Source organism: Paenibacillus sp. FSL R7-0204, from assembly GCF_038002225.1.
Lineage (GTDB): Bacteria > Bacillota > Bacilli > Paenibacillales > Paenibacillaceae > Paenibacillus_AQ.
In genome coordinates, this window is the sequence record NZ_JBBOCA010000001.1 from 1,614,803 (window position 1) to 1,845,488 (window position 230,686).

198 protein-coding genes, 2 tRNA genes, 3 pseudogenes, 2 riboswitches and 1 other annotated feature (2 of these 206 cut by a window edge) are annotated in these 230,686 nt (G+C 51.5%); of the genes and pseudogenes, 161 read left to right on the forward strand and 42 right to left on the reverse strand.

Features of this window, described 5'->3' with window-relative positions; all coding sequences use genetic code 11:
• The 7 genes from MKX42_RS07270 to MKX42_RS07300 all read left to right on the forward strand — a co-directional run.
• Positions 1–471, forward strand: partial view of an AraC family transcriptional regulator gene (locus MKX42_RS07270; protein ID WP_340751918.1) — the 3' portion only. 315 nt of this gene lie to the left of the window's left edge; only the last 471 of its 786 coding nucleotides appear in the window; its start codon lies off the left edge, out of view; the stop codon is at positions 469–471.
• Between the two features lie 437 nt (positions 472–908).
• Entirely contained in the window at positions 909–1,658 is a 750-nt protein-coding gene (gene gpmA / locus MKX42_RS07275) for a 2,3-diphosphoglycerate-dependent phosphoglycerate mutase (RefSeq protein WP_076082294.1), read from the forward strand.
• Positions 1,659–1,974: 316 nt separating this feature from the next.
• A complete protein-coding gene (locus tag MKX42_RS07280; RefSeq protein WP_340751919.1) occupies positions 1,975–7,500 on the forward strand; it encodes a S8 family serine peptidase in 5,526 nt (1,841 codons plus the stop codon).
• Between the two features lie 9 nt (positions 7,501–7,509).
• Positions 7,510–8,331, forward strand: a complete 822-nt coding sequence (locus MKX42_RS07285; RefSeq protein WP_340751920.1) for an imm11 family protein — start codon at positions 7,510–7,512, stop codon at positions 8,329–8,331.
• 19 nt (positions 8,332–8,350) lie between these two features.
• Positions 8,351–12,559, forward strand: a complete 4,209-nt coding sequence (locus MKX42_RS07290; protein ID WP_340751921.1) for an RCC1 domain-containing protein — start codon at positions 8,351–8,353, stop codon at positions 12,557–12,559.
• 58 nt (positions 12,560–12,617) lie between these two features.
• Positions 12,618–13,367 (forward strand): DsbA family protein, encoded by a 750-nt coding sequence (locus MKX42_RS07295; RefSeq protein WP_340751922.1) that lies wholly within the window; start codon positions 12,618–12,620, stop codon positions 13,365–13,367.
• A gap of 14 nt (positions 13,368–13,381) precedes the next feature.
• Positions 13,382–13,888 carry a DUF2569 domain-containing protein gene (locus tag MKX42_RS07300; protein WP_340751923.1) on the forward strand — a complete coding sequence of 169 codons (507 nt, stop codon included), beginning with the start codon at positions 13,382–13,384 and terminating at the stop codon, positions 13,886–13,888.
• Between the two features lie 146 nt (positions 13,889–14,034).
• Here the strand turns inward: MKX42_RS07300 and asd are convergent, their stop codons facing one another.
• Both asd and MKX42_RS07310 read right to left on the reverse strand, forming a co-directional pair.
• Positions 14,035–14,826 carry an archaetidylserine decarboxylase gene (gene asd / locus MKX42_RS07305; RefSeq protein WP_340751924.1) on the reverse strand — a complete coding sequence of 264 codons (792 nt, stop codon included), beginning with the start codon at positions 14,824–14,826 and terminating at the stop codon, positions 14,035–14,037.
• A gap of 90 nt (positions 14,827–14,916) precedes the next feature.
• Positions 14,917–16,014, reverse strand: coding sequence for a YheC/YheD family endospore coat-associated protein (locus MKX42_RS07310; protein ID WP_340751925.1), 1,098 nt, complete (start codon positions 16,012–16,014; stop codon positions 14,917–14,919).
• Between the two features lie 220 nt (positions 16,015–16,234).
• Here MKX42_RS07310 and MKX42_RS07315 point away from each other — a divergent pair, with 220 nt between their 5' ends.
• The 5 genes from MKX42_RS07315 to MKX42_RS07335 all read left to right on the forward strand — a co-directional run bounded on the left by MKX42_RS07315 (position 16,235) and on the right by MKX42_RS07335 (position 25,048).
• Positions 16,235–21,349 carry a WIAG-tail domain gene (locus MKX42_RS07315; RefSeq protein ID WP_340751926.1) on the forward strand — a complete coding sequence of 1,705 codons (5,115 nt, stop codon included), beginning with the start codon at positions 16,235–16,237 and terminating at the stop codon, positions 21,347–21,349.
• A gap of 351 nt (positions 21,350–21,700) precedes the next feature.
• Complete coding sequence (locus tag MKX42_RS07320; protein WP_340751927.1) at positions 21,701–22,546, forward strand: glycosyltransferase family 2 protein; 846 nt, start codon at positions 21,701–21,703, stop codon at positions 22,544–22,546.
• Positions 22,543–23,535: a glycosyltransferase family 2 protein gene (locus MKX42_RS07325; protein WP_340751928.1), complete on the forward strand. Its 993-nt coding sequence runs from the start codon at positions 22,543–22,545 to the stop codon at positions 23,533–23,535. Before MKX42_RS07320 ends, MKX42_RS07325 begins: the two co-directional genes overlap by 4 nt.
• The gene (locus MKX42_RS07330; RefSeq protein ID WP_340751929.1) at positions 23,532–24,269 is read left to right on the forward strand and encodes a glycosyltransferase family 2 protein; all 738 of its coding nucleotides are present in this window, start codon (positions 23,532–23,534) and stop codon (positions 24,267–24,269) included. Before MKX42_RS07325 ends, MKX42_RS07330 begins: the two co-directional genes overlap by 4 nt.
• Before the next feature lie 47 nt (positions 24,270–24,316).
• Positions 24,317–25,048 carry a sugar phosphate nucleotidyltransferase gene (locus tag MKX42_RS07335; protein WP_339220012.1) on the forward strand — a complete coding sequence of 244 codons (732 nt, stop codon included), beginning with the start codon at positions 24,317–24,319 and terminating at the stop codon, positions 25,046–25,048.
• 441 nt (positions 25,049–25,489) lie between these two features.
• Here MKX42_RS07335 and MKX42_RS07340 read toward each other — a convergent pair whose 3' ends face one another.
• The gene (locus MKX42_RS07340; RefSeq protein ID WP_340751930.1) at positions 25,490–26,014 is read right to left on the reverse strand and encodes a GNAT family N-acetyltransferase; all 525 of its coding nucleotides are present in this window, start codon (positions 26,012–26,014) and stop codon (positions 25,490–25,492) included.
• Positions 26,015–26,299: 285 nt separating this feature from the next.
• Between MKX42_RS07340 and MKX42_RS07345 the strand changes: the two genes are divergently transcribed.
• The 15 genes from MKX42_RS07345 (at position 26,300) to MKX42_RS07415 (ending at position 38,326) form a co-directional block, all read left to right on the forward strand.
• On the forward strand, positions 26,300–27,196 hold the full coding sequence (locus tag MKX42_RS07345; RefSeq protein WP_340751931.1) for a decaprenyl-phosphate phosphoribosyltransferase: 897 nt from the start codon (positions 26,300–26,302) through the stop codon (positions 27,194–27,196).
• Positions 27,197–27,213: 17 nt separating this feature from the next.
• Positions 27,214–27,846 carry an HAD family hydrolase gene (locus MKX42_RS07350; protein ID WP_340751932.1) on the forward strand — a complete coding sequence of 211 codons (633 nt, stop codon included), beginning with the start codon at positions 27,214–27,216 and terminating at the stop codon, positions 27,844–27,846.
• Positions 27,834–28,172 carry an EamA family transporter gene (locus tag MKX42_RS07355; RefSeq protein WP_340751933.1) on the forward strand — a complete coding sequence of 113 codons (339 nt, stop codon included), beginning with the start codon at positions 27,834–27,836 and terminating at the stop codon, positions 28,170–28,172. Before MKX42_RS07350 ends, MKX42_RS07355 begins: the two co-directional genes overlap by 13 nt.
• Entirely contained in the window at positions 28,162–28,482 is a 321-nt protein-coding gene (locus tag MKX42_RS07360) for an EamA family transporter (protein WP_340751934.1), read from the forward strand. Before MKX42_RS07355 ends, MKX42_RS07360 begins: the two co-directional genes overlap by 11 nt.
• 30 nt (positions 28,483–28,512) lie before the next feature.
• Positions 28,513–29,811 carry a DUF6080 domain-containing protein gene (locus tag MKX42_RS07365; protein WP_340751935.1) on the forward strand — a complete coding sequence of 433 codons (1,299 nt, stop codon included), beginning with the start codon at positions 28,513–28,515 and terminating at the stop codon, positions 29,809–29,811.
• 254 nt (positions 29,812–30,065) lie between these two features.
• A complete protein-coding gene (locus MKX42_RS07370) occupies positions 30,066–30,359 on the forward strand; it encodes a nucleoside-diphosphate sugar epimerase (RefSeq protein WP_081751236.1) in 294 nt (97 codons plus the stop codon).
• A gap of 33 nt (positions 30,360–30,392) precedes the next feature.
• Positions 30,393–30,728 carry a hypothetical protein gene (locus MKX42_RS07375; RefSeq protein WP_036727122.1) on the forward strand — a complete coding sequence of 112 codons (336 nt, stop codon included), beginning with the start codon at positions 30,393–30,395 and terminating at the stop codon, positions 30,726–30,728.
• On the forward strand, positions 30,725–31,012 hold the full coding sequence (locus MKX42_RS07380) for a hypothetical protein (protein WP_036701531.1): 288 nt from the start codon (positions 30,725–30,727) through the stop codon (positions 31,010–31,012). Before MKX42_RS07375 ends, MKX42_RS07380 begins: the two co-directional genes overlap by 4 nt.
• A 19-nt stretch (positions 31,013–31,031) precedes the next feature.
• Positions 31,032–31,436 (forward strand): hypothetical protein, encoded by a 405-nt coding sequence (locus tag MKX42_RS07385; protein ID WP_340751936.1) that lies wholly within the window; start codon positions 31,032–31,034, stop codon positions 31,434–31,436.
• A gap of 192 nt (positions 31,437–31,628) precedes the next feature.
• Positions 31,629–32,156, forward strand: a complete 528-nt coding sequence (locus MKX42_RS07390; protein WP_340751937.1) for a GNAT family N-acetyltransferase — start codon at positions 31,629–31,631, stop codon at positions 32,154–32,156.
• Positions 32,157–32,312: 156 nt separating this feature from the next.
• A riboswitch (purine riboswitch) is annotated at positions 32,313–32,411 on the forward strand.
• Positions 32,412–32,472: 61 nt separating this feature from the next.
• Positions 32,473–33,810 carry a 5'-deoxyadenosine deaminase gene (locus MKX42_RS07395; RefSeq protein ID WP_340751938.1) on the forward strand — a complete coding sequence of 446 codons (1,338 nt, stop codon included), beginning with the start codon at positions 32,473–32,475 and terminating at the stop codon, positions 33,808–33,810.
• Positions 33,811–34,043: 233 nt separating this feature from the next.
• Positions 34,044–34,682: an RNA polymerase sigma factor gene (locus tag MKX42_RS07400; protein ID WP_340751939.1), complete on the forward strand. Its 639-nt coding sequence runs from the start codon at positions 34,044–34,046 to the stop codon at positions 34,680–34,682.
• Positions 34,682–35,917, forward strand: coding sequence for a hypothetical protein (locus MKX42_RS07405; protein WP_340751940.1), 1,236 nt, complete (start codon positions 34,682–34,684; stop codon positions 35,915–35,917). Before MKX42_RS07400 ends, MKX42_RS07405 begins: the two co-directional genes overlap by 1 nt.
• Positions 35,918–36,109: 192 nt before the next feature.
• Positions 36,110–38,026 carry an LTA synthase family protein gene (locus MKX42_RS07410; RefSeq protein WP_340751941.1) on the forward strand — a complete coding sequence of 639 codons (1,917 nt, stop codon included), beginning with the start codon at positions 36,110–36,112 and terminating at the stop codon, positions 38,024–38,026.
• Between the two features lie 126 nt (positions 38,027–38,152).
• Positions 38,153–38,326, forward strand: a complete 174-nt coding sequence (locus MKX42_RS07415; protein WP_076082320.1) for an aspartyl-phosphate phosphatase Spo0E family protein — start codon at positions 38,153–38,155, stop codon at positions 38,324–38,326.
• Between the two features lie 94 nt (positions 38,327–38,420).
• Here the strand turns inward: MKX42_RS07415 and MKX42_RS07420 are convergent, their stop codons facing one another.
• Positions 38,421–39,185 (reverse strand): AAA family ATPase, encoded by a 765-nt coding sequence (locus MKX42_RS07420; protein WP_445669301.1) that lies wholly within the window; start codon positions 39,183–39,185, stop codon positions 38,421–38,423.
• A gap of 254 nt (positions 39,186–39,439) precedes the next feature.
• On the opposite strand from MKX42_RS07420, the gene MKX42_RS07425 reads away from it, so the two are divergent.
• From MKX42_RS07425 to MKX42_RS07475, 11 genes are all read left to right on the forward strand, one after another.
• Positions 39,440–40,537 (forward strand): CgeB family protein, encoded by a 1,098-nt coding sequence (locus tag MKX42_RS07425; RefSeq protein WP_445669302.1) that lies wholly within the window; start codon positions 39,440–39,442, stop codon positions 40,535–40,537.
• Positions 40,538–40,569: 32 nt separating this feature from the next.
• Entirely contained in the window at positions 40,570–41,703 is a 1,134-nt protein-coding gene (locus MKX42_RS07430; RefSeq protein WP_340751943.1) for a CgeB family protein, read from the forward strand.
• Between the two features lie 196 nt (positions 41,704–41,899).
• Positions 41,900–43,438: a glycosyltransferase family 4 protein gene (locus tag MKX42_RS07435; RefSeq protein ID WP_340751944.1), complete on the forward strand. Its 1,539-nt coding sequence runs from the start codon at positions 41,900–41,902 to the stop codon at positions 43,436–43,438.
• Positions 43,439–43,489: 51 nt separating this feature from the next.
• A complete protein-coding gene (wecB, locus tag MKX42_RS07440) occupies positions 43,490–44,584 on the forward strand; it encodes a non-hydrolyzing UDP-N-acetylglucosamine 2-epimerase (protein ID WP_340751945.1) in 1,095 nt (364 codons plus the stop codon).
• Entirely contained in the window at positions 44,574–45,560 is a 987-nt protein-coding gene (locus MKX42_RS07445; RefSeq protein WP_340751946.1) for a polysaccharide biosynthesis protein, read from the forward strand. The genes wecB and MKX42_RS07445 overlap by 11 nt, the downstream gene beginning before the upstream one ends.
• Positions 45,557–46,396 carry a dTDP-4-dehydrorhamnose reductase family protein gene (locus tag MKX42_RS07450; RefSeq protein WP_340751947.1) on the forward strand — a complete coding sequence of 280 codons (840 nt, stop codon included), beginning with the start codon at positions 45,557–45,559 and terminating at the stop codon, positions 46,394–46,396. Before MKX42_RS07445 ends, MKX42_RS07450 begins: the two co-directional genes overlap by 4 nt.
• Positions 46,393–47,391, forward strand: coding sequence for an NAD-dependent epimerase/dehydratase family protein (locus MKX42_RS07455; protein WP_340751948.1), 999 nt, complete (start codon positions 46,393–46,395; stop codon positions 47,389–47,391). Before MKX42_RS07450 ends, MKX42_RS07455 begins: the two co-directional genes overlap by 4 nt.
• Positions 47,388–48,104: a glycosyltransferase gene (locus MKX42_RS07460; protein WP_340751949.1), complete on the forward strand. Its 717-nt coding sequence runs from the start codon at positions 47,388–47,390 to the stop codon at positions 48,102–48,104. The genes MKX42_RS07455 and MKX42_RS07460 overlap by 4 nt, the downstream gene beginning before the upstream one ends.
• A gap of 71 nt (positions 48,105–48,175) precedes the next feature.
• The gene (locus MKX42_RS07465; protein ID WP_036727142.1) at positions 48,176–48,751 is read left to right on the forward strand and encodes a class I SAM-dependent methyltransferase; all 576 of its coding nucleotides are present in this window, start codon (positions 48,176–48,178) and stop codon (positions 48,749–48,751) included.
• A gap of 24 nt (positions 48,752–48,775) precedes the next feature.
• Positions 48,776–49,498: a glycosyltransferase family 2 protein gene (locus MKX42_RS07470; RefSeq protein WP_340751950.1), complete on the forward strand. Its 723-nt coding sequence runs from the start codon at positions 48,776–48,778 to the stop codon at positions 49,496–49,498.
• Entirely contained in the window at positions 49,495–50,538 is a 1,044-nt protein-coding gene (locus MKX42_RS07475) for a glycosyltransferase family 4 protein (RefSeq protein ID WP_340751951.1), read from the forward strand. Before MKX42_RS07470 ends, MKX42_RS07475 begins: the two co-directional genes overlap by 4 nt.
• A gap of 104 nt (positions 50,539–50,642) precedes the next feature.
• Here the strand turns inward: MKX42_RS07475 and MKX42_RS07480 are convergent, their stop codons facing one another.
• Positions 50,643–51,713 carry a glycosyltransferase family 4 protein gene (locus MKX42_RS07480; protein ID WP_340751952.1) on the reverse strand — a complete coding sequence of 357 codons (1,071 nt, stop codon included), beginning with the start codon at positions 51,711–51,713 and terminating at the stop codon, positions 50,643–50,645.
• Between the two features lie 191 nt (positions 51,714–51,904).
• Here MKX42_RS07480 and MKX42_RS07485 point away from each other — a divergent pair, with 191 nt between their 5' ends.
• Positions 51,905–52,648: a YhcN/YlaJ family sporulation lipoprotein gene (locus MKX42_RS07485; RefSeq protein WP_340751953.1), complete on the forward strand. Its 744-nt coding sequence runs from the start codon at positions 51,905–51,907 to the stop codon at positions 52,646–52,648.
• Positions 52,649–52,845: 197 nt separating this feature from the next.
• On the opposite strand, the gene nagA is transcribed toward MKX42_RS07485, so the two are convergent.
• The 7 genes from nagA to MKX42_RS07520 all read right to left on the reverse strand — a co-directional run bounded on the left by nagA (position 52,846) and on the right by MKX42_RS07520 (position 61,763).
• Positions 52,846–54,039, reverse strand: a complete 1,194-nt coding sequence (gene nagA, locus MKX42_RS07490) for an N-acetylglucosamine-6-phosphate deacetylase (protein ID WP_340751954.1) — start codon at positions 54,037–54,039, stop codon at positions 52,846–52,848.
• Positions 54,027–54,755: a glucosamine-6-phosphate deaminase gene (gene nagB, locus MKX42_RS07495; protein ID WP_340751955.1), complete on the reverse strand. Its 729-nt coding sequence runs from the start codon at positions 54,753–54,755 to the stop codon at positions 54,027–54,029. Before nagB ends, nagA begins: the two co-directional genes overlap by 13 nt.
• Positions 54,755–55,633 (reverse strand): MurR/RpiR family transcriptional regulator, encoded by an 879-nt coding sequence (locus MKX42_RS07500; protein WP_340751956.1) that lies wholly within the window; start codon positions 55,631–55,633, stop codon positions 54,755–54,757. The genes nagB and MKX42_RS07500 overlap by 1 nt, the downstream gene beginning before the upstream one ends.
• Before the next feature lie 341 nt (positions 55,634–55,974).
• Positions 55,975–57,792 (reverse strand): FTR1 family iron permease, encoded by a 1,818-nt coding sequence (locus MKX42_RS07505; RefSeq protein ID WP_340751957.1) that lies wholly within the window; start codon positions 57,790–57,792, stop codon positions 55,975–55,977.
• 500 nt (positions 57,793–58,292) lie between these two features.
• Positions 58,293–59,639: an iron uptake transporter deferrochelatase/peroxidase subunit gene (gene efeB, locus MKX42_RS07510; RefSeq protein WP_340751958.1), complete on the reverse strand. Its 1,347-nt coding sequence runs from the start codon at positions 59,637–59,639 to the stop codon at positions 58,293–58,295.
• Positions 59,640–59,643: 4 nt separating this feature from the next.
• Entirely contained in the window at positions 59,644–60,549 is a 906-nt protein-coding gene (efeO, locus tag MKX42_RS07515; protein WP_340751959.1) for an iron uptake system protein EfeO, read from the reverse strand.
• Positions 60,550–60,785: 236 nt separating this feature from the next.
• The gene (locus MKX42_RS07520) at positions 60,786–61,763 is read right to left on the reverse strand and encodes a LacI family DNA-binding transcriptional regulator (RefSeq protein WP_340751960.1); all 978 of its coding nucleotides are present in this window, start codon (positions 61,761–61,763) and stop codon (positions 60,786–60,788) included.
• Between the two features lie 424 nt (positions 61,764–62,187).
• On the opposite strand from MKX42_RS07520, the gene MKX42_RS07525 reads away from it, so the two are divergent.
• The 15 genes and pseudogenes from MKX42_RS07525 to MKX42_RS07595 all read left to right on the forward strand — a co-directional run bounded on the left by MKX42_RS07525 (position 62,188) and on the right by MKX42_RS07595 (position 76,221).
• Positions 62,188–62,412, forward strand: coding sequence for a helix-turn-helix domain-containing protein (locus MKX42_RS07525; protein ID WP_019908812.1), 225 nt, complete (start codon positions 62,188–62,190; stop codon positions 62,410–62,412).
• A 301-nt stretch (positions 62,413–62,713) separates the two neighbouring features.
• The gene (locus MKX42_RS07530; protein ID WP_340751961.1) at positions 62,714–63,502 is read left to right on the forward strand and encodes a DeoR/GlpR family DNA-binding transcription regulator; all 789 of its coding nucleotides are present in this window, start codon (positions 62,714–62,716) and stop codon (positions 63,500–63,502) included.
• 54 nt (positions 63,503–63,556) lie between these two features.
• A pseudogene (locus tag MKX42_RS07535) lies at positions 63,557–63,655 on the forward strand (LuxR C-terminal-related transcriptional regulator); the annotation flags it as partial.
• A gap of 164 nt (positions 63,656–63,819) precedes the next feature.
• Positions 63,820–64,068: a hypothetical protein gene (locus MKX42_RS07540; protein WP_036723516.1), complete on the forward strand. Its 249-nt coding sequence runs from the start codon at positions 63,820–63,822 to the stop codon at positions 64,066–64,068.
• Positions 64,065–64,460: a retropepsin-like aspartic protease gene (locus MKX42_RS07545; RefSeq protein WP_340751962.1), complete on the forward strand. Its 396-nt coding sequence runs from the start codon at positions 64,065–64,067 to the stop codon at positions 64,458–64,460. Before MKX42_RS07540 ends, MKX42_RS07545 begins: the two co-directional genes overlap by 4 nt.
• A pseudogene (locus MKX42_RS07550) lies at positions 64,424–64,535 on the forward strand (LuxR C-terminal-related transcriptional regulator); the annotation flags it as partial. The gene MKX42_RS07545 and the pseudogene MKX42_RS07550, both read left to right, overlap by 37 nt.
• Positions 64,536–64,877: 342 nt before the next feature.
• Entirely contained in the window at positions 64,878–65,867 is a 990-nt protein-coding gene (locus MKX42_RS07555; protein WP_340751963.1) for a LacI family DNA-binding transcriptional regulator, read from the forward strand.
• Positions 65,868–65,887: 20 nt separating this feature from the next.
• Positions 65,888–66,877: an N-acetylglucosamine kinase gene (locus MKX42_RS07560; protein ID WP_340751964.1), complete on the forward strand. Its 990-nt coding sequence runs from the start codon at positions 65,888–65,890 to the stop codon at positions 66,875–66,877.
• Positions 66,862–68,160, forward strand: a complete 1,299-nt coding sequence (locus MKX42_RS07565) for a 6-phospho-beta-glucosidase (RefSeq protein WP_340751965.1) — start codon at positions 66,862–66,864, stop codon at positions 68,158–68,160. The genes MKX42_RS07560 and MKX42_RS07565 overlap by 16 nt, the downstream gene beginning before the upstream one ends.
• 24 nt (positions 68,161–68,184) lie before the next feature.
• Complete coding sequence (locus tag MKX42_RS07570) at positions 68,185–69,111, forward strand: ABC transporter permease (RefSeq protein ID WP_076083030.1); 927 nt, start codon at positions 68,185–68,187, stop codon at positions 69,109–69,111.
• A 43-nt stretch (positions 69,112–69,154) separates the two neighbouring features.
• Complete coding sequence (locus MKX42_RS07575) at positions 69,155–70,045, forward strand: carbohydrate ABC transporter permease (protein WP_340751966.1); 891 nt, start codon at positions 69,155–69,157, stop codon at positions 70,043–70,045.
• 34 nt (positions 70,046–70,079) lie between these two features.
• Positions 70,080–71,714, forward strand: a complete 1,635-nt coding sequence (locus MKX42_RS07580; RefSeq protein ID WP_340751967.1) for an extracellular solute-binding protein — start codon at positions 70,080–70,082, stop codon at positions 71,712–71,714.
• A gap of 42 nt (positions 71,715–71,756) precedes the next feature.
• Positions 71,757–73,496 (forward strand): family 10 glycosylhydrolase, encoded by a 1,740-nt coding sequence (locus tag MKX42_RS07585; RefSeq protein ID WP_340751968.1) that lies wholly within the window; start codon positions 71,757–71,759, stop codon positions 73,494–73,496.
• Between the two features lie 12 nt (positions 73,497–73,508).
• Positions 73,509–75,230 carry a protein O-GlcNAcase gene (locus MKX42_RS07590; protein WP_340751969.1) on the forward strand — a complete coding sequence of 574 codons (1,722 nt, stop codon included), beginning with the start codon at positions 73,509–73,511 and terminating at the stop codon, positions 75,228–75,230.
• A 229-nt stretch (positions 75,231–75,459) separates the two neighbouring features.
• Positions 75,460–76,221: a SagB/ThcOx family dehydrogenase gene (locus tag MKX42_RS07595; RefSeq protein WP_340751970.1), complete on the forward strand. Its 762-nt coding sequence runs from the start codon at positions 75,460–75,462 to the stop codon at positions 76,219–76,221.
• Positions 76,222–76,532: 311 nt separating this feature from the next.
• Here the strand turns inward: MKX42_RS07595 and MKX42_RS07600 are convergent, their stop codons facing one another.
• On the reverse strand, positions 76,533–77,063 hold the full coding sequence (locus tag MKX42_RS07600) for an NAD(P)H-dependent oxidoreductase (RefSeq protein WP_340751971.1): 531 nt from the start codon (positions 77,061–77,063) through the stop codon (positions 76,533–76,535).
• A 200-nt stretch (positions 77,064–77,263) separates the two neighbouring features.
• On the opposite strand from MKX42_RS07600, the gene MKX42_RS07605 reads away from it, so the two are divergent.
• From MKX42_RS07605 to MKX42_RS07615, 3 genes are all read left to right on the forward strand, one after another.
• Positions 77,264–77,638, forward strand: coding sequence for a winged helix-turn-helix transcriptional regulator (locus tag MKX42_RS07605; protein ID WP_340751972.1), 375 nt, complete (start codon positions 77,264–77,266; stop codon positions 77,636–77,638).
• A 93-nt stretch (positions 77,639–77,731) separates the two neighbouring features.
• Positions 77,732–78,154 (forward strand): MarR family winged helix-turn-helix transcriptional regulator, encoded by a 423-nt coding sequence (locus MKX42_RS07610; RefSeq protein ID WP_340751973.1) that lies wholly within the window; start codon positions 77,732–77,734, stop codon positions 78,152–78,154.
• 52 nt (positions 78,155–78,206) lie between these two features.
• On the forward strand, positions 78,207–79,043 hold the full coding sequence (locus tag MKX42_RS07615; protein WP_340751974.1) for an alpha/beta fold hydrolase: 837 nt from the start codon (positions 78,207–78,209) through the stop codon (positions 79,041–79,043).
• A 108-nt stretch (positions 79,044–79,151) separates the two neighbouring features.
• Here the strand turns inward: MKX42_RS07615 and MKX42_RS07620 are convergent, their stop codons facing one another.
• Positions 79,152–79,337, reverse strand: coding sequence for a hypothetical protein (locus MKX42_RS07620; RefSeq protein ID WP_340751975.1), 186 nt, complete (start codon positions 79,335–79,337; stop codon positions 79,152–79,154).
• A 250-nt stretch (positions 79,338–79,587) separates the two neighbouring features.
• Positions 79,588–80,091 carry a hypothetical protein gene (locus MKX42_RS07625; RefSeq protein WP_340751976.1) on the reverse strand — a complete coding sequence of 168 codons (504 nt, stop codon included), beginning with the start codon at positions 80,089–80,091 and terminating at the stop codon, positions 79,588–79,590.
• A gap of 254 nt (positions 80,092–80,345) precedes the next feature.
• On the opposite strand from MKX42_RS07625, the gene MKX42_RS07630 reads away from it, so the two are divergent.
• Genes MKX42_RS07630 through MKX42_RS07640 form a run of 3 tightly spaced genes read left to right on the forward strand, consistent with a single transcriptional unit; the run spans position 80,346 to position 82,847 of the window.
• Positions 80,346–81,338: an ABC transporter substrate-binding protein gene (locus MKX42_RS07630; protein ID WP_340751977.1), complete on the forward strand. Its 993-nt coding sequence runs from the start codon at positions 80,346–80,348 to the stop codon at positions 81,336–81,338.
• Positions 81,319–82,101, forward strand: coding sequence for an ABC transporter ATP-binding protein (locus MKX42_RS07635; RefSeq protein WP_340751978.1), 783 nt, complete (start codon positions 81,319–81,321; stop codon positions 82,099–82,101). Before MKX42_RS07630 ends, MKX42_RS07635 begins: the two co-directional genes overlap by 20 nt.
• Positions 82,095–82,847, forward strand: a complete 753-nt coding sequence (locus MKX42_RS07640) for an ABC transporter permease (protein WP_340751979.1) — start codon at positions 82,095–82,097, stop codon at positions 82,845–82,847. Before MKX42_RS07635 ends, MKX42_RS07640 begins: the two co-directional genes overlap by 7 nt.
• Before the next feature lie 549 nt (positions 82,848–83,396).
• Here MKX42_RS07640 and MKX42_RS07645 read toward each other — a convergent pair.
• Positions 83,397–84,224 (reverse strand): TerC family protein, encoded by an 828-nt coding sequence (locus tag MKX42_RS07645; RefSeq protein ID WP_340751980.1) that lies wholly within the window; start codon positions 84,222–84,224, stop codon positions 83,397–83,399.
• A gap of 833 nt (positions 84,225–85,057) precedes the next feature.
• Between MKX42_RS07645 and nifB the strand changes: the two genes are divergently transcribed.
• The 16 genes from nifB to MKX42_RS07725 all read left to right on the forward strand — a co-directional run bounded on the left by nifB (position 85,058) and on the right by MKX42_RS07725 (position 103,916).
• Positions 85,058–86,425, forward strand: coding sequence for a nitrogenase cofactor biosynthesis protein NifB (gene nifB / locus MKX42_RS07650; protein ID WP_340751981.1), 1,368 nt, complete (start codon positions 85,058–85,060; stop codon positions 86,423–86,425).
• Between the two features lie 6 nt (positions 86,426–86,431).
• Complete coding sequence (gene nifH, locus MKX42_RS07655; protein WP_036695744.1) at positions 86,432–87,298, forward strand: nitrogenase iron protein; 867 nt, start codon at positions 86,432–86,434, stop codon at positions 87,296–87,298.
• Between the two features lie 33 nt (positions 87,299–87,331).
• Positions 87,332–88,789: a nitrogenase molybdenum-iron protein alpha chain gene (gene nifD, locus MKX42_RS07660; protein WP_340751982.1), complete on the forward strand. Its 1,458-nt coding sequence runs from the start codon at positions 87,332–87,334 to the stop codon at positions 88,787–88,789.
• Complete coding sequence (gene nifK, locus MKX42_RS07665) at positions 88,786–90,345, forward strand: nitrogenase molybdenum-iron protein subunit beta (RefSeq protein WP_340751983.1); 1,560 nt, start codon at positions 88,786–88,788, stop codon at positions 90,343–90,345. Before nifD ends, nifK begins: the two co-directional genes overlap by 4 nt.
• A gap of 56 nt (positions 90,346–90,401) precedes the next feature.
• Entirely contained in the window at positions 90,402–91,766 is a 1,365-nt protein-coding gene (gene nifE / locus MKX42_RS07670; protein WP_340751984.1) for a nitrogenase iron-molybdenum cofactor biosynthesis protein NifE, read from the forward strand.
• Positions 91,756–93,084 carry a nitrogenase iron-molybdenum cofactor biosynthesis protein NifN gene (gene nifN, locus MKX42_RS07675; RefSeq protein ID WP_340751985.1) on the forward strand — a complete coding sequence of 443 codons (1,329 nt, stop codon included), beginning with the start codon at positions 91,756–91,758 and terminating at the stop codon, positions 93,082–93,084. Before nifE ends, nifN begins: the two co-directional genes overlap by 11 nt.
• Positions 93,059–93,469, forward strand: a complete 411-nt coding sequence (gene nifX, locus MKX42_RS07680) for a nitrogen fixation protein NifX (RefSeq protein ID WP_340751986.1) — start codon at positions 93,059–93,061, stop codon at positions 93,467–93,469. Before nifN ends, nifX begins: the two co-directional genes overlap by 26 nt.
• A complete protein-coding gene (locus tag MKX42_RS07685) occupies positions 93,453–94,016 on the forward strand; it encodes a DUF269 domain-containing protein (RefSeq protein ID WP_340751987.1) in 564 nt (187 codons plus the stop codon). Before nifX ends, MKX42_RS07685 begins: the two co-directional genes overlap by 17 nt.
• 47 nt (positions 94,017–94,063) lie before the next feature.
• A complete protein-coding gene (locus MKX42_RS07690) occupies positions 94,064–94,816 on the forward strand; it encodes a HesA/MoeB/ThiF family protein (protein WP_340751988.1) in 753 nt (250 codons plus the stop codon).
• Positions 94,813–95,955 (forward strand): homocitrate synthase/isopropylmalate synthase family protein, encoded by a 1,143-nt coding sequence (locus MKX42_RS07695; RefSeq protein ID WP_340751989.1) that lies wholly within the window; start codon positions 94,813–94,815, stop codon positions 95,953–95,955. Before MKX42_RS07690 ends, MKX42_RS07695 begins: the two co-directional genes overlap by 4 nt.
• A 396-nt stretch (positions 95,956–96,351) precedes the next feature.
• Entirely contained in the window at positions 96,352–97,122 is a 771-nt protein-coding gene (locus tag MKX42_RS07700) for a Cof-type HAD-IIB family hydrolase (RefSeq protein WP_340751990.1), read from the forward strand.
• Positions 97,123–97,501: 379 nt separating this feature from the next.
• Positions 97,502–98,776 carry a BclA C-terminal domain-containing protein gene (locus MKX42_RS07705; RefSeq protein ID WP_340751991.1) on the forward strand — a complete coding sequence of 425 codons (1,275 nt, stop codon included), beginning with the start codon at positions 97,502–97,504 and terminating at the stop codon, positions 98,774–98,776.
• 258 nt (positions 98,777–99,034) lie between these two features.
• A complete protein-coding gene (locus MKX42_RS07710; protein WP_340751992.1) occupies positions 99,035–100,741 on the forward strand; it encodes a glycoside hydrolase family 13 protein in 1,707 nt (568 codons plus the stop codon).
• A gap of 297 nt (positions 100,742–101,038) precedes the next feature.
• Positions 101,039–101,776: a class I SAM-dependent methyltransferase gene (locus tag MKX42_RS07715; protein WP_340751993.1), complete on the forward strand. Its 738-nt coding sequence runs from the start codon at positions 101,039–101,041 to the stop codon at positions 101,774–101,776.
• A 41-nt stretch (positions 101,777–101,817) separates the two neighbouring features.
• Positions 101,818–102,813, forward strand: coding sequence for an MBL fold metallo-hydrolase (locus MKX42_RS07720; RefSeq protein ID WP_340751994.1), 996 nt, complete (start codon positions 101,818–101,820; stop codon positions 102,811–102,813).
• A gap of 518 nt (positions 102,814–103,331) precedes the next feature.
• Positions 103,332–103,916, forward strand: coding sequence for a TetR/AcrR family transcriptional regulator (locus tag MKX42_RS07725; protein ID WP_340751995.1), 585 nt, complete (start codon positions 103,332–103,334; stop codon positions 103,914–103,916).
• A gap of 40 nt (positions 103,917–103,956) precedes the next feature.
• Here the strand turns inward: MKX42_RS07725 and MKX42_RS07730 are convergent, their stop codons facing one another.
• Positions 103,957–104,799 (reverse strand): hypothetical protein, encoded by an 843-nt coding sequence (locus tag MKX42_RS07730; RefSeq protein ID WP_340751996.1) that lies wholly within the window; start codon positions 104,797–104,799, stop codon positions 103,957–103,959.
• Between the two features lie 42 nt (positions 104,800–104,841).
• The gene (locus MKX42_RS07735; protein ID WP_339250719.1) at positions 104,842–105,441 is read right to left on the reverse strand and encodes a phosphatidylglycerophosphatase A family protein; all 600 of its coding nucleotides are present in this window, start codon (positions 105,439–105,441) and stop codon (positions 104,842–104,844) included.
• A gap of 196 nt (positions 105,442–105,637) precedes the next feature.
• Here MKX42_RS07735 and MKX42_RS07740 point away from each other — a divergent pair, with 196 nt between their 5' ends.
• From MKX42_RS07740 to MKX42_RS07805, 14 genes are all read left to right on the forward strand, one after another.
• Positions 105,638–106,759 carry a GerMN domain-containing protein gene (locus tag MKX42_RS07740; protein ID WP_340751997.1) on the forward strand — a complete coding sequence of 374 codons (1,122 nt, stop codon included), beginning with the start codon at positions 105,638–105,640 and terminating at the stop codon, positions 106,757–106,759.
• Between the two features lie 192 nt (positions 106,760–106,951).
• Positions 106,952–107,710 (forward strand): ribonuclease PH, encoded by a 759-nt coding sequence (gene rph, locus MKX42_RS07745; protein ID WP_340751998.1) that lies wholly within the window; start codon positions 106,952–106,954, stop codon positions 107,708–107,710.
• A gap of 1 nt (position 107,711) precedes the next feature.
• Positions 107,712–108,353 (forward strand): XTP/dITP diphosphatase, encoded by a 642-nt coding sequence (locus MKX42_RS07750; protein ID WP_036726063.1) that lies wholly within the window; start codon positions 107,712–107,714, stop codon positions 108,351–108,353.
• A 582-nt stretch (positions 108,354–108,935) separates the two neighbouring features.
• Positions 108,936–110,870, forward strand: a complete 1,935-nt coding sequence (locus MKX42_RS07755) for a glycosyl hydrolase family 18 protein (protein WP_340751999.1) — start codon at positions 108,936–108,938, stop codon at positions 110,868–110,870.
• Positions 110,871–111,747: 877 nt separating this feature from the next.
• Positions 111,748–112,182, forward strand: coding sequence for an NfeD family protein (locus tag MKX42_RS07760; protein WP_036694816.1), 435 nt, complete (start codon positions 111,748–111,750; stop codon positions 112,180–112,182).
• Positions 112,182–113,117 carry an SPFH domain-containing protein gene (locus MKX42_RS07765; RefSeq protein WP_083685599.1) on the forward strand — a complete coding sequence of 312 codons (936 nt, stop codon included), beginning with the start codon at positions 112,182–112,184 and terminating at the stop codon, positions 113,115–113,117. The genes MKX42_RS07760 and MKX42_RS07765 overlap by 1 nt, the downstream gene beginning before the upstream one ends.
• A 145-nt stretch (positions 113,118–113,262) precedes the next feature.
• Positions 113,263–113,721: a cupin domain-containing protein gene (locus MKX42_RS07770; RefSeq protein WP_076083140.1), complete on the forward strand. Its 459-nt coding sequence runs from the start codon at positions 113,263–113,265 to the stop codon at positions 113,719–113,721.
• A gap of 188 nt (positions 113,722–113,909) precedes the next feature.
• Positions 113,910–114,746 carry an aldo/keto reductase gene (locus tag MKX42_RS07775; protein ID WP_340752000.1) on the forward strand — a complete coding sequence of 279 codons (837 nt, stop codon included), beginning with the start codon at positions 113,910–113,912 and terminating at the stop codon, positions 114,744–114,746.
• 149 nt (positions 114,747–114,895) lie between these two features.
• Positions 114,896–115,840: a nickel ABC transporter permease gene (gene nikB / locus MKX42_RS07780; protein WP_340752001.1), complete on the forward strand. Its 945-nt coding sequence runs from the start codon at positions 114,896–114,898 to the stop codon at positions 115,838–115,840.
• Between the two features lie 23 nt (positions 115,841–115,863).
• On the forward strand, positions 115,864–116,703 hold the full coding sequence (gene nikC / locus MKX42_RS07785; protein ID WP_340752002.1) for a nickel transporter permease: 840 nt from the start codon (positions 115,864–115,866) through the stop codon (positions 116,701–116,703).
• The gene (locus tag MKX42_RS07790; RefSeq protein ID WP_340752003.1) at positions 116,704–117,489 is read left to right on the forward strand and encodes an ABC transporter ATP-binding protein; all 786 of its coding nucleotides are present in this window, start codon (positions 116,704–116,706) and stop codon (positions 117,487–117,489) included.
• 41 nt (positions 117,490–117,530) lie between these two features.
• On the forward strand, positions 117,531–118,358 hold the full coding sequence (locus MKX42_RS07795; protein WP_340752004.1) for an ATP-binding cassette domain-containing protein: 828 nt from the start codon (positions 117,531–117,533) through the stop codon (positions 118,356–118,358).
• Positions 118,355–120,031 carry a nickel ABC transporter substrate-binding protein gene (locus MKX42_RS07800; RefSeq protein WP_340752005.1) on the forward strand — a complete coding sequence of 559 codons (1,677 nt, stop codon included), beginning with the start codon at positions 118,355–118,357 and terminating at the stop codon, positions 120,029–120,031. The genes MKX42_RS07795 and MKX42_RS07800 overlap by 4 nt, the downstream gene beginning before the upstream one ends.
• Before the next feature lie 30 nt (positions 120,032–120,061).
• A complete protein-coding gene (locus MKX42_RS07805) occupies positions 120,062–120,817 on the forward strand; it encodes a class I SAM-dependent methyltransferase (RefSeq protein WP_340752006.1) in 756 nt (251 codons plus the stop codon).
• Positions 120,818–120,895: 78 nt separating this feature from the next.
• On the opposite strand, the gene asnB is transcribed toward MKX42_RS07805, so the two are convergent.
• Positions 120,896–122,740: an asparagine synthase (glutamine-hydrolyzing) gene (gene asnB / locus MKX42_RS07810; protein WP_340752007.1), complete on the reverse strand. Its 1,845-nt coding sequence runs from the start codon at positions 122,738–122,740 to the stop codon at positions 120,896–120,898.
• 148 nt (positions 122,741–122,888) lie between these two features.
• Here asnB and MKX42_RS07815 point away from each other — a divergent pair, with 148 nt between their 5' ends.
• Positions 122,889–123,245, forward strand: a complete 357-nt coding sequence (locus tag MKX42_RS07815; RefSeq protein ID WP_076083164.1) for a hypothetical protein — start codon at positions 122,889–122,891, stop codon at positions 123,243–123,245.
• A gap of 190 nt (positions 123,246–123,435) precedes the next feature.
• Positions 123,436–123,509 (forward strand) — tRNA-Arg (locus MKX42_RS07820).
• Positions 123,510–124,205: 696 nt separating this feature from the next.
• On the opposite strand, the gene MKX42_RS07825 is transcribed toward MKX42_RS07820, so the two are convergent.
• Together MKX42_RS07825 and MKX42_RS07830 are read right to left on the reverse strand one after the other, a co-directional pair.
• A complete protein-coding gene (locus MKX42_RS07825) occupies positions 124,206–126,146 on the reverse strand; it encodes an arginine--tRNA ligase (protein WP_340757634.1) in 1,941 nt (646 codons plus the stop codon).
• A gap of 53 nt (positions 126,147–126,199) precedes the next feature.
• Positions 126,200–126,422 (reverse strand) — a binding site (T-box leader).
• Between the two features lie 233 nt (positions 126,423–126,655).
• Positions 126,656–126,961 (reverse strand): hypothetical protein, encoded by a 306-nt coding sequence (locus tag MKX42_RS07830; protein ID WP_340752008.1) that lies wholly within the window; start codon positions 126,959–126,961, stop codon positions 126,656–126,658.
• A 192-nt stretch (positions 126,962–127,153) separates the two neighbouring features.
• On the opposite strand from MKX42_RS07830, the gene MKX42_RS07835 reads away from it, so the two are divergent.
• A complete protein-coding gene (locus MKX42_RS07835; protein WP_340752009.1) occupies positions 127,154–127,513 on the forward strand; it encodes a hypothetical protein in 360 nt (119 codons plus the stop codon).
• A 480-nt stretch (positions 127,514–127,993) separates the two neighbouring features.
• Here MKX42_RS07835 and MKX42_RS07840 read toward each other — a convergent pair whose 3' ends face one another.
• The 3 genes from MKX42_RS07840 to MKX42_RS07850 form a co-directional block, all read right to left on the reverse strand.
• Positions 127,994–131,338 (reverse strand): DEAD/DEAH box helicase, encoded by a 3,345-nt coding sequence (locus MKX42_RS07840; RefSeq protein ID WP_340752010.1) that lies wholly within the window; start codon positions 131,336–131,338, stop codon positions 127,994–127,996.
• Positions 131,339–131,404: 66 nt separating this feature from the next.
• Positions 131,405–132,091, reverse strand: coding sequence for a TetR/AcrR family transcriptional regulator (locus MKX42_RS07845; RefSeq protein WP_340752011.1), 687 nt, complete (start codon positions 132,089–132,091; stop codon positions 131,405–131,407).
• 57 nt (positions 132,092–132,148) lie between these two features.
• On the reverse strand, positions 132,149–132,298 hold the full coding sequence (locus MKX42_RS07850) for a hypothetical protein (RefSeq protein WP_340752012.1): 150 nt from the start codon (positions 132,296–132,298) through the stop codon (positions 132,149–132,151).
• A gap of 98 nt (positions 132,299–132,396) precedes the next feature.
• Here MKX42_RS07850 and MKX42_RS07855 point away from each other — a divergent pair, with 98 nt between their 5' ends.
• Positions 132,397–133,185, forward strand: coding sequence for a hypothetical protein (locus MKX42_RS07855; protein WP_340752013.1), 789 nt, complete (start codon positions 132,397–132,399; stop codon positions 133,183–133,185).
• Positions 133,186–133,741: 556 nt separating this feature from the next.
• On the opposite strand, the gene MKX42_RS07860 is transcribed toward MKX42_RS07855, so the two are convergent.
• Positions 133,742–134,779: an ABC transporter permease gene (locus MKX42_RS07860; protein ID WP_340752014.1), complete on the reverse strand. Its 1,038-nt coding sequence runs from the start codon at positions 134,777–134,779 to the stop codon at positions 133,742–133,744.
• Positions 134,776–135,507: an ABC transporter ATP-binding protein gene (locus tag MKX42_RS07865; RefSeq protein ID WP_340752015.1), complete on the reverse strand. Its 732-nt coding sequence runs from the start codon at positions 135,505–135,507 to the stop codon at positions 134,776–134,778. Before MKX42_RS07865 ends, MKX42_RS07860 begins: the two co-directional genes overlap by 4 nt.
• 184 nt (positions 135,508–135,691) lie before the next feature.
• On the opposite strand from MKX42_RS07865, the gene MKX42_RS07870 reads away from it, so the two are divergent.
• The 8 genes from MKX42_RS07870 (at position 135,692) to MKX42_RS07905 (ending at position 143,218) form a co-directional block, all read left to right on the forward strand.
• On the forward strand, positions 135,692–136,135 hold the full coding sequence (locus MKX42_RS07870) for a hypothetical protein (RefSeq protein ID WP_340752016.1): 444 nt from the start codon (positions 135,692–135,694) through the stop codon (positions 136,133–136,135).
• A 171-nt stretch (positions 136,136–136,306) separates the two neighbouring features.
• Positions 136,307–137,743 carry a stalk domain-containing protein gene (locus tag MKX42_RS07875; RefSeq protein WP_340752017.1) on the forward strand — a complete coding sequence of 479 codons (1,437 nt, stop codon included), beginning with the start codon at positions 136,307–136,309 and terminating at the stop codon, positions 137,741–137,743.
• 44 nt (positions 137,744–137,787) lie between these two features.
• Positions 137,788–138,651, forward strand: coding sequence for a phosphate ABC transporter substrate-binding protein (locus MKX42_RS07880; RefSeq protein ID WP_340752018.1), 864 nt, complete (start codon positions 137,788–137,790; stop codon positions 138,649–138,651).
• Between the two features lie 90 nt (positions 138,652–138,741).
• Positions 138,742–139,686, forward strand: coding sequence for a phosphate ABC transporter permease subunit PstC (pstC, locus tag MKX42_RS07885; RefSeq protein ID WP_340752019.1), 945 nt, complete (start codon positions 138,742–138,744; stop codon positions 139,684–139,686).
• Entirely contained in the window at positions 139,686–140,567 is an 882-nt protein-coding gene (pstA, locus tag MKX42_RS07890) for a phosphate ABC transporter permease PstA (RefSeq protein WP_340752020.1), read from the forward strand. The genes pstC and pstA overlap by 1 nt, the downstream gene beginning before the upstream one ends.
• A 233-nt stretch (positions 140,568–140,800) precedes the next feature.
• Positions 140,801–141,607: an RQC-minor-1 family DNA-binding protein gene (locus MKX42_RS07895; RefSeq protein WP_340752021.1), complete on the forward strand. Its 807-nt coding sequence runs from the start codon at positions 140,801–140,803 to the stop codon at positions 141,605–141,607.
• The gene (locus MKX42_RS07900) at positions 141,600–141,971 is read left to right on the forward strand and encodes a hypothetical protein (RefSeq protein ID WP_340752022.1); all 372 of its coding nucleotides are present in this window, start codon (positions 141,600–141,602) and stop codon (positions 141,969–141,971) included. The genes MKX42_RS07895 and MKX42_RS07900 overlap by 8 nt, the downstream gene beginning before the upstream one ends.
• A gap of 11 nt (positions 141,972–141,982) precedes the next feature.
• Positions 141,983–143,218: an SEC-C metal-binding domain-containing protein gene (locus tag MKX42_RS07905; protein WP_340752023.1), complete on the forward strand. Its 1,236-nt coding sequence runs from the start codon at positions 141,983–141,985 to the stop codon at positions 143,216–143,218.
• A gap of 549 nt (positions 143,219–143,767) precedes the next feature.
• Here the strand turns inward: MKX42_RS07905 and MKX42_RS07910 are convergent.
• Positions 143,768–143,841 (reverse strand) — tRNA-Arg (locus MKX42_RS07910).
• Between the two features lie 153 nt (positions 143,842–143,994).
• On the opposite strand from MKX42_RS07910, the gene MKX42_RS07915 reads away from it, so the two are divergent.
• From MKX42_RS07915 to ispG, 5 genes are all read left to right on the forward strand, one after another.
• Positions 143,995–144,924, forward strand: coding sequence for a hypothetical protein (locus MKX42_RS07915; protein ID WP_340752024.1), 930 nt, complete (start codon positions 143,995–143,997; stop codon positions 144,922–144,924).
• Positions 144,925–145,019: 95 nt separating this feature from the next.
• Positions 145,020–146,363 carry a trigger factor gene (tig, locus tag MKX42_RS07920; RefSeq protein WP_340752025.1) on the forward strand — a complete coding sequence of 448 codons (1,344 nt, stop codon included), beginning with the start codon at positions 145,020–145,022 and terminating at the stop codon, positions 146,361–146,363.
• Positions 146,364–146,647: 284 nt separating this feature from the next.
• Positions 146,648–147,238, forward strand: a complete 591-nt coding sequence (gene clpP / locus MKX42_RS07925) for an ATP-dependent Clp endopeptidase proteolytic subunit ClpP (RefSeq protein ID WP_340752026.1) — start codon at positions 146,648–146,650, stop codon at positions 147,236–147,238.
• A 12-nt stretch (positions 147,239–147,250) separates the two neighbouring features.
• On the forward strand, positions 147,251–148,507 hold the full coding sequence (gene clpX, locus MKX42_RS07930; RefSeq protein WP_036726028.1) for an ATP-dependent protease ATP-binding subunit ClpX: 1,257 nt from the start codon (positions 147,251–147,253) through the stop codon (positions 148,505–148,507).
• A gap of 130 nt (positions 148,508–148,637) precedes the next feature.
• Positions 148,638–149,777 (forward strand): flavodoxin-dependent (E)-4-hydroxy-3-methylbut-2-enyl-diphosphate synthase, encoded by a 1,140-nt coding sequence (gene ispG, locus MKX42_RS07935; RefSeq protein ID WP_340752027.1) that lies wholly within the window; start codon positions 148,638–148,640, stop codon positions 149,775–149,777.
• A gap of 100 nt (positions 149,778–149,877) precedes the next feature.
• On the opposite strand, the gene MKX42_RS07940 is transcribed toward ispG, so the two are convergent.
• From MKX42_RS07940 to MKX42_RS07955, 4 genes are read right to left on the reverse strand one after another with little or no spacing between them, the layout of a single operon-like run.
• Positions 149,878–150,981: a GerAB/ArcD/ProY family transporter gene (locus MKX42_RS07940; RefSeq protein WP_340752028.1), complete on the reverse strand. Its 1,104-nt coding sequence runs from the start codon at positions 150,979–150,981 to the stop codon at positions 149,878–149,880.
• A 30-nt stretch (positions 150,982–151,011) separates the two neighbouring features.
• On the reverse strand, positions 151,012–151,224 hold the full coding sequence (locus MKX42_RS07945) for a hypothetical protein (RefSeq protein WP_340752029.1): 213 nt from the start codon (positions 151,222–151,224) through the stop codon (positions 151,012–151,014).
• Positions 151,221–152,429, reverse strand: coding sequence for a Ger(x)C family spore germination protein (locus MKX42_RS07950; RefSeq protein WP_340752030.1), 1,209 nt, complete (start codon positions 152,427–152,429; stop codon positions 151,221–151,223). The genes MKX42_RS07945 and MKX42_RS07950 overlap by 4 nt, the downstream gene beginning before the upstream one ends.
• A gap of 19 nt (positions 152,430–152,448) precedes the next feature.
• On the reverse strand, positions 152,449–153,918 hold the full coding sequence (locus MKX42_RS07955; protein ID WP_340752031.1) for a spore germination protein: 1,470 nt from the start codon (positions 153,916–153,918) through the stop codon (positions 152,449–152,451).
• Between the two features lie 182 nt (positions 153,919–154,100).
• Between MKX42_RS07955 and lonB the strand changes: the two genes are divergently transcribed.
• The 25 genes from lonB to MKX42_RS08080 all read left to right on the forward strand — a co-directional run bounded on the left by lonB (position 154,101) and on the right by MKX42_RS08080 (position 181,356).
• Positions 154,101–155,810: an ATP-dependent protease LonB gene (gene lonB, locus MKX42_RS07960; RefSeq protein WP_340752032.1), complete on the forward strand. Its 1,710-nt coding sequence runs from the start codon at positions 154,101–154,103 to the stop codon at positions 155,808–155,810.
• Positions 155,811–156,045: 235 nt separating this feature from the next.
• The gene (gene lon / locus MKX42_RS07965) at positions 156,046–158,445 is read left to right on the forward strand and encodes an endopeptidase La (RefSeq protein WP_340752033.1); all 2,400 of its coding nucleotides are present in this window, start codon (positions 156,046–156,048) and stop codon (positions 158,443–158,445) included.
• A 12-nt stretch (positions 158,446–158,457) separates the two neighbouring features.
• A complete protein-coding gene (yihA, locus tag MKX42_RS07970) occupies positions 158,458–159,123 on the forward strand; it encodes a ribosome biogenesis GTP-binding protein YihA/YsxC (RefSeq protein WP_340752034.1) in 666 nt (221 codons plus the stop codon).
• A gap of 30 nt (positions 159,124–159,153) precedes the next feature.
• Entirely contained in the window at positions 159,154–159,741 is a 588-nt protein-coding gene (locus MKX42_RS07975) for a non-ribosomal peptide synthetase module (protein WP_340752035.1), read from the forward strand.
• Between the two features lie 101 nt (positions 159,742–159,842).
• Positions 159,843–160,625, forward strand: a complete 783-nt coding sequence (locus tag MKX42_RS07980) for a tyrosine-protein phosphatase (RefSeq protein ID WP_340752036.1) — start codon at positions 159,843–159,845, stop codon at positions 160,623–160,625.
• A gap of 85 nt (positions 160,626–160,710) precedes the next feature.
• Positions 160,711–162,732, forward strand: coding sequence for an S-layer homology domain-containing protein (locus MKX42_RS07985; protein ID WP_340752037.1), 2,022 nt, complete (start codon positions 160,711–160,713; stop codon positions 162,730–162,732).
• Positions 162,733–162,819: 87 nt separating this feature from the next.
• Positions 162,820–163,602, forward strand: coding sequence for a YveK family protein (locus MKX42_RS07990; RefSeq protein ID WP_340752038.1), 783 nt, complete (start codon positions 162,820–162,822; stop codon positions 163,600–163,602).
• Positions 163,583–164,269 carry a CpsD/CapB family tyrosine-protein kinase gene (locus tag MKX42_RS07995; protein WP_036726012.1) on the forward strand — a complete coding sequence of 229 codons (687 nt, stop codon included), beginning with the start codon at positions 163,583–163,585 and terminating at the stop codon, positions 164,267–164,269. Before MKX42_RS07990 ends, MKX42_RS07995 begins: the two co-directional genes overlap by 20 nt.
• A gap of 41 nt (positions 164,270–164,310) precedes the next feature.
• Positions 164,311–166,143: a polysaccharide biosynthesis protein gene (locus MKX42_RS08000; RefSeq protein WP_340752039.1), complete on the forward strand. Its 1,833-nt coding sequence runs from the start codon at positions 164,311–164,313 to the stop codon at positions 166,141–166,143.
• A gap of 23 nt (positions 166,144–166,166) precedes the next feature.
• On the forward strand, positions 166,167–166,847 hold the full coding sequence (locus MKX42_RS08005) for a hypothetical protein (protein WP_340752040.1): 681 nt from the start codon (positions 166,167–166,169) through the stop codon (positions 166,845–166,847).
• Positions 166,848–166,849: 2 nt separating this feature from the next.
• Positions 166,850–167,899 (forward strand): stalk domain-containing protein, encoded by a 1,050-nt coding sequence (locus MKX42_RS08010; RefSeq protein ID WP_340752041.1) that lies wholly within the window; start codon positions 166,850–166,852, stop codon positions 167,897–167,899.
• A gap of 99 nt (positions 167,900–167,998) precedes the next feature.
• On the forward strand, positions 167,999–168,619 hold the full coding sequence (locus MKX42_RS08015) for a sugar transferase (RefSeq protein ID WP_340752042.1): 621 nt from the start codon (positions 167,999–168,001) through the stop codon (positions 168,617–168,619).
• Between the two features lie 27 nt (positions 168,620–168,646).
• Complete coding sequence (locus tag MKX42_RS08020) at positions 168,647–169,285, forward strand: acetyltransferase (RefSeq protein ID WP_340752043.1); 639 nt, start codon at positions 168,647–168,649, stop codon at positions 169,283–169,285.
• On the forward strand, positions 169,285–170,421 hold the full coding sequence (locus MKX42_RS08025) for a DegT/DnrJ/EryC1/StrS family aminotransferase (RefSeq protein ID WP_340752044.1): 1,137 nt from the start codon (positions 169,285–169,287) through the stop codon (positions 170,419–170,421). The genes MKX42_RS08020 and MKX42_RS08025 overlap by 1 nt, the downstream gene beginning before the upstream one ends.
• A gap of 32 nt (positions 170,422–170,453) precedes the next feature.
• Positions 170,454–171,656 carry a glycosyltransferase family 4 protein gene (locus MKX42_RS08030; RefSeq protein ID WP_340752045.1) on the forward strand — a complete coding sequence of 401 codons (1,203 nt, stop codon included), beginning with the start codon at positions 170,454–170,456 and terminating at the stop codon, positions 171,654–171,656.
• A 67-nt stretch (positions 171,657–171,723) separates the two neighbouring features.
• A complete protein-coding gene (locus MKX42_RS08035; protein WP_340752046.1) occupies positions 171,724–172,539 on the forward strand; it encodes a hypothetical protein in 816 nt (271 codons plus the stop codon).
• A 106-nt stretch (positions 172,540–172,645) separates the two neighbouring features.
• A complete protein-coding gene (locus tag MKX42_RS08040; RefSeq protein ID WP_340757635.1) occupies positions 172,646–173,692 on the forward strand; it encodes a polysaccharide biosynthesis protein in 1,047 nt (348 codons plus the stop codon).
• The gene (locus MKX42_RS08045; protein ID WP_340752047.1) at positions 173,693–174,427 is read left to right on the forward strand and encodes an NAD-dependent epimerase/dehydratase family protein; all 735 of its coding nucleotides are present in this window, start codon (positions 173,693–173,695) and stop codon (positions 174,425–174,427) included.
• Between the two features lie 153 nt (positions 174,428–174,580).
• Positions 174,581–175,513, forward strand: a complete 933-nt coding sequence (locus tag MKX42_RS08050; protein ID WP_340752048.1) for a glycosyltransferase family 2 protein — start codon at positions 174,581–174,583, stop codon at positions 175,511–175,513.
• A 26-nt stretch (positions 175,514–175,539) separates the two neighbouring features.
• Complete coding sequence (locus tag MKX42_RS08055; protein WP_340752049.1) at positions 175,540–176,643, forward strand: EpsG family protein; 1,104 nt, start codon at positions 175,540–175,542, stop codon at positions 176,641–176,643.
• A 66-nt stretch (positions 176,644–176,709) separates the two neighbouring features.
• Positions 176,710–178,125, forward strand: coding sequence for an oligosaccharide flippase family protein (locus MKX42_RS08060; protein WP_340757636.1), 1,416 nt, complete (start codon positions 176,710–176,712; stop codon positions 178,123–178,125).
• An 80-nt stretch (positions 178,126–178,205) separates the two neighbouring features.
• On the forward strand, positions 178,206–179,084 hold the full coding sequence (gene rfbA / locus MKX42_RS08065; RefSeq protein ID WP_340752050.1) for a glucose-1-phosphate thymidylyltransferase RfbA: 879 nt from the start codon (positions 178,206–178,208) through the stop codon (positions 179,082–179,084).
• Positions 179,085–179,104: 20 nt separating this feature from the next.
• Positions 179,105–179,665: a dTDP-4-dehydrorhamnose 3,5-epimerase gene (gene rfbC, locus MKX42_RS08070; RefSeq protein WP_340752051.1), complete on the forward strand. Its 561-nt coding sequence runs from the start codon at positions 179,105–179,107 to the stop codon at positions 179,663–179,665.
• A 41-nt stretch (positions 179,666–179,706) separates the two neighbouring features.
• On the forward strand, positions 179,707–180,702 hold the full coding sequence (rfbB, locus tag MKX42_RS08075; protein ID WP_340752052.1) for a dTDP-glucose 4,6-dehydratase: 996 nt from the start codon (positions 179,707–179,709) through the stop codon (positions 180,700–180,702).
• Positions 180,703–180,705: 3 nt separating this feature from the next.
• Positions 180,706–181,356, forward strand: coding sequence for a YdcF family protein (locus MKX42_RS08080; RefSeq protein ID WP_340752053.1), 651 nt, complete (start codon positions 180,706–180,708; stop codon positions 181,354–181,356).
• Positions 181,357–181,609: 253 nt separating this feature from the next.
• Here MKX42_RS08080 and MKX42_RS08085 read toward each other — a convergent pair whose 3' ends face one another.
• Positions 181,610–182,305, reverse strand: coding sequence for a nuclear transport factor 2 family protein (locus tag MKX42_RS08085; RefSeq protein WP_340752054.1), 696 nt, complete (start codon positions 182,303–182,305; stop codon positions 181,610–181,612).
• A gap of 176 nt (positions 182,306–182,481) precedes the next feature.
• On the opposite strand from MKX42_RS08085, the gene MKX42_RS08090 reads away from it, so the two are divergent.
• The 6 genes from MKX42_RS08090 (at position 182,482) to MKX42_RS08115 (ending at position 191,298) form a co-directional block, all read left to right on the forward strand.
• Positions 182,482–183,408, forward strand: coding sequence for a helix-turn-helix transcriptional regulator (locus tag MKX42_RS08090; protein ID WP_340752055.1), 927 nt, complete (start codon positions 182,482–182,484; stop codon positions 183,406–183,408).
• A gap of 228 nt (positions 183,409–183,636) precedes the next feature.
• Positions 183,637–184,974 carry a transcriptional regulator gene (locus MKX42_RS08095; RefSeq protein ID WP_340752056.1) on the forward strand — a complete coding sequence of 446 codons (1,338 nt, stop codon included), beginning with the start codon at positions 183,637–183,639 and terminating at the stop codon, positions 184,972–184,974.
• A 470-nt stretch (positions 184,975–185,444) separates the two neighbouring features.
• The gene (locus MKX42_RS08100; protein WP_340752057.1) at positions 185,445–186,803 is read left to right on the forward strand and encodes a helix-turn-helix domain-containing protein; all 1,359 of its coding nucleotides are present in this window, start codon (positions 185,445–185,447) and stop codon (positions 186,801–186,803) included.
• 121 nt (positions 186,804–186,924) lie between these two features.
• Complete coding sequence (locus MKX42_RS08105) at positions 186,925–187,077, forward strand: hypothetical protein (protein WP_340752058.1); 153 nt, start codon at positions 186,925–186,927, stop codon at positions 187,075–187,077.
• Between the two features lie 98 nt (positions 187,078–187,175).
• Positions 187,176–188,960, forward strand: coding sequence for an aminopeptidase P family protein (locus tag MKX42_RS08110; protein WP_340752059.1), 1,785 nt, complete (start codon positions 187,176–187,178; stop codon positions 188,958–188,960).
• Between the two features lie 148 nt (positions 188,961–189,108).
• A complete protein-coding gene (locus tag MKX42_RS08115; RefSeq protein WP_340752060.1) occupies positions 189,109–191,298 on the forward strand; it encodes an S-layer homology domain-containing protein in 2,190 nt (729 codons plus the stop codon).
• A gap of 88 nt (positions 191,299–191,386) precedes the next feature.
• Here MKX42_RS08115 and MKX42_RS08120 read toward each other — a convergent pair whose 3' ends face one another.
• From MKX42_RS08120 to MKX42_RS08130, 3 genes are read right to left on the reverse strand one after another with little or no spacing between them, the layout of a single operon-like run.
• On the reverse strand, positions 191,387–194,557 hold the full coding sequence (locus MKX42_RS08120; protein ID WP_340752061.1) for a hybrid sensor histidine kinase/response regulator: 3,171 nt from the start codon (positions 194,555–194,557) through the stop codon (positions 191,387–191,389).
• A 54-nt stretch (positions 194,558–194,611) separates the two neighbouring features.
• On the reverse strand, positions 194,612–195,514 hold the full coding sequence (locus MKX42_RS08125) for an EamA family transporter (protein ID WP_340752062.1): 903 nt from the start codon (positions 195,512–195,514) through the stop codon (positions 194,612–194,614).
• Between the two features lie 25 nt (positions 195,515–195,539).
• Positions 195,540–196,508 carry a metallophosphoesterase family protein gene (locus MKX42_RS08130; RefSeq protein ID WP_340752063.1) on the reverse strand — a complete coding sequence of 323 codons (969 nt, stop codon included), beginning with the start codon at positions 196,506–196,508 and terminating at the stop codon, positions 195,540–195,542.
• Between the two features lie 667 nt (positions 196,509–197,175).
• Between MKX42_RS08130 and MKX42_RS08135 the strand changes: the two genes are divergently transcribed.
• The gene (locus tag MKX42_RS08135; protein WP_340752064.1) at positions 197,176–197,703 is read left to right on the forward strand and encodes a hypothetical protein; all 528 of its coding nucleotides are present in this window, start codon (positions 197,176–197,178) and stop codon (positions 197,701–197,703) included.
• A gap of 186 nt (positions 197,704–197,889) precedes the next feature.
• Positions 197,890–198,660, forward strand: a complete 771-nt coding sequence (locus tag MKX42_RS08145) for a DeoR/GlpR family DNA-binding transcription regulator (protein ID WP_340752065.1) — start codon at positions 197,890–197,892, stop codon at positions 198,658–198,660.
• Between the two features lie 90 nt (positions 198,661–198,750).
• Here the strand turns inward: MKX42_RS08145 and bglX are convergent, their stop codons facing one another.
• A complete protein-coding gene (gene bglX / locus MKX42_RS08150) occupies positions 198,751–200,916 on the reverse strand; it encodes a beta-glucosidase BglX (RefSeq protein WP_340752066.1) in 2,166 nt (721 codons plus the stop codon).
• Positions 200,917–200,945: 29 nt separating this feature from the next.
• Entirely contained in the window at positions 200,946–204,296 is a 3,351-nt protein-coding gene (locus MKX42_RS08155; RefSeq protein WP_340752067.1) for a GH36-type glycosyl hydrolase domain-containing protein, read from the reverse strand.
• Positions 204,297–204,703: 407 nt separating this feature from the next.
• On the opposite strand from MKX42_RS08155, the gene MKX42_RS08160 reads away from it, so the two are divergent.
• The 5 genes from MKX42_RS08160 to MKX42_RS08180 all read left to right on the forward strand — a co-directional run bounded on the left by MKX42_RS08160 (position 204,704) and on the right by MKX42_RS08180 (position 210,237).
• On the forward strand, positions 204,704–205,639 hold the full coding sequence (locus MKX42_RS08160; protein WP_036725975.1) for an ABC transporter permease: 936 nt from the start codon (positions 204,704–204,706) through the stop codon (positions 205,637–205,639).
• Between the two features lie 27 nt (positions 205,640–205,666).
• Positions 205,667–206,563, forward strand: coding sequence for a carbohydrate ABC transporter permease (locus MKX42_RS08165; RefSeq protein WP_036725974.1), 897 nt, complete (start codon positions 205,667–205,669; stop codon positions 206,561–206,563).
• An 80-nt stretch (positions 206,564–206,643) separates the two neighbouring features.
• A complete protein-coding gene (locus MKX42_RS08170) occupies positions 206,644–208,215 on the forward strand; it encodes a DUF3502 domain-containing protein (RefSeq protein ID WP_340752068.1) in 1,572 nt (523 codons plus the stop codon).
• A gap of 65 nt (positions 208,216–208,280) precedes the next feature.
• Positions 208,281–209,303, forward strand: coding sequence for a LacI family DNA-binding transcriptional regulator (locus MKX42_RS08175; RefSeq protein ID WP_340752069.1), 1,023 nt, complete (start codon positions 208,281–208,283; stop codon positions 209,301–209,303).
• A 43-nt stretch (positions 209,304–209,346) separates the two neighbouring features.
• A complete protein-coding gene (locus MKX42_RS08180) occupies positions 209,347–210,237 on the forward strand; it encodes a sugar phosphate isomerase/epimerase family protein (protein WP_340752070.1) in 891 nt (296 codons plus the stop codon).
• A 72-nt stretch (positions 210,238–210,309) separates the two neighbouring features.
• Here the strand turns inward: MKX42_RS08180 and MKX42_RS08185 are convergent, their stop codons facing one another.
• Positions 210,310–210,489, reverse strand: a complete 180-nt coding sequence (locus MKX42_RS08185) for a hypothetical protein (RefSeq protein ID WP_340752071.1) — start codon at positions 210,487–210,489, stop codon at positions 210,310–210,312.
• Between the two features lie 206 nt (positions 210,490–210,695).
• Between MKX42_RS08185 and MKX42_RS08190 the strand changes: the two genes are divergently transcribed.
• From MKX42_RS08190 to MKX42_RS08210, 5 genes are all read left to right on the forward strand, one after another.
• Positions 210,696–211,880, forward strand: coding sequence for a hypothetical protein (locus MKX42_RS08190; protein ID WP_340752072.1), 1,185 nt, complete (start codon positions 210,696–210,698; stop codon positions 211,878–211,880).
• 591 nt (positions 211,881–212,471) lie between these two features.
• The gene (locus MKX42_RS08195) at positions 212,472–212,789 is read left to right on the forward strand and encodes a hypothetical protein (protein ID WP_340752073.1); all 318 of its coding nucleotides are present in this window, start codon (positions 212,472–212,474) and stop codon (positions 212,787–212,789) included.
• Between the two features lie 116 nt (positions 212,790–212,905).
• On the forward strand, positions 212,906–213,685 hold the full coding sequence (locus tag MKX42_RS08200) for an SDR family NAD(P)-dependent oxidoreductase (RefSeq protein WP_340752074.1): 780 nt from the start codon (positions 212,906–212,908) through the stop codon (positions 213,683–213,685).
• 209 nt (positions 213,686–213,894) lie between these two features.
• The gene (locus MKX42_RS08205) at positions 213,895–214,227 is read left to right on the forward strand and encodes a DUF3139 domain-containing protein (protein WP_340752075.1); all 333 of its coding nucleotides are present in this window, start codon (positions 213,895–213,897) and stop codon (positions 214,225–214,227) included.
• Between the two features lie 129 nt (positions 214,228–214,356).
• Complete coding sequence (locus tag MKX42_RS08210) at positions 214,357–214,623, forward strand: hypothetical protein (RefSeq protein WP_340752076.1); 267 nt, start codon at positions 214,357–214,359, stop codon at positions 214,621–214,623.
• Positions 214,624–214,706: 83 nt separating this feature from the next.
• Here MKX42_RS08210 and hpt read toward each other — a convergent pair whose 3' ends face one another.
• Genes hpt through MKX42_RS08225 form a run of 3 tightly spaced genes read right to left on the reverse strand, consistent with a single transcriptional unit; the run spans position 214,707 to position 217,372 of the window.
• The gene (hpt, locus tag MKX42_RS08215) at positions 214,707–215,237 is read right to left on the reverse strand and encodes a hypoxanthine phosphoribosyltransferase (protein ID WP_340757637.1); all 531 of its coding nucleotides are present in this window, start codon (positions 215,235–215,237) and stop codon (positions 214,707–214,709) included.
• Between the two features lie 27 nt (positions 215,238–215,264).
• Positions 215,265–216,779, reverse strand: coding sequence for an IMP dehydrogenase (locus tag MKX42_RS08220; RefSeq protein ID WP_340752077.1), 1,515 nt, complete (start codon positions 216,777–216,779; stop codon positions 215,265–215,267).
• A gap of 32 nt (positions 216,780–216,811) precedes the next feature.
• Positions 216,812–217,372 (reverse strand): phosphoribosyltransferase, encoded by a 561-nt coding sequence (locus MKX42_RS08225; protein ID WP_340752078.1) that lies wholly within the window; start codon positions 217,370–217,372, stop codon positions 216,812–216,814.
• Between the two features lie 125 nt (positions 217,373–217,497).
• Positions 217,498–217,600, reverse strand: a riboswitch (purine riboswitch).
• Positions 217,601–217,931: 331 nt separating this feature from the next.
• On the opposite strand from MKX42_RS08225, the gene hemA reads away from it, so the two are divergent.
• The 11 genes and pseudogenes from hemA to ypfJ all read left to right on the forward strand — a co-directional run bounded on the left by hemA (position 217,932) and on the right by ypfJ (position 230,196).
• A complete protein-coding gene (gene hemA, locus MKX42_RS08230; RefSeq protein WP_340752079.1) occupies positions 217,932–219,323 on the forward strand; it encodes a glutamyl-tRNA reductase in 1,392 nt (463 codons plus the stop codon).
• Between the two features lie 5 nt (positions 219,324–219,328).
• Positions 219,329–220,156: a cytochrome c biogenesis protein CcsA gene (gene ccsA / locus MKX42_RS08235; RefSeq protein WP_340752080.1), complete on the forward strand. Its 828-nt coding sequence runs from the start codon at positions 219,329–219,331 to the stop codon at positions 220,154–220,156.
• Positions 220,157–220,251: 95 nt separating this feature from the next.
• Positions 220,252–220,974: a precorrin-2 dehydrogenase/sirohydrochlorin ferrochelatase family protein gene (locus tag MKX42_RS08240; protein WP_340752081.1), complete on the forward strand. Its 723-nt coding sequence runs from the start codon at positions 220,252–220,254 to the stop codon at positions 220,972–220,974.
• 557 nt (positions 220,975–221,531) lie between these two features.
• On the forward strand, positions 221,532–222,476 hold the full coding sequence (gene hemC / locus MKX42_RS08245) for a hydroxymethylbilane synthase (RefSeq protein WP_340752082.1): 945 nt from the start codon (positions 221,532–221,534) through the stop codon (positions 222,474–222,476).
• Positions 222,477–222,519: 43 nt separating this feature from the next.
• Positions 222,520–224,067 carry a uroporphyrinogen-III C-methyltransferase gene (gene cobA / locus MKX42_RS08250; protein ID WP_340752083.1) on the forward strand — a complete coding sequence of 516 codons (1,548 nt, stop codon included), beginning with the start codon at positions 222,520–222,522 and terminating at the stop codon, positions 224,065–224,067.
• A 140-nt stretch (positions 224,068–224,207) separates the two neighbouring features.
• Positions 224,208–225,206: a porphobilinogen synthase gene (gene hemB, locus MKX42_RS08255; RefSeq protein WP_340752084.1), complete on the forward strand. Its 999-nt coding sequence runs from the start codon at positions 224,208–224,210 to the stop codon at positions 225,204–225,206.
• An 18-nt stretch (positions 225,207–225,224) separates the two neighbouring features.
• Complete coding sequence (gene hemL, locus MKX42_RS08260; protein WP_340752085.1) at positions 225,225–226,526, forward strand: glutamate-1-semialdehyde 2,1-aminomutase; 1,302 nt, start codon at positions 225,225–225,227, stop codon at positions 226,524–226,526.
• A gap of 125 nt (positions 226,527–226,651) precedes the next feature.
• Positions 226,652–227,371: pseudogene (locus tag MKX42_RS08265) on the forward strand (RluA family pseudouridine synthase); the annotation flags it as partial.
• 764 nt (positions 227,372–228,135) lie between these two features.
• Complete coding sequence (locus MKX42_RS08270; RefSeq protein WP_340752086.1) at positions 228,136–228,408, forward strand: hypothetical protein; 273 nt, start codon at positions 228,136–228,138, stop codon at positions 228,406–228,408.
• A gap of 181 nt (positions 228,409–228,589) precedes the next feature.
• Positions 228,590–229,141 (forward strand): hypothetical protein, encoded by a 552-nt coding sequence (locus MKX42_RS08275; RefSeq protein ID WP_340752087.1) that lies wholly within the window; start codon positions 228,590–228,592, stop codon positions 229,139–229,141.
• Between the two features lie 194 nt (positions 229,142–229,335).
• Positions 229,336–230,196: a KPN_02809 family neutral zinc metallopeptidase gene (ypfJ, locus tag MKX42_RS08280; RefSeq protein WP_340752088.1), complete on the forward strand. Its 861-nt coding sequence runs from the start codon at positions 229,336–229,338 to the stop codon at positions 230,194–230,196.
• 401 nt (positions 230,197–230,597) lie between these two features.
• Here ypfJ and MKX42_RS08285 read toward each other — a convergent pair whose 3' ends face one another.
• Positions 230,598–230,686, reverse strand: the 3' portion of a protein-coding gene (locus MKX42_RS08285) for a GGDEF domain-containing protein (RefSeq protein ID WP_340752089.1). It continues 1,153 nt past the right edge of the window; 89 of the gene's 1,242 nt are visible here — the last part of the coding sequence; the start codon falls outside the window, past its right edge; it ends in the stop codon at positions 230,598–230,600.

Here is a 230,686-nt window from a genome sequence, read left to right on the forward strand (position 1 = left end):
GAGACGGTGGAATTCGAGCATCTGCTGGCCCGTTATGTCCGGCTGTTCCTGGTGCAGACCTATGCTGCCGAGGAAGAGGGCCGTCTGATTCTGAAGCAGCTCATGATTCATCTGCTGCGGCAGGATCAGGCTAGGCCGGTCGAGCGCCATGTCAGCAACCAGCTGGCGGAGGTGATCCACGAGGTCGCCAACTATGTCAGCCAGCATCCCGGGGCGGCGCACCGGGTAGAGGATCTGGCCGCCCGGGCGGGGCTGTCCCCGCGTTACTTCTCGATCAAGTTCAAGGAGATCACCGGCTCCTCGGTCCAGTCCTATGTGATCCGCGCACGGATCGAACGGGCGCAGCATCTGCTGCTGTATGCGGGCATGAATGTCACGGAGGTGGCGGATGCGCTCGGCTACCGGGACATCTTCTTTTTCAGCCGCCAATTCAAGCAGCATACCGGGAAAAGTCCTTCGGAGATCCGCTGAAGCGGCGGGGGAGTATCGTGCTGATTGTAGTATAGGTACCTCGGGTGCTTGATGTGCCATGTGTGCTACGAGTGCTTGATGTGCCATGTGTGCTACGAGTGCTTGATGTGCCATGTGTGCTACGAGTGCTTGATGTGCTATGCGTGCCATATATGCCATATGTGCTATGCGGACCGTGAGGACCTTATTTTGCGAAAAAGGCACTTATTGCCCCCCGCTGCGGACTCAGAGGCCGTTATCTGACTGATTGGGGCTGAAATAGAGGCGTATGGGCTAACTTAAGAGCATCTGAGTCCGCTTGCCCTCCGTGATCTGGCAAAATAGCTGAAATAGCGGCTTCCCAGTCCGCAAGGCAGACCTAAAGTTGAAGCGGACACTGCGCTGTGACAGAATAGAAGCAAGAGAAGCCAATCATACACGGGAGAAGGAGAAAGCTTATGTACGAAATAGTCCTGATACGGCATGGAGAGAGTGAATACAACCGGCAGAATCTGTTTACGGGCTGGAGTGATCCTGATCTGACGGAGAAGGGTGTTGAAGAGGCGAAGAAGGCAGGAAAGCTGTTGAAGGATGCCGGATATACCTTCGATCTGGCGTTCGCCTCGGTGCTGAAGCGTTCGATCAAGACGCTGAACTATGTGCTGGATGAGATGGACCTGCTGTGGATTCCGGTGCAGAAGTCGTGGAAGCTGAATGAGCGCCATTACGGTGCACTACAGGGCCTCAGCAAAAGTGAAACCGCCCTTAAATACGGTGAGGAGCAGCTCCATATCTGGCGGCGCAGCCTCTCGGTCCGCCCTCCGATGCTGGAGCCGGATGATCCGCGTTATGCCAGACATGATATCCGCTACAAGGAAGTGCGTCCGGGTGATATCCCGCGCGGCGAGAGCCTGGAGGATACCGTGCACCGGGTCGGAGATTTCTGGACCAACCGGATTGTGCCGCTGATCCGCAAGAAGGAGCGGGTCCTGATCTCGGCGCACGGCAACACACTGCGGGCCCTGATCAAGTATATGGAGGATATCGACGAGACCGCACTGCTGGATCTCAATATCCCGACCGGCGTTCCGCTGGTCTACAAGCTCGACGACGACGTGAAGCCGCTCAGCCGCTTCTATCTCGGCGAACCGGAAGAGGTGCAGCAGAAAGCCCGCGAGGTGGCGAATCAGAGCAAGGTTACGGAGTAACCGGAGCGGCGCTGCGCCCGGCTTAGCGTAGATGATAATTAAGGGAGTATTCCAGCCAGTATATGGGGTTGGGATACTCCCTTTTTTGACATTTGTGTGACTAACGTTTGTTAATAAATAGGGTTAAGGGGCTAAAAAATTACAATAGCCAGCAGCTAATGACACGTGTCTAAAGTAGTATCTTTTAATATATGTCATCATTCGACATCAATATACAAAAAAGAACAAAAATTATTATTGTTGAAATTATAGTAAAAGAATACTCTGTTTAAGTATGTAATTCAGATGGAAATTTATTTAATAGGAGGAAATTTTTTTGAAGAGGATAGCCATATTATTATTAGTTTTATCTATCTTGACTGGTAATGTGAGCCAGATGTCTAGCTATGCTACTGCTAGCGGGGCTACTAAAGGTGGCGTTCTCACAGAGAATAAGCCAACGCTCGAAACTGGTGATTTGATTTCTTCGGTATCGAAGGAAACTAAGGACGCAGTGGGTGAAATATTATCGTCGATGACAGTAACACAGGATACTTACAGTAAAAATATGAGAGGGAAATACATAGTCAGCTTGAAGGATAATTACCAGGTAAATGTATCTAGTGTAGTTTACAGTGTATATGAAGAGAAATACGAGTTAGGTCTCAAGAATAGTGCACTAGACTTGAGTCCCTTAGCAGAGATGAGAAAACAGCAATACGATCAAGATCTTGCGCAAAAAGTTAATTTATATCATGTGAAGGATCTGGAAAGTGCTAATGCTCTGTATATGGAGTTGCATCCCGAGGAAGTCAATCAGTTGCTTGCAAATCCAATGGTTGCTGCAGTAGAAGAAGATAAACCAATACAAATTGCAGAACAGAGAACACTCACCAAGGTAGAAGAGCAGCCAATTAAGGAATCTTCACAAACCATTCCTTGGGGAATTCACTCGTCAGGTTCATATATAACCAGACAAGCAGTAGGTTCAAGTGATGGCCAGATCAAAGTGGCAGTCTTTGATACGGGAATATCTAACCATCCGGACCTGAATCTTGCTGGCGGGGTTAGTTATGTAGAATCTGCGGATAGTTATGAGGATGATAAGGGGCATGGAACACATATTGCAGGTACAATTGCCGCTTTGGATAATTCCTTCGGAGTAGTAGGTATGGCACCGAATGCTGAGCTATATGCAGTAAAGGTAGCCGACTCTTCTGGCGACGGATATACAAGCTCGGTTATTCAGGGTATTGAATGGGCGATCAATCATAAGATTAATATCATTAATATGAGTTTTGTATCTGCGCAGTATAGTGAAATGCTGCACAAAGCCATTCAGAAGGCGACATCCGCTGGTATTATTATTGTTGCTGCAGCAGGAAATAACGGTTCCGGGGAAGACACCGTGCAATATCCCGCTAGATACCCTGAGGTTATTGCTGTCGGTGCGATAGAATCATCACACCATCGTACGGACTTCTCAGCTACAGGCGATGAACTGGATATTGTAGCACCGGGTTTTGGAGTAATGAGTACAACAATGAATGGAGAGTATGGTGTTTCCTCGGGAACATCCAACGCCGCAGCGCATGTCACTGGTGCTGTTGCATTATTGTGGTCTCACCATCCATCGCTGAACGGGCAGGAAGTTATTGATAAGTTATATGAAGCGGCAACCCCGCTCGAAACATCACATGAAGCCGGTCACGGAATTGTTAATATTGCCAAAGCCGAAGGAGTTATTACAGGGTCAATTGCCCCATTATCGGAAGAAAATCTATCAGGACTTAATACGATCATGCCTTCTATTCCAGATAGTGAAATAGGAATAGCCTCTTACGACCCTAAGAATGACGGTGCCTCTATCCATCCTGGGGATTCGGTTACAGTCTCCCTAAAGCTGGAAGGAGATGAGCATGGGGAGAACCCCCATCAAAAGGTTGAGGTGGAAGTTACTTCTGCCTCCAATCCGCTTCAGGTCATTGCAAGTAAAACGATAACTGGAGTGGCACTGGATAAGGATATTCCCTACACTTGGCAGACTTCTTCATCCACGCCTACCGGTACGTATAAAATAAAATACAAATTTCCTGCCGTACCTTCAGGTTTATATGACTACCAGTTTACAGTTTATGTGACGGAAGCAGGTATAGGGCAAGATACTTTTGAACCTAATGATACCTTTATAACTGCAAAAAACGTATTTCCTAAAAATAGCTATATCTCTTACATTTCTTCAGCCAGTGATGTGGATTATTACAAACTGACAGCTGAAGAGACAGGACAAATCCCTATCGGACTAACCATTCCATCTAAAGTTGACTATGAACTTGATATTTATACCGCGTCCGGACTTCCTGTATGGAGCTCTTCCAATGGCACTGGTGTGGCAGAGCATGTAGATTTACAAATTACCAAGAATCAAGTCTATTACCTTAAGGTTACTGGCTTCAGCGGCCAATTTAGCAGCTCACCGTATACGTTGACTTTGGGATCTATTGAGGCTCAACCGTTTGCAGTCCCTTCTGGTTTGAAAACGGCAGCCTATGCTAATAGCATCAAGCTTACCTGGGATGCGATGCCTGAGGCAACACTCTATAAACTCCGGATTAACGGGGTGGATAAGGGTACCTCTAACGTCAACTCATATACTTTTTTAAACTTGGTGTCTTCACAGGGGTATCTCTTGGAAGTAGCCGCAGTTTATCCTAAAGGCAGCAGCGCCTATGCTTCGGTGCAGGCCTCAACTACCTTGCCGGAATTAATTGTGTATCAGCCGCAGGATGTAAACCAGGCCTCTCTCAGCACACAGCTGTTCAGCTTCAAACCGGCTACCACCGGAGTGTACCGGATTTTCACTAGTCCGTATCAAGGTAACGGTTCTGTAGTGGATACGGAACTCTCTATATATAACAATTTGCAGCTGGGTAAGCAGCTTGCAGTGAATGATGATACGAATGATACGGTCTTCTCAGAGATTCGAATCAGCCTAATTGGCGGACAGACTTACTATGTCAAAGTAAATGGTTTTGATACAACTGCTCTGCGTACTAGAGTTACTGCAGATGTCATCAGCTCAAGCATTCCTTACATTCAGCAAGATCATCCTGTTGATATTAACGAACAGGCCGGGAACAGTAATGTATATGTCTTCGTTCCTGGAAATACTGGTAGATTCCGAATAAACACTAACCGTTACGGAGGAAGCGCTAGTTCAAAGGCTAACGATACGAATCTCTCTGTATATGCGAGTGTAGAGATGGAAGAACCTATCACCGGTGGTCATAACGATGATAAAGCAGACTCCGTGTTCTCGGAGGTGACTGTGAATCTCAGCGCTGGTGTTCCATACTATATTCGTGTAAATGAAGCAAATGGCGGTAAAACTTATGCACGGCTGCTGGTGACTTCAGCTGGACAAACTGCGTTTACCGTAGTGAAAAGCGGGACATCCATTGATTTATCCAAGGCAAGCGGAGAGGAAGCCTATCTGCAGTTTACACCTGCATCTACAGGCAAATATCGTTTCTTTACTTCCAATTATCAGGCGACTTCGCAGTTAAATGATACTGAAATAGCCTTGTATTCTGATTCTGACTTAACAACATTGCTGAATGCTAATGATGATGCTACAGATTACAGGCCCTACGGAGAGCATTTCTCTAAGCTAGAAATGACTCTAACTGCCGGCGTCACCTACTACGTTGCTGTAAGCAGCTTTGGTTCGGTAAATGGATTACAGACAAGGTTTACAGTCGAGAATATGGAACATAGCAGTCCGGGTACTGCAGCAAGTCTTCCATTTGGGGAGATGGTAACTACAGATTCACACGGTGCTCCGCTCGCAATTTCGTCTTTATACGATACGGATTACTACAAAATAGATTTGACTGCCCCAGATCAGGTCAGCTTGTATCTATCTCAGGGTGATGGCACCATTGAGGATGCCTACGGGAATATCAGGGGATACTTCAGTGCCGATGGGCAGATGTCATTTGACCTGACTGCAGGAACATATTATCTGAAGGTTCAGAGTGGTTGGGAAGGCCCGGCTTGGGGTTTCTCCAAATTTGAGTATGAGCTATCAGCGGATATTAATGTTATTGAGTACACTAAGGGCGAAAGTGAGTTCTTGTCTACCTTACGTGCTCTGAAAGCAAGCGCAGTGAAAAGCTTCGATGCTACGCCTGGCAGTAAAGGTTCTGTTAAAGTCCAGTATAAAAATAAGGTGAATAATACTAACCTTAAAGTAGAGATTAGAACAGCCAATCTGGCAAATGGATTAAGTGTTTATGAATATACCACGGGAGGAAGTTTCAACAAGGATACACTAACCGATATTACCTGGAATGGATCGGTTGATTCTAAATCACCGGATAAATATTGGTATGCAAATTATACAGACTCAATTTCAGGAGCGCCTCAATACTGGGCAAAGGATGGTTACTATAAAATATTTGTATCACGGTTGGAAGGTAGCAAGAAAAAACAAACTCAGGAATTCCTGGTACAGGTAATTAATGATCCATTAAATGGATTGAATATTATTCCGCTGCCTCCAACTATTGAAAAAGGGAAAAAGATCACTTCAAAAACGAATACTTGTAAGGCATGTAAAAACTATTTTGAGCGTTATATTTTGCATCCCAATGATCATGGTTATGAATTGACGTATGGAACATGGTTTGCTGAAGTTTACGGGATGACAGGTATTCAGCAATTCTCTGCTGGCGCATTAGCTTTAGTTACTTGTAGTGAAGGTAATGCAAAAGAGCGATTACAATGTACCTTAAATAATATCGGGATGATACCGATATTGGGTGAAGGTGCTGATGCCATTAATGGCGTGATTTACTTTGTGAATGGCGATTATCTTGATGCTTTATTGTCGGCCGGAGCGGTCGTTCCGTTCATAGGGAATTTTGTAACAGCAGGAAAGAAAATATCATATACCGCGACTAAACGTGTTGAACTTGTCTTTAAAATGAACCCTTGCGGGTGTGTTCCTGAAGGAACTGAGATCATTACAAAAGATGGGCCTAAGCCGATAGAAAAGGTTCAAATTGGCGATCTTGTATTAGCGAAGGATACAGAGACCGGCAAGCAAGACTATAAACCGGTTGTCAATTTATTTAGCAGAGAAAATACAGAGATTTATAATCTTGGAGTTCAAGGTAAAACAGTTCAAAGCACAGGTAACCATCCATTCTGGGTGATAGGCAAAGGCTGGGTAACCGCTGATGAGTTAGCTCCAGGGGATTTATTAGAGACGCAAACAGGCGATACAGTTGTTTTGGAGTCTGTTGCATTAAGTGATACTTTATCCAAGGTATATAATTTTGAGGTAGAAGAGTTCCATACCTACTATCTCTCAGAGTTTGCTTTATTGACTCATAATTCAGCGGAAGCGTGCCAACTTTCTAATTATAGTAAAATTGTACCTAAAAGGTTAACAGCCAGAACCACGGGTGCGCAATCTACTATTCTGGCTGGAGAAATTACAAAGGCAACAGGATTAGCCAAGCCCTTCAATTGGGCGGCACATCACATTATACCTTATAAGCCTTCAAATGATGTGGCTGTTAAATTGCATGCTATTATGAAGAAACATAATATTGATCTTAATTCATCGGCAAATGGAGTATTCTTGCCACCAGCTGGTAATAAAGCAGATGTATTAGTGATTGATGAATTTACAATTTCTACACACACAGGGTCACATGGTAAATACTATTATGATGATTTATACGACATGCTAAAGCCTGTTCAAAACGACTCCACTTTAGTATTAGAAGCTATAAACGAGATGAGAGAAAAACTGCTCACTGGTCAGTACAAACTATACAGAGCAAAGAAATAGGAGGATAAAATGAAAGTATATAGAATGAGACGTGCAGAAAACTATTTAGATTTAACACTTGATAAATCAACTTCTTCAGAGCATCCGATTGAAACTGACTTCACAGGTGAAACCAAATTATCATTTTGGACCCCCCCTATCATGTTTACAAATAAAAAAAAGAAGAAGAGTGACTTTCCTAGTTACTTAAATGGTAAGCCAGTAATATCAGCAAAGGCGAAGGATGTATTAGAAACTTATCTCGAAAAAGAAGTTGAATTTCTACCCTTGATTCACCCATCTTTAGAGTTCTCAATGATTAATGTTACAAATATTATTGATTGCGTGGATTACAACAGATCTGTAATCAAATTAACTAGTAAAGGAACTTTCGCTGGATTTAACAAACTTGTTTTTGACTTTTCCAAAATACCGGATAATACCTATATTTTTAAAATTAAAGAAACGGCTACCTTTTGTGAGTTCGTAACTGAAGCATTTAAAGATCTTGTAGAGCTCCACGGCCTTAAGGGCTTGGATTTCTCGGAGGTTTACGATTCAGCTTTTACTGCAGAAAAAGAAGAAGAACAGAAACAGAATTATCAAGCAGCCCTTGATTCTATTGAGCACAGCAAAGGGACTGAGTTTTCATATGATGAGGCTCGTATTCTTATGGAGCAGGGAAAAGCGGTTGCCAGCGGAAAATGGAGAATGCAACTAGATGAGAATGGGGAATTGTGGATAGCAGATCTGACTCCAGCTTTGGTGTATGACTGGGGACAGCCGATTTATATTCCTCCAGTGTTGATGCTGTTACAATGGCACGAAGTAGAAAAGTACGATATTAAATAACAGATTCTGGAGGAATGAAATGTACTCATTAAAGCGGCCCTTTACATTTATCATAAGTTTAATTCTTGTTTTTACACTTCTTATCCCCGGTATTGGAACAGGAACACCTTCGGCGGCAGCCGCTGAAGGTGTTCCTGTAACCGTACATCAACTCAAAGGCAGTCTCAATGTTAACGGTATTTATTACGGGCCAGTAGAACTTGGGCTCACCATTCAGAATCCGGGCTCTGGCGTTTCTTCAACCCGCTATAGCTTGGACGATGGAGGATCTTGGCTAACCTACAATCAACCGATCTCTTTCTCAGATAAAAAGGTATACCATATTCTTTATCAGTCCATTGGACTAAATAACAATAATGAAGCACCTAAAGAAGTTTCCTTCACCATAAAAAAAGATAATTTCCCTCCAGAGACATCTGTTTCAGTGAATGGAACGTTAGGACAAAATTCTTATTACAACAGCAATGTTACAGTTTCTCTTAATGCAACCGATGCGCATTCCGGGATACAATACTCTGAGTATAGTTTCAATGCGGGACAGACATGGATTAAGTACACCACTCCTTTTACTGTGGAAGGGCCTAGTACAATCATCTACTACCGTTCAACGGATGTTGACGGGAACGTGGAAAAAGCAAAAAAAACGAAGATCAGTGTGGATAAGGAGCCACCGTCTTCTCCTGACTTCAATATTAGTCCGGATGTGTGGAGTAACTCTTCGTTCACCGTTACTATAACAGATGGTATCGACAGTCAGAGTGGTACTTTAAAATCACAGTATCGTATAGGAAGCTCTGGCGAGTGGCTTGATTATACCCATCCTGTAGTGGTAAACGGGAATGGACTGATGAATATATATGCCAGGACGCTGGACTATGCCGGAAACAGCAGTATGATAGCCGAACATACATTGCAGTTTGATAAAACATCTCCTACTGTGCCATTAGTTGGTCTTAGTACTTCCGATTGGACTAATGAACCAGTCTATATCAATCTGGATGGTGGTACAGATGCTGAGAGTCAAGTTCGAGGTTACGATTATAAGGTAGGTACGGCTGCAGAGTGGAGTGAATATGTTAATTCATTTCCTGTCCGCAGCGAAGGACTTACCAAGGTGTATGCCCGGACGATTGACATGGCGGGGAATGTAAGTGCAACTGCAGAAGGCACTGTTAAGATCGATTTAACTCCGCCAGTTGCACCTGCGAATATTTTTAAAATTAATCAGTTTGGAACTTCAGCCCTGATTCGCTGGTCAGCAGGTTCAGACAGCCTATCAGGAGTGAGCGAATATGAAGTTTTGAACGGAGAAGAGTTGCTTGGAATCACCAAGGATCAGCAGATTAAGCTGGAAAATATTCGTCCGAATGAGAAATACTCCATTACTGTAGTAACCATAGATAATGCTGGTAATGTTTCTGAAGAAACGATTCCACTGGTTTTCTTCACCAGTAGCATTGCGGTATCCGGATATCGTGATCATAACTTTGCTCTGAATAATCAGGGACAGGTCTGGGGCTGGGGCCTTAATAATAAAGGTCAACTGGGAGATGGTACTCTCGTAACCCGAAATATTGCAACACGAATCTCAGCACTCGATGGCTTCGCTATGATCTCATCCGGATTGACCCAGAATATTGGGCTGCGTGCTGATGGTACCGTGTGGACCTGGGGACAAAGTAGCGCCGGTAGTAATGTATCCTTGCAGTCAGTAGCCGGACTTGATCATATCGTATCCATCTCCTCTGGTCTCGGACACTTCGTGGCCCTGAAAGAGGATGGAACGGTCTGGACCTGGGGGAATAATGGTTTTGGACAACTGGGTACGGGAACAATTAATAGTTCTGCTGTTCCTGTGCAAGTCAGCGGATTGAACTCGGTTGTCTCGATTGCTGGCGGATATTACAACACTATGGCACTGAAAGAGGATGGCACCGTTTGGATCTGGGGGGATGGCTCCAGAGGGATTCTTGGATATAATCCAACTGCTGAATATAAGCAACTTATCCCTTTGCAGATTCAAGGGCTGGATCATATTATTCAAATTGATTTCTCCTATATGCACGGAGCCGCACTTAAGAAGGATGGAACTGTGTGGACCTGGGGATTTAATGCATACGGTCAGCTTGGAAATGGGTCCACTTATGATGCCTCGGGTCCGGCAAAGGTTCAGAATTTGAGTAATATTATCAAGATATCTTCCTCGTATGCTCATAATTTAGCATTAACTGGTGAAGGTAAGGTCTGGAGCTGGGGTGACAATGCCCAAGGTGAATTGGGTGACGGCACTATTGTTCAGAACAGACTGGTTCCTGTTCGTTCTGCACATCTGGATGGAATTGCTGATATTGAGGCTGCTGAGTTTTACAGCTTTGCTGTCAAACTGGATGGCTCCATGTGGGCCTGGGGAGTTAATAGTGACGCTCAACTGGGAACAGGGAATCTGACTCTGCAGCGTACCCGTACTATAGTAACTGGAATAGATTATCCGGTTGATATTCAAGTTCCAGTTACCCCTAATTTGACGAGTACAGGAAAAACGGCAACTACAGCTGTACTTTCTTGGAACGAGGCTTCCGATAATCACGGTATCAAGGATTATCTGGTTTATCGAGGGTCAAATCTGATTCAGGCACTTCCTGTAGACGGTAACTCCATCGAGTCAGTGACAGGGTACACTGCTACAGGTCTTGCGCCTGGAACCACATATACCTTCTCGGTTAAGGCGAGGGATTATGCTAATAATGTTTCTGCCTCTAGTAATGTGGTGTCGGTAACGATGGAGGCTTCGGCTCCAATGGCTGTCTCCGCAGGTTCTGATCAAACTTATGCCTTGAAGAGTGATGGCTCTGTTTGGACCTGGGGGAATAACTACCAAGGGCAATTAGGGAATGGGAAGGCAACTAGTTCTAATAAGGCGACCCAAACTGTGAACCTTTCTTCAATAGCTGCGATCTCGGCAGGCGGGTCTTACGGGTTAGCTCTTAAAAGCGATGGCTCTGTATGGGGCTGGGGAGATAATTCCTTGGGGCAGCTAGGATATCAGCCAATTCCTTACCAGCAGTACCTGCCGACTAGGATTGAGAATTTCCAATCTGTAACCGCCATTTCGGCAGGTCAAACACACTCTCTGGCGCTCAAGAGCGACGGAACAGTGTGGGCATGGGGATCGAATTATTATGGTGAATTAGGGCTTGGAACTACAGGAAATAAATATGCTCCTACAAAGATCCCTTCACTAAGCGGGGTGAAAGCTATAAGTGCAGGTATGTTCTACAGTTTGGCTCTTAAGAATGACGGCAGTGTCTGGGCCTGGGGAATGAATATGAACGGACAATTAGGAAACGGTTCTACAACAGATTCAATGATTCCGGTAAAAGTTAACTCATTGGTCAATGTGAGCAGTCTATCTGCTGGGTTCTACCATGCGCTTGCCCTAAAGACAGATGGAACCGTCTGGGCCTGGGGCAGCAATTCGTATGGGCAACTTGGGGATAGGACTTATACGGACCGTTCCAACCCTGTAAATGTAACTTCTATTAGCGGAATTACGCAAATTTCTGCAGGTATGTATCATAGCATTGCAAAGAAGGATTCGGCTCTCTACAGCTGGGGTTATAATGCCTCTGGACAATTAGGTAATAATAGCACTAGTCCTTCATCTTCTCCTGTTACTGTTTCAGCTCTAACAAATATTAAAGACATAGATGCGGGTGTAAGTCATAATGCAGCGATTGACGGAAACATAGTGAAGACTTGGGGAGGTAACAGTAGCGGAGAATTAGGTAATGGAAGTTCTTATGATTCCAGAGTTCCAGTAACTGTTTTGGGGTTAACACCAAGTCAAACTACTTCTCTCAAGACTATAACCAGCAGTACGCTTGTGACAAAAGATTTAATTGTAAGCGGAGAGGCCGGACAGAGTCTTTATAAAAACATAAAATTCCCTGAAGGGTTTGTGATGCCAGACCTCATTGCACCTACTGCTCCTGCCTATGTGAAAATGACTAAGAATACCGGTGCAATTGTTATGCAATGGGAAGAATCGAAAGATAACAGGGGTATCAAAGAATACTGGGTATTCATTAACGAAAAACTTGTGCTAAAAACTACTGCACATGAAGGAATTGAACTACAGCTTCCTGAAAATGAAGTTATCTCAATTACGGTTATTGCTGTAGATGAGGCGGGAAATGTCTCGAAGCCCAGTATGCCTGTATCTCCTTAACTACTACATGAAAAGGACCTTCAGATTATGAAGGTCCTTCAAAAGGAGCAAAATCAGTTTGTCAAATAATGTGAATAAACGAAGAAAAGGTTCTAAGATAAACAGATCACTACTCATGGCTTCTGCTATTTTTGCAATCATTTTGATTGGGTTAATATCGATTGTAGCCATAGATCATACATCAGGCCAGTCCTATTCAGTGGAAGAAATGCCTAACTATACTCAAATTAAAGGTGAATATCAGACAGAAGGGCTGAAGTATGAAAAACAACCTCATCTCGGTGACTCCAAGGCAAAAGTAAAGGTTGTTGAATTTGCCGATTTTAAATGTCCGGCCTGTAAAAAATGGAAAGAAATGAACATGCAACGATTTTTAAATGAGTTCATAGATACTGGAAAGGCTGAACTGTTCTTTATCAACTACGCCTTTATAGATCGTGACTCTATTCTTGCCGCGAGTGCGGGCGAAGCTATTGCTAAGCAGGATAACAATAAGTTCTGGGATTTTTATGACATTCTGTACAAACACCAAGGGGATGAAAGTAAGATATGGGCGACAGAATCTTTTTTGCTTGATTTAGTGAAAGAGAATATAAAGGATATTGATTATGATTTGTTTGAAAAAGACTTAAAGAGCCATACCTATATGCTTGATGTAAAGGAGGATTACAAAACCGCAGGTCACTATGGAGTTAATGGTACACCGCAATTCATGGTAAACGGAGAATTATTGCCTGATTCATCTTATGATGGTTTGGCTAATGCCATTAATAAACAATTGAAAGTCATATCGTCTTCACCGCAATGAAAGGGGGAATAAAGTTGGAAACAGGGGTTGAAAAAGAACCACAAGTATATCCACCGCTACGCCCGTCAGGTCTCGGAGGCTGGCTGGTGCTGGTGCAGATCGGATTAATCGCAACATTAATTCAGGTATCGTATCAGCTGGTTAACTACAATATTCCAAGCTTCAGCCGGGAATATTGGGATCTTCTGGCATCCCCGCAAGGGAAAATGTATCATCCGCTCTGGGCGCCGGCCATTATATTTGAAGCCGCTGCGAACGGAGTGCTGCTATTGCTTACTATTTTTACTTTGGTTTTGTTTTATCAAAAAAAGGCACTTCTGCCGCGCATGATGATTATCCTCTATTCCGTCAACCTGCTGATCGGGATCATTGATTATGTGCTCGTGATGAATATTCCTGTTGCCAGTGAGCTGGAGGATGGAAGCAGTATGCGTGATCTGATTAGGGCATTATTCACCTGTGCGATATGGACAGCTTACTTCCGGAAATCGGAGCGCGTAAGGTACACTTTTATCCGTTAAAAAGGTCCGGTGAACGCAGGGTATGCGTCCACTCGGAAGCCTCATTACAGTCAAAAAAACCCCCGTCCAAGGTACACGGCTTCGTGTCCTTGGGCGGGGGTTATTCTGTAGAGTAGCAGTGTTATGCAGACGGGAAACGCCTGGTGTCAGACCGGCCGCCGCATCTCACCCAGCAGCTCGCCCATCTTCACCTTCGTGTCCGGGGCCAGCCCGGGGCGCGGGGTGAAGGTGCCGCTCTCCATCAGCAGGACTACCGTGGAACCGAATTCGAAATAAGCCAGGTCGTCGCCGCGCTGCCATTCTTTGGCCGCCTCATCGGTGTAGCGGATACTGCTCACATTCATTGCGCCTACCTTGACCACGGCGGTCTCGCCGTAGCTGCCGGCTATATAAGTAATCAGCCGTTCGTTACGGCTCAGGACACTCTTCATATGGCGCATGCCGAAATCATTCACGGGGTAAGCCCGTCCGCGGATATAATCGCTCTCCCTCAGCTGTCCGGTTAACGGGGAGTGAATCCGGTGATAATCGGTAGGGCTTAAGTAGAGGACGAAATAATAGCCTTTCTTGTACAGTTCGAGGTGTGGCGAGTGATTAAGCAAATCCTCCAGCGTATAATCCTGCCCCTTCACATTCATTATCGTGCCGCAGTTGATTTCGCCCATTGCCGTAATCATTGCGTCCACAGGACTGGCTACGGCATGCTCACCGCTGGCCACCGGACGCATTCCCGGCTTCAGGCGGCGGCTGAAGAATTCATTCAGTGTACGGTATTCTCCGGCAGCCTTCTCCGCCTCGGCGGCAGGAATCTGATAGGAACGAATAAATACCGGAATCATAAGGCGGCTGAGTCTGCTGTGGGATAAAGCCCCCATCAACCTGGAAAGCCATCTGTGCGAGGATAGCTCGGTCATCAGCCGCAGCAATTGTTTAACCATGCCCATCTCCCTTCCATCATGCAGCAGTGTTATCCCGTGCCAAGGGACTCCACCCGCTCTGCATTATATTGACATAGAATAGGAGACAAATCAATAAGAGTTCATTCTTAATGCTTCTTCGTACAGATATCTGGCATAGCCCATAGGCTGGCGGTAGCTGTCTTTCCATACCCCGCGCAGTCCGGCCTTCTGGAAGCCGTAACGCTGGTCGCGTCCGTTGCATTCAATGAAATACAGCTGTCCGTGCTTCGTGACACCGATGTCCAGACCGATATCGGCCAGCCCCGGCAGACTCTTCTCCAGCTCACGGGCGATGGCGAGACTGAGGGAGAGGACGGACATACGGATTCTGGCTGCCTCTTCTCCAGGGAATGCCTGCTCCAGGGCAAAAGAGGACTTCAGGGCTTCGCCCCCTCTGGCAATGTTTGAGACAAAGCCGCCGGGCGCAGCCAGCTTGGCGAACAGGCCGGTGACCTGCCATGCTCCGCCCCAGCCCCGCTGTACCGTGACACGCAGGTCAAAGGGGCGTCCGTTAATCTCGGCCAGCGGAATCCGTTCCTGGACCAGATAGGGCACGGAAGAGAGGCGGGCGCGAAGGGCCCGGGGAATGGCGTCTGGGTTAATGACTCTGCTAACCTTGCGTCTTGAGCCAGAGAGAGAGTAGCTCCAGAGCCAGCGCCCTTCGCCGCTGCGGGTGAGCCGCATCACGCCGTTACCGACGCTGCCCCGGCAAGGCTTGAGAATCAGATCCGGGTAGCGGCTCATCATCTCCCTCAGGCCGGAAAGTCCGCTTGCTGTGACTGGCAGAACGGCTTGCAGTTCGCGGCTGCGCTCCAGCAGGCTGTGAATCTGATCCTTGCCGTAGCGGTTGCAGCTGTTATAGACCTGAATCCCCTGCCGCAGCAGGCGCTCGACGCCAGTGCTGGCGGGATCATAGATTGCCCGGTTGTGGATGACCTCCGGCGTAGGGACAATCTGTCTGCGGTATCCTTGCGGCCCTTTCTTCATATAGACACTGCTGAAGCCGGACGCCACGTCGATGTCTGACAGCTTCACAAAGCAAGGGGTTAATCCGTATGCGGCGGCGGCCTCTTCGTAGTTGGCCAGAGATTCCTGTCCGGTTTTTAACCGGGGAACGCCCCCGTGCATAGCGGCGTTTAGCAGTATCCCAACGAGCTTTTGCCCCATGTTCGTTCCTCCTGTTATCTTGAAGTACTTCCCGGCTGTTTTTATGTCTCCTGCCATTGTATGTATGTACGTGCCCGTAAGGGTTGGACGGATGCGCGGCGGCAGATGCCCTTTTTTGAAAGGAGAAGATTGGATGACGGGTAAGGAGAAGGGTGTCATCCGCCTATGCTTCTGCATATGATGCCTAGAAGATACATTAGATGGAAGGAGGAGACTGCTTGTGAAGGGTCCCAAACGAAAACAGCAGCGCAGTTCCAAGAGACCGCTCTATTACGTGGATAATCCCGATACGACTGAACTTAGCATGATAGACAGCAGTCCCAAAACACAAAAAAACCAGGAATTGGAATGGGTGGAAGCGGCAGAGGGGGAAGACCTTGCCCTGCAGGTGAGCGGGGTGGAGATGCTGGAAGTGACCGCGCCGCCCGAGCAGACTGTACCTGCACTGGAAGAGAAACAGGAAACCGTGACGGAAGAGGTGCGTGGACAGGAGGAACGTGCAGTTCTGCTTGAAGCTGAAGTAACGGCTCCCCCGGAAAAAGAACGTCTGCAGCCCGTATACACCGATGACCTGTCCGATGCCGCCGTCACCGGTGCCAAGATTGCTCCACGAACCATTGACGGGTCCAGACTAAAGCATGGCATCATCGGTACACCCTGGCTGCAGGACTATGCGGTGCAGAGCATCAACCTTGCGGACCGGGCGGTTACCTCCCCGAAGATAGCGCCGGAGTCTGTTACCGGTGAGCATCTGGCGGAGAGCAGTATCAGCGGGGGCAAGCTGCTGGATCACTCCATTGGCGGTGAGAAGCTGAAGGACGGCAGCGTGGGTCCCGAGAAGCTGGCAGACCGGATGATAAGCGGAGGACATATTGCCGATGGTGCCATCAGCAGCCGCCATCTCAGTGAGTTCATTATCACAGCGGAGCTGCTGGATGACGGGGCGGTGACCGGTGAGAAGATACTCAGCAGCAGCATTGACAGCCGCCATCTCAGCAACGGCAGTATTGACCGCTCTAAGCTGGCTGACGAAGCAGTGTCCGCTGACAAAATCGCCGATGGCGAGATCAGCGGCGTCAAGCTGGGGGATGCGGTGATCGAGAGCCGGCATGTGGGGGAAGGCGTCATTACCGCGAGGCATCTGGCCCCGGGCGCCATTGGCCGGGAACAGCTGGCGGCGCGCCTGATCGGCAAGGACCAGCTTCAACCCGGTATTATTGAGAGCGGGCATCTCGCAGATGGGGCTGCCGGGTCCCGGCAGATCGCGGCGAAGGCTGTCCGCAGCCAGCATATTAACCCGGAGAGCATCCATGCGGACCATATCGCCGAAGGTGAGGTTGGCAGCCGTCATCTGGCAGACCGCAGCATTTCTTTTGTGAAGCTGGCAGACGGCGCGGTAGGGACTACACAGCTGATTGAGCAGGCGGTCACCTCTTCCAAAATAGCGGATCAGAGCATTCTGGCCCATAAGCTGGCTGACGAAGCCGTGATGACGCGCCATATTGCGAAATCTGCAGTGCGCAGTGCGCAGATTGCCACGCAGGCTGTCACTTCGGCACATTTGCAGCGCGAGGCCGTGGATAATTCTCATCTGGCCGCAGAATCTGTAGGCTCTGCCCAGCTGCAGGAGCATTCCGTCCTGACCGGCCATCTGGCCAAAGGGGCAGTTACGGAAGAACAACTGGGGTATGAATCCGTTACAGGAGAACATATTAGCCCCCAGAGTATTACCGCAGCCAAGCTGGCGGACGGCAGCATCATTACCGCCAAGCTGGCCATGGGCGCGGTCGGGAGTACGATTCTTGCAAAAGAAGCGGTCAGCGGTGAGCATATTGCAGTCTGCGCCGTGGAAGAGAAGCACCTGGCGGACGGCAGCATCAGCGGACGGGTGCTGCAGGAGGAGGCAGTAGACGCTGGTCATCTGGCATCCGGCGCTATCGAACGCAGGCATCTGGGAGACAGCAGTGTGACTTCATCCGCGCTGCAATCCGGTTCAGTAACAGCAGATAAGCTGTCCTCCGGTGCCGTCAAGGAGGCCCATCTCACTGCGGCGATTGTGCAGCCGCATCATTTGGCCGACTATGCCGTCACTTCCCTGAAGCTATCGCCGGAGAGTGTCTCAACGGATAAGCTCGGTGATCTGGCCGTCACTTCCATTAAGCTGGCGGACGGCAGTGTGAGTGCAGAGAAGCTGGCAGCCTCAGCAGTGCAGAGCGAGCATCTGTCGGAAGGCGCAGTCGGCCCGGATTCGCTTAAGGATACCTCTGTGCAAGGCAGACATCTAGCAGCGGGCAGCGTGGGCGGTGCACATATCCGGCCGCTGTCGGTTGGCAACGGGCATCTTATTCCAAGCTCTGTCTCCTCAATCCAGATTCAGGATGGCAGCATCAGCGGCACGAAGCTGGCAGAGGGGGCGGTAGCCTCTCAACATCTCACCCCTGGCAGTGTGGGCGGAAGCCAGCTGGCTGAGGCCTCAGTGGAAGGGCGGCATCTCGCGGATGGCGGCATTAGCCTGGCGCATCTGGCGGAGGAGGTCCGCAGTGCGGACCTCCTGCCTGACGGGAGCATTGGTGCAGAGAAGCTGGCGGCAGGTGCGGTGGAATCGGTTCATTTGGCTGAAGCGAGTGTTCAGGGTGTTCATTTGGCGCAGGCAGCGGTGGAAGCCCGGCATATCGGTGCCGGAGAGATTACGCTGGCCCATCTGGCCAAGGAGACGCGCAGCGCGGATATTCTCCCGGATGGCAGCATCGCAGGCAGTAAGCTGGGAGCAGGGGCGGTCGGAGCCTTCCATCTGGCTGCGGGCAGTGTGTATGGCGGCCACCTGGCTGCGGATGCAGTAAGCAGCCGGCATATCCGCGCCGGCAGCATTCAGCTCAGTCATCTGGCTTCCGATACGCGGGGCGCGGACCTGCTGCCGGATGGCAGCATAGGTGGAAGCAAGCTGGCTGAAGGCGCAGTGGATTCGCAGCATCTTCAGCCGCAGAGCGTGGATGCAGAGCATCTTGCAGGCGGAGTGATTCAAGAGCGTCATTTAGGCTCAGGAATTATCCGGCTTACGCATCTGGCTGAGGAGACGAGAAGTGCGGAGCTGCTGCCGGATGGCAGCATAGGTGGAAGCAAGCTGGCCGAAGGCGCGGTGGATTCGCAGCATCTCCAGCCGCAGAGCGTGAACGGTGAGCATCTTGCCGGTAGAGCCATCCAGGAGCATCACTTGGGTTCAGGAATTATCCGGCTTACGCATCTCGCGGAGGAAACCAGAAGTGCGGAGCTGCTGCCGGATGGCAGCATAGGTGGAAGCAAGCTGGCTGAAGACGCAGTGGGTTCGCAGCATCTCCAGCCGCAGAGCGTGAACGCAGAGCATCTTGCCGGTAGAGCCATCCAAGAGCATCACTTGGGCTCTGGAATTATCCGGCTGGCGCATCTCGCGGAGGAAACCAGAAGTGCGGAGCTGCTGCCGGATGGCAGCATAGGTGGAAGCAAGCTGGTTGAAGGCGCAGTGAGTTCGCAGCATCTCCAGCCGCAGAGCGTGAACGCAGAGCATCTTGCAGGCGGAGTAATCCGGGATCGCCATTTGGGGCCGGGAGTTATCCGGCTGGCGCATCTCGCGGAGGAAACCAGAAGTGCGGAGCTGCTGCCGGATGGCAGTATTAGTGGAAGCAAGCTGGCCGCAGGTTCTGTAGGCTCTATCCATCTGGCTTCCGGCAGCATCTATGGAGGTCACCTGGCGCCTGAAGCTGTGGATAGCTGTCATATCCGTCCCGGCAGCATCAGCCTGGAGCATCTGGCGCAGGATGCCCGGACCGCTGAACTTTTGCAGGACGGCAGTATTACAGGGGGGAAGGTTGCTCCTCACAGCATTGGAACCAGTCATCTGGCGGAAGGCGCAGTGGGAAGCTCAGAGCTTCAAGATGAAGCCGTGGATGGTTCCAAAATCGCATCCTTTGCCATCCAGTCCCGGCATCTGGAAGAAGACAGCGTGCAGAGCTACCACATTGTTCAGAATGCAGTGAGCGGGGATCATCTGGCGCCTGATTCTGTGGATAGCAGCCATCTCCGTGCGGGCAGCATCCAGCGTGAGCATCTGGCAGAGGGCACGCTAACCTCCGAGCTGCTTGGAGAAGGCAGCATAGACGGCAGCAAGCTGGCGCCAGGAGCGGTGGGGCCAAATCATCTGGCTCCGGGCAGCATCTACGGAGGCCATCTGGCTCCCGGAATTGTTGACGGGCGCCATATCCGTCCCGGCAGCATCGGCCTGGAGCATCTGTCCGGGGATGCGCTGACCTCCGAGCTGCTCCCGGACCATAGTGTTACAGGAGAGAAGCTTGCTCTTCACAGTGTCGGCACCGGCCATCTGGCTGAAGGTGCGGTAGGCAGCACTGAGCTGCAGGATGAGGCGGTGAAGGCTGCCAAAATTGCTTCCTTTGCCGTTCAGTCCCGGCATCTGGAAGAAGACAGCATCCAGAGCCATCACATTGCTCAGGATGCAGTGAATGGAGATCATCTGGCTCCCTATTCAGTGGATAGCAGTCATCTCCGCGCGGGCAGCATCCAGCGTGAGCACCTGGCAGAGGGCACGCTAACCTCCGAGCTGCTCGGAGAAGGCAGCATAGACGGCAGCAAGCTGGCGCCAGGAGCGGTGGGGCCTAATCATCTCGCTCCGGGCAGCATCTACGGAGGCCATTTGTCTCCTGGAATTGTTGACGGGCGCCACATTCGTCCTGGCAGCATAGGCCTGGAGCATCTGGCTGGAGATGCACTGACCTCCGAGCTGCTCCCGGACCATAGTGTGAACGGAGCGAAGCTTGCGATTCACAGCGTAGGCACCGGACATCTGGCTGAAGGTGCGGTAGGAAGTTCTGAACTGCAGGATGAGGCGGTTAAGGCTTCGAACATCGCTCCCTTTGCCGTCCAGTCCCGGCATCTGGAAGAAGACAGCATCCAGAGCCATCATATTGCTCAGGGTGCAGTGAACGGGGATCATCTGGCTCCCGGATCAGTCAATGCGGAGCATCTGTCCTTCCATCCGGTGCAGAGTGTCGGGAACCGCGATGTTTTGCAGCAGTTCGGGATGACGGCGTTTATGTTCAATGGTGAGGCGGAGAGTGTAGAGGTGAGCGTTTCTTTTGACGAGAGCTTCGGTCATACCGGCTACGTGCTGGTTGCCATGGCTAACCAGCCGTACTTCCATGCTTCGCTGAAGAACAGAACGGGCGGAGGAGCGACGATTGAGGTGGTGCGGCTGCGTGAGACCCAGCATTTCTATGGCGTGCTGTCATGGATTGCGCTCGGCACTCCGCTGGTCAAACCTGCTGTGGAGCATCGTGCTTTTGATTGATCTGAGACTATTGTCGGGTAGTGGGATATGCGAATTCTCGTTGCTGCAACATAAGCTCAGATCGTAGACAGGTTGGAATGTATATGAGGCGCAGCCGTTGGCTGCGTCTTTCTTTGGCATTTAATCCATACGTGGAAGCGATTGGATTTCATACAATTGCTGCTGAACGGAAGAGTTCCTGCTTCTGCATATGCCTCCTTGCCGGCTTATTGCCGGGTGGAAGCGCATAGCGGCATTTGTCCAATTATCTGCGCTCGGGGAGACACTTGCCGTTACCGGGGGTGGCGGGATACATAGACTATGGTGTAACCCTCAGCCCGGGAGCAGCCCTGTGAAGGAAGGTGGATGAGCATGAAAAGAAAAGGAACATCTGCCCGCCGCACGGGGCGGCGGGCAACCCGGACAGCACGGCGGCCGGTAGCACGGCCGGTACGGCCTGCTATACCGCCGCCTGCGGTGAATCATCCGCAGCCTGAGGTGTCGGTCATTATTCCGGCCATGAATGAGGCGGCGACGATTGCCGCGGTAATCGCCGGAGCCAGAGGCGTTCATCCCCGCTGTGAGGTTATTGTGATTGTTAACGGTTCTGCGGATCAGACCGCAGAGATTGCGCGCTCCTGCGGCGCGAACGTAATTGTGTATGAACAGCCGCTCGGGCATGATGTCGGGCGAAGCGTAGGCGCTGCGGCGGCGAAGGGAACGGTTCTGTTGTTCACGGATGGGGATCTGGTAATCCCCGCCTCGCAGCTGCGTCCCTTCGTGACCGCAGTCAGCGGCGGAGCGGATCTGGCACTGAATGATTATTCCGGTCCGGTCCGCAGCAAAGTTCCGCATCCGGTGGTGTTATCCAAGCATGTGCTGAATCTTCTGCTCGGAAGATCTGAGCTGAAGGGCTGCTCCTTGACCGCTGTCCCTCATGCGATTAGCCGCAGGGCGCTGGATGTCCTGGGCAGCGGCCTGCTGTCGAGACCGCCGCTCGCACATGCGCAGGCAGTGCTGGAGGGCCTGGTTGTGACGGCGGTGCATAATGTGCCTGTTGGCAGGATGAACGCAGTCCGCCGGAAGCACAGCGGCAGCGATCCTTTGCAGGAGGCTATCCTCAGAGACCACCTGGATGCTGTAGCCCTGGTGCTGGAGCGCAAGGGCGGCCGGGCAGGCTTCGGGGACGGCACCCGGCGAAGGGAGATGGTGAGATGATGGAAGAGCGGGAAGTATCCGTCAGCGGCCGGTCTTCAGCAGGGCGTACTGCCCCCGGAAGCAGCGGCTCTAAAGGCCGCACCGCCGGACGCGGCACCGCAGTGCGCAGAGGCGCGGCCAAGCAGCGGCCTGCGCAGCGCCGCAGCAAGCCTGCGGGGGCTGGGCTGGGCCTCTCCCGCTCCAAGCGGAAGCCCGCTTCCGGGCGGCGGGTCCTGCCGCTGCTGGCACCAAAGGGCTCGCTGTCGGTGATTATCTCGGCCCGGAATGAGGAGCAGACGTTGCCGAAGCTGCTGGAGCAGGTGGAACGCCTGAAGCCGCAGGAGATTATCGTGGTGCTGAACGGCTGCAGCGACCGCAGTTTTCAGCGGACCCGGTTATGCGCTCAGGCGAGCATAGTGTACATTCCGGAATCTGCCGGACATGATGTAGGGCGTTCCCTGGGTGCCAAGCTCAGCCGGGGAGATATCCTGTTGTTTCTGGATGGCGATATGGTAATCTCCGCCGGGCAGCTGTCTTCCTTTGTGGCTGCGGTGGACCGGGGGGTGGATGTGGCGCTCAACGACCTTGATCCGCTTCTGCCACCCTTCGGGCTAAGTGATGCGGTTACCCGCTGCAAGCTCTACCTGAATCAGGTTCTGGGCCGCCCGGATCTTGGAGCAAGCTCCATGACAGCCGTTCCGCATGCCTTATCCCGCCGGGCGCTGGAGAGAATCGGCTACCGGGAGCTGATGGTGCCGCCTCGGGCGCTGGCGCTCTCCATTATGGGCCGCCTGCGGGTAGAGAAGGCCGGAGGGGTGAATGTGATTAAGCAGAACCGGCTGCGCCAGGGCAACACGGGAGCCGGGAATGCCATGGAGCAGCTGATTGCCGGTGATCATGCGGAAGCTCTGGTCTGCGTGATTGCCCGCCAGCAGAGCAGCGGACAGCTCTCGGCCGAGAACCTGCTGGAGCACCGCCGGCAGATTGCCGCCTGGAGGAACGCGCTATGACAATGACGAGCATTATTATTCCTACGTATAACAGGCTCGGGCTGCTGCGCTCCTGCGTCGAATCGATCAGAGCGCATACCCGGTCCGCCTATGAGATTATTGTAGTGGACAATGCCTCGGATGATGGTACCGAAGCCTACTGCCGCGCCAGCAAGCTGAAGTTCATCTCCCTCCCGGAGAACCGCGGTTTTCCGCTGGCCTGCAATATCGGGCTGCAGCTGGCTGCGGGGGAGGAACTGCTGCTGCTGAACAATGACGTTATTGTGTCGCAAGGCTGGCTGGATAATCTGAAGAGCGCCTTGTACAGTGCCCCTGATATAGGAATTGTCGGACCGTTGACGAATTATGCCAGCGGGCGGCAGCAGGTACAGACCGGCTATACGGATATTGCAGGCTTCCATGCGGAAGCGCTCCGGGCCAATATTCCTGATGCAGCGAAGTGGCAGGAGACCCGAAGGCTTGTAGGTCTGTGCTTTTTATTCAAAAGACAGCTTATGGACGCGATCGGCCTGCTCGATGAACGCTTCTCGCCGGGCCATTATGAGGATGACGATTACTGCTACCGCGCCCGGCTGCAGGGATACCGGCTGCTGATTACCGGAGATTGCCTGGTTCATCATGAAGGCAGCGCCAGCTTCAAGGAGGTCTATTCCGCCTCATTGCAGGAGCTGGTGGAGCGCAACCGCAGGATTTTTATGGAGAAATGGCAAGTGGACCCCGCGCAGTTCATCTGAGGCCGCTGGCCGAAGGCTAAAGACGTAGAGAAAGAGGAGGAACGTAAGTGAAAGGAGTCATACTGGCAGGCGGAACAGGAACAAGGCTATACCCGCTCACCCGGCTGATGAACAAACATTTGCTTCCGGTCGGCAAATACCCTATGGTGTGCTACGGGATTGAGCGGCTGCGCCAGGGGGGGATCACCGATATTCTCCTGGTCATCAGCAAACAGTCCGCAGGACAGTACACTGACTTTTTGGGCAGCGGCGCGGAGTTCGGCGTCTCCCTGACTTACAAAATCCAGGAAGCGGCAGGCGGCATCGCGGAAGCGCTGGAGCTGGCGGAAGGATTCATCCTGCCGGGAGAACGGTTTGTCGTGCTGCTGGGGGATAATTTGTTCATGGATAGTCTGGAGCCTTACGTGAAGAGTTATCTGCAGCAGCCAGCGGGGACCGCGAAGGTGCTCCTGAAGCCTGTTGAGGATGCGCGCAGATACGGGGTTCCGGTGTTTGACAGCGCCGATGCTTCCCTGATTGCTTACATTGAAGAGAAGCCGGAGCAGCCGAAGACGAAATTCTGTGTTACAGGCATATATATGTACGATGAAGCAGTATTTGATATCATCCGCCGTATTTCGCCTTCCAGAAGGGGCGAGCTGGAGATTACCGATGTGAACAACCTGTATGCCGTAGAGCGCAAGCTGAGCTATGATGTGCTGCAAGGCTGGTGGAGCGACGCGGGAACCTTCCAGTCTCTGCGCGAAGCCGGAGATAAGCTGAGAGATACGCTGCCCTGAGGGGCGGCGTTTTTTTGGTAGGTGAGGGGATTATAGAGGGCGGCTGAGAGGGAAAGGAGAGCGGGTGAGGGGGAAGAGTAGTTGGTCTACATAGGAAGAGGATGGGGATTGAAGGAAACTTAAGAGGTCAAAAGTAACTAAAGGGATAAATCCCGTAGAATTCACCGGAAGTGGGCTGGGAGCCGGAATGAAGTGTACAAATGCACCTGAATCCGGCGAAAGTTGGCGTTGGACGGAAATGAGGAGCACTAATACCCCTGAATCCCACCGTAAGCGGGCGCAGGGGCCAAAAGTCGGCGAAACTCCCCCGGCGGGCTGTGCTTCCATTTCAGCATGCAGTCCTGGGCATATAGTCTCTAGTATGCAGCCATTAACTTATCGTCCGCAGCTTATCGTCCGCAGCTTATCGTCCCAGCTGGGCAGCCACCCAACTCATCACCATCAGCTACTGGCTGGCCGAGCAATTCTCCACCAGAACAAATCCTCGGTTTCCCGGTACAGCTCCGCACCCAGGTGCTGCAGGACACGGTGGGAGGCGAAGTTATCCTTCTCGGTATCTGCAATGACCCAGCGTGCGCCGGGATGGCTGAAGATCCAGGCGGTGATCTGCCGCAGCGCTTCTGTGGCATAGCCCTGGCCCCAGTATCTCTCGTCCAGGACATAACCAACGATGACCTCCCCTTGCTCGTTCGGGGGGCCTTTGAGAATCAGGAAGCCGATGAGCTGCTGCTGCTCCCGGTGGATGATGGCCCACATGGTCAGCCAACAGTAGTTCTCTTCATCCTGTAGTACCTTCGCATGCCTGACCCGCAGCGCATAGCGCATCTCTTCATCGTCCAGCAGGGTGGTGGTGCTCGTCACATTCAAGCCCAGCGCCTGCTCCAGCTCCGAATAATTCTCCAGGGATAAAGCAAGCTCGGCAGCATTCAATGGCCGGAGCCTCAGGTGGTTGTCCGTATATGTCATGAAAATCGATCTACTCCTTTATTCTAGTATACATATAATAAAGAACATTATGACTAAGAAACAAACTCATGATCTGCTGAAGCACGGACTAATAGTCCGAATTGTTGGCTTTGCCAGTGAAGCAAAGAATGAATCCTCCTTGTATATGTTGATCAAACGATTGATGATGTCCTTTAAGTAATGGAATGCGCATGAATGACACGACCAGGAAAATTGTGTTATGTTAATCAGAAGTGAAATCAGAAATCTTCAAAATATAGAACCCGAGATATAAGGAGGCCCCTTTTGCAACCCCAATCTAATATCAGTATAAACAGACGGATTTTTTGGCTTTTAATTAAGCAAATGAGGCCTAAACAATGGACAAAGAATTTGCTTATTTTTGCCGCGCCATTGTTTTCTTTTGAAGTAGTAACTACTGCCGATATTTTTTACACTTTTTCAGGTTTCCTGCTCCTATGTTTTATATCAGGTTGCGTATACATCGTTAATGATTACATCGATATTGAATCTGATCAGAATCATCCTGTAAAACGGAATCGTCCCATGGCTTCAGGAGAATTGAACCCCGGTATTGCCTTAATCTTTGGGGCCCTTATTGTTATATTGTCTTTGTCCCTAGCGTATGTATTAAATCCGTTGTTTTCTCTTTTGCTAGTTTTCTATTTTTGTATAAATGTTGCTTACTCGTTACGTCTTAAAAATGTTGTTATCATTGATATCATGATTATTGCAGCGGGCTTTGTATTACGGGCAATTGCTGGCGGACTTGTTATTCATGTTCCCTTTACGCCCTGGTTTTTATTATGCACTATGCTGCTTTCTCTTTTTCTCGCAATTGGGAAAAGAAGACATGAGCTTTTTTTGCTTGGAAATGAAAAGGCTGCACATCGTAAAGTGCTAGAGAATTATTCTTTTGAACTATTAGATCAATTAAGCAGTATTGTAACAACAGCTACGATAATTAGCTATTCATTGTTTACATTTACATCTGGACGAACTATACAATTAATGTGGACCATACCTTTGGTTATTTACGGTGTCTTCAGATATTTATATTTGATCCATATAGAAAATAAAGGCGGAGCCCCGGATAAAGTATTATTTGAGGATAAGCACATCCTGATTACAGTTGTCCTCTATGTAGTCAGTGTAATTTTAATTTTATATTATTTTGAATAGGCTGAAGGGGAATCTAAATGTATCTGAAGCTCGCCTTATTTGATATTGACAAGACGATTATTGATAAAGATTCTATGTTTTCATTCTTGTTTTATGGACTAAGAAAGACCCCCACTTCTTTCCATATGTTCATTCTTGCCGGATTATATGCTGTTCTTTATCGGTTGAATTGTATATCTGCTGAAGTTGCTAAAAGTGCCTTTTTTAGTTTTATGAAATATATGAATGATAATGATCTTAAGCACTTTTTCAATACCAAACTTAAACCTCACATTTATAGACAAGCCTTAGAGGAGATTCGCCTTAGGAAACGGGAAGGTTATCATATACTTCTGGTTACAGCGTCCCCAATTGCCTACATGAAATATTTTGAAGAGCTAAATGAAGTGGATGGTGTAATTGGAACAGAGCTTTTGTTTGAGAAGGGACATTATACAGGTACTATCCAGGGGAATAACTGTAAAGGTGAAGAAAAGGTAGTGCGCATAAAGGGTTATTTAAAAGAGAAGAAGATTACAGTAGATTACAATAATTCATGTGCGTATTCTGATTCCTTATCCGACATGCCAATGCTTAATCTGGTGAAACAAAGATATATAATTAACTCTAATAATGCAGCGGGTTGTGAGGTATTGAAATGGAGCAACTGACAAAGGTGAAAAAGGGGTCTATCGGAAAATGGTTTATGATTATTTCAGCCTTTTTGACAGCAACTGGACAGTTATTTTGGAAATGGGGTCATAGCAATATCATTTATATGGCCCTAGGCTTTGTATGTTACGGAATTGGGGCATTTTTTATGATAAGCTCATTTAAATTTTTGAAACTATCTGTGGCTTATCCCCTCATGTGTACAAGTTACATTATCGCTCTGGTTTATGGCGGGTTATTTCTTGGGGAACCCATTACGTTGAAGAAATTGGTGGCTGTTACTCTTCTAGGGATAGGAGTGAGCGTAACCACCTATGAAAAATGAACAATTCTTATATTTGCTTCTTGTAATTATGACGATATTGGGTTCTTTAGGGAGTGTCTTTTTTAAAAGTTTTACTGAGAAAAAACAATTTTATCTCCTGTTTTTTGGATTTTTTTTATATGGAGGCGGTGCTTTGCTCAATATTTATTTGCTGAGAAGACTGCCTTATACTTTAGTAGTTCCAGCGAATTCCCTTACTTTTTTGTGGACAATAATATTAGCAAAAGTCTTTTTTAAGGAAACTATAGGTATTATGAAAATATCAGGTTTTATTTTCATAATTTCGGGTCTTTTTTTACTGGTAAACTAAAAATGAATAAATGAAAGATTGGAGATTATTATGTCGTTTTATACTTATTATTTCAAGGATAAAAAGGATAACTATATAGCAGCAGCAGTAGGGCTTGTTTTATTCTTGGGTTATCTGCTTATTAACATGCCTTACATTCAGTACATCAAAGAGAACGCTGATATGCTATCTGTCTTCAATCCATTCTACGGTGCTCCATTTTCTTTAAACTTGTTTAACTTTGACCCCTCAGTGGAATATGGCAGCCTTACTTCATCTATCATTCATCCACTATATAATTTTCTTACAGCTCCGCTTAACTATTTATCAGTTCATTCTGTTGGTAATTTGTTTTTTCTTTTGCTGCAGTCCATATTGAATGCATTGGGCACTGCTATTCTTTTTTTCATTATGCGCAAGAGCGGATCATCTCGGGGGATTTCGGCTTTTTTCTCAATTCTTTTTGGTGTATGTTCTTATACATTGTTTTCTTCATTAATCCCAGATTCGTATCCCTACGCTCAACTAATTATGATTTTATCTGCTGCATACCTATATAAATCTCGTGATTTATCTTCATTCCCAGTTATTCCGGGAGCATTATTGATTTTGCTGAATTTTGGGATTACCTCCACAAATTTAATTACATTTACTGGTGCCTTATTTGTAAGCATATATAATTCTAGCTATAGGATGGAGACGTTGAAACGTTTTTTGAGGATCATGATTTTTTCATTACTTTTGCTCATATTCTTTACGGGGTTACAATACGCCCTATTTTCTGGGAAAACATGGGTTTCGAATGTCGGAGGAGGCCTATCGAATGGTGCCTTTGGTTATATATCCCCTTTTTCACTTGCTCATCATTCTGAATTATTTCATATGTTAGTGGTCAACCCGGTTCTTACGCCAGAAATTTCATTAATAGATCCGAAAATTGTTGCCTTTGCCTCGAATATCAGTGCACCTCATCCAATCTACGTACAATTTGCAGGCTTCGGGATAACTGTTCTGGCTATACTGGGGTTCATCCGAGGTATTCGTAATCGAGAAGTTTGGTCATTGATGATTTATCCCCTTTTTGCAATTTTCTTGCATATAGTCATTGGTTTTGGTCTTGCGGCATACAAATACGATCTGTATTTATACGCGGGACATTATCTATTTGCAATCTTCCTTCTTGCCAGTTTTTTTGTAAGGACAGTAACGAATGTTAAGCTAAAAAAAGTGTGTTCTTCCTTTATCATCTTGTTGATTATTGTGACAATGGCTAACAATATAGTTAAGCATTATTCAACGTTAGATTACATTAAGTCATCATATATCAAGCTTGAGAATCAATCAGATTAATGGATACAAGAGTGAATGCCGGATGTTCAATAAAAATAAAGCCGCGAGTCTCTTATAGAGAGAATTGCGGCTTTATTTTTTTGGTGATCACCATAATAAGATATTGCACTCGCTTGGGTATAATTGCTTCCTGACTTCCTTCTATTAGCTTGAATATCTATGTCTTTCAAAATTAAAGTTTTACTAATTGATGTTGCGGCACCGTCAAGGCGGATGCCGCATATGCTGTAGCAGGGCGTTTGAGCAAAGGAGACATGAAGGTGCAGAGTAAAATTACAAAAGTCCTGCAGCACATGGCCCATACGCACGAACAAATGGCACGGATTCTCGACGCCGAACGCCACGTAGCCGTCCGTATGTCGCAAATAGTTCACGATCTGCCGGATGCGGACCCTGATTTCGGCGGATTCAGTGGGCTGGTGGAAAGCTCAGGTCAAGTCAACAAAAACATCATTGCTTACCTCAATGCACTTGCCGATCTCGAAGAGGCGATGGCTGAGGGAGTGGGCAGGGTCATCAAGGAATTAAACGGTCAGGAAGAAGAGTAAGGATAACGTGTAACCTGAGCAAGGAGGCGGAGGATGAGCAGAGAAAAGGCATATCTGCAAATGCTGGAGTCGACCGCTGCCATCCAGTGGAACATCGCGATGATTCTCGAGGCCAAAGCGGTGGAAGCGGAAAAAGTGAAGCAGTGGACCCATCATCACATCCACGCTAGAGCATTCGACTCCCACGAAGACCAGCTGAAGGAATCCATCTCTATTCACGAGGTAATCGTGGAAATGGTAGAGGGGCTGACGAAGCTGGAGAACGGGCTGTACAGCAACCTGAAGGCGGTGCTGGGCAGCGGGGAAGACGAGGGCGGCGATTTCGGCGGGGATGGCGAGGGCTTCAGCTTCGGGGACGACAGCAAATGAGCGGCGGGCTGCTCTCCGAACATGCCGTCAAGCTGGAGATGATCCGCTCGATCGCCCGCAGCCAGGCAGCGCTCGCAGCCATCCTCGAGAGTATTGCTGAAGTGACGGGGCAATCGGAGCTGACAGCCCGCAAGCTGAGCGACAATATCAGGATCCTTAGCGGGTACCAGAGTTCAATGTGCCGGATGATTTCCGGTATTTCACTGCATGAGCCCAAAGAAGGAGTGCCTGCAGCCCCCTGGCTGAGCAAGGTCTGCTCAGAGGGGACCGCCAGGAGTAGATGAAGTACAGGAGGCGTAGAAGATGAAGAGAAAGAGACTGGGCAAACTTGGTTCCACGGGCAAGGGCCGTAGACGCAGACCGCTGCTGTCGCGGAAGACACGGATACGCAAAGGTCCCGGACGCAAATCCCGCAAGGGTCTGCTCGGCAAGCCGGGGAAGAAATCCCTGCAGCTGCGCAGAAAAAGAAGACTACGCAGACGGCTGCTCCGCAGATCCCGCATTGTGAAGCCACCGGTGCAGGTCATCCCGGTTATCGAGCCCCCTCCCCAGCCGCAGGTGATTCCGCTCCCCCCGGAGCTGGGCGTCCCGCCGGAGCTGCCGCCGGGAGACGCCTATCAGCAGGGCTACACCGAAGCATACAACGTGGGGTTCGACGCCGGTTTCGCCAAGGGCTTCGAGGACGGGCATAAGCTGGAGCTTGGCTGACAGATGCCGCAGGCACAGCAGCGTGCAGGCCGATACAGCGGCTACAGGGGCCGGCGCATTATGCGCCGCCCCTATAGCACATGGGGAACTTTGGGATAGGGCGGGCTCTCGGAATTTCCGGCCGGATATGGTAGACTTCTTAACAGAATCTTTACCGGGTTCACTATTCAGGCAGGAAAGCGGGGAACGTACATGATGGGGAATGAGATACGAAGAGCGCGGAGTGAGGAGATCCAGGAGATCATGCATCTGATTGCCAAATGTGTACAAGTTATGCAGTCAGGCGGAAGCGATCAATGGGATGAAGGGTACCCTAACAGGGAAGTCATTAGTGAAGATATCGCTAAGGGAACCTTGTTTGTCTGCCTGGAGCATGAGGCGATCGCCGGAATTCTTGTGCTGGATGAGAACCAGGCGGAGCAATATGCAGGGATCGAATGGGAACAGCAGCAGGGGCCTCATCTGATTATGCACCGGCTTGCGGTACATCCCGAGATTCAGGGCAAAGGGATTGCCCGGCGGCTGATCGCCTTTGCCGAGGAATTCGCCCGCAGCAGCGCATACAGAAGCATCCGGCTCGATACATATGCGAAGAATGACAGGGCACTTAAGCTGTATCCTTCACTCGGGTATTTGCAGAGAGGCGAGATTCGTTTTCCCGGCCGTACCGCTGCTTTTCCGGTGTTTGAGAAGGCGCTGACAGAGAATATGGAGAGCTAATTTATATTCAAGTAAGGTAACATGACATTTCAAACTGATTTTTAAGTGCTAAAATGTTAAATCTTACTCTTTCCTCATTTAATCAGATAATTGTGTTAACTTTAATTACTCTTATTGACAGAAAAGCTGTCTTTCAATTATGATGGGATTATTCATAAGCAATGGAATAGTCCTTTTCGTATATCCTTAATAATTGGTTTAAGGGTCTCTACCGGGAACCGTAAATTTCTGGCTACGAAAATATGCTGAGGCATATTTTTGTGGCCTTTTTGTGTTACAGAACAGCCGGACATCACAAGACTAGGGGGAGAAGACAATGGCGAATATCCTGATCAAGCATGCGGAGATTATTACGATGAACAAGCAGGAGGACATTATATACGGTGATATCCGCATCAAGGCTGATCTGATTGTGGAGATTGGCACCGGCCTTGAAGTGAAGGGGGAGGAGCTTGTCATCGACGCCAAGAACCGGACGGTTATCCCCGGCTTCATCCAGACACATATTCATCTCTCCCAGACGCTGTTTCGCGGCAAAGGGGATGATCTGGAGCTGATGGACTGGCTGCGCAAGCGGATCTGGCCGCTGGAGGCAGCGCATGACGAGGAGTCACTGTACTATTCTGCCATGCTCGGCATTGGGGAATTAATCACCAGCGGCACAACGACCATCGTGGATATGGAGACGGTACATCATACGGATTATGCCTTCCAGGCGATTGCGAAGAGCGGTATACGCGCCTTGTCAGGGAAGGTCATGATGGACCGGAAGAACCCCGATGCACCGGCGGCCTTGCAGGAAGAGACGGCAGCTTCGCTGCAGGAGAGTGTGGATCTGCTGGAGAAATGGAACGGATATGCGAACGGCCGGATTCAGTATGCTTTTTCCCCGCGGTTTGTTATTTCTTGTACGGAGCCGCTGCTGCGGGAGGTGCAGAGCCTCTCGGCCCGTTACGGGGTGAAGGTGCATACCCATGCTTCCGAGAATCTGGGTGAGATCGAGCTTGTACAGGCGATGACCGGTATGCGCAATGTCGTCTATCTGGATCACCTGGGGCTGGCTAACGAACGTCTGATTCTGGCTCACTGTGTCTGGCTGGATGAGCAGGAGAAGCGGATTCTGCGGGACCGAGGGGTTCATGTCAGCCACTGCCCGGGTTCGAACCTCAAGCTGGCCTCAGGCATCGCCGATACACCGGGCATGCTTCATGACCATATTCATCTCAGCTTGGGTGCAGACGGCGCGCCCTGCAACAATAATCTGGATATGTTCAACGAGATGCGTCTGGCGGCAGTCATCCAAAAGCCCGCGCATGGCCCGACTACGATGGATGCCCGGAGTGTCTTTCGGATGGCGACCATCGGGGGCGCGAAGGCGGTCGGGATGGAGGATCAGATCGGCAGCATCGAGGTCGGCAAGAAGGCGGATCTGGCCATTCTTAATCTCTATAATTTTCACACCTTCCCCTCTTATGATGTGGACCCGATCTCGCGGATCGTCTACTCGGCCACCCGTGCCGATGTGGAGACAACGATTGTGGATGGTGAGATTCTCATGCACACCGGGCGGCTGAAGACCATTGACAAGGAAGTCGTGCTTCAAGAAGCGAACCGTTCCATTAAAAGACTGCTGGTGAACACCCCGTTGGGGTAGCCACCGGGGAATCTCAATTCGTAGCCACTCTCCAGTCAAGCTATATACTATGCAGGGGACTCTGGTCCTCTGTTTTGTTTTGTTTCCTTTTTATACGAAAATAAACGTAGGCTTTAGCAATAAATAAGAGAATGTTGTAAAATAGGCAGGATTTTTAAAGCGGCGATTCACATGACAACGCCGGCTGCCGGAAAGCTCCCTTATTCACTTGGGGCAGGCTGGATGATGGATGAGTGAAGTTTTTACTAGAAAAAGTGAACCCTCCGTCCACTCTTGAGGTCAAATATAATGAGGTGAAACGATTGGAACTGGATGGACTGGAGCAGGCGGAGGCGATCAATGAAGAGCAGCTGCGGCAGATCATGAAGCTTTATGGGGAAGATGTATGGAATTATATTTATTTTCTGACCAAAAACAGTGATCAGACGGATGAGCTCACGCAGGAGGTGTTCATCAAATGCTATTACCGAATCAGCACCTACCGGGGAGCTTCTTCGCTCAAAACCTGGCTGTTCACGATTGCCCGCAATACGGTATTTTCCTACCGCAAATCGCGATTTTTCCGCTCCGGGCTGTGGGGAGAAATGCAACCATTACCCACTGAGGATGAGGGGCGGCAGGGTTCTGCGGGACAGGCGGCTGTTACTCGTTCGGCGGAGATGGAATATCTCGGCGACCGGCAGGTACATGAAATCTGGCGTCTGATTATGAGCCTTCCGGATAAGCTGCGTGAGGTGCTGGTGCTTGATCTCAAGGCAGAACTGTCGGTCCGCGAAATCGCTGAGCTGATCCGGATATCGCCGGGCACTGTCAAATCGAGACTGTACCGTGCACGTCATAAAATCCAGGACAAACTGAGGGGGATGGAGTAATGGATAAGCGTGAACGGGAGCCGCAGTGGTATGAGCTGGCCCGCAAGGGCCCGTTTCCGGAAATGAAATTTACGGATAAAGCTGCCGGGAGGGTAGCCCGGCGGATTGGAATGGACGGTTCCTCACTGAACCAGGTACTGCCATCCGGCCAGAGGCGCAGGGTAATCCGCATGTGGATGCTCTCCACAGCCGTGGTCCTCCTTCTTTTATTGTTGGGAGCCGGGGCATTGGTTTTGGGAGGCGATGGGGTTGGACGTTCCGGCGAATTTAATCCGTTGGAGGTAAGCGGAGCAGGAATTATCGAACCGCCGAAAGCGGGACAGGCTGATCTGTCAGATGCGGGTCTCAAGCGGACCGCTGTGCAGTTGATGCAGGAGCAGCTTGGGAAAAGGTACCCCAATGCCGGTGTGGAGCGGCAGAAGGAAGGGGAGGATGATATCGCAACGGTCCTTTTTGAGGAAGGGGATTACTCAGCCAGGGTCTGGATCAACACAACAACGGGTAAAGTGATACGGTTGGTCATGGATGGTATCTACAAACCTGAGAATATTGACTCCGAGTTCATTGATGAAGCCATGGATCAGCTTCGGAATGCCGGTTACAAAGGGGAATTCACGGTCACCGGCCTAAAGCATTTCGCCCACTACGGAACAAACGATGATGAGCAAGACCTACAGACCGATGACTTACTTATGGGGAATGAAGGGCAGATTGATTATGAGAACGGCGCTTACCGCAGCTCGACCTTCAGAATGGACGAAGATAATGTGAGTGTGGAAGTGAAGCAGGCGGGTCTTAAGGCGATAAAGCTGCTTAGAGAACAGGGCACGGAGCATCTATACTCTATTAAGCGCACTGTGTCGCCGACACGGGATGTACTTGTTCTGACTTATGGAGAGAGTGAACGTATGGCCACTACGGTGATTATGGACTACGCTACGCAAGGTATTATACAAGTAGAAGACAATATGCTTTTTGATGAAAATTCATTCAATTCCGCCGATCCCAACACGAATTTGCTGAATATGGATAAGGTCAAGCTTCAGCTTTCTGCTGCTGCGATCGCCGATGAAATGTTTGGCATCCGGCTGGAGGATTATACATTCGTCAAAGAGATGTCGGGCATAGGTACGATTGCCTTCAATAGCCCGGACGGAGAAACTGTGATTACTGGTTCGTATAATCGAGCTGGAGTTTTTTACATGATGCAGCAGACACCTGCCACTGCAGAATGATCTATCCTTCTTGTATGAGTTGAACAGGACGCGCGCCACGCAAAGGCGGCGTCCTTTTACATTTAATAGAAACCCCAGTTTTGATAACTATTTCAAGTATTGTTATACTAGAGAAATATGATCTTTTACAAAGAAATGCAATATAGTTTACACAGACTTTGAATAAAGAGAGTATGAGGGGATCGAATTATTATGAACGATAAGAATCCTGCGTCCGTGCATTTTCATTTCTATATGATAGCGGGACTGATCTGGCTGAAGCTGCTGCTGCTGAGAGGGCTGTTCTTTGACCGGATTGCCTGGGAATGGATTGCTGCGGATATCGCTCCGGTGCTGCTGATTTTGGGGGTGCTGGCCGTTATTACGCCCGGGAGGATGAGAAAGGCTGTCTTCTGGGGCTTCAACTGCCTATTTTCACTGCTGCTGTTCGGGGCCAGTGTGTACTTCAACCACTTCGGCTCGGTGCCGACCTATCTGGCGCTCTATGAACTGCATCAGGTATTTCAGGTCAAAGAGAGCGTGGAATCCACGATTGAGATGATTGATTATCTGTTTTTGGCCGATCTGATGATTATGTTTAGCTATTTGCTCTTCCGCAGATGGAAGAATGGCCCCATACAGCAGCAGCGTGACAGTCAGCCTTCACGCAGAGCCCGGAGAGTCTATCTGGTGGTGCTGCTGGTGGCTATTATCGGCGGCGGCTCGCTGTCCGCTTATTCCATAGATTCTGCCCGGGGAATCACCAACGAGCTGGTCCAGGCGGAAAGCGCCGGATTCCTGAATTATGAGGTGGTGGCAGCGATCAAAGCCCAAGAGGATAACGGCCTCATCGGGACCGGAGATATTCATGAAACCATAGCCAAGGTGCAGGAATTGGAGGCTACTTATCCCTATAAGGATAAGGATAAGGATAAGGATATTGCCGGCGGACTGCCGGAATATTTCGGATTGCAAAAGGGCAAGAATGTGATCGTCCTCCAACTGGAGGCTTTTCAGAATTTCCCGCTGCATCAGTCGCTGGATGGGCAAGAACTGACGCCGGTGATGAATGGTCTGGCTGATGAAGGCTTCTATTTCCCGCATGTCTTCCAGCAGGTCGGCCCGGGCAATACCTCGGATGCGGAATTCATCAGCAACACCTCTGTTTATCCGATTGCAACCCTTGCGATGTCAACAGGCTTTGGAGACCGGGAACTGCCGGGCCTGCCGCGTCTGCTGCGGGATAAGGGCTATGAAGCTTACACTTTTCATGTGAACAAGGTGGGCTTCTGGAACCGCAATGAGCTGTATCCGGCACTTGGCTTCAACGGTTATTATGATAAAGGTTACTTTGAGAATGACCATTTCAATTCCTTCGGCGCTTCTGATGAGCAGTTGTATGCTACCGCTGTGGAGAAGCTGGCTAAGCTGCAGAAGAAGGGTACGCCTTTTTATGCGCAGCTCGTGACCGCCTCCAGCCATCATCCGTTCAAGGTGCCGGACAGCTTCCGGAGAATCCAGATGCCGGATAAGCTCCAGGATACAATGCTTGGAGATTATCTGACTGCGGTGAATTATACGGATTATGCGATAGGTACGCTGATTGAGGGAATGAAGCGGCAGGGCATGTGGGAGAATACGGTACTTGTGCTGTACGGCGACCATTTCGGCTTGCAGCCGAAGGATGTCCCGGAGGAGCAGGTGGAGGAAGCGCTCGGAATCAAGTATGATAACCGGATTAGCCGGTTCAACATTCCATTCATTATTCATGCACCCGGTATGGAGCAGGGACAGGTTGTGGAGCAAACCGGTGGACAGCTGGATGTGCTTCCTACCGTGGCTAATCTGCTGGGGGTATCGCTGAAGGAAGAAGGGTTCACGGCGTTCGGGCATGATCTGCTGAATATTGACCATAATGTGGTAGGGATGCGGTATTATTTGCCAACAGGCTCTTTCTTTAATAATGAGGTTATGTTCGTGCCTGGCAAAAGCTTCGCGGACGGAGAGGCCATCTCGCTGGATACGCATGAGCCGGTGGTGGATTTCAGTAAGTATCAGAGCGATTATGACTATATCCTGAAGTTGATGGGCTACTCAGATGAATATGTGAAGCTGCTTCCGCAGCGTTAGGAGAACTTATGATAAAGTGTCAAACCCTTAATTGACCCCTAGCGGATTATAGAATACAATGTGTTTGGAACTTTAGTAAAAGAGTGGAAATGGCTTGATACAGCCTCATCCTACAAGGGGGCCGCTATGGGGAATGACGAATACAAGGATAAGATCGAACAGGCAAGACAGGAACTGAACAAACTGGCCTTGGAGTACGGGATGCAGGATGTCCGGGTGCTCCGCCAATCGGTGAAGCTGGATGCGCTCCTGAATGAATACAGCGATTGCAATACGGAGAAGGATGACCAGCTTTATTAGAGAAATACAGAGCAGCTATGCCAATTCAAAAGACATCTCGGGCGTTCAACGCCTTGAGGTGTCTTTTTTAAAATTGATATGTTTTGTGGTTATTTTAGTTTTCGCCCAGCAGCTCGCGGAGTATCTTCTCCCGGTTGGTCATGAAGGCGCGGGTGACCGTGTAATGAGCCGTATCTTCAAGCGCAACAGGCGTAATACTCTCTCCCTCCAGCAGAAGGATATCCGCACCCGGATAGGACATCAGAATCGGGGAGTGGGTGGCGATGATGAACTGGGAATTCTGCTCCGCCAGCTCATGCATCCGCGCCAGCAGTGACATCTGCCGCAGGGGAGACAAAGCGGCTTCGGGCTCGTCCAGAATATAGATGCCCTGTCCGCCGAAGCGGTGAACGAACGTGGAGAAGAAGGATTCTCCATGCGACTGCTCATGCAGCGAGCTTCCTCCATAGGAGGATTTAATGGGTCTTCCCGCCTCGGGGTCCTCATCCAGCTCATCGATGTAAGTAGCCACATTGTAGTAACTCTCCGCACGCAGGAAAAATCCGTCCCTCGGCCGCTTCACCCCTTTGGCAATCCGCAAATATTCATAGAGACTGGAATGCGAGGCACGGGTATTAAACGAGAAATTCAGCGTCCCGCCTTCCGGATTGAACCCCCAGGCAGCAGCAATTCCCTCCAGCAAGGTAGACTTCCCGCTACCGTTCTCCCCTACAAGAAAAGTAACCTGCTTCTGAAAAGCAAGCCGGTCCAGGGTGCGTACCACTGGAAGATTAAAAGGATAGCTTCCAAAGGAAGGGACCGCATCGCGCAGCAGCTCGACATGGCGCAGATACAGCATAGGACCATAGATTGAACTCATATCTTCGTGCCTCCTCGAAAGGTGATGCCTCTAATTGTAGATGATTCCCGTCGAACCCGCAAAGTACTTGAATAGGCTTCGGAGTAGACCCTGCCTCTGCATGGACAAGAGTGGATGGATTCTGCAGAGGTTCGGGCCAAGCGGGCGAAAGACGGGGGGCATATGCCAATTTCGCCGCGACACAGACAGATGTCCATGAGGCGGATGCTGACTCCGCATATAGTACTACTGTCTTGAGAATCTAACGGGGCAGGGTGAAGGCCGTGAAAACAAAAAAGAGAGGCGGGCTTCCACGGGATTACCGGGATGGTTATCTGCAAGGGTACCATCTCGGCCTGTGCGAAGCCGTGAAGCGCCTGAATACTCCTGAAGTGGGGGAAGGTCAGCCGTTAAAACTGATGTATGTTCCCCAGGGGTTTCAGGCTATCGATACGGGAGTCGCAGAAGCGCTGCGGCTGCTGGTAAGCGAGCTGATCATCTGTTCTCCGGAAACTATGCTGGAGGTGGCAGCTCGCGAATTGCCTGAGGCGGTGCTGGTGATGAACGGGCTGCATGTATTTCCGGAGAATCATCTGGAACAAATTACGGCAATACGGCAGCTGGGTATTCCGGCGGCGATCTGGTTTGTGGATGATCCTTATTTCACCGAGGACACATCCGTCATCTGCCGGCATTATGATTATGTATTCACGCATGAGCTGGGCTGTGTGGAATTCTACCGTTCGCTGGGGACGGCGTCTGTGCACTACCTTCCGTTGTGCGTCAACCCCCAGATGTTCTATCCGCGCCACACCGGACCGCAATATCACTATGATGTCGTGTTCATTGGCAATGCCTTCCGTAACCGTACGGAGCTGTTCGATGAACTGGTCCCCTTCCTGCGGGGGAAGAAGGTGCTAATCGCCGGGGGGTTCTGGGAGCGGCTGGCCCATTTCGAGGAGCTGTCTCCGTACATCAGAGAGGGCTTCATCCCGCCGGAGGAGACCGCCAATTATTACAGCGGCGCGAAGCTGGTCATCAATATCCACCGGCCCTGGGAAGGAGGGATGGACAACCGGAATACGTTCCAGCTTCCATCCCTCTCCATTAATCCCAGGACCTATGAGATCAGCGCCTGCGGGACGATGCAGCTGACCGATATCCGGCAGGATCTGGATATCCACTACAAGCCGGGCCGGGATCTGGAGACCTTCGCTTCCGCCGATGAGCTGAAGCGCAAAATTGATTATTACCTGAAGCACGAGAAGGAGCGCCGCGGGTATGCGCTGCGGGCACTGCAGACCACGCTGCGCCGGCATACCTTTACTTCGCGTCTGCCTCATTTACTGGGTGTTCTTACTTCAAGAGCGTGAATTTCATTATGGATTAAAAGGAGCGAATACTCATGAACAATGAATTTATTATGCCTGCCCCGCCATTGCCGAGAACCCCTGCGGAGGAAGAGAAGCTGCGGGGACGCCTGACCGGCTTCAAAGGCGGTTATGACGAAGGCTATCTGCGGGGACGGCTGGCTGTGCTGGACGGACGCCCGGAGGAGCCGCAGCCGGTAAGGAATATCCATGTGATGTACGTGGCTTCAGGCAAGGGATACCCGTATTCTCCGCTGGATGATGCTGTGCTCTTCGCTCTGCAGCGGCAGACGGTCCAGGTTACGATTACCGATGTGCGCCAGAATCTGGTGGAGCTGGCTGCTGCCCAGCGTCCTGATCTCGTGCTGGTGCTGGATGGCCTGGATTTGCCGCTGGAGCAGGTGGCTATTCTGCGCGGCCAGGGCATCAAGACCGCAATCTGGCTGACCGACGATCCGTATTACACGGATTTCACAATGAAGATTGTGGCTCACTATGATTATGTATTCACACTGGAGCGTAATTGCGTAGAGATCTACCGCGGCCTTGGCTGCACGGAGGTCCACTATCTGCCTTTTGCTGCGCACCGCGAGCATTACCGTCCGACTACCGGACGGTCGCCGGTCAGCCGGGATGTCAGCTTCATCGGGTCCGCTTACTGGAACCGGATTAATTTCTTCCGCGATATTATGCCGGAGCTGATGAGCTACAACACGGTCATTAACGGAATCTGGTGGGACCGGTTGCCGGAAGCTCCGCTCTATGGCGACCGGATTGAGATCGGCAAGTGGATGTCCCCCCAGGAGACGGCTGTAACTTACAGCGGCTCTAAGATTGTGATCAACCTTCACCGTTCGCATATCGACGATGCCGTCAACAATAACACGCTGTATATTCCGGCCGTATCGCCGAATCCGCGTACGTTCGAGATTGCTGCCAGCGGCACGCTGCAGCTCTGCGATGCCCGTGACGATCTCGGCTCCTTCTACAAGGTGGGCGAAGAGATCGACACCTACTCCAGCCCCCGCGAGCTGTTGGACAAAATCCAGTACTATCTGACGCACGAGGAAGAGCGCCGGGAGATGTCCCTCCGCGCCTTCGAACGGACGCTGAGGGATCACACCTACGCCAGACGTCTGAGTCAGCTGCTCACTATTATTTACGGGTAAGCCAGCAGGGCAATCGTAGAACAGGCTGTCAGCAAAATGTGCGTATCACAGGGGACAGGTGTCGTGCCGGCATCTGTGCCCCCTCAATATACTGGAGTACCGGGCAGAGATGTTAGCCTGTCAGCTAATATACCCGTCCCAAGCAGGAGCACTGCTGAGTGATAGCAGATTGTGTGCATTCAAAATTAGGAGGTGAATGGCTGCTCCACAGCCCTTCGCAGGGGAGCGCCGAGACACCATGGCCGACAAAGCGACGATCGTCCTCTTTTCCCATGTCTCCAACACGCGCAGTATTACGGGTGCGGAGAAGCTGCTGTTATTCTTCAGCCGGGAGCTGTCTCCTTACTTCAATTGTATCCTCGTAGCTCCGCAGGACGGGAAGCTGACACAGCTGGCCCGGAGCTACGGCCTTCAGGTCCGGCTGATGTCTATTCCGCTGGTCTATGGAGTGTATACCCCTTATGCCGGTCTTCCGGCAGATATCCGCAAGCTGCAGGAGGGCCGGGAGTATCACGAGCTGACGCACTGGCTTGCGGAGCTCCGTCCGTCGTTCGTGATCACCAGCACCTGTGTGCATGCCCTGCCGCCAATCGCGGCGAAGTCACTGGGCATACCGGTGATCTGGAAGATCTCGGAGACCATTACAGACAACGAGTTCACCCCGGTCAGCGTAGAGCTGATCCACAACCACAGCGATGAGATTCTGGCGATTTCACAGACAGCGGCAGCGTGCTTCCAGGGGGAGATCCGCGATAGTAAGGTGACCCAGCTGCCTCCGTCATGGAGTGACGCGGATTTGATGTTCGAGGCTTGGAGCAAGCTGCGCGGTGAACGGCGGAGTGAGCTGAAGATTGCCCCGGGGGAACCGCTGATCGGCTATGTCTCTTCCTTCATTAATAAGGAGAAGGGGCTGGAACATTTCGTCAAGATGGCGGTTCTGGTGCATGAGCAGCATCCGGCTGCCCGCTACCTCGTAGTGGGGACGCCCGGGGATAAAAGCTACTATGAGCGCTGTGTCCGCAAGGTGAAGCTGGAGGGACTGACCTCACGCTTCCGGTTCGTCGGATATGAAGAATGTCTGCCGGCCGCTTACTGCGCGATGGATCTGCTCGTTGTCCCCAGCCTGATCCGGGAAGGCTTCGGCATGACGGCCCTGGAGGGCTATGCCTTCAGCAAGCCGGTCGTCGCTTATGATTCCGGCGGCCTGCGGGAAATCCTGAACGCCGCAGGCTGCGGCGAGCTGCTCGTGCCAGTGGGAGACATCGATGCGCTGGCAGCGCGGGTGAACGCACTGCTGGCCGACCAGGCGATGGCGGCCGGCATTGGCGCGCAGGCGCGGGAGTACATCCAGGCCGCCTACGGCCCGGCTGCTTACCGCGCCCGGCTGCAAGGCTTAGCGGAGAGGTGGCATCTCCGCTACTGCCTCCAGCCGCCGGAGCTCAGCGGCGGCTTGGAAGCCCTGCCCGCAGCTGCGCCGGCGGGCGGGAAGAGCGCCCCCGCGGCAGAGCCGCCGCGGGGCAAGACCGGGCGCCGCGCCGCACGGCTGCGGGCCGCGAAGCTGCGGCGCGGCAGGCTGCGCCGCGCCAAGTCCCGGAGCGGCGCGGCGGGAAAGAGCCCGCGCCGCAAGAAGCGCGCGGCAGGCTCCGCGCGCAGGCGGGCCAGCGGCGGCGGCAAGAAGCGCCGCGCGGGCCATGCCGGAAGCCGCCGGAGCAAGCGGCGGCGTAAGGCATCCTGAGCAGCCTGCCCGGTTCCTGGGGGCAGGCCATAATCAAAGGGGAGTGAACCCATGAAGATCATGACGATTTTGGGCACACGGCCTGAGATCATCCGCCTAAGTGTCATCATTCCGCTGCTGGACCGGTATGCGGATCGGCATGTGCTGGTGCATACGGGACAGAATTTCACGGCCAGCCTGAGCGGGGTATTCTTCGCCGAACTGGGACTTCGCGCACCGGACTACGTGCTGCAGGATAAGCAGGCCGGACTCGGGGGCCAGCTGGCCGCAATGTTCGGCAGCCTGGAGAGTATTCTGCTCCAGGAGCGGCCGGACCGCGTGTTGCTGCTGGGTGATACCAACAGTGCGCTGTGTGCCATTCTGGCCGAGCGGATGGGCATCCCTGTGGTGCATATGGAAGCAGGCAACCGTTGTTACGATCTGAAAGTGCCGGAGGAGAAAAACCGCCGTGTCATAGATGCCGTCTCCACCATAAATATGCCGTATACCCAGCAGAGTAAAAGACATCTGCTCAGCGAAGGGTTCCCCAGCCAGCGTATCGTGTTAACCGGCAATCCCATCCATGAGGTGATTACGCATTACGAAGAGCAGATCGCAGCCAGTGACATCCTGTCCCGGCTGAAGCTTGAAGCCGGCCGGTATCTGCTGGTGACCGCCCACCGGGCCGAGAATGTCGATGATCCGGAGTCGCTGCTCCAGATTATGTCCGGGCTGAACCTGGTGGCTGAGCAGTTGGGGCTCCGCCTGATCTGCAGCATCCATCCCCGTACACGCTCCAAGCTTACGGAGCAGTTCCCGCTGAGGATGAACCCGCTGGTGGAGTTTCACGAACCCTTCGGATTTTTCGACTTTGTTCATCTGGAACGTTATGCCCTGTGCGCCATTACCGACAGCGGCACCGTTCAAGAAGAATGTTGCCTGATGGGAGTACCTACGGTGACCATACGCCGGACAACAGAACGCCCGGAGACCGTCGATTGCGGAAGTAATGTAGTGTCGGGGGTAGAACAGAACAGCATTCTGCGCTGCACCGTGCTGATGACGTCACTTAAGCCCGATTGGGAGGCGCCGGAAGGGTATCTTGCCCAAGGTGTCTCGGTAAAGGTAGTTAAATTTCTGCTTGGAGGGAACCTGCATGTTCAATAATAAACGGATTCTGGTTACAGGCGGTACCGGTTCCTGGGGGCATGAGCTGATCCGGCAGCTGCTGCCGCAGCATCCCAAAGAAATCATCGTATTCTCCCGCAGTGAGTCTGCACAGGTAGCCATGAGCCGTGAATTTGAAGATCAGCGTCTCAGCTTCATCATCGGCGATATCCGTGACAAGGATGCGCTGGTGGCTGCCTGCCGCGGTGTGGATTATGTCTTCCATCTGGCTGCACTCAAGCATGTACCTGTCTGCGAAGACCAGCCGTACGAGGCACTCAAGACGAATGTGGTCGGCACACAAAATGTCATTGAAGCGGCGATTGCCAACAATGTGGAGAAGGCGATCTACATCTCTACCGACAAGGCAGCTAATCCGTCGAACTTCTATGGCATGACCAAGGCCATCGGCGAGAAGCTGTTCGTCTATGCCAATCTGATCGGCTCAGGTACCAAGTTTGTTACCGTGCGCGGAGGCAATGTGCTGGGGACGAACGGCAGTGTGGTCCACCTGTTCATGAAGCAGATCAAGGACAAGGGACAGGTAAAGATTACAGACATGAACATGACCCGGTTCTTTTTCACCCTGCGCGATGCCATTACCCTGCTGTTCAAGGCTTCCGGTGTCAGTATCGGCGGCGAAATCTTCGTCATGACCATGCCGACCTGCCGGATCGTGGATTTGGCCGATGTGCTGATCGAAGCTTCCGGGCGGACGGATGTCAGTATGATTGAGACCGGCATCCGCCCGGGTGAGAAAATCCATGAGATCCTGATGAGCGATTTTGAGAGCCTGACTACGGTGGTCTACGATGAGCAGTACCTGGTTATTCTGCCTACGCTCGATATGCCGGAGCTGAAGGAGCATTACCGTCATTACCCCCATGTGTCCTTCAGCAGCTTCAGCTCGGAGAATCATCTGATGGAGCAGGCTGAAATCAAGGATATTCTGATCCGGGGAGGGTTCCTCCAGTGAAGCTCCTTATTCTCGGCGGAAATGGTATGGCAGGTCATATGCTGGCGGAGTATTTTCGCCGTCAGGGCAAGCACCACATCTTCCATACAACCCGGGATAAGAAGGATCTTGGAGGGTTGTATGTAGACGCTGACGACATTGCCGGTGTAGAAAAGCTGGTTGAAATCGTCTCCCCCCATTGCATTATTAATGCGATGGGGGTACTCAATCAATTCGCCGAACGGGACCGGATCGGCGCGTATCATGTCAACGGATTCCTGCCTCACCGCCTGCGGCGGGCAGCGGACCAGATTCATGCCCGGCTCATCCACATCAGCTCCGACTGCGTGTTCGAAGGAACACGCGGCGGATACACCGAGGAGGATGCCGCAGATGGAACCTCGGTCTACGCCCTCACCAAGAGTCTTGGAGAAGTGCGTGATCCCGGACATCTTACGATCCGTACCTCCATTATCGGGCCCGAGATCCGTTCCGGCGGAATCGGCCTCATGGAATGGTTCCTGGCCCAGCAGGGCCGGGTAACCGGATATGAATGTGTGATGTGGAATGGAGTCACTACCCTGGAGCTGGCCAAAGCCATTGACTCCTTGCTGGACTCGGATCTCTCCGGGCTGATTCATCTGGCCCACCCGCAGCCCGTAAGCAAATATCAGCTGCTGCAGATGATGCAGACCGCATTTCATAAAGAGGATGTTGAGATCATTCCGCAGCAGACGCCGGTTCAGGACCGGACGCTGATCAGCACGAGAAGCGATGTTACGATTGAGCTGCCGTCCTATCCCCGGATGCTTAGCGAGCTTGCCGACTTTATGCGCAGCTCAGAGCTGCCGACATGAGCGGGCGGCGGCGTCTCCTTATTACCGGAGCTTCCGGCTTTACCGGCAGGCATGCCGTGGCCTATTTTACCGCCGGAGGAGCGGAGGTGACTGCTGTAGTCCGCCGCAAGCCAGAAGCGGAATTGTTCCCGGAGGGTGTTCAGCAGTATGTCTGCGACCTGGGGGACCGTGGGGCTGTAACGGCAATGATTGGAGCGGTGAAGCCGGATCAGGTGCTGCACCTGGCAGGCAAGAATTCGGTCCCGGAGTCCTGGCAGGACCCGCTGCTCTACATGGAAACCAATGTAATGGCTACTCTATATTTGCTTGAGGCGCTGCGTGTCCAGCCGGCCAGCCGTATTCTGGTGGCCGGCTCCCGGCTTAAGTACAGACCGGGTGCGGCAGACCCGCCTCACCCCTACAGCCTCAGTAAGACGCTGGAAGAGCTGGTATCGCTGGCCTGGGGAACGCTGTTCGCACAGCCGGTACTGATGGCGGAGCCCTCGAACCTGATTGGGCCTGGTCCGTCTACCGGCTTCTGTTCCCTGCTGGCACAGCATATTGTGCGCAGTGAAGCAGCCGCCGTAGCCGGATCGGCTGCTCCTGCTGCCTTTCGGCTCTCCTCGCGCCATGCGCTGCGTGACTTTCTGGATGTGCGTGATGCGGTCAGGGCGTATGGCTTCATTCTGGATTCGGGAGAGACCGGCAGGATCTACCGCATTGATTCCGGGACAGAGCGGGAATTGGGAGAGATTGCAGCGAAGCTGCTGGCTCATGCTGCGGCTCCGGTAAGGGTGGACTGGGGCCCGCAGGAGGAGGACAGCCGGGGCAATCCCTCCCTGTCATCTGCCGTTCCGGCGAAGCCTCCATTTGAATCTGCTGATACTAAGGGAACGCCTGAAGAATCGGGGGACTATGCTGCTATTTCCGGCTGGAAGCCGGAGATTGCGCTGGACCGTTCACTGGCAGATATTATCCGCTATACAAGAGCCGGTAAGGAAGGAAGGTTGTTATGAAGCCCAGAGTATCCGTAGTTATTCCTTTTTACAACTGCCCTTATATTGAGCAGGCGCTGCAGAGCGCTATGAGCCAATCCTGGCAGCCTTATGAGATTATCGTAGTGGATGACGGTTCAACCCTGCATGCAGAGCGGATTACCCCTTATCTGCCCTATATTCACTATCTGGGCAAGGCCAACGGCGGCACCGCTTCGGCACTTAACCACGGTATTGCGCATGCCACGGGAGATTATGTAGTCTGGCTCAGCTCGGATGATATGTTCTATCGTGACAAGATCAATAATCAGGTTCTGTTCATGGAACAGAACCGTTTGCTGATCTCGTACACCAACTTCAACTACATTAACGGAAACTCGCAGGCTATGGAGCTGAATGCTGCGGCCGTATTCCCGAACCAGCTTGAATATCTGCGCTGCTTCCTGTACGGCAATCCCATCAACGGCTGTACGGTAATGTTCAAGCGGGAGATCTTCGGAGCCATCGGGATGTTCGATGAAGCACTGCCGTATACCCATGATTATGATCTATGGTACCGGGCAATTCTGAACGGTTATGCACCGGTGATGCTGAACCAGTCCTTGACGGCCTACCGCCGGCATGAGGGAATGGGCACGCTCAGACACTACGATGTCATTATGGCTGAAGCTGCAGCAACCAGTGCCCGTTATCAAGCTCCGTTAAGTGCCCTGATTGCCTCCATGGGCGGCTAGCTGCCGGAGCGCACAGCCGGCACTGCAGCACAGTCCAAGGTCAGGCAATTAACGCTTAGGAGGGAGAGCATATGTACCGGGAAATCGAAGTGAAAGACTTCCTGCCGGTCCTGCTGGAGCAGCTGAAATTCTCTGAGAGTATACTGGATATCGGCAGCGGTACCGGTACGCTGCTGGAGCGGTATGAAGCCGCTGTGGTGCTGGGGCTGGATATCCACAGGCCTTATCTGCTGCACCGCAAATACAAGGCTCCCCATATCATTCCGGTTCATGCCGATGCCGGTCATATCGATAAGCTGTTCCTGCCGGGAACCTTCTCTGCGGTCACTCTGATCGATTCGCTGGAGCATTTCTCGATGAGTGAAGGCATGGAGCTGCTGCGTAAGGCAGAGCTCATCGCTGCGAACCGTGTCGTCGTATTTACACCGCGGGGCTTCTTCCCGCAGGAGGGGAAGGACCATTTTAATCTGCATGGAGAGTATTACCAGAAACACTGGAGCGGCTGGGAGCCTGAGGACTTTCTGAAGCTGGGCTACGCCGTGACTGTACTGAAGGGCTTTCACCATGCGGAGAATCCTTCATTCCGGGAAGCCTTCGGTGAGAATCACGCTCCGCTGGACGCCCTGCTCGCCTGCAAGACCGTATAAATGACTCAGGGAGGAGGCCGGGGCATGAATCAGAAGACCAAGGTCTCGGTGGTAATTCCGTTCTATAATTGTCCCTACGTACATCTGGCGGTTGAAAGCGTGCTGGCCCAGAGCTACACGGATATTGAGCTGATCGTGGTGGATGACGGTTCAACGCTCCATACGGAGAAGCTTGACGCCTATAGAAGCCGGATTGTATATGTCCGCAAGACCAACGGGGGGACCGGATCGGCCCTCAATAAGGGAATCGAGGTGGCAAGCGGAGCTTATTTTGCCTGGTTAAGCGCGGATGATCTGTTCCACCCCGATAAAATCAGGCGGCAGATAGAAGCCATCCGCAGCTCGGGCACCTCCTTCAATCATACGGCTTACTACTATATTAATGAGCACGGGCAGCGGTTCTCCGATATTGTCCGGATGCCGGCCTTGCACAGGGCGGAACTCATACAGACCATGATGTCCGGCTGTCCGGTGAACGGCAGCACGGTGCTGTTTGATATGGAGATCCTCTCCAGGGTCGGCAGATTTAATGAGAACCTCCTGTATACACAGGATTATGATATGTGGCTGCGGATTCTGCCTCATTATGAGTGGTCTTATATAGAAGAGCCGCTGCTGGATTACCGCGTTCATGATGAGATGGGCTCGGTCCTGCACGGCGAAGCGCAGAACCGGGAAATTGCCCATGTGCAGTTCAGGCACAGGGGTAAATTGACGGAGCTGCTGAGAAAGGAGAGAAGGAATTGAGACTAACCTTTCCGGTTCTGACCTTATCCAGAGGCGGTGCGCAGCGGATGATAGCGGAGCTTGCGAACGCCCTGACTTTAATAGGGCATGAGGTTGTTGTTCTTATGCCCAGCCTAGGTGTTGTGGAATATGAGATGAAATGTCCGATTATCCCAGTGCCCGCCCCGGCCCTTACAGAAGATCATTTCCCTTACGGGGATGTCATTATCTCCAATTATTATACAACCGTTCCGGTTGCCGAACGGGCCAGCCGTCAGGGCAAAGGACTGCATATCCGGCTGGCCTTATGCTATGAGCCGAATTTCCTGCCGGATAATAATCAGTCGTTCGCCTCCTATGGCATTACCCGCAACCTGCTTGTACTGTCGCGCTGGCAGCAGGAGGTCATACGGATCAATCATGGTATTAAAGGGAGAATTGTTCCGGTCGGTGTTGACCCGGATTTCCATAATAGGCATTTTCGCGACAATCCGGGCAAGCCGCTGATCGTCTCGGCTATTATGCGGCGCCCAGAAGGCGGATTCTCCGGCCACCGGGAACAGGAATACCTGATTCAACAGCTTGATATGGTCAAGCGGCTTCATCCTGAGGTGGAGATCTATATCATGACTCCCCCTGCTGAATATGCCGCTTCAAGGAGTCTGCAGGCCTTACTTAACTCCGGGCGCTATCAACTGCGGACACCCGGGAATGACGATGAACTGGCTTATCATTACAATGAGACAGATATTTTTGTCAGCGCAAGTACCAATGATGCCGGTTCGTTGCCGGGGCTGGAAGCGATGCGCTGCGGTGCTGCTCTGGTTACCGTCTATTCAGGAGGGAATCTCGAATACTGTGCACACAGGCAGAATTGCCTGATGTCGTATCGTCATGAGCAACGTCTTGCTGCGGATATTGTGACGCTCATTAACGACGGGGAGCTTCGCCGGCGTCTGGCCGCAAGGGGAGAGCAGGATTCCCTGGAGTTTACCTGGGAGAGAAGCGTGCAGATTTTCCAGGCTGAGCTGTTTGAGATGGTGTCCAGACAAGGTACGTGATGCCTTCGGGCAGAGTGCCGAATACAAAAAACCTTTAACCCTGGCTGGCGCTGGGGTTGAAGGTTTTTTTGCCGGAAGACAGGGGGATATGAAGCTTGCAATAGTTAGAAGATCGAGAAGGAATTCATCATCTCGCGGAAGGAATGTGCATACTGATCGAATCCGAAATGCGTAACCATATGCTGACGGCCCTGATAGCAGATGGCTTCGCGCAGCGGGATATTATTCATCAGATCCAGTCCTTCGTTCACGGCAGCCTCCACATTGCCCAGCGGATAGAATTTGCCCGTAATATTATGGGTGATGAAGGATCTGACCCCGTCGGAATCCGTGCTGAGTACAGGACAGGAGCAGCAGACAGCCTCAGCTACGGCATATCCGAAGCCTTCTGTGACCGAGCTGGACAGCAGGAAGCCTCCTGAAGCGGCAATCGATGAATAGCAGACAGGCATCGTCTGGTTAGGCATATTCGTGAACACATTCAGCCGGTCATTCAGGCCAAGAGCATGCAGCTCTTCATTGAATGCCGCCTTCTGGTCATCGGAGGCCAAGCCCGGATCATGGAACATCCAGAGATGCAGGTTAGGTTTTGCTTTGCGGATATGGTGGGCAATCTTCAGGTACTCGCTCCAGTTCTTGTTGGGTTCCAGCCTCCCTACCCAGGCTATGACAGGATCAACGGGCGCCTCGGCGGGGATATAGCGGAATCCTTGTACATCCACAAGGTTCGGAATAACATAGCGCTGGAGCCAGGGGCAGATCTCGATAAACAGCTCCAGTAAATGATCGGTGGGGGGAATCAGCACGGCATTGCAGAAGGATTGCAGATAAGGCACGGAATCTATGATCACATTACGGGCTTCGCTTCGTGTTCCCAGACCCTGGGACTCGTAGATCAGGATGCCGCCATACCCCAGCCGGCGCAGACGTTCCAGCAGCAGGTAATCGGAGGTTACGATAATGGCGTCATAATGATTGGCATTCAGTATAGCCCTGATATCTTCATCCTGTGAAGTGATAAATACCGGGAAGCTTACACTATTGTGAGTGCCGGACCCCGGCATGAGATAGAGCACATGGCATTCGATGCCGTTCTTTTGAAGACTCTCACACCGCAGCCTGTTCAGGGTCTCCACCCCGCCGCTTGGTATATAAAACGTAAATAGAATTTTCAAGCTTACCCCTCCTGATCTGGACTGCCTGCGGAGAAACACAGTCTGCTGTTATATAAGATACGCCGGATTTCTCTTACACGTGACTGTGGGGGGCGGCATTACCAAATCCTTTCTGGATAGCCCGGCAGCGGAGGAGCCATGCTAAGTCTTGTTACGCTGTACTACATTATTATGTGAAGGGAGATGTAGGAATGTTGCGATCGAAATTCGGCTTGTCCCTGACTGCAGCATTGCTGCTCGGCGCCATGAGTATAACCGGCTGCGGTGCCGGCCATTCGGCTGATGGCGGCAATATGCAGACGAAAGGTGTACGCGGGACAGACGGGCGAATCCACGTGAACTCCACACGGGACATGAAGCGTGACGATGACTTCGGCAGCATGGAGATGAGCAAGGAATTGGCTGACCGTGTAGCGGCCATGCCGGAAGTCCGTTCGGCTAACGTTATTATGGTTGGCCGAAGCGCTTATGTTGCTGTAATGCTGGAGGACGCTTCGAGCGGGGTTCACACGAAGAGTACCATCCGCGAGAAAGCTACCGGAAGAGGAACTGCTGCGGGTGTTCCCGGAATGACGGGAACAGGCGGCTCCATGGCCGGCATTCCAGGGAGTCTGACAGGCACCGGAACCGTTGGCGGTACAGGCATGGCGGCTCCTGAAGATTATCCGGGAAACGGTAATAACGGGATTATGTCCAGAAGCAAGATGGGGGATGATACAGACACACTTCCCGGGGAAATCAAGAATAAAATTGCCGCAGAGGTTAAAAAAGGCAACACATACGTCGGAAATGTGTATGTCTCGGCGAACCCGGATTTCGTGGAGCGGGCCGATTATTATGCCCGGGAATTCCGTGCAGGGCACCCGCTCAGAGGCTTCGCGAATGAATTCCGCATTATGGCGGAACGGATTTTCCCTGCGCGCAGCGGACAGTAAGCAGCGTACTGCATAGTGCCTTGAATGAAGATAGTATTCCAGAGGGATATGAGGCTTATTCAAATGACCGGCACAGGGCGGGCAAACAGTGAATGAAGACAGATGCAAACAATGCAGCCACCGCACCCGGAAAGCCGGGTGAAAGGGCTGCATTGTTGTGTTAATAGGGATATGAAGCTGTGTATAACTGTCTGGATCTAGGCCTGAAGCTTGCGTCCGCCGATCCATACTCCGCGCAGATTCAGGTCTTGATCCAGCTGCAGGATATCGCCGCGCTTCCCTGCTTCAAGCGTTCCAATAGACCGCTGCATGCCGAGCGACAGCGCCGGATTAAGGCTGGCAGCCTGTGAGGCTTCCAGCAGGCTTAGACCGACCGCCTGAACCAGATAACGGAACCCGCTAATCATCGTTAGTGTGCTGCCGGCCAGTGCTTCAGGATGCTCCTTCAGCGTGGCTATGCCGTCCTTGACAATCACAGGCAGATCACCGATGGCATATTCTCCGTCGCTGAGTCCGGTTGCTGACATGGCATCTGTGATCAGCAGCAGATTATGATTGTTTTTGAGCCGGGTAATGAGGCTGATGGCTGCCGGATGGACATGGATACCGTCAGCAATGACCTCGGCTCTGATCCGGGGATCGAACAGCACGGCACCGGCCGTTCCCGGCTTGCGGTGATGCAGTGGCGTCATGGCATTAAACATGTGCACCGCCTGGTTCAGTCCGGCATCGGCAGCGGTAATCACCTGCTCGAATGTAGCATCTGTGTGGCCGAGCGCGGCGGTAATGCCATGCTTGCGCAGCCAATGGACAGCTTCCAGGGCAGCTTCACGCTCCGGAGCCAGGGTGACCTGACGGATCATTCCCGGATACTTGTACTCCCATTCCTCCAGCCATTCTATATTAGCCGGAACAATGTGCTCAGGATTCTGCGCTCCAGGCCATCTTACGCTGATGAACGGTCCCTCCAGATGTACACCTGCCAGCCTTGCATAAGGCATGCCGCCTTCACGGGAACGATAAGCATCCACCTCAGCCAGCACCTGATCGATGTCTGCCTTGGCAGCCGTCATGGTTGTAGCAAGCATAGAGGTCGTCCCGTGTGAGGCATGGAACCGTGTGATGGTGTCAAGAGCATCTGCATCGCTGTACATGAAGTCATGTCCGGCTCCGCCGTGCACATGCACATCAACGAATCCGGGGATCAGCAGACCTTGCGGCTCCCGGGTGACTGTCTGCCAGCTCTCATAGGCTGCGGGCAGCCAAGCGGCTTCTCCTGCATATTGAATCAAGCCTTCTGCTACGGCAAGTACACCCTGTTCTATGATTCCATCAGGAGTGAGCACCTTGCCGAACAATAATTCTCCGCTCATACCGTTTATTTCAACCATTTGGCGGCACCTTCATCCAGCAGGACGACCACATTCGGATGGCTCTGCAGCAGCGAAGCAGGGCACTGGGTAGTGATAGGGCCCTCCAGCGCATTTTTAACCGCTTCAGCCTTTTCTTCCCCGCGCACAAGCAGTACAATCTGCTTCGCCTTGAGAATGCCGCCGATGCCCATCGTTACCGCCTGACGCGGCACATCCTCTACACGGTCGAAGAAGCGGGCATTGGCTTCGAGGGTCTCTTCCAGCAGATCTACCACATGCGTTCCGCTGCTCAGGCTGGCATCCGGCTCGTTGAAGCCGATATGGCCGTTGCTGCCGATGCCGAGGATCTGCAGATCCACCGGACCGTTATCCTCCAGCAGCTTGTCATACGCACGGCATTCGGCCGCAAGATCGGGAGCATTTCCGTTAGGCACATGGGTGCGGGCCAGGTCGATATCGATATGATTGAACAGATGCTCATTCATGAAGCTCCGGTAGCTCTGCGGATGATCCACAGGCAGTCCGACATATTCGTCCAGGTTATAGGATGAGGCTTTGGCGAAGCTGACATTGCCCTTGCGGTGCATCTCCACCAGCTTCTCGTACACCCCGACAGGGGAGCTTCCGGTAGCCAGACCGAGAACGGCTCTGGGATTGCTCTGCAGCAGACTGGCGATCAGGTTAGCTCCTGTGGCTGCGAAATCTTCTTCATGCTGAAATTTCAAAATATTCATTAGATTTGACCTCCCCGTTTATGACGGTAATGTTGGACGTTCCGATAAGATTGCTCAAGCCTTGGGATGAAATCCCCGAACCGGGTACTGACCATGCCGGTGAACAGAATATCGATAATATGCAGCTGTGCGATCCGTGACGCCATATCACCGCGCCGCATGCCCTGCTCAAGAGACGAGGAGAACAACGGAATATCAGCGAGTGTAGCCAGAGTACTGCTTCCGTAGGAGGTTAACGACACCGTAGCTGCGCCGCTTGCGGCTGCACAGGTTAAGGCATCCACCGTCTCCGGGGTCTCCCCCGAATAAGAGACTGCGAACGCCACATCGCCGGAAGAGAGTGAGGATGCGGAAGTAATCTGCATATGGGAATCGGCAAAAGCGGTGCAGTTCACGCCGATGCGGATCAGCTTCTGATAGAAATCCTGGGCTACGATGGATGAGGTGGCCATCCCGTACAGATCGACCCGGCGCGCCCGGCACAGCAGATCAATGACCTGCTGCAGCCGGCCCAGATCGAGCAGCGAGGTGGTGTCCCGGATCGAGGCCAGATGGTTGGCCTGCATGGCCTCTACAATGAATTGCAGCGGATTGCCGGCCACGATGTCCTGATAAGAGGAGCTGCCGGTCTCCGGCGAGCCGTCGCTATGCGCCAGCTCAGCTGCCAGCTTGAGCTTGAAATCGGGATAACCCTTGAAGTGCAGCGCTTTGCAGAACCGCGTAATCGTTGCCGTGCTGATGCCGCATTCCTCCGCCAGCTCCGTGATGCCCATGTGGACAATTTCCCCGGGCGAGGCCAGAATGCGCTCAGCCAGCTTGCGTTCCATTTGCGACAGCTTGGGCTTGTCATGCTCCAGAGCATGCAGAATGGGAGACAAGCACTCACCTTCTTTTCTATAGATTCAGATTCATGTAGCTTTCTCTACTTATCGAATGAAAATGTAGAAATGGACATGCGGAAATGGACAGGTTAAATTTTAGCCTAAACCGATTTTGAAATTATTTTCACAAAAACTACGATAATCAAGAAAATTATTTTCATAATTAGGATAAAACAAATTGCGGAAGGTTGCAATAGGCAGTTTCGGCCTATCTATTTCTGCTTCATGCATGGGCGGGGGGGAATACAGCCAACCCATTGGCAGGAGATACAAAAAGCTGCAATCTGCGTGTTTGAGGGCACACGCACAGATTGCAGCTTTTACATAAATTAGTATGTTTACTTAGTGATCCCGTTTGCGGCCTTCGTTCTGTTGGCAGTCCGTCTGCCGCGTAGCAGCTCCCATAAGATGAAGAAGAGGATCAGCAGTTGCGGGATGGTAGTCTCCCAGGTCGGATATATGCCAAGCCAGCCGATGGAAGGCAGACTGTGCCCGTTATGGGCGGGCAGCTTGCCGGCGATCTGCAAGGCGTGAAGGCTCTCACCTAGGAATCGGAAAACCAGATAGTAGATCAGCACTGTAGCAGCGCGGAAGAAGGCAGCAACCGGCAATTTGGCACTCAGTACAATTATGGCATAGCCGAGGATGATTAGGACCGCCAGGGCACTGCCAATCCCGAGCAGCAGCTGAGAGGTATCAATGGCCGGTGCCATGCCTGCGTAGAAAATCGTAGTCTCGGCCCCTTCGCGCAAAATGGCCAGCGCAGCGATGAAGAACAGGTACCACAGATTGCCTTTGGCGAGGGCGCCCTGCATCTGGCGGTCCACATATTTATTCCAGGCTGCCGTGCTGGATTTCCCATGCAGCCAGCGGCCGACGGTGAGCATCATGACCACGGCGACGAGGCCGGTGATGCCTTCGATCAGCTCGCGCGCGCCGCCGGAGGCGGCTTGGGAGAGGGAATAGGTCAGCAATACGGCGAGGCCGATGCTTGCAGCCAGACCTGCTGCCGCGCCGGACCAGACCCAGCGGCGGGCCGCCGGTACTGCTTCGCGGCGCAGATAGGCAAGCAGGGCGGCGAGTACAAGAATCGCCTCCAGCCCCTCGCGCAGCAGAATGAGTGCCGCATCCCATGCGGTATAAGTCTTTTCCCCGGCCAGTGGCGTCAGCTCAGAGAGCATCGTGTCCATAAGCGATAGCGCTTGGTCCAGCTTCGGAGGGCTGGAGAGCAGATAACCGGTGACGGCGGTGCTCTCGTTCTCAATGCTGGCATAGACCTTGGGGGAGGCCAGCTGGACCTGGCCTTCGGCCGAAGGCCAGGCAGCAATGAACTGTTCCATTATATCAGCGGCTGCTGCGCTGTCGCCGGCCTGGGCGGCGGCGGAAGCCTGCTTCAGATAGCTGATCAGCCCTTCAATGGAAGCCGGCTCCGCTGGCGCGCCACCGGTATCGACGGCTTTGCCTTCGCTGTAGCCGGACAGCAGCGTCACCAGCGCTTCCGCTTCCGCCTGCGCGGCCTCTCCGCGGACCGGCTCTGCCTGCAGCGCAATGCGCAGCAGGCTCATCTTCGTCTCCAGCAAGCCGTAGACGGCGGGATTGTCCGACCGGATGCCGCGTTCCGCCGGCTTCCAGCCGTTGACCACGGCGCGGTAGGCTTCCGCCGCCGCGGCCCAGTCGGCGCTGCGCGCCGCATCCCGCGTGCGCTCCGCCGCGGGCAGCAGCTTCGCCGCCGCTGCGCGGCCGGCGGCGCCCGTGTTACCGCTGCCTTCGCCTGCGGCGGCGGTAACATAAGCGTCCACGCTGCGGGCGAGCGTGGACAGGGCCGCCTTGGCGGGCGCTCCGCCGCCACCCGCCAGGGCTTCCGCCGCAGCGGCCAGCGCGGCGTCCACCTCAGCAGCCGGACCGGCGAGTGCCGGGTCCGGCTTGCTCCTGTTCGCGCTGCGCCACAGCGCCGCGAACGATTCAACATCGGCCGCCGCCGCCTCCCAGCGGCTCTGGCCGGCCTCGACCAGCGCGCTGCCTACAGGCGGCAGCAGCTCATCCAGCGGCGCGCCTGACGCAGAAGCCGGCGCGCCGGGCAGCAGTACAAGCAGGCAGAGGAACAGCAGCGCCGCCCTGATCTGCCGCCATGGACTCTGTGTAACCGTGATCATCATCGGGATCATTCCCTTCAAGTTTAGCGAGGAGGGGTCACTTGCAACGGACTCAGCTGCGCTTATTTTAGTAATATTAACGTTTCTGCAAGTTGAACGGACTCAGTGGAGCTTATGTACAAATAATTGGGAGGAAAACGCCCGCCGTAGCGGAAATAAGCGCCGTGCAGTCCGCTCAAGTAGCTGAATATGCTCGAAAAGAGAACATAAAGGCCTCTCAGTCCCCAACGATCAGCTACCTGTCGTTCTCTCCGGTCCACCGAAACGCCGCAGCACCGGTGCCCGAAACGCCGCAACTCCGGTCCACCGAAACGCCGCAGCTCCGGTGCCGGAAACGCCGCAGCACCGGTGCCCGAATCGCCGCAGCACCGGTCCACCGAATCGCCGCAGTTCCGGTGCCCGAAACGCCGCAGCTCTGGTCCACCGAATCGCCGCTGCGCTTCCCGCCTCAGAATCCTCATCGCTCCTGCTTCCTTAGCATCATCCGTCACAGCCTGGGCTTTTCAACCCTCGAGCAGTAATTCCCCGATATAACCGCCTTCCCGGACACCGGGGAAGCAGGCGAAGACGGCACTGCCAGTATGAACCATATACTCATTCAGCCGGTCATTTTTGGAGAGGCGCTGCTGGATGCTGACGAACTGCTTCATCAGATCCCTTTGGAAGCTGATGAACACCAGACCGGCATCAAGCTGCCCCGTCTTGAGATCCATGCCGCTGGAATAGGAGTAGGAGCGGCGCAGCATTTGGACTGAGCCGTCTCCGTGGGCGAGAGCGGAATGGGAGTCCGGCGGGATGAGCGGCTTGCCGGCGGCATCCGCTGCTGCCAGGTTTAACTCAGCGAATTCATCCCCGGCTCCAATCGGTGCACCGCTCTGCCGGTGCCGTCCGAAGGTGGCCTCCTGATCGCTCAGCGAGGAGCGGTCCCAGACCTCAATACGGAACCGTACGCGCCGCACCGCAAGATACGTGCCTCCGTTCATCCAGCCCGGGCCATCGGCACTGCCGCTCCAGACGATATTTCGCATCTGCGCGTCATCGGTGACGTCCGGATTCCCCGTGCCGTCCTTGAAGCCAAGCAGATTACGCGGGGTGCCGCCTGACGGATCGGCGCTGCCGCTGCGCTGGAAGCCTTCCTGGGTCCAGCGCAGCACCGCCGTACCCCGGGCGATGCGGGCCAGATTGCGGATGGCATGGAACGCCACCTGCATATCGTCCGCACAGGCCTGGACACAGAGATCGCCGCCGCACCACTGCGGCTCCAGGCTGTCTCCAGGGAAGGCCGGAAGCTCAGTGAAGGAGGCGGGCCGCTTCCCGGACAGCCCGAACCGGCTGTCGAACAGGGCCGGACCTGCCCCGAAGGTAAGGGTGCACTTAGAAGGGGTGAGGCCATCCGCCTCGCCGGTGTCGGTAGGCGGGAGATTGGGCTTGTCGTTCGCCGTGCCGATCATCGTACCTGAGGTCAGGGCAGCGGCGGCGGCAGTCCAGTCCTCCAGCAGTTTTTTTAGATCACTGACCTTGGTAGTCGTCACATCAAATGAAGCGAAGCACAGAAAATTCTGCGCAGGGGTAAGAACCCCCGCCTGGTGCTTGCCGTAGAAGGGGATCGTATCCGCCTGTTCTTCATTCTGCCCGAAGGCGGCGGCCGGGACCGCCCGTTCTGCTGCCTGGCGTGCCGCCATAATGCCGCCCACACCGCCTCCGCCCAGCAGCAGCCCGAGCCCTGAGGCACCGGTCAGCCGCAGCATATCGCGGCGGCTGAATTTGGTGTTGAACAGCTTGGTCTCCGGTGCAGGAATCCCGTGATCCGCGTCAGCCTTATTCCGGGAATTCTTATCTTTCTTATTCATATCGTCACACTCCCAGAATCGTTCCCATGTTGGATAGCGGCTCAGCCAAGGCATCGAGGTTCTGGCTTAACCTGCGGACCTCCTCCGGTTTGAGCGTTTCGTAAGAGACGTAGCCCTCCCCCGATTTGAACGGCGCCAGCTCATTCAATAAGGCGGTGAACCGCTCGCCGATGGTTTGCTCAAGGGTCGGGTCTTTTTTGGCCAGCTCCGGCTTCAGCAGCTCATAGATCTTTTGGGCCCCCTCCACATTCGCCACAAAATCATACAAATCCGTATGGGAATAACGCTCCTCTTCCCCCGTTACTTTGGAGGAGGAGACCTCATTCAGCAGCTCAACAGCCCCGGTAACGAGCAGATTGGCATCGATCCCGGCCGTCTCCACCTTGGCGCGCAGCAGCTGCGCATCCTTCAGCAGGCGGTCCGCGACATCCGTCATGCCCTCCGTTGTATTGTTCTGCCAGAGAGCCTGTTCAATCTTATGGAAGCCGCGCCAGTCCGCAGCATCTACATCATTCTCACGGGCATCAATGTTCGGGTCCAGATCCCCAAGCGCTTCAGCGATCGGCTCGATCCGCTCATAATGCATGCGTGCCGGAGCATACAGCGCCTTGGCTTCATCCAGCTTGCCCGCCTTGACAGCATCCGTGAAGCCCTCGGTCTGCTTAACGAACGCATCGCATTGTTCAATGACGTATTTGCGGTATTCGTCGATGGCAGTGGTGAAATCTGCGTTCGTTTCACCTCCGGCCTTCGCTACACTTTCTGTCCCGCTACCAGCCTGGGCTGCAGCATTATTTCCCGAATCATTGCTTTTATTACCACTGTTATTACTATTGTCCTTGCCCGCACATCCGGCGAACAGGAGGGACGCTGCAAGCAGACCCGCAGGTACTGCATAACCTATTTTCATCCGGTGGATACCCCTTTTCGCTCATGAAAATGATAATCGTTATCAATTATGGACTTATCATAATTCCACATCTATTAGCTGTCAATAAAAATGTGATAATTATCATATCCATGCAGAATCGCAAAAAAAGCCTTCCGACAAACGGAAGACGCAGATCATATCTATATTCCTGCACAAAATGCAACTCTCTACTCATACCAACGGCCCAAATCATAGCTCAACCGCCTGATCTGTGACTACACCGTAGACCGCTCAATAATCCGGTAGTCCAGCTTGCGGTAGACCGGTTCGGGATGCTCCGAGTGAATCTGCTCATGGATAATGCGGAAGGCGGCGGCCCCCATCTCATACAGGTGGTTATCCATGGTGGTGATCTGAAGCAGCCGGCCGATCGGCTGGTTGTCGAAGCCCATAACTGCGAGGTCATGGGGGATGCTAAGGCCGGCTCTGCGCGCTTCAATAATCAGCCCGGCAGCTACATGGTCTCCCGTAATAATCATGGCTTCCGGCCGCTGTGGCATCTTCAGCAGGGACTGTGCAACGGCAGCGCCGTCTTCCTCCGTTGTACAGTCATAGATCATCCATTCCTCTTCAAAAGCCAGCTTATGCTCAGCAATGAATTCGCGGTAAGCAGCCTGACGGATCACGGCGCTGCTGCCGTTACTCCGTCCTTCGCAATATCCGATAGAGCGGTAACCTTTGCCGGTCAAGTACTCCAGACCTTCCTTGAAAGCCGCATAATGCTCAATATAGACAGAAGAAAAGCGCCGCGCCCCGCTGTCCTGGCAAGTGACAACCGGCCCGTAGGCCGTATACTCCTCGATGATGTCCGGCTTCAGCGCAGTAGATACAATCACGACACCGTCAATCTCTTTGTGGCGCAGCATCTCCAGCACTTTGATTTCTTCTTCCTCCAGATAATTGCTCTGGCAAAGAATCAGCCGGTATTGCGAGAGCAACGCCTCGTGGGCAAGGCCATTCATAATAATCGAGAAATAAAAAGCATGAATATACGGCAGAATCACCGCCACCGCACCGGTACGTCCGGTAATCAGATGAACGGCGTTCATATTGCGGGTATAGTCGAGCTGCTCAATCGTCTGCAGTACAGCGGCTCTTTTGTCCTTGCTGACATACGGATGATTATTCAGCACCCGTGAGACGGTCGTTACAGATACTCCGGCCATCCGGGCGATTTCTTTAATATTAGCCACGTTCGTCTGCGCCTCCTGTGTGAGACTGGTATGACCTCATTCTAACATAGAAATGAACCGCTTTTCGGCCGATAAAAAATCTTGCTATGGAATCCATTTCATACATTACACTGGGGGTGCAACAACAACTCTACCGGAGAAACCGGCGTGACCGCAAGGGCGTGACGGACCGGTACAGCTTGCTGCTGTAACGTGAATTCGATAGCCTTTGCCCGCCGGCTGCCGCCCTTAACGCGTAAGGAGCTGCGGCCGGTTTTGCTGCGTCCTGGCTGCGATGTGCCGGGATTGTCCAGACTCCGCGCCTGCCCCCGCCCAATTTAATGCTGTGACAGCACCATTAACTGCCCCCCCACATAGTATGTTTTGACTGTATCCCTTTACCTTGTTATACCAAACAAACCCAGGGCAAGGAGGGGTGACACCATTGAAGGGCAACGAACATCATAGCAAATTTTTGTTGACGCATCGTGAACGCGAAGTATTCGAGCTTCTTGTGCAGGACAAAACTACACGGGACATTGCCGGACTGTTATTCATCAGCGAAAAGACCGTCCGCAACCACATTTCCAACGTAATGCAAAAATTAAACGTAAAAGGCCGTTCGCAAGCGGTTGTCGAGCTGATCAAGCTTGGGGAGCTGAAAATCTAGCTGCCATGCTTCAGAGGTGATGCGTTTAAGCCTTCTCTTGCCCTTTGGGGCGAGGGAAGGTTTTTTGTTTGGAGGAAAAGACCGACAGGTGATGTCGATTTTCTATTCCTTCTTATTTATGCCTCTGTACATATCAAATGAAATAAGAAACGCTCAACTTGTTCACATTTAATCACATTTAATCACGTTCGTTAACGAAAGTATATTCACAAATGGTAAATTACGTTATATAATGTGAGTAACAGTGAATGTGGTGCGCAACTCCTTTACTGAATAATACTTATGAAAGGTAAGTGATTGTATGTTTATGGAGGAACGACATCAAGAAATTCTAAAGATATTGGAAAAGGAAGGAAGAATTAAGGCAAGTGAAATTGAAACACTATTTGATATCGGCTTTGATACGGCAAGACGTGATTTACGTATTCTTGAAGAAAAAGGACTTCTAAGACGAACACATGGTGGAGCGATTCCTGCCTTGCAAATAGGTTATACTACACCACCCAAATATACACCACGAGACATAACGGAAATAAAAGATAATTATTTAGCTATCGCGAGAAAAGCAGTTAGTTACATCAAGGCTAATGATGTAGTTTTTCTAAATGCCGCTTCAGTAGGTTATTTTATGGCACAAAATTTGCCTAAAAACATCCCTTTTACGGCTGTAACTAATTCAATTGTTATTGCAGGTGAACTTAGAAATTATGATAATATCAATACCATTATGGTCGGTGGCGAGATGAGTCAGAAAGGTCAGTGTAGTGATTACTATGCTATCGAATTTGTTAAAAACATTCGTTTTGATATCAGCTTCTTAACAAGCGCTGGTCTTTCTGCTGCTTTTGGGATGTCCATTCAAAAATCCAAAGGGGTCGGTTTTACACAAGCAGTTGTTGAAAGTTCTAAATGTAATATAGCTTTATATCCGTCTGAGAAAATTGGAGTAGAATCCATATTGAAAATTTGTTCTGCAGATAAAATTGATAAGCTAATCACTGATTGGGATGCTGTTGAAGAACAGTTGGTCGAAATTGAAGAGTTGGGTGTAGAAGTAATTGTTGTAGAACAAGGAACGATAGTTGAATAACACATAATGATGAGCATCAACAATCAAGTTAACATATGCCTTTATTATTTGTGTGTTTCAAACCACATTTCCAACGTAATGCAAAAATTAAACATAAAAGGCCGTTCGCAAGCGGTTGTCGAGCTGATTAAGCTTGGGGAGCTGAAAATCTAGCTGCCATGCTTCAGAGGTGATGCGTTTAAGCCTTCTCTTATCTTTTGGGATGAGGGGAGGTTTTTTGTTGTTGGCGTGCCAACTCTCAATTCGATTTCAAACTATGATAAAATGAATTCATTAAAACCACTTTTTATCGATGGCTACCCGGGAGGTGTGAAAGAATGAAATGGCAGCAAGTAAGAGAATTGTTTCCTGACCAATTTGTTTTGCTTTCCATTCTTGACTATCGTGAGGAAGATGACAAGAAAATTATAACGGAAGTAGCTCCTGTTCGTGCAGTATCTGAGAAGAACGCCAACCAGGAATTTTTCAGCGCCGAACCTGGAAATCTTGTCTATCACACTGCCAATGAGGAGTGCGTCATTCATCTGCGCAGAGACCCATTGATGAGAGTGAGGCGGCGATCATGAAGATAGCTTATGATGGACAACTTCTGACAACAGATATTTCCGTATGCTATCAAGGGAGAACGCTGCAAATTAAAGATATCATTATTGATACGGGTTCCTCGCATACTGTGTTCAGTCCTGATGTACTCGAAGAGATAGGTGTTACGTATGAAAACGGAGACCCCGTATACGAGGCTTATGGCGTTGGTGGAACCGTACCTTTTTACACCAAGGTTATGGATCAGATAGAAATTGATGCCTTAAAAATTGAAAATGTGGAGATTGATGTAGGAATATTGCCCAAGTCGCATAAAGGCTTGCTCGGCTTGGATATCTTGAAGACATATGGATTTACCGTGGATATGGAAAAGTTGGAACTCAGACGACCGTCCGCAACCACATCTCCAACGTAATGCAAAAATTAAACGTAAAAGGCCGTTCGCAAGCGGTTGCCCTGACTGATCAAGCTTAGGGGGCTGAAAATATAGCTGCCCTGCTTCAGCTTGCGCCACGTTTAAGCCTTCCTTTACCCTTCACGGGTGAGGGGAGGTTTTTTTGCTCTTACTAGTCCCGGCGATCCAACCTCCCGGAATATTAAGCACGGCTGCATTTTATGGATTGACGGCCGGGGGAATTGGTTGTAAAATTAGTGTAAAGTATAAACCTTTAAACTTTTGAGGTGGTTTTGATACTTTTAATAAATGCAAAGCTGACGTCCAATGTTCGATTTTTCAGTCAGGCTGTAAGTTATGGCGTGCTGAGTAAATCTTTTTTATTACTTTTAAAGTTAAATCGTTTAAACTTTTGAGTGTGGAGGCGTAGATACTTAGATGAATATTCATGATGTAGCCAAGAAGTCGGGGCTCTCTGTAGTGACCGTATCCAGAGTCCTTAACAATTCACCCTCTGTACGTGAAGGCAACCGCCAGAAAGTGCTGAATGCGATAGAGGAATTGAATTATCAGCCCAATTCAGCGGCGCGGAGTCTGGTGCGCGGCAAGACCGGAGTCATTGGGATGTCGATTAACAACTTTAACGATTCTTTCTATGACCGGGTGATTCGCGTAGTGAACCGGAAGCTGGCAGAGCAGGGGTACTTCCTGGCCCTGTCCATCGCCGAGAATGACGATGATGGGGTGAACTTCCTGTTCCAGAAGGACCGTGTGGACGGGATTATCCTGCTGTCTCCGCTGGAGGAGAAGGAATATGTGGAGGAGCTGAAGCGAAAGAACATCCCGGTTGTCCTGCTGGATAACCAGTTCGAGCATGAGGATGTTCCGAGTGTTGTCGTCGATAACTATCAGGGCGGGTATGAAGCAACAAGACACCTGATTAGTCTTGGACACACCCTGATTGCCTATATCGGCGGCCCTTCGGAGTTCCTGAGTGTAACGGAGCGCAAACGGGGTTATGTCCAGGCGCTGGATGAAGCGGGACTAACGCCCTTTGGCACGGAATATTGCGGCTTTACGGTAAGCAGCGGTTATGAGGTGGCGAAGAGATGGGTCCGCGAGGATAAGCTGCCGACAGCATTTTTTTCGGGAGACGACTTTATTGCCCTCGGGGTTGTTCAAGCCCTGCGTGAGGAGGGGATTCTGGTGCCTCAGGATATCTCCGTGGTCGGCTTTGATGATCAGCAGTTCGTCGGTGAATTCTACCCGCGGCTCACAACGGTCAGACAGCCAGAGGCGCAGATGGGCAATATCGGCGTTGACTTACTGCTGAAGCTGATCAATGGGGAGGTGATGCCCCCTGCGGTAACGAAGCTTGCTCCTCAGCTTCTCATCCGTGAATCTACCGCTTCTGTTCGATTAACTTGAAATTTAGGAGTGAATGATCTGTGAAGTATTTTTTGGGAGTGGATGCAGGGGGCAGTAAGACCTACGCAATGATTGCAGATGAACAAGGGAAGCTTCTCGGTGCAGGCAAGGGCGGGAACGGGAATCATCAGCTGAACCGTGAGCAGGCGGAGAACAGCTTGCAGCAGGCTGTATCGGAAGCCATTACAGCATCCGGGCTGACCAGGGAGCAACTGGATTATTCCTGGTTCGGATTGGCGGGAGCGGACAGAGAGGCTGATTTTAGGATTTTACGGCCCATCATCGGCCGCCTCGGCCTTCCCCGGACGGAGATTTCCTGCGATACCTGGAATGCCTTGCGTTCAGGGACAGAGAAGAATTACGGGATCGTGCTGATTTGCGGATCAGGCGTGAACTGCAGCGGCAAAAATCCGGCGGGTGCTGCCTATCAATGCGGCGGCTTCGGCTACCGGTTCGGGGATTTCGGCGGCGGCTATGACTTAAGTATGGAGGTTTTCCGCAGCGTCCTCAGGGCGGATGACGGAAGAGAACAGAAGACGGTCCTAAGCGAACGCTTAACTCAGTTGCTGGGCTATTCCAATGTCCCGGAGCTACGAGAGGATTACCTCGATCATTTCAGAGATCTGCCTCCCCAAATTGCGGAGCTGCTGTTTCAGGCGGCAGAGGAAGGGGACCCGGTGGCCACCGGGCTGCTGGTCAAGCAAGGGGATGAGCTGGGTCTGGCGGCTGCCTCGGCTATTCGCCGGTTGGCCATGGAGGCGGAGTCCTTCGACATCGTGCTTGCAGGCAGCCTGCTGACCAAGGGAGACCGTGCGGGCATTATCCGCCGGGCCATTGAGCGAAGAGTGAAGCAGGTGGCCCCGGACGGCACATTAAGGATTTTAACCCGGGAGCCGGTTGTAGGATCGGTCGTTCTGGCGATGGAAAGCAGCGGGTTGCATGTGAATCAGGAGGTTCTTGATCATCTATCACAGGGTAAGGAGGAGCAATTATCATGGGGGAAACATTGAAGCTGGTTGTTATCGGAGCGGGGTCATCGTATACGCCTGAATTAATTGAAGGGATCATCCTGCACCACCAGGAGCTTCCTGTCCGCGAAATATGGCTGGTGGATATTGAAGAAGGAAGAGAGAAGCTACATACGATTACGGAACTGAGCAAGCGGATGATTGCCGAGTCCAGACTGCCGATTACCATTGCAGCGACGCTTGACCGCCGGGAGGCCATTGCCGGAGCGGACTTCGTCTGCACGCAGATCCGGGTAGGGATGCTTGAAGCACGCAAGTGGGACGAATTGATTCCGCTTGAGTACGGTGTCATCGGTCAGGAGACTACAGGCCCTGGAGGAATGATGAAGGGCCTGCGGACCATCCCGGTTATTCTGGATATTTGCAAGGATATCGAGGAGCTGGCCCCGGATGCCTGGCTGCTGAATTTTACGAATCCGGCCGGGATGGTGACTGAAGCTGTTCACAAATATTCATCGGTTAGAAGCGTGGGCCTGTGCAACTCGCCGATCGGATTTCAGAAGTGGCTCTCCGAATTCTTCGGGCTTCCCGTGGAGAAGATCTATGCGGAGTTTGTCGGCATCAACCATCTGCACTGGGTATCCGATGTCGTGATTGACGGGAAGAGCAAGCTGCAGGAGCTTATTGATTACCCTGAGAGCTATAAGGCAAGCAATGTGCCGTTTGATTCCTGGGACCACCGGTTTCTGAACGGTCTGAAGGCTATCCCTTCCTATTATCTGAGCTATTACTATATGACGGACGCGATGCTGGCGGAACAGAAGGAAGCAGCGGCAACGGCCGGATCACGCGCTGAAGTTGTGAAGAAGGTGGAGGAGGAGCTATTCGAGCTGTACCGGAACGTGGAGCTGAAGGAGAAGCCGAAGCAGCTGGAACAGCGTGGCGGAGCCTATTACTCGGAGGCGGCAGTGCTGCTGATGCGCTCTATCCATAATGATTCCCGCGATATCCAGACGCTGAATGTAAGGAATAACGGGATTATTGATTTCCTGCCGGACGATGCCTCGATTGAGGTGAACTGTATGGTCACCAAGCAGGGGCCACTGCCGATTCCGCTGCGCAAGGTGCCCCAGTCTGTCAGAGGCCTGCTGGCTGCGGTCAAGCAATATGAGAGTCTTACGATCGAGGCGGCTGTGCACGGAGACCGGGATGTGGCCCTGCAGGCGATGGTTCATCATCCGCTCATGCCTTCGGTCACCGTAGCGGAACAGCTGCTGGATGAAATGCTGGAGAAGAACAAACCGTTTTTGCCGTTATTTCAATAGAATCGTCCAGAGGAGGTCAAGCGGATGAATACGGCCGGGAAACCGAGCAGGTGGAAGAAATTTAACAGTCAATTGGATTTGCAGTCTATGGTTTGGCCGGGAATTATCTTTGTATTCATTTTCAGTTACATTCCGATGTATGGCGTGGTTATGGCGTTCCAGCAATACGATATTTTCGGCGGCATGATGAATAGCCCCTGGGTGGGATGGATGCAATTCAGAATGTTCTTCGAAGCGCCGGAGTTCTGGAATGTGATGCGTAACACCCTTGTAATTAGCCTGTTAAAATTGATTATCTCTTTTCCTGCCCCGATACTGCTTGCGCTGATGCTGAATGAAGTCGGGCATATGGGCTTCAAGCGCGTGATCCAGACCGTCAGCTACTTACCTTATTTCCTGTCCTGGGTTATTGTATCCGGTTTCGTATTTTCGCTGTTATCCGTTGATAACGGAACGGTGAACTATCTGCTGGAGCGGTTCAATCTGGTCCAGGAGCCGGTTAACTTCCTTGCGGTACCCAAATACTTCTGGTCTATTCTGGTAAGTGTAAATGTGTGGAAGGAAGTCGGATTCGGAAGTATTGTCTATCTGGCGGCGATTGCCGGCATTGATCCGACCCTGTATGAGGCTGCATCCATAGACGGAGCAAGCCGGTTTAAGCAAATTCACCTGATTACACTCCCCAGCATTACCCCCATTATCGTCATCTTTATGATTCTTGCCATCGGCGGTCTGCTCAGTGCGGGCTTCGAGGATATTCTGCTGCTTGCAACCAATCCAATCCTCAGGCCCTACTCCGATGTTATCGATACCTATGTGTACCGCGTCGGGATATTAAATGCCAGATTCTCTTATGCGACAGCGGTAGGGCTGTTCAAAGCGGTAATCAGTGTCATTCTGCTGGTAACGGCTAACAAAATCGCCCGCCGGGCAGATGTAAGTCTCTGGTAGATACCACAACAATGCTCCATAAACCTTTTAGGAGGGCCGAACAATGAGACTAAGCCTGGGCGACAAAATGATGCAGCGGAGTATTTATATCCTTTTGGCATTGCTGGCGCTACTCATGCTGTACCCGTTTTGGAACGCGCTCGTCATTTCCTTTAATCTGGGGAGCGATACGGCGCTCGGCGGTGTAACCTTGTGGCCGAGAGCCTTTACCCTGGAAAATTATTATATTGTGTTTCAGGATGACCGCCTGCTGAATTCGTTTCTGATCACCATTCTCAGAACGCTCTGCGGCACAGCATTATCCGTATTCTTTACGGCCTTGCTAGCTTACGGCATGTCCAAGAAGACCTTACTTTTCCGCAAGCAATACATGGTGTTTTTCATGATTACGATGTTCTTCAGCGGAGGGCTTATCCCCAGTTATTTACTCATCCGTTCTTTGGGGATGCTGGATACCTTTTGGGTGCTGATTATCCCCGGCATCATCAGCGTCTGGAACATGATTGTCATCCGCACCTTCTTCAATGCTCTGCCTGAGGGACTGGAGGAATCCGCCAAAATCGACGGCTGCAGCAACTACGGCATTTTCTTCCGGATCGTGATTCCCGTCTCCGGCCCGGTGCTGGCTACGATAGCCTTATTCACCGCAGTCGGTTACTGGAATGACTGGTTTACGGGAGCGATCTACATTACCGAGGATCGCCTGCTGCCTATACAGACGCTGCTGCGGCAGGTAATGAACTCCAACATCATGACCCAGATTGGCTCCTCGAATGCGATCGCGCTGGATCATATGAACCGGAATCGGACGATTACCACGAAGTCACTGACTATGGCTACGATGATGATCGCTACTATTCCGATTATCCTGACCTACCCTTTTCTCCAGAAGTACTTTGTGAAGGGCGTGATGGTCGGTTCATTGAAAGAATAGCAGTCCCCATCTTACGTAGAAAGAAGGAAAAAGAATGCGCAAACGCCTAACATGGATAGCTCTGTTGCTGACTTCGCTGGTGCTGCTGCTCGCTGCCTGTAGCGGAGGGGGGAATTCTGACACTTCACAGAACAATCTGAATACCGAGGCCGCTACAGATGACGGCAGCGGGATCAAGCCTGTCACCTTCAGCTTCTATGGCAACTACGACTGGCTCACGACATCACCATGGGGGGAGAATGAGGCGACGAAGTGGATTCAGGAGAACCGCAAGGTTACGGTTGAACCGATCCAATCCGGAGGAGCGGCCGGAGAAAAGCTGAATACGATGATCGTCGGCGGTGATTTGCCGGATGTCATTTTTACGGACCGGGGGTCCTCGGTAGAACGGCTAGTGCAGGCAGGGCAGCTCGTTGCGCTGGATGATTACTATGAGAAATATCCGAACTTCAAGAAATATGTGAAGGAATCGACCCAGAATCTGCTCCGTTCAGAGGACGGGAAAATCTATCAAATCCCGAACTGGTATACCTCCGGGCAATTCGGCAACGGCGGATGGATGGTGAATAAGGATATCTATAACGCACTCGGCCGGCCAGCGCTGGAGACCTTTGATGACTTGTATCAATATTTGGTCCTTGTGCAAGACAAGTATCCGGATGTAGTCCCTCTGGAGGTTGGGGAGAAGGGGGCAGGTCTGGAAATTATGTATGGCGGCTTCAGGGAGAACGCTACCAGCAAGTTCGTTACACTCATGGGTTATCCGGATGGCGACAAGCTGACCTCTATCCTGGACGATCCCGCTTACGAGGAGATGGTGCTGTATATCAATAAGCTGTACCGTGAGCGCCTGATTACGCAGGATGCGCTGCAGCAAACCCAGGATGCGGTCAAGGAAAAGGTCAATACCGGCCGGGTAGCAGTCATGGTGGAATCCAATATCACTACGTATGGGGCCGAGGGACACCGGGCATTGACGGCAAGCCATCCGGACAGCGGTTATGAAATTATCTGGCCGGTACACAAAGCCGGTATAGACAAGACCAAAGTGTTTGTAAGCGGCTTTGAGACGCTGGGCTGGAACGTCAGTGTCATTACCAAACAAGCCAAGGACCCGGAGGCTATCTTCGCTTATTTTGACTGGATTACGGGTCCGGAGGGACAGAAGGTGCTGTTCTTCGGCCCTAAGGGCTTGTACTGGGATGAAGAGGATGCTGACGGAGCACCGATCCCGAATGAGAAATACAAGACAACGCCTGCTAACGAGCGTACGGATACGATGCGGAAATTCGAGGATTTCAATTGGGCGGGAAATACAACCTTCATTGATACGGCCAAAATGAGCCTCGAGGCGCTGCTCTCCGCGAATCAGAAGTCATGGGAGACTGTGGCGCAGTCCACCGTGACCTGGAAAACTGCGCTGGACATTACACAATTCGTAAATACTGATCCTCTACCGGATACGGAGACCGGCATCATTGCACAGAATGTCGCGGATATCTATACCCTTGCTTATGCCCAGATGGTTCAGGCGAAGTCGGACGAAGAGGTGCTGGCAGCACTGGATACCGCCAGAAAGAACACCGCCAAAGCCGGGCTGGATAAGCTGCTGGAGTTCAGAACTGAAAAATGGCAGGAAAATGTTAAGAAAATCAACGCTACGAAATAACTCTTGTTAGAAGTTAAATAAGAATAAAGCGGAGGCGAGATTATGACATTTGCACTGAGATCGAGGTTCATGGCAGTACTAGGTATCGTGTTGGTTTCTTCGGTAGCGGGGGGTTCCCTTCCTCTGCCGGTCCAGGCCGAGGAGCAGAGTAACCCCCCTTTTGAAACGGAAGTGATTGTACGGACGGTGAATCAGTTCAAGAACCTGGCGGATGTCCAGAATTTCATCAGTCTGTCCACCAGCTACGGGGTCGATGTCATCAGTATGAACGTGAAGCAGGATGAAGATGATGAGGTTCCGTCCGGCAGTGTATTTTATCAGAGTGATATCGCCCCCATTGCCCAGGGCTACCAGAATTTCGATGCCCTGCAGGCGGTCATTACGGCAGCCCATGCTGCAGGAATCAAGGTTCATGCCTGGATTCCCCAGTTCCATGACCAGCAGGCCTTCCTCGCGCATGATGAATGGCAGATGCAGGCGCTGGTTGACGGGGTTCAGACTCCGTTTACAGGGGCTAACGGTAACGAATATTTCGTCAATCCGATTCACCATGAAGTGCAGCAATATGAGCGTTCGATTATTCAGGAAGTGATCGAGAATTATGATGTTGACGGTGTTGTGCTGGACTGGATACGCTTCGACAATTACAACATGGACGTCAGTGACTACACGGTCGCGAAGTATCAGGCGCAGTTCGGATATTCCCCGCTAAGCATTGACTTCGATACAGATTCGCCGCAGCGTCAGCAGTGGAATGAATGGAGAACCGAGCAAATTGGACAGTATGTTGGCGATATCCGTGAGGATATTTCCGAATCTTCGAATCCGGATGTGCAGCTCGGTGTGTATATTTTGCCGCCGGAATTTACCGAGGTTGGACAGAATGTAGCCAAGTTCAAGGATGAGATCGACTTCATCGCACCGATGGCGTATTTCGATGACTGGGAGTTCAACAGTGATTGGGTATACAGCACTTCCTACGGCATCCTGAAGGATACGAGCGACCGGATTAGCGGCAGTAATGCGGACATCGTAGCCACCCTGGATAATGACTGGACCGATGATCAATATCAGGAGGTCTACAAAGGTATCCGCGAGAATTATCCGGACGTGAAGCGCCTGTCGTTCTTCGCCTATGGAGCCTGGCCGGAAGATGAGCTGGCGAATATCCATGAACGTGAGACCTGGCCGGCGCCAGGCTGGACGCCTCCGGTCGAGCAGGACTATCCGGCCCAGCTTCCTGCGGTATGGAAAGCGCGGAATATTGGTTCCATGCCGGGGAACGCCACCTACAATGCTTCCAACAAGCAATTTACACTCAGCAGCAGCTCTACGGATATTTGGGGCAATGGGGATCAGTTGAATTATATCTATCAGCCCGTGAGCGGCAATGCGGAGATTGTGGTTAAGGTGCAGTCCACCAGCTGGCTGGACGGCTGGGCCAAGGCCGGCATTATGATCCGGGAGTCCCTGAGCCATAATTCCAAGCACGCGGATATGATGCTTACCCCCTCGAATGGGGCCACCTTCCAGTATCGTTCAGAAACGGCGGGAACTATGGCCGATCATACGGCAACTGCCTCAGCTCCGAAATGGCTGAAGCTGACTAGAACCGGCAATACGTTCAAAGGGTCGATTTCGGCAAATGGGAGCAGCTGGCAGACGGTCGGAACCATTCAGATCCCGATGAAAAGCAAGGTGTATATCGGGATTGCCCTTAGCAATCCCGGGAATGACTCGCGGAACAAGGCTGTGTTTGGAAATGTGAAGGTTACGGATTAAGGAGGTATGCATATGAACATGCCGCTAAAAGAACGGCAGTATTACTTTCGGGACTATTACGATCAGGGTGAAGAGTTGGTGGTGGAAGGGCAGCAGTTGAGAATCGAGCTGACTTCAAAGTTCTCCATGATCCAGAAGTGGGAGTGGCCGCTTGCCGCCGAAGGCCCGATTGTGATCCTTGAGCCGTGTGGAGAAAATGAGGAAGCACCTGATCCTGGCAATATCAAGCTGGAGCTGGAATACGAGGGATTGCTTAAGGCGGATGGCTATCTGCTGGATATCCGTAAGGACGGCACAGTTACCATAGCTGCCTCCAATAAGAGGGGACTACGGTATGGAATGGATGCTCTGCACCGGCTGCTGAGCGTAGGTGAAGGCAAGTGCCGGTTGCCTGTGGCGACCATTCACGATGAGCCTTCTTTTCCGGTCCGCGGCATTATTGAAGGCTTCTATGGCACGCCGTGGAGCTGGGAGGACCGGAAGGATGCGGTGCGCTATCTGGCAGCTCACCGGATGAATACCTTCATGCACGCTCCCAAGGATGATCCCTATCACCGCGAGCTATGGCGTGAGCCTTATCCTGAGAATCTGTTCGAGCAGATTCGTGAGCTGAAGCAGGAATGTGATACGCAGCTGGTGGACTTCTATTATTGCATTAGTCCGGGGAAGGATCTGCAGTTTCGTAGTAGGGATGATTTTGCCAGTCTGGAGGCGAAGCTGAGCGCGATGATCGCTATTGGTGTCCGGCATTTCGCCCTGCTGATGGATGACATCGACTACGCCTTGTCCGGGGAGAACCTTCATTACCTGGAGCGCTCCGGACTGGCGCATGCTTATGTGGCCAACCGTGTCTACGACTATTTAAGCCGTCAATTGCAGAAGGTTACGCTGGTGATGTGCCCCTCTGAGTACTGGTCCTTCTGGGATACCGAATATAAGCGGGATATCCGCGAGAAGCTGCATCCAGACATCAAGATCTTCTGGACCGGCTCTGCCGTCTTTGCCCGGCAGGTCGGCAGCAGGAATGCAGGAGATAACTACAGCTATTACGGACATGAGCTGTGGCTGTGGGACAACATCCCCGTCAATGATGCCGACTACGACCGGCTGTTTCTGGACCCGGTTCGCGGCCGTTATTCGCGGCTGGGGCAGACCGGACATCAGGCCGTGGTAGCGAACCCGATGGTTCAGTGGGAATGCTCCAAGATTACACTGAACACCCTGGCCCACTATATGTGGAACAGTGAGCGTTATATGCCGGAGCTCTCCTGGGAGCTGTCGGTCCGGGAATTCGCCGGAGAGCTGGCTGAGGATATGATGTTCTTCTGCCGCCAGAATCTGAACAGCCAGCTCTATAGCGGCGGATATGAGGAATTGAAAGAGGCTGCGCACAGTAAGGATATCTGCGGGCTAGACGCGTATTTCGACCGCCTGGAGAGCGTCTCCTGCCGGTTACTTGAAATGGAGAATTCCAAGTTCCAGACGGAAGCAGGACCCTGGCTGCAAAGAGCCCTGGCGGATGTAGCACTGTGGAGAGCCTTGCGGCGGAAGATTGCCGGGACGACGGAACCCGGAGCCGATGAAGAACTGAGTAAGCGGGCCGAAGCCGCTCAGGCCTTCAAGGTCCGGCTGGGGAGTGATCCGGCCTGGATGGCAGCCGAGGCCTGGGGACTTGCCTCCAGGGAGGGCAAGAACGGATACCGGCTGATTTTGGCGGATAAGGTGGTAATTTAAGCGCTTATTGATCCTGATTAATGGATAGTACCGTACAAAAATCAAACGTAATGCTGGAAATATTGCCGCCATACTCTAATGACAATACGTGTAAGCCTTCCATTCCCCTTCGGGGTAAGGGGAGGTTTTTTGTTTATGTGCGAAAACAACGGAAGAGTGAGCTAGATCACCGTCTGAATTTTATCAAATGATAAATTATAGCTATTAAGGTAATCCGGGAGGAAATGTAATGAGCAGATATGAACAACAACGAAATTTTCTGAAATCCAATTTTCATGAATTCAAGCAGATTAAAACAGACAAGATTAAGGGCATTGCACAACCGCCGATTGTGAAGTCATTTCATGCGGAATCACTAATTATTGATCTGCCAAAGGTTAGTAGAGATGCAGTGAGTAAAGAGAGTATATTTGACTGTATAGAGCAGAGAAGAAGTACACGCTTCTATTCTGCGGACACTTTGAGTCTGGAGGAGCTGTCTTATTTATTGTGGGCCACCCAGGGGATTACGGGAATGAACAAGAACGGGCTTACGCTGCGGACTGTGCCCTGCAGTGGCGCGACACACACCTTTGAGACCTACCTTATGATTATGCGGGTAGAAGGCATCCGGCAGGGGATTTACAGATACCTTCCTGTGGAGCATAAGCTCTTGTTTATGTTTGAATTGGACGGGCTGGAGCAGAAGATTGATGCCATTACGCTGGATCAGCCGTTTGTCCCTAACTTTGCACGCAAGGCTTCTGTGCTGTTCGTCTGGAGTACCACACCGTACCGTTCTGAATGGAAGTATGATATTTCAGCCCACAAAAAAATCCTCATCGATGTTGGACATGTCTGCCAGAACCTGTACTTAGCCAGTGAATCGATCGGAGCAGGCGCCTGCGCTATCGGGATCTATGACCAGAAGCTGATTGATGGGATTTTGGCGCTGGACGGGGATGAAGAATTTGTGATCTATCTTGGCGCAGTGGGGAAGAAGCGGGAATAGCATACTTTATAGAGTCTCTATATAGTGAACGGAAAAATGTAACTTGCTGGGAGGTACTATGTCAAATATCAAAAAAGTAGATCTGATCACCGCCAAAGTAAAGGACTTTACCGTTAATGATCTGAAGTTCATTACGGATTACAGATACTGGGTTGAGCTGGATACGGTACTATGACCTGGAACTCTAGCAATTTGCTAGAGTTGTTGTATAAAACAACACTTTGGGATTATGGCCGGGATGAGCAGGGGGATGTTGCATGTGGAGCATGATTTTCAGAAAAAGTATTATAGGGGGAGGTTTCTCCACTGCCCTAGCTATTCCCAATAATATACTCCAGATAATCCACGGCACTCTGATTAATAACATCGTCACTCGCCTGGAAGGAAGCGCCGAACACGGCGAAGTAAGGCAGGGCGGTTGCGCCGACATGGATGGCACTGGCCTGGAACGGGGCGATGATCTGATCTACTGTAAAAGAAACAGAGCCGGCAGGCAGGTAGTTTTCCTTTTTATCGCCGATGGTCATAGCTATGCCCAACTTCTTACCCTTCAGCTTGTTACCGCTCGAGCCATAAGCCCAGCCGTGAGTGAATACATCGTCCAGCCATTTTTTCAGTAGCGGGGGGTAGCTGTACCAGTATAAGGGGAATTGGAAAATAATCAGGTCGTGCGCCTCCAATAAACGTTGCTCCCGCGGAACATCGATGCTCCAGTCCGGGTACTCCTTGTAGAGCTCATGGACCGTAATGTCCTTCGGATGCAGCAGCAGCTCGTGTCTCCATCTCCGGTTCACTCTTGAAGCCTCTATATCGGGGTGCGCCAGGATTACCAGGGTTGTCATTATGGATCACCTTTCCGGTGTATAATTTGTGTTGTGCAGCTGTTTCTATTATTTTGTAAGTTCCTGAAAATGTAAATACACACAATGAAGTAACCAGGTTACCTCCAGGTGTGCATGGGCCTTCTGCGGGATCTGTGGCATGATAGAAATCATGAGATGCGATAAGATAAAGTTAATTTGGTGTGAATGAGGTGGCAGGTATGAAGCAATATCATTTAGGCATAGAAGCAACGCTTGAAATTCTCGGCGGCAAATGGAAATCGTTGATCATATGTAATTTAATGTCGGGCGAGAAAAGGACAAGCGAATTACAGCGCAATATCCCAGGTATCTCGCAAAAGGTCCTGATCCAGCAGCTTCGCGAGCTGGAACGGGACGGGATCATCGGCAGAGTGGTCTATAGCCAAATGCCGCCCAAAGTGGAATATTATATAACGGAATATGGAATTACAGCCAATGAAATCATCGATGTCATGTGTTCATGGGGCAGGGCCAATATCAGAATGAGACAGCAGCAAGGTGAGGCTATAGTGCTTTTAGAGAATGCTGCGCCGGAATCAGCGTCTTACGAATAGCTAGGGTGATCTATCCCATATTTTTTATTTTTGACGGCTCCAATGGAGTTTCATGTGATTGACAATGGTTTGATATCAAACTATAATCCCTGTATGGAAACCAGAGATGCTATTTCACTTATATCCAAGATCCGCGAGAAGGTTAACCGGTTCATCGTACAAGAGATGGCTAAGCAGGGAGTAGACGGAATTGCCACCTCACACGGGGATATTCTGTATGCGCTGCTGTCTAAGCACAGACTCACCATGGCCGAGCTCTCGGCGCATATTCACAAGGACAAATCTACAGTTACAGCACTTGTGGATAAGCTGGTCCGGCTGGGGCTGGTTACGAAGGAGAGGGATCAGGAGGACACCCGGTACGTATACGTTACTCTAACCGGGAAAGGGAAGGAGCTGGAGCCGGTATTTGAATCGGTCTCTTCTGCGATACTGAAGCAGTTCTACCGCGATATCACGGAAGAAGAGCAGACGATTTTGCTGACGATTTTAATGAAAATCAATCATAATTTCTAAAAAAAATTGTGTAATAGTTTGATATCAAACTAATTATGGAAAGGACATTATAATGAGAGACTACACTGATGAGTTACCGCCGCATACAGAGAGAGATGTCGGTGAGCACGATCTGTATCTGGAGATTTATAAGGGAGAAGAGGCGAGGGAAGGCCAGGAACAGGAGAAAAAGGTACCCTTGCTGTTTGTGCATGGTGCGTATACCGGAAGCTGGATGTGGAGCAAGTATATTCCCCATTTCATTAGCGAAGGCTGGACCTGTTATGTGATGAATCTGCGAAGTCATTACCGGAGCCGGGTGCTGGATATGACGCAGATTACCTTTGAAGATTATTTGGAGGATATCCATGAAGTAGTGCAGGCGATCCAGGCTGAATGCGGAGTTACTCCTGCCCTGATCGGGTTCAGCATGGGCGGGATTCTTAGCCAGAAGGTGGCGGAGACAGCCGGGCTGGCCGGACTTGTACTGATTGATTCAAGTCTATGCAGAGAGGTACATGAGGAGGTTCCTTATATGGATATCGTCAAGACATTACCGGGTAACGTAGTACCCGCTCCGGTTCGCGAAGAGGAGACCAGCCTGGATGAGACGGCAGAAGACATAGCGTTTCAGCGTAAATACCTGACGATGGAGTCCGGCAAGGCATTTCAAACTTTTTCTTATCATTTCGGGGCAGCAGGGGTATCCGTTGACAGCGGGTCCATCACTTGCCCTTGTCTGGTGATTCATGCGGTTAACAGTGATGATGATGAGCGTCGGGGCAGAGCCAATGCAGCGTATTTCCGCGCAGCCTACGCAGGTCTTTGGGGCACCACTCATACCGGACTTCTCGTAGGACAGCGCTATCAGGAAGCGGCACAGACGATCCTGCGGTGGTTTGCAAGATAATGAATCAAGTGCAACAAATAAAAGGCCGCCTGAACCGGGATGCTCCCGTTCCTTAGCGGCCTTAACCTAATAGGTGAAGGGTATTCTATATATACATCTAATTGGAAATTAGTGAAATTTGACAGTCTTGATGCGTGATTCCTGCTCGTAAGTTAGCGGGCTTGGCGTTGGCGGTGTGTGTAGATGGCGATGTGCGCTATATTCCATCTTCCGGTAATCTTCTTCTCCGGAAGGCATGCCCGGCTGCCACATCCCGGTTACCCAATTCTTCAGTTCCTTAATTCCTGCCAGCATTGCATTCATCCTCCTTGGCGATGAAATACGGTAATGAACCTCTGGGACATCTCGTTTGGTTACGCTTTCATTATAACATATATAATGAATAAAGCAATCAAATGTCCGCCTGTTAAAGACAAATAAATAAGGAATAATGTTGTCATAACTGGGATTGTATTTGTATAAGAGAACAATGTCCTTGTATGGTGGACTTTATGCAGGCAACAAAAAAGCGGCCGCCGGAGGGTGGTCGCTTGGGGGCAGGATTTTATGCAGAAGCAGCTAACCGTTTTAATTCAGCTTCCTGATCTATAGAACGCCGGGCCAGGATATCGAGCGTGGCGTCGTGTCCTCTTAGACTTCGGTCGATCCGCTCCAGAGAATCCCGGCCGGCAACGACTTCAGTATTGACTTCGGACACCGCCTGTTGAATAAGCGGGATTAGCTTCGTATCTTCCTTGATGCTTTCAATGTCAGCCTTGATGGTAAAAATGTCGGCCTTGATGTTTTCAATTTCATCCTTGATGATAACCAACTCGCCAACAATTTCAGACTTAAATGCAGCGAATTCTGACTTAAGATTGTTAACATCTGACTTGATACCTGAGATTTCGGTCTTCATTCCTGAGATTTCGGTCTTCATTCCTGAGATTTCGGTCTTCATTCCTGAAATTTCGGTCTTCATTCCTGAAATTTCGGTCTTCATTCCGTTAATTTCAGACTTTACTCCTTGCAGCTCGGCAAGAATCTGCTGGAGAATTACATCGCTCATAGGGCACAGCTCCTTAGATAGGGTTGGAATAGGACTGCTGCTTGAGGGGGGATACCTGCGGAATAGGTACAGGTCATTATAGCATATTTGCGTCATTATTGGGTGCTGCTGTAAAAAGAATTCCATGAACATATTGGACATTAGAGAACTGATATTTAAATTTATAAATATACAAAATAGGACAATGGGTGTACTATGTATGTGAATAAATTCGCATGAAGCGTAACCGATAAGAGATGGGGGAATTAAGATTCATGAAGACAAGAAACTGGAAACACCTTATGAAGCTAGTCGTGCTGTCCGCTGCTGTCAGTGTGGTAGCGGCGGGATGCGGTAGCGTAAATCAGGCAGGAAATGCCAAGGATACTAATACAGGAGCTGCTGCACCTGCTGAGGCTGTTACGATATCGTTGGGATTACTGCCATCCATCGATGCAATTCCTTTTATTATTGCCCATGAGCAGGGATTTGATCAGAAGCATCATGTGAACCTGGATATCCAGACCTTCAAGAGTGCGAAGGATCGTGATGTGGCTTTTCAAGCGGGTAAGGTAGATGGCCTCAGTGCGGATCTGGTGGCGATCTCGATCTATAATGAAGCAGGACTCGATGTCAAAATCACCAGCACCACCACAGGTGAATTCGACCTGCTGACCGGAAATGATGAAGTCAAAGAGGTAAAGGATCTGAAGGGAAAAACCGTCATTCTGTCCAAGAATACCTCTACCCAGTATACCGTCGCCATGATGCTGAAGCAGGCAGGCCTGACAGAAGCCGATATTACTGTAACGGAAGTGCCGCAGATTCCAACACGTCTGGAACTGCTTAAGAACAATAAGGCGGATGCGGCTGTTTTGCCGGAGCCTTTTGTAACCATGGGCCGTACTGCCGGTCTGCGCGTTCTCAGCTCCACCCATAGTGCGGGGATCAATCCGTTTGTGCTGGCTTTTCCGCAGAGTGCCATTGATGCCAAGGGTCAGGGAATCCGCGATATGTACGCCGCTTATGATGAGGCAGTTGATTATATGAAGACGCATGACCAAGCGGAATATATCGACCTGATTATTAAGGAAGTGGGCTATCCGGATACGCTGAAGAATGAGATTAAGGTGCCGGAGTATCTGCCTGCGAACCAGGTGGATGTGAAGGAAGTGGAGGCTGCTTTTGCCTGGGCCCGTGAAAAAGGACTGCTGACCAAAACGCTATCGGCTGAAGATGTGATCTCCGATGTCCAGTTTAAAAAATAGCGGTCTCCGCATTAATCAGCTCCATGTAGCTTATCAGAACGGGCAGCTGGCTCTGGGTGAGATGAGCCTGACCCTGCCGGAGCACGGGATTTATACGGTGATCGGCCCCTCGGGCAGCGGCAAATCCACGCTGCTGCGGGCGATTGCCGGCCTGCTGCCCGGTTATGAGGGGGAGCTGCTCTTCAATGGCAGATCTGTCCATGAGAAGGAGACCCTGATCGGGCTCGTGCCGCAGAATTATGGCCTGCTGCCCTGGAAGACGGTCCGTGACAACATCCGGATTGCGATGCGGATCGCCCGTCCGGGCGGGGCAGGGCATAATCGCCGGGAGCAGGACCGGCAAATTTTGCACTGGCTTGAATCCATGGGGATTGCCCAGCTCGCTGGCCGGTTTCCGCTCTCGCTGAGCGGCGGTCAGCAGCAGCGGGTAGCCATTGCCCGCGCCTTTGCCATTCTGCCGACCCTTCTGCTGCTGGATGAGCCGTTCTCGGCGCTGGATGCCATTACGCGGGAAGGGCTGCAGCAGATTTTTATCGACAACTGGCAGGCGCATCCGGCGACCACGCTGTTCGTCACCCACGATGTGGAGGAGGCGATTCTCCTGGGGCAGAAGATTATCATCATGCTGCCGGGACAGCAGGAGCCGCCGGAGATTCTTGATAATGCTGCTGTATTTGCAATGAAGCATTCCGAGAAGCGGGAGAGCGATGAGTACTTTATGCAGTCCAAGAGAATCCGAAAGGTAATGATGGAGAAATGGTAAAACGACGGCATATTATTCACATTCTGCGCTTGCTGCTCGTTTTTGCCGGAATGAATGCGCTCTGGTATGTCGCATATCTGCTCATGAATCACGCGATTCTGCCCAGCCCGGGTGCGGTCTATAAGGCAATGCTTCAGCTGGGGGCCCGTGATGTGGCGCTGAATGTCGGCTACAGTCTGATGCGGATCACTGAAGGTGTGCTGCTGGCTCTGCTGCTCGGTTTACTGGCCGGTCTGCTGATGGGCCGCTCTCCTTTCTGGAACCGGGTACTGGACCCGGTCGTTTATCTGACCTATCCGATTCCCAAAATTGCGCTCTTGCCGGTAGTCATGCTCTTCTTCGGCCTCGGAGAAACCTCCAAGGTGCTGATGATTATGCTGATCCTGCTGTTCCAGGTCATTATCTCGGTACGTGACGGTGTGAAGGCTATCCCTGAAAGTACTTATGATGTCCTGACGAGTATTGGTGCAAGCACGATGCAGAAATTCTGGAATGTGACGCTTCCCGGCGCTTTATCGGTGATCCTCAGTACGATTCGTATTTCGCTGGGCACAGCGATATCCGTACTCTTTTTCACCGAAATCTACGGTACGGAGCATGGTATGGGCTTCTTTATCATGGATGCCTGGCTGCGGCTGGACTACCCTGAGATGTATGCCGGAATTATGCTGTTCAGTCTGGTGGGGTTCGTGCTGTTCCTGCTGGTGGATGTGCTGGATTACAGATTCATGAAGTGGCGGAGATAGTGTTTGAGTGGGAGCAACGTGAGCGCTTGGGTGGACGCTGCGCGAACGGACCGTTGTTCCAATCGCTGTGGTCTCCAGATTTTTTTTATTCCCCTATGTGGTGAAAATCCGGAGACCAAGGCGACCGCTGCCGCTTCTACACAATCGTTCCGTCCTCTCCGCTGTTTAAGCGGTATACAATACATCTAAGTTTCAAAAACTCAAAAAGAAATCGCCCTTTTGGTAAGATGGAAGATCGACCATCCATCCCAAAGGGGCGATTTCTTTTTTATGGACTATATAAGACGCACTAAAGAATTAACAAAAAGCAAAAAGAAACGGAGGGGAAATTTGGAACTGTAGGAGCGGAAGCGACCGCCTGAAAGCTTTCCGAAGGAAAGCTCGCATCGTAAGCAAAAGCTGTATTTGGATTTCTACCGCGAGCAGCGGTTTCAATCAGGAAATTCAAATACAATAGCGGCCGGAAGTCCAAATGTTCACCGCAGCGACGACCAAGCTTTGAGTTCTAATCTTAAGGGCATCTTATAGAGCTTTTCTTTCTAATATAGATTATTTACCGAGCTGCTTATCGACTTCCTTGACCGGGTTCTCGCCGATATTCTCTTCGGTCTTGACACTGCTCATGAACCAGCCTGTAGCTGCAATGATGATCAGAACTACATAGAAGGTCAGTTTCCACCAGGTGCTGTGTGCGAAGTCTTCGGACAATACACCCAGAGCAGGGTGGGCCAGAGTGATGACAGCGAGCTTAACCCCTACCCAGCCGACGATAAAGAAGGCAGCCACCTCAAGACCCGGACGGGTGTGAAGAAGCTTAACGAAGAAGGAAGCAGCGAACCGCATAATGACGAGACCAATGAAGCCGCCTGCGAAGATTACAAGGAACTGTCCGCCGTCGAGTCCGCCGATGTTGCCGATACCACTTGCCGGAAGAGCGACGGCCAAGGCTACGGCTGCGAGGATGGAGTCTACGGCAAAGGCAATATCAGCTACTTCGACCTTAAGTACGGTGAACCAGAAGCTGGCTTTCTTCTTATTTACAGCTCCAGGGCTTCCGCTTTCAGCGGCGTCTTCCGTGACCGGCTTAGCGAATAACACTTTTCGGAAGATGTGATTCCCCGCGATAAATAACAGATATAGCGCACCGATGGCTTGTACCTGCCAGATGTCTACCAGATAGGAGATGACGAACAGCGATCCGAACCGGAACACAAACGCTCCGGCCAATCCGTAGAACAATGCCTTCTTACGTTCCTCATCAGGAAGATGCTTAACCATAATTGCGAGTACAAGTGCGTTGTCTGCGGCAAGCAGCCCTTCCAGTGCTACGAGAACGAGCAATACCCATCCGTATTCTAATAGTAATCCCCAATCCATTGCTGTTTCCTCCTCAAGTGGGTTTAGCTGCTTTTTTGAGAAACTAACGGTGATACCATTAGTTTAACCAAAAATATATATAAAAAAGACCTTTACCAAACAGATTAGCCTTTGGAATAAAGGTAACCTGGTTGGTAAAGGTCTCGCTAACAATAATCTATTGCCGATAAAACCGGAGAACATCCTCACATTCTCGTATTGACGATTTTATCTAACAGCTACTCCCCTTTACGGGATTATATGAAATTTTAGGTGATTCGTTTCTGACTAAAAGTATCATATCCGAGTTAAGAGGCGTTGTCAATGTTTTTGTGAGAACAACTATCAATAGAAATGACAGGCCTGAAAACGGAAACATGATAAGTTTAAGTCATATAAGTTAACATATCATATGGCGAAACTGCAAACAAAAGGAAATAAAGGACGAAATAAACGTTGGACTAATTGACGATCCCCGGTAATGAAAATATGATGAGACTAATTAAAGCGGCCAAGTAAGTTAGATGTTAGATAAAATAACATTAACCAAATCAAAGGCCATTTGAAACGCAAAACTTAAGTTAGTGCTTCCGAAGCGAGTTTTGTACGCAGAATGCGCAGAGAAGCCTAGCTTACAAAACTTAGCGTATGCTTTCGAAGCAAGTTTTACTGCGAAGTGGTTTCAAGGAGTAAATACTCCGTAAAACTTAAGTTAATGCTTCCGAAGCGAGTTTTGTACGCAGAATGTGCAGAGAAGCTTAGCTTACAAAACTTAGCGTATGCTTTCGAAGCAAGTTTTACTGCGAAGTGGTTTCAAGGAGCAAATGCTCCGTAAAACTTTCAGGAGGTGGGAAATGATGCAGCCGTCATGTCTATCAAGTGAAGTGGAGGAGGAGATTAGCCGCCACCCTTGCTACAGCGAGGAGGCCCACCGGTTTTATGCCCGGATGCACATCCCGGTTGCTCCCGCCTGTAACATCCAGTGCAATTACTGTAACCGCAAGTTCGACTGTGTGAATGAGAGCAGGCCGGGCGTGGTCAGTGAGGTGCTTACTCCGGAGCTGGCGGAACGCAAGGTGCGGGGAGTTGCCGCCCAGCTGATGCAGCTCTCAGTGGTGGGGGTGGCCGGACCCGGAGATCCGCTGGCGAACCCGGAGCAGACCTTCGATACCTTCGCCCGGGTCAGGAAGCATGTGCCTGATGTCTCCCTCTGTCTCAGCACTAACGGACTCACGCTGTACCGGCATGTGGATGAGATTATGGAGCTGGGCATCCGCCATGTCACGATCACCATCAACGCGATCGACCCTGATGTCGGCCAGGCGATTTATCCCTGGGTGTCCGATGAAGGGGTCCGGTACGAAGGCAGAGAGGCAGCCGAGCTGCTGATCAGCCGTCAATTACTGGGACTTGAAATGCTGGCGAAGCTGGGGATTCTGGTCAAAGTGAATTCCATTATGATTCCGGGGATTAACGATCATCATCTGACTGCAGTGTCAGCGCGGGTAAAAGAGCTCGGGGCTACGCTGCACAATGTAACACCTCTTATTATCGCGCCGGGCAGCCAGTATGAAGCGGATGGCCGTAAGGCACCCCGTCCTAAGGAATTGCTTAATTTGCAGGAGCAGCTGGGCCGCGGGGGGATGAAGGTGATGCGTCACTGCCGGCAATGCCGGGCCGATGCGATCGGGCTGCTGGGCCAGGACCGCAATCCCGATTTCCCGCTGGAGGCGATGGAGGCTGAGCCGGTCATTAATGAAGAAGCCCGGGCGATGTTCCAGAGTGAGCTGGACATCAAGATCCGCGAGCGTGTCTTAGCCAAACAGGCCAGACGCATTCAGACCGGAGTGCCGAAGGCACGGGTCGCGGTTGCCACCAGAGGCGGCGACAAGGTGAATCAGCATTTCGGTCATGCCACTGAGTTCCTGGTCTACGACACCGACGGAACGGATGTACAGCTCCTGGGTGTCCGCAGAATTCAAGCCTATTGCCATGGCAAGGCCGATTGTAACGGTGACAAAGCAGCTACGCTGCAAGAAATTATAACGATTCTAAGTGACTGCCGCATTCTTCTCTGCTCCGGCATCGGCGAGGCCCCAAGAGCCAGCCTGAACAAAATCGGTGTCCTGCCTCTTGTCCGCAAAGGCGGCATTCAGGAAGCCATTCTCGAAAGTGTGAAGTACAGCTCTTATTTTGAAAATATAAACATTTCGAAGGGATGATGAACAATGAGACAAATAGCTTTCTACGGTAAAGGCGGTATCGGTAAATCGACAACTTCACAAAACACCCTGGCTCAGCTGGCCACCAAATTCGAACAAAGAGTCATGATCGTAGGCTGTGACCCGAAGGCGGATTCCACCCGTCTGATCCTGAATACCAAAGCCCAGAACTCCGTGCTGGAGCTGGCGGCTGAGCTTGGCTCCGTAGAGGACCTGGAGCTTGAGGATGTGCTGCAGACAGGCTTCGGCGACATCATCAACGTAGAGTGCGGCGGGCCGGAACCGGGGGTAGGCTGCGCAGGACGCGGGATTATCACTGCAATTAACTTTCTGGAGCAGGAGGGTGCCTATCAGGATCTGGATTTCGTCTCCTATGACGTACTGGGTGACGTGGTATGCGGCGGATTCGCCATGCCGATCCGTGAGGGCAAGGCCCAGGAGATCTATATCGTCTGCTCCGGTGAGATGATGGCGATGTACGCAGCCAACAATATCGCCCGTGGTATCCTGAAATATGCGACCAGCGGCGGTGTAAGACTCGGCGGCCTGATCTGTAACAGCCGGAATACTGACCGTGAGGATGAGCTGATTATGGAGCTGGCCCGCCGCCTGAACACACAGATGATTCACTTTGTTCCCCGCGACAACATCGTTCAGCATGCTGAGCTGCGCAGAATGACTGTAGCCCAATATAACCCTGAACACCAGCAGGCCAAAGAATATGAAATACTGGCCGAGAAAATCCTCAATAACAAAATGCTGACAATCCCTACCCCGATCTCGATGGAAGAGCTGGAAGAGCTGCTGATGGAATTCGGCATCATTGAAGATGAAGAAGCTGCGATCAAGAAGCTGCAGGCTTCCGGGCAATAAGCTCTGAGGCGAAGAGAAAAGGAGGGTCAAACCATGGGACTGAGTATTGAAGAGAATCAGAAGCTGGTTGAGGAGATTCTGGAAGCCTATCCCAAAAAGGCGCGGAAGGACCGCGAGAAGCATTTTCAGGTGGCGGATGAAAAGGCCATTGATTGCAGCACCTGTGCGGTAAAGTCCAATATCAAATCCCGTCCGGGTGTCATGACCCCGCGCGGCTGCGCCTATGCCGGCTCCAAAGGGGTGGTCTGGGGTCCGATCAAGGATATGGTCCATATCAGTCACGGGCCGGTGGGCTGCGGACAGTATAGCTGGGGCTCACGCCGTAACTTTGCGAATGGGACGCTTGGCATCGATAACTTTACGGCGATGCAGATTACCAGTGATTTTCAGGAGACGGATATCGTGTTCGGCGGGGATAAGAAGCTGGCCGTCATTATGCGTGAAATTACCGAGATGTTCCCGCTGGCTAAGGGGATCTCTGTCCAGTCGGAATGTCCGGTCGGCCTGATCGGCGATGATATCGAAGCGGTGTCGAAGAAGATGTCCAAGGAGCTGGAAATGCCGATTGTTCCGGTACGCTGCGAGGGCTTCCGCGGGGTCAGCCAGTCGCTGGGCCATCATATTGCGAACGACGCAATCCGTGACTTCGTGATGGGCCGTGCCGAGCTGGCGGAGACCGGTCCCTATGATGTGAATATCATCGGCGACTATAACATTGGCGGCGACGCCTGGGCCTCCCGTATCCTGCTGGAAGAGATGGGCCTGCGCGTTATTGCCCAGTGGTCCGGTGACGGCTCTCTGAACGAGCTGGAGGTAGCCCACAAAGCGAAGCTGAACCTGATCCACTGCCACCGCTCAATGAACTATATGGTGGACCATATGGAGAAGGCCTATGGCATCCCTTGGCTGGAATACAATTTCTTCGGGCCTACGAAGACGTATGAGAGCCTGCGGGCGATTGCAGCACTTTTCGATGCTACGATTCAGGAGAACTGCGAGCAGATGATCGCCAGATACAAGCCGGTTATGGATGCAGTGATCCGCAAATACAGACCGCGCCTGGAAAATAAAACCGTCATGCTGATGATCGGGGGCCTGCGTTCCCGCCACACCATCGGAGCTTATGAAGATCTGGGGATGGATATCGTGGCCTCCGGTTATGAATTCGCCCACAAGGATGACTATGAGAAGATGCTTCCGATGCTTGCCGAGGGAACCATTGTCATGGATGATCCTACGGCTTATGAGCTGGAAGAGCTCACGAAAAAGATGAACATTGATCTGGTAGGCTCAGGCGTGAAGGAGAAATATGTCTATCACAAGATGGGTGTGCCGTTCCGTCAGATGCACTCGTGGGATTACAGCGGCCCGTATCACGGCTTCGACGGCTTTAAGGTGTTTGCGAAGGATATGGATATGACTGTGAACAGCCCGGTATGGGATCTCGTGAGCAGAAAAGGCAAAATGGAGCCGGAGGAGGCGGGCGTATGAGCAGGGATGAACTGAACATTAAAGATAATACCAGCTTGTTCAAAGAAGAGCGTTATGTGCAGCAGCGGGAGAACAAGAAGCAGTTCGAAGCGCCCTGCAGCGAGCAGGAGACCGCCGAAGCACTCGCTTACTCCAAGTCCGCCGAATATATGGAGAAGAATTTCAACCGCCAGAATGTGGTGATCAATCCGCATAAAGCGTGCCAGCCGCTGGGGTCGGTCATGGCCGCACTCGGATTCGAGAAGACGCTGCCGTTCGTTCACGGGTCGCAGGGCTGCAACGCCTACTTCCGCAGTCATCTCAGCCGCCACTTCAAGGAGCCCACGCCGTCCGTGTCCACGTCCATGACAGAGGATGCAGCCGTATTCGGCGGGATGAACAACCTGATTGACGGTCTGGAGAACAGTGTCGCCTTGTACAAACCGGAGATGGTTGCGATCTGTACTACCTGTATGGCTGAGGTCATCGGGGATGACCTGAACTCTTTTATCGGCAATGCCCGCATTAAAGGGGTGATCAGTGAGGAATATCCGGTGGCCTACTGCAACACGCCGAGCTTCGTCGGCTCACATATCACTGGCTACGACGCCATGATCAAGGGTATCCTGAGCTACCTCTACACCCGTTCGGGTATAGAGAGCAAGCCGGGAAGCGGCGCGGAGAGCGGAGAGAAGCTGAATGTGATGCTGGGCTTCGAGCCGTACACCGGGAACTTCGCGGAGCTGCGCAAGATTCTGGGAGCCTTTGATACCAAGTACACCATACTTGGAGATCACAGCGGGAACTACGATTCACCGGCAACCGGAGAGTATGAATACTACTACGGAGGCACGAAGCTGGCGGATGTTCCGCAGGCTGCCAATGCGCTTGCAACCCTGTCCCTGCAAAAGTATACGCTGAAGAAGACCCAGGAATATATCAGCGGTACCTGGAACCAGCAGCTGGCAGCATTATCCACACCGCTGGGCATTAAGGGCACGGATACGCTGCTGGCTACGATCAGCGAGCTGACCGGTCTCCCGATTCCAGCAATACTCACGGAAGAACGCGGCCGTGTCGTGGATGCGCTGATGGACAGTCACCCTTATCTGCATGGCAAGCGGGTAGCGCTGGTAGGCGACCCGGACCTGCTCATCGGCCTGATCGGGTTCTGCCTCGAGACCGGGATGGAGCCGGTGCACATTATCTGCTCGAACGGTGATGTGGATTTCAATGAAGTGAAGTTCAAGGACGAAGCTGAAGCGCTGCTGGCAGCAAGCCCGTATGGCACCGAAGCTACTGTACATGTAGGCAAAGACCTGTGGCATATGCGCTCGCTGCTGCTGAATGACAAGGTGGATCTGGCGATTGGCAGCTCCCATCTGAAATTTGCCGCCAAGGATGCGGAGGTGCCGCTGGTGCGGGTCGGCTTCCCGATCTTCGACCGCCATCACATGCACCGTTATCCGATTATCGGGTATCAGGGAACACTCAATCTGCTCAGCCTGATCGTGAACACGATTCTGCAGCAGCTTGATGATCATAACTCCGGCTTTAATTTTGAGCTGGTGCGCTAACTGCGCGTAAGCCTGGCGTGAATTCCAGCATCTTAAGCGAAGGAGATGAAGAGCTAATGGACCCTTTACGGCAAGATGAATTTGATTCCCAGGCTTGCGGGAGTATAGCGCCTAAGGCGAAGCCCTGTCCAAGGCCCAAGCCGGGCGAAGCTGCTGGAGGCTGCTCCTTCGACGGAGCCCAGATCACGCTGCTGCCGATTATGGATGCTGCACATCTGGTTCATGGACCGATTGCCTGCGCCGGAAACAGCTGGGAGAGCAGAGGCACGTTATCCAGCGGCCCCTCCCTGTCCCAATACGGCTTCGCTACGGATCTTACGGATTCTGATATTATTTTTGGCGGCGAGAAGAAATTGAAGGACAGCATTGATTATATTGCCGGGCGCTTTGCGCCTCCGGCAATATTTGTATATTCAACCTGCGTGACCGCGCTGATCGGCCAAGATATGGACGCGGTCTGCAAGGAGGCGGCGGACCGGATCGGGATTCCTGTCATCCCGGTGAACAGTCCCGGCTTCGTCGGGAGCAAGAATCTCGGGAACCGGCTGGCGGGGGATGCGTTGCTGCAGTATGTCATCGGCACGGGGGAGCCTGAGCCGGAGACGGATCTCGGGGTTAATCTGATCGGGGAGTACAATATCGCCGGTGAGATGTGGGATATTGAGAAGCTGATGAACAGCGCCGGGATTGCCGTAACCTCGCGGATTACGGGAGATGCCCGCTATAAGGAGATTACGTGGGCGCACCGGGCGAGAGTGAATATGGTGGTCTGCAGCCGGGCGCTGCTGGGCCTTGCCAAGGAGATGGAGTCGAGATACGGCATCCCGTATTTCGAAGGCTCGTTCTATGGTGCGAAGGAGACGACCTATTCGCTGCGCCAGATGGCCTATCTGATGAATGACAGGGAGATGGAGCGGCGCGTGGACCGGCTGACCGAGCGGGAGGAAGCCCGCTTAAGCCAGGAGCTGCGGCCTTACCGCAAGCTGCTGAGGGGGAAGCGGGCTGTACTCTATACGGGCGGCGTCAAAAGCTGGTCTGTCATCTCGGCTCTGAAGGAGCTGGGCGTTCAGGTCGTCGGGGTAGGCACGAACAAAAGCACGGAGGATGATGTGCGGCGGATTGCCGACCGCGTGGGTGATGATACAGAATACATTCCCGAGGGCGGGGCCAGCCGGATTATCAAGACGGTAAGAGAGCGCAAGGCGGATATTATGATTGCCGGCGGCCGCAATATGTATGTAGCAATGAAAGAGCAGATTCCCTTCATTGATATTAATCAGGAGCGCCACAAAGCGTATGCCGGATATGAAGGGCTGCTGCGGCTGGCCAAAGAGCTGACCTATTCACTTGCGAACCCGATCTGGAAGCTGGCGGCAAGCCCCGCTCCCTGGGATAAGGAGGCTCCGCCCTATGACCGTTAACCGGAGAAAAAAGCCCGCATCGGTCAACCCGATGAAGATCGGGCAGTCACTGGGTGCCGTACTGGCATTGCAAGGCTGCTACCGGGCTATGCCGCTGATTCACGGCTCCCAGGGCTGCTCCGCTTTTCCGAAGGCGCTCCTGACCCGTCATTTCCGGGAACCGATTGCCGTGCAGACCTCGGCGCTGCAGGAGATGGATGTTATCTTCGATGCCAACCGCAATCTGGAGGAGGCGCTGAATCTGGTGCTCAGCAAGCACCGCCCGGACATCATCGGCATTATTGGGACGGAATTGACGGATGTAGCCGGTGTGGATTATCAGAACATGCTTAAGACGTATAAAAGAGAGCGGAATATGCGCGGTGGTCTCGCCTTCTCCGTGGTGCTGCCTGATTTTCGCGGATCGCTGGAATCGGGCTTCAGCTCTACGGTGGAGTCTATGATTGACGAGATGATCCAGCAGGTAGGACACCGGGGGCAAAGAAGCATGAATACCCGGCAGATTACCCTGCTGCCGGGCTCATTCTTAACCCCGGCCGATGTGATGGAGCTGAAGGAGCTCATCTCCTCATTCGGCTTCGAGGTGATTGCGCTGCCGGATATATCGACCTCCTTGTCCGGCCATCTGCTGACCGGCTTCTCGCCGCTGACGCGCGGCGGGGTTCCGCTGGACTCTATGCTCCAGAGCTTGCAGTCCGGGCTGACGATTGCCGTGGGCGGCAGCATGGAGCGTCCGGCCAGACGGCTGCATAACGCCATAGGCACCCCGTATAAGGTATTCGAGGGGGCAATGGGGCTTAAAGCAACCGATGAACTGCTGCATTTCCTGCATCAGATCAGCGGGGAGCCGGTGCCGCTGCGGTATTGCTGGCAGCGGGAGAATCTGCTCGACAGCATGCTGGACGCCCATTTTCAATTTGCCGGAATGTCGGTGCTTGCCGCACTGGAACCGGATCATCTGTATTCGGTCTCGGGGTGGCTGGAGGAGCTGGGCGTAGAGCAGAAGGCGCTGATCACTTCGTTCGAGACCCCGCTCATTGCCGGAATGGAGCGCGAGGTGTGGGTGGGCGATCTGGATGATGCCGAGGTGCTGGGCAAGGGAGCGGATCTCTGGATCAGTAATTCCCACGGGATCGCCGGGGCACAGCGGATCGGTGCCGCGTTCATGCCGGCCGGGTTCCCGGTCTGGAATGAGCTTGGCGCTTACATGTCTGTCTCGGTCGGGTACCGGGGAGCAATGGAATGGAGTAATAAAGCAGGGAATCTGTTAATGCAAAGGGAGGCAGACAGCCGTGAAAGTAGCGTTCGCCACAGATGATGGAAGCCGTGTGAATGCGCATTTCGGACAGAGTCCGATGTTCGCTGTATATAATGTAACGAAAGCCGGGGCCGAGCTGGTGGAGCTGCGCAGACTGTCTGCCGTACCGCACCAGGATGAAGCTGGCAAAATCGAAAGCCGCCTGGATTCCGTAGGCGATTGTACCCTGATCTTCATCATGCAGATCGGCGCATCGGCCGCTGCGCGGGTAACACGCCGGAAGATTATGCCGGTGAAGGTTCCGCTGGGCAGCCCTATTGAGGAGCAGCTGAAGCGGCTGGTCGAGATGCTTCAGGGCAAGCCGCCGATGTGGCTGGCCAAGGTGCTGCGGGCAGAGGAAGCGGAAGAGAGTGAAGGAGGAGAAGCGGATGGAACCCATGGCTAATGAGAGTGCGGCGCTGCAGGGTACGGTGATTCCGGGAGCTGCGGCGAGACAGCGCAGTCCCAGAGCGCGCAAGGAGCTGAATCCGGAGACCGCAGATGCCCTGATCCGGCGTCTGTGTCATCTTCTGGATGCCGGAGACTTTTTCGGACGGAACAGCAGCCTTCCTCCGCTGGAGAAGATCGCGAAGCTGTTCCTGGCGTCTGCCGGGGATAAGGATCAATCGGAATTTAATTGTGCGGTGTCGCCGAAGGTCCGCCAGCAGGTGCCGCTGCTGTTCCAGGCCATGGCAGGCGTTATGGAGGAGAGAACCGGCCTTATGATCCAGAGTACGGCGGAGATTAACGGCGAGGGCTTCGGACGGGGGCTGCTCTACAGCGGCAGAGTCATTGTGGTGCTTAAAAGCCTGCGGGCAGGCTTCCCCTTCCCGTTCACTTCGGCAGAGAAGACGATTTCGTACGGGGTGGAGTGCATTGAAGAAGGAATGGCTTGGCTGGAGAAATATAAGGAGATGACTTCAGCGCATGGCCTGCTCAGCCTGGAGGGCTAGATTAAGAAAGGAATATCTAATATAACTGGTCACAGGGGGAGTCAGTGATGGAGCAGCTTGCCGGTGGTTTGGAGCTGGAACGGTACACCCGGCAGCTGAAGCTGCTCGGGGAAGACGGGCAAAAAGCGCTGAAGGAAGCGACAGTTATGGTAGCCGGAATCGGCGGGCTAGGCGGAACGGCTGCCCTCTATTTGGCCGCAGCTGGCGTGGGCCGGCTTATTCTGGCTCATGAGGGGGTGATTGTGGCCCCGGATCTGAACCGGCAGATTCTGATGGACAGTGAGCATCTCGGCCAGGAGCGGATCAGTACAGCGATTGCCAGGCTGAAGCAGCTGAATCCGCATGTAGAGATTGAAGGCTATAACTCCAGAATTGAATATCCTGCGGCATGGCCTTGGGTGGAAGCAGCCGATATTGTAATCGATGCCCGCTACGACTTCCCGGAGCGTTATGCGCTGAACCGGCTGTGTGTGGATACGAATACACCGATGGTGGAGGCGGCCATGTATGGCTTTGAAATATCGCTCACTACAGTGATTCCCGGGCTTACACCTTGCCTCGAATGCCTGTATCCGGGGTTGCCGCCGCAGTGGGAGCCGCTCGGCTTCCCGGTTCTGGGCGCCACCTCCGGGATTGCCGGTTGTCTGGCAGCGCTGGAGGCCGTAAAATGGATTACAGGGGTAGGGACAACTTACGCGGGCGTAATGCATCGCTTCAGCTCACTCGACTTCGCCTGTTATAGCGTCCGTATTGCCCGTAATCCGAATTGCGCTTGCTGCGGAGAGGGAGGTAAACCGTGAAACGTCTCAAGCTATGTGACACGACACTCAGGGATGGTGAACAGGCGGCTGGAGTTTCATTCACGAGGGCGGAAAAGCTGGAAATCGCAAAGTTGCTGTCGGAGAGCGGAGTAGAGCAGGCAGAGGTAGGCATTCCTGCCATGGGCAAGCGGGAGCAAGAGGATATTGCCGCTGTTGCTGAGCTGGGATTGCCCATGAAACTAATGACATGGAACCGTTCAGTCCCCGGGGATATTGACAAGGCCAAGGCTACCGGCGTGAACTGGAGCCATATCTCCATCCCGGTGTCGGAGATTCAGCTGCAGGGAAAGCTGGGGCTGACGCCCCGGGAAGGTCTGAACAAGCTGCTGCGTACCGTGGAGTACGGGCTGCGGCAGGGCATGACCGTATCGGCAGGCATGGAGGATTCCTCAAGGGCGGATATGAGCTTCCTGATTGAAGTGGTGAATACCTTATACAAGGAAGGCATCCGCCGGTTCCGGTATGCAGATACTGTCTCGGCCCATCATCCGGGCCAGATGGCAGAGCGGGTAAGCCTGCTGCTGGGAGAAGTGCCTGAGGATGTGGAGCTGGAGGTACACTGCCACAATGACTTCGGGCTGGCCTGTGCGAACACGCTCAGCGGCGTAGCTGCCGGAGCGGTGTGGGCTAGTACTACGGTGGCCGGGATCGGCGAGAGGACCGGCAATGCGGCCATGGAGGAAGTAGCCATGGCCTGGCGCTATTTGTACGGCGGCGAATGTACGGTCCGGCTGGAGGGGCTCCAGAGCCTCGCGGACAAGGTCATTGCCGCATCCGGCCGCAGTGTCGGCGATGGGAAGCCGGTCGTAGGGCAGCTCGCCTTCACCCATGAATCCGGGATTCATGTGGACGGGCTGATGAAGGAGCAGGAAACGTATCAGTTCTTCGATCCGGCGGTGGTCGGCCGGGCGCACCGCTTCGTGCTGGGCAAGCATTCCGGCAGCGGCGGCGTGGCTCATGTGCTGGAGCAGCAGGGACTTGCGGTCAGCGCCGAGACGGCCGGCCGTCTGCTGGAGAAGGTCCGGGCATATGCGGAGGCCCGGAAGGGCACTGTGCCGGAAGTCATGCTGCTGCAGTGGCTGATGGAAGAGCAGCAGCGCGCGCAGAATGCGGTGTAGGCAACGCGCTAAGATTTTAACAAAAAGCAAAAAGAAGCGGAGGGGAAATTTGGAACTGGAGGAGCGATAGGGACCGCCTTTGTGTTTGGATTTCTACCACGAGGAGTGGTTGCAATTAGGAAATCCAAAATACAACAGCGGCCGGAAGTCCAAATGTTCACCGCAGTGACGATCAAGCTTTGAGTTCTAATCTAAGTGCGTTTTAAATATGCGGATGCATAAGCTGGGCTGTCCTCCATGTGGAGTGCGGCGCAGCTTTTTTTGGAATACAACGGCTGATGATACACGGGGCTGGCAGGGCGGCGGGGAGAATAGACTCTACTTTGACGGAGGATTTTGTTACAATTTGAGCAGGCTGTAAATAGGCAGAGCGTATGGAGAAGGGAAGGCATCACTTTGAAGAAAACGATTTTTTTCGATATTGACGGTACGATCTATGATGAAGACAAGAATATTCCGGCTTCCACCAGAGAAGCGATAGCGGAGCTGAAGAGACGCGGGCACCATGTAGCAATTGCTACCGGAAGAGCGGATTATATGTTCGAGGGGCTGCGCGAGGAACTGGGGATTGACTCGTATGTCTCGCTGAACGGGCAGTATGTGGTCTATGAAGGGAAGCCGGTGTACAAGAACCCGATTGCGACCAGTGTGCTGGAAGAGCTGACCTTGTTCGCGGAGAAGCTGGATCACCCTGTTGCGTATACAGATACGGCGGGCATGAGAGTGAATGTGGCCGATCATGAGTACATCAATACGAGCGTCGGTTCGCTGAAGCTGGTATTTCCGACGCATGATGCGGGATATTTCCTGAAGAATGATATCTACCAGGCGATGATCTTCTGTCCGCAGGAGAGTCAAGTGGTCTACGCCGAGCGGTACCCGGAGCTGAATTTCATCCGCTGGCACCCGCTGTGTATGGATGTGCTGCCCGGCAACGGCTCCAAAGCGAACGGGATCGCGGAGATGCTGAAGGTGATCGGGGTGGAGAAGGAAGAGGTTTATGCTTTTGGTGATGGGCTGAATGATGTGGAGATGCTGGGGTATGTAGGGTATGGCATTGCCATGGGCAACGGCGAGAAGGAAGCGAAGGCGGCCGCCTCCTTCATTACGAAGTCTGTCCGTGAGGACGGCATCTTTGAAGGCCTGAAGATGGTCGGACTGCTGTAGGCAGGAGAGCTCGGTTGCTACGGTCTCACTTCATTGAACCCTTGAGGGGGATATTCTTACTCCCGGATTTAGCATGGTGCTTTACTGGACGAGTATTCGATTGCAGTTTATGCAATGGAATACTCTTTTTTTTGCATTGCAATCAAATATGATCAACGGGGCAATGAAAGCTATTTATCCGGCAATAGTATATGTTTTTGGTGGACGGGTGGTGAGCGGGTATGAGAACAAATTCCGGCGTGACGGGGTGAATTGAGCTTGTCCATCCTGTACAATTAACCACTTTTCCATAAAATAATTATTTGCCTACAGGATGAATGTCCATGCCCTTTCTGGGTGAACGGAGTAGGATACATAGAGTCTATAGGAGGTGTCGAATATGGGGCGTACGGAACATAAGAAGAAAAAGCGGAGCTGCACAGAGGAGCTTACGGGATGCCCTTTGCCGAGAGCGAAACGTCCCGTGAGAAAACGGAAGGACAACAATTGCAGCTGCAAGAAAAATATTATCGTCAAAAAGCAAATTGTCCGCGTCAATATTCCATTAGGTGCTTTGGGTGCAGCCGGAGCCGCAGGAGCCTTGAATGCGGCTGGAGCTGTAGAAGCACTGGGAACAGCTGGAGCAGCCGGAGCCGCAGGAGCGCTGGGAGCTGCAGGAGCAGCGGGTGCGCTCGGAGCCGCAGGAGCGGCTGGTGCGCTCGGGGCGGTTGGAGCAGCGGGTGCACTTGGAGCCGCAGGAGCGGCTGGTGCGCTCGGAGCAGCCGGAGCAGGCGGGGCAGCTGGTGCCCGTGGAGCAGCCGGGGCTGCCGGGCTTCTGGGTGCAGCGGGAGCCGCCGGAGCATTGGGTGCAGCCGGAGCTCAGGGTGCACTCGGAGCAGCCGGAGCAGCCGGTGCGTTAGGTGCAGCGGGAGCAGCTGGGATAGCCGGAGCGCTGGGAGGGATTGGCCCGGCAGGGCCAGCGGGCGCACCAGGACCCGCAGGACCTGCGGGAGCAGTAGGACCTGTGGGAGCAGTAGGCCCTGCAGGACCCGCAGGAGCGGGCGGAGCGGCAGGCCCTGTAGGCCCGGCAGGTCCCGCCGGAGCAGCCGGAGCAGCCGGACCCGCCGGGGCCACAGGCGCTACAGGTGTAGCAGGGCCAGCTGGGGCCACAGGCGGTACAGGTGCAGCAGGGCCCGCTGGAGCCACAGGGGCCACAGGAGTTGCCGGTCCAGCGGGTGCAACCGGGGCCACAGGAGCGGCTGGAGGAATCGCCCAGTTCGCTTATGTATATAACCTCGGAGCACAGGTAGTGCCGATTGAGGCAGATGTGTCTTTTGATACGAATGGGCTGATTACCCCGGGAATTACACATGCCCCTGGGACAACTACAATTTCGGTTGCCAATGCCGGAAGCTATGAGGTTAATTTCTCGGTATCCGGTGTAGAGCCCAGCCAGTTCGCCCTATTCGTGAATGGGGCACAGGTTCCGGGAACGGTCTATGGATCGGGCGCAGGCACTCAGCAGAACACCGGGCAGGCGATCATCGCTTTATCCTCAGGTGATGTGCTGACGCTCCGGAATCACAGCTCGTCTGCCGCCGTCACACTGCAGACGCTGGCTGGCGGCACACAAGCCAATGTCAATGCTTCGATTGTAATTAAGCAGCTGGCCTAGTAATATAAGCAGACCATATTGCTGGATAGAGAGCGGGTGTATATCAAGGGCGGGGTACCGGAGCAGGTATCCCGTATTTTTGTGCAACAACAATCCAAAAGGTGGGAAATGCCTTAGTATAGGCGGCTGTTTATCGTTTGAAGGCTGAGGAGCAGGTATACACTTTTTAGATAAATTGTTATTCAGTTCAGCCAGTGTGGTTAAGATATATTATTATATCTAGCACCACAGGAATCGAGAGAAGCGGAGGTATCTGAAGTGAACCCTAAATGGTGGAAAGAGAGTGTTGTCTACCAGATCTATCCGATTAGCTTCATGGACAGTAACGGTGACGGCATTGGAGATCTGCGCGGGATCTTATCGAAGCTTGATTACTTGCAGGACCTCGGGGTGGATGTGATCTGGGTCTGCCCGATTTATAAATCCCCGAACCATGACAATGGCTATGATATCAGCGACTACTGCGATATTATGAAGGAATTCGGCACGATGGGTGACTTCGACCTGCTGCTGCGCGAGATGCATTCCCGCGGCATGAAGCTGATGATGGACCTGGTGCTGAACCATACCTCGCATGAGCATCCGTGGTTCGTGGAATCCAGAAGCTCGAAGAACAATCCCAAGCGGGACTATTATATCTGGCGCAAAGGTAAAAACGGCGGTCCGCCGAACAACTGGGAATCCTACTTCAGCGGCTCGGTCTGGGAGCTGGACCCCCGGACGGATGAATATTATCTGCACTTGTACTCCAGGTTCCAGCCCGATCTCAACTGGGAGAATCCGGCGGTCATCGATAAGCTGCATGAGATGGTGCAGTGGTGGCTGAAAAAGGGAGTGGACGGCTTCCGCTTCGATGCCATTGCCCATATTGTGAAGGCGGAGGGCTACCCGGACGCCCTGAATCCCGGCGGTACTCCGACGGTCCGCGCCTATGACATGTTCTCGAACCTGAATCATGTGCATACCCTGCTGCAGAATCTGCACGATCAGGTGCTCTATTACTACGACATCATGACGGTAGGGGAGACCTCGGGACTTGGGCCGGAGCAGGCGCTGGATTATGTCGGTGACGGACGCCGTGAGCTGAATATGACCTTTCAGTTCGAGCATATGAATCTGGATGCGGCTTCGCCGGGTAGCGGGAAATGGGATGTCGTGCCCTGGAAGCTGACGGACCTGAAGACCATCATCAGCGATTGGCAGACCGTCCTGCATAACCGGGGCTGGAACGCCAACTATCTGTGCAACCATGATCAGCCGCGCTCGGTCTCGCGGTTCGGCGATGACCTGTACTACCGGGTTCCGTCGGCCAAGATGCTCGCCACCTTCATTCATATGCTTGAAGGCACGCCGTATATCTATCAGGGTGAGGAGATTGGTATGACCAATGTAGCCTTCGAGTCGATCGATGATTACCGGGATGTGGAGACCTTGAACTATTATGAGGAAAAGCGCAACGCCGGTGTTCCGGAAGCCGACATCATGGCTGCTATTCATACCAAAAGCCGCGACAACGCCCGTACTCCGATGCAATGGGATGATGGCGAGGAAGGCGGGTTCACCACAGGTACGCCCTGGATCAGGGTCAACTCGAACTCCCGGGAGATTAACGCGGCCAGCAGTGTCAGGGACCCGGACTCCATTTACAACTATTATAAGAAGCTGATCCAGCTCCGCAAAAAACATCAGGTCATCGTCTATGGTGAATACGGACTCTTGCTGGAGGAGCATCCCGAAATCTATGCTTATACCCGGACGCTGGAGGACGAGCGCCTGCTCGTGATCCTGAATTTCTTCGGACATGAGCCGGTATTCGAGCTGCCGGAGGAATTCCAGCCGGCCGCAAAGCTGGAGCTGCTGATTTCCAATTATGAGTCTGCCAAAGAGGAGAATCTCCAGCAGTTGAAGCTTCGCCCTTATGAAGCGCGCGTGTATCTGCAGCGGTTGGATAAGGGCTCTGCTTAAGCGAAGTGAAGCGATAACTCAGGATCCCATAACTTACTTCATAACCAAACGTATAGATGTGCAGCAGCCCCGGCGGTACCGGGGCTGCTGTTTGTGCTTGTTCAGGAAATACGCCGCGAGGTCATACGTTTTTAACCCGCACTGTGATCCTATTTCTTTAATTATAAATAAATGATTATGTGTTGCAGGTCTGTGACTTCGCTGGGCTTCTACAGTAAAAGGCGGTACAATAGGCGTTATTAGAGACAGGGATAAGCCCGTGCGGTGAAGCGGGGTGTGGAGGGAGCTAGGAGAGAGATGAGTGAGTGGTATGAGAAATGTTTTGGCGAGGACTATCTGATTGTATACAGACACAGGGATTTCAGCGGTGCGCGTCATGAGGTGGAGAGCATGATCCAGTGGCTTGGCCTGCCCCGGGGCGCGAAGGTGCTGGACCTCTGCTGCGGCATGGGCCGCCATTCACTGGCTCTGTCGCAGGCTGGCTATGAGGTGACGGGCGTGGATCTGTCGAAGGTGCTGCTGCGTGAGGCGCGTGCGCAGGCTGGGGCGGAGCAGGTAACCTGGCTGCAATCGGATATGCGGGAGCTTCCGCTTGCGGGCGGCTTCGATGCTGTGGTCAATTTGTTCACTTCCTTCGGGTATTTTGAAGAGGATGAGGAGCAGATTAAGGTGCTTCAAGAGATTTGCCGGATGCTGAAGCCGGGGGGCCGGTTCATCATTGATTTCCTGAACCCGGCTTACGTCATCCGCCATCTGGTGCCCCATTCGGTCCGGGAGGACGGAGATGTGCGGATTGACGAGACCCGCCGGATCGAGGAAGGGTATGTGAAAAAGGATATCCTGCTGACCTCGAAGGCTGCGAGCGCTCCGGCCCGCAAGTGCCAGGAACGGGTGAAGCTCTACACACTGGAGGATTTCCGCAGAATGCTTGACGCTGCCGGGCTGCAGCTGGATACCGTTCATGGCGGCTACGATGAAGAGGAATATGACGCTGAATCCTCGGCCCGCATGATCTTTATGGGAGGTAGACCTTAGAGATGGCATCAGGGAGAGGGCTTAGAGGAGGCGAAGGAAGGTTGAACAAGGAGAGCATTCAAGCTTGGGACGGCGGAGTTCTTCAGGTATCGGTGCCGATGGGGCTACCGCTGCGCCAGGTTAACAGCTATCTGCTGCCGGACAAGGACGGCAGGGTTACGGTCATAGATCCAGGCCCGCATACACCGGCTGCCGAGCTTGCCTGGCAGGAGGTGCTCGAGGCGCTGAGCCTTACCTGGACGCAGGTGCGGGATATCGTGGTGACCCACCATCATCCCGACCACTACGGGCTGGCAGGCTGGATGCAGTCCCGCAGCGGAGCGCGGGTATGGATGAGCGAGCGGGCGCATGCCGAGGCCGGTCTGGCCTGGGGGGGCGAGGCGATTCTGAATGAGGCGCTGCCGCTCTTTTTCCGGCGGCATGGCATGCCGGAGGAGTGGCTTGCGGGTATCCGGGAGCATCTGGATAGCTTCCTGCCTGAGGTGACCCCGCAGCCGGAGGTCACCTATATCCATGCCGCGGAGCCGTTTGTGATGGGCAGCCGGAAATGGCAGCCCATGATCACAGGCGGGCATGCGCCGGGGCATGTATCGTTCTACCATGGCGGCAGCGGGCAGATCCTCTGCGGCGATGCTGTGCTGCCGCAGATTTCGCCCAATGTCGGCCTGCAGCCGGGCAGCGATCCGCAGCCGCTGCTGACGTTCCTGGAGGGGCTGCGGGAGTTGCGCAGCCTGCGGGTTACGCTGGCGTTCCCGGGCCACCGGGAACCGTTCCCGGGGTTCACGGCGCGGGCGGACAGCCTGCTCCGGCATCATGAGGAGCGGCTGGATACAACAGCCGCGCTGCTCGCAGGCGGACCGCAGAGCGGGTTCGCGGTCTGCGAGGGGCTGTTCCGCAGCCGGGTCGCGACAGCGCACCAGATGCGGTTCGCCATGAGCGAGGCGCTGGCTCACCTGGCCGAGCTGGTGCGCCGGGGGCGGGCGGCCGAGACGGAGGCCGGGCCCGGCGGCGGCCTGTTTTTCACGGCTGTTGAGTAGGCCGGCGCGCGAGGAAGCGGTGCCGACTGCTGGCAGCAGATTACAAGATACTGTAATTTGCTGCCGCTAACCCGCAGTTCATGACATGTAGTAGCACATCATACATAGCTCATCACACGCAACTCAAGACACGTAGCCCATAACACGCCCTCACAGCTCAAAACACGTAGCCCATAACACGCCCTCACAGCTCAAAACACGTAGCCCATAACTCGCTGTAATGCCCCACTGCACACAACCCGCTGACCGAAAACCGCTCATTAGCCTGTTGCTACCCTCACACTATTCTGGAAACCTCGACTACTGGAATACCTGAAAGAAATAACTAATCTGTAATCAACAATACATCCAGCCCGGTTGCAGGCGGGTGATGTGTGATATTCAAAGGGAAAAATCCCATTGAGCAATCTGAATGAAGAGCACAAGCGTCTCTCAATTCTGCACACCTGTTGATTTTTTCACAACTGTTAAATATAATGAACCCAACTAAGAGCTGAGGGGAAGGAGATGTAAGAGGGATGGTGGTGGACAGGCGGATCAGGAAGACGCGTGATGCTATTTTTAAGGCGTTTCTTAGTCTGATGGAAGAGAAGAGCTTTGAGCAGATTACGGTCCATGAGATTGCGGAGCGGGCTAATGTCAGCAGAGGGACTATCTATCTGCATTTTGTGGACAAATATGATCTGCTGGATCAGTGTGTGGAGAAGGAAATGACGGAGCTGCGCGACCGCTGTATGGGCGTCCAGGAGAATCTGGATTTCACCTCCTCCGGTCCCCTGCTGCGTACGGCTGAATATGTGGAGCAGCATGCTACCGTCTTCATTACACTGATTAATAACAGCGGCATTCCTGCCTTCAGAAGCCGTCTGCATGCCATGCTGATGGAGGGACTGGCGGAGCAGATCGATATGGATGGTGTGAACCGGGGGATGAACAAGGAGATGCTGCTGCATTTTATGGCCTCGGCTGCTGTGGGAGTCATGGAATGGTGGATTACACACTCGCTGCCGATTTCGGCCAAAAAGCTGATGGAGGATATCAGTATCCTCCTCGAACGCAATCAGATGGGACCGCAGCCGCTGGACGCTCTGCCCAGACAATGAGCTGCCGGTGTCTTCCAGCGGCCTGCGGTTATCCCCATTCCTAAGAATCAGGCTGGATCACCTTCATTTTGGACGGGTTGTTGATTTTGTATTTGACCGGATGCTGGGAGAGCTTCTTGGCTACAATCTTCGCTTCAAAAGAAACGGGGTCCCCCTCCTTCAGCTCCAGCTTCTTCAGCGTGGCACTGTGGCTTGACCAGACTTCGTCAATGGCCAGCTCATGCCCTTCTATCACTACATTTTCATAGATAATCACTTCATCATCGTTATCCGAAAAGTGGTTGGGAACAGTCGTGAATTCTTTGACAGCCGCTGTAACCTTGAGCTTGTCTTCCGGCAGCTGCAGGGCGGGCTTCTTTTTGGAGGCTGGCTTACGCGGCTTCTCTGCAGGAGCCGCTGTCTCCGCAGCACTCATGCCCCCTGCAGCACTCCCACTCACTGAACGCTCCGCAGTATCGCCCCCTGCAGCACCAGCACTCCGCGCGCCTTCCGCAGCATCAGCACTTCCCGCACCCTCCGCATCAACCTCAACCGGCTGGTTCTCCAGCAACTCGGCCTCTGTGGCAGCTTCTGACGGGTCCTCGGACCGTGCATCCGCAGCTGCTTGCGCGCGCTGTCCGAAGCTTACGGTCTGCATTTCTTTGAGGTAGGCCGGGTGGATACAATGCTGCTGCTTATTCTCGAACTGGACCACCACCGTCTGATTATCCACAAACCCTATAATTTCACAAGGCAGGGTCAGGCCCTGCCGCTTGTACAGATAAGTCTTGACCCGGGTGGCTGAACCGGGCAGAAGATTCCATTCCTTACACCGCTCAATCCGCTCATCCTCACTATCGAAATCCTGGACAGCCAGCGGCTCCACTACGAACGAATAGGTCATGCACACTTCGCACCTTTCCTTTTATAAATAATAGCTCCCGTCTTATTCCGGCAACGTCTCCTCCAGCCGGCTGCGCCGTGCAGCCTCTTCCGCGTCCTCCGGGGCATGGGGCAGGCCCAGCTCCTCCTCGCGTTCCGCCTGCTTGCGGTGGGCGATCCGGCTACTGGCCGCTGCGGCTACTGCACCGACGATATCATCCAGATAGGTATGGATCTGGCCGGTGGTTTTGTCATTCAGCCTCTCCAGTACACCCGGCTTGAGCTTGTCCACATAACCATAGTTAGTGAAGCCGATACTGCCATATACATTAACGATCGAGAAGGCGAGTATCTCGTCTACCCCGTACAATCCTTCATCATTCTCAATCATATCCTGGAGCGGTGAGAACAGCTTGCCCTCCTCCGCCAGTACATCGAGCTGAATGCCGGTTAGCACCGCATTCTGCACCTCACGCTTGCTGAGTACCATCTCAACGTTATGAATACATTCCTCCATGGTCAGGCCCGGATAGTATTTCTTCTGCAGCATCATGACAAGCTCGGCAATCTCCTCCAGGGTGACTCCTCGCTTGTGCAGCCAGTACCGGGTCGCTTCGGCAACGGCTTTGCTGTTGAGGCTGTAAGGAATTTTGGCATCAGTCATAGGAAGTCCTCCATTCGTGAGTCGGGTGTGATTTGGGTATGTACTAAATTGTACGCAAGCGGCAGACCGATGTCCAGAAACGTCCGGAATAGAACATCTGTAATTTAGGATAAGCTGTTGTTATTTTTTGGACACGGGGCTCGTATACATAGCAGTACAAACTGATCTTAGCGCTAGAAAGGGGTAATGAAGATTGATGAAACCTGTGAAACACCTCCGCGGGGCGTCTGCGGCTTGCCTGCTGGCCGTTCCGCTTGTGCTCTCCGGCTGCAGTCTGTTCGGTTCAGAATCCGCTGCTGTGGACCCGCCTCCCGCCGCCGTAGAAGCGCAAATGCTGCAAGTGAGCGGGGAAGATACGCTGGATACCGGTGTATTCGGACCGGCCTCCCTGGATGAGACGGATCTGTCCGCCGGGATGAAGGATACCGGAGCACCCGCTGTAGCCGGTGAGCGGACTACTGTGTATCTGGAGGATCAGAACGGTCTGCTGGCTCCGGTGGCTCTGTCTTTTCCGAAAAGCGAGGATACGGTCATGCTGAAGAATTCCCTCACGGCACTGGTCAGCAAGGGGGCTTACGCCTCTGCACTGCCTAAGGGCTTCCAGGGCGTACTGCCCGCAGGGACGAAAGTGAACAGTGTATCTGTCGGCCAGGATCATGTTGCAATTGTTGAATTCAACTCGGCGTTTAACGACTACGATCCTGCGGATGAACGCAAGATCCTAGAGGCGCTGACCTGGACGCTGACCGGGCAGGATGACATCAAGGGAGTACAGCTCTGGGTTGATGGCAAAGAGCTGACTGAAATGCCGCTGCAAGGCACACCGCTGGACCGCCCGCTGGCCCGTACGATGGGCATTAACCTGCCGAAGCATAACGCACTGATGATGAATTCCAGCGCAGTCACGGTCTATTTCGCAGCAGCTTCACCGGATGGGGGCCACCAGTATTATGTTCCGGTTACCCGCTTTGTACCCGCTGGCGGGGATACGGTGAAGGCGGCTCTGAGCGAGCTGATTGCCGGACCGCAGTCCGAGAACGGTCTGGAGATGGTCATGACGCAGGGAACGGCAGTTGATTCTGTAAAAGCAGGGCAGAACGGAGTGGTCACCGTATCGCTGACCGATGATATGTTCGATGGCAGCACAAGCATTCCCGAGGAGATGCTGGAGTCGGTTGTGCTGACGGTGGCCCAGAATACAGATGATTCGCTGGTGCAGATCCGCCTGAACGGCAAGGATACCGTTACGGGCACCAATAACGTCGATTACGGACAGCCGGTCTCCGCGCCGGAATATGTGAACGAGCTGCCGCTTTAGAGCGGGTCCTCCCGGCTTAAAAAGATGCTTTTGTGCCTACTCTTTGATAGAATAAAGTATTGTTCATCCGAATAACGGGTCAGGAGCAGCGGTGCCGTTCTCTTCCATAGGGGGCGGCCCCCGTTTCTGCGTATAAGATACGGATGAATGTATACCCAAACTTTGCGCTATACGATGCAGGAGGCAGAAAAGATGAGATCAAACGGACGCAACGAAGATCAGCTCCGGCCAATAACGATAACGACCCAGACCAACAAATATGCAGAAGGCTCCGTCATCATTGAGATGGGAGATACCAAGGTCATCTGTACGGCAACCGTGGATGAGAAGGTCCCGCCGTTTCTGAAGGGACAAGGCAAGGGCTGGGTAACCGCCGAATATTCGATGCTTCCCCGCGCGACCCAGACCCGCAACCAGCGTGAAGCCGCGCGCGGCAAGCTGACCGGGCGGACCATGGAAATCCAGCGCCTGATCGGACGGGCCCTGCGTTCGGTGGTGAATTTGCAGGCGCTCGGCGAACGCAGTATTACGCTGGACTGCGATGTAATTCAGGCAGACGGGGGAACGCGGACGGCTTCGATCACGGGTGCTTTTGTAGCGATGGCCTTTGCCATGAACAAGCTTGCCCTCCAGAATAAGCTGACGGTCTTCCCGATTACAGACTACCTGGCAGCCATTAGTGTGGGTGTCGTTGGCGACAAGACGCTGCTCGACCTGAATTATGAAGAGGATTCCAAGGCGAAGGTGGATATGAATGTGGTCATGACGGGCAGCGGCGCTTTCGTTGAGGTTCAGGGCACGGGCGAAGAGCGCCCGTTCACCCGCCAGGAGCTGGACCAGCTGCTGGGTCTCGGAGAGAAGGGGATCTATGAGCTGATCGCTGTGCAAAAAGAAGTCCTCGGCGCCATCGCGCTCAAAATCCCTGTCGGCCAGCCCGGTCAAGAGGTGTAGGATGAAGTCCGGCAGCGGAATTCTGATTGTCGCGACGAAGAACAAAGGCAAGGTGCGGGAGTTCCAGCATGCCTTTGCTCCCTTGGGACTTACGGTCAAAAGCATGTATGACTACCCGGATCTGCCGGATGTGGTCGAGGACGGGGCCACTTTTGCCGAGAATGCCTTCAAGAAATCCCGCGCTGTAGGGGACGCTCTTGGACTGCCGGTGCTGGCAGACGATTCCGGTCTCTGTGTAGAGGCGCTGGACGGAAGCCCCGGCGTATACTCGGCCCGTTATGCCGGCGAGGCGGCGGATGATGAGGCGAATAACCTGAAGCTGATGAGCGAGCTGGAGCGGCTGAAGCAGGGTGAGGATACCGGACAGCCGCTGCTGAGTCCTGCCCGGTTCGTCTGTGCCCTGTCGCTCTATGATCCGGCGGACGGCCGGGAATGGACGGCTGAGGGTACGGTCGAAGGCTGGATTACCTCGGAGCCTGCGGGTGCCGGCGGTTTCGGTTATGACCCGCTGTTCTATCTCCCGGAATACGAGAAGACGATGGCTGAGCTGACGCTTGAGGAGAAGCAGTCGATCAGCCACCGCGGGACGGCGCTGCGGCGTCTGACCGAGAAGCTTGCTGCTGCGCAGAGCGGCGGTAAATAGAAGAGTTGGAATCTTGGAAGCAGCCCGTAAGCAGAATATGCTCGGGGCTGCTTCTGTTTTTTTTAGATAATAATCCCCCCTGATTATGGAAATTTATCCCTAGCATATCCTCCGGCTTTGTATGAGAATAAGAGTTGACTTCACCCCTTCGCAGATCCTGCATCCTTCCGCAAATCGCCGCAATCCACCCACCCTGCCCTGTACCAAACAACAACGTAGGCCGTAGCGGAGCGAGTGATCCGTATGCTGCTGAACTGCGCTTTTTTTGAAAATATAAGAATGTATATGTTTCACGCTAATCATTATCCTTCTATTTCTCGCTGAAACGGTACCGTCCTTTAAAAGGACGGCGAAGCCGTTTCCACTTGGCTGTATTTCCCTAGTCTACCAGTCACACTGCCAGGAATTTAATAGTTTTACAGGGTGAAGGTCAAGGCCAATCGGGTCCGGGAGGTGAACGCTGAGCTTTCTCATTCGCAGCAAGGGAAGAACGGTCACTTAATATCCTTGATGGCAGAGGCGCATGGATGTCCATGAAGCAGGCTTACAGGTTACGCATTGAACCGGGGAGGTAATCACGAAATGGCCTTTATCAAAAGCAAATCCTTTGTGCTTGGCTTGGCGGCAGTCCTTTTCCTTACTCTTTTTTCGGCTTTTGGTGCAAATAGCAGAACTGTTCAGGCAGCAGGTGACTACAAGATTGTCGGCTACTATGCTTCATGGGCCGCCTACGGGCGGGCTTATAATGTAACGGATATCGATCCCGGCAAAATGAATGTCATCAACTATGCCTTTGCCGACATCTGCTGGAACGGAATACACGGCAATCCCGACCCGACCGGGCCGAATCCGGTCACCTGGTCCTGCCAGAACGAGCAGGGGCAGGCGATCAGCGTGCCCAATGGCACCGTAGTGCTGGGCGATCCCTGGATCGATGCCCAGAAAAGCTTTGGCGATGACAAATGGGATGACCCGATCAAAGGGAATCTGAAGCAGCTCTGGAAGCTGAAGGAGAAGAATCCGAATCTGAAGACGATGATCTCTGTCGGGGGCTGGACCTGGTCCAACCGCTTCTCGGATGTAGCTGCCACAGCGGCAACCCGTGAGGTGTTCGCGAGCTCCTCCGTGGATTTCATCCGCAAATACAAGATGGACGGTGTCGATTTGGACTGGGAGTACCCGGTCAGCGGCGGGCTTGCGGGCAATAGCTACCGCCCTGAGGATAAGCAGAACTACATCCTGCTGCTCCAAAAGATCCGGGAAAAGCTGAATGCAGCCGGGGCTGCCGACGGCAAAACGTATCTCCTGACCATTGCCTCGGGTGCAGGTCCCACTTACATCCAGAATAACAATCTCAGCGGAATCGCTTCTGTGGTGGACTGGATCAACATTATGACCTATGACTTCAACGGCAGCTGGAATCCCACTACCGGTCACAATGCGCCGCTGTATTATGATCCGGCAGCCGCTTCATCAGGGTTGACTGAGCCGGCAAACTATAACATCGACAAGGCGGTGACCAGCTATCTGAGTGCAGGCGTACCGGCTAATAAGCTGGTGCTCGGCATGCCGTTCTACGGCCGTGGCTGGGGAGGTGCCCCTGCTGCGGGCAACGGGCAATATCAGGTGTCTGCCGGGATCTCCCAGACCGGAACCTGGGAGAAGGGCAACTACGATTTCAGTGATCTGGAAGCCAATTATATCAATAAGAACGGGTACACCCGCTACTGGAACAACACCTCCAAGGTCCCTTATCTCTACAACCCGTCCAACCAGACCTTCATCAGCTATGATGATACCGAATCCATCGGGTACAAGGCCAGCTATCTCAAGAGCAAAGGCCTCGCCGGGGCCATGTTCTGGGAGACCAGCGGAGACCGCAACAAGACGCTGCAGACCAAGCTCAGTTCAGAGCTGGGCGGCGGGGTGGTGACACCAACAGCTACGCCGGTGCCGACCGCGACGGTACAGCCATCGGCCACGCCAACAGCAACAGTCGCACCGACAGCAACGGTGAAGCCATCCGCCACGCCGACCGCGACAGTGAAGCCGTCAGCAACACCTACGGCAACAGTGGCACCGACGGCCACACCAGGTCAATGCACGGCTGCCGCGTGGAGTTCCACCGCTGTCTACACACAGGGTCAGCAAGTCTCCTATGGCGGGCTGATCTATCAGGCCCAGTGGTGGACGCAGGGAGACCGGCCGGATCTCAGCGGTGCCTTCGGGGTGTGGCGGGTGACCGGTACCTGCGGTAACGCTACTCCGCAGCCGACAGCTACGCCACTCCCGACAGTAAGCCCTTCGGCTACGCCGACAGTAGCGCCAACGTCTACGCCGGCAGTGACACCAGCGCCTTCAGCTACCCCAGGCGCTGCTGCCTGGAAAGCAGGCACTGCTTATAGTGTCGGCAGTATCGTAACTTACAGCGGGCAATCCTACACCTGCTTGCAGGCGCATACCTCACTAGCCGGCTGGGAGCCGAATGTCACTCCTGCGCTCTGGAAGCTGAACTAAAGGCGGAGCGGACAGCGCCCTTCAGGAGGAGGACTAGGAAGAAGCTGACTATAGGGTGATACAGCGATAACGTTCATCCGTAGGAATCCAGCGATAGGGCATGAGTATGCCTAAGTATAGAAGAAGGAACGGTGCCGACTTTAAGCTGGCACCGTTTTTTAGTGCTTTTTAGAATGATACGTTGCTACAAGCGAACCTGTTTGTTTAGTCTGCTTGCTATTATGAATAGTGAGCGGACACAGTTGGAAAAAAGGCATTTAATTTCGCTGAAACGCTGTCCTTGAAGGAAGCAGTTGGAAAAAGAACAGTTAATCCGCCGTACTCTCTCGATTCACGGGAAAAAGGACTGGTTAAGTGTTGTTTTTCCAACTATTTTCTATATGTGCCACAATGACCCCGAATTAGATGTACAATATCCACTTGCTTCATCCGCTGCGCTCGAAACCGAACAGATAAGTACTTCAAGTTGTCGCAACGACCATTGAACAATTACGCTGGACAATAATACCGGGTCATTCAGCCGAAACTATTCTCCCACCCGTCAAGCCCCTCACCGACCACTCCCCGCAGAATCTCAGATTCCTGCCCCGGCATGGTGGCTGGCACCGTATTTATAGCACATTCCGTGCCTTGGAGGTTTTGGAAGCAGGATTTCGCGGTACGGAAATTGAATCAGTGAGTTTTTTGCGCTTCGATTGGATATATTTATGTTTAAATACAATTTAGCCGTCCTGTATCCCGCTTAAGGTTCATAAGCTTCCACAGGCTGAAATATAATGAACAGACAGACGGCTGTCCCGGCCTCCAAAAATTTTGTGAAACGTGATGCCGATTATTTCGTTATAGTAGTATATAGCGGAAGGTGGTGGGTTCACCAATGAGTATGTGGGTATTGTGGTTGATTGCCGCTGGCGTCTTGTTTGTTGTAGAGATGTTTACGTTTACATTCTATTTGTTATGGCTTAGCCTGGGAGCCTTGGCTGCCGGACTGGTTGCGCTTGTGCTGCCGGATGCATGGCTGCTGCAGGTCGTAGCGGGTTCGCTGTTAGCTCTGGCCCTGACGTTCTTCACCAAGCCATTGTCTGAGCGGTTGCGCAATGCGCGGGGCTTCAAGGATACGGGTACCGAGATTATCGGCAGGCAAGGTCTGGTCGTTGAACCGATTGAGCCTGGCCGTTACGGGCAGGTCAAGATTGGCGGCGATACATGGAGTGCAACCTCAACAGTGGCACTGGGTAAGGGTCAGCAGGTAATTGTAGTAAGAAGAAGCACTACCATTATTGAAGTAGAACGATGGGGGGATATGTACTAATGGAATTGATAATTATCGGAATTATTATTGTTGTTGTCGTAGTATTTATCGCAATGACGATCAAGATTGTCCCGCAGCAAAGAGTTGGGGTTGTAGAGCGTCTGGGTAAATTCCACCGGCTGCTCACACCAGGTCTGAATATTCTCATTCCGGTCATTGATCAGGTGCGGGTCTATCATGACCTGCGGATTCAACAGGCGAATGTACCGCCGCAGACGGTAATCACGAAGGATAACGTACAGGTGCAGATCGATACGATTATCTTCTATCAGGTAGTGGGTCCGGAAGAAGCAACGTACGGAATCTCCGATTATGTGTATGGGGTACGGAATATCTCCACAGCCACCATGCGTCAGATTATCGGTAAGCTGGAGCTGGATGAAACTTTGTCCGGCCGTGAAAAAATCTCCTCCGACATCCGTCTCGCGCTGGATGAAGCGACAGAGAAGTGGGGCGTGCGCATTGAGCGTGTTGAAGTGATCGACATCAAGCCGCCGCTTGATATTCAGGAGGCCATGGACAAACAGATGAAGGCAGAACGCAGCAAGCGTGCGATTGTCCTGGAGGCGGAAGCCGCCAAGCAGGATATGATCCTCCGTGCCGAAGGGGATAAGCAGAGTAAAATCCTGAAGGCTGAAGGGGATAAGGAAGCACGTATCCGTCAGGCGGAAGGTCTCGGTCAGGCGCAGGAGCTGGAAGCCCTCGGCCAGGCCAAGGCGATCGAAGCAGTGGCGATGGCGGAGAAGGCCCGGATTGCCATGATTGCCAGCGCAGGACTGGATGAAAGAGTGCTGGCTTATCAATCCTTTGAAGCCTTGACTGACATCTCTAAGGGACCAGCGAACAAGATATTCCTGCCAACCAGTGCGGTGGAGACGCTGGGCAGCCTGGGCGCAATTGCCGAAGTATTCAAGGCCAGCAAAGAAGGCAAATAAGCGGAAGACAATTTACAATTGCTGAAGATTCCGTTACAGTTAATAGCACAATCAGGCCGAGGCTTAGCAGGTACTTTTGTACCTCTTAAGCCTTTGCTTATGAAGACTGTTTTGCCGCTGTGCAGAACTTGAAGGAGAAGATACCGTGACGCAAAAAGAGATTTCCCCGCTCGTAGAGACCCTGGGGCTGCAGCCCCACGTGGAAGGCGGATGGTACAAGAGACTGTGGAATTCTCCCTTTGAGATTCCTCAGGACACGCTGGGCGAGGCTTATTCGGGCCCGCGTGCGTCAGCTTCATCGATTTATTTCCTGCTTCATGCTGACGAGAGTTCGGATTGGCACACTGTGCTGTCCTCCGAAATCTGGCTGTATCATTCCGGCAGCCCGATCGTGCTTAGTCTGGGAGGCAACGGCGCAGAGCCGGAGAACGTAACGGAGGTTATCCTGGGTCTGGATATCGCTGCGGGCCAGCAGCCGCAGGTAGTGATTCCTCCAGGCGTATGGCAGGCCGCCCGCCCGCTGGGTGAAGAACCGGCACTCGTCTCCTGCATCGTATCGCCGGAGTTCCACTTTGACGATTTCAAGCTGATTGACAAGAAATAAGCAGGTATGTAATGGAGTACGGCCGGGAAGGGGCTGTGCTCCATTTTTGTGCAAAGAGGCATACAATCTTCACGATTTGGCAACCTATTCGCTAGAACGGGAACGGATTTCGCAATTGGATGATTATGAGAGCGGTAATACGGTTAAGGAAGCTTGTTGAATTCAAATTAGGCTTGGAGGGTATCCATATGAGTGAAATGAACGCACCATTTACAGGCGGGCCTACCTTGAACGATGGAGTAACTATGCCGTGGCTGGGTCTTGGCGTATGGCAGACCAAGGATGGCGATGAGGTTATCCGCGCGGTGAAGTCTGCGGTGGAGACGGGGTATCGCAGTATTGATACGGCTGCCGGCTATAACAATGAAGAGGGTGTGGGGCAGGCGATCCGTGAATGCGGAGTCCCCCGGGAAGAGCTGTTTATTACCACCAAGGTCCGCAACCCGGATCAGGGGTATGAATCGACATTGAAGGCCTTTGAAGTCAGCCGCAAGAAGCTGGGTCTGGAGCAGGTAGATTTGTACTTGATTCACTGGCCGGTGGCCGGCAAATATAAAGAAACCTGGAAAGCGCTGATCCATCTGCAAAAGGAAGGGCTGGTCAAATCCATCGGGGTGAGCAACTTCCAGCCGCATCATCTGGAGGATATCATCGAGGACAGCGGCGTGGTGCCGGTGGTGGACCAGGTGGAATTCCATCCGCTGCTGACCCAGCGTGAATTACTGAAGTATGCAAGGGAGCATGATATCCAGCTGGAAGCCTGGAGTCCGCTTATGCAGGGTAATCTGGATCTGCCGCTGCTCAAGGAACTGGCAGAGCGGTACGGCAAGACAGTTGCACAGATTGTTCTGCGCTGGGATCTGCAGCAGGGCGTCATCACCATTCCGAAGTCGGTCCATCCGGAGCGGATCATCGAGAACGCCGGATTCTTCGACTTCACACTCAGCGATGAGGATGTTAAAGCCATCGAGGAGCTGAATCAGAACCACCGCTTCGGCCCGGACCCGGATAATTTCAATTTCTAAGCTACAGTTAGAGCATTATAAGCTGTAGATGCAAAGAGCGGCCTCCTCAAGGGGGCTGCTTTTTTGCATTTGGCGGCAGTGTGGCATTTTTTTTAGGACTATTCATTTAAAATTTTTATGTTATAATCGTAATTATTACGATTAAATAAGTGGAGTTGAATGCCATTATACGAACTTTGTTGCAACGCTTATTGCAGCTCATTCCTGTGCTGCTAGGCATCTCCGTCATAACCTTTGCGCTGATGCACCTGACCCCAGGTGATCCTGCAGAGATTATGCTGCGTGCTGACGGTATTAAGCCTACATATGAAGCTATTGAGGCGACCAGACATGCACTGGGTCTGGATGGACCTGTATATATGCAGTATGTTCATTGGTTGTACCGTGTGCTCCACCTCGATTTGGGCATATCCTACAGCAGCAATCGTCCGGTATTCACAGAGCTGATGAATCGTTTCCCGGCTACTGCGCTATTGAGCGGCTGTTCCTTATTGGCTGCTATTCTTATAGCTCTGCCTATGGGTGTAGGCTCTGCATTATATCCGGGGAAATGGTTTGACCGGCTGGGAAGAGTATGTGCTCTGTTTAGCGTATCCATGCCAGGCTACTGGCTGGGTCTGCTCCTGATTTATTATGTTTCAGTGAAGCTGAAGCTATTACCTGTAACAGGAATGGATGGGGTCTCCAGTGTCATTTTGCCTGCATTTACACTTGGGTTTGGCATGGCGGGGGTGTACATCCGTTTGATTCGTTCCAGTCTGCTGGAGGTTCTGGGTACGCTCTACATCAAGGCGGCGAGGGCCAAGGGGCTGCAGGAATGGAGAGTCATCACCAGACATGCGCTTCGTAATGCACTTCTTCCGAGTCTTACCTTACTTGGGGTTAACATAGCAGGGCTTCTCGGCGGTTCTGTGGTCGTAGAGACTATATTTTCCTGGCCGGGGATCGGAAAGTATGTGATTGAGGCGATTTTTGCAAAAGACTATATTGTTATTCAGGGTTATGTATTATGGATGGCTGTCGTCGTTGTTCTGATTAACCTGGCAGTAGATGCACTGCATCTGATGCTGGACCCGCGAATCAGGCTGCGGTGACGCTGTAAAAGGAGTAAGGTATTATGTTTCGAAGTAGCTTATTTAAGAATACCGGAGCGAAGCTGGGGGCAGGGATTATTTTTTTGTTCATTGGCGCCGGACTCTTTGCCCCCTGGCTCACCCCCTCTGACCCGCTGCAGATTCACATGGAGCATAAGCTGAGCATGCCTTCCTGGGATTATCCGCTGGGTACGGATCATCTGGGGCGCTGTGTGCTATCCCGTTTAATCTATGGGACAAGAACCACGCTTTACTATTCATTTGCCGTTTTGACTGTAGTTTTTGCCATCAGCATCCCCGTTGGTTTACTGGCTGGTTACGCTGGCGGCAAGATTGATCAATTGATTATGCGGATCATCGATATCTTACTTGCTTTTCCCAGCTTAATTCTATCGCTCGCAATTACAGCCATGTTGGGTGCCAGTATGAAGAATCTGTTAATCGCCTTTGCAGCCGTCTGGTGGACGGGATATGCCAGAGTGATCCGCAGCCTGGTGCTTCAGAGCAAGGAAGGCGGATATATCGCAGCCGCCACAGCGTCGGGTACTTCCCATTTGCAAATTGTGCTCAGGCATATCCTGCCGGTTGCGGCGCGCCCCATTCTGGTTCTGGCTTCTATGGAGACCGGTACAATTATGCTCTCGATTGCGGGCTTGTCCTTCCTTGGTCTGGGAGCCCAGCCGCCTACACCGGAATGGGGGATGATGCTGAACGACAGCCGGGCTTATATTCAGACTGAGCCGCGGCTCATGCTCTTCCCGGGAATGGCCATCCTGCTGGCAGTTCTGGGCTTCAATCTGTTGGGGGAAGGCTTGCGCAGCTCAGCGCGTGATTACGATACCCGGGAGGTGAGTGTCCGGTAAATGAACAATGAATCCACCCTGCTGAAGGTTAGTCACTTATCGACCAGCTTCCATACCGGAAGTCAGCAAGTCAGGGCTGTAGCGGATGTCAGTCTCGAAGTGAGGTCCGGGCAGATTGTTGCTCTGGTTGGCGAGAGCGGCAGCGGGAAAAGTGTTACGGCGATGTCTATTCTCGGACTGGTAGATCCTCCAGGCTGCATTGACAGCGGAGAGATCTGGCTTCGCGGCCACAACCTCCGGGAGTGCTCTACCCGCCAGCTAAGGAAGCTCCGGGGAACAGAAATGGCGGTTATTTTTCAAGATCCCATGAACGCGCTGAACCCGGTGCTTCCGGTTGGAAGGCAGATTATGGAGACGATTACCATGCACCGGCAAGTCACTAGACAAGAAGCCAAGCAGCTGGCCATGCAGCAAATGCAGCAAGCGGGCCTTAACGATCCGGCGCAGCTATTCAATAAATATCCTTTTCAAATTAGCGGCGGGATGTGCCAACGGGTTATGATCGCTATCGCGCTGGCTTCCGGGACAAGCTTACTTATTGCAGATGAACCTACAACGGCTCTGGATGTAACCATCCAGGCACAGATACTTACGGAGCTGGACCGGATCAGATGGGCGAATCGGATGGGCATCCTGCTTATTACGCATGATCTCGGCGTTGTCGCCGAGCTTGCGGATTATGTATATGTGATGAAATCCGGAAGGATTGTGGAATCAGGAAATGTCTTTGACATCTTTACACGTCCAATGCATTCCTACACTAAGTACTTAATGGAGTGCAGATAACAACTATAGAATTATATGTTCTAAGGGGGAGGTGGTGATCCATGAAGCTGCTGGAGGCGGTAAGCCTGAATAAGAAGTATGGAATGAAAAGGGGGTGGTTCACATCTGATATCAGGAGTGTGCATGCCGTGAAGAATCTGTCCTTCAGTCTGGAGAGCGGAGAAACCCTTGGACTGGTGGGTGAAAGCGGCTGCGGGAAGAGTACCTTAGCCAGACTCTTGCTGGGACTGGAGAAACCCTCCTCTGGTAGAGTGCTGTACCGAAGTGCGGATTATACAGACTGGAGCTTCAGCGAGATGCGTAAGATCCGCAGCAGGATGCAGATGGTGTTCCAGAACAGTCTGGCTTCCTTTAATCCACTGTTCACAGTAGAGCAAATTATCGGAGAGCCTCTGCGGAACTACGGGGAGAGGAAGGCCGGCGCGCGGAGAATTCTGGTAGCTGACACGCTTGAGCTTGTTGGACTTGAGCAGAAGCACATTCATAGCTATCCGCATGAACTCAGCGGCGGCCAGCAGCAAAGGGTCGGAATTGCCAGAGCTATTGCACTGCGCCCGGAGCTGATCATCTGTGATGAACCGTTCTCCAGTCTAGATGTCACCCTGCGCAAGCAGATGATGGATCTGTTGCAGGAGTTGAAGCGTGAGCTGGGATTATCCTACGTGTTCATTACACATGACTTGTCGGTCGTGAACCGTTTTTGCGACAGTGTGGCGGTTATGTATCAAGGGGGAATTGTGGAGAAGCAATCAGGTGCGCATATCATGCAGCAGGCAGACCACCCGTATACAAGAAGATTGCTCTCCTCGGTACCGGTGCAAGACCCCCGCTTAAGGAGAAAAGATAGAGAAAAGGAGTACAGAGAATGAGAGCCAGCTCAAAGTCAAAAAGTGTATTAACAACGTCGCTATTCTTCCTGCTTCTTGTGCTAATTATAGGAATGTCAGGTTGCAGTAGTTCGGATAACAGAATCAATTCATCAACTCATTCCAATTCTGCTGCAGGCAATGGAACGGTACAAGCCTCTGACTCCGGGGACAAGGTGATTACTGTTGCCATAGCGGCTGATACCGGTCTTGACCGGCTGGACGCCGGGGCCTATGAGGGTTCGATGAATGTACATGCGATGATATATGACGGATTAGTGGAGTACGGCGAGAAGGGCGAAATCCTGCCTTCGCTTGCGGAGTCATGGGACATCTCTGAGGATGGGAAGGTCTATACCTTCCATCTTCGTCAGGGTGTCAAATTCTCGGACGGTACGGAATTTAATGCGGATGCAGTCAAGTTCTCCTTCGAACGCTGGGTTAAAGATCCGGCCAATTCGCTGAATGTAGCTACCGCCTTGGAATCTCTTGAGGTCGTAGACAAGCATACTATTACTATGACATTCAACAAAGCCTATTATCCTTTTTTGACCGAGCTATCCTTTGCAAGACCGGTACGGATTATCAGCCCCACCGCAGTGGAGCCGGCAGGTGATATTAACGGTACATTCGTCCGGGCGATTGGAACTGGTCCTTGGATGGCAGAGAGCTATAAGACGGATCAGGAAGCCATACTGGTCAGCAATCCTAATTATTGGGGAGACATGCCGAAGCTGTCCAAAATTATTATGAAGGTCATTCCTGATCCACAGTCCAGAGTACTGGCGCTGCAAAGCGGGGATGTAGATATTGCCGGGGGACAAATGGGGAAGCTTCCAGTCGAAAGTGTACCCGTGATCGAAGCAGATGCATCACTAACTCTGCAAAAATCACCAGGAACAAGCTCGCATTTCATGATTTTTAATTATAATACACCTGCTCTGCAAGACCTGAATGTCCGCAAAGCAATTAATTTGGCGATGAACAAAAAAAGCATTGTGACCGATCTCATGAACGGTATTGGACAGGAGGCAAAAGGGCTATTCCCGTTGACTGTTCCTTATGTCACAGAGTCAAATAACACATGGTACGGCTTCGATCCCGGGGAAGCGAAGCAACTGCTGGCAGCTGCCGGCTATAAGGATTCGGACGGAGATGGGATTGCCGAGAAGGACGGAAACCCGCTTGAATTCAATTTCGTACTTCAGCAGGCGGAATATCCTGAATGGAAGACCATCAGTGAGCTGATTCAATCGGAGCTTAAGGAGATTGGCATTGCGGTAAATCTTCAGGTGCTGGAGCCGAATGCCTATTATGATGCCTTATGGACAAGCAAAGCCTACGATCTCATCCTGTACCGGACCTATGATGATGCCTATAACCCTCATTCATTCCTGTTGTCCCTGTTCCACCGGTCAGCTGAAGCCTCTGCTGTGGTATGGTCTGATGCGGAGCTGGAAGCACAGATTGATACCGCAGTCGGAGCCATGGATCTTCAGGAACGTCAGAGTGCTTATGATTCCATATTTTTAAGTATGTATAAGGAAGCAATGTTTGCAGCTGTGTATTTCCCTGATGACATATTGGCTGTAAATCATAGAGTGACCGGATTTAAGCCGGGGTACACCACGTTCACCCCTGTCTTTTGGAACCAGCTGGATGTAGACAGTAAATGATAGGATACAGTACTTGCCAAGAAGGAGTGAATGATATTGAGTATACAACAAGAGGTAGAACAGTATTGGGAAGGCGAAGCAGAGCTGTACAGTGAAGGCATTCAAAAGGAACTGAACGGTTTCCAGCGGGAGGCCTGGCTGAAGCTTATCCTGGATCATGCTCCGCAGAAGGAGAGCCTGCATGTTCTGGATATTGGCTGTGGTCCCGGCTTCTTCTCGGTCATTCTTTCAAGTGCGGGGCATTTGGTTACGGCCATTGATTGTACAGACAATATGCTGGAAGAGGCGCGTCTGCACTCCAGCCGGGAGGGTGTTAACGTAACCTTCCGTAAGATGGACTCGCATAAGCTGGATTTTGCTGCGGAGAGCTTTGAACTAATCGTGTGCCGCAATGTCACTTGGAGTCTTACCGATCCGCAGTCAGCCTACAAGGAGTGGGGAAGAGTACTCAAGCCCGGGGGACGGCTGCTGGTCTTCGATGCCAACTGGAATCGTCATCTATGGGATGAAGAGATGGCGCGGAAGCATAGGGAGGATCAGCAGGCCTATATCGACAGGGGCTATGGTGAGCTTCCGCATCATAAGAACATCGAAGAGACTGACCGTCTGAGCCTTGCCTTACCGCTGACCAGAGAGTGGCGGCCGGAGTGGGATGTACGGACACTCACAGAGCTGGGCTTCTCTACTGTCTATACGGAAGAGAAGCTTAACGGTAAGGTGTTGGATGAGAAACAGCAAGTCTTATACCGGTCCACACCTGTGTTCATGATTTGCGCTGAGAAATGAGGCAGACCGGCTTTTACCGATAAAATAGAAATAGCGGCTCTCTTTAATGAGAGCCGCTGTTTTTGGCTTGACGCGGCATCAGCCGATCGACACATTGTATGTCTTCAGCCACAGGTTGACCTGGGCCAGATAAGCGAATAATTGCGGGCCGGACATCAGCTGGCCGAACCATGGCAGATTGGTCGAGGACTCTGGCGATGCGGCGATTTCTCTGATTTTGGCCGGATCAATAAGCGGGAGAATGGGGGAGGATGGATCGTCCAGAATGCTTAGTACCTGTGAGCGCACCTTGTTCAGATAGGAAGGGTTATGCGTTTTGGGGTACGGGCTTTTTTTGCGGTAGAGTACATCGTCCGGCAGTACGCCTTCCAGCGCCTTGCGCAGGATGCCTTTTTCCCGGTTGCCTACCATCTTAATCTCCCATGGAATGTTAAAAACATATTGCACCAGCCGGTGGTCACAATACGGAACGCGTACCTCCAGTCCCACGCCCATGCTCATCCTGTCCTTGCGGTCCAGCAGGGTCGGCATAAACCGGGTAATGTTGAGATAGGACATCACACGCATCTGTGCCTGTTTGCCGGTCTCGCCGTCAAGCCTCGGTACCTCAGCCACCGCATCGCTGTATCTGTCTCCTAAATATTCCAGCGGACGTATCCACTCCCGGATTTCCGGCGATAATAATCCGGCACGCATATTGGGGGCCACTGACCAGGGGAAGGTACCGGAAGATAACATCTCCTCACGGTGGAACCAGGGATAGCCGCCGAAGATTTCGTCTGCTGCTTCGCCTGAAATGGCTACGGTTGCCTTCTTTTTGATCTCCTGGCAGAACAAATAGAGTGAGGAATCCACGTCAGTCATCCCTGGCAAATCGCGCGAGTACAATGCATTATCAAGTGCGGCTACAAGCTCCGGTGTGTCAAAAGTGATAAAGTGATGGTTCGTGTCCAGCTCGTCAATCATCCGCTGAATCCAGGGACCGTCGGCTCCGGGCTGGAAGGAATGGCTTTTGAAATGCTTGTCGTTGTCTACATAATCCACAGAGAAGGTATCGACCCGGCCCTGGCCGGTCCGGTTGTAATAATCTACGGCGAGCGCCGTCAAGGCGCTGGAGTCCAGTCCGCCCGAGAGCAGCGAGCAGACCGGGACATCGGAGACAAGCTGGCGCTCAAGCGTATCCTGAAGTAACTCGCGTACCCGTGCTGCCGTCTCATCCACGTTATCGGTATGCTGGACGCTCTCCAGCTTCCAGTAAGCATAGCTGCGGATTCCGCTGCGGCTGTAAATCATGGCAGACCCAGGGCGAAGCTCGAATATATCTTTGTATACCCCTTGTCCCGGAGTCCGTGCCGGACCGATAATGAAAATCTCGGCCAGGCCCTCCGGCCCGACCTTCGGCTGGACGAGGGGATGCTGCAGCAGCGCCTTGGGCTCGGACCCGAAGACGAAGACGTCATCGACCTGGCTGTAGAACAGAGGCTTCACGCCCAGGCGGTCACGGGCCAGAAATACCTGATCACGCAAGCTGTCCCAGACGGCAAAGGCGAAGATGCCATTGAGCTTCTCCGTGCAATCCGGCCCCCATTCGATGTAGGCATGCAGCAGAACCTCGGTATCGCATTCCGTGAGAAAATGATGCCCGCGCTGCTTCAGCTCTTTTTTCAGCTCAGGGGCATTATATAGCTCGCCGTTATATACTATTGCGTACACCTTATCGTCATGGCGGGCAATCATCGGCTGTGCGCCGTTCTCGGGATCGATGACGCTGAGTCGGCGGTGTCCGAAGGCAATGGGTCCTGAAATCCATGTTCCGGCTGCATCCGGTCCGCGGTTGGCTAACGTTTCGGTCATTCTGACGAGCAGTTGCGAGTGCCCTGTAAGATCACCGCGCCACTGGACAAATCCGGTTATTCCGCACATGTCTGATTCATCCTCTCTTTTGTGCGATTGTTGTCTGTCCTTTCTTTTTTGCCAAGTAATACAGATATATGCCGATTGAAGGGATAAAATGTATGTCCTTATCCGAACACTAGGGGAGAGGGAAATTTGCCAGGAGGGATGATGACAAGTGTATTACATTAAAGACGCCAAAATCCGCAGAATGACTGACTATGACGGCGCGCCTTGCGCAGAGGTTGGCGTATTGCCTGGAGCTGTGGGCGATTCCGCGCTGCTGGTGTATATTGTTGAGGATCAGCGCGAGGAGGGCTATGAAATTGTCCGGATTCTGACGAATGATGCGGATACGGCCACCGACTGGTTCGACAATAATCTGCATGATGCCTTCCAGGACGTTACGGTCAGCGGCTTCACCGGCAGTACGGTCATGACCCCGGAGGATGAACGCTCCAAGTTCCAGCGCGAGCTGCTGATCTTCGGCGATCTGAAGCGGCAACTGGGCGAGCACTTCCGGCAGGTTCCCTGAGCCCACATCTTCCGCAGGTCATGCCCAGGCTTGACTATAGAGCAGGAGGCTTTCCGTGACGGCGGTTACGGGAAGCTTCTGAACTGGAAGAGTTTGGTCTTGCTAATTCTGGTGAATCAGGTATAATAAATAACGTTGCGTTAATACATATCTCTTCAAAAGCTTTAAATGATTCAACGTTATCCTACATGTCCCGGTAGCTCAGTTGGATAGAGCATGCGCCTTCTAAGCGCACGGTCGGGGGTTCGAATCCCTTCCGGGACGTCATAACAAACAGCCTTCCTTCGGGAGGGCTGTTTTGACGTCCGGAGGATGAGAACCCAGCGCGCAGCGAGGGGACGTTGGAGCATAAGCTTCGATAGCACTACTTCGCAATCAGCCCGAATGGGCTGTATCCCTTCCGGGACGTCATAACAAACAGCCTTCCTTCGGGAGGGCTGTTTGTTATGACGTCCGGGGGATGAGAACCCTGGGCGCCAGCAAACCCCACTCGTACCTCGCGGACTGGAATTCCGTTATTTCGGCGGATTACGGCCTATTCGCAGGCTGGGCGGGCTGAGAATCCGTTAAGTAACCCATTACTCCTCATTTTGAGCTCGACGTACCAATTAGCGTCCTCTCAGTCCGCAACGGGCAGCGAATCGGGCCTTTGCAGCCCAATAACGTCCTCTCAGTCCGCATACCACTGCTGGTGACCATGCCTGTACACTAAAATAGCTGGCTATGGAGAACGCTCAAACGGGGAAGGACCTGACTTGTACCTCGCGGACTGGAAATCCGTTATTTCGGCGGATTACGGCCTATTCGCAGGCTGGGCGGGCTGAGAATCCGTTAAGTAACCCATTACTCCTCACTTTGAACTCGAACGTACCAATTAGCGTCCTCTCAGTCCGCAACGGGCAGCGAATCGGGCCTTTGCAGCTAAATAACGTCCTCTCAGTCCGCACACCCTATTATTTTCTACATCCGCTCCGGCTTAGGCAGACCGAGTACGTCGAGCGCTTCGCCCAGCGTATCGGTGAAGCTCCGGGTCAGCCACAGGCGGAAGGTGATGCTGGCTTCCCCGCCTTTGAGAATCGGACAAGCCGAGTAGAAGTTACTGAACAACGAGGCCAGGGAATACGCGTAGTTACAGATCGTATTCGGCGTAAGCTCCCGGCTTGCTGTATAGAGTGTATCTTGCCACAAGCCGAGCTGTCTGAGCAGGGCAAGTTCAGCTGCTTCGAGCTGCGCCGGGAAGAGCGGCACCCCACCAACGCCGCTCTCGCCAACGCCAGACTCACCAATGCCGGACCCCCCAGCGCCGGACCCGCCAACGCCGTTCCCGCCACCCGCCGCGGCAGCCTTACTAAGCACGCGCTGCGCCCGGGCGTAGGCGTACATCAGGTAGACGCCGGTGTTGCCGGAGATTTCCATCGCCTGCTTGAAGTCGAACACAATCTCGGTGCCCAGATTGAAGCGCAGCAGGTAGTAACGGATGGCAGCGGTGGCAATGAGCCGGCTGGACAGGCCGTTTTTGTCCGAACGGGTGGATTCAATCATTTCTTCCATGAGCCGGACCAGCTCGGTTACCTTAATGCCGATTCCCTGGCGCCCGGACATGGCGTAGGAGCTTTTGCCGCTGGAGGTATCAATGCCCAGACCGGCCGCAGAAGCGGGACTCAGCGAGACCACGCCATAGCTGACATGATGCAGCGCGTCTGCCTGCGCACCGAATCCCAGTGCCTTGAGTGCCTGCTTGACCATCAGCTGCGGATATTCCTGCCGGTAATCGATGACGTTCACGACCTGGTCCGCCCGTCCAAAAGGCAGAGCCTGTCCGCTCAAGCCGGTCGTCCACAGCCCGCTCTGAAATTCGCTGTAGCTGAAATCCTTCTCCAGCAGACCGAACTTCCACAGATGATAGGCGATGTCCTTGGCAGTATAGGTCAGAATTCCGTTCGAGCGCACCAGCACCTTATCCTTCTGATGCTCCTCCTGCGTGTCCGGTGCGGCATCTTCAGCGGGTTGCTTCAGAATCCAGCAGCCTGCCAGCTTGCCTTCGGTCTCCTGCACGAAGATCTCCGTCTGTGACAGCTGCTCGAACGCCGAGGCCCAGAAGCCCTCCTTCAGAATGCTGCTCTCCCACACCAGCAGATCGTAGTCAATGCCGAATCCACGCATCTCCTCCACATGCTCTTTCACGATCTGCCCGGCGACGAGGTTGCCAATCCAGGCGGTGTTGCCGTGGCCTTCCTCCAGGGCATGAAGAATCTCGGTCCGTTTCTGTACCATCTCCGGCTGCTGCGCGTACGTTTTGTTAATCTCGGCATAGATGTCCCAGCAGTAGTCTCCGAACCTTACATGCTCTCCCGCCAGCGGAACATTCAGCAGACCGGCTACAGTATCTGCCAGCTGATTACCGAGATCATCCACATAGTTGTGCACCTCAACGGCATGGCCGGTCGCCCGCAGTACCCTCACCAGCGCGTCCCCGATACATGAGTTTCTTAGATGTCCAATGTGCATACTTTTATTCGGATTGACGGAGGTATGCTCTACAATCACCTTCGACCCTCCTGCATGCTGAGGCAACGTGAAATTCCCCTTCGCCCGTGCCCAGGCCTGCCAATCCAGATACATATTAATGAACCCCGGACCGGCGACCTCGGTTCTCAGCACCAGTCCCTGAACAGAGCCCGAAGCTTGGAGCTCAGCGACGATTAGCCCGGCGATAACCAGTGGAGCTTTGCGCAAGGGGCGGGCGAGCTGCATGGCGATATTGCTGGAATAATCCCCGTGGTCGGCACTCGCCGGCTGCTCCAGGGCAACATTGACTTCAGCGATGGCGGGCACGCCCAGGATTAACGCGGTGGTGTGAACAGACTGCTTCAGGCTTTCTTGAATGAGCTCACTTAACATTGGCATGAATAACAACCTCCTGATTAAAATAACGACAAAAAAGCCTTCATCTCCTAAGAGACGAGGCTTGTGCGCTCGCGGTACCACTCTCGTTGCTAAAGCCTTACGGTTCAGCCACCTTACAGGTTAACGGTCCTCGGCCGGGGCTTCCTACTACAAGGTTCAGAAGTCCATCTCACGGGTGCGCTTCATGGTTCTAATCTGTACCGGCTTCCACTTTCCCGGCTCGCTGGGGACTAGATATAAGACCATTACTCTCCCGGTCATCGATTGAATATGGATTTGTATCAGTATAGCGAATTTCTGGGAGAAAGCAAGAGCGGATTACCATGCAGCAGAAGCCCAACCGTTGAGAATCACACGTCACTAGGCGCCCCTGTCAGATTCTTGATGTCCGTTGAACCATAAATCAGCAGCATAATTACAATGACCAGCAGGAGCCCGCCGGCAAATCCTTCTCCGTCAAAACTGTCCATAGCCCCGTCCCTCACTCTCAATTCCGGATGTGTTCAGATGTTCTCGGCTTTCTTTTTCAAAGCGGTCATGATCTCGTTCAGCGTCAGGCTGCTGTTGTCATCGAGGAAGCTGACCAGCTTATCGACATTGTCACTGCTTAGCTCACTTAAGGTTTTATATTTGCCCACCAGACTGACGAACATCGACGCGTCCGTGTACATCTGGATAGAGTCTACTTTCAGCTTGCCGGTCAATAGAAGTGCAGCTACGGCGAATTCAAGCCCCTTAGGTGTCTGGGTTTTGGAGCTGGACGGTGTTTTTTTGGCGGCGGGCTTCTTTCCTTTTCCTGGAGGGGGCATGGGAGTCCCTTCTTCCGTTCGGCGTTCGTATGCAGAAAGCTCAGCTTATGGGCGTTCTTTCCTTATTCAAGGATATGCGTGCCTGCGGTCATTGGTGATTAGGCTCAGGCCTGTGTCCACACCGTTACAGGAAAATCCGAATATGAATATATCGTACTTTGACACTAGAACTTCAAGGGAGGACGAGACAGGATGGAGATTTTGTCAACAGGACCGATAGAGAACAATGCCGTTTCGGGAGTCAGACCTACGCAGACGGTGACGGTAAGAATTGTCAAGCGGAGTGCCCCAGGCAGCGCCTCTATTAGTATTCAGGGGTACGTGCTGGGCGCTACCAGAACGCTGTATGTCAGTGAGGTGATTGATGTTGCTCCGAATCAGGTGGTAACCCGGGATTATTTTGCCGATCTGAATGCCTATGAATTTGTGTTCATCACTGGAGAAGTGGATGAAGATGAGATTGGAATATCCGTGTGGGGCAAGACATCAACCGGCCAGCTGGTGAATGCACACCGTGTAGTGACGCATGAGAAATTAAGCTCAGACGTATAGAGGGGTAGGTATTATTCCAGACTCCCCGGTTGTAAAATGAAACAGGGACCTTGCAGAGCTACTAGCTCAGAAGGTCCCTGTTTATACTGTGAATAGAGCAGAGCGGACTATACCAGATCGCAAGCCTCGGCAGGCATCCAGTGCCTTCCCTTACCTTATACCGGACTTGCCGGATGCGTCCAAATCGGGTTCCGCTTCAGGTCCTTGTCCCGTCTTCAACGCACGCAGTTTCCTGGTAATTGTATTCTGTGCAATAGAAACTGTACTTTTGGGCGCAAAAAACCATTCTACTGCATTTCATACATTTGATTTTTGGATTTCTGCTCCAAAACAGCAGATACGTAAAAATCTAGTGTACAAAGTGCAGCAGATTCGATTTTTCAGCCAATATGGCCTTATTCTAGTGTACAAAATGCAGCAGAACAGCAGAAAGTCTGAACAATCCATCCCAGGCCTGGGGCTGGCAATATCGCAGGCGCCTCAGATGGAGAGAATCTCGCGGATGTCCTGCTCGCTCAGGCTCGATAACGCCTCCTGCCCCGGCTGGATTACCTCGTCAATCAGGTTTTTCTTCTTCTGCTGCAGCTCGTACATCTTATCCTCCACGGTACCCTGGGCTACCAGGCGGATGACCTGGACGATCTTTTTCTGCCCGATCCGGTGGGCGCGGTCGGCGGCCTGCTGCTCGACGGCAGGATTCCACCACAGATCGTAGAGAATGACCGTATCGGCCCCGGTCAGGTTGAGGCCGGTGCCGCCCGCCTTCAGCGAGATCAGGAACAGCTCGCGCTCGCCTTCATTGAAGCGGCTGCACAGCTCAACCCGCTGGGAGGCCGGGGTCTGTCCGTCCAGATAGAAATGCGGAATCCCGAGCAGCGCCAGCTCGCGCCCGATCATACCGAGCATCTGCGTGAACTGGGAGAAGATCAGCATCCGCTTGCCGGAGCTGCGGCACTCATCGATAATCTCCAGGAGCTGCTCGAATTTGCCGGAGCCTCCGGTATATCCATCTACGAACAGGGCAGGATGGCAGCACAGCTGGCGAAGCCGGGTCAGTCCGGCCAGCACCTTGAGCCGGCCGTTACCGAAGCTGTCGCTGTCCAGATGCTTAAGCGCTTCTTTGCGCAATCTGGCCAGGTAGGCGACATAGAGCCTTTTCTGCTCGGGCAGCAGCTCGGAGGCCTGGAGGGACTCGATTTTGTCCGGCAGCTCCTTCAGCACATCGCTCTTCAGGCGGCGCAGCAGGAAGGGGCGGGAGCGCCTGGCGACCGTCTCCCGGGGAAGGTCATGGAACGCCTTCTTTCCGGGGAACAGTCCAGGGAAAACGACACTGAAGATCGACCACAGGTCCTCCAGTGCATTCTCCACCGGTGTACCGGTCAGCGCAAAGCGGTAGCGGGCCTGAAGCAATCTGACCGCCTGCGCGGTCTGGGTCTCATGATTCTTAATCATCTGCGCTTCATCCAGAATGAGCGTGTGGAATGACCGCTTGGCATACTCGTCCACATCTCTGCGCAGCAGCGGGTACGAGGTGATGATGACATCATGCCCGGCCGTGTTCCGCAGGGCCCGGCTGCGTTCACCGGCGGTGCCGTCGGCAATGACCGCCTGAAGTTCCGGGGCAAAGCGCTTCAGCTCGTTAAGCCAGTTATAGAGCAGGGAGGCCGGCGCCACAATAAGCGCAGGCACGCCGCTCTGCCGGATGTCTTCCCGCATCGAGAGCAGGAAGGTGATGCTCTGCAGTGTTTTGCCAAGGCCCATATCGTCCGCCAGAATCCCGCCGAAGCGGTAATGGGCCAGCGTCCTCATCCACTGGAAGCCGTACTGCTGGTAATCCCGCAGCACGGGAGCCAGACTCTCCGGCACTGGGAAGTCCAGATTTTCGGGACTCTCCATGTTGGCCAGCAGCCGCCTGAAGGAGCGTCCGGTCTGGATGGTCTGCCCCTGGACGGTGCCTGCATGGAGATGGAGGGCGCGGACCAGCGGCAGGGAGAACTCGGTACTCCGGATATCCACGCTGCGGACGCCCAGCTCGTTCATCAGCGCGATAATCTCCTGGAACTCTGAGGTATCCAGCGGGAGCAAGGCTCCGTCCTTGAGCCGGTGATATTTACGCTTTTCCTGGAGCGACTTAAGGACCTGGGTAATGTCCTTCTCCGTGATGCCCTCCATGGCGAACTTGAAGTCCAGCCAGTCAGTCTTCTCGTTCCAGCTCAGGCTGACCTTGGGCGCTGCATGCTCCGTAAGCACCCGATCCTTGACCGCAGTGGTCGCATAGACCTGAAGCAGCGGCTCCAGCAGCGGGATGGTATGATGCAGGAAGTCGAATTCCCCATCCTCGTCACGCATGATATATCCGCTCTCCGTGCGCGAGAAGGACTCATGGGCCATCAGGTCCAGAATCCGCCGCTCTGCTTCCCCGTCCCGCATTAGAATGACCTCGCTGCTCCGCTCATGCGCCTTCTCCTCCAGCGGATTGATGACAATCCCGCCATACTGGAATTCAAGCCCGGCCAGCAGCCGGTCCCTCACCCGGTCCAGGTAGAGTCTGGCGTGAAGCCGGGTCTGGACGATCCGGTCCGCTATGGCCTCGGCAATGCTCACTCTGCCCAGCTTCTTCAGCCCGGGAATGACTGTTTCCATGAAGGGCTCCATCTGCTCAGGCGCAATCGCCAGGCTGTCCCGCCGGCTGCCGCTGAGCATCCGCTTCAGCTCGGAGAGTCGCCCGCATTCCTGCGCCGGGAGCTTCAGCAGTCTGCCCTCGGTCAAGACCAGCCCGTAGCTCTCCAGAATCGTAAGCTGCTCAAGTCCCCGGACATCCAGCCGGTAGCCGTCCTCCTGTGCCTGGTCGAACTGGAAGCTGAGCGGCAGAGGCTCCTCCGAGAGGGACAAGCGTTCCAGCAGAAGCTGTCCATGCTGAAGGCGGACGGCAGGCGCTGCTTCGAGTAGGGGATACAGACTCTCCCAGAAAAAAGGGGCCACCGGCAGCAGCCTGTCATTCCCCGCAGGGTTAGTGCGGGAACCATACGGGCTGGTGAGACTGTGGTAGACCTTCTCATTCAGCATGATCTCAATCAGCTTCTGCAGGACCTCATTATCCTCCTTGGAGAAACTGTGCAGGGCGGGGTCGTAGCTGAAATGCGCCGTGAATTCAAAAGGCTCGCCCCGGTGCACCTGTTCCAAAAAAGGCCGGATCTTCTGCACGATATAAAGGCGCTTAGGACCAAGCTTCACTTCCATCCCAAGCATCGTGCTGCCGTAGCTGAAGTTGAAGGGCCGGCAGATGAACTCGACCTGGAGCGGTGTCCGCAGATCGATGTACATGCCTGCACCGCTTGGCCGCTGCCGTCCTCCGGTGAATATTCCGAGCATGCTGCTCACCAGTTGCCGGTCTCCGCTGCGCTCCCTGTGCTCTGCCCCGGAGGGGCCGGAGCTGCCTTGCGCCAGCGGCGGACTGCTGTCCCTTGCGGAATAAGCCTCCCCTGCATCTGCCTGCATATCCTCAGCCTGTTCAGCTCCGGCCGCCCGGCTGCTGTAGAGGACCGCCACCAGTGCCGCCGCAATATGCTTGCAGAAGGGGCCGCCGCGATAGTAAGCCGGGCAGGTGCATTCCCCCTGCACATCCCCGTCACTGTCGATAATTAGCGCAATCTCATGGCTGTCCAGCCCATGAACCTCAGCGCGGTATTTGGAATATTCGTCTTCCTCATTATGCTCCGTATAGACAAGGTCCACCTTATGGGCATGATAATAAGCCGCTCCCTGGTCAAAAGCGGCGTTGCCGCACAGCAGCTTGATTACCCGTTCCGGCACCTGATAACCCACGTATACTCACTTCCTTTTATTGCTTCTGTCTAAGCCGCCCCTTCGGGGTTATGCCGTGCCTTAGGATTATCCATTCCCGCCGATCCCGTGCAGAATGAAGCTTATAGTCTGTTCAATCTCTGCCTCATCATTCCAGTCCTGCTCCGGCATCAGCACCAGCCGCGTCAGCAGGTATCCGGCAATCGCGGAGATGGCGAAGCGGATAATCGCAGGTGTAGGCGCGTCAATAACTTCACCTTCTGCCTTGAAGTGCTCGGTAATTACAGTGACACGCGCCAGAACCTGCTCGAAGATATTCTCGGTCAGCTGCTCCTTCAACGCAGGCTGGAAGGGGATCTCCTGAATGAGAATTTTGACAATCTTGAGATTCCTGCGGACGAACTCCAGCCGGTTCACCATGAAGGCCTTAAGGAAGGCTTCGTAGCTCTCAAACGGCACATCCAGCACACCGCTGAAGTTGCGCAGCACGAACGGAGCGATCATCCGGCTCATGGTGGGGACCACGATGGCAAGCAGCAGCTCTTTTTTGGTCCGGTAATAACGGAAGATCGTGCCTTCGGCTACACCCGCCTTCTGGGCGATCTCACTGGTGGCAGCCGCCGAGAATCCCTTCTCTGCAAAAACATCAATCGCCGCCCGCAGAATGGCCAGCTGCTTGGGCGTGACCTGCTCCTTCTCGCTGAGGTCCAGCAGCTCCTGGACCCACTGGTCTTGCTCCAGCTGCCCCTGATCGGCAGCAGGGTTATTCTCCATCAATAGAACCTCCAGACTCTTGCAGTTCCTCCTAGTGTACCATAGCCTGTTCACCCTTTACATTCTGCGGTGCTTGCGCAGAGCCAGCACATTCAGCAGCATGAACAGCAGGGAGAAGCCGATCAGCATGAACATATCCCCGGCGATATTACTCCAGCCTCTGCCGCGTACCATGATATCCATCAGCGCCTGTGAGCCGTAGTACATGGGAGTGGCGAGTCCAATTCGCTGGAGCCAGAGGGGAAGGGTATCCAGCGGGTAGCCGTGCAGGCCGAGAGCAATGATATAAATGAACTATTGCTAAAATGAAGAAGGTAACTTCCATTGTGTTTCTTGTTTTGGCTATTTTCACCTCATCCATTTCTACCTCAATTTCTTCAGCAGAAAGTTCGACCAGTAATGTGTCTTCAAATGTAGAGAGAACTAATTTTGAATGGGTAGTGAATGACGATTTAGGAGGCAACTACGAATACACTTACGAAGAAGAAGGGATTTCCTACAGGATTGTTGAGAGTATTAATTTAGAAACGATGAAGGATGTTTCAAGTGATATTTACGTAAAAGAAAATGGTGAATATGTATTAAGTTCTAAGATTTCTACAAAATTATTGGATGATAATAATGTACTTATTTCTGCTACAAAAGATGGTGTTATCACAACTGAAACGATACCTGTTGAAAGTGTAGACTCTTCCCCACCCAATATAAATGAAGGAGTAAACAATACTTCTTCCAATAAAATTTCACTATTAGCTGGTAATGCTGATCTCACAGATTGGACTTTCCAATCCATAACAAGAGGATCTAACATTGCAGCGAAACTTACGGTTGCTGCTATAGTGGTTGTTTTGAATCATTATTTTCCATATTTACCGGTAAAGTTAGTCACAACTTTATCAGGTACTTATTATGCACTAGGTACTCCAACTATTTATTGGCAAAAACAGTGGTACTATAGATATACGTTAACTAATCCACCATTACCTCGGGCAGAACGTGTATTCACCTATTTCTATACCGATTCTAGTTACACAAATTATGCTTATGACTCTCCGGTAATGCAAGAGACCTATGCTCCAGGTTGGGGGCCATAAGTTAAAATTCATTAGTACAAACGCACCCGTGTTGTGAAAATGAACAAAAACTGACACACTTCGAGTGTCAGTTTTTGTTTTTATACTCTATTTTAGTTTGCGCTACATATTCTCTCCAATAAAATTGACAATTTATTTATGGATCTACTTAATTCATCTAAACACAGCAAATAAAATGACTGCTCCTAAAGAAAAAAGGAGTATTGTTATTATGTTTATCTTGGTAGGTTTACGAATGAGATCAACAATTATCCAAATAGCAAATATCGAAGCTGCCAACCATAAATTAAACTCCGAAGGATAAAATATAAGTATGATGAATATAGTTAATAAAACTACTGCATTTATTATCTTCTCAATCATAAATCCTCCTTTTATCTCTCATCTTCTCATTAACGAAATTATAACATTATTGTTTGAAAATAGTATATGATCTAAGGGTTTTTAGAGAAAATTTAGTGTTTTAACAATTGAATGAATATGAATACTTTATTCACCTGGGCTGTAGGTGCATCCACAGCAAGTTCCTCCTAGTGTACCATAGCCCGTTCACCCTTTACATTCTGCGGTGCTTGCGCAGAGCCAGCACATTTAGCAGCATGAACAGCAGGGAGAAGCCGATCAGCATGAACACATCCCCGGCGATATCACTCCAGCCTCTGCCGCGTACCATGATATCCATCAGCGCCTGTGAGCCGTAGTACATGGGAGTGGCGAGTCCAATTCGCTGGAGCCAGAGGGGAAGGGTATCCAGCGGAAATAATCCGCTCAGGAAGATCTGCGGCACAATGACCAGGGGGATGAACTGGATCATCTGCAGCTCATTGGCGGCGAACGCCGAGAGCAGGGTACCGAGGGTCAGCGCCGACATCGACAGCAGCAGCGTCATCAGCAGCACGTAGCCGAAGCTGCCTGTCATCATAATCCCCAGCACCTGAATGGAGAACCAGGAGATCAGCAGGGCCTGGAAGACAGTGAAGATGCCGAAGCCGCATACATATCCGGTGACGATCTCCCAGCGCTTCAGCGGGGTGGAGAGCAGACGCTCCAGCGTGCCCGTGGTCCGTTCGCGCAGGAAGGAGACACCTGCAATCAGGAAGACAAAGAAGAACACGAATACTCCGATCATAATCGGGCCAAAGCGGTCGATCGTCTTCATATCCTCCGCGCCGTAGAGATAGCTGATCTGCGGCTGGAGCTGCCCGCCGCCCGGCGCTTGCGGCCGGAGGCTCTGTGCAGCTTCCTGGAGCGCCATGATCACAGCGCGGTTAGCCGCCGGATTGCTGCCTTCAAGGACAACAGCGGGTGCGTCTCCCTTCATTGTAAGGAGAGCATCAATGTCCCCCGCCTTCAGGGCGTCCTGCCCGGTCGATTCATCGGCGTAGCCGGTAACCTCGGCCTGCCGGGCTTCCAGCGCTGAACTGAACACTGCCGCGCCGCCGGAGACGCCGATCCTCGGCTCATAGGCATCGCTGCCGAACACCAGGCTCATCAGGCTAAGCACCAGCAGGGGAGCGATGAACATCAGCGCCATGGTTCTCCGGTCATGGATGAACTGCTGCAGAATTCTCAGGGTAATGGCCCGGATTCTCATCGGCGTACACCTCCATAATAGAGGAAGGCTTCCTCAATGCTGGCGGTGCGGGTAGCCTGAAGCAGTCCAGCCGGAGTATCGGCCGCCAGTAGTACGCCGTCCCGGATCATCGCCAGCCGGTCACATTTCGCCGCCTCATCCATCACATGCGTGGTCAGGACAATCGTTGTTCCCTTACGGTTCAGCGCCTTCAGTGCCTTCCAGATGGACTGGCGCAGTACCGGATCGATGCCGACGGTCGGTTCATCCAGCAGCAGCAGCGGCGGCTCGTGTAGCAGGGCAATCGCCAGGGACAGCCGGCGCTTCATGCCCCCGGAGTATTGGTCCACCCGCTTGCGTAGATGCTCCTGCAGGTTCACCAGCTCTATCACATCCCCGATCCGCCGTGTGCGGTTGCCGCCCTTCAGTCCATAAAGCGCAGCAAAGAACTCCAGATTCTCCTTGGCGCTAAGCTCGGTATACAAGGCATCCGACTGGGCCATATATCCGATGTGCTGGAGCATGGCAAGCTTCGGCATCCGCACCCCCAGCACGGTGACCTCACCGGAGGTTACCTCGTCTATGCCCGTAAGCAGCTTGACCAGCGTGGTTTTGCCGGAGCCGGATGGCCCCAGAATCCCGAAGGTCTCTGCCTGATGCACCTGAAGTGTAACATCCTTCAACACTGTTTTATCGCCAAAAGCCCGGTTCACATGAGTAACCGCAATGACAGGCTTCCCCTCATCCATAATAATCTCCTCCGTCCCTCATGATAATGAGTGAGCGCTCACTCATTATACTAATGATTCTCTGCCCAAAAGTAAATAAAATGGTAAGGATTATCCGTTACTCCCACTCTTGATCCGGGTAATAAGAGGGACATCCTATGTTTACCGGCATCCTGAGACCCAATTCACTAAAGGCGGTGGAATTATGGCAGGACATAAGCTGCTCCTTCCTCTAGGCGTGCTGCTGGCTGCGGCTGGACTTAGCGGCTGCGGCGATGCAGACCATTCAGCTGGTGGCGGACGGTTTCATACCTTGGCGGACGAGAAGACGGAGGCAAAGCAATATCTGCCGGAGGATCTGCCGATTCCCGAAGGGGCAGGCATTACTTTTACCCAAGGTGAACAGTCAGAGGGGAAGAAATCCTCCATGCTGGTCTATCAGACGAAGGAGAGTATGGCCGCTCTTGGAACTACGTACCAGAAGTATGTAAGAGAGAAGGAGCTGGAACGCGGAACAGAGATTGTGGATAGCCGCAACCTGCTGATTAACGGCAAAGTGAACGGCTCCTATTCATATTCTATTATTGGCAGCCCTTCGGAATCAGAGCGCGGCGGGAACGAGATTATCGTGACGTGGATTGTGAATTAACACAGCGTTTACAATAGGCCGGTCCGGGAGGATTCCCGGGCGGGTCTTCTTTGGGTTGGGCTTGTAATTATTTTTACAGTTTATATTTCCATAACATTCCTACGCAACAGAATTGACACTCGTAGACGAAAATAACATTAGCAGTTACCTATAGGAAAAGGGTGAATCTAATTGAAGAATAGTAAATGGATCGGCGCGGCTCTGGCTTCTGCACTTCTCGTAACAGGGGGAGCTGTTAGTGTTTTGGCCACAAGCAGTCAAGTAAGTGCCGCAGCTGTGAAGACAGCAGCAGCCGTAGAGGGCAGCGTGTCCTGGAGCATCAACGGTACGCCGGTTACACTCAGCACAATCAACAGCGGCGGGTACAAGCTCTATTCCTTGAGCCAGGTAGCCGCAGAGCTGGGAGCAGGAATTGTGCACGGCAGTAGCGGAATCCAGCTAAATGACAGCAAAGGTCTACATAGTGTGCAGATCCAGGCAGGCGTGAAAAGCTATCAGGTGGATGGCGAAACCCTGGAATTCACAGTGGCCCCCGTCGTGCGTAACAGCAAAACGTATGTGGAGCTGACGAAGCTGGTTACGGCGCTTGGCGGTGAGCTTGCGGCTGATGCCCACACGATTCTGAGCTTTGCCCGGCCCGCAGGTTCATTTGATACTCTTCACTGGAGCGCTGACGGTGGTCTGATTGCGAACAGAAGCGACGCTCAATCCACTCTGCTCTATAAATTCACCCAGACTCCAGGCAACTATGACCTGTTCTCTTCCAGCGAAGGCGCGGTGGATTTCGCAGTCTCCGCCGACCGGCAATGGGGCGCATTCAGCGATGAGACCGGCCAGCTGAAGCTGATCAACCTGTCCACCGGCCTAATCAGTCCGCTCGGCAAGGATACCAGCGTGAAGACAGATATCGTGTGGTCCAGTGACGGCAAGACGCTCTATTTCGTCCAGGGCGACAAGCAGGAGAAGCTGGCACAGATTTCAGTAGAGACTGGAGAGGTTAAGGCTCTGCTTGAAGATAAAGTAGAGAACAAATCGGAGCTTCGCATATCGGCAGACGGCAAAAGTGCAGTGTACATTGTCAACATCACCGGTACCGCGAAGAATGATGCCGACAGCACAGAAGATTCACTTACAGTAGACTTCAGCAAGGCCGGAGAACAGCTCTATAAGCTGGATCTTACCACCAAAGGTGCTAAACCAGTAGCCTTGACTACTACACCTGACAACAAGTTGTATCCTGAGATTCTGGCTGGCGGCAGCGTGTCCTACCTGAGTGCGGATGCAGACGGCAATGCCGCTAACACGCTGAAGCTGATCACAGCAGACGGTAAAAGCACAGATGTCGCCCTCGGTGCAGAGGTGAACTGGTCCACAGGGGTTAGCACGGGCCTCGTAGTCTCCGGAACTATAGCGGATGGCAGCACAGTAATCTATTCTATTGCGGGCAGCGCAGCTCCGGTTGAACTGTACCGGACAGCCGAAGACGTATCGGAAGTAGCGGTATCGGCAGACGGCAACAAGCTGGCGATCATCAGCGACGGCAGAGTACTGGTCATTCAGAACGGCAAAGCGCTGCAACTGTCAGCTTCACCGGAAGTGGCTAATTAATTACAACATTTAACGGCGCACACCGCCGGGAGGAGAATTCAGACATGAAGCTATTCAAAAAATTCACAGTTACAGCACTCACCGCGGTGATCGCGGTTACCGCATCCTTTGCAGGGGTAGCCGCAGCAGCGGACAGCCTCAAGGGTAAAATCACCGTTAACGGTTCTACGGCCCTGCTTCCGCTGACGCTGCAGGCCGCTAAGGAATTCCAGAAGCTTCATCCTAAAGTGAAGATCGCCGCTTCAGGCAAGGGCTCCGTGACCGGACCGCAGGCCGTGAAGAAGGGGATTGCCGATATCGGAGCCTGCGACTGGGATGCCAGCATGGATGTTCCGGGCTTCAAGGCCTTTGACGGACAGGTGGCGAATAAGGTCGCTGTGATTCCTTTTGCAACCATCGTTAATAAGAATGTCGGAGTCGACAACCTGACTACAAAGCAGCTCAAAGGCATCTACGCCGGTAAAATCACCAACTGGAAAGAGGTCGGCGGATCAGATGCAAACATCGTAGTGATCACCCGTGCCTTCGGCTCCGGGACCCGCGTTAACTATCAGGCCAAAGCGCTGGGCGGCGGAGATATCGTGAAGAAAGAAAAGAACTACAAGGAAACCGGCTCCAGCGGCGACATGAAAACAGCTGTAGGTACAACGCCTAACGCTATCGGATACATCGACCTTGTCTATGTAACGGGCGGCGATATCAAGGCTGTGAAGTTCAACGGTGTGGAAGCTAACACGGATAACGTAATCAACGGCTCGTACAAGATCTGGGCTTACGGCTACTACATGACAAAGGGCCAGCCGACCGGCGCGACCAAAGAATTCATCGAATATGTACAGAGCAAGAAGTTCCAGCAGGGCTCGCTTAAGAAGCTTAAGTTCATTCCAATCTCTGCGATGCAATCCTAAGATCCTTGAACCAAGCAAGCACAATAGATTGATAGGTAACAGCGGCCAGCTCCGGGATATACGGGGTTGGCCTCTTACAGGAGGGAAAGTATGGGGGCACCGGTTCATGGCCTGACAGTTAAGGCACAGACAAGCCTGGAGGAAGTTAAACGTAACACCAAGCGGCACCGCAGACATCTGCTCGGCAACAGCATCTCCCGTTATTATTTCTTATTCAGCATCCTTGCGCTCTGTCTTGTGCTGGGACTAGTTATTGTATTCATCGGCAAAACGGCGCTGCTGCTCTTCACCCGCATCTCCCCGCAGGACTTCTTCTTATCGTTCAACTGGACGCCGGAAGAGGATGCCTTCGGCGCCGCCGCCTTCATCGTAAATACATTGTCGCTCACTGCGTTGACCCTGGTCATCGCCGTGCCCATCTCGGTTGGGATGGCTGTGCTCTGTGCGGAGATTGCCCCGAAATGGCTGAAGAGCTTCATCCGTCCGGTGCTTGATCTGCTGGTCGGTATTCCTTCTATTGTATACGGCTACTTGGGCTTGACCGTACTGCTGCCCTTCCTGCGCAGAGTCAGCGGAGAAGGCCTCGGAGACGGGCTGCTCGCCGCCGCACTCGTGCTGGCATTGATGGTACTGCCCACCATCTGCCGGATCAGTGATGATGCCATTGTTGCTGTTCCGCGCAAATACCGCGACGCTGCCTATGCACTCGGCTCAACCCGCCTTCAGGTCATTATGCGCGTCGTTCTGCCCGCTGCCAGCCGGGGTATTATCTCTGCTGTGATTCTTGGCATGACCCGCGCAGTCGGGGAGACCATGGCGGTGGTAATGGTCATCGGCAATACGCCGCAGCTGGCGAAGAGCCTGTTCGCACCCACCTCGGTGCTGACCAGTAATATCGTGATGCAGATTTCCAACGTGGAGTTCGACTCCACCTGGAACTACTCCCTGCATATGATGGCCTTCCTGCTGCTGCTGATCTCGTTTGTACTGATTCTGATTATCCGGCTCCTGGGCCGCAAACGGAGGGATGCCTGATGAACGGATTCACGCGCACACGCCATACGGCCAGAGCCCAGCGGCGGAATAAACTGGCGACCATCGGCTTCTATACGCTGGGCGTTCTGGTCATGCTGCTGATCTTCTGGCTGCTGTTCACCATCCTGAGCAAAGGCCTGCCTTCGCTCAGACTGGATTTCCTGCTCAAGCAGCCGGAGGAGATCGATCCCGGCGGCGGGATTGGCCCCGTTCTGTTCAACTCCTTCTATATCCTGTTCATCTCCCTCCTGATCTCGGTTCCCATCGGGATCGGGGCAGGGATCTATATGGCGGAGTATGCGCCGGATAATGCCTTCACAGGGGCGCTGCGCATCTGTGTGGAATCCCTGTCTTCGGTACCGTCCATCGTGTTCGGACTCCTGGGTCTGGCTATCTTCGCCGAGTACTTGGGCGTCGGCCTGACGATCCTCGGCGGGGGTGTCAGTCTGGCACTGCTGAATCTGCCGATGCTGGCCCGCGTCACAGAGGAGGCGGTGCGTGCGGTGCCCGGCGAGATCCGTGAAGCCGGCTATGCCCTCGGCATGACGAAGTTCCATGTCATCCGCAAGGTTGTCGTGCCGGTAGCCCTTCCGGCTATCGTCACCGGCGTCTGCCTGGTGGCCGGACGCGCCTTCGGGGAGTCGGCGGTCATCATCCTGACCGCCGGACTCAGCACCTCCGGCGAGATGTGGGACTTCAACCTCTTCTCACCGGGCGAGACACTGGCTGTGCATCTGTGGTACGTGCAGTCTGAGGCCATTGTCGAGGATGCGCGGCAAATCGCGGATAAGTCTGCCGCCGTGCTGGTCTTTGTCGTGCTGCTGATCAACTTTATGTTCCGCTTCCCGCTGTGGCTGGGCAACCGCCGCCGGGGACGCTGAGAGGGATGCAAACGGGAGAATAGAACTATATCCTGGAAGAACAGGCTGCTCTGCTATGGAAGTTTCATGGCGGGCAGCCTGTTTGCTATGTAATAGAGGAAGCTTCGGAGTGCTCAGGGAAGCGCTGAACCTCACCTCTGACGCTCCTGTTCCCATATGCTATAATTCGACTATAATTTGGGTGCAGGCTGGACTAGCCTGGGTCCATTATAAGGACAAGGAGGAAGAACGCTGTGAGCACGAAGAAGACTAATCGCCTTAAGCCGAACCGGAAGCAGAAGACCGCGTATCCTTTGAACACACCGCTGCCAAGGCTAGAGCTGCTAGCCATTCTGCAGGCAGCTGATGAGATTATCGGTGCAGGAGGGCGTACGCTTTTGGCCAAGATCCTGAAGGGCTCGAAGGAGAAGAAGCTGCTCGAACTCGGCCTGGATCACACGCCCGCCTATGGCTTTTACCGCGAACTGACGATGGAGCAGACTATGGAGAAGGTGGACGTCCTCATAGAAGCCGGGTACCTGAAGACCGGGTTGTACGGGAAGCTTCCCATGATCGAGTTCACCGTCTACGGCTGGACCGTCCGGCGGGAGCGGGCGGCGGAGGAGCTGCTGCGGGAGTGGGAGAAGTGGCTGGACCAAGGGATCACGCCGGTCAGTATGGAGTATTTGAAGGATAGGAACCGGGGCATGATTCTGATGTTCCTGTTCAAAATCCTGTGTTCCGGTGACCGGAAATACATTCCTTTCCTGGAGCAGTGGCAAACGATAGAGTTTCAGAAGGTACAGACTCAAATCCGCCAGCTAATTGCAGACCTTAGAATGCGCTACAAGATGGATGAAACAGCGTGGCAGCAACTGCTGGAGGAAAGAGCGCAATTGCTTATTATACGCCCGCGTGATCATGTTTTGCTGGCATGTCAGGAATGCGGGGAGCCGTTTGTGTTCGATCACCTTGATTTTAGCTGCTACCGGGCAGATGGCATTTACTTCACGGAGAAGTGCGGGCGTTGCAGGAATACGGAGGACGGCATGCATGAATAGGGAGGAATTGAACAAGAAAGTGGGCGAAATTGTTAAGAAGCTCATTGCAGGAAAGGGCGTTGTCGCTCCGTTGGAAGTCTTCCTCAGACTTGGAGCAGTCAGTCCTGAACAGGTAGAAGAGTGGCGTCTGGGCAAAGTTCCTTATCTGGAACGGGTCCTTCGCGGCAACCTGTCGCAGTTCAACTTCATTCTCTCACTGATCCGTCAGAAGGCACGGGAGCATGAACTGAAGCCATCTCACACCGTTTATATGAATTGGGGCAAGGGCCCCAAGCGTCCGCTTCGTTTCTCCAAGACCGGAGATCCAACGATGGAACAGCGTTATTCGACACATTATGTAATTAGCCAAGAAAATAATAAGTAAGGGGGATTAATATGTTCACTACTGAACAAGTGAAGGGGTTTATTCTTCATCCAGAGACGATAGTAACTAATGCCGCTATGAAGTATTTTGACGAAAGTTTTTTGTATGAGAATGATCCGACGCTGATGCCGCTGGTGCTGCAACAAATGAAGCAATCCGGGGATATCGAAGGGCTTAATCTGTTCCATGCGTATAAGTTCCCGCAGACCGAAGAGACCATAAGTGCACTGCTGGATTGGTACCAGTCTTCTTCAACCGGCAATAATACGAAATTTCAAGTGTTGAATATATTGATGAATAGTGATCTTCAGCTATTGGAGCCGTTCATGGAGTCTGTCAAGGCCATTCCTGAATGGAAAAATAAAGTGGTGCAGAAAACTCGGCTCGCAAAGATGACGAATCAGGAGCTGCTGGGTGAATTTCAATTGTTTATTGAACAGAGTTACGGGAAATACTGGGATGAATTTGATCATGCTTACGGAGACGAACTCGTAGAGATGCTGGCTCTGAGACAATGTCTCGACGAAGATACTGTGCTGCAGAAGCTGCACGATAACGTTCCTGATGGTCCAAGCTATGAACAACAGTATCTGGTCCAACTCGCAGGGTTAATGAAGCTGGAGGCGGCTATTCCTCTGCTATGCAGTTTTTTGGGTTCAGACGATGATTTCCTTCCAGCCAGTGCTGCTGAGGCACTTGCGCGAATAGGCACAGCAGAGGTAATTAAGACGTTAACTGAGCATTATATTTCTGCTGAACAGGAGTTCTTCCGGCTGTTTGCCACCGATGTATACGGTGCAATCAAGCTGCCGGAATCAGAGGAGGCGCTGCTTGCCCTATTACCGGAAGAGCACGATATTACGAATGCGACCAAGCTGGCTGATGATCTCTGCAAGCTGGGATCAGCACAAGGACTTCCGCTCGTTGAGGCGATGGTGGAGGAAGGCTATGATGACGGGTATTTAAATCTTATGGAATCACTTTATGCCTGCTGTGTGATTTCAGATATTGCTCACCCTTCACGGCCGCAGTGGAAGAAGGAGCTTGAAGCAGAAGCAGCGCGGTTGGCTAAGCATCAGGCACGTATTGAGCGGTCGTTCAACATCAAAGCCCCCATAGGGACGCGCAACAGGTTGAACGGAACGGGAAAAACGTTGTATACAAATCCGAACAAAGTAGGACGTAACGACCCCTGCCCCTGCGGAAGCGGGAAGAAGTTCAAGAAATGCTGTGGTGCTAACGCTTAATAGTGGGACTTGAGCCGGTTCATGTTGAACGATTCAACGAATAGACATGTAGCCCCCAGTAGAGTTAGGAGGACTGAGGATTCGCTATTCGTCGAAAAAACCAACTTTTCTGTCATAAACGGACTCAGAGGACGTTAAACTGTACATTCGAGCTGAAAAAGCGGAGAAACGGGTTACTTAACGGCCTCTGAGTCCGCATGACCCTGCGGACAGGCGTGATCCGCCGAAATAAGGGATCTCCAGTCCGCATAGTTCGTGCATGGTTCGCATCCTCCACTACTAAAGAGTGGTGATTTCTTTGGAAGTTCATTTCCCGCTCAAACAGCGGAGAGGACGGAACGATTGTGGAAAAGCGGCAGCGGTCGCCTTTGTCTCCGGATTTTTACCGATTAGGGGAATGAAAAAAATCTGGAAAACACAGCGATTGGAACAACGGTCCGTTCGCGCAGCGCCCACCCAAGCGTTCACGTTGATCCTACTAAAAATAAAAGGGGGTTCTCATCCCCCGGACGACAAAACAGCCCTCCCGAAGGAAGGCTGTTTCGTATACGTCCCGGAAGGGATTCGAACCCCCGACCGTGCGCTTAGAAGGCGCATGCTCTATCCAACTGAGCTACCGGGACATGATGACTGACTGAAAAGCAAGCAAAAATTATGTTATCATACATAGTTAACTTTTTCAACTTGTTTTTTTGAAACCGCGCAGGGATATGCTATAATCTACAATTGATTAAGGTTCAGAAGCGATTACAGTTCGGAGAAAAGGAGGTGCCCTCATGAATCAATTCAATTCCCCCGCCAAAGAGAACATCGTGCTGTTTCCCAAGACCCTGGATTACTATCAGATTCAGCTCACAGTTATGCTGGAGAGTGAACGTTACGGGGAAGCGATGGAGCTGCTGCGTTTTTTGCTGCAGTGCCAGGGACAGGAAGAGCGGCACTACGAGGAATGGCGGTCGCTGCTGGAATGGCTGGTGGCGGCCTTCCCCAACGCGGCGCAGGGCGGTGGCGGGAACGGTGCCCCGGATGCGGAGGAGATGGATTTGGGGGAAGAGGATATGGCCAGGATTCTGGCCATATCCAAGCTGGAGGAGGATGCGGAGTACCCGGATAAGCTGCTGAAGCGGGTCATGAATGAACCGCTGTCCGAAGCGACAGTGCTGGCGTTGGAGCAGCTCTCCTACCTGGAGGGAAGCGGGGTAGATGAAGCGCTGACCGGCTGGCTGCAGCAGGCTGAGGTGCACCCGCTGCTGCAATTCCGCACACTGCAGACGCTGAGGCGCAGAGGGGCGCAGGGGGCAATCCGGCTGAGCCGGGGCCATGAGGCCGCTGAGGTGGAGATCGAGACCGTGCCGCTGCACAGCGACGAGTTCCCGCCGCAGATCAGCCAGGTGCTGGAACGGGTGGCCGAGCAGGCAGAGGTGCATGAGCCGACGCTGTATTATTTTGCCCAGGAGCTGTGGGGGCAGTTTGTCATGTCCATGTACGGGACGGCAGATTACCGCAAGCTGCTGGACGGGGAGTATTCGCAGCTGGATATTTGGGCGGGAGCCCTGCACCAGATGGTGTCGGAGAGCCTGAACGGGAACCGCAAAGAAGAGGAAACACGGGGCATGTACGGCATCACCGATAGCATGCGCTTCCAATTTGAGGGGGCCTACCGTTCGCTCAGGGGATTTGTAAAGAGTTCTCTACTTGATAAATAAAGTAATGTTGTATATAATATAGTGGTTATTCTGTGCGTGAAATGTTGGACTATTTAAGTAAACATGTAACCTATTTTTGGAGGGAAAAGTATATTATGAAAGCAACTTGGGAAAAAATAGAGAAGAACCTCGGAGTTCTTGAAGTCGAAGTTGAAGCGGAACGCGTAGCTGCAGCACTCGACAAAGCCTTTAATAAAGTGGTAAAGAAAGCAAACGTTCCTGGATTCCGTAAAGGTAAAGTACCGCGGCCGATTTTTGAATCCCGTTTCGGTGTTGAAAGCCTGTATCAGGATGCTATCGACATTCTTCTTCCTGAAGCTTACGGCGAAGCCGTTGAACAGACTGACATCTTCCCTGTAGACCGTCCTGAAGTGGACATCGAGCAATTCGCTAAGGGCCAGCCGTTCATCTTCAAAGCGAAGATCACAGTTAAGCCAGAAGTGAAGCTGGGCGAGTACAAAGGTCTGGAAGTACCAGTACAGAAGGCAGAAGTCACTGACGAAGAGCTGAATGCTGAACTGAAGCGTCTGCAAGAGCGTCACGCTGAGCTTGTTGTTATCGAAGAAGGAGCAGCAGCGAACGGCGACATCACTGTAATTGATTTTGACGGTTCGGTTGACGGCGTTCCATTCGAAGGCGGACAGGCTGAGCGTCATTCCCTGGAGCTGGGCAGCAATTCCTTCATTCCAGGATTCGAAGAGCAGGTAGTGGGCATGTCCACTGGAGACTTCAAGGATGTTGAAGTAACCTTCCCTGAGACTTACCACGCTGCTGAACTGGCAGGCAAGGCTGCTGTATTCAAAGTGAAGCTGCACGAAATCAAGCGCAAACAGCTTCCTGAGCTGGATGATGAATTCGCCAAGGACGTTAGTGAATTCGATACACTGGAAGAATACAAAGCAGACCTGAAGGCACAGCTCGAATCCCGCAAGCAGGAAGAGCTGAAGAGCGTTCGTGAATCCGCAGTAGTTGACGCAGCAGCAGCAAATGCTGAAGTGGAAATTCCTGAGGCTATGATCGCCAGCGAAGTGGAGAACATGGTTCGTGACTTCGATACCCGTCTCCGCCAGCAGGGCATGAACATGGACATGTTCCTCAGCTTCTCCGGCCAGACCCGTGAAGACCTGCAGGGACAAATGAAGGGCGATGCTGAGAAGCGCGTTCGTAACAACCTTGTTCTGGAAGTTATTGCTAAGGAAGAGAAGATCGAAGTGTCGGAAGAAGAAGTTACGCAAGAGCTGGCTACTATGGCTGAAGCTTACAAGCGTACTCCTGAAGAAATCCGCAGCATCCTGGCAGCCAATGGTTCCCTGAGCAGCCTGAACGATGAGATCTCTCTGCGCAAGACCATCGATTTCCTCGTTAGCAACAGCGTGGAAGTTGATGCTCCGGCAGCACCTGCAGAAGAAGCGGCAGCAGAAGAAGCGAAGGCTGAGTAAGCTTCAATCCTTAACCTAAGAACGGCTATCCATTAGCCTCCATAGAGATTTGATAAGGCACGTAAGTTTTTGTTACGTGCCTTATTTTTATCGGGGGCCGGGCGTTTGGTAGTACATATCATGAATCCGTCAATTGGCATTGTCCGTGGAATTGCGTTATAATGGCATGCACATGAGCAATGCGGCTTGGAAGGAACAGTGAATAAATGACATCCCGCTTTGAACGTGTTAAAATATTTCTGAAACGGAAAGACTAATCTGTATAGAGAAAAGAGGTTGGTGGCATGAGTCTGGTACCAATGGTTGTGGAAACGACAAGCCGGGGAGAACGCTCATACGATATCTATTCCAGATTGCTCAAGGATCGCATCATCTTCCTGAGCAGTGCGATTGACGATGATGTCGCCAATCTGGTTATTGCGCAGTTGCTGTTCCTGGCCGCAGATGACCCCGAAAAAGACATTCACTTGTACCTCAACTCGCCCGGTGGTTCTGTGACAGCCGGCATGGGTATATATGATACGATGCAATATATCAAACCGGATGTTTCAACGATTTGCGTAGGGATGGCAGCCAGTATGGGATCATTGCTCCTGACAGCCGGAGCGCCCGGCAAAAGATATGCGCTGACCAACAGCGAGGTCATGATTCATCAGCCGCTCGGCGGCGTTCAGGGGCAGGCGTCCGACATCTGGATTCATACCGACTGGATTCTTAAGACGAGACAGAAGCTGAATCAGATTTATGTAGAGCGCACAGGTCAGCCCCTTGACAAAATCGAACGGGATACAGACCGCGATAACTTCATGAGCGCGGAAGAAGCGAAGGAATACGGGCTCATTGACCAGGTACTCTCTTCACCGATCATATCTTAAAGGGGTGGTAAGATGTTTAAATTTAATGATGAAAAAGGACAGTTGAAATGTTCCTTTTGCGGCAAATCACAAGAGCAGGTTCGTAAGCTCGTAGCGGGACCTGGTGTTTATATATGTGACGAATGCATCGAGCTGTGCACGGAGATTGTGGAAGAGGAGCTGGGCCACGAAGAAGAGCTGGATATGAAGGATATTCCGAAACCGAAGGAAATCCGCGATATTCTGGATCAATACGTTATCGGCCAGGAGCAAGCGAAGAAATCGCTCTCCGTTGCTGTCTATAATCACTACAAGCGCGTGAACAGCCAGAGCAAGATTGAAGATGTGGAGCTGACGAAGAGCAACATTCTGCTGCTCGGACCTACAGGCTCCGGTAAGACCCTGCTGGCGCAGACGATGGCGAAGATCATCAACGTGCCTTTTGCCATTGCAGATGCCACTTCCCTTACGGAAGCCGGTTATGTGGGTGAAGATGTTGAGAACATTCTCCTGAAGCTGATTCAAGCGGCTGATTATGATGTGGAGAAAGCCGAACGCGGCATTATCTATATAGACGAAATTGATAAGGTAGCGCGTAAATCCGAGAACCCTTCCATTACCCGTGACGTATCCGGTGAAGGCGTTCAGCAGGCGCTGCTGAAGATTCTGGAAGGTACGGTCGCTTCGGTTCCACCGCAAGGCGGACGCAAGCATCCTCATCAGGAATTCATCCAGATCGATACGACGAACATCCTGTTCATCGTGGGCGGTGCCTTCGACGGCCTGGAGCAAATGATTAAGCGCCGTATCGGCAAAAAAGTCATCGGCTTCAACGCTGCGGTTGAAGGACAGAAGGATCTTAAGGCCGGTGAATACCTGTCCATGGTATTGCCTGAGGATCTCCTGAAGTTCGGCCTTATCCCCGAGTTCGTTGGCCGTCTGCCGGTCATCTCGACCTTGGAGCCGCTTGATGAGAGCACACTGGTACGTATCCTCTCCGAGCCTAAGAATGCGCTCGTGAAGCAGTATGTGAAGCTGCTGGAGATGGATAATGTAGCGCTGAAGTTCGAACCGCTTGCTCTTGAAGCGATTGCGAAGGAAGCGATTAAGCGCAACACCGGTGCCCGTGGACTGCGTGCAATTATTGAGAGCATTATGCTTGATGTAATGTACGAAGTGCCTTCACGCGATGACATTAAGGATTGTGTCATTACCGAGCAGGTTGTTCAAGAGAAGTCTCTGCCGGAGCTTAGTCTCAAGAAGGATAAGAAAAAAGAAGAAAGCGCGTAAGTCAGGCTTCATTACCCGGCCTGACCCGGCTTAACAATACAGCTCAGGGTCTCCACTTTCTCCCGCACACCCCGCATGACCTGCGGGGGGCGGAGAGGGTGGAGCTTTGATCGTTATGGGGGAGAAAATCATGTTCCTGAGACACCAGACCCGTCCCGTCAATGTTGGCGGAGTGATTATCGGGGGTAACAACGAGGTTGCAATCCAAAGCATGTGTACGACCAAGACCGCCGATGTAGAGGCAACCGTGGCCGAGATTCTGCGGCTGGAGGAAGCTGGCTGTCAGCTCGTGCGTGTAACGGTCAACAATGAGGAAGCGGCAGCGGCGATTAAGGAAATCAAGAAGCAGATTCATATCCCGCTCGTAGCGGATATTCATTTCAATTACAAGCTGGCTCTGCTGGCGATTGAGAACGGCATCGACAAGGTGCGGATCAATCCCGGCAATATCGGACGCCGTGATAAGGTGGAAGCTGTCGTTAAGGCCTGTAAGGACAAGGGGATACCGATCCGGATCGGCGTGAATGCCGGTTCGCTGGAGAATCACCTGCTGGAGAAATACGGTTATCCTACACCGGAGGCTATGGTTGAGAGTGCCTTGTACCATATCGGCATTCTCGAAGAGCTGGACTTCCACGATATCATCGTGTCACTGAAGGCATCCGATGTGCCGATGGCCATCGAGGCTTACCGTCAAGCTGCAGAAGTGATTCCTTATCCGCTGCATCTGGGTATCACTGAATCCGGCACACTGTTCGCCGGAACAGTGAAGAGCTCGGCCGGGATCGGTGCGCTGCTCTCCATGGGCATCGGCAGTACGGTGCGGATCTCTCTGAGTGCTGATCCGGTGGAGGAAGTGAAGGTAGCGCGTGAGCTGCTGAAGACCTTCGGTCTGATCTCGAATGCCGCTACCCTGATCTCCTGCCCGACCTGCGGACGTCTGGATATTGACCTCTTCTCGATTGCAAACGAAGTGGAGGAGTACATCTCCAAGCTGAAGGTGCCGATCAAGGTATCCGTCCTCGGCTGTGCGGTGAATGGTCCGGGGGAAGCCAGAGAAGCGGACATCGGCATCGCCGGTGCGCGCGGAGAAGGGCTGTTGTTCCGTTACGGCAAGATGATCCGCAAGGTGCCTGAGGCAGAGCTCGTCTCCGAGCTGAAGAAGGAGATTGACATTATTGTCGAGCATTTCGAGGCGACCGGCGAGATTCCCGGCCGCAGCCACGCTGGATTGGCTCCGGCAACACCAGTCGGCAACACAGAGAACTAATTCTATATATAACAGCGCCCTGCCCGTTTGCGGATGATCTGCAAGCGGTCAGGGCTTTTTTCTATGCCTGGTTCAGTAAGTTAGCAGGTACAACCGGGTCTTAAGACTTGGCTGCGGTGGCAGTCCGCTTATGACGGATTAACGCAATCAGACACACCAGCAGAGGAAGGAATACGAGGTGGATGGCAGCGAATTTCCACCAGACCGTCTGCACCATATGTATAAGATAGATGAGGTTGATATAAATATTGGAAGCGAAGACGAATAACAGAACCGCCAAAGGAAAGATCAGGTAGGTGGTCCGCTTCAGGCTGAACACGGTCTGGAAATTCTGCAGGATCAGCAGGAAGAGTAAGGAGATTTTAATGAAGAAGGTCATAATCCAGATCGTAATTAACATTCCTTCGACTCGTTGCAGGATGTTACCGATATTAATAGCCTTTGCCAGAATGAACACCGGGTAGTTGCTGTTCGAGGTCTGCTCAATCCCAAGGACGAGCACGCTAAGCAGTGTCAGCACGAAGAGAGTCAGCCCGCCAACAACTGTTCCGCCGAGGAAGGCCCGCGCCTGCTTACCAGGCTGCTTCACCAGAGGGAGGAGGCCCATTAATACAATAGGCTCTTGGAACATGGCGGCCTGGATGCCCGCAGACATAACCGGCCCCAGGCCATCCTCCAGAATGGGACGGATATGTGTCCAATTGGTTTGAGGAACCAGTGCCAGAATGAGCAGCGTCAACAGAAGAACCAGCCAGGGGAAGAGCAGCTCACTTAATCGGGCCAGAATAACGATGCCTTTGTACGCGCTGATAACGATCACAATCAGAAATATTATTTTGATCGCCTCGATCGGGGTTTCAGGCATAACCTCTGTGGTGACGAAGGTACCCAGATCACCCAGTAATGCACTGGTAAGGATGAGGAAATAGAATAAGTAGATGAGTGACAGTGCCTTGCCCAGCCATCGGCCCAGTACAGACTCTAGAATCTCGAACAATGTCTGCCCCGGATAGAGCCGGGAGAGAACAAGACATAAGACAACCATTATAAGGTTGATGATCAGGCTGAAGAGGGAGGCGATCCAGGCGTCCTCTCTGGCGGTTTGTGCCATTGCACCGGGCAAGTCAAGAATGGAGCTCCCGGTCGTCAGCCCGAAGGTCAGGATAAATAATTGTAAGGAGGAGAGCTTCTTAGACTTGCTCACAGGTCTGTCTCCTTTCAAGGAGGTTAGTGGTCAGAAGGATAACATCTTGATGATGCTGTACACCCAGTTCATAGGCCTGATTAGAGTGGAGCCTGCCATATCGGCAATTGTGAACGAAGCTGTAAGCAGCCAGAACACGCAGAAGACGGACGTATCCTGTGGAGAACGCAGCCGGAGCAATGAAGGGAGTTGCGTAAAGGCAGTGAATAGCAGGATCAGAAGCAGCAGCCAGTCCCAGTTCATTTCAGTTCCATCTCCAGTCTCTGCGGTTGAATAATAGAGCCGATCCGCCGGATATGCGTCTGGCAGTCAACGGTAATCTTCACCTGCTTGAAATGATCATCCCAATCCTCACGGTAAGCTTTCCAGACCTTGGGATATTTACGGTGCAGCGCTTCGCCGAAGCCAAAGATATCGGAGGAATAGTGCTTTTGCACATTTTGAATATTATCGTGCATACTCGACTTGAACTTGTTTTCAATTTCGGTCTGAATCATCTCTACGTTGGACGGCTTGGTGAGATCAAGCGTGCTCTGAATCGTAGTGAGATCGGCCTCAACGTTGACCGTGATGGTGAATTCCGGCTGCCCGGCCGGATTCAGCTGCGGCCGGATACTGCTCTCGGAGCGGGTGACGATGAAGCCGACCTTGCCTCCATCCGGGCAGGTGACATCGCCGTTAGAGGAGCTGACTTCATTAAGCGCATAGTTGACCGTCTTGCTCGTGCTCTCACCCAGCCAGCCGACCAGACGGTCTTTTTTGAAAATAGCAATTCCCGCCTGGACAATTTGAGTCTTGGGGACAATGGATTCAATATTCTTGATGGTTCCTCCCTCTGATACATCGCCGTTCAGCCTTACGCCTGACATAATCGGGTTGGAGCCGCCGCGCTCCAGTTCAAGAATGAACTGCTGCAAGGTGACTTTGCCGGTAGCTGCCCAATTTTTATGGGACACCAGAATGGAGGAGTAGAGCGAATTGGCTGGTATCTGTTCGAACGGCGTATTAATCTCCAGAATATCGGAGGCCTGGGAATGCTTCGCTACCACCAGGAAGAAATCACTGCGGAGCTGATGGTTCCGGGTGATGAAATCAAGGATGTCACTGACTCCTTGCCGTGCCAGCTTTTCTCCAAGAACAAGAACACGGATGTGAGATAAGTAGAGAGTACGCGGCGCTGTACTGAGCATATGCTGGAGGGCATCGGGAACCGTCTGGCCTGCGGCTTTGTAGGTAAGAACAGGCAGACTTTTGCCTGCTGCTCCTTTGGTGCTGCGTGCTTCTCCCGAATTCAGCACCTGTGCAGAAACGGCATAACCCTCAGGTGCGTCATCAATTCCCATCGCCATGACCACGGCCAGCTCGTTCAGCTCCTTGCGGCTCCAGCATCCGGGCAACACCGCCAGACTGAAGACCAGGAGCAGGCAGACTACTTGTTGAATACGCATAGAAGGTTGCTCCTCTCTGTCAGTTATGTCCGGTATACTTCTTCATGTTGCGCCTTGACAGCCTTATGAGGCTGTCCTTCTGGCTAAGCCACTGCCAGGGGGCGAAGGAAGTCATGTAAGGAACACCTACGGATTCCAGGCTGCATAAGTGGAGACCCAGAATAATTAAGGCGACAACAATCCCGTATAGGCCGAAGGAAGCGCCAATCCCCATCATCACGAAGCGCAGAATCCGTACCGAGATCCCGATGTTGAAGGCGGGAAGGGCGAAATTGGATATGGCTGTAATGGAGACGACGATGACCATAGCAGCCGAGACTAGCCCTGCATCCACCGCAGCCTGGCCAATGACCAGCGTACCTACGATAGATACGGACTGGCCCATTGATTTGGGCAGGCGGATACCGGCCTCACGCAGAATCTCGAAGGTGATCTCCATCAGGAAGGCTTCGAGAAACGCCGGGAACGGAATGCCTTCACGCTGCCCGATCAGGCTGACCAGCAGGGTCGTCGGAATCATCTCCTGGTGAAAGGTGGTGATTGCAATATAAAAGGCCGGGGTCAGCAGTGCTACAGCGAAGCAGAAATAACGGAGGATGCGGACCAGACTGGCAAAATCGCTCCGCTGATAGTAATCCTCACTGGATTGGAAGAACTGTACGAACAAGGCGGGAACGATGAGCACAAACGGCGTACCCTCAACCAGGATAGTGATCCGTCCTTCAAGCAGTGCTGATGCGGCGGAATCCGGGCGTTCCGTGTTATAGACCGTCGGAAAAGGGCTGTATTGCGGGTCCTGAATCATCTCCTCGATATAATTACTCTCCAGTACGCTGTCGAGCTTGGCTTCATCCAGCCGTCTGCGCAGCTCATTCAGCACCCCGGGATCTACATTGCCTTCTATATACATTACAGCTACATTCGTCTGCGTCTGTTCCCCGAGGGTTCTCTCCTCAATGCGCAGCTTGGGGTTCTGGATTCTCCGCCGGATCAGGGCGGTATTCTCCCGCAGGGATTCCGTGAAGCCTTCACGCGGCCCCCTTACAACGGATTGTGAGCCGGCATCCTCCACTGCCCGCTGCTTCAGCGCTTCCGTTCCGGCAGACAGTGCCTTCGGAGCTCCGTCAATGATGAGGATCGAGTTACCGGCGAGCAGCTCGCGCTCTACCTCTGTGTAATTGCTGACCTCCCCGACCTTGCCGAGGGAGAGCGTCCGTTCCTGCAGCAGCTTCAGGCAGCTCTCCGGCTGAGGCTGGCTGAATTGTTGATATAGACTGGAGTCCTCATGAATGGCCTGAATCATCTCCTGCGGATCTGCGAGTCCTTCAATGAAGATAATTACTGCGGACGAAGGGCCGAGCGTGATGAAACGATAGATGATATCTGTGCTTTTGCCCAGGCGGATTTGCATCCCTTCTATTATGGCGGACAGGGCTTGCGGCAGCTTCTCCTGCGGCCCTTGGGTATTCTCCAGATGTGTGATGGTCATTCACCTCCAATCATCCGGTATAGTCTTTCCGATTGTGGAAATCCTATGCAATCTATGAGCGCGGAAGGAGAATGGGATTCGGTTTTTTTGCTGCGGGAGTTTACGAATGTTTGAAACGGCTATACTACCTAGTAGTAGCTGAATACAGAACTGGCAGACGGAAGGATACAGGAGGGTGACCTATGGAACTAAGTATATTGCTGATGGTCGTGCAGCTTTTTTTCGCGCTGGTCATCGGCGTTTATTTTTGGAATCTGCTGCGGGGACAGAAGACGAACAAGACGGCGGTGGACCGGGAATCGCGCAAGGAGCTGGATAAGCTGCGGAAGATGCGGATGATCTCACTGACCAAGCCGCTTTCAGAAAAGACACGCCCCGCCTCCATCGACGATATCGTCGGACAGAAGGACGGGCTGCGCGCCTTGAAGGCCGCGTTATGCAGTGCCAATCCGCAGCATGTCATTATCTACGGGCCGCCGGGTGTGGGCAAGACGGCAGCGGCGCGGGTGGTTATGGAGGAAGCAAAGAAGAATGCGTTGTCTCCGTTCAAGCGTGACGCCAAATTTACCGAGATCGATGCCACTACGGCCCGCTTCGACGAGCGCGGAATTGCCGATCCGCTGATCGGCTCCGTGCATGATCCGATCTATCAGGGAGCGGGGGCCATGGGCGTGGCCGGAGTCCCGCAGCCGAAGCCCGGAGCGGTAACCAAGGCGCATGGGGGGATTCTGTTCCTCGATGAGATTGGCGAGCTGCATCCCATTCAGATGAACAAACTGCTGAAGGTGCTGGAGGACCGCAAGGTGCTGCTGGAGAGCGCCTATTACAACTCCGAGGACAGCAATACACCTGCGTATATTCATGATATCTTCCAAAATGGCCTGCCTGCCGATTTCCGGCTGGTCGGAGCCACGACACGGTCGCCGGACGAGATCTCACCCGCGCTCCGTTCGCGCTGCATGGAGATCTATTTCCGCCCGCTGCTGCCGGAGGAGATTGCCGTGATTGGACGGGATGCCGTCCAGAAGATCGGGCTGAAGCCAAGCCCGGAAGCGGTCGAGGTCGTGCAGCAGTACGCTACGAACGGCCGCGAGGCGGTGAATATGATCCAGCTGGCTGCGGGTCTTGCGCTGACCGAAGGCCGGGACACGCTGAGCGCTGCGGAAGTGGAATGGGTTGCCAGCAGCAGCCAGCTGCCGCTGCGGACGGAACGCAAGATCCCTTCCGCTCCGCAGGTCGGACTGGTCAACGGCCTTGCCGTCTACGGACCCGGCATGGGCACGCTGCTGGAGATCGAGGTCTCCGCTGCGCCCGCCCTTAACGGGCCGGGCAGGCTGAATATCACCGGGGTAGTCGATGAAGAGGAGACGCGCGGAGGTTCGCGGACTGTGCGCCGCAAGAGTATGGCCCGGGGCTCGATTGAGAATGTGCTGACCGTCCTGCGCTCCATGAAGCTGGAGCCGGACAAGTATGACCTGCACATTAACTTCCCCGGCGGGACGCCGATTGACGGCCCGTCCGCCGGGGTGGCCATGGCGGTGGCCATCGTCTCCGCCATCCGGCAGCTGCCGGTGGACAACACGGTGGCGATCACCGGGGAGGTCGGCATCCATGGCCGGGTGAAGCCGGTCGGCGGCGTGGTCGCCAAGGTGGAGGCGGCCTTCCAGGCGGGAGCAACGACCGTGCTGATTCCGAAGGAGAACTGGCAGTCGCTGTTCGCCGATCTCGGCGCGCTGCGGGTGATCCCGGTGGACACGGTGGAGGAAGTCTTCCGCCACCTGTTCGGCACCGATACGGCAGACATCAGAATGCCCGCCGTATCCGGCGAGACCTTCTCTTCAGCGCCTTCATTGCTGAAGGCGGACGCTTCGGGCGAGAGTATGCCCGGGTAAGACAGGCACAGTATGAAGGAATCCCCTGGCGGGCAGCTGCCGGGGGATTTTTTATATGGATGAGGAGGAGTGGTTACGGCGGCATAGGACACGAATGTTCAGCGAATACTACATACCGATGGGTGAGCGTGCCAATAACGCCAATTGCGGACACGGGTTGTTGGTGTTTTCATGCGGCTTTTGTTAGAATGAATGCATATGACACAACTTATGAACCATGGGAGGTGCGAAAGCGATGATACAAAATAAATCCAAAGGTCGTCGTTTTCCTTTATTACCGCTTAGAGGTCTTCTTGTCTATCCCAGTATGGTTCTGCATCTGGATGTAGGCCGTGAGAAGTCCGTCCGGGCACTAGAGAAAGCTATGGTTGAAGATAATTTGATTCTGCTCTGCTCCCAGTCGGAAGTTAATATTGAGGAGCCAGGGCAAGAGGATATATTCCGCGTGGGTACGGTGGCGAATGTGCGGCAGATGCTGAAGCTTCCCAACGGTACGATCCGTGTGCTGGTGGAAGGCGTAGAGCGGGCCGAGATTATTCATTATACAGACAACGAGGAATACTATGAGGTGATGGCGCGTGAGCTGCCGGAGCAGGAGGATGTGGACCAGGAGAGCGATGCCCTGATGCGCAGCGTGCTGAGCCAGTTCGAACACTACATCACTTTGTCCAAAAAAGTAACGCCGGAGACACTCGCTGCAGTCTCCGATATCGAGGAGCCCGGGCGGCTGGCGGATGTCATCACCAGTCATCTGGCGCTGAAGATCAAGGACAAACAGGAGATTCTGGAGACCATTGACGTCAGCAAGCGTCTGGAGAAGCTGCTTGATATCCTCAATAATGAGCGCGAAGTGCTGGAGCTCGAACGTAAGATCAGCCAGCGTGTGAAGAAGCAGATGGAGAAGACCCAGAAGGAGTATTACCTGCGCGAGCAGATGAAGGCGATCCAGAAGGAGCTTGGCGAGAAGGAAGGCCGGGCCGGTGAAGCCGATGAGCTGCGCACCCAGATGGAAGAGAAGAATCTGCCGGAGCGGGTGCAGGAGAAGATCCTGAAGGAGATCGACCGTCTGGAGAAAATGCCGGCAAGCTCGGCCGAAGGCAGCGTTATCCGCAACTATGTGGATTGGCTGCTCGGTCTGCCCTGGAGCGACGCCACGGAAGATGATCTGGATATCCGCAAGGCGGAAGAGGTGCTGGACGCTGACCACTACGGTCTGGAGAAGCCGAAGGAACGGGTGCTGGAATACCTGGCCGTGCAGAAGCTGGTCAAGGGGCTGAAGGGGCCGATTCTGTGTCTGGTAGGTCCTCCGGGCGTCGGCAAAACCTCGCTCGCCCGCTCCATCGCCCGCTCCCTGAACCGCAAGTTCGTCCGTATCTCGCTGGGCGGCGTGCGGGATGAAGCCGAGATCCGGGGTCACCGCCGTACGTATGTCGGCGCAATGCCGGGCCGGATCATCCAGGGGATGAAGACGGCAGGCAGCATCAACCCGGTCTTCCTGCTGGATGAGATCGACAAGATGGCGGCGGACTTCCGCGGTGATCCGTCGGCGGCCCTGCTGGAGGTGCTGGACCCGGAACAGAACAATACATTCAGTGATCACTTCGTAGAGCTGCCGTTCGACCTGTCGAACGTCATGTTCGTCACTACGGCGAATGCCGTGCACAACATTCCGCGTCCGCTGCTGGACCGGATGGAGATGCTGTTCATTCCCGGCTATACGGAGCTGGAGAAGCTGCAGATTGCCAGCCGTTATCTGCTGCCGAAGCAGCGCAAGAGCCACGGCCTTGCGGAAGAGCAGCTGTCCATCGGTGACGATACGCTGCTGAAGATTGTCCGCGAGTACACCCGCGAATCCGGGGTGCGGAATCTGGAGCAGCAGATTGCTGCCCTTTGCCGCAAGGCGGCGAAGCAGATTGTCTCGGAAGAGAAGGAGCGCGTCAGCATTCTTCCGGAAGAGATCAAGGATTACCTGGGAGCCTCCAAGTTCCGCTATGGAATGGCAGAGCTGGAGGATCAGATCGGTACCGTTACCGGGCTGGCCTGGACAGAGGTTGGCGGCGATACGCTGCTGATTGAAGTAACGGTGGTCCAGGGCACCGGGAAGCTGACGCTGACCGGACAGCTCGGCGATGTAATGAAGGAGTCGGCGCAGGCCGCCTTCAGCTATACCCGCTCCAAGGCGGAGGAGCTGGGGCTTGCTCCTGATTTTCACGAGAAGAACGATATTCACATCCATATTCCCGAAGGTGCGATTCCCAAGGACGGCCCGTCCGCAGGGATTACCATCGCCACGGCGCTGATCTCCGCGCTTACCAAGCGTTATGTCTCCAAGCATGTTGCCATGACCGGTGAGATCACGCTGCGCGGACGCGTATTGCCTATCGGAGGCCTGAAGGAGAAGTCCCTGGCAGCCCACCGTGCAGGCTACAAGAAGATTCTTATCCCGAAGGACAATGAGCGCGACCTCAAGGATATTCCTGAGAGTGTCCGTAATGATGTCGAGTTCGTGCCGGTATCCCATATGGATCAGGTACTGAAGCACGCGCTCGTAGATCATGAACAAGGCATCAACACCGGCTCAGACTCAGATACAGATACAGAAATAAGCATTGAAGCGCCCAGTAGTGTGCATTAGAAAGGAAGTCTTATGAAAGTTAACAACGCCGAATTTATAATCAGTGCCGTAGGCCCTGACCAATACCCTGTGGATGCCTTGCCGGAGATTGCTCTGGCAGGGCGCTCCAATGTAGGGAAGTCCTCTCTGATCAACCGGATGATTAACCGCAAGAATCTGGCCCGTACCAGTTCTACACCGGGCAAGACGCAGCATATGAACTATTATCGTGTGAATGAGAGCATGTATTTCGTTGACTTTCCGGGCTATGGCTACGCCAAGGTCTCGAAGACACAGCGCGCCTCCTGGGGCAAGATGGTCGAGAAGTACATGGCGGAACGCGAGACGCTGAAGATGGTCCTGCTTATCGTAGATCTGCGCCACCCGCCGACGGCCAATGACAAAATGATGTTCGACTGGCTGAAGCACTATGATCTGCCGCTCTGCGTAGTGGCTACCAAAGCGGACAAAATTCCGAAGACCCGCTGGCCGAAGCATATTAAGATCATGAAGCAGGAGCTCGGCGTGCTGCCCGGAGACAGCTTCATTGCGTATTCATCAGAGATTGGACTTGGCAAAGACGAATTATGGGAACTTATAGATAGACAGACTCTACCCACCGAAGAAGAGCCTCCGGCAGAACCGGATGATCCGAATTCCGGGGATGAACCGCAGCACGAAGCGCCTTCCGAGACTTAAGGGTTTGTCATTAAGAATTGAGGGATGTTTATGGCTCAGCGTCTGGCGATGGAATATGTGAATGCAACGATGCAACTGACCGAATTTCAGCTGAACCAGTTCCTGCTGACCGCCGACACCAGCTATATCAGTCACCGTGTCAAGGTACTTGGCGCGGGCGAACAGGAGATTGTGCTGGAGGAGGCCGGAGGCGAGGAGGTCCATCTGTCTTTTGAACGCAAAGGCGGCATCTATATGGGTTCCTTGTCCTGCAGGGTGGTGAATCCTCATCTGATTAATGCAGTCCGCAAATTATTCTTCATGTATAAGGGCACGGGGACCGTAAACCGCATTTATAAGGATCTAACGATGATGTATTACTATGAGGGCGGCTCGGTGCGCCGGATCTCGGAAGTGAGGCCGGAAGGCACCAAGCTGATCTATCAGCATAAATATTCAGTAGCAGAGATGCTGGCTGTCTACAAGCGTCAGACGGTAGAAGGTGAGATTGAGCAGCTCCGTCAAGAAGTTAATAGACTGCTTGATCTGCGCAACCGTAGTCAGCAACAGGCAGTAATAAACGAAGTAGATGAGAGACTTGCAGAGGCGGCCTGCCGGCTGTTCAAACTGGAAGCGTAAGTGATATTGTTTCAAAAGATGGCAATCATTTCCTAGTGAAATGGTTGTATTTTTTTGCGAAAACTATACATATCCTCTACGAAAGGACCGATAAACAACATATGATAGATATCCATAGCCACATTCTACCCTTCATGGATGACGGAGCCGCTGATTACGATGCCGCTCTCGCCATGGCGCTTGACGCCCATAACGATGGTATTACAACTGTAGTAGCTACCCCCCACCATGCGAACGGAGTCTATATGAATCCGGCTCCGGAGATTGAAGCGGCGGTGCGGGTGCTGAATGCGAAGCTGCAGGAGGCAGGCAATCCGCTGATCGTGCTGCCGGGGCAGGAGATCCGGATCTACGGAGAGCTGCTCGATGATCTGGAGCGGGGACAACTGCTGACGCTTGCCGGTTCCCGGTATATTTTGCTGGAGATGCCCTCTTCCCGATTGCCCCGCACGATGGAAGAGACCTGCCATGAACTGGTCATCCAGGGAATGGTGCCGGTTATCGCCCACCCGGAGCGTAATGCGGAGGTTGCTGCCGATCCGTCCAAGCTGCTGCGCTTAATAGAGCTTGGCGCTCTGGGACAGGTTACTGCACAGAGCATGGCCGGCGTCTTCGGGAGTAAGCTGCAGAAGCTGTCGCTCGAATTATGCCGGCAGCACGCCGTGCATATTATTGCATCAGATGCGCATGATTCGGTGCACCGTCCCTTTGGATTAAGCGAGGCTTACGGGGTGGTGCGGCGAGAATTGGGAGAAGAATCATTCGACTTTTTTCTACAAAATTCGCACGATATCCTTACAAATAAGGAGATTAATCGAGTTAATCCTATTCAATCTGCCAGCAAACTTCATAGATTGTTCGGATTTTTTTCTCGTAAGGGGTGACCTACTTAACTTTTGGTGGTAGAATGGGTATTACTGGATTTATGTTCTATTTATATAAAAATACATACACAGAGGTGGATGACAAGTGACTTTGAAGAAAAAATTGGCAGTATCTACACTAGCAGTAAGCATGGCAGCGGCATCCGTTGCCGGATTCCCGTTCAGCAGCAAGGGGCTGGCTGAGCATTTTGGAGTGAGTACAGCTTCCGCAGCAGCAGTATCGCAGGCAGATGTGAAGGCGAAGGTTGAGAAGATTTATGCTCAGCTTACAGAAAACGATAAAAAAGCACTTCTAGCATACGAGAAGGAAGCAGGCAATATCAGCGCTGCAGTTTTCGAACAGATCTTCCAACCAGTGCTTTCCAAGCTTGCCTTGGATACTGATGATCTTGCAACTGCTCATAAAGCCTTCACTAGTGTATCCAGTGTAGTCTACGATGTGTATGACAAGGATTACACTGCAATTAAGGAAATCCGCTACAATATGGACAACGTTGCCTTGCTGAAGAAGATTGCAGCTAAGGCTGGCGTAAAGAATCTTACAGCTGAAGACTTCACTGAATTCCTGTTCGGCGACAAAGGCGTTGAAGCTGAACTTCGTGCAATGATCAGCAATAAGTCCAAAACTGACTTAATGAACCTGATTCTTAATGCTTCCAGCACTGATGATGCTCTGAATACATTGCTGGATGAAGCTATTACCAAGGTTCTGAATCACAACACAATTGAGGGTGGCCTTACCGTAAGCCAGGTAGTCTACAACCTTAACATTACTCCAGGAGATATTAAGCTCAGTCTCAAGAACCTGAAGGATAGAGTTCCAACAGCTGCGCCAGCAGTAAGGGCTCTTGCTTTAGCTTATGTGAAAGCTTACATTAACGAGCCTGTAACACCTAATCCTGGAACCCCTGGTGGCAACACTAGTGGCGGCAACGGCACAGTAACTACTCCAGTTACGAACCCTACAGCTACACCAGGTCTGTACGATGTATCCAAGCTGGTAACGGTTGTAGGCGACAAAGCAACCCTGAAGCTTGTAGATGCTGACGTACTGAAATCCTTTGATGCACTGGTTGCAGCCAATGCCGGTAAGACAGGTCTTACCCTTACCCTGGACCTGGGTACAGTGAACGCGGCAACAGTAGAGGCTCCATTGTCCAAAGCAATCATCGAAGCAGCCAAGGCGAAAGGCATTGCCAACATTGCCATTACCTTCAACGGCTTGACCGTAACGATTCCGGTAGGACAGTTCAGTGAATCTATTGCACTGACCACTTCCACTGTAGCAGATACAACCGTAACTTCCTTGTCCAGCATGAAGCTGGCATCCAGCGTATATGACTTCGAACTGACTGTGGGCGGTGTGGTTACAACCACTTTCAAGGAGCCAATCATCATCAAGCTGCCGCTTAAGAATACAGAAGGCCTTGACCGTGAACTGCTGTCCGTTGCGAAGGTAGTCTACGAAGAACTGCAATACCAGGGTGGTGTTGTAGACGGCGAACATATCATTGAACCGCGTCCTGTCTTCTCTTCCTATGCTGTACTGGAGAACAAAGTCAGCTTCAAGGATATTGCCAGTGTACAAGCCTGGGCTGGAAGACAGATTTCAGTCGTAGCAGCCAAGGGCGCTATTGAAGGCGTAGGCAACGGCAACTTTGCTCCGAAGAACAATGTAACCCGTGCAGAATTCGCCAAGATGCTGATCCGCGCACTGAACCTGGAGAATAACTCCGCGAAGCAGAGCTTCGGCGATGTAAGCTCCACTGCCTGGTATGCTCCTTACGTAGCTGTTGCTGCTGAGAAGGGAATCATTACTGGACGCAGTGCAGCCCAGTTCGATCCTAGTGCAACGATTACCCGTGCGGAAATGGCAACCATGATTGCCCGTGCCGTGAAGTCGCAGAAGCCGGAAGCTGCAACGAATGCCAGCGCCCTGAGCAAGTTCTCCGATGCAGGCAAGATCGCTGCTTCCCTGAAAGACGGAGTAGCCTTCGCAGCCAGCAATAACCTGGTTATCGGCAACGCCGGTAAGTTCAATCCTAACAACACAGCTACACGTGCTGAAGCTGCAGTGATTATCTACCGCACGATCAACTTCAAGTAAGTAAATAGTATTGTGGAGAGCCTCCTCTCGTCGTTTAGAGAGGAGGCACTTTTTTGAAGAATATAAGAATTTACAGCTTGGAGGGAAATGCACTTGTCAGCACAAGAATTGGATTTGCGCGATTATTTCCAGATTGTCAGGAAGAGACTGTGGATGATTATCAGCATTGTTATCGTGGCTTGTGTTCTTGCCGGGATCTACAGCTTATATATCAAGAATCCGGTCTATGAAGCTTCAACGAAGATCATTGTTAATCAGACGCCTACCCAAGCTACGGCGGCGCAGCTGGATCTGAATCAGATTAATACCAACATTCAGCTGATCAATACGTACAAGGAAATTATCAAGACTCCGGCGATCCTCGATGTTGTGGCCAAGAACTATCCTGAGTTCGGGATTACGGCAGAGGAAATGCTGAAGAAGGTTAACGTGAGTTCCGTAAATAATACGCAGGTGATGACACTTGTCGTTCGAGATAATTCATACAAGAGAGCTGCAGAGATCGTGAATGCCATATCCCTTGTATTTAAGCAGGAGATTCCGTCCTTGTTCAACGTACAGAATGTGTCTATCCTCAACGAAGCTAAGCTTAATCCGCCAGTCGCACCCGGACCGGTAGAGCCAAATGTGGTCATGAACCTCGCGATTGCTTTTATCGTATCCCTGATGATCGGTCTTGGAATTGCCTTCCTGCTGGAGTATCTCGATGATACGCTGAAGACAGAAGACGACATTAAGAAATACCTTGGACTTCCGACTATAGCTATGATTACCCGGCTGGGCCAGGAAGAAACCAAGACCACCGGGCAGCAGGCTCAGACACAGAGCAGAAAGGCGGGGGAACTAGAGCATGTCACAGCAGCCAAATAAACAACGCCATCTGATCACCGTGACCAACCCGCGTTCGCCGGTATCCGAAGCCTTTCGGGCACTGCGCACGAACATTGATTTCTCCTCTGTAGATGAACAGATCCAGATCATTATGGTCACTTCTTCCGGACCGGAGGAAGGGAAGTCAACCGTTACCGCTAACCTGGCCGCTGCTTACGCGCAAGCGGATAAGAAGGTGCTGCTGATTGACGGTGACCTGCGTAAGCCTACAGCGCATAAGACCTTTTCCCTGAGTAACCGGTATGGGTTGTCCTCCTTGCTCTCGCAGCAGGCGAATCTGTCCGATGTGATTCAGGAATCCGGTGTGAACAACCTGTATCTGATGACATCCGGCCCGATTCCTCCGAATCCTGCGGAGATGATGGCCTCCAACCGGATGAGTGCAGTGCTGCAGGAGCTGCGCCAGTTATATGATGTCATTCTGATTGATACACCGCCGCTATTGGCCGTTACAGATGCACAGATTGTTGCCTCCAAGAGTGACGGCGTAATCATGGTGGTCAGCTACGGTAAGGTGAAGCGCGATATTGCAGCTAAGGCGAAGGCCAATCTGGACCGGGTCGGGGCCAAGATGCTGGGCGTGGTTCTTAACAACGTGAAGCGCAAGGCCAGCGAAGGCTACTACTATTACTACTATGGCAATTAAATTGTTTAATAGATAAATTGTTATTTTTGGAGGCACTGAAAATGACAGCGAAAACCAGAGTGTTTATGTTGTTTCTAATTGATATTGCGATCATATGGTTTAGTGTAGTCACTTCGTATATGTTCCGTTTCTTTGATGGCATTCCGCATGAATATGTTGTACAAATGATCCAGTTTGGAATAATTTCTACAGTTGCTATCGGAGGGAATTTGATCTATTTCGGGTTATATCGACGGATGTGGCAATATGCCAGTATCGGTGAAATAGTATCTATCCTCAAGGCTATAATAACTGGGGCAATAATAGCTTATGGTATAGCTCTATTAATTTTACCGGCGCGTGTACCCTTTGGAGTAGAGGTTCGGATTATGGAGACCACTCTAGTTCTGGTTGGTGGTATCCGCTTCCTATGGAGATTCCTTCGAAAGGAACGGATTAATGACAAGAATAGAGAGACCCATGCTTTAATCGTCGGAGCCGGGGATTGTGGAATGCTAATTGCCAAGGAAATGATGGGTCCTTCATTCGCAGATACGAAATTGGTGGGCTTCATTGACGACAGCTCCAATAAATATCATATGTCTATTTTGGGACTGCCTGTCTTGGGGAATAGATATGATCTGCCGCGTCTGGTGAAGGAGAAGAATATTCATGAGATTATTATTGCCATGCCTTCAGTTTCCAGAACTGAAATATCCGAGATTATTAACCTGGCCAAGGCTACAGGCGCGAAGCTGAAGATTATCCCGGCACTGAATGACCTGATCGCAGGCAAGATCTCTGTCAAGAAGCTGCGCGATGTCAGTGTAGAAGACCTTCTGGGCCGTGAGCCGATCGTGGCAGACATGAACAGTATTCTAGGCTATGTTCATAACAAGACTGTATTGGTTACGGGCGCAGGCGGTTCAATCGGATCAGAGCTATGCCGCCAGATCTCTCCTTTTGCACCGGACAAGCTGCTGATTCTAGGACATGGCGAGAACAGTATCTATACAATCGAGATGGAACTGCGCAAGAGCTTCCCTTACTTAGAGATCGTGACCGTGATTGCCGATATTCAGGATCGTACCCGGCTGATGGATATATTCCAGAGCTACAAGCCGCAGGTCGTCTTTCATGCGGCAGCACATAAGCACGTTCCTCTGATGGAGCGCAACCCTTCCGAAGCCATCAAGAATAATGTCTTCGGGACCCGCAATGTAGCTGACTGTGCAGACAAATATGGTGCAGAGCGCTTCGTGATGATTTCCTCAGACAAAGCGGTTAATCCAACCAGTGTCATGGGAGCCACGAAACGGATTGCAGAGATGTACGTGCAGAGTTTAAATGCCACAAGCCAAACGAAGTTCTCGGCAGTTCGATTCGGAAATGTTCTTGGCAGTCGAGGTAGTGTTATTCCAGCCTTCAAGAAGCAGATCGCAGCTGGGGGACCAGTAACCGTTACGCATCCGGAGATGGTTCGTTATTTCATGACTATTCCTGAGGCCGTTCAACTGGTGATTCAGTCCGGCTCCTTCGCGAATGGCGGAGAAGTTTTTGTCCTGGATATGGGAGCACCGGTTAAGATTCTGGCTCTGGCCGAGGACTTAATCACACTGTCCGGTTACGAGCCTTACAAGGACATCGACATCACCTTCTCAGGTATCCGTGAAGGCGAGAAGCTGTATGAAGAACTGCTGACTGATGAGGAGAACCTGGGTTCCACTCAGCATGACCGGATCTTTATCGGCAGACCTAATGTCTTTACTCAGAGCCAGATGGAGCTAGAATTCAAACGGTTAGAACGGGTTCTTACCGAAGATGCGGAAGCCATCCGCGAAGTGATTAACCAAATCGTACCGATGCAGCCAGTCATCCAGGCAGCTATTAGCTAATTAGAGATGTGGAGGTACCTGATGTGAAAAGATGGAAAAAAGTGTTGATCTGGACGCTATCAATCGTCGTCGTGTTAGGTGTTGGCGGGCTATTCGCGGCCAATTATGCTGTCGATAAGCTCATGAACTCCATGGCAGGCGGCTTCGATGTAGAAGCTGGAAATACGCCCAGTGTCCCTCAAGGACAAGTGATTGAGCCTATAGTTGCAGATAGCGATCCGTCTGCGGAGCCATCAGCTTCTGTTGCTCCGGCTTCAAGCTCTGCTCCAGATAGCACGCCTGCATCCGGTAATGCCATTGATCCGGCAGCTGCCAGCACGGACAAGCCGGTGAGTAATGGCAAGCCTGCAAGCACTCCTGCTCCAACCCCTGCGGGTGTGGATGGATTAGCCCACATTTCAACGGACAAGGCCAAGGAAGTTCAAGAGAATGTAACGATCACAGATAAAGCGAATGTGGCAGCGATCGTAGCTGCGCAGCTCAGTGTAGCAGATATTAAGAGATTGCAAGAGTTAGCCCAAGGCGGACTAACAACTGAAGAGAAGCGGGAAGCCCGCAGCATTATCCTCGGCAAGGTCTCAGAGGAGCAGTATAACGAGCTTGCTCAGATTGCCAAGAAGTACGGCGTGAGCCAAGGCAAGACCCGTGATCAGATCCTAGCTGAAGAAGAGCAACTCAAAGCCCAAGAAAAAGGAAGTGAATAGGCATGTTCAAGATCAAGATTCCAGCAGCAGCACTTCTGAGCTTAGCCTTAATGGGTTGTGAGCCCCTGACAGCATCGGCTCCGGTTACTGTAGCGGCAGCTACTCCTGTATCCACTGCTACAGCTGCTCCCATCAAAGAATCCAATTCCATCAAAGTACAGAATGTGGATGTAACCATGCTATTCGATGGTGTTGCACTACAGCCGCCAGTTGGACAACATGTGTTCATGTACAATAACACTACCTATGTCCCTTTGCGCTTCATGTCGTATGCGCTGCAGAAGAGCGTAAGCTGGGATGCCAAGAACTTGAAGGTAACCGTAGCTGAGCCAAGCAGCTCAGAGATGGTAGTCATTAAGGAATACCTGATGAATGCGACTTCCAGTCCTTCTTTTGTAACCAAGAATATTACCCTGAACAACGTTAATGCAAGTTATGTATTTAGCGGGAGCACGAAGGCATTGCCCGCAGTCCAGTCCAGTTATCTGCTGAACGGCTCGATCTATGTCCCTCTAAGATTCTTATCGGAATCTGTAGGAAATTCCATTAGCTGGAATCCTAAAACAAAGACCATAACAGCAAATTCCAAGAACTACGAAGAAAATACAGCTTCTGCGAAGCCAACCGACAAGGGAACTAGCCCATCTGCAAGTGCAAAACCGGCACCAGCAGCAACCCCAACGGCTGAACCAGCTGGGGCAGCCGGTGGTTCAGGATCGGCAGGAACAGGGTCTGGTAAGGTTTCTTATGAGAGTATCACTAGTGAGACTGAAGCGAAGTTAAGTGCGTTAAAGTCACAAAGTACTTCTACTTTGTTTGGAATTGCCTTGGAATATGTGAATGCTACAGATGCTGCAACCAAGCAAAGTATCAAGGCCAAAGGGATAGAGCAACTAGCCTCTTTTAAAGCCTCATTTAACAGTATAATCACTGACGCTGAACAAAAACTAAACACTAATGGATATAGCACAGCTATTATTGCTCAATATAGAGCGGCTTTTGAGTCTGAGTTAAATGAAGGAAAAGCAATTGCTGAACGTATGGGGAAATAATAGGTGTTGAAATAGACTTAACAAAGAAGAGAAATTGTCGAGAAGATGGCGGTTTAACATCCGCTATTTTCAATATCTGAAAACAGAGGTTGATAGTGAATGAGGCCATATTTAGTAGTAAAGAGGGTTGTTGATTGGCTCATTGCATGTGTGCTTATTGTACTAAGTTCGCCCTTTATGATAGCAGCAATTATAGCTGTGAAGATTAGCTCAAGAGGGCCTGCTTTATTTAAGCAAGAACGCCCCGGAAAAAACTGCAAAATCTTCACGGTTTACAAGTTTAGGACAATGTCTCTAGAGACGGATGTGCAGGGGGAACTTTTGCCCGATATCCAAAGAATGACTAAGGTAGGTTCTTTTTTGCGTAAGACGAGCATTGACGAACTGCCCCAATTGTTTAACATTCTTAAGGGGGATATGAGCTTCATTGGACCGCGTCCTCTGTTAGTCAAATATCTTGAATATTATACACCTGAACAAAATCGTAGACATGACGTTACACCAGGGATATCAGGGTGGGCTCAAGTGAATGGAAGAAACACAATCAGCTGGGAAGAAAAGTTCGACTATGATGTTTGGTATGTTGATCATATTAATTTAAAACTTGATATAAATATTTTCTGGAAAACGGTTAAGAATGTTTTGATTAGAGAAGGGGTTAACAACTCTCAGACAGATACGATGCCAGTCTTTACGGGTGGCAATACAATTGAAAGCTGATTATTCTATCAAGGCCAGGTGACTTCATTGGGAAACTTATTGATCTTGGGGGCTGGAGGACATGGTAAGGTTATCGCAGAAACGGCTATGCTTACTGGTCTATGGGACGAGATAGCCTTTTTGGACAATGATAGTACTCTTAACAGGGTGATAGGGATTCCTGTTATTGGAGGTTTCGATACTTATCCTAACCATAAAGAGACATATTCTAACGCGATCGTTGCCATCGGGAATAATTACAATAGGTTGATTTGGCTGGCTACACTTGAACAAGCGGGCTACAAAATCCCTGTAATAATTCATCCCTCCAGCATATTAAGTGAATTCTGTGAAATTGAGCCCGGTACTGTAGTTCTCGCTGGTGTTGTGGTCAATGCAGATGCTAGAATCGCAAAGGGATGCATCCTTAATACTTCAAGTACGATTGATCATGATTGTGTGATTGGGAATGGGGTTCATATTTCTCCTGGCACCAATATTAGCGGTACAGTTACAATTAATGATTTCTCTTGGCTAGGTGTAGGGTCGAAGGTTGTAAATAATATCACTATAGGCTCGAATGTGATTGTGGCCGCTGGCGCTGTAGTAATTAATGATATTCCTGATAGTGTAATGGTAGCAGGTGTACCAGCACAAATAAAAAAATGTTTTGGAGATGAAATGTAATGCAGGAGCGTATATATTTGTCACCTCCACATATGAGTGGAAATGAAATGAAATACATACAGGAGGCATTCGATAGTAACTGGATTGCTCCTTTAGGCACTAACGTTGATAAGTTCGAAGAAGAGATTTGCGACTATGTTGGCATGGAGCATGGGCTTGCCTTGTCATCAGGTACAGCAGGAATTCACCTGGCACTGAAATACTTTGGTGTAGGTCCTGGTGATTATGTCTTCTGTTCAGATTTAACCTTTGCAGGAAGTTGTAATCCGATTCTTTACCAGTACGCGAATCCAGTATTCATTGATTCCGAACCGGAAACTTGGAATATGTCACCTGTAGCTTTAGAAAAAGCATTTGAATGGGCCTTAAAGGAAGATAAAATGCCCAAAGCTATAATTATCGTAGATCTTTATGGACAAAGCGCGGACTACGATCAACTTTTGCCTTTATGCAGGAAATATGGTGTACCAGTAATTGAAGATGCAGCAGAAGCGCTGGGTGCCACCTATAAAGGGAAAAAGTGTGGTACATTTGGTGACATTAATATTTTTTCATTTAATGGAAATAAAATCATTACTACCTCTGGTGGAGGAATGATTGTTTCAAACGATGAGGCTGCAATTAAGAAAATGCGTTTTTGGGCTACACAGTCGAGAGAACCAGAAAAACATTATGAACATAAGGAAATTGGATATAATTATCGGATGTCTAATATTTGTGCAGGAATAGGCAGAGGACAATTAGAAGTTCTAGAAAAACGCATAGAATCCAAAAGAAAGATAAGATATTTATATGAAGAAAAGCTCAAGGGACTACCAATTGTATTCCTACCAGTTACAAAAGACAGTTCTTCAAATTATTGGCTCACAGTTGTATTAATTAAAAAAGAGAGCCAGGTTAGGCCCAATGATATAATCGGATTTTTAGAAGAAAACAATATCGAATCAAGACCCGTTTGGAAACCAATGAGTCTTCAACCTATTTTTAAAAAATATGAGTGTTTTAAGGGATTTGAAGCTGATTTAGGAGAAAAAGTTTTTGAAGATGGTATTTGTTTGCCTTCTGGAAGTGACTTAAGTGAAGCCCAAATAGGTTTAGTTATTAAACTTCTTCTTAAGTTGTTTAAAAGTATTTAGTTTTTTTATATACGATAAAAGGGGCAAACATTGTGACAAAAGATATACTTCTAGTTGCACATTTTTTTGGCGATTTAGGCACCAGTGAAAATAATCGTTTTAGTTATATTGCCAATATGTTATCAAAATCTCAGTATAATATTGAAGTTGTAACTTCGGATTTTTCCCATAACACAAAAAAGAAAAAAGATATTTTAAAAGAAAGTTTGAATTATAAAATAAAATACATTGCCGAACCAAGTTACTTGAAAAATGTATCATTAAATAGATTCAGTAGTCATTTTGTGATGGGAAGAAGACTGAGGAAGTATTTACAATCGCGTAAAAAGCCGGATTTAATATATTGTGCTGTTCCTTCACTAGATGTGGCTAGAGTTGTAACCAAGTACGCAAAAAAGCATGAGATTCATTTAGTCCTTGATATTCAAGATTTATGGCCCGAAGCATTTGAAATGATTTTTAATGTACCTATATTGAAAAAAATATTTTTCTTACCAATGCAAATGAGAGCAAACTTTATTTATAAATCTGCTGATGAAATTATTGCAGTATCAAATACTTACGTGGAAAGAGCTATGAGAGTTAACAAAAAATCTAATAGGCCTTATTGTGTATATTTAGGTACTGAATTAAAGACATTTGATAGGTTAGCTGAAAAAAATAAAATAATTAATAAACCGGAGAATGAGTTTTGGCTTGTGTATGTTGGTACTTTGGGACATAGTTATGACTTAACCTGCGTAATCGATGCGGTATCTATACTTAAACATCAGGGTATAGAAAATATTAAATTTAAAGTTTTAGGGGATGGTCCGCTTAAGCATAGGTTTGAAGCATATGCAAAAGAAAAGAAGATTGCAGCTGATTTCCTAGGAAGACTTAATTATGGTGCTATGACTGGCATATTAATAGAATGTGATATTGCTGTCAATCCTATTAGTCCAAGAGCGGCTCAGAGTATAATAAATAAACATGGTGATTATGCTGCTGCTGGTCTCCCCGTACTAAATACTCAAGAGTCTTTGGAATATAAGAAATTAGTCGATGATTATAAAATGGGGATTAATTGTAATAACAATGATCCAGATGATTTGGCCGCAAAACTAAAAGAATTATATGAAAATGATGAATTAAGAAAGGTAATGGGACTGAATAGTCGGAGGTTAGCCGAAGAAAAATTTGATAGAGCACAAACTTATCCAATCATCCTTGAGGCAATTAACAAGGGGGGATGATTTCTAAGTAAGTATTTGGATTATAGCTTAATTTTATTTGAAAATAAGAAATTAGAGGATGGTTAGTTTGGAGAAAAATGCTGATATGGCTATTTTAGTTGTTTCCTGTGATGCGTATGTAGATGTCGCTGAATATTTTTTTCCACTTTATTATAAATATTGGTCTGATTCTCCTTTTCCTGTTTACTTTGTGAATAATACAATTAGTAAAGAATACGGGAATACAGTAACTGTTATCAATGCAGGTAATGAAAAAGACTGGTCAGGAAGAGTGAAATTAGCACTAGGTCAAATTAAAGAAAAATATATTTTGTTTATGTTAGAAGACTACTACATTGGAAAACATGTGAATACAAACGTAATTTCCGAAGCGCTAAATATTATGAATTCCGAAAAAATTGTATATTATAGAATAACAAATCAGCCTAAAGGTAAATTTGAACACAAAAAATATAAGTACTTATCACCAATAGCTGATAATCAAGCATATGGAGTTAACTTACAGGCTGCAATCTGGGAAAAAGAGTTTTTCGAGAAATATTTAGGCGATGTTGATTGTTCGGCTTGGACAGTGGAAATTAATCATTTGAAAAAGGTGAAAGATAAATACTCTGAAGATATTAAAGATTGCGTAGTTGATACAAGGGGAATCATTGACATTCATAATGGAGTTATTAAAGGTAAGTGGGTTCCGAAAACCTTAAAGTACTTTAAACAAAACGGGATTTTCATTGATAAAGGAGCAAGAGGCGTTCTTTCCTTGAAAAATAATTTGAGCATTAATGCACGTGCTTCCTTGAGCCCGATTTTTTCAAATGAGTCTAGAAGATTATTAAAGAGAAATTTATCAAAGCTAGGATTTACATTCACATCAGATAATTAATGAGGAATATTGTTTTCCCTTACTTTAACTACATGTTTTAAATCATATTACCCATTTGAATATTATTTTAAATGAATTTTGTTTTAATAGATTATCTAATAATATAATTGTAAAGAAAGAGGAACTTGATATGTTTAAAGATAAAACTTTGTTAATTACTGGTGGTACAGGAAGCTTTGGAAATGAAGTGCTTCAACGTTTTCTAAACACTGACATAAAAGAAATAAGAATTTTTTCAAGAGATGAAAAAAAACAAGATGATATGCGCAGACACTATCAAAATGATAAGATTAAATACTACATAGGGGATGTACGGGATTTACAAAGTTTGAAGAGTGCATTGTCAGGTGTTGATTATGTTTTTCAAGCTGCAGCATTAAAACAGGTGCCAAGTTGCGAATTTTTTCCTATGGAAGCTGTTAAAACTAATATTGTTGGTACAGAAAATGTACTAACTGCATGTATTGACTCAGGAGTGAAAAAAGTTATTTGCCTTTCAACTGATAAAGCAGCCTATCCAGTAAATGCGATGGGGATTTCTAAGGCTTTAATGGAGAAAGTATTCGTAGCTAAATCCAGAACAGTATTACCAGATAAAACTCTTATCTGCGGTACTAGATATGGAAATGTACTCTACTCAAGAGGATCAGTTCTTCCTTTATTTGTAGAACAAATAAAAAGTGGAAAACCGTTAACTGTTACTGAATCTTTGATGACTCGTTTCATTATGAGTCTTGAAGAAGCAATGGAGTTAGTAATGTTTGCGTTTGAAAATGCGGAAACAGGAGATATATTAATACAAAAAGCTCCTTCTTGTTATATTGGCGATCTTGCACAAGCTATTAAAGAATTATTTCAAGTTGATAATGAAATAAAAATTATTGGAACTCGACATGGCGAGAAAATGTATGAAGTGTTGATGACTAGAGAAGAAGCAGCTAAGGCTAGTGATATGGGAGAATATTATCGTATTCCTGCCGATAATAGAGATTTGAATTATGAAAAATATCTAGAAAATGGTTCATCCGAAATTACTGTAGCAGAAGAATATACTTCAAGTAATACAAAAATACTTACAGTTGAAGAGATAAAAAAAAGACTCCTAGAAATCGATGAGATTAAAATAGAATTAGCAGCATGGGAGGGGAGATAGTTGAAGATACTAATTACTGGTTCCAATGGTTTTATAGGGAAAAATCTTGTAGCTGAATTAAAAAAAGAAAGTTGTAATCAGATATTTGAATGTACACGTGAAAATTTCAATGAAGAAATTGATTTTTTTTGCAAAGAATGTGATGTGATCTTTCACTTAGCTGGTATTCAAAGACCGGAAAATAATGATGAATTTATGAAGGGGAATTATGAAACGACAGTTTTAATACTTGAAAAATTGAAAAAATATAATAATAGGAGCCCAATAATACTTGCGTCATCTATTCAAGCTGAATTAGATAATATATATGGTATCAGTAAGAAAGCAAGTGAAAATGAATTAATTAATTATAATCAAGAAACTGGTGTTGCCGTATATATCTATCGGCTGACTAATATATTTGGTAAATGGGGGAAACCAAATTTTAATAGTGCAGTTACTACTTTTTGTTATAACGTTGCACATAAGTTACCCTTAACAGTTAACGATCCTTCAACTGAGATGCGTCTTATATATATAGATGATGTTATAAAGGAATTCTTAAGAGCTATAAATGGAGAAGTTACTTCAATAGACGGATTTTGTTACATTGAACCTATATACAGAAAAAGCTTGGGGAAAATTGTGAATTTATTAGGTGATTTTAAGAAAAATAGAGATATAGAGCAAAAACAATTATTCGAAGATGAATTTTCACGAAAACTATATATAACATATTTGAGTTATGTACCATGATGAAATTTATTTCCTGAAAACATTGTGTTTTAATATAAGTCAAGCGAGTTATAAATGAAACTTAATTAAGTTTGGAGTTGGGGTAATAAGTGAGATTCCTCTTATATTTATAAGTAACCATAAAAAAACTTTATTTTAAAATTGGAGATATTTATGATAGGAATAATAATTCTTAATTATATAAATTGGGAAGATACTATTAGATGTATTGAGAGTATTTTTGTGAACGAAAAAAAGACTTTATACCATATATATGTGGTGGATAATGCTTCACCTAATAGGATGAATAGAGATGTAGAAAACTTTCTATTAGTGCAAAATAGAATTACGTTTATTCAAAGAGAAACAAATGATGGATATTCTGCGGGTAATAATAGTGGAATAAAGATGGCTCTTTCAGATGGCTGTCAAGAAATATTAATAGTAAATAATGATGTGTTATTAAAAAACAATAGTATTTATAATTTACAAGAATTCTTGAAACTTAATAAGGAAGTTGGTATTGTAGGCCCTAAAATTTTTCTGGCTAATGGTCAATTACAAATGATTAATATGGGAATAAAAACGGGATTAAAAGAAAAATATATGTATTTACTTAGGAAAACTATATTTTCAAGTTTTGTGAAGAATTTCATAAGAAAGTTTTGTGCTTTAGATCAAGATTTAACCAAACCATTTGAGGTTCATTCTGTATCTGGATGTTGTTTTATGATGAGTGAAAAATGTGCTCATGATATTACTCCTTTTGATGAAGAAACTTTTTTATACCAAGAAGAGTTGATTATTGGAATTAAGATGGAGGAAAAAGGTTATAAAACCGTTTATTACCCTAGCAGTGAAGTCACACATGTTCATGGTCAGAGTACTAAGCATATTAAGGCATTCTCATATATTTGTTTAGTTGAGAGTGAAATTTACTACTTTAGAAAATATCTAAAAACGTCAAAAACTGCATTATTCCCACTATATATTATAAGAACAGCCAAGTACATTACTTTGTGTCTAATACACCAGAACTTCAGAACCAATATTAAGTTATATTTTCAAAGTACACTAAAAAAAATGTTTCGGAATTATTCAATTTAAAAGATTGCTTTTAGGAGAGGAAATAAGTGCAATATTTTATAGCGGGAATATTAGCAGTTTTAGGTTTGAAGATAAAAAAATCGAAAATTCTATTTGTTATACTTTTTTGTTTTATGTGGTTGCTTTTTGGATGGAATAGATGGAATGCTGACTATTATGGATACCAACAAACATATTACTCCATAGGTTCATATAATGTTTTTTATGAGTATTTTGAACAATTTGAAATTGGATATCGTTATTTTTGCAGATTTATGTTCTCTCTTGGTGTGGATTATGATACGTTTCTTATTATATATTCATTAATTGGATTGTTACTTATTGGAAGTACAATTATAAAATTCACAAATAAGCCAGGTTACGTTTTAGCATTGTATTTTATTTATCCTTTTTTAATGGATATTGTGCAGATACGGAATTTCATGGCTATGGCCTTTATCATATTCGGGATACGCTATTTGTTCTCGTCTAGAAAAGTTGACCAATTTAAGTATGTTTTTTTTGTATTTTTAGCTGCCTCATTTCAAAGTGTAGGTTTATTCTACTTGATTCTATTATTTGCTAAAATGCAGAGTGTTAAGAAGCTTGTGAATTGGGTTAGCTTGATTACAGCTTTTTTAGTGTTTATGCTCTTCTTGATGAAGAGTGGCTATTCTATACCATTCGTAGGAAGTGTAAGTTATTTTTCTACAAAGACTAGTATCATAACTCGCATAGGGTATTTTTTCTACTTTATTATAGGTTTTCAATTGGTGCGATTTTCATATAAGCAAATTAGAGATAACATTCATGAAAAAGAAGTGACTGATTTATGTACTCAAGAGGATTTAATAATTATCAAAATAGCAGATGTTATTTATAAGATGAATATAATAATACTTAGTGTATACCCGTTATTGTTTTTTTCGGTTGATTTTATAAGACTTTATAGAAATATTCTTCCTATCAGTTATATTTTGTTTTCTATTGCGGTGACTCAAAGTAAAAATGAAAAAATGATCATTTTTAAAATAGCAACAATAGTGTTTTTGTTTTTTTCAGAGTGGCTTTTTGCCTATTATATGAGTGGTAGTGATGTCTTTTACCCTATTTTTGAACAAAATCACATATTTAATTTTTTTAAAAAATGATATTTATAGGCATTTTAATGATATATACCAAAAAAGTTCGTAAATTGGAGATTTATTAAATTGAAAATGAACAAGAGATTTTCCACAGTAATAACTAATGTTTTCTATGCGTTTTCGGCACAAGGTATTTCTTTTTTGCTAAGTGTGATCTTATCGCTAATTGTGCCAAAGATATTAGGCGTTGAGGAGTTTAGCTATTGGCAGTTATCAATTTTTTATATGACGTATCTAGGATTCTTTCATTTTGGCCTGAACGATGGTATTTATTTAAGACTCGGTGGAGAAGAGTATAAAAGATTAGACTATAAATCTTTAGGTTCTCAATTCTGGATAGCTTTTATCTTCCATTGTGTAATAGGGTGCTCCTTTATCATCTATAGTTTGTTATTTATTGATGATTGGAAGCGTCAGTTTGTAATTGTAACTACGGGTATTTATTTGCCTTTGATTAATGCAATTGGTTTTATTGGTTACATTTTCCAATCTGTAAATAGAACTAAATTATTTTCTCTATCAGTAATAATAGACAAACTGTGGTTTATTATTGTAGTAATTATACTTCTGATTTGTAAAAATGATAATTTTATCTGGTTTGTTATTTTGGATATTATCGGAAAGTTGGCTTCAATAGGCTTCTTAATATGGAATGGGAAAACAATTATCGTTTCTAAACCGCACTTTTCAAAAAAAATACTCAAAGAGATTTATAAAAATATATCCATTGGAATTAATTTGATGTTTTCAAATGTCGCAGGTTTGTTTATTTTAGGTAGTGGTAGGTTTGTAGTAGATAAAAATTGGGGGATTGAAGTATTTGGTGTTTTTTCGCTGGCAGTAACTTTAGCAACTTTTTTGCTTTCTTTTATTGCTCAAATAAGTATGGTTTTATTTCCCGCTCTTCGACAAAGCAAAGAAGAACAGCAAAAAAAATTTTTTGGGATTTCACGTGAAATACTAGGATGGACTTTGCCGGGATTTCTTCTAGTGTATATGCCGTTATATTATGTTTTGAACTTATGGCTACCACAATATAAAGAAAGTTTAGTATATTTAATTTTTTTGCTTCCATTATGTGTTTATGAAGGAAAAATGAACTTGCTATGCACTACATATTTTAAAGTTTTACGTTTAGAAAAAAAATTACTTAAAATTAATCTTATATCCTTATCATTAAGCATTTTACTTGCTGTGCTAGGTGGCTATTTAATTCATGATATATATGTAGTCGTACTTTCTTCAGTAATAGCAATAGCATTTAGGAGTATTCTTTCGGAATTCTACTTAATAAAGTTGCTAGGAGGAAAGGCACTAGTGAAAGTTGCAGAGGAAGCATTGTTAGTTCTGATTTTTGTGAGTGCTACTTGGTTTACAGGACCATTTAAAGGGTTTTACATATATTTATTTTGTTATGGTATATATTTAATTTGCTCTAGAAAAAAAATAAAAACTACTGTTTACTTTTTGAAAAAACATATTAGCTAATATAATTTAATAATAATTTTTATATTTTGGAAACTCATAGTCGTAAGTTGTATAAATGTATTTAGCAGAGGAGTGAAGTTATGAAAGGCATAATCCTAGCAGGTGGCTCCGGCACCCGGCTCTATCCGTTAACCATGGTAACCAGTAAGCAGTTACTGCCTGTTTACGATAAGCCCATGATCTATTATCCTTTATCCACCTTAATGCTAGCCGGAATTAAAGATATCCTTATCATCTCCACACCTGAGGATACTCCGAGATTTGAGAGTCTTTTGGGGGATGGTTCTCAGTTTGGGATCTCTCTACAATACATAGTACAACCCAGTCCTGACGGTTTGGCTCAGGCTTTTATTTTGGGCGAATCGTTCATTGGGAATGACTCTGTGGCTATGATTCTTGGCGATAATATTTATTATGGGAATGGTATCCGTAAGATGCTTCAGCGTGCTTCCGGGAAGGCGCAGGGGGCGACTGTGTTCGGGTATCATGTCCATGATCCGGAACGGTTCGGTGTGGTGGAGTTCAATGATGAAGGCAAGGTACTGAGTGTGGAAGAGAAGCCGGTACAGCCTAAGTCTAATTATGCGATTACGGGTCTGTACTTCTATGATAACCGTGTTGTGGAGATTGCCAAGAACGTGCAGCCTTCTTCCCGGGGTGAACTTGAGATCACTTCTATTAATGAAGCATATCTTAAGATGGGAGAATTGGATGTGGAACTCCTGGGCCGCGGCTTTACCTGGCTGGATACGGGGACTCATCAGAGTCTGGTGGATGCCACCAATTTTGTCCGGACGATTGAGGATCATCAGGGGATCAAGATTGCCGCGCTCGAAGAGATTGCATATATTAACGGATGGATTACGAAGGAGCACCTGCTCCGTTGCGGGCAGAAGCTAAGCAAGACTGGCTACGGCCAGTACCTGATCAAGGTTGCTACCGGGAAAATTCAATATTAAGCAGTAGAGGTGTAGAGGATATGAAGTTAACAGAAACGGCGCTTCCAGGCGTGTATATAGTTGAACCTGCGGTATTCGGGGACCACCGGGGATGGTTCATGGAGACGTTCAGTGATGCGAAGTTCAGAGAGCAGGGCATCGATATTGCTTTTGTACAGGATAATCAGTCCTATTCTGCGGTTAAGGGCACCTTGCGCGGCCTGCATTATCAGCTCAATCCCAAGGCTCAGACCAAGCTGGTGCGTTGTACCCGTGGAGCCATCTTCGATGTGGCCGTGGATGTCAGAGCAGGCAGTCCCGCTTATGGAAAGTGGTTCGGTGTTGAACTAAGCGCGGAGAATAAGAAGCAGCTGCTGATTCCCAAAGGGTTCGCTCACGGGTTCATGACGCTGACCGAGGATGTTGAAGTTCAGTATAAGTGTGATGAGCTGTATGCTCCAGACTGTGATGGCGGCATTCTCTGGAATGATCCGGCTATCGGGATTGAGTGGCCCCTCCACGTTACGCCCGTTCTCTCCGGCAAAGACGAGCAGGCTCCGTTGCTGCAAGACGGTGTTCTGAATTTTACCTATACTCCCTGAAGCAGGTCGAAATTCAATTGAATGATTCTGAGGTGTAATTGATGAATAGAAAGAAATTGCTGGTCACCGGAGGTGCCGGTTTCATTGGCGGAAATTTCGTGCAGTACATTATTGATAAGTACTCCGATTACGATGTCTATAACCTGGATCTGTTAACCTATGCTGGTGACCTCACCAAGCACAAAGAGATTGAGGATCGGGATAACTACCACTTCGTTCAGGCGGATATTGCGGACCGTGAGGCTATTCAGTCTCTTTTTGCAGGGGAGCGATTTGATTATGTGGTACATTTCGCAGCTGAGAGTCATGTGGACCGCTCTATTACAGATCCGGCGGTATTCGTCCGCACGAATGTGATGGGAACCCAGGTGCTGTTGGATGCTTCCCGTGCGATTGGAGTGACCAAGTTCGTTCATGTGTCTACGGATGAAGTGTATGGTGAGTTGGACTGGGACCCTACGGTATTCTTTACGGAAGAGACGCCTTTGCAGCCTAATAGTCCTTATAGTGCCAGCAAAGCGTCATCTGATCTGTTAGTCCGTGCGTATCACGAAACCTTCGGCTTACCGATGAACATTACCCGCTGCTCTAATAATTATGGCCCTTATCACTTCCCGGAGAAGCTCATTCCCCTTACGATCTCTAAGGTTCTGAATGAGCAGAAGGTTCCTGTCTATGGAGATGGCGTGAATATCCGGGATTGGCTGCATGTGTGGGATCATTGTGCTGCGATTGATTTGGTGCTGCATGAGGGCGTAAGCGGTGAGGTGTACAACGTAGGGGGGCATAATGAACGCACCAATCTTGAGGTTGTGAAGACGATTATTCATACTTTGGGGAAATCTGAGGATTTGATTGAATTCGTTACCGACCGGCTGGGTCATGATAAACGTTATGCGATTGATCCAACGAAGCTGGAGCGGTTGGGCTGGAAGCCTACGTACACGTTCGAGACTGGGATCGCCCAGACCATCCAGTGGTATACGGAGAATGCACATTGGTGGGAACAGATTCTTAGCGGCGAGTACCGGAAGTAGCTTATGAGCCGTAACCTAACTAGGACCAAGATGGGCAAGCGCAGAAAAAGAATTCTTTTTCTGTTCTTGCCCCTTCTGTTAATGCTCTTGCTGTTCCTGTGTGCGGGACGCTTCCTTCCGCTCTCGGAGATTCCCAAGCAGGCCGATGTCATTATCGTCCTCAGTGGCGGGGGAGGGCGGGTGGAGCAAGGGGTTAAGCTGTTTCAAAGTGGCTATGCGCCGCAGCTCCTGTTGTCTAACGCTAAGGAGGGGGCCGGCTCTGCCGGTGACATGCGCGAAACTGCCCTCTCCTTAGGCATCCCGGAATCTGCTATCTTGACGGAAGACGCTGCCGAGAGCACCTACCAGAACGCGCAGCTCACGCTCCCGATCATGAAGCAGAAGGGCTTCAAGTCGGCGATTGTGGTGTCGTCGGATTTTCATATGCGGCGGGTGAAGATTATCTTCGATCATGTGTATAGGAAGTCGGGGATTGCGCTGACTTATATCGGGGCGGATTCGGGCTATAACGCGAAGACGTGGTGGAGTGACCGGTATAGCCGGGAGATGACGTTTAACGAATATATCAAGATGATTGGCAATGCCTTCGGCTACAATGGCCCGGAAGCGAAGGGGTCGCTGGAGCAGATTAAGCGCTGGTTCCGCAGTGGTTGAAGCAGGGGGGACAGTAGAGGCAGCAGCTTTGCAATTGTGATACCAGGACGACAGAGACCTTATGTGACTACTAGGTGTTTCTGCTGAATCATAACGCCGCGAAGCTGGCGGGATTGCCTGTCCGGAAGTTGCCGGATATAATAACAGGATTCTAACAAAGAAGACATAGACGATGTTCATATGCAGCAGGTTATCTTTTCGATAACCTGCTCTTTATCTTGATTTACCTTAATTTAATTATCCACTATCATCTTTATACACCTGACACTACGATATTCAAGGCTTTGATTTTCCCGTTATTAAGCTTGAAGCGGAAATCCAGTGGAATTGGACTGCCCTTGAAATTACCTGAAATCGTGGCGGTGACCACCGTTTCGTCATTTTTCTCCACACAATTGTTGACTTCAGTCCTACCCGCGGCGTCCCTGTTGGCCTTCACAATAAACTTGCTGATAACTTCGGGACCATGAAATTCTTCTCCATTGTCAACTAATATGGCATCCTCTGCAAAGCAGTTAGCGAGAAGGTCGTCGTCACAGATATCTGAGGCATGATAATAGGCTGCAATAGGCTGCGGTAAAGGAATTGCCTTACTGTTAGAGGAAAGAACATTGTGCAGGCGTGTAATCTTATCTCCATCCACAGTAAAATGAAAATCAAAATAAAGGGGGTCAGGTAGTCCGGTTTTGTCGTAATTTCCGTCTGATTGTGCGGTAACAACGATCTCCTTGGCATTCTCAACAACATTTTTGATTTCCAGTCTTAAGCCTACTCCGAAATAGTCGTGGTCGCTCCACTCTTTGATAGCGGTTTTCCCGTGATATTCTTTGCCAGCGTCGAAAACAATGGCATCCTCGGCAAAGATCGAAAGGAAGGTCGCGGGATCATTTGTATTTGTCGCATGAAAATGTTCCTCAACCGGTCGGGGGAATTGGATTTTGTTTATCATAATCATCATTCTCCTTTATAATGTGCGGACAACGCCGCAGCTCAATTACAGTTCTTAATATAAAGGACAAAACCTGACAACAGCCCGTCTGGTTTTGGATTAATAATAAATATGTGAATATGACACACCGCTGTCGTGTTTAGAACGATATACTGTATTTGAATTGAGGTGATTGAATGCAGATCAGCAGACTTTTCGGCATTGTTTATTACTTGCTGGAGAAAAAAGAATCTACGGGGCAAGAGCTTGCCGACCGTTTTGAAGTATCGGTTAGAACCATATATCGCGATATTGAGACCTTAAGCAGTGCTGGCATACCTGTCTATACGAATCAAGGCAGAGGCGGCGGAATCGTCATTCTTGACAAATTTATACTAAACAAGTCGTTACTTTCTGAAAAAGAACAGGATGAAATACTGCTCGCCTTGCAGAATCTATCAGCAGCGCGGTATCCGGAAATTGAGACTATTCTTTCACGATTAAGCAGCCTTTTCAAAAAGAGCGATGTGAATTGGATTGAATTGGACTTTTCTCCCTGGGGAAGTGATGAAAGAAACAAAGAAAATTTCAATGCACTAAAAATGGCAATTATAAGCAAACATATTATTATATTTGAATATTTCAATACCTCAGGTGTGAAAAGCTTACGCAGGGTTGAGCCGCTTAAGTTGATTTTTAAGGATAAGGCATGGTATTTGAAAGCGTATTGCTATGATAAAAGAACATACAGAACATTCAAAATATCCCGTATGGCAAATATCGAAATCACTGAAGAGGTTGTGGAGCAAGAGACATTAGTGGAATCTGAGGCTGAAGCGACAGATAATCAATTTCAGAAATTTATTGATATTCGGTTAAAGATCTCTCCGGCGGGAGCGTATAGAATATACGATGACTTTAGTGAAAAACAAATAACAAAACATGAAGATGGATCTTTTACTGTTAATGCATCCATGCCCGAAGGAGATTGGCTTTCAAATTACTTTCTCTCTTATGGCCCGATTATTGAAGCGATGGAGCCTGAAAGTCTACGGGATGCTGTGATGAGCAAGATAGAGGTGATGATAGGGAATTTGAATCGAAAGGGTGGCCCTGCCTTATGAGACCCCTAGGGTCTCTTTTTTTTTGCCCTTATGGCAAACGGGTTGCCTGTAGTTCACGGATTAGACTAATCTGCAGCAGTCTACGTTATTGACCATTGGAATAATGTGACATATTATTACAACTATAAAAGAAATTATATTGGATTCCAGTTAGGTGGTGTTTGCATGGTCCCTACTACTAGAACTATGATACGTGATCTATTAGCGTTGCATTTGTCGCAGAAGGGAATGTCTATTCATCAATTTTCCATACAATCCGGAATTAATTCAGGAACGCTTAGCCGGATACTTAGTGGTCATCAGCCCATTGCTATGAACCATCTGGAGCGAATCACCAAGGCGATGGATCTGCCAGAGGATCATTTCTATAGCTTATATGTGGATGAATGTTTCTATTTCTCGTCACCCACTTGGCGGCGTCTGCGGCCTTTTCTTGTGCGGTCGGCTGAGCTGGGCCGTCTGGATTGCGTTGAACAGGTGGTTCAGAATCTGCTGGAGAATCTGGTCTATGCCCCCATGCTGTTCGAAGTGGCTGAAGGACTGTTTCAAGAGGGGCTGTGGCAGGCTGCCGAATTATTGTATAAGAATGTGAGTGTCAGTGAGAAGTATCAGAATTCCGAGAGACTCGCGTTATGCCAATACCGTCTATTCCGAATCGCCATTGGTGATGACCAGACGAAGAATTTGCAGGCTGCGCATCTCTTCGAATGTTACCTGGACCGGCTGGATGAAGCGGATCAGTTAGATGGATTGAAGCATCTCGCTCATGTATATGTTTCATTGAACAACTGGCTTAAGGTGGATGAGTTGGCAAAGCAAATGCAGCAATTAGCGACTCTTCGTTATAATCTCCAGCGTCAGTCGGACCGCAGAGAGAGTAACGAGGAAAAAACTGAGAAACCACTGTACTTCTACATCTTGTACGCACAGCTTATCCGTTCATATGTGTGTGAACAAATAGGAGACTACCCATCGGCATTAGATTGGGTGTCCCTCTATATGGATGGAAGCTGGATACAGGAAGACGATGGAGAAGTGAAGCGGACTGTGGCTCAGTTCCATGAGTGGGGTACCGCAAACAGACTACTCTATCGAGTGATGCAAGGACAACACGAGGCGCTCTCTGAATATGTTGAATATATCTCCCACCGGACAGATGAGATATTTACAGCGTTATACAGTATTGTCATATCGGCTAACCGCTACAATTGGAATGTTGATTATATTCTGGAGCGATTTGCTGCCTATATTCCTTACCGGACGTATTCTACAGAATTTGGCGATTATAATCGGCAGGTTATGTTGGACCAACACACTCAATTCCTTGCTGAAATGGCAGCCTATTATTTACATAATGAACGTGAAGAAGGTATTAGATTCATCCTACAAAGTTTGGAATCGTCTGCTAGAATCAATGATGAGAGAAATATTATCAAATGTGTTGATCTATTCGAACAGCATCGGCATCTGGCAGGTGAAGAAGAGCAAGAGCAATACAAACTTCTAATTAGAGAGGTGCAGGTTTCACATGAACAGAAAATTTATCAAGCTTCTAGCTTCCTGTAGTCTGGCTATTGCAATTATTATACCGGTTGCTACTACTGAGACCGTAGCAAATATCAGCATTCAAAGTTTTATTCAAACTATGGGCCACGGTATAGGTGGCGGTTGATGCTTACTGGGCAGCAGCGTTATTTTGATGATTGGCAATGCCTTCGGCTACAATGGCCCGGAAGCTAAGGGTTCGTTGGAGCAGATCAAGCGCTGGTTCCTCAGGTAACGGGGTACGAGGACTGGCAATGGGTGAAGCTGTGGTAACACCGGTGGAAGAAACGGCTACGCAAATGTGATATCGGATGACAGAGACCTTACGAGACCCCTAGGGTCTCTATTTTTTTGCCATCATGGCAAACGGGTTGCCAGTTCACGGATTGTACTAATCTGCAGCATTCTAAATTATTGACGATTGGAATAATGTGACATATTATTACAACTATAAAAGAAATTATATTGGATTCCAGTTAGGTGGTGTTTGCATGGTCTCTACTAGAACTATGATTCGCGATCAATTAGCGTTGTATTTGTCGCAGAAGGGAATGCCTATTAATCAATTCTCGGGACAATCCGGAATTAATTCAGGAACGCTTAGCCGGATACTAAGTGGTCACCAGCCCATTGCGATGAACCATCTGGAGCGAATTACCAAGGCGATGGATCTGCCGGAGGATCATTTCTATAGCTTTTACGTGGATGAATGTTTCTATTTCTCGTCACCCACCTGGCGGCGTCTGCGGCCTTTTCTTGTGCGCTCGGCTGAACTGGGCCGTCTGGATTGCGTTGAGCAGGTGGTTCAGAATCTGCTGGAGAATCTGGTCTATGCCCCCATGCTGTTCGAAGTGGCTGAAGGACTGTTTCAAGAGGGGCTGTGGCAGGCTGCCGAATTATTGTATAAGAATGTGAGTGTCAGTGAGAAGTATCAGAATTCCGAGAGACTCGCGTTATGCCAATACCGTCTATTCCGAATCGCCATTGGTGACGACCAGACGCGGAATTTGCAGGCGGCGTATATCTTCGAAGGTTACCTGGACCGGCTGGATGAAGCGGATCAATTGGACGGGGTGAATCATTTGGGTCATGTCTATGGTTCAATGAATCAGTGGCATAAGGTGGATGAACTGGCGAAGAAGATGCTGCAATTAGCAACTCTTCGTTATAATCTCCAGCGGCAGTCTAACCGTAGAGAGAGTGACGAGAAAAAAACCGAAAAACCCCTATACTTCTATATCCTGTATGCACAGCTTATCCGTTCAACTGTGTGTGAGGAATTAGGAGACTTCAATTCGGCATTAGATTGGGTGTCCCTCTATATGGATGGGAACTGGATACAGGAAAACAATGAAGAAGTGAAGCGAACTGTAGCTCAGTTCCAGGAGTGGGGTACCGCAAACAGGCTGCTTTATCGGGTAATGGGAGGACAATATGAGGCGCTCTCTGACTATGTTGCATATATATCCGATCGACCAGATGAGATATTTATAGCGTTATACAATATTATCTTGTCGGCTAACCGCTATGACTGGAATGTTGATTCTATTCTGGAGCGTTTTGCTGCCTATCTCCCTTGCCGTACTAATCTTGCAGAATATGGGATTCTTCATAACAAACAAATCATAACCAACCAATACACTCAATTCCTTGCTGAATTAGCAGCCTATTATTTAAATAACAAGCGCAAAGAAGGAATTGGATTTATCCTGCAAAGCTTGGAATCGTCCGCTAGAATCAATAACGAGAGCAATGTAATCAAATGTGTCGATCTGTTCGGGCAGCATCGGAATCAAGCAAATGAAGAAGAGAACGAACAATACAAAGTTCAGATTGGAGCATACCTATAAAGTGTCTTTTTACAAAAAAAGTAATGCTATTCCCCCTTACCCTCCACAATGCGACAAACAAACCAGGTATCCCGGTCTATAATTAGGAGCAAATCTATTTATAGTCTGGGAGAAATGGACCATGCCCAATTATTATTTTAGGGAAATGTGGACACCGCTGCGCTTGTTCGGGATCAGATTCTACCGGGATGACCAGGACCGGATGTGGATCAAGAAGGGGAAGCAGCGGCGGAAGCTGGTACGGAAAGGCGATAGTGACACGATGGAGACCTGAGGGTCTTCATCTTTTTTTTGCGGCGTCTTTTCTTTTTTTCCATGAAATGCAGGTGTATGATGGTTCAGTAGACTAGATAGAGAGAAGGAGATGCTGATATGTTGCCGAAGGAGAAAGTACATAAGCTAAGAGAATGGATGGCGGAGCGCGGGATAGCGGCCTGTGTGGTATTAAGCGGGGATGCGCACTTAAGTGAATATGAGGGGGAGCACTGGAAAAGCCGCCGCTGGATTACCGGCTTCACCGGTTCCGCCGGAACGGCTGTGATCACGTTAGCGGATGCTGGCTTGTGGACGGATGGCAGGTACTATATTCAGGCGGAGCGGGAGCTTGCGGGCTCGGGCATCCGTATGTTCCGTATGGCTGAGCCGGGCGTCCCGCAATGGGATGAATGGCTGGCAGAGGAATTACCGCAAGGCGCACGTATGGCCGTAGACGGCAGAACGTTGTCCGTAACCGCTATGAAGGGCTTGCAGGCCAAGTTCGCGGCGAAAGGGATTCAGACGATTACAGATCTCGACCCGGTGGGGACGATATGGACGGACCGGCCAGCCATTCCGGCCGAGCCGCTAATGCTGCATGATGAAGAGTATGCAGGTCTCAGCCGGGTGGACAAGCTGGAGCAGGTCCGGCAGGGGATGAAGCGTAAGGGCGCTGATTATTATGTGCTGTCCGCGCTGGATGATCTGTGCTGGCTGTTCAACATCCGGGGACGGGATATCCCGTTCAATCCGTATGTGACCGCTTTTGCCATTGTAGGGGTAGATCATGCAAGCTTGTTCGCCGGAGGACATAAGGCCACCCCGGAAGATAAGCAGACGCTGGCCCGGGATGGCGTGGAGATCAGGGAGTATGAGGACATCCTTCCGTTCCTGCAGACGCTCCCGGAAGCGGCTTCCGTGTTGTATGATCCGAACAAAACCGGATATAGTCTGGCGGCGGCCATCCCGGAATCCGCTCATCCTATAGAAGCGCCGGGTCTTGTGGTGGCCCTTAAGTCGATCAAGAACGAGGTGGAGATCCGTAATATCCGTGATGTCTATTTGAAGGACGCGGCCGCCTTGGTCGGACTGTTCAAATGGCTGCAGGAGACGGTTCCGCTCCGTCCGGTGACCGAGCTTGAAGCCGATGAGAAGGGGCTGGAGCTGCGGCGGCAGCAGCCGTTATTCGCTGAGCTAAGCTTCTCCAGTATCTCTGCCTACGGAGCGAATGCTGCGATGATGCACTACTCGCCGTCCGCCGATCATCCGGTAGAGCTGGAAGCCAGAGGCCTGTATCTGCTGGATTCGGGCTCGCACTTCCAGAACGGGACAACGGATATCACCCGCACGCTGGCGCTTGGCCCGCTGACGGATGAGGAGAAGAGAGATTTTACACTGGTGCTGAAGTCTGTGATTGCGCTGTCTACGGCCAAGTTCCTCTATGGCTCCACCGGATCTACCCTCGACATTCTCGCCCGGGGGCCGATGTGGGATCATGGCCTTGATTACAAGTGCGGAACCGGACATGGTGTGGGCTATTACTCCAATGTGCATGAAGAGCCGCAGCGGTTCAGCTTTAAGCCGAATGAGGTCCGCCTGGAGCCTGGGATGATCATCACGGTGGAGCCGGGAGTCTATAAGGAAGGCCGTCATGGTATCCGTACAGAGAACACGCTGCTGATTACGGAGGATGTGACTACGGAGTTCGGTAGATTCCTGAAGTTTGAAGACCTATGTTATTTGCCGATCGATACCCGGGCGATTGAGCCGTCTATGCTGAGCAGGGAGGAGCTGGACTGGGTGAACCACTATCATGCTGAGGTGTATGATAAGCTGGCTCCGCTGCTGGATGAGGAGCACCGGGCGTGGCTGAAGCGGGAGACGGCGGCGTTGGTGTTGTGAGGAAAATATTTTATATCTTAGGAACTATTACCTTGGTACTAATTGGAGTATAATTGTCTCTGCGAGTCTAGCAGGCTGCTCTCTTAAGCATATTAATAGAAGAGTGGACGGCCGGGGCTGCTTACTATGGTTGGGGGCGATGAGTGTGATGGCGAGAAGATGGAGAGTAGTATCGGCATGGGTGATGCTGCTGAGTATGCTGTGCGGGGGAGTGGCTAGTGCGGCAACGGTTGTAGAGCAGAAGACGTCTTATGTATTCGTGGATGTGAAGACCACATACTGGGCCAATGAAGCGATACAAAGTATGGCGAATCAAGGCATTATTACGGGGAACCCGGACGGGTCCTTTAAGCCTGAAGCGGCAATTACCAGAGAGCAGTTAGCCAAGCTGATTACATTGACCTTTGGACTTGATTTGGTCTCGGATGGAACGCAGACATTCTCGGATGTGGCTCCCTCCTCCTGGGCCTACAAATATGTGGAGACAGCCAAGGATTACCTGACCGGGTATTTTCCAGTGAAAGGCAAGCCGTTCTTCGATCCTCAGGCAAGCGCTACACGTGAAGATGTGGCTGTTGCCTTGGTACGTGCAATGGGGCTGGAGACGGATAATGTAGATGCGGACAACATTCTGCAGTACAGATTCGATGACTATGAGGATGTGACCCCTCAACTGGCGAAGGAAGTAGCGGTGGCTGTGGAGAATAAGCTGATTCAGGGCTTCCCGGACGGAACCTTCGGGCCGACTAGTCCGATTAACCGGGCTTCTGTAGCTACTTTGCTGTACCGCGTACTGAAGTCCTCCTATACTACCGCAACACAGGATGTGAAGCTGGACGTACAGGTGCCGGCACAGGTGTCGGACAGAACGGTCAAGCTTACGGGCAAAGTGAATGCGGACGCCAAGGTGTATATCAACGATGAAGAAGTAGAGAATGAGAATGGCTCTTTTGCCGAGGCGTATGATCTGGATGGGGGAGAGAAGGTCTACGAATTTGTCTTCAAGGCGGTTCTGCCGAACGGACGCTCGAATACAGTGACGAAGCAGGTGACCTATCAGACCTCCGGGCCGCAGCTTACCGTGCAGGCTCCTGAGACGTCCAATCAGCTTACGGCCAAAATCACCGGTAAAGTCAAGGACAGCGGCGATATGAATCCGGAAGTTACGGTTAATGATAAGACCGCCTATGTGGCTTACAACGGGGAATTCAGTGCGGATGTGACGCTGAAGGAAGGCGTTAACAAGATCGTGGTGACCGCAACGAATAAATATGATAAAAAAGCTGTGGTAGAGAAGCAGATTGTCGTGACCTTGGGCGGGCCTGTACTGACTCTGGATCTGATCCCGGAGAACAGCACCAGCAAGACGGTTACCCTGAGCGGAAAAGCGACCGACAAGAATGACAGCTATCCGAAGATCTATATAAATGATCAACTTGTAGGCGAATACGGCTCCTTCAACAAGACAGTAACGCTGAAAGAAGGGGCGAATACGTTTAACTTCAAGGCTACGAACAGCTTGGGCAAAAGCTCAGCGGTTATTACCAAGGTAATCACCTTTAATGTAGACGGACCTGTGCTGTCGCTCGATCAGATCCCGGAGACCAGCAGCAGCAAGACGGTAACCCTCAGTGGTAAAGCGACTGACAAGAATGACAGCTATCCGAAGATTTACATGAATGACGAACTTGTAGGGGAATATGGCTCCTTCAACAAGTCAGTAACGCTCAAAGAAGGAGTGAATACGTTCACCTTCAAGGCTGTTAACAGTCTGGGTAAAAGTTCGGCCGCTGCCACCAAAACGATTACCTTTGCTGTGGACAGTCCCGTGCTGACGCTTGATCTGATCCCCGAGACGAGCAGCGGCAAGACGGTTACCTTAAGCGGTAAGGCTAGTGACAAGAATGATAGCTATCCTAAGATCTACATGAACGACGCACTCGTAGGCGAATATGGATCCTTCAACAAGACGGTAACGCTCCAAGAAGGAACGAATACGTTTACCTTCAAAGCGACTAACAGCTTGGGCAAAAGCTCGGAGTCTGTGACCAAGACTATTACTTTTAACGTGAGTGAGCCGGTGCTGAAGCTGGATTATATTCCTGAGACGACCAAGACGAAACAGCTTACCTTGACTGGGAGTGTCACGGATGCAAACGACAGCAGTCCCAAAGTCTATCTGAATGACAAACTGATCAGCAGCTATGGCAGCTTCTATGAGTCGGTGACGCTGACAGAGGGCAGTAATACGTTCGTATTCAAGGTGACCAACAGCTTCGGTAAGATGGTTACAGTTGAGAAGACGGTGGTTTATACGCCGGAGGAGAGTAAAGAGTAAGTAGAGGAAAAATAACAATAACCCGCAGCGCCGGAGTCATCACTTCCGGTCTGCGGGTTATTTATGCTGCCGTTATGGAGCGGGCGGTTCAGCCCTGCCTCCGCTCAGGAATCACAAAGGATACTGTAGTGCCAACGTCAGGCTGGCTGCGGATCACGAGGCCTTCGCCGTAGAGCTGGGTCAGGCGCCGGTTGGTGTTCAGCAGGCCGATGCCGCGGTGGGCCTGGAAGGTGTCGTCGAGCAGGCGGGCCACCTGCTCCTCGCTCATGCCCTTGCCGTTATCCTCCACTTCGAAGGAGGTATAGCCCTTCTGGCGGTGAATGCGGACCTGGAGCTTGCCTCCGGCTTTGCGGCTCAGCAGGCCGTGTCTGACGGCATTTTCCACAAGCGGCTGGAGGGTGAGTGGAGGAAGCAGCAGCTCGATGCCGGGATCCACCTCCCATTCGATCTGCAGACGTTCCTCGAAGCGCGCCTTCTCAATGAAGAGATAGGATTCTATTAGCTCCAGCTCATGGGATAATCCAACGAGCTGCTGCGAATTCATATAATCGAAGCTGATGCGCAGGTAGGAGGAGAAGGCCTCGCCGAGATCACGCATCTTCGGCAGGTCGAATTCACTCAGCGCCAGCAGCGCGTTCAGCGTGTTGAACAGGAAATGCGGCTGAATCTGTGCCTGGAGATAAGCTGCCTCCATCCGCAGGCTCTGGGTAACGGACTGCTTCAGTCCGGTCAGTGAGCGGACCCGGTATTTCAGCTCCAGGGCGTCCACTGGCTTGGCGACATAATCATTCGCTCCGGCCAGGAAGCCGGTATAGATGTCCGCCGGCTGGTTGCGGGCCGTGAGCAGCAGGATCGGCAGCTCTGAGAGGGAGAAGCGCTGCCGGACGATCCGGGTTAATTCATAGCCGGACATGTACGGCATCATCACATCGGCGATCAGCAGTTCCCACGGCTCGGTGCCCAGCAGCTCCAGGGCTTCCTCTGCACTGGTGGCGGTCACCAGCTGATAATGCTCTGCCGAGAGCATGCTGGAGAGCACCTTGAGATTGACCGGATCATCGTCGACGGCCAGGATCAGAGATTTGGCTGCCCGGGAAGCATCCTGCATCTGCGGCGGAGTGGTTAACTCCACAGGGACTGTGAGATTGCGGATATCGGACTGCTGTAATAGCAGCCGGCTCTCCTCAAGCAGCAGCCCTTGCAGCTCCGGGTTGTCTTGCTGCCTTGCGGCGGCTGTATCCTGATTCGTCTCTTCCCGGGCCCCGGCAGAGGAGGCCAGCGGGAGGGTGAAGGTGAACACGGACCCTTTTCCCGGCTCGGAATCAACTGTGAGGTCTCCTCCGTGCAGCTCGGTCAGCTGCTTGCTGATGCTTAAGCCCAGACCGATGCCGCCGCCGTCAATGATGCCTTTGCTGCCTTGCTCATAGGGCGAGAAGATCCGCGCCTGCGTCACCTTGTCAATCCCTGCCCCGGTATCAGCTACGCTGATCCACGCAAGCTTGCCGTCGGCTGCAGCGGAGACGGTGACCGATCCGGCCTGCGTGTATTTGATGGCATTGTGCAGCAGGTTATAGAGGATCTGCACAATCCGCTTCTCATCCCCCCAGACCGGCGGCAATGAAGCGGGAAGCTCATTACGCAGCTGCAGCCTTTTGCCTTCGATCATGAATTCGAACATCCCCAGCACGCCCGAGACGAGCGAACCCATGGCCAGCGGCTCCCGCTGGAGCACAATCCGCTTCTCCTGCAGACGGGTCACATCGAGCAGATCGTTAAGCATCAGGGACATCCGGTGGCTGATCGTAATGAGCAGCTCCAGATCCTTAGAGCTCTGTTCGTCCAGCACCTGTTGTTCCTTGGAGGCTACAGTCTGGGCAATGCTGATAATGCCGTGCAGCGGTGTCCGCAGCTCATGGGAGGTATTGGCCAGGAATTCGTCTTTCTTCCGGTCGCTCTCCTTCAGCTGCAGGTTGAGCAGCCGGTTCTCCTCCGCATTGCGGAAGTACCGCTTGAACCAGTAAGAAGAGAAGCCGATAATGGCTGCAATGACATCTACAGGATAATACAGGATACTCCCCTTGGCATTTGATTCTATGGCTCCGCCAATTACGCTGGAGCCGATAGCGGCGGCGGCAAACAGCAGGAAGAAGGAATCCTGCTCCTGCCGCAGGACCATCCGGCCGATATAATAGATGACTCCGGCTACCGGAAGCAGGTAGAAGACCGAGAAGAACAGTCTGGCATAGACCACGTAATGTGCCGGTAAGATCAGAACATAAGCGGTATAGAGCAGGAGACCCAGCAGATAGATTTTGAACAGACGGCCGGGGCCCTCGTAGGCCGAGAAGCTGCGCGTCAGCAGCAGCATAAACAGAGACAACGCAGGATAGGCCAGCATTTTGAGCTTCAGTGCCCAGGTATAATTAATAGGGAACCAGAGCAGCAGAATCGTATCGTTATCGGCTACAATGGTAGCTGCTACTGCCATCAGCAGGAGGAAGAAGAGCAGGAACGCCCGTTGCTTCCGGTTAAAAAAGAATAAAATCCCCGCATACAGCGCGTGCAGCAGCATGATCATGAACGCCACCAGCTGGAAGCCGAGTGAATACATCCGTTCGCTATCCACCGCGGCTTGGGAGCCGAAACGGATCGACCTGACAATCCCGCCCTCCAGCGGATGGTCGTAGTTGGCTGCCCGGACGAGGAGAACAATCTCCTGTCTTCCCGGATTCTCGTAGGCTGCGGTGTAAGAGACCGCCTTAGGGATATAGTCCCCGCTATCCGTGGACAGCTTCCCGAAGCTGGTCTCTCTCTGCTCGTTAATATCGATGCTGGAGGTGGCCTGAATCCGCTGAATCCAGAAGCCATAAGACTCTGTCTGTGACGGGTCTACGAGTATGCGCAGCTTGTATGTACCATAGCCCAGAGAGGATTGCTCCCCTTCCGGGAAGCCGCTGCTCCAGTCACCGGGAACCTGGACCACATGCGGTGTGGCCGCAGCAAGTAGGGCGGAATCCTCGTAGCCCAGGAGCTGGCCGGGATAGAACTCCCATTCTCCATCCAGCTGGATGGAAGGGGAATTCATGAAGTCCCAGCCACGCATATCCAGCACACCTTGCTGTGCTTCGGGATGCTCAGACGCTGTATTGGCATTGAACCACAGATAGCGCAGACTGATCAGAATGGTTAAGTAGAGAAGCAGCAATAGAGCCTGCTTGGGGTTGAATCTGGCTCGTGCCTTCATTAGGTGTGTACTCATCGAGGTTATCTTCATCATACGGTTTCAATTCGACATCTGTGATCCTTATCCTGCTTACCCCCAGATGCCAATTAGCAGTATTCCGCAGAAAATGACAACCGAGCATATCATCCGCCGCAGGCCCTGCCGCTCCTTCAAGAGCAGCACACCGAGGAGCGTAGCGAATATGGTTCCGATCTCCCGCAGCGGGCTGATGTGGGCAAGCGGTGCCTGCTGAAGTGCGAACAGGAACAGCAGATAGGAGCCCGGATTCAGCACGCTGCCCAGCAGGATGGTGAATTTGTTGCGGCGCCACTCTTCAAGCAGCTTCCGCGATCTCAGGACGGCTGGGGTCAGTCCGGCAACGAAGCCGATATTGGTGACCTCAAGCAGGGCCAGCGGCGACATATGCTGAAGGTTCAGCTTATCGACGAATACGTAGCAGGTAGTGCATAATCCCACGCAGAGAGCCATGAGTATCGGTGTATAGTAGCCTAAGGTGGTGCCGGGGCCGGAGGAAGCCGGAGTGCCGGACACAGACCCGGAGGAAGCCGGGAGGCTTCTTCTTGCGCCGATTCCGCTGAGGACAGCGAAGCCGCCGAGCATGCAGCAGATCCCGATCCAGCCGTAGACAGACAAGGATTCCTTCAGGAAAATAACGCCGATCAGCGGGATCAGCAGCGTGCTTGTCCCCCGCATTACCGGGTAAATCTGGGACAGGTCGCCCATCTCATAGGTTATGGATAAAAGCCAGGAATATAAGGCCTGCAGCGCTACAGACAGCAGCAGCAGAGCGTAAGCGCCGGCGGCCAGCGGCTGTGTCCACAGCTCGATAAGCAGCACCGGCAGCAGCAGCACCGTGGAGACCATCATGATCGACCACAGGAAGCTGCTTTTATTCAGGCTTCTTTTGGTGAACATGCTCCACACCGCGTGGCACATTCCGGAAGCCAGCACCAAAAGAATTGGCAGCAGCATTAATAGTCAACCCCTCAAGAAGTAGTTAATGTTGTGGTTCGGCAGCAGGGAGAGGTGTATGGGCGGGTTGTTCCGTGCACCGGGAGCCGTCTGCCAGCCGGAGCCAGGTCTCGAAGGACGGCTGGTCCTGCTCTAGACGGATGACGCGCGCGCCCCGCTTCAGGTTGTCGTGCCCGTAAGTATTATAGCCCGTTGCCCGGCCATAGCTGAGGCGGATGCCATGCAGCGTGCCGGTGAAATCATTGATATGGTCATGTCCGCAAAAGGTGCCTGCCACATCGCCCATCTCTACGAGGGTGGCGAATAACCCTGAATTCAGAACCGGAGCACAGACCCGTTCATACTTGTGTCCGTAACAAACTTGGGTGTTCCACATCTCGTCATATTCGGGCAGCGGGATATGGAAGAACGCCAGTGCAGGCCGCTTCGCTTGACCTTCTCTGGGATTCAGCCGCGCAGACTGCCCTGCCAGCCAATCCATCTGGTTACGCCGGACCCAGCTATACCCGGGAATCTGCTCCAGCGGAGAGTAGGCACCCGTATCAAGCATATAGAGGATGGCTCCCGTATGTTTGCCCGCGCCTTCAATCTCCAGGACGTAATTGCTTGAACCGGCCAGCTCCGCCGGACCAGCCTCAGCCAGACACTGCGGAGACTCCTGCGCAATCTCCATCAGCTCGCTGTAGGTCACTCCGTTCTCCGTATCGTGGTTGCCGAATACGAACGCCCAAGGCACACCGGAATTCACTACAGCAGCCAAGGCATCGCGGAAGGCCTGCTTGGGGTCCTGGCAAGGCAGCCCGCCTTCACGGACCGGTCCCGTATAGATCGTATCTCCTGTGAAAATAACCAGGTCCGGCTGCTCCGCCTTCAGTACCAGCTCCATCAGCTCCCGGGTCTGCTGATCCTCTGCTCTTCCATCCATCCAGTGGAGGTCGGTGAACTGTACGATGGTGAAGGTACCGTCTGGCCGAAATGATAATTTACTGTTCATGCGGGAAATCCCCTCTCTTTTCAATCCGATTATGGGTAAGGCAGTAAGGCGTGTAGTGATGTAATAGTGCGGCGTTTGTTGATTCAATGTGTTGTTGATTTGTGTTTCTTTATGTTGTTTCATGTTGATTTTAGGCTCGTTTGGTTATTCTGTCAAGCCTCCTAGGAGCACGAAATTAGGCAAAAGCTCACTCTGCTGTATAAAGTACAATGGGAACCACACCCACATGTCTACAAGGGATATTTCTGTGCTAGCGGGTCCGCATTGACAAGTGGAATTCAGATTCATATACTGATGAAAACAACATAAATACACTAGAAACAACATTTCGTCTGGAGATACCCAACATAAATTTTATTTTACTAGGTCGTGTCTGAAAACTAAAAAATAATCTTTGAGAAAAATGAATGGAGTATTAAGCATGATTCAGCCTATGGCTCAGAGGCGATTCGAAATTGGCTTACATCCCATAATGATAATCTTTGTATACGCTGAACGAGATAAAGCAGAAGCTTTTGCAATTAACCATTCGGGTGATTACAAGTATTGCGAAGATTTAACGGAAGAACTTGTGTTTGGTTTGAAAAACAATTGTTTGTAATTTTATGTTACTTAATGTGATACAGGTACGTATAACACCTTAAAATATATATTGGGGTGTTATATAATGAGAGATAATCACTGGGCAGTAAAATGTGCCGTTGTATTTTTGATTCTTGTTACTGTTGTTAACTTGGGTGTATCAATCTGGTCAACTCTTGAATTCAATAGATTAACGAAAGATTATAAGAACTCAAGACAAGAACTTAGTATGACAAAAGGTTTTAAAAATGTTATGGATTCTTTTGCAAAAATAGCTGGTAATTTAAGCACAGATAAACCACAGATTAATGAAGAAGCTATTACTGAGCTTCAAGTAAAATTGCAACAATTTAAAAGTACAGCTATATCAACTTCTATACATATGATTCTAAGTACAATTGCAAGTTTAATCACAACTGCTATATTATTTGTACCTAAGCAAATAATGCAGTTAATCGAAAAGTTTATTGATATACCATATTATAGTTTTAATCATTATGATAATTATGATTATGACTCCGTTTTAAAATTTAAAGCAATAATGATTATGGTAAATATAGGTATTTTGATACAGGATATTTATGGACTGTCAGGAACATTTAAATACTTATAAACTAATTGCACTACCTAAAGGGAAAAGCTATGCGCTGTCCCTTTAAAATTGATTGGTATCTGTTCAAAGAACGACATTTGCTGGAATGCTTTTTCATTAAAATCAAGTATTTCCGTCGCATGGCCACTCGTTACGACAAGTTAGCCAATTAATATATCAAATCAACAACGACTGGAGGAAGCAGGGATGTCGCTGACCTATGAAGAACGCAAGCACACGATTCTCGCCCAGCTCGAGCTTGCGGGGAAGGTGCAGGTGCATTTTCTCGCGGAGCGGTTCGGGGTGACGACGGAGACGATCCGGCGCGATCTTGACCGGCTGGAGAAGGAAGGGCGGCTGCGCAAGGTGTATGGGGGAGCGGTACGAATCCGCTCGGAGAACCATGAGCCTACGTTCATGAAGCGCGCCCAGACGCATCTGGAGGACAAGCAGGCCATCGGCGGGCTGGCTGCCTCACTTATTCAGGACGGCGAGACGGTCATCCTCGACAACGGGACAACAACCCTTGAGATTATGCGCGCGCTTAAGGACCGTACACAGGTGACGGTGATTACGAACTCTGTTCCCGTGCTGAATTGTGCGCTGGAGCAGTTTGCGGGGAAGGTTATTTTTGCCGGGGGTGAGGTGAATGCAGGGTATCAGGCGGCAGTAGGGGGCACCGCCCATGATCTGCTGAGTCAGTTCAAGGTGAATAAGGCGTTCATCTCTGCCGGAGGGATCTCGCTCTCGGAGGGCATCACCGACTACCACCTGGAGGAAGCCCTGATCTCCCGCAAAATGATGGAACGGGCCGAGGAATCCATTCTGGTCGCGGATCATTCCAAATTTGGCATCACTACCTTTGCCCAGATCGCTCCGCTAGAGCATATCTCCATGGTGCTGACCGACAGCGGCTGCTCTGCAGAATGGAAGGATGCCTTTGCCCGGCTGGATATCGAGCTGCTGACCGGGGCGTAACGCAGAGCTGTGCAATACAAATAGCGCCAATCCCTACACTTGTGAAGTGGAGGATTGGCGCTATTTATTATGTTTATGGGGTTAGTATAATCAGCCGATCCAGATCCGCTGCGTGCTATGATCGCCGGAATTGGCACCAATCATAATATCGAAGTCTCCAGGCTCGAACACGAGCTGATCATCCTGGCCGTAGAACATGAGCATGTCTCTGGTAATCTCGAAGGATACCGTCTGCTTCTCATGCGGGGCAAGGGTAATCTGCTTGAAGCCCTTCAGCTCCTTGCCGGGACGGACCACACTTGCGGTAACATCGCGGATATAGAGCTGAACCGTCTCCTTGCCGGTAACCTCCGAGGTGTTCTCCACCTGGATGGCGGCAAGCGCCTTGCCGTCTGCTGCAGCTTCTACTGTGAAGCCGCTGTAGGCAAACTTGGAATAGCTCAGGCCGTAGCCGAAGCAGAACAGCGGATCATTTGGAATATCCAGATAGCGGGTTACATAACGCACATTCGGATACTGGGGATCATAAGGGCGTCCAGTCTGATAAGCATTATAGTACACAGGAATCTGTCCCACGGAGTAAGGGAAGCTCATGGAGAGGCGTCCGGACGGGTTATAATCGCCGAACAGCACATCTGCAATGGAATTCCCCGACTCGGTGCCGAGGAACCAGGCCTGTACCAGCGCGTCACTTGACTCAAGCACTGGCGCAAGCTCCAGCGGACGGCCGCTGAACACAATGGTGACCACCGGCTTGCCGGTTGCCTTGAGGCGGTGGATCAGCTTCTCCTGATTGGCGGACAGCCGCAGGCTGGCCTTACTGCCGCCTTCCCCGGTATCCTGCTGATTCTCGCCGACTGCGGCAAGAATCACATCACAGTCCTTCAGCTGCTCGTAAGCCGCTTCGGAAGCATCCTCCACATCGAATACACCCTCCAGCATGCTTCCCAGCTCGCCGGTCATGGCTGTGAGCAGGTCTGCTGCCGGGATTTTGCCGGTAATGCCGGTGTAGAGGGAGACCGCCGGGTCTTTCTCGGTACCGGCCCAGCCGCCAAGAACATTGATCGAGGCAGCGAAGGGACCGGCGAGGCCAATCTTCATGCCGCGCGTAAGCGGCAGGACTCCGCCTTCGTTCTTCAGCAGAACGATCGAGCGGGCACCCATCTCACGTGCCGCCTGAAGATGCTCTGGACTTGGCTTATCGGCTTCGTCAGCTACAGGGTCGGCATCCTTGAACGGATTGTCGAACAGGCCGAGGGCATCCTTAAGCTCCAGTACCCGCGTAACCGCTTCGTCGATGAGGCGGAGGTCAAGCAGACCTTCTTCAATAAGCGAAGTAGCGTGGTTCAGATAGTGGGTGGACATCATTTCGATATCCAGTCCGGCTAACAGGCTCTTCAGAGCAGCTTCACGTCCGTCTTGCGCTGCGCCGTGGGGCACCAGCTCGTTCACGGAGTTGAAGTCGGCGATGGTGACGCCATCGAAGCCCCATTCCTCGCGGAGAATACCGCGCAGGAGCTTGCTGTTGCCGCTGGACGGAATGCGGTCAATGGTATTGAACGCAGCCATCACCATAGCGACACCGGCATCTACCGCCGCCTTGTAGGCTGGCAGATAGAACTCGCGGAGTACGCCGGTGGACATGTCTACCGTGTTATATTCACGGCCGCCTTCAGGCGCACCGTAGCCGGCGAAATGCTTCACGCAGGCAGCGATCCGCCCCGGCTCCTTCAGATCCTTGCCCTGGTAGCCCCGGACCATGCTCTCGGTCACCCGGGCGTTCAGATAAGGGTCCTCACCGGAGGTCTCCATGACCCGGCCCCAGCGCGGATCGCGCACGAGGTCGGTCATCGGAGAGAAGGTGAGGTGAATGCCTGCGGCAGCGCTCTCCCGCGCAGCTACCTCAGCGAACTGCTCACAGGCATCGAGGTCGAAAGAACAACCCATGGCGAGCGGAATCGGAAGAATGGTCCGGTAGCCGTGAATGACATCGGCCATGAAGATCAGCGGAATCTTCAGGCGGCTGGATTCCAGATGCCGGGTCTGCAGCTCAATGACATTCCGGGCGCCGATGCCGTTCAGAACGCTTCCGATGCTTTTGATCACCTGCGGCTCGATATTAAGTTCTTTGAATGGACCCGTCAAATCCACGGTATCATCCAGACCCCAATAGTATGGACCAAGCTGGGTAAGCTGGGCTAACTTCTCGTCTAGTGTCATATCGTTCACGAGATCCTGGATAAACGGTTTAGTCATGGCTAACTCCTTCGTAAGCGTACTGAAAGTTATTGTGTTACATAGATATGCAGCTCATTGCCGGGCAGGCTCAACAGGTGATTCTTGGCAATGCTTACCGCGCCCGGGCGGTATGGATTCGGTAGAACCTGGCCGGTAACAGCAACGCCTGCTGCATGCACCTCAGGGGTGCGGGCCTCACCTGCGCTGATGTGATAGACGAAGGTCATCTTCTTGCCGAAGCACTCATAAGTGAAGCGCAGACCGTCAAGGCTGGCCGGAAGGACCGGATCGATAATCAGCTCTTCTTCACTGAAGCGGATACCCAGAACGGCTGAGATCAACTGATTGAGATAGATCCCCGGACCGCTGGAATACAGCCGCCAGCCGCCCTTCACCTCAACGCTGCCATCACGCAGCTGGTCGAAGTTCTCCTGATAGCTGTAGCGGTCAGGGAAGTCGCCGTCGGAGCTGCTGAAGTACATGTTGCTCTGGCGCAGCTGGGCATTAGGCACGCTCTGCCGGATGTTGATCGGATTAATCTGGAACAGGCCGTCCCAGGCACGCTTCGCTTCGCCCAGCTTGGCGGAAGCTTCAATATAGCGGATATGGGCATGTACATATTGCAGGCTGATCTCACGGCCGACGCTGGCTGCTTGCTCCGCACGGCGGAAGATGGTGCTTACGCCGCCTTCATAGCGGGCAGGACGGTCCATCAGGCGCACGCCGTCCGGGCAGTTCAGGTGCTCATCGATCAGGCGCAGATTGGCTGCGGCCTGCTCCGGTGTAACCAGCTCGGCAATAATACTGCGGGTCATCGGCAATAACCGGTAATGAATGCCGGTCTGCTCATCCAGCGGATGAAGCATATAATCAATGCTGCCGTTCTCCTGGAAGTAAGCGAAGCCAGCGATCACGCCGTCTTTGATCAGGAGTGTACGGAAGGATTCCTTCATCTCTTCAGCCATAGTTGCCAGGCTGGCGGAGAATTCAGGATCGGCGGAAGTCACCTGGGACAGATTGCGGATCACCTGGAAGGCGAGTGCAACCGTCCATGCGCTGACCAGCTTGGTCTTGAGCGCTTCATTGGCTGGCTGCAGGGTGTCATCCCAGTCGCCGCCGGCATAGTTGATCAGAGCAGTGCCTGGTACGAAGCGTTCACGGATGGTCTCTACGGCAGCCTTCACATGCTCAAGGACCGTCTCGGTCTGCTGGCTTGGCTGAGCGTCTGCCAGATGGTGATAGCCGATTTCTTCGTTAAGAATCGCGTAGTCTCCGGTAGCCATAATGTAATCGCTGATGCATTTCAGCGGCCAGAGCACAACATCGCCATGCCATTCATGGGCCTGGACCGGATGCTGGTCGAACATGAACCATTGCGGCCATTCCTTGCTCTCCCACAGCTGATGCGAATAGATCTTCAGTAGAACATTGCGGGCCAGCTCATAATGCTGGGTCATCAGGAAGTATTCCATCGGTCCCTGGCAGACATCGCGTGTACCCCAGGCTGCTCCGCCCGGCTGTTCAAGGCCATGCGGCATGATGAAGTGAGTCATCGCATTATGGGTGTACCACCATGCGGTCTCATTCAGAATGTCGATCCGTGACTGCTCGGCTCCATCCAGCTCCAGCTGGAAGCCGGAAGTGAACGAAGCATAGAATTCGTTATACTGTGCCTGCTCCTTCTCCAGTGTGTAAGGGGCCGTCAGCGGAAGAGCCTCTGCTGCTGTAAGTCTGCCCTGAATCACAAGCTGGAAGCCGGAGGACTGCGTTACCGACAAGGTGAGCAGAGTGCCGTTGCGCGGTTGTCTGTCGGCAAAGAACATCCGGTCATCGCTGTACGTATAGGAAGTTCCCGGCAACTGGATATCGAAATGCAGGCCCGGATAAGGAAGCTTCTGAAGAGACGCTTCATCAGGAAGAAGCTGCAGGATGCCGTCTTTCTCTTCCACCCGTACCGGACGCTGGAATTCATGCTCGCCCATGACCAGCTGATTCGTGATCAGATAATCATAGGATCTGCCCAGCTTTGACTGAACCTGAAGGGCAACATCCGGCTGACCCGCTGCGGCGATTGAGGTAACGGTCAGTACATCATCCTCAAGCTGATAGTGCCATTTCGCAAAATTAACGCCCATCTCGTAAGCCGCCGGCAGCGTGAGAATCCGGTAGACCCCGTCCATGCGGACATAGATCCGCTGACCGCTGTTCCGCTGAATGTTCAGCAGGCCGCGCGGTGTAGAGAGCCCTTTATGGAAAGAGGTATTCCCCACCACGGTCTGCCCGTTGAAAATACCGTACATATAGTTAGTGGAGGAGATCAGGTTGTTGTCTACCTGCTTGTCGCCCAGCAGCGAGGTGATGATATGGCCATGCGGACGTTCCACCAGCAGCTCCTTAGGCTGAAGGACCACATGGACATGACCGTCTGTGAAGAAGGAGAGCAGCTGCCCGTTCTCGGTCTCCTCAAGCTTCCGGTTAGGGAAGGCGGCATCAATCTCGGCCTGTGACCACTGTGCAGATACATAAGGCTTGCCGATATCGTCACTAAGCAGAGGAACATCACGGTTTGGCACGGCTTCCTTGCCGCTCCAGTCGATCTCTGCGTAAGCGGCCTGCAGCTCAGCCTGGAATTCAAGCTCTGTCACAGCCGAAGGGTGATTCGGACGGAATAGGCCGTAGAAGGCGAATTCTACCGGAGCCGACAGGACCATAGTCTCGGTCTGGAGTGCGGTATAAGCCAACTCGTATTGATAATTACGGTTCTGCAGATTGCCGTTAAGCGCTTCAGGCACATAGCTGCCTTTATAGGAAATGCCGAAGAACTGCATACCATCCGTGGAATAGCCTACAGCCTGTGAGCCGACAACACCTTGCTGAAGATACGGGAAGTCTGTTCCCTGCGGCTGGTTCTGGCGCGAGCATACGGCGTAGCCCTGCGGGCCTTCCCAGATGCTGTGATCCAGATATTGGCTCATATACAGCTCATTAGCGAGAATGCCGCCTTTCTCTGCAATGCCGACATCCTGGCCATACACTACATCTACAGTCTCACCGCTGCCGGAAAGCTGAAGCTGCCAGAACCAGATGCCATCCTTCGCCGGTGCGAAGCTAACACGATAACTGATTGCTTCTATAGAACCTTCAAAAATCAGTTTGTCATCGGTACGTGACAGCTTGGAGCCTGATTGGATACCAAGCAGCGGATAGCTCTGGATTCCTTGCTCTGTATATACGCGCAGATAGATATTATTGGAAGAGCCGTCTGCCGGATTACCCTGGAACAGATTAATAAGAGTGGAGCCCTGCGTGAATTCAAAAATATCTCCTGTAGGCAGGAATGTATACGACAGGTCATCCCGGGTTAAGGTAATCATGTTCATTTGTTGTTTGAATATCATATCGAGCCTCGCTTTCCAGTGCTTAAGTTAGGACATGAAATCGATCAGAACGGGGGAATTCATCATCAGATGTCACAAAAAGGGCTGACATGTCCATGTAAAGAATAAATAGAAACGTTTCCATAGGCTATACATTTCGAGTTTAGACTTTTGACTGAAAAAAGTCAATTATCTATAAAAAAAACGCCTTTTCATCTATTATGAACAATGAAATGTAATTTTATTACTTGTTATTTAAAAATAAAAAATGTTTGACAGCGTATACAAGGAAGGAGTATGCTCTGAGCAAGGGGAAACACAAAGAAATAATGGAAACGTTTCTATATGGTCGAAAAGGGTTAATTAGTTGCAGTAGAATGCTTAATTAGTTGCAGTGGAATGCAATGTTTAATTTGGAGGTGGGTTCATTGGCAAGATTTGTACAATCGGGCGGAAATGTTGTCCGGGAATTATTGAAGAACAAAGTGCTGTATCTCATGCTGCTGCCTGTCATTGTGTATTTTGCTGTGTTTCATTATGCGGTAATGCCTGGCGCTTACGTGGCATTCGTAGATTACAAGCTCAACAAAGGGATCTTCGGCAGTGACTTTATCGGACTCAAGAATTTCGAGTTCCTGATTCAGAACGGAGACCTCTGGAATATCACCAAGAATACTTTGCTCTACAATCTGGTGTTCCTTGCACTCGGTAACATCATCCAGATTGTATTTGCCATCATGCTGTCGGAGATTGCAGGCAAGTGGTTTAAGAAGATCTCCCAGTCGGTTATTCTGCTTCCGAACTTCATCTCGATGGTTATCGTCGGCGTGTTCGCGTATAACCTGTTCAATTTCAACTCCGGGTTTATCAATACGATGCTTACCAGTACGGGCTTAGACAAGATTGAGTTCTACTCCGACGCTGGAATCTGGAAGTACATCATTGTAGCGTTCAAGATTTGGGCAAGTACCGGTTACGGTATGATTGTCTATCTGGCAGCTATAACGGGGATCAACCATGATCTCTATGAAGCAGCCTATATGGACGGCGCCACTACCTGGCAGCGTATCCGTTATATGACTCTGCCGATTCTGAAGCCAACCTTCATTCTGCTCCTCCTGTTCGGTATGGGCGGAATTCTCAAAGGCTCCTTCGACCTCTTCTACAATTTGATTGGAACAAACTCCGTGCTGTATCCGCAGACGGATATTATAGATACGTATGTCTTCCGGTCACTCGTCGGACAATTTAACTTCTCCATGGGTGCTGCAGTAGGCTTCTACCAATCCTTATTCGGTCTGGTTCTGGTGCTTGTCGTTAACTTTATTGTGCGCAAGGTTGAACCGGATAGCGCGTTGTTCTAAGACAAGATAAGAAACAGGGGTGTTAATATGGCAAGTAATACTATTAAACAGGATTCAGGCAGCATTTTCATTAAGGTGATCAGCTACATTTGCATCTCCGTATTTGCCCTGTTCTGTGTGTTTCCTTTTGCGCTGATGATTTCATCCTCCTTCATGAATGAACAGGAGATTATCCGCGAGGGGTACAAGCTGATTCCGAATGAGATTTCTTTCAAGGCCTATGAATTGTTGCTCAGTAACTCCTCCAAGCTGGTGGATGCTTATCAGGTGACGATCTTTATCACAGTCGTTGGTACGGTGCTCGGTCTGTTCATGATGTCCATGGCCGGATTTGTCCTGAACCGTAAGGATTTCAAATACCGTAACTTCTTCTCCTTCCTGATCTATTTCACCACCTTGTTCAGCGGAGGGTTGATTCCGACTTACATCCTGATGGTTAAGCATCTGCACCTCAAGGACAATCTGTTCGCAATGATCCTGCCGGCAGTGGTAGGGGCGTGGTCGATCTTCCTGATGCGTAACTTCATGAAGGCGATCCCGGATTCCCTGTATGAATCAGCTACGATTGACGGCGCAGGCGATTTCCGCATCTACTGGCGGATCTTCATGCCGCTGGCGGTTCCGTCACTGGCAACGATCGGACTGTTCTCGGCACTGGGCTTCTGGAATGAGTGGTACAACGGAATGCTGTACATGGACACTCAGAGCAAATTCCCGCTCCAGTACTTCCTGCAGCGCATGATCAACCAGGCGAATATGGGCAGTCTCATCAACTCGGGGGCGGTCATTAATACAGCCGATCTGCCGACTCAATCGATCAAAATGGCTACAGCCGTGCTGGCCACAGGCCCGATCATTCTACTGTATCCATTCATTCAGCGTTACTTCGTAACCGGTCTTACTATCGGTGCTGTTAAGGGTTAATGGACGCCTGCTTCAATTGAAGGGTGTTTGTTATAGATGCAAAAAACCATAATATAGAAAAGAAAAGGGAGGCTTACCGAATGAAAGGTAAAAAGATTGCTTCTTCTCTAGCTGCTGTCCTCATGCTTACTGGAGTGCTATCCGCTTGTTCGTCAAGCAATAATGCAAATGGAAATACGGGCTCGTCTAATACTCCATCCACTTCCACTAATACCGGAGGCGTAGACACTTCTAAGGAAGCGAAGCTGACGTACTACCTGTGGGGCAGTGAAGGAGTTACCAATAAAGACATTCTGGCTGAGATCAACAAGAAGCTTAAGGCCGATCTCAATACTACGCTTGAAATCAAATATATTGACTGGGGAGACGTAGCAACCAAGTATCCGCTGCTGTTCGCTTCCGGTGAATCGTTCGATCTGTCGCATGCTTCTCCGGGTGCTCCTGTGTCCTACTACACTCTGGCTACAGAAGGTGCGCTGACGGACATTACGGATATGCTGGACAAGGTGGCTCCTAAGCTGAAAGCGGAGATTCCTGAATCCTCCTGGCAGAACACTAAGGTGAATGGCAAAATCTACGGCGTACCGAGTCTGTTCAGTGAATATACGCCTGCCGGTTATGCCTACCGTACCGATCTGCTGAAGAAATACGGCATGACTGACATTAAGTCCATTGATGATATGGTTAAATACATGGATAATGTAGTTGCCAATGAATCCTTCCCGCCAATTAACGGTAAGGCTGAGGATGCACAGAACATGTACAGAATGCTCGTTGATACTACAGGCATGTGGCTGAACGCACCTGGTATCTCGCTCAATGAATTGAACCTGGTAACGAAGAGCCCAGAGGATTACAAGACTGTATTCCATCCGGCCTTCACTCAGGAATTCGAGGATTGGGCTGTGAAAATGCGTGAGTGGGGCGACAAGGGCTACTGGGGCAAAGACGTTCTGTCCGCTTCCCTCGGCAGCAAAGACAACTTCAGAGCCGCGAACTCTGCGGGTTATCTGACTCATGCCCAGGACTGGATCGGCCAGTATGGCGGCGATATCAAGGCGCTGCCTGATGCTCCTACAGCTTTCTATACTTTTGCTGAAGCCAACAAGAAAATCAAACGTAAAATGGGTGTAGACAACTCAACCGTTATCAGCGCCAATTCCAATAATCCAGAGCGCTCTCTGATGGTCATTGAGAAGTTCATGACAGATAAGAGCTACTACGATCTGATGCAGTACGGTATCGAAGGCAAGCACTATATCATTGAAGACGGCGTGAAGAAACAGCCTCCAGGCTTCAATGAGAAAACAGACGGCGGCGGCTTCTCGGCTTGGTCGCTCAGAAACGATAAGTTCGTGATTCCTAGTGATACTGAGAATCCGGTCCGTAAAGAACTGTTCGCTGCATGGGATAAAGAAGCGATCGATGATCCTTACAACGGCTTCAGCTTCGACCCGGCTAATGTAACTACCGAAATTGCTTCGATCTCGAACGTCAATGCACAGCTCGGTATTCAGCTCATGCTGGGTAAAACAAACAAAGATGCAAAAACAGCTGTAGCAGAATACCGCGATCAGCTGAAAAAAGCAGGAGTTGACAAGGTCATTGCCGAAGTAGAGAAACAATTGGCAGAATTTACACCTGTTAACTAAAAGAATGTATAGGTTACAGGGGAGCTATATCTTATAGCTCCCTTACCTGTAAATGGGGGAGTAGAGTGGACGTAAACATTAAGGATATCGCCAGGATATCCGGTGTCGGTATCTCAACAGTGTCCAGAGTTATCAATAACAAGGGTCTGGTGAGCGATGCCACCCGGGAGAAGGTACTGAGTGTCGTCAAGGAATATAACTATATTCCCAATTCCAATGCCCGAAATCTGAAGACAACGCAATCCAAAAATATCGCACTTATGGTAAAAGGGATTACTAACCCGTTCTTCTCTATTATGATCAAGGAGATTGAACGTCAGGTCAATCTGCGCGGATATCCGTTTCTTATCCATCAGGTAGAGGACGGCACCGATGAGATTAACGCTGCCATTCAGCTGGTGAAGGAGAAGAATCTTAGCGGGATTATTTTCATGGGCGGTACCTATAATCACTCCGAAGAGAAGTTCAAGCAATTAACCGTTCCATTCGTGCTCACAACAATTACCACCTCGCAGGAAGTGGACCCGTCCATCTTCTCAAGCGTAACGATCGATGAATCCAAGGAAGCCTATAAGGCAACCTCTTATTTACTTTCACTTGGTCATCGGAACATCGGCTTTCTCGCCAAATCCCCCTTACTGGAAGATACCACAGGCAGCCGCCGGCTTCTTGGCTACAAGATGGCGCTGGAAGAACATAACATACCTTATCATCCGGGATTTGTAGAGGATTGTGAATACAGTCCAAGCTCAGGCTTCAATGCTGCACGCAGACTGCTTAACCGTGACAGAACGGTAACCGCTATCTTTGCGGCCTCCGATACGATTGCGATTGGTGCGGCCAAAGCTGTGCTTACCGCAGGCTTATCTATCCCTGATGATATATCCATCATTGGCTTCGACGGTATTGAGATGGCTGAGTACTATCATCCTGCGCTGGATACGATCAGCCAGCCGGGCACCGAAATGGCACTGTCCAGTGTGGGCGTACTATTCGATCTAATCACCAAACATTCCTCCCATCAGCATATTGTCTATGATGCGGTATTGCTCAAGCGGGGCTCTTGCAAGATGATTAAGGGCCGGTAACAGCAGGGCGCTGACTATAAAATTATTGGAGCTGATCATACACATGCAAGATACACTGAGAATTGGTACTTTGGTTCGTGGGGGAGAGGCCGTTCAGGTCATTCCGCAGATTGTGGAGCATGGCTTCGAATCCTTTCAACTTAATTTCTGGCAGACAACCGGGGGCATCAATCTGGTAGAGACTGCAGCGCGAATACGCGAGCTGGCAGCGGAGCATAACTTCGTAATCTCTGCTGTCGGCATTTACGGCAACCCGCTGGGCGGGAACCCCGAGAGCGAAGATACATTAGCAGGCTGGACGCAGCTGATTGAGCACGCTCACTTGTTCGGAACGGATATTATCGGCGGCTTCACCGGACGGCTGCCCGGCTCGTCGATTGACGAATCGCTTCCGAGATTCGCCGAGGTGTTCGGAGAATTGTCGAAGCGGGCGGCAGACAAGGGTCTGCGGATTGCTTTTGAGAACTGTGCGATGGGCGGGAGCTGGCAGAAGGGTGACTGGAATATCGCCCATAACCCTACGGCTTGGGAGAAAATGTTCAACGCCGTTACGGCAGACAATCTCGGGCTGGAATGGGAGCCTGCCCACCAGCACACCGCGCTGATTGATCCGATCCCGCAGCTGCGCAAATGGGTGGATAAGATCTTCCATGTCCATGGCAAGGATTCGACGATTGCCTGGGACATAGTCAAGGAGTACGGAATTCATGGTCCGAAGCCTTATGTGTGGGACCGGACGCCGGGCTTCGGGGATACGAACTGGACGGATATTATCACCATTCTCCGGCAGGGCGGCTATCAGGGCACGATTGATATTGAAGGCTGGCATGATCCGGTCTACCGTGACGAGCTGGAGATGACCGGCCAGGTCCATGCGTTGAATTACCTGAAGCATTGCCGGGGCGGCAGTATGATCTCGAATCCGGTTGTATGAGTTCAACGGAAAGACCTCATGATTCACATCTGCTGATGTGGCCGTGAGGTCTTTTGGGTTGTCGTTATACGATTAGATGAATCGCTTGATGGTCCAATAGGGGACGGTGAAGGTCCCTTTATTCGTTTCAATATGCAATGAATCTGCGGAGTGGTCGATTTGGCATACTCCGGTGTACGTTTCTCCGCTGATCAAATGCACGCGCTGGCATAGATTGGAGAGAAGTGCATGCTGAATATCCTGTTTAATCATACTCTTCACTTCCTCCTTGAATGCAGTATGCTTGTAAATCTCTTTACTTATTATTAAACACGAATAGGAGATTTTAACAGCGAAATTGGTTACAGTTTTGTACCATTTCACACCTATATAGTTGGCCTCAGATGGAGTAACATGTTCATGTACTGTCAGAGTAACGCTCTGCTCAGAGGGTATATATATTCTAGGAGGTGTTACCAATGAATTGGACAACCAGATTACAGCAGATCACCGTAACTCTTCTTACCGCAGGTTTGCTTACCCTGTCAGGCTGGGGGGCGGCGGCTTCCCCGGTTCAGGCGGCGGCTTCGGCTGAGGCACCGGCTTGCGGGACTGGAGATCACGGGCTGCTTCAGGATTTACAAAAGGCACATAGCGGAGCTGACAGCGTTCCCCTCACCTTCTCGGATGTGGAGTTTCTGAACGCGAATACCGGGCGCGCAGCCGGGAACGGCTTCCTGATTGGAACCTCGGACGGCGGCTGCCATTTCCAAAACATCTATGAAGGACAGTGGAGCTTCCAGCAGATTGATTTCCCGGATAATGTTCACGGCTGGGCGCTTGCCGCGGTCAAGGACGGACAGGCTAAATATCTGTTAAGAACGGCAGACGGCGGCTCTACCTGGACAAGGCTGTCGAACAAGGCCGTGACCTTTGAATCGGTAGAATTTCTGGACAGCAGCAAGGGATTCGGCTACAACCGGACCTCTACTTACTATACGAATGATGGCGGGGAGAGCTGGAGCCTGATCAAGACACCTGCCAATACCCGCGGAGCCCATTTCACCAGCAGGAATAACGGCTGGGCTGTTGTAGTTGTTCCCGGGAGCGGCTATCGGGTAATGAAGACAACTAACGGCGGAGCAGCCTGGAAGCAGGTACTTAGCGCCTCCACTCCTGAGGCGAATTACGGACAGATCTACGCCAAGGACAGTCAGGTGTATGCGCTGCTGTACGGCGGCGTCGGCATGTCGCAGACCTCTTATTCTCTCTACGGCAGCTCTAACTCCGGCGGCAGCTGGACCCGGGTGATTGCCCAGGAGACCGCAGGCGGCGGTCCGGCTCCCGGCAGCGGCGTAGCTGTAGCGAAGAAGGGCCCCGCTTCGGGCACCCCCGGCAATATGGTACTGATCGGCAAATCGGCAGCCTTCCTGGCTGGGTACCAGCCGGCAGCGGAGCAAGTGGGCATCGGGCTCACCAAGAACAACGGACAGAGCTGGAAGAATCAGCAGACCGTTCCCGGCTTCGAAGGAACGATCTCGTTCACCGATGCCAACCAGGGCTGGCTCGCGGTCAAGGATTTGAACAGCTCCACCCTCTACGTGACTAAGGATGCAGGTGCTACCTGGACAGCGCGGTTTTCTTTTGAGACGGCAGGGCGGTAGGTTGTTCGTAAGATAATGGCGAATGACGAATGATAAAGATGAATGACAAATGACAAATGACGAAGGTCAAAGACAAAGACGGGTCTTCTCCCTATGGGGGCGGGCCCGTCTTGCTTATTCTAATAGGAGCATTCGGCCCACGCGCCGCTCGCCGTCCCGTTGTAATCGGTTTTTCGATTGCATTCGGCCCACGCGCCGCTCGCCGTCCCGTTGTAATCGGTTTTTCGATTACATTCGGTCTACGCGCCGCTCGCCGTCCCGTTGTAATCGGTTTTTCGATTACATTCGGTCTACGCGCCGCTCGCCGTCCCATTGTAATCGGTTTTTCGATTACATTCGGTGCTCGCAAGCAGGCCCGGCCTGAATGTATGCGAAAAACAGCATACGATGTGCTCGCAAGCAGGCAACCAGCCTGAATGTATGCGACAAACAGCATATGTTGTGTTCGGCTGAAACGATACCGTCCTTTTAATGGACGGGAAAGCCGTTTCTATTGTGGTGCAGCAGAATGACAGGTATTGTGGAGAATAACGTTAGGTTTGGTGTAATACTTGTGAGTAGCGGGTAATGGGATAGCATAGGGGGTGAAGCATGGTTAGACCTGTTAGAATACTCTGGATCAGCGCTGTTGTGGTGAATATTGTAGGCTTGGCTCTCTTTGTCCTGCTGACGAGCCCAGGGTTCAGCCAAGGGTTCATCCTGGATGTCATAAATATATTGTTGCTGCAGATATTAGGCATCCCCTCTGCGGTTTTGGTTGTTGCATCGCTTCTTCTGTTGAAGTACACAAGGAAACCGCCAGGCTGGGCGGGGTACATAGGAATCTTCATCATGATAGGGGCGTTACTGTGGATTGGGGGATATTTTCTGTTTTTTGCAGGGCTGATGCTATTCGAGAACGTCCGGTAAAAATAATTCTTTACTGATCGTTCTCGAATATGCTAGGATGCTGATACGAAAGAAATTATTTTTTTGACAATATTAGAACGATTGGTCTCAAATGAAATGATGAGGAGTGGTTAACGATGGGGAAGCTTGACGGGAAGGTTGCATTGATTACCGGAGGGAATAGCGGGATTGGGCTGGCGAGTGCCAGGTTGTTTGTGGCGGAGGGCGCGCGAGTGGTCATTACCGGCCGCAATCCGGTGTCCCTGCATGCGGCGGTAGAAGAGCTGGGCGCGGAGCATGCGGTTGCTGTCCAGGCGGATGCGACTGATCCGCAGAGTGCGGTGAAGGCTGTGAATGCAGCGATAGAGGTCTTCGGCAGACTGGATGTGGTCTATGCGAATGCAGGCATCGCGGGCTCTACACCGCTGGGCAGTACGGAACTGGCCGCCTTCGAGGAGGTGCTCCGGGTCAATGTGACCGGTACCTTCTTCACCGTCCAGGCTGCGCTGCCTCATCTGAAGGCCGGAGCCTCCGTCATTCTGACGGGCTCTGTGTTAGCCAAGGCGGGAAGACCCGGCAATTCTGCCTATGCGGCCAGTAAAGGAGCGGTCAGCAGCATGACGAAGGTGCTGGCCTCCGAGCTGTCCCCGCTGGGCATCCGCGTCAACAACATCGCGCCCGGCGTAACGCGCACTCCGATCTGGGGCGAGTCGGCGATGGATAACTGGAAGCAGGTTGAGGCAGGCATGGCCCTTTCGATTCCTCTGGGCCGTGCGGGTGTACCCGAAGAGATCGCCAAGGTAGCGCTGTTCCTGGCCTCCGAGGATTCATCGTATATCCAGGGCGCAGATATCGCCGTTGACGGCGGAGCCGGCAGCTCTCCGCTGGGCGCACCAATATACCGCCAGAACGCATAAGGAATTAGAGTAGCAGGAAGAGTGGCTAGTGGCAGGAAGCACCTTGAGGGGTGCTTTTTTGCGCGTTAAGGCCGGAGAATAGAATGTATGTGGAAAACTGAATACAATTTACCGGCAATCACCAGTGTGGTAAAATGAACTGGCACATGTAAAAATATGTTATTCCATACTCTGAGCTAAAATCCTATTGTTGAATGGAGGTTATCCGCATGAGGCTTACTAACCGGGTTACGATAATTGCTGTTGTGGTACTCGTTGTCGTAGCAGGTGGGATCTACCTGTCGCTAACCGGATTACCCTATAAAAGAAGTCAAATCGCTAATGAGGTCAAAACATACCTCATTCATACCAGAGCCTATCCCGAAGCAGATATTCAAGAGATCCGGGGAGTGTATAGCCTGAAGTCGGGCGATTATGAAGCGGAGGTAAGGTATAGGGATGAACCTGATCAGAACTACACCTATGCCAAAGTAAATGGAGTGTTCAGACTCGTCGGGGTCAGCAGCATGTACGGGGGACATATCGATGAAACTTTTTATTGAAGATTGATTTCCAGGTAAGAGGTAAACGTTCTGCACTGTCGAATAAGAGAATATACATAATGATGGAAAAGCTTGCATGCAAGGCGGATGTGTTGTAAACGCTCACAATAGATGCAGGAGGCGAACGGGATGGACGGTAGCAAGTCGTTAATCTATCAAATTCTCAAGACGATTGAAGAGGGCAAAGAACCAGTATTGGAGAACCTGGAGGGAGTGACGGTCGGGGGCTTCCACAGTGCGCTTGAGCAGATTGTTGAGAATAAGCTGGCGAATAATATCAGCTTTTCGCTCAGCGGTAAAGGCAAGAAGGCGGTCCGCGTCGTGGATACGAGCGGCTCCAAATTGACGGCGCAGGGTGTAAATTATATACATGTCCAGGATAGCCGCACCTACTAGCTATATATAAGAAACAAGACAACACCCGCAGAAATGGAGAGATGATCTCCTGCTGCGGGTGTTTGCCATTGTGCGGCAAGTGCCTATTCGCCAGTCTTGATGATCCAGACCTCCGGCAGATTGCGGTACTGCTCGGCATAGTCGAGACCGTAGCCGACGACGAATTCGTCCGGGATGTCAATCCCGCTGTAGTCAATGGGAACATCGACCAGGCGGCGGGAAGGCTTGCTGAGGATGGTGCAGATGCGTACACTGGCGGCTTCGCGCAGGGCGAACAGCTGCTGCAGATGCTGAAGCGTCAGCCCGGTGTCGATCAGATCCTCGACGAGCAGGACATGCTTGCCCCGGATATCGATGTCGATATCCTTCTTAATCGTGATGACACCGGAGGAGGTGGCGCTGGCGCCGTAGCTGGAGACCGACATATAATCGATGCCAATCGGAAAAGTAATCTCGCGCATCAGGTCGGACATGAATACAGCGCCGCCCTTTAGAATACCGATAAGCACAAGCTCCTTGCCTTCGTAGTCGCGCGATATTTCAGCGCCTAGCTCCTGTACTCGCTGCTTCAGCTGGTCCTTGCTGACCAGAACTTTGGTAATTTGGCTCATGATTGACGCTCCTTATGGATCAGGATGGGATCAGGAAGATGATCTGTCCTTTTCCTTAAGCATAACATCATGTGCGCCTCCTTCAAAGATCGTTGTCGAGGAGACCAGGGTAATCTTGGCCTTCTGCTGTAGTTCCGGGATGGTCAGCGCGCCGCAATTGCACATGGTGGACTTGATTTTGCTGATGCTGAGATCAAGATTATCCTTTAGCCGTCCGGCATAGGGAATGAAGGAATCCACGCCCTCCTCGAATTCCAGCTTGCGCTCTTTATCGGCATTGCCGAAGTCATAACGCTGCCAGTTGCGGGCCCGGCTGGAGCCTTCTCCCCAATATTCCTTCACGAAGTTCCCCCCGACCAGCAGCTTGCGTCCGGGACTCTCATCGAATCTGGCAAAATAACGCCCGAGCATCACGAAGTCAGCGCCCATCGCCAGCGCCAGCACAATATGATAGTCATAAACAATCCCGCCGTCCGAGCAGATGGGGACATAGATGCCGGTCTGCTCGTAATATTCCTGGCGGGCCGCCGCCACTTCGATGACAGAGGAGGCCTGGCCCCGGCCGATGCCCTTTTGCTCGCGGGTGATGCAGATGGAGCCGCCGCCGATACCGACTTTTATGAAATCGGCTCCAGCCTCCACGAGATACAGGAAGCCTTCTTTGTCAACAACATTGCCCGCGCCGACCTTCACGCCCTCCCCGAAAGTCTCCTTAATATAATGGATAGTCTCCGCCTGCCACTCCGAATACCCGTCAGAGGAATCGATACACAGGATATCTGCTCCAGCTTCCACCAGCGCCGGTACACGCTCCTTGTAATCCCGCGAATTGATTCCGGCACCCACGATGAGCTGTTTGTTGTCGTCATGCAGCTCCAGGGGATACTCCTGATGACTGTCATAATCCTTGCGGAAGACCAAGTGGACGAGATGTCCGCTGGCATTCACAATCGGCAGGCAGTTCAGCTTATGATCCCAGATCATGTCGTTCGCTTCCGTCAGCGTGATGCCTTCTTCGGCGTAGATTAACGAAGCGAGCGGGGTCATGAACTCCGTAATCGGGCAATCCGGCGGGAGGCGGTTCTCGCGGTAATCCCGGCTGGTGACGATGCCCATCAGTCTGCCTGTCGGTTCTCCGTTGTCCGTGATCGCAATGGTGGAGTGGCCGCTGCGCGCCTTCAGCACCAGCACATCCTGAAGCGTATCTTCCGGGCGCAGGTTCGAGTCACTGAGGACGAATCCGGCTTTGAACTTTTTGACCCGGCGCACCATTTCGACCTGCTGGCCGATGGACTGGGAGCCGTAGATGAAGGAGATGCCCCCGCTTTTGGCCAGTGCAATCGCCATGTTGTGGTCGGATACCGCCTGCATTACCGCCGAAGTCACGGGGAGGTTCATGGTCAGTGCCGGGGTCTCTCCCCGGCGGAATTTGGTTACCGGTGTGCTAAGATCCACATTGCCGGGAATGCAATCTTTGGTGGTCAGGCTGGGCACCAGCAGGAACTCACTGAAGGTTCTTGAAGGCTGCTCGTAATAAAAAGCCATGGCTTGTCACTCCCCTGCTATTTTTTGATAAATCATACCTGGGACAGAAATCTGACGGGTACTCCAATGTCCGCTTCCAGCTGCTTGTAATGCTCCCCTTTGGCCAGAATAGCCTGCACTCCGACAAGTTCAATGTCCATCACGGACAATTGAGCGGCAATACAGCGGATCGTAGCGCCTGAACTAATCACATCATCCAGCAGCAGTACTCGGTCACCGGAAGAGAAGCCGTCAAAATAAATATAATTCTCATTATACGCCGTCTCGCGCCTTATACTAACCTCATAATTCTCGTACAGCTCCGTACTGAGCCGCAGAATATTCATCGGCTTCATCAGCTTATAGGCAGCCAGCATCCCCCAGGTATGACCGCCGGGTTCAGGGGAGACAATGTAGTCGAAATCCGGAAATTGCTCCCCTACAGCATCCGCCAGATTGTGAGTGATTTCACGGATCAGCTCGGGGGCGATATACGTTCCGCGTTCTCCGAAGGGGTAGAGCTTGAAGTCATAGGCGGTGTCCTTGTTCTTGTAGATCCTCACATTTCTAGCCTTACGGATCGATTCACTTAAGCTTGCGTAGGATGAACTCATTTGCCCTCACTCCTTCTATTATAATAGATGCCAAAAACCCCAGGCTAAAGGAGGCGCAGTCCAACGCAGGATACATCAGCAGAGGAAAGCACGGTTTCGCCCGTGAGTTCAAACTGATTCATCCAGCATGGGGTCTGGCCTCTTGTAGCCTGGGGCAATTTACGGTTGCCTGTAGATACGCCCATTCCGGATTAACGGGCTTATACAAGAGAGGTTTGAAGGGGTATAACTGACACGAGGTTAACTTGAAAACGGAGATTTAGATCTTTTTTGCTACATATGTTATAAAAGTTAACTCATTTCATTTGTTATATGCTATCATCCGCAATAAAGTGTGTCAATATTTCATCTATATGTTATATTTCATTACTTATATACTTATTTATAATAATTATTATCTGCAATTCATAAATAGTTCAAAGGTTTTGTTAAAAGCCGTATTTTGATGTGATATACTTAACACAGCGTTTTGAGATCTTGTGAAATTGATTCTATTATTTGCTGATAAGCAGTAACAGCGCCTACACCAATGAATATAGATTAGGATGGTGAACAAGCGATGCATATTGTCGTCGTTGGCCTGAATTACCGTACGGCTCCCGTAGAGGTGAGGGAACAGTTCGCTTTTGCCGAGAAGGATCTGCCTGCTGCGCTTCATCAGCTGCTGCAGACGAAGAGCGTTCTGGAAGGGGTCGTTGTCGCCACCTGTAACCGGACGGAAATTTATGTGGTCGTGGACCGCCTTCATATGTGCGGATATTTCATCCGCAGCTTCATGGAGCAGTGGTTCGGAGTAAGAAGCGATGTATTTACGCAACATATGTATATATATGAAGACGAGCAGGCGATTGCCCATCTGATGCGTGTCACCTGCGGTCTGGATTCCATGGTGATTGGCGAGACGCAGATTCTGGGTCAGGTGCGCAGCGCCTTCCTGACGGCTCAGGCGGAAGGGGTTACCGGAACCTGGTTCAACCGGCTGTTCAAGCAGGCGGTGACGCTCGGCAAGCGTGCGCATAGTGAGACCTCGATTGGCGAGAGTGCGGTGTCGGTCAGCTATGCGGCAGTGGAGCTGGGGAAGCGGATCTTCGGCATGTTCACCGGCAAAAGAGTGCTCATTCTCGGCGCCGGCAAAATGAGCGAGCTGACGGTGAAGCATCTGTACAGCAGCGGCGCGGCGGAAGTGATTGTCGCCAACCGTACCTTGTCCCGTGCTATCGAGCTGGCCGAGAAATTCTCGGGTAAGCCCAGCACGATTGAAGAGGCGCTGAAATCTCTGGATGAAGTGGATATTGTGATCAGCTCTACTGGTGCAGACGGCTATGTGCTGACGGCTGCCCAGGTAGCCGAGGGCATGAAGCGCCGCCCTTCACGGCCGCTGTTCATGATCGACATTGCTGTGCCGCGTGATATTGATCCTGCTGCTGCCAGTGTGCCGGATGTATTCCTCTATGATATCGATGATTTGGAAGGCATTGTGGAGAGTAATCTGGAGATGCGCCGCAGTGAAGCCGCCAAAATCGAGGTTATGATTGAAGGAGAGATGGCGGATTTCCAGCAATGGCTGAAGACGCTTGGCGTCAGACCGGTGATCCGTGCGCTGCAGGACAAATCGAATGGAATATATGAAGAAACGATGGATAGCCTGTTCAACAAGCTGCCTGAGCTGGATGAGCATCAGCGCAAGGTGATCCGCCGGCTGACCAAGAGCATCGTCAATCAGATGATGCATGATCCGATCAATGTGATCAAGGAGATGTCCGGCGGCAAGCAGGGCAATGAAGCGCTGGAGTATTTCACTCAAATCTTCGCCCTGCAGGAGAAGTTGGATGCAGCTCCGGCAAGTGGAAGTGTTGAACCGCTTCAGCACAGCTCTGCTGAACGGTCCTCCGGCGGAGAGATCCGGGTGCCGGGAGCGGTGCTTACCCCAGCCGGTCTGCTGGGCGGGTGAGCCACATGCTACTGCTGAACGGAATATATGATGCCGCTCTGCTGCTATATGCCCTGAGCCTGCTGTTTGTTTTCTCGGATTGCCTTAGGCGCAATCCGGGCGGAAAGCGGCTGGGCACGGGGCTTCTTGCTGTTGTGGGCCTGCTTCAGCTCACAGGGCTTGCGATCCGTTTCTCCCAGGAGGGCGGCTTGCCGATTTTCACGCCTTATGATTTCTTGTTCTGGTTCTCCTTCAGCATGGTGGTTACCTCATTCGCCGTGACGTATACGCGCGGCGGTGAGTTCACCGTCCTGCTGCTCAGCATGGCGGGCTTCAGCGTATTCCTGCTGAACCGGGTATGGCTGACGGCAGAGGATCATACGCTGCAGAGCTGGAGTGCGGTGCATGGCTGGCTGGCGATGCATGTAATTTTGGCGAATCTGAGCTTTGCCGCACTGACATTGGGGACAGTATTTGCGATAATGTATCTGTTCCTGCATACGAAGCTGAAGAATAAGAAGTGGGATGACCGCGTCCGCAGGCTGCCCAGCCTGGAAACGATGGACAAATATTCTTACACGGCGATCCTGGCCGGAGTTCCGCTGCTGCTGGCCTCGCTGATTCTGGCGGGACTGTCGATTGTCGCGGAAGGGCGGACGCCGCTGTTTCAGGATACGAAGGTCCTGACTACGCTTACGGGCCTTGGCGTCTACATTGTATATCTTGTGCTGAAGTTCTCCGGCCGCCGAAGCGGTACAGTCATGGCCCGCTGGGCGATTGCCGGGTACGGCTTCATTATCCTTAACTTCCTGCTGAATTCCTGGTCGAAGTTCCATGGCTGGGGCGGGGATTGAAGCGGGCTGGAGATAGGTGTTCCATGGGAGACTGCATGGGATGGAAGATGGATGAGAGCGAGTAGGAACTGCTGGGGAGAGCTGGAGTGAGCGGGATGAAGAGTAGCTTTCCAGTGGAATGGAAGATGGATGAGAGCGAGTTGGAACTCTGGGGAGCTGGAGTGAGCGTGATGAAAAAGTATCTGCCGATTATGCTGGATGTGGAAGGCCGGAGGGTGGTGATCGTTGGCGGCGGGGCGGTGGCTGCGCGCAAGGCAGCTCCGCTGCTGGAAGCGGGCGCGGAGCTGGTAGTGATCAGCCCCTCGCTCAGCGGGACGCTGGCTGCGATGGCTGATGAGGGGCGGCTGCAATGGATCAGCCGCCCCTATGCTCCCGGGGATCTCCAGGGAGCTGTGCTGGTCTATGCCGCGAGTGATGACCGAGCGGTGAATGAGGCGGTTGCAGGGGAGGCCCGGCTACTGGGGCTGCCCGTTAATGTGGCCAGCCATGCGGAGGCGGGCACATTCATTACGCCCGGCGTGCTCCGCCGCGGGCGCTTGACGGTTTCGGTCTCGACCTCCGGGGCGGGACCGTCTGCGGCTGCGGAGATTACGCAGCAGATTGCGGGGCTGCTCGGCGAGGAATACGAGCCGTATCTGGATTTTTTGCATGAGCTGCGGACAGCGATTAAGCAGCTGGAGCCAGCGGCAGAGACCCGGGCGCGGCTCTTGCGGCGGCTGGGGAAGCTGGATGTGTTGAATGAGCTTAGGCAGGGCACCTTTATACCATGGACGCCCGAGGAGATTGAGGCTTGGGTAGCGCGCAACCGGGTGGAATAGGCGGCGGCAGTGGCTGGGCGGCCGAGGTGGGCAAATGAAGTGTAAAAATGCCCTTGAATTTGTGCGAAGTGGCCCAGTCGAGCAAATTAGGTGTATAAATACACTTGAATTCCGCCAAATCGGCTCAATCGAGCAAATGAAGAGTATAAATACACCTGAATTCGGCGAAAGCCGCTCAGTCGAGCAAATGAAGAGTATAAATACACTTGAATTCGGCAAAAGCAGCTCAAACGAGCAAATGAAGTGTATAAATACCCTTGAATTCGGCAAAAGCAGCTCAAACGAGCAAATGAGGTGTATAAATACACCTGAATTCCGCCAAATCGGCTCAAATGAGCAAATGAAGTGTATAAATACCCTTGAATTCGGCAAAAGCAGCTCAAACGAGCAAATGAAGTGTATAAATACCCTTGAATTCGGCCGAAGCAGCTCAAATGAGCAAATGAAGTGTATAAATACCCTTGAATTCGGCCAAAGCGGCTCGAATGAGCAAATCCAGGGTAGAGTTGTACGGCGGCGGCTGGAATAAGGGACTGACATGAACAGGGGGAATGGGCATGCGGAAGATTATCGTGGGCAGCAGACAAAGTGCGCTGGCGTTGACGCAGACGGGGCATGTGATTGCCGATCTGGAGCGGCTTAGCGGAGAGCATGGGTTTGATTTTACTTTTGAGGTGCATAAGATTGTGACCAAGGGTGACCGGATTCTCGATGTGACCCTGTCCAAAGTGGGCGGCAAAGGTCTGTTCGTCAAGGAAATTGAACAGGCGATGCTGGCGAAGGATATTGATATGGCAGTACATAGCATGAAGGATATGCCTTCCGAATTGCCGGAAGGCTTGATGAATGGTGCGGTGCCGAAGCGTGAAGATCCGCGCGACGTTCTGATCTCTAACAGCGGAGCAGGACTTGAGGGTCTGCCGCAAGGCGCGCGCGTAGGCACAAGCAGTCTGCGGCGCTCCAGCCAACTGGCTGCGCTAAGGCCGGATCTGCTCATTGAGCCGGTACGAGGGAATATTGATTCGCGGCTGAAGAAGCTGGAGAGCGGCGAATATGACGCGATTCTGCTGGCAGCGGCGGGGCTGTCGCGGATGGGCTGGCAGGACCGGATTACGGCATATTTGCCGCCTGAGGTCTGCCTGCCCGCTGTAGGTCAGGGCGCACTCGGCATTGAGTGCCGTGAGGACGATGAGGAGCTGCGCAAGCTGCTAGCGCTGTATAACGATGAGCGCACGGCACTTACTGTGGCGGCGGAGCGGACCTTCTTGGGCGCCCTGAACGGCGGCTGTCAGGTGCCGATTGGCGCTTACGCGACCCTTGAGCCGGAAGGCGAAGCTGCAGGTCCGTCCATAACGTTAACCGGAATGGTCGGAACACCGGACGGTACAGTCATTCTGAAGGAGACCTGCACCGGCAATGATCCGGTGGAGCTGGGTACGGAGGTCGCTCGTAAGCTGGTGGCTCGAGGTGCGGAGAAGATTTTGGCGGATGTAAGGGAATAAGGGTAAGGTATCGCATGTGTATAGGGATAAGGGGATGACGGAGATGGCGGGGAAGGTATATCTGGTAGGTGCAGGTCCGGGGGATGCGAAGCTGATTACGGTCAAGGGGCTGGAGTGTATCCGTAAGGCTGATGTGCTGGTCTATGACAGGCTGGCCAGTCCAAGGCTGCTGAAATGGATGAAGCCCGGCGGTGAGAAAATATACGTAGGCAAGCTCTCGGACCGCCATACGATGAAGCAGGAGGATATTAATCAGCTGCTGGTGGATCTCGCTCTAGAGGGGAAAACGGTGGTGCGTCTGAAGGGCGGGGACCCCGTGATTTTTGGCCGGGTGGGTGAAGAAGCGGAGCTGCTGCGCAGGAATGGCATCTACTATGAGATTGTGCCGGGCATTACCTCGGCCATCAGCGTCCCGGCGTATGCCGGGATTCCGGTGACCCACCGGGAGGCATCGTCTTCCCTGTCGATTATTACCGGCCATGAGAGTCCGGATAAGCTGGATCATTCCATTCAATGGGATAAAGTAACAAATGCGACAGGCACGCTGGTGTTCCTGATGGGTGTCGCCAAAATCGGTTACATCAGCGCCCAGCTTATGAAGCACGGCCGTCCGCCGGAGACCCCGGTGGCGCTGGTGCGCTGGGGGACCCGTGCAGATCAGGAGACGCTGACCGGCACGTTGGCCGATATTGAGGCGAAGGTTACAGCGGCGGATTTTCAACCGCCGGCGGTTATTGTGGTCGGTGACGTTGTGCTCCAGCGGGAGCACCTGATGTGGGTGGAGGCGCTGCCGCTGTTCGGCAAGCGCATTGTAGTGACGCGGGCGCGTGCGCAGGCAAGTGAGCTGGTGGACCGGATCGAGGAGCTGGGCGGCGAGCCGTATGAGTTCCCGGTCATTGAGACGGTGATGCAGCGCGATGCGGACAAGCAGGCGGATATCGCTGCGGCACTTGGCGGGCTTGCGGCTTACGACTGGGTGTTCTTCACCAGTCCGAACGGCGTAGACTTCTTCATGCGGCATCTGACGCAGCAGAAGCTGGATATCCGCAGCCTGCACGGGGCGCGTCTGTGCGCAGTGGGACCGGGTACGGCTGCGGCGCTCGCAGAGCGCGGGCTGATCGCCGAGGAGCTGCCCGTACGCTTTCAGGCGGAAGGGCTGATCGAAACCTTCGGCCCCGAGCTTAAGTCCGGGCAGAAGGTGCTGCTTCCGCGCGGCGACCTGGCGCGTGAGTGGCTGCCTGGTAAGCTGAGGGAGCTGGGGCTGGAAGTGACAGAAGTGGATACGTATGAGACGATTATCACCGGCGAGGATGATATTGAACTGGTGAAGCTGCTGGAGGAGAAACGCATTCATGCGGTGACCTTCACCAGCTCGTCTACGGTGCGCAACTTCCTCGGCATCCTGAGGCGGATGGGCCTGGAAGATCCGCTGGCGCTGCTGAAGGGCGTCAAGATTGCCTGCATCGGACCGGTTACCGAGCAGACCGCAGTCGAAGCAGGACTCACTCCGGGACTGCTGCCGGAAGAAGCCACCATCGAAGGGCTGGTGGAGGAGCTGTGCCGCTGGAATGAATCGACAAGGCTGAGATAGCCTGTTCCTCCAGATCTGTGAGCTTGCCTTTGAGCATTGCAATCGGGTCTAGCCTACTAGTAGTGATAACGTCAACATCCCAATACTGCTTAACACGAATAGATGTGTATATATACTTACTGAACAGGAGGATACAACAAATGAGCTTTCCAATAACCAGACACCGCCGTTTGCGCGGGTCGGCCGGTATTCGCGGCATGGTGCGCGAGACGGTACTCCATGTGTTGGATTTCATCCAGCCGATTTTTGTAACCTATGGAACGGGTGTGAAGAATGAGATCAGCTCCATGCCCGGCGTCTATCATTTCTCGCTGGATACGCTGAAGGCGGAGGTGGATGAGATTGCCTCCCTGGGCATTCCGGCGGTTCTGCTGTTCGGTATTCCCGAGACGAAGGATGCGGTTGGCTCGTCCGGCTTCGCAGACGATGGCATTGTGCAGGAAGCCACGCGTCTGATCAAAAAATGGTATCCCGACCTGCTGGTCGTCGCCGATACCTGTCTGTGTGAATTCACCGACCACGGCCACTGCGGCATGGTGCATACCCATACGGTAGACGGTGTGGTGCACGGGGATGTAATCAACGATGCTTCGCTTGAGCTGCTGACCCGCACGGCGGTCTCGCAGGCCCGGGCAGGGGCAGATATTATCGCGCCGTCGAACATGATGGACGGATTCGTGCAGGCGATCCGTGCCGGACTCGATGCAAATGGCTTCGAGCAGGTGCCGATCATGTCCTATTCGGTAAAATACGCTTCCGCCTTCTACGGCCCGTTCCGCGAAGCGGCGGATTCCGCTCCCCAGTTCGGCAACCGCAAGACGTATCAGATGGACCCGGCCAACCTGCGGGAAGCCATCCGCGAAGCGGATTCCGATGTGCTGGAAGGCGCGGACATGCTGATGGTGAAGCCTGCACTGGCTTATCTGGATGTAATCCGTACGATCCGTGACCAGTTCGATCTGCCGCTTGTAGCCTACAATGTCAGCGGTGAGTATTCGATGGTCAAGGCGGCTGCGCAGCAGGGCTGGATCGATGAGCAGGCGGTTGTGCTGGAGATGCTGACCGGTATGAAGCGCGCCGGAGCAGATATTATCATTACCTATTTCGCCAAGGACGCAGCCCGCTGGCTGCGCGGCTAGGATCAGGAGGGAACAAGCATGGGCAATATGCCGTTGAACCGCCGGGAAGAGGCTTCCCGCACCGCTTTTGAAGAGGCAAAACAATATATTCCCGGCGGGGTGAACAGCCCGGTCCGGGCATTCAAATCCGTAGGATTGACCCCGGTGTATGTCGAGAGGGGCGAAGGCTCGCGGATCTACGATATTGACGGAAACAGCTTCATTGACTACGTCTGCTCGTGGGGACCGCTAATTATGGGACATGCCCATCCTGAGGTGGTGAAGGCGCTGCAGGAGACTGCGGCCAGAGGGACAAGCTTCGGCGCGCCGACCCTGCTAGAGACCGCAATGGCCAAAACCGTGGTAGAACGCGTAGCTTCGGTCGACATTGTCCGCATGGTGAACTCGGGAACGGAAGCGACGATGAGTGCGATCAGACTGGCCCGCGGCTACACCGGACGCAGCAAAATCCTCAAATTCGAAGGCTCCTATCACGGCCATGCCGACAGCCTGCTGATCAAGGCCGGTTCCGGGGTGGCCACCCTGGGGCTGCCGGATAGTCCGGGCGTCCCGGAAGGTGTGGCGGTGAATACGATCACGGTACCTTATAATGACCTGAACGGGGTCAAAACCGCTTTTGAACGTTACGGCAACGAGATTGCCGCTGTCATTGTTGAGCCGATCGCCGGAAATATGGGCGTGGTGCCTCCGCTTCCGGGCTTCCTGGAGGGTCTCCGCAAGGTGACAACAGGGTACGGGGCGTTGCTGATTTTTGACGAAGTGATGACCGGCTTCCGTGTGGACCGGGGATGTGCGCAGGGGCTGTTCGGGATGGACCCGGATCTGACCTGCTTCGGCAAGGTGATCGGCGGCGGGCTTCCTGTAGGGGCTTATGGCGGCAAAAGAGAGATCATGGAGCAGATCGCCCCGTCCGGCCCGATCTATCAGGCAGGCACACTCAGCGGGAATCCGCTGGCGATGGCGGCGGGCTACAGCACGCTTGCGCTGCTGACCCCTGAGGTCTACACCCGTCTGGAGTCGCTTGGCGCAAGACTGGAAGCCGGACTTAAGCGCAATGCGCAGGAGACCGGGGTTCCGCTGACGATTAACCGCGTGGGCTCGATGGTATGTCCGTTCTTCACGGAGGAGCCGGTCATTAACTTCGAGACGGCCAAGACCAGTAACCTGGAGCTGTTCAAGCGTTATTTCGGCAAAATGCTGGATCAGGGCATCAGCGTTCCGCCGTCCCAGTTCGAAGGAATGTTCGTATCCGCTGCACACAGCGAACAGGATATTGACGATACGATTACCGGCCATTACCAGGCCCTGAAATCGCTATGACGGCTGGACCGGAAGAGTTGTCCGGCAAGCATGGCAGCGGCGTGGGCCAAGATGGAAGTGATACCGCCAGCGCCCCCTTCGCCGGTGGAGGCAAGTGGACGCGGCGCGGCGAATGGCTGGAAGCCATGCCGGGCCGGGTCATTACGTCGGCTGCCGACAGACCGGCAGCCATCGATGCCTGGCTGCTGGGCGTAGCCGGCATGCCGGAGAAGCTGCACGCCCGGCTGCGCCGCGAGGACGGCATCCAGTGGAGAGGAGACCGGCTGCGGCTGGCCCTGTTCCCCCACCGGGAAGCGGGAATTGAGCCGGTGTGGCAGGAAGCTGCGGCTGAGGTACTGTTCGAGGACGACTTTTGCCTCGTGGTCCACAAGCCTGCGGGTATGGCAGTTCATCCGGACGGCAGCAGCACCGAGGTGACGCTGGATCATATCGTCGCTGCGCATTATGCGGCTTCCGGCGGAGGGATTGCCGTCCGCCATATCCACCGGCTGGACAAGGATACTACCGGACCCGTGCTGTATGCGAAGAACGAATACGCCCAGCTTGTGCTGGATGAAGATATGCGTGAGAAGAATGTATCCCGCCTGTATGCCGCGATTGTTGAAGGTACAGTGCCGCCTGAGCTTACAGTGATTGATGCCCCCATCGGCCGTGACCGCCATCATGCGGCGCGCAGACGGGTATCCCCTGCAGGGCAGGCGGCGGTAACGCGGATTGTGGGGCGCGAAGCCCTGCCCGGCGGAACCGTAGTGAAGCTGCAGCTGGAGACGGGCCGGACGCACCAGATCCGTGTCCACCTCAGCCATGCGGGTCATCCGCTGTTCGGAGATGACCTCTACGGCGGATCGGGCTGGCATACCGCAGGTATTCCTTCTTTATATGATGAGAAGCCGCCGCGCACGAAGCCTGGTCAAGTGAAGTCTGCCATTACGGCCTGGTTTGAAGAGCAGGAGAAGGCAGGCCTTACCCCTGGCCTGCAAGTCTCCGGCAAGCAGCCGGCTCCACCCTCCAAGCTGGGAGTCAAGGCGAAGCCGGAGAGCGCAGACCGCCAGGCACTGCATGGCGAGAAACTGATTTTCGCCCACCCCTGGACCCGCAACAAGATCGGAGTAGCCGATCCCTGGCCGGAGGATCTGCGCCGCCTGCGCGGACAAATCGGCGGCACAGATCAGGAGTAGGTTTTTACAATTGTGTCTGTAGTCTGTGAAATTAAGGTAAGTCAATAAGTCAATATAAGCCATGCCCAGCCGGGCCGCATTTCTCTGAACTCTGGAGGATCGCGGCTTGGCTATTTTGTTGTTGCTTCAGTGCGACCTCCCCCAGCCGAAACATCGAACAATAAGTGGATTTATGTTATCTAATTTACGCACCATTACTCTCCAGGGAACGTTAAGTGGATTTAGGGCATCTAATTTTCTCAATATGTCCTATATGTTTATTTTCAGCTTATATAAGTGTTGGTTTTCCAACTGTTTCCGGATATTTTTAGATTTACTGGTGAACAGTTACCCTTTTTCCACTTACTACATTGTAGCCACCAGTTAGCCCGCGTGTCCTCTGATACATCTCCGCGCTCAAGCCCGTCTTACTAATATGAGGAGATGATGAGTTGAGTATTCAGGAGACAGGAGTGGTAACCGGCGCAGCAGCGGAGGCGTCAGCAGACGAAGTTGGCAAGATACTCAAAAGCGGAAAAACATTAAAAATTAAGCCCCGGCTGACCTTAAGCGGTGAAGGCGGAATTTATCTGAAGTATTCAGACCCGAGAGAACCGGACGTTCCCAAAACCATCGGAGTATGCTCCTACACCGAAACTTTATCCGGATATTCCAAGGTCATAATCACGAATGACAAGGTGACGGTTAAAGAGAATTGCTGCTAATCTATGGAGGCTGACTGCTATTTTGGCAGCTTGGTCTCCAAATATCCCCTTTAATTTCCCTCTGCGCATTTACAATCCAGATATTTGCAGATTTCCAGTAACATTTGTAACTGACGGGCTTCCAATATATTGATAAAATATTATGTAAGCGCAGTCTATTTGATGAACTGGGGGAATATTTGTGAAAAAAGTTACTAAGTTAATGCTCGTGGCCGGCATTTCATTGGCACTTGTCGGGGTAGGGAACAGCGGTGCCCTGAACAATGTCACTTCGGCAGCGAGCGCACCGCTTAAGGTAGGCCGGGTGGAAGCGGCTGCCCATGGCACCAAATGCTTCACTGTAGCGGTTGCTGTAGTACAAAATGGCGTAATCGTTGCGGCTTCGCTGGATGATTATCAGTTCCTGGGCACCGATGTAGCCACTGGCGTACCGAACTCGGACAAGGATTTCGGCCAGAACTACAAAGATCCGAACATGGTGCTGGCCTCCAAGAAGACCAATGCCAAATACTACAGTGAGCACATGAAGGAAGAAGCCAAATCGACAGTAGCCTATGACAAGAACCTGGCAGCGATCGAGAAATTCGCCACTGGCAAAACGATTAAATCCCTTGAAGCTACACTGACTAACAAAAGCAAAGAGCAAGTCGTTGATGCTGTAAGCGGTGCAACTTTGGTGGATACCCAAGGTTACCTGAAGGCTATTCTAAGCGCAGCTAAGGCTGCAAAATAAACAACTGTTCCATTATTTAACCGATGTTAACCCCTTCATGGCTGCGGCTGTGGAGGGGTTTTGCTATGCGGTTTCCATTTGTCACCAGACCGGCTCCGCTGTTCAAGAGAGTGGCACCCCTGCAATTATGGGTATAACAGTAATAAGTACAAAGACATCAGTATTCGTGAGTATTCATAACTGGGGGGAAGGCCATGAAATGGCAGGGCAGAAGAGGCAGTTCTAATGTGGAAGACCGCAGAGGCCGCGGCGGGGGCGGCGGGGGCAAGCTGATCGGCGGCGGAATTAGCGGGATCGTGATTATAGTGATTGTTACGCTGCTGAGCGGCGGGAATATCGGCGATATTATGGGGAATCTGACCTCAACCGGTTCGGGTACGAACTCAAGTGTCCCTTATGAACAGAGTGCCCAGGAGAAGGAGCTATCCGAGTTCGTATCTGTGGTGCTGGCCGATACCGAGGATGTCTGGTCCGATATCTTCAAAAAGCAGGGGATGACTTACCAGGACCCGACGCTTGTGCTCTACAGCGGTAGTGTGAACTCTGCCTGCGGAACCGCAAGCTCAGCCGTAGGCCCGTTTTATTGTCCGGGAGACGCCAAGCTGTATATCGATCTCAGCTTCTATGATGAGCTGCAGCAGCAGTTCAAGGCGCCGGGTGACTTCGCCATGGCGTATGTGATTGCTCATGAGGTGGGACATCATGTGCAGACGCTGCTGGGCGCTTCCGAGCAGCTGAATGCAGAACGCCAGCGCCTCAGCGAGGCCGAATTCAACAAGGTGCAGGTCCGCTTCGAGCTGCAGGCCGATTATTATGCTGGGGTCTGGGCGCATCATGTCCAGGGCCAGAATCTGCTGGAGGAAGGGGACCTCGAGGAGGCACTGACTGCGGCAAGCGCAGTCGGGGATGATACGATCCAGAAGCGGGCGCAGGGCTATGTGGTGCCGGACAGCTTCACGCACGGAACGTCCGAACAGCGCAAGCGCTGGTTCTATAAGGGCTTCAACTCCGGCACGATTGCCGGCGGAGATACTTTCAAGGCTGCTGAACTGTAGCCGCCGCCTGCATCAGGAACAACAAGAGCCGCTCTTCCGGTTGCCGGAGGGCGGCTCTTGTTGTTATTGGGGATATTAGTATGAGGAGCCGTTTCTGCTCCGTCGGGAAGCTGGGATGTATGCCAAAAACAGCATACATTGTGCTGCTGCGCAGGCGCCCGGCCACAATGTATGCCAAAAACAGCATACATTGTGCTGCTGCGCAGGCGTCCGGCCCGAATGTATGCCAAAAACAGCATACATTGTGCTGCCGCGCAGGCGCCCGGCCCGAATGTATGCCAAAAACAGCATACATTGTGCTGACGCGCAGGCGCCCGGTCCAAATGTATGCGAAAAACAGCATACATTCGACTGGGTCTGCCCGGCCCTGACAGGCCGTCCCCCTGCGCGGGAACATGTGCTTATGGCTGCACATCGTTCCGGTAAGAGAGACGGTTGCGGCCAAGCTTCTTGGACTCCAGCAGGAGCTGGTCGGCGTAGACGTACCCTT

Excerpts from the sequence above, each read along its gene's own strand:
- gpmA (WP_076082294.1), top strand. The coding sequence starts at position 909 with ATGTACGAAATAGTCCTGATACGGCATGGAGAGAGTGAATACAACCGG.
- MKX42_RS07285 (WP_340751920.1), top strand. The coding sequence starts at position 7,510 with ATGAAAGTATATAGAATGAGACGTGCAGAAAACTATTTAGATTTAACA.
- MKX42_RS07290 (WP_340751921.1), top strand. The coding sequence starts at position 8,351 with ATGTACTCATTAAAGCGGCCCTTTACATTTATCATAAGTTTAATTCTT.
- asd (WP_340751924.1), bottom strand. The coding sequence starts at position 14,826 with ATGGTTAAACAATTGCTGCGGCTGATGACCGAGCTATCCTCGCACAGA.
- MKX42_RS07310 (WP_340751925.1), bottom strand. The coding sequence starts at position 16,014 with ATGGGGCAAAAGCTCGTTGGGATACTGCTAAACGCCGCTATGCACGGG.
- MKX42_RS07320 (WP_340751927.1), top strand. The coding sequence starts at position 21,701 with ATGAAAAGAAAAGGAACATCTGCCCGCCGCACGGGGCGGCGGGCAACC.
- MKX42_RS07325 (WP_340751928.1), top strand. The coding sequence starts at position 22,543 with ATGATGGAAGAGCGGGAAGTATCCGTCAGCGGCCGGTCTTCAGCAGGG.
- MKX42_RS07330 (WP_340751929.1), top strand. The coding sequence starts at position 23,532 with ATGACAATGACGAGCATTATTATTCCTACGTATAACAGGCTCGGGCTG.
- MKX42_RS07340 (WP_340751930.1), bottom strand. The coding sequence starts at position 26,014 with ATGACATATACGGACAACCACCTGAGGCTCCGGCCATTGAATGCTGCC.
- MKX42_RS07350 (WP_340751932.1), top strand. The coding sequence starts at position 27,214 with ATGTATCTGAAGCTCGCCTTATTTGATATTGACAAGACGATTATTGAT.
- MKX42_RS07355 (WP_340751933.1), top strand. The coding sequence starts at position 27,834 with ATGGAGCAACTGACAAAGGTGAAAAAGGGGTCTATCGGAAAATGGTTT.
- MKX42_RS07360 (WP_340751934.1), top strand. The coding sequence starts at position 28,162 with ATGAAAAATGAACAATTCTTATATTTGCTTCTTGTAATTATGACGATA.
- MKX42_RS07365 (WP_340751935.1), top strand. The coding sequence starts at position 28,513 with ATGTCGTTTTATACTTATTATTTCAAGGATAAAAAGGATAACTATATA.
- MKX42_RS07370 (WP_081751236.1), top strand. The coding sequence starts at position 30,066 with ATGAAGGTGCAGAGTAAAATTACAAAAGTCCTGCAGCACATGGCCCAT.
- MKX42_RS07375 (WP_036727122.1), top strand. The coding sequence starts at position 30,393 with ATGAGCAGAGAAAAGGCATATCTGCAAATGCTGGAGTCGACCGCTGCC.
- MKX42_RS07380 (WP_036701531.1), top strand. The coding sequence starts at position 30,725 with ATGAGCGGCGGGCTGCTCTCCGAACATGCCGTCAAGCTGGAGATGATC.
- MKX42_RS07385 (WP_340751936.1), top strand. The coding sequence starts at position 31,032 with ATGAAGAGAAAGAGACTGGGCAAACTTGGTTCCACGGGCAAGGGCCGT.
- MKX42_RS07390 (WP_340751937.1), top strand. The coding sequence starts at position 31,629 with ATGATGGGGAATGAGATACGAAGAGCGCGGAGTGAGGAGATCCAGGAG.
- MKX42_RS07395 (WP_340751938.1), top strand. The coding sequence starts at position 32,473 with ATGGCGAATATCCTGATCAAGCATGCGGAGATTATTACGATGAACAAG.
- MKX42_RS07405 (WP_340751940.1), top strand. The coding sequence starts at position 34,682 with ATGGATAAGCGTGAACGGGAGCCGCAGTGGTATGAGCTGGCCCGCAAG.
- MKX42_RS07410 (WP_340751941.1), top strand. The coding sequence starts at position 36,110 with ATGAACGATAAGAATCCTGCGTCCGTGCATTTTCATTTCTATATGATA.
- MKX42_RS07415 (WP_076082320.1), top strand. The coding sequence starts at position 38,153 with ATGGGGAATGACGAATACAAGGATAAGATCGAACAGGCAAGACAGGAA.
- MKX42_RS07420 (WP_445669301.1), bottom strand. The coding sequence starts at position 39,185 with ATGAGTTCAATCTATGGTCCTATGCTGTATCTGCGCCATGTCGAGCTG.
- MKX42_RS07430 (WP_340751943.1), top strand. The coding sequence starts at position 40,570 with ATGAACAATGAATTTATTATGCCTGCCCCGCCATTGCCGAGAACCCCT.
- MKX42_RS07435 (WP_340751944.1), top strand. The coding sequence starts at position 41,900 with ATGGCTGCTCCACAGCCCTTCGCAGGGGAGCGCCGAGACACCATGGCC.
- wecB (WP_340751945.1), top strand. The coding sequence starts at position 43,490 with ATGAAGATCATGACGATTTTGGGCACACGGCCTGAGATCATCCGCCTA.
- MKX42_RS07445 (WP_340751946.1), top strand. The coding sequence starts at position 44,574 with ATGTTCAATAATAAACGGATTCTGGTTACAGGCGGTACCGGTTCCTGG.
- MKX42_RS07455 (WP_340751948.1), top strand. The coding sequence starts at position 46,393 with ATGAGCGGGCGGCGGCGTCTCCTTATTACCGGAGCTTCCGGCTTTACC.
- MKX42_RS07460 (WP_340751949.1), top strand. The coding sequence starts at position 47,388 with ATGAAGCCCAGAGTATCCGTAGTTATTCCTTTTTACAACTGCCCTTAT.
- MKX42_RS07465 (WP_036727142.1), top strand. The coding sequence starts at position 48,176 with ATGTACCGGGAAATCGAAGTGAAAGACTTCCTGCCGGTCCTGCTGGAG.
- MKX42_RS07470 (WP_340751950.1), top strand. The coding sequence starts at position 48,776 with ATGAATCAGAAGACCAAGGTCTCGGTGGTAATTCCGTTCTATAATTGT.
- MKX42_RS07485 (WP_340751953.1), top strand. The coding sequence starts at position 51,905 with ATGTTGCGATCGAAATTCGGCTTGTCCCTGACTGCAGCATTGCTGCTC.
- nagA (WP_340751954.1), bottom strand. The coding sequence starts at position 54,039 with ATGGTTGAAATAAACGGTATGAGCGGAGAATTATTGTTCGGCAAGGTG.
- nagB (WP_340751955.1), bottom strand. The coding sequence starts at position 54,755 with ATGAATATTTTGAAATTTCAGCATGAAGAAGATTTCGCAGCCACAGGA.
- MKX42_RS07505 (WP_340751957.1), bottom strand. The coding sequence starts at position 57,792 with ATGATGATCACGGTTACACAGAGTCCATGGCGGCAGATCAGGGCGGCG.
- efeB (WP_340751958.1), bottom strand. The coding sequence starts at position 59,639 with ATGAATAAGAAAGATAAGAATTCCCGGAATAAGGCTGACGCGGATCAC.
- efeO (WP_340751959.1), bottom strand. The coding sequence starts at position 60,549 with ATGAAAATAGGTTATGCAGTACCTGCGGGTCTGCTTGCAGCGTCCCTC.
- MKX42_RS07530 (WP_340751961.1), top strand. The coding sequence starts at position 62,714 with ATGTTTATGGAGGAACGACATCAAGAAATTCTAAAGATATTGGAAAAG.
- MKX42_RS07540 (WP_036723516.1), top strand. The coding sequence starts at position 63,820 with ATGAAATGGCAGCAAGTAAGAGAATTGTTTCCTGACCAATTTGTTTTG.
- MKX42_RS07545 (WP_340751962.1), top strand. The coding sequence starts at position 64,065 with ATGAAGATAGCTTATGATGGACAACTTCTGACAACAGATATTTCCGTA.
- MKX42_RS07555 (WP_340751963.1), top strand. The coding sequence starts at position 64,878 with ATGAATATTCATGATGTAGCCAAGAAGTCGGGGCTCTCTGTAGTGACC.
- MKX42_RS07565 (WP_340751965.1), top strand. The coding sequence starts at position 66,862 with ATGGGGGAAACATTGAAGCTGGTTGTTATCGGAGCGGGGTCATCGTAT.
- MKX42_RS07570 (WP_076083030.1), top strand. The coding sequence starts at position 68,185 with ATGAATACGGCCGGGAAACCGAGCAGGTGGAAGAAATTTAACAGTCAA.
- MKX42_RS07575 (WP_340751966.1), top strand. The coding sequence starts at position 69,155 with ATGAGACTAAGCCTGGGCGACAAAATGATGCAGCGGAGTATTTATATC.
- MKX42_RS07580 (WP_340751967.1), top strand. The coding sequence starts at position 70,080 with ATGCGCAAACGCCTAACATGGATAGCTCTGTTGCTGACTTCGCTGGTG.
- MKX42_RS07585 (WP_340751968.1), top strand. The coding sequence starts at position 71,757 with ATGACATTTGCACTGAGATCGAGGTTCATGGCAGTACTAGGTATCGTG.
- MKX42_RS07590 (WP_340751969.1), top strand. The coding sequence starts at position 73,509 with ATGAACATGCCGCTAAAAGAACGGCAGTATTACTTTCGGGACTATTAC.
- MKX42_RS07595 (WP_340751970.1), top strand. The coding sequence starts at position 75,460 with ATGAGCAGATATGAACAACAACGAAATTTTCTGAAATCCAATTTTCAT.
- MKX42_RS07600 (WP_340751971.1), bottom strand. The coding sequence starts at position 77,063 with ATGACAACCCTGGTAATCCTGGCGCACCCCGATATAGAGGCTTCAAGA.
- MKX42_RS07605 (WP_340751972.1), top strand. The coding sequence starts at position 77,264 with ATGAAGCAATATCATTTAGGCATAGAAGCAACGCTTGAAATTCTCGGC.
- MKX42_RS07610 (WP_340751973.1), top strand. The coding sequence starts at position 77,732 with ATGGAAACCAGAGATGCTATTTCACTTATATCCAAGATCCGCGAGAAG.
- MKX42_RS07615 (WP_340751974.1), top strand. The coding sequence starts at position 78,207 with ATGAGAGACTACACTGATGAGTTACCGCCGCATACAGAGAGAGATGTC.
- MKX42_RS07620 (WP_340751975.1), bottom strand. The coding sequence starts at position 79,337 with ATGCTGGCAGGAATTAAGGAACTGAAGAATTGGGTAACCGGGATGTGG.
- MKX42_RS07625 (WP_340751976.1), bottom strand. The coding sequence starts at position 80,091 with ATGAGCGATGTAATTCTCCAGCAGATTCTTGCCGAGCTGCAAGGAGTA.
- MKX42_RS07630 (WP_340751977.1), top strand. The coding sequence starts at position 80,346 with ATGAAGACAAGAAACTGGAAACACCTTATGAAGCTAGTCGTGCTGTCC.
- MKX42_RS07635 (WP_340751978.1), top strand. The coding sequence starts at position 81,319 with ATGTCCAGTTTAAAAAATAGCGGTCTCCGCATTAATCAGCTCCATGTA.
- MKX42_RS07640 (WP_340751979.1), top strand. The coding sequence starts at position 82,095 with ATGGTAAAACGACGGCATATTATTCACATTCTGCGCTTGCTGCTCGTT.
- MKX42_RS07645 (WP_340751980.1), bottom strand. The coding sequence starts at position 84,224 with ATGGATTGGGGATTACTATTAGAATACGGATGGGTATTGCTCGTTCTC.
- nifB (WP_340751981.1), top strand. The coding sequence starts at position 85,058 with ATGATGCAGCCGTCATGTCTATCAAGTGAAGTGGAGGAGGAGATTAGC.
- nifH (WP_036695744.1), top strand. The coding sequence starts at position 86,432 with ATGAGACAAATAGCTTTCTACGGTAAAGGCGGTATCGGTAAATCGACA.
- nifD (WP_340751982.1), top strand. The coding sequence starts at position 87,332 with ATGGGACTGAGTATTGAAGAGAATCAGAAGCTGGTTGAGGAGATTCTG.
- nifK (WP_340751983.1), top strand. The coding sequence starts at position 88,786 with ATGAGCAGGGATGAACTGAACATTAAAGATAATACCAGCTTGTTCAAA.
- nifE (WP_340751984.1), top strand. The coding sequence starts at position 90,402 with ATGGACCCTTTACGGCAAGATGAATTTGATTCCCAGGCTTGCGGGAGT.
- nifN (WP_340751985.1), top strand. The coding sequence starts at position 91,756 with ATGACCGTTAACCGGAGAAAAAAGCCCGCATCGGTCAACCCGATGAAG.
- MKX42_RS07685 (WP_340751987.1), top strand. The coding sequence starts at position 93,453 with ATGGAACCCATGGCTAATGAGAGTGCGGCGCTGCAGGGTACGGTGATT.
- MKX42_RS07690 (WP_340751988.1), top strand. The coding sequence starts at position 94,064 with ATGGAGCAGCTTGCCGGTGGTTTGGAGCTGGAACGGTACACCCGGCAG.
- MKX42_RS07705 (WP_340751991.1), top strand. The coding sequence starts at position 97,502 with ATGGGGCGTACGGAACATAAGAAGAAAAAGCGGAGCTGCACAGAGGAG.
- MKX42_RS07715 (WP_340751993.1), top strand. The coding sequence starts at position 101,039 with ATGAGTGAGTGGTATGAGAAATGTTTTGGCGAGGACTATCTGATTGTA.
- MKX42_RS07725 (WP_340751995.1), top strand. The coding sequence starts at position 103,332 with ATGGTGGTGGACAGGCGGATCAGGAAGACGCGTGATGCTATTTTTAAG.
- MKX42_RS07730 (WP_340751996.1), bottom strand. The coding sequence starts at position 104,799 with ATGACCTATTCGTTCGTAGTGGAGCCGCTGGCTGTCCAGGATTTCGAT.
- MKX42_RS07735 (WP_339250719.1), bottom strand. The coding sequence starts at position 105,441 with ATGACTGATGCCAAAATTCCTTACAGCCTCAACAGCAAAGCCGTTGCC.
- MKX42_RS07740 (WP_340751997.1), top strand. The coding sequence starts at position 105,638 with ATGAAACCTGTGAAACACCTCCGCGGGGCGTCTGCGGCTTGCCTGCTG.
- rph (WP_340751998.1), top strand. The coding sequence starts at position 106,952 with ATGAGATCAAACGGACGCAACGAAGATCAGCTCCGGCCAATAACGATA.
- MKX42_RS07750 (WP_036726063.1), top strand. The coding sequence starts at position 107,712 with ATGAAGTCCGGCAGCGGAATTCTGATTGTCGCGACGAAGAACAAAGGC.
- MKX42_RS07755 (WP_340751999.1), top strand. The coding sequence starts at position 108,936 with ATGGCCTTTATCAAAAGCAAATCCTTTGTGCTTGGCTTGGCGGCAGTC.
- MKX42_RS07760 (WP_036694816.1), top strand. The coding sequence starts at position 111,748 with ATGAGTATGTGGGTATTGTGGTTGATTGCCGCTGGCGTCTTGTTTGTT.
- MKX42_RS07765 (WP_083685599.1), top strand. The coding sequence starts at position 112,182 with ATGGAATTGATAATTATCGGAATTATTATTGTTGTTGTCGTAGTATTT.
- MKX42_RS07775 (WP_340752000.1), top strand. The coding sequence starts at position 113,910 with ATGAGTGAAATGAACGCACCATTTACAGGCGGGCCTACCTTGAACGAT.
- nikC (WP_340752002.1), top strand. The coding sequence starts at position 115,864 with ATGTTTCGAAGTAGCTTATTTAAGAATACCGGAGCGAAGCTGGGGGCA.
- MKX42_RS07790 (WP_340752003.1), top strand. The coding sequence starts at position 116,704 with ATGAACAATGAATCCACCCTGCTGAAGGTTAGTCACTTATCGACCAGC.
- MKX42_RS07795 (WP_340752004.1), top strand. The coding sequence starts at position 117,531 with ATGAAGCTGCTGGAGGCGGTAAGCCTGAATAAGAAGTATGGAATGAAA.
- MKX42_RS07800 (WP_340752005.1), top strand. The coding sequence starts at position 118,355 with ATGAGAGCCAGCTCAAAGTCAAAAAGTGTATTAACAACGTCGCTATTC.
- MKX42_RS07805 (WP_340752006.1), top strand. The coding sequence starts at position 120,062 with ATGATATTGAGTATACAACAAGAGGTAGAACAGTATTGGGAAGGCGAA.
- asnB (WP_340752007.1), bottom strand. The coding sequence starts at position 122,740 with ATGTGCGGAATAACCGGATTTGTCCAGTGGCGCGGTGATCTTACAGGG.
- MKX42_RS07825 (WP_340757634.1), bottom strand. The coding sequence starts at position 126,146 with ATGTTAAGTGAGCTCATTCAAGAAAGCCTGAAGCAGTCTGTTCACACC.
- MKX42_RS07830 (WP_340752008.1), bottom strand. The coding sequence starts at position 126,961 with ATGCCCCCTCCAGGAAAAGGAAAGAAGCCCGCCGCCAAAAAAACACCG.
- MKX42_RS07835 (WP_340752009.1), top strand. The coding sequence starts at position 127,154 with ATGGAGATTTTGTCAACAGGACCGATAGAGAACAATGCCGTTTCGGGA.
- MKX42_RS07845 (WP_340752011.1), bottom strand. The coding sequence starts at position 132,091 with ATGGAGAATAACCCTGCTGCCGATCAGGGGCAGCTGGAGCAAGACCAG.
- MKX42_RS07850 (WP_340752012.1), bottom strand. The coding sequence starts at position 132,298 with ATGTACTACGGCTCACAGGCGCTGATGGATATCATGGTACGCGGCAGA.
- MKX42_RS07855 (WP_340752013.1), top strand. The coding sequence starts at position 132,397 with ATGAAGAAGGTAACTTCCATTGTGTTTCTTGTTTTGGCTATTTTCACC.
- MKX42_RS07860 (WP_340752014.1), bottom strand. The coding sequence starts at position 134,779 with ATGAGAATCCGGGCCATTACCCTGAGAATTCTGCAGCAGTTCATCCAT.
- MKX42_RS07865 (WP_340752015.1), bottom strand. The coding sequence starts at position 135,507 with ATGGATGAGGGGAAGCCTGTCATTGCGGTTACTCATGTGAACCGGGCT.
- MKX42_RS07870 (WP_340752016.1), top strand. The coding sequence starts at position 135,692 with ATGGCAGGACATAAGCTGCTCCTTCCTCTAGGCGTGCTGCTGGCTGCG.
- MKX42_RS07880 (WP_340752018.1), top strand. The coding sequence starts at position 137,788 with ATGAAGCTATTCAAAAAATTCACAGTTACAGCACTCACCGCGGTGATC.
- pstC (WP_340752019.1), top strand. The coding sequence starts at position 138,742 with ATGGGGGCACCGGTTCATGGCCTGACAGTTAAGGCACAGACAAGCCTG.
- pstA (WP_340752020.1), top strand. The coding sequence starts at position 139,686 with ATGAACGGATTCACGCGCACACGCCATACGGCCAGAGCCCAGCGGCGG.
- MKX42_RS07900 (WP_340752022.1), top strand. The coding sequence starts at position 141,600 with ATGAATAGGGAGGAATTGAACAAGAAAGTGGGCGAAATTGTTAAGAAG.
- MKX42_RS07905 (WP_340752023.1), top strand. The coding sequence starts at position 141,983 with ATGTTCACTACTGAACAAGTGAAGGGGTTTATTCTTCATCCAGAGACG.
- MKX42_RS07915 (WP_340752024.1), top strand. The coding sequence starts at position 143,995 with ATGAATCAATTCAATTCCCCCGCCAAAGAGAACATCGTGCTGTTTCCC.
- tig (WP_340752025.1), top strand. The coding sequence starts at position 145,020 with ATGAAAGCAACTTGGGAAAAAATAGAGAAGAACCTCGGAGTTCTTGAA.
- clpP (WP_340752026.1), top strand. The coding sequence starts at position 146,648 with ATGAGTCTGGTACCAATGGTTGTGGAAACGACAAGCCGGGGAGAACGC.
- clpX (WP_036726028.1), top strand. The coding sequence starts at position 147,251 with ATGTTTAAATTTAATGATGAAAAAGGACAGTTGAAATGTTCCTTTTGC.
- ispG (WP_340752027.1), top strand. The coding sequence starts at position 148,638 with ATGTTCCTGAGACACCAGACCCGTCCCGTCAATGTTGGCGGAGTGATT.
- MKX42_RS07945 (WP_340752029.1), bottom strand. The coding sequence starts at position 151,224 with ATGAACTGGGACTGGCTGCTGCTTCTGATCCTGCTATTCACTGCCTTT.
- MKX42_RS07950 (WP_340752030.1), bottom strand. The coding sequence starts at position 152,429 with ATGCGTATTCAACAAGTAGTCTGCCTGCTCCTGGTCTTCAGTCTGGCG.
- MKX42_RS07955 (WP_340752031.1), bottom strand. The coding sequence starts at position 153,918 with ATGACCATCACACATCTGGAGAATACCCAAGGGCCGCAGGAGAAGCTG.
- lonB (WP_340752032.1), top strand. The coding sequence starts at position 154,101 with ATGGAACTAAGTATATTGCTGATGGTCGTGCAGCTTTTTTTCGCGCTG.
- lon (WP_340752033.1), top strand. The coding sequence starts at position 156,046 with ATGATACAAAATAAATCCAAAGGTCGTCGTTTTCCTTTATTACCGCTT.
- yihA (WP_340752034.1), top strand. The coding sequence starts at position 158,458 with ATGAAAGTTAACAACGCCGAATTTATAATCAGTGCCGTAGGCCCTGAC.
- MKX42_RS07975 (WP_340752035.1), top strand. The coding sequence starts at position 159,154 with ATGGCTCAGCGTCTGGCGATGGAATATGTGAATGCAACGATGCAACTG.
- MKX42_RS07980 (WP_340752036.1), top strand. The coding sequence starts at position 159,843 with ATGATAGATATCCATAGCCACATTCTACCCTTCATGGATGACGGAGCC.
- MKX42_RS07990 (WP_340752038.1), top strand. The coding sequence starts at position 162,820 with ATGCACTTGTCAGCACAAGAATTGGATTTGCGCGATTATTTCCAGATT.
- MKX42_RS07995 (WP_036726012.1), top strand. The coding sequence starts at position 163,583 with ATGTCACAGCAGCCAAATAAACAACGCCATCTGATCACCGTGACCAAC.
- MKX42_RS08000 (WP_340752039.1), top strand. The coding sequence starts at position 164,311 with ATGACAGCGAAAACCAGAGTGTTTATGTTGTTTCTAATTGATATTGCG.
- MKX42_RS08010 (WP_340752041.1), top strand. The coding sequence starts at position 166,850 with ATGTTCAAGATCAAGATTCCAGCAGCAGCACTTCTGAGCTTAGCCTTA.
- MKX42_RS08015 (WP_340752042.1), top strand. The coding sequence starts at position 167,999 with ATGAGGCCATATTTAGTAGTAAAGAGGGTTGTTGATTGGCTCATTGCA.
- MKX42_RS08025 (WP_340752044.1), top strand. The coding sequence starts at position 169,285 with ATGCAGGAGCGTATATATTTGTCACCTCCACATATGAGTGGAAATGAA.
- MKX42_RS08050 (WP_340752048.1), top strand. The coding sequence starts at position 174,581 with ATGATAGGAATAATAATTCTTAATTATATAAATTGGGAAGATACTATT.
- MKX42_RS08060 (WP_340757636.1), top strand. The coding sequence starts at position 176,710 with ATGAACAAGAGATTTTCCACAGTAATAACTAATGTTTTCTATGCGTTT.
- rfbA (WP_340752050.1), top strand. The coding sequence starts at position 178,206 with ATGAAAGGCATAATCCTAGCAGGTGGCTCCGGCACCCGGCTCTATCCG.
- rfbC (WP_340752051.1), top strand. The coding sequence starts at position 179,105 with ATGAAGTTAACAGAAACGGCGCTTCCAGGCGTGTATATAGTTGAACCT.
- rfbB (WP_340752052.1), top strand. The coding sequence starts at position 179,707 with ATGAATAGAAAGAAATTGCTGGTCACCGGAGGTGCCGGTTTCATTGGC.
- MKX42_RS08080 (WP_340752053.1), top strand. The coding sequence starts at position 180,706 with ATGAGCCGTAACCTAACTAGGACCAAGATGGGCAAGCGCAGAAAAAGA.
- MKX42_RS08085 (WP_340752054.1), bottom strand. The coding sequence starts at position 182,305 with ATGATAAACAAAATCCAATTCCCCCGACCGGTTGAGGAACATTTTCAT.
- MKX42_RS08090 (WP_340752055.1), top strand. The coding sequence starts at position 182,482 with ATGCAGATCAGCAGACTTTTCGGCATTGTTTATTACTTGCTGGAGAAA.
- MKX42_RS08095 (WP_340752056.1), top strand. The coding sequence starts at position 183,637 with ATGTCTATTCATCAATTTTCCATACAATCCGGAATTAATTCAGGAACG.
- MKX42_RS08100 (WP_340752057.1), top strand. The coding sequence starts at position 185,445 with ATGGTCTCTACTAGAACTATGATTCGCGATCAATTAGCGTTGTATTTG.
- MKX42_RS08105 (WP_340752058.1), top strand. The coding sequence starts at position 186,925 with ATGCCCAATTATTATTTTAGGGAAATGTGGACACCGCTGCGCTTGTTC.
- MKX42_RS08110 (WP_340752059.1), top strand. The coding sequence starts at position 187,176 with ATGTTGCCGAAGGAGAAAGTACATAAGCTAAGAGAATGGATGGCGGAG.
- MKX42_RS08115 (WP_340752060.1), top strand. The coding sequence starts at position 189,109 with ATGGCGAGAAGATGGAGAGTAGTATCGGCATGGGTGATGCTGCTGAGT.
- MKX42_RS08120 (WP_340752061.1), bottom strand. The coding sequence starts at position 194,557 with ATGAGTACACACCTAATGAAGGCACGAGCCAGATTCAACCCCAAGCAG.
- MKX42_RS08125 (WP_340752062.1), bottom strand. The coding sequence starts at position 195,514 with ATGCTGCTGCCAATTCTTTTGGTGCTGGCTTCCGGAATGTGCCACGCG.
- MKX42_RS08130 (WP_340752063.1), bottom strand. The coding sequence starts at position 196,508 with ATGAACAGTAAATTATCATTTCGGCCAGACGGTACCTTCACCATCGTA.
- MKX42_RS08135 (WP_340752064.1), top strand. The coding sequence starts at position 197,176 with ATGAGAGATAATCACTGGGCAGTAAAATGTGCCGTTGTATTTTTGATT.
- MKX42_RS08145 (WP_340752065.1), top strand. The coding sequence starts at position 197,890 with ATGTCGCTGACCTATGAAGAACGCAAGCACACGATTCTCGCCCAGCTC.
- bglX (WP_340752066.1), bottom strand. The coding sequence starts at position 200,916 with ATGACTAAACCGTTTATCCAGGATCTCGTGAACGATATGACACTAGAC.
- MKX42_RS08155 (WP_340752067.1), bottom strand. The coding sequence starts at position 204,296 with ATGATATTCAAACAACAAATGAACATGATTACCTTAACCCGGGATGAC.
- MKX42_RS08165 (WP_036725974.1), top strand. The coding sequence starts at position 205,667 with ATGGCAAGTAATACTATTAAACAGGATTCAGGCAGCATTTTCATTAAG.
- MKX42_RS08170 (WP_340752068.1), top strand. The coding sequence starts at position 206,644 with ATGAAAGGTAAAAAGATTGCTTCTTCTCTAGCTGCTGTCCTCATGCTT.
- MKX42_RS08180 (WP_340752070.1), top strand. The coding sequence starts at position 209,347 with ATGCAAGATACACTGAGAATTGGTACTTTGGTTCGTGGGGGAGAGGCC.
- MKX42_RS08185 (WP_340752071.1), bottom strand. The coding sequence starts at position 210,489 with ATGATTAAACAGGATATTCAGCATGCACTTCTCTCCAATCTATGCCAG.
- MKX42_RS08190 (WP_340752072.1), top strand. The coding sequence starts at position 210,696 with ATGAATTGGACAACCAGATTACAGCAGATCACCGTAACTCTTCTTACC.
- MKX42_RS08195 (WP_340752073.1), top strand. The coding sequence starts at position 212,472 with ATGGTTAGACCTGTTAGAATACTCTGGATCAGCGCTGTTGTGGTGAAT.
- MKX42_RS08200 (WP_340752074.1), top strand. The coding sequence starts at position 212,906 with ATGGGGAAGCTTGACGGGAAGGTTGCATTGATTACCGGAGGGAATAGC.
- MKX42_RS08205 (WP_340752075.1), top strand. The coding sequence starts at position 213,895 with ATGAGGCTTACTAACCGGGTTACGATAATTGCTGTTGTGGTACTCGTT.
- MKX42_RS08210 (WP_340752076.1), top strand. The coding sequence starts at position 214,357 with ATGGACGGTAGCAAGTCGTTAATCTATCAAATTCTCAAGACGATTGAA.
- MKX42_RS08220 (WP_340752077.1), bottom strand. The coding sequence starts at position 216,779 with ATGGCTTTTTATTACGAGCAGCCTTCAAGAACCTTCAGTGAGTTCCTG.
- MKX42_RS08225 (WP_340752078.1), bottom strand. The coding sequence starts at position 217,372 with ATGAGTTCATCCTACGCAAGCTTAAGTGAATCGATCCGTAAGGCTAGA.
- hemA (WP_340752079.1), top strand. The coding sequence starts at position 217,932 with ATGCATATTGTCGTCGTTGGCCTGAATTACCGTACGGCTCCCGTAGAG.
- ccsA (WP_340752080.1), top strand. The coding sequence starts at position 219,329 with ATGCTACTGCTGAACGGAATATATGATGCCGCTCTGCTGCTATATGCC.
- MKX42_RS08240 (WP_340752081.1), top strand. The coding sequence starts at position 220,252 with ATGAAGAGTAGCTTTCCAGTGGAATGGAAGATGGATGAGAGCGAGTTG.
- hemC (WP_340752082.1), top strand. The coding sequence starts at position 221,532 with ATGCGGAAGATTATCGTGGGCAGCAGACAAAGTGCGCTGGCGTTGACG.
- cobA (WP_340752083.1), top strand. The coding sequence starts at position 222,520 with ATGGCGGGGAAGGTATATCTGGTAGGTGCAGGTCCGGGGGATGCGAAG.
- hemB (WP_340752084.1), top strand. The coding sequence starts at position 224,208 with ATGAGCTTTCCAATAACCAGACACCGCCGTTTGCGCGGGTCGGCCGGT.
- hemL (WP_340752085.1), top strand. The coding sequence starts at position 225,225 with ATGGGCAATATGCCGTTGAACCGCCGGGAAGAGGCTTCCCGCACCGCT.
- ypfJ (WP_340752088.1), top strand. The coding sequence starts at position 229,336 with ATGAAATGGCAGGGCAGAAGAGGCAGTTCTAATGTGGAAGACCGCAGA.